Raw genomic sequence first — 229,012 nt, forward strand, 5'->3', positions numbered from 1 at the left:
CGCCAGGTGGCTGAGGTGCTGGGCGGCCGGCGAGGTCGGGCCGATGTGGGTGATGCCGGTGGCGACGTGGATAATGGTGCTGCCTTCGTGGCGCGCGGCGTGGGTGGTGGTGCCCTGCAGGATCGGCTGGCCGTTCGGCGGCAGCTCCTCTTGGGTGCCCATGCCGTTGTGCAGCAGCAAAATGGCGCACTGGGGGTTCAGCTTCGGCAGCAGCGCGCTGACCGCGCTGGACACCTGCCAGGCTTTCAGCGTCACCAGCAGCAGCTCGCTTTGCGCAAGGTGCTCCGGATCGTTAGTGGACAAGTTGCGATTAAACGAGACGCCTTCCGGCTCTATCACGTTCACCGCGCAAAAAGGCTGCGGCACTCTTAGCCATCCCTGTACATCGTGGCCCTGCTGATACAGCCGGGAGAGCCACAGTTGTCCGAGCGCGCCGCAACCAAGAATGGTTATTTTCATTCAGTCTCCTTGGAAACACGGGAATACCGCTCAATTACCGTGAATTAACTATAGGCTTTATGGCAGCCCGAAGCGCTATCCCTGCGTGCGTTCAGCAGATTTTGTCTGAGGCGGCAAAGCGGTTATCATGCTCGGCATCAAAATCGCCTAAGCTATTAGGCACTCATTCAGGAGGAAGAAGTATGCCATCTTTCGACATCGTTTCCGAAATTGATATGCAGGAAGTGCGTAACGCCGTTGAGAACGCCACCCGCGATCTCGGCACCCGCTGGGATTTTCGCAACGTGCCGGCCAGCTTTGAGCTAAACGAGAAAGATCAAAGCATCAAGGTTGCCACCGAGTCTGATTTCCAGGTGCAGCAGCTGCTCGATATTCTGCGCGAAAAGCTGAGCAAGCGCAGCATCGACGGCGCCGCGCTGGAGATCCCGGAAGAGTTTACCCACAGCGGTAAAACCTACAGCGTGGAAGCCAAGCTGAAGCAGGGGATTGAAACCTCTGTGGCGAAGAAAATCGTCAAGCTGATCAAAGACAGCAAGCTGAAGGTGCAGGCGCAGATCCAGGGCGAAGAAGTGCGGGTGACCGGTAAGTCACGCGACGATTTGCAGAGCGTGATGGCGCTGGTGCGCGGCGGCGATCTGGGGCAGCCGTTCCAGTTCAAGAACTTCCGCGATTAATCTCTACGGGGCCGGCATTGCCGGCCCTGATTCTTTACAGCGAATTGACCAGCGCTTCCAGCTGACCGCGATTGGTCTGCTTGGTATCCACCTTGACGTAGGCGCTGCGCTCTTCCGGCACTACGATCGCCTCGGCCACGCCGGGCTGCGCCTTCAGGCGGCTTTCTAGCGCCGAATCTTTCACCGCCAGTTCCGACAGCGTAATGCGCAGGCTGCTGACATACGGCGGTTCTTTCATGGTGCTGCTGACCAGGAACCAGAGCGCGGCCAGCACGGCGCCGGCGATAAACACCAAGCCCGCCCCCTGCAAACCGTACAGCCAGCCGCCGAGGCTGCCGCCGATCGCCACGCCGATAAACTGGCTGGTGGAGTAGACCCCCATCGCGGTGCCCTTGTAGCCGGCCGGTGACTCTTTGCTGATCAGCGAAGGCAGAATGGCTTCCATCACGTTGAAGGCCATGAAGAACAGCTGCACGCCGGCGATGATGCCCCACAGGTGCGCGCCGGAGAGCCACAGCAGCACTTCGGCGCAGAACAGCACTGCCACGCAGCCCATAAAGACCTGCTTCATGCGGCGATATTTTTCGGCATAGATGATGAAAGGCACCACGGCGGCGAACGATACCAGCATGGTGACCAGGTAGACGATCCAGTGCTCGCTGGCCGCCAGCCCGGCTTTTTCCATCGCCAGCGGCAGCGCCACGAAGCTCGACATCAGCAGGATATGCAGGCACATGATGCCGAAGTTGAGCTTAAGCAGGCGCGAGTTGCTCAGCACTTTGCGGAAGCTGCCGCGCACGATGCTGGACTCGCGGTTCAGCAGGTGAGTGTCGGCGGAAGGCACTACCGCCAGGGTGATGACAATGCCGGCCAGCGCCAGTACGGCGATCATCCAGAACAGCGCATGCAGGCCGAAGGCGTGGGTGATGATAGGGCCCAATACCATGGCGATGGCAAAGGTGATGCCGAAGCTGACACCGATAAACGCCATCGCCTTGGTGCGGTTCTGCTCGCGGGTCAGATCGGAGAGCAGCGCCATGACCGCGGCGGCGATCGCGCCGGAGCCTTGCAGCGCGCGGCCGAGGATCACGCCCCAGATCGAATCGGTCGCGGCGGCGATCACGCTGCCGAGGGCAAAGATCAGCAGGCCGCCGACGATCAGCGGCTTGCGGCCGATGCGATCGGACACCAGGCCGAACGGGATTTGAAACACCGCCTGCGCCAGGCCGTAGATGCCGATGGCGATGCCGATCAGCGCTTCGCTGGCGCCGTTGAGCGCCATGCCGTAGGTGGTCAGCACCGGCAGTACCATAAACATGCCGAGCATGCGCAGGGAGAATACGGTGCCCAATCCCCAGGTGGCGCGGCGCTCCTGTGGGGTCATTGAATTATCGTTCACATCAAACCTCGGTAAAAACCATGCCATCAGACGTTGAAACAGCGCCTGATGGCATGACTTCTGTAAAGCTGCGTCATTTTAGTGTGCAGGGCAGGGGGGGTAAATCGAATGTTGTTTAACAGATATTACAGTTCGGCCGCTTTTCGGCGTGACAAATAAAATGGGCCGCAAAAGCGGCCCATTCACAGATGATTTGGCTTACCAAACGTAGGTCACCAGCGCTTCAGGCGCCGCCGTGGCGCTGAAGTCGATCGACATCATCACGCTCAGCGAGGTGATGGCGACGATAGAGAACACGAACAGTTTACGCGCCCAGACGCTGTCGTTTTCGGTCTTGTAACCGCGCAGCGCCATGCCGAGCCACCATACGCTCACCGCCGCAGCGACGATCAGGTATTTGTAGCCGGCATAACCTACCAGGGTCAGCATCAGCGTGGCGATCATAAATGCCAGGATGTAAACCGTGATGTGGTTCTTGGCGACGGAAATGCCTTTCACCACCGGCAAGACCGGAATGTTGGCCGCCTGGTAATCTTTAAAGCGGAAGATAGCGATCGCATAAGAATGCGGCATCTGCCACAGGCTAAAGATAGCCAGCAGGATCAACGCGCCGGCGTCGAACTCGTTGGTCACCGCGCAGTAGCCGATAACCGGCGGCGCGGCGCCCGACAGGCTGCCGATCAGCGTGCCATAGACCGAGTGGCGTTTCATGTACAGGCTGTAAACGCCGACATAAACCACGAAGCCCATCACCGCCAGCCACATGGCCAGCGGGTTGGCCGCGATATACAGCAACGCAAAGCCCGCAATACCCAAAGCGGTCGCATAAACCAGGGTGACACTCGGCGCGATCAGGCCTTTTACCAGCACCCGATTCTTCGTTCTCTCCATTTTCTTGTCGATGTCGCGGTCGATGTAGTTGTTAAACACACAGCCCGACGCGACCACCAACGAGACACCCACCAGGGTGGCGAGAAACAGGGGATAGTCGATGCTCCCTTTGGAAGCGAGCAGGAATCCCCCAACGACAGAAATTAAATTGCCGAAAATAATTCCTGGTTTAGTGACTTGCAGGTATTGCTTAATCATCACGTGCAGCTCAGCTCTTAATCGACCATCATATTGATGTTGAGGTTGTACATAATCCAGAGTGAACCTACAACAACGATACCGATGATCATAGCGGTGAACAGCAATGCCACCAGGTTCCAGCGCTCTTCCGATGAGGTGTTCATGTGCAGGAAGTAAACCAGGTGAACAATCACCTGGATAACCGCCATGCCGACAACAACCGCCAGGATGGTGGAATGAGAGGCGGTGCCGTTCATTACCATCGCAAATGGAATTACCGTCAGGATGATCGACAGGATAAAGCCGACCAGGTACGACTTCACGCTGCCGTGGCTTGCGCCGCCGTGAGAGGTTTCATGGGATGAATGGCTCATTACATAACCCCCAGCAGGTAGACAACGGTAAATACGCAGATCCAGACCACGTCCAGGAAGTGCCAGAACAGGCTCAGGCACATCAGGCGGGTTTTGTTGGTCGCGGTCAGGCCGAACTTGCTCACCTGAATCATCATCACGATGATCCAAATCAGGCCGGAAGTTACGTGCAGACCGTGGGTGCCGACCAGCGCGAAGAAGCTGGACAGGAACGCGCTGCGATCCGGACCGAAGCCTTCGGCGATCAGATGATGGAATTCATAGATTTCCATCGCCACGAAGCCCAGACCAAACAGGAAGGTCAGGAACAGCCAGGTGTTTACACCGCCAACTTTACCCTTGTTCATGGCGATCATCGCCATGCCGTAGGTGATGGAGCTGAACAACAGCAGGAAAGTTTCGACCAGGACAAACTTCAGGTCGAAGATGTCTTTGCCTGAGGGACCGCCCGCGGTCCCGTTCACCAGGACTGCATAAGTCGCGAACAAGCTCGCAAACAAAATACAGTCGCTCATCAGGTAGATCCAGAATCCGAAGACTTTGGTCTCACCCGCATCGTGGTGCCCATGCTCTGCATGGGCTGCGTTATGATTGGTCAGAGTTTCAGTTGACATGTTTCACGCCTGCTTTACGGATTTGTTCGTAGTGTTGGTTCTCAATGCGCTCGATTTCATCAACCTGCACATAGTAGTCAACATCGTGATCGAAGCTCTTGCCGATCCAGACAACGATCATACCGATGAAGCCGGCCAGAGCCATCCACCAGATTTCCCAAATCATTGCGAAACCGAAGACCAGGCTGAAGAAGGCGATGATAACGCCGGCGCCGGTGTTCTTAGGCATATGAATCGGTTCGTATTTAGCCGGTTTCTTATACGCTTCGCCTTTTTCTTTCATGTCCCAGAATTCATCACGGTCATGAATCTGCGGCACTACGGCAAAGTTATAGAACGGCGGTGGAGACGAAGTTGACCACTCCAGAGTACGAGCACCCCATGGGTCACCGGTCAGATCGCGGTTCTGTTCGCGGTCACGGATACTGACGAAGATCTGGATCAGCTGGCACAGGATGCCGCAGGCGATCAGCGCCGCACCGCCGGCTGCAACCAGCAGCAGAGGGTGGAACTCAGGGTTGATGTTCTGGCTGATACGACGGGTCATGCCCATAAAGCCCAATGCGTACAGCGGCATGAAGGCGGTGAAGAAGCCGATGATCCAGAACCAGAACGCGCGGATGCCCCATTTTTCGTTCAGCGTGAAGCCGAAGGATTTCGGGAACCAGTAGGTCAGGCCCGCGAAGCAACCGAACACCACGCCGCCAATGATGACGTTGTGGAAGTGGGCGATCAGGAACAGGCTGTTGTGCAGCACGAAGTTCGCGCCCGGCACCGCCAGCAGAACGCCGGTCATACCACCCACGGAGAAGGTGATGATGAAGCCAACGGTCCACAGCATCGCGGAGTTGAGCTTGATACGGCCCTGATACATGGTGAACAGCCAGTTGAAGATTTTCACCCCGGTCGGGATGGAAATGATCATGGTGGCGATACCGAAGAAGGCGTTAACGTTCGCGCCGGACCCCATGGTGAAGAAGTGGTGCAGCCATACGATGAACGACAGAACGGTGATCGCGATGGTTGCCCATACCAGTGAGGTATAGCCGAACAGGCGTTTTCTGGAGAAAGTCGCGGTGACTTCGGAGAACACGCCGAACACCGGCAGAACCAGGATATACACCTCTGGGTGACCCCAGGCCCAAATCAGGTTGATGTACATCATCATGTTGCCGCCCATATCATTGGTGAAGAAATGGGTGCCCAGATAGCGATCCAGGGTCAGCAGCGCGATGGTGACGGTCAGAATTGGGAAAGAAACGATGATCAGGACGTTAGTACACAGGGCCGCCCAGGTGAACACCGGCATCTTCATCATAGGCATGCCAGGGGCACGCATCTTCAGAATGGTGGCGAAGAAGTTCACGCCGGTCAGCAGGGTACCCAGACCGGAAATCTGCAGACTCCAGATCCAGTAATCGACCCCGACGCCAGGACTGTACTCTTTACCGGACAGCGGCGGATACGCCAGCCAACCGGTCTGAGCGAACTCACCGACCCCCAGGGAGATGTTGATCAGCACAACGCCCACCACGAAGAACCAGAAGCTCAGGGAGTTCAGGAACGGGAAGGCGACGTCGCGCGCACCGATTTGCAGCGGCACCACGACGTTCATCAGGCCGACCACGAAAGGCATCGCCATGAAGAAGATCATGATAACGCCGTGCGCGGTGAAGATCTGGTCGTAGTGGTGCGGCGGCAGGAACCCGGCTTCGCCGGCGGACGCCAACGCCTGCTGGCTACGCATCATGATGGCGTCGGCGAAGCCGCGCAGCAGCATGACCATCGCCACGATGATGTACATGATACCAATTTTTTTATGGTCGACCGAAGTCAGCCATTCGCTCCACAGCCACTTCCATTTGCCGAAATATGTCAGCAGCGCCAGCACTGCCAGGCCCCCGACAATAATTGCGGCTACGGTGACCATGATGATCGGTTCGTGGTACGGAACCGCATCAAGTGTTAATTTTCCCAACATCAGTTATTCCTCGGCTCCGGCGTGAGCAGCATGTTCACCCATGTCCATACCTTGGCTCATGTCCATGCCTTCGTGCGCGCCAGCGCCCTTGTGCATATCCATGTCGCCCATGAATTTGGCAATTGTTTCTTTGAACAAATTCGGTTTGACAGCGGCAAAGTACTCAACCGGGTTGTTTTCACTCGGCTCTGCCAGTTTGTTAAAGTCGTCGGTGGTGTTCAGGTTTTTAGACGATGCCTTCACCTTGGCCACCCACTGATCGAAGTCGCCTTCGGTCGGGGTAACGATCGCGGTGAATTTCATACCGGAGAAGCCTGCGCCGCTGTAGCTGCTGGAGATGCCCTTGTAGGCACCGGCTTCGTTGCCGATCAGGTGCAGTTTGGTCTGCATGCCGGCCATCGCATAAATCTGTCCACCCAACTGCGGGATAAAGAACGAGTTCATTACCGAGTTAGAGGTGATCTTGAATTCGACTGGAACATCTTTCGGGAAAGCCAGCTCATTAACAGTCGCAATGCCTTGTTCCGGGTAGATGAACAGCCATTTCCAGTCGAGCGACACCACTTCGATCGTCATCGGCTTCTTGTCGGTGACAATCGGCTTGAACGGGTCGAGTTCGTGGGTAGTCTTCCAGGTAATGGTGCCAAGGATGGCGATGATAATGATAGGAATGGTCCAGACGACCGCTTCGATCTTGTTGGAGTGGGCCCAGTTCGGACTGTACTTGGCGTCTTTGTTGGAAGCGCGATACTTCCAGGCAAAGGCGAACGCCATGAAGATAACTGGCACCACCACGATCAACATCAACGCGATTGCAGTGATAATCAGTGTCCGTTGCTCAACACCAATTGCTCCTTTGGGATTCATCAAAACCATATCGCAACCACTGAGCAATACAGTGGCTGCGATTAATGACAGCATCCCAATACTTTTATTGTATTTCTTAAGTCTCATCTAACGACCTCAATAACAAAGGCTCAATTGTCGTTTCATGTGTGCGGGCATTTTACGGGAAGGTTGCAGTACTGTAAACATGCTTAAGGGAGTGTCAGCGGCTTGTTGACACTTTCTGTTAAGGGGGTCACAGATGTAACCCTGCGTGACAATTTACCAATGACAACAACGCGTTGGCACGCTGAATCGTGACGAGCAGCCCGTATGTTAAGGAAAACTAAAGGTATGATGAATTTGCCGAAGAAATGCGCGGCGGGGAAATACGCAGAAAAGGTTTATTTAATGTAAAATAATTGTGTCTTAAAGGTGAATTTAATTTTATTTCCGAGTGCGGCAGTCGGATAAAAAAATAATTTCCGCGTCGATTATCTTTTTTTACCAAAATAAATATACCCGCGGATCGCTTTTTTTTCGGCCGGCGAAATCGCCGGCCGGTCAGATTATGCCAAACGGGTGCGGCGCAGGGCCAGGTAATCCAGCGCGCTGCCCATCGCGACGCCGAGCAGGCTCAGCGCGGCGCCGACCTGCAGCAGCCGATCGGCCAACAGCGGTGCCTGCGTCCAGTCCAGCGCATTGGCGATCAGCAACAGCAACCACAGGCCCAACAGCGAACAGCCCAGCGTCAGCAGGCGCAGCGCCCAGCGGTAAGATCCGGAAAACTCGGTGCGCGGCATAAAGTCGCCATGTTGCTGGGTGTGCTCCAGCGTCTGGCGGCAGATGCCGAGCAACAACAAGCCGGGCAGGGCGGCGGCGATAGAGAACAGGTAGAACAACGGCCAGCCGTGGGCTTCGACGAACCAGCCGGCGATCGGGCCGACATAGACGCGCCCCACGGCGGACAGCGCCGACAGCAGCGCGAACTGGGTGGCGGAGAACGAACGGTTGCACAGCGTCATCAGCAGCGCCACGAAGGCCGCGGTGCCCATGCCGCCGCACAGGTTTTCGAGGAAGATGGCGCTGCCCATGGTGAGCAGGCTCTTGTCGGTCACCGCCAGGATCCAATACCCGAGGTTGGAGACCGCCTGCAGGACGCCGAACAGCATCAGCGCGCGGAACAGGGTGAGACGTTGCATCAGCACGCCGCCGAACAGGGCGCCGACGATGGTGGCGAACAGGCCGAGCGTTTTGTTGACCAGCCCGACTTCACCGGCGTCGAACCCCACGCCGCGGATCAGGAACGTGGTGCTCAGGCTGCCGGCGAAGGCGTCGCCCATTTTGTACATCACGATCAGCAGCAGGATCAGCCAGGCGTTGTTGCGGCCGAAGAAATCACGCAGCGGCGCGACGACCGCCTGTTCCATGGTGCGCGGTGCCGGGATGCTTTCATCGGGCTCCGGCGCCATCAGCGTGGCGGCCACGCCGATCAGCATCAATCCGGCCATCAGCCAGTAGGTGGCCTGCCAGCCGAAATAGCGATCCGCCAGCCACAGCGCCAGGCCGCCGGAAACCAGCATCGCCAGCCGGTAGCCCAGCACCGAGATCGCCGCACCCGCCCCGCGCTCTTCGGCTTTCAGCAGGTCGGTTTTATAAGCGTCGAACACGATATCTTGCGAGGCGGAGCAGAACGCCACCAGCACCGCCAACGCCGCCAGCCACCACAGGTGCTGCGCGGGCTGCATGAAGCCCATCGCCACGATCGCCGCCACCAGCAGCAGCTGGCTGATCAGCAGCCAACCGCGCCGCCGCCCGAGAAACGGCGGGGTATAGCGGTCCATGAACGGCGACCAGAGGAATTTGAATACGTAGGCCTGGCCCACCAGCGAGAAAATGCCGATGGTTTTCAGATCGATGTTTTCGACGGTCATCCAGGCTTGCAGCGTGCCGGAGGTCAATGCCAGCGGCAGACCCGACGCGAAGCCCAGCAGCAGCAGAATGGCGGAGTTACGCTGGGTGAAGATGTTCAGATAGTGTTTCGACATGAGTTCCCTGTCTGCGCCGCCCGATCCGCCGGGCGGCGCAAGGCGCGTCGATTAGCGCGCGTTTTGCTTGATAAAGTCGTTGACGCTGGTGTCCTGCGCCATGTCGGCGATCACGTCGCCCAGCACGGAGTTGACGGCGTCGGTGATCTTCTCGTTGGTGGCCGTGAAGGCGCCCTGCACGTTATACGTCGAGCGGTAATTTTTCACCTGCTTGTTGCCGTTCTTCGCCTGGGCGATGATCGAGATGTCGGCTTTGGTGGTGATGTTGTAGCGCAGGTTACCTTCGGAAACGTCCGCGTACAGGTTATTGACGACGATCTGCAGCGCCACCGGGCCGTCGGCGCCGATCATGTAGCCGCGAGCGCCCATCTGTTTCTCCAGCACTTCCTGCAGCAGGAAACGCAGATCGCGCGATGGCGTCAGCGTGACCAGTTGGCCGTCGCGATTCACCTTGGCCAGCGCCTGATCGGTGCGCTGATCCGCGCCGTTGATGCTGATGGTGATGCCCTGCAGGGTAGGATCCTGCTGCGGCAGAACGATTTTCGGCGTGACGTTCAGGGTGTTGCTGCTGGTCGCGCAACCGGCCAGCAGCAGGGCGGCCAGCAAAGGAAGACAAAGTTTCTTTAACATGTTTTCTGTCTCATTCTCGATGGATTTAGCAATAATCAGAGCGGGATAGCCGACAACAAATTGCCGACATCATAGCATCGCCGCCGTGCGGTGGAAGCGCGGAAGGCGCCTGAGTGACAAATTTTTACCTGCCGTTGATAAAAACACGCTTTTTTGGCCCGCTCAATCGGATAATCCCCCAAGCGGCGGGGATGACGCTCATCATCTGACCGCAGAAAAGAGAAATTTGTCCCGGTGATGGTCTAAACGGGGGAAAACCGGCTAATATTGAACTAGATGGGCACGGTCCTCTGCCGGTGTTGTAAGGAGATCCTATGATTCGCGAGCAAATAGAAGCAAAGTTAAGGGCGGCGTTTGAGCCCGCGTATCTGGAAGTCGTTGATGAAAGCTATCGTCATAACGTTCCGGCGGGTTCAGAAAGTCATTTCAAAGTGGTATTGGTCAGCGATCGCTTCGTCGGCGAACGGTTTTTGACGCGTCACCGCTCTATCTACGGCGTACTGTCGGAAGAACTGGCCGATGGCGTACACGCGCTGGCGCTGCACACCTATACGCTCAAAGAGTGGGAAGGATTGCAGGATACCGTGCCGGCCTCGCCGCCGTGCCGCGGCGCCGGGACGCTGGCCTGAGGGGGAAATTTTCAGGTATCAGTGGAACTTTGCCCTCGAATTAGGGTATTACTACTGACGAATTTTGAAACGGCCTGCGGGCCGTTTCTGTTTTTGACGACGACACGGCCGACGCGCAATATGGCCAACGTTCGGTCTGTTTTGGCGGCCTTTTGGCGATTGAATCGGCAAAAGTGTGAGTTTTAGCGCGCCTGCGCCGCCTAGCTTTCCTCGACTCGCCATGCATGCGCCGCTATAATGTCGCGTCTTATTTTTCCGGAATGGTTTCGGGACGCTTCTGTCATCAGGGAACTCGGTTCTTATTTGTAGCCGTCCTGGTTCTTGGAACGGAGTTGACCGAGCACTGTGATTTTTTTGAGGTAACAAGATGCAAGTTTCAGTAGAAACCACTCAAGGCCTTGGGCGCCGTCTCTCTATTACTGTACCGGCTGATACTATCAAGCAGGCGGTGAAGAAAGAGCTGATCAACGCAGCGAAAAGCGTGCGTATCGACGGCTTCCGCAAAGGCAAAGTGCCGATGAACATCGTGGAACAGCGTTACGGCGCCTCTGTTCGTCAGGACGTGCTGGGCGAAGCGATGCAGCGCAGCTTCGTTGACGCGATCATCAAAGAAAAGATTAATCCGGCCGGCGCACCAAACTACGTGCCGGGCGAGTACAAAGAAGGTGAAGACTTCACTTTCGCCGTTGAATTCGAAGTGTATCCAGAAGTTGAGCTGAAAGGCCTGGAAAACATCGAAGTTGAAAAACCAGTGGTTGAAGTGAACGACGAAGACGTCGACGCGATGCTGGACACTCTGCGCAAGCAGCAGGCGACCTGGAAAGAAACCGATCGCGCAGCGGAAGCTGAAGATCGCGTGACCGTTGACTTCACCGGTTCTATCGACGGTGAAGAGTTCGAAGGCGGCAAAGCGTCCGACTTCGTACTGGCAATGGGCCAGGGCCGCATGATCCCAGGCTTCGAAGAAGGCCTGGTCGGTCACAAAGCGGGCGAAGAGTTCTCCATCGACGTGAACTTCCCAGAAGATTACCACGCGGAAAACCTGAAGGGCAAAGCGGCCAAATTCGCTATCGTGCTGAAGAAAGTTGAAGAGCGCGAGCTGCCGGAACTGACCGAAGAGTTCATCAAGCGTTTCGGCGTGGCGGACGGTTCCGTTGCCGGCCTGCGCACCGAAGTTCGCAAGAACATGGAGCGCGAGCTGAAAGGCGCCGTGCGTAACCGCATCAAGTCTCAGGCGATCGACGGTCTGGTGAGCGCGAACGAAATCGACGTGCCTGCTGCCCTGATCGACGGCGAAATCGACGTACTGCGTCGTCAGGCTGCACAGCGTTTCGGCGGCAACGAGAAGCAAGCGCTGGAACTGCCACGCGAGCTGTTCGAAGAGCAAGCGAAACGCCGCGTAGTGGTTGGCCTGCTGCTGGGCGAAGTGATCAGCACCAACGATCTGAAAGCTGACGAAGACCGCGTGAAGACGCTGATCGAAGAAATGGCTTCTGCCTACGAAGATCCGAGCGAAGTCATCGAGTTCTACAGCAAAAACAAAGAGCTGATGAACAACATGCGCAACGTGGCTCTGGAAGAGCAAGCGGTTGAAGCCCTGCTGGCAAAAGCGAAAGTGACTGAAAAAGCCACTACCTTCAGCGAGCTGATGAACCAGACTCAACAGGCGTAATGCCGGCGTGCCGGGCGCGATGAACGGCGCCCCCGGTTTCGCCTGGCGAACCGGCGCACGATGAAAAAGCCCGCAACCTCAGGTTGCGGGCTTTTCTTTTTGCCACGTTGCTGATTAATCTCAGGTTAAGCGGGGCAATATGCACTATATTTACCCTGTTGCCTGGGGAACTGGCTGGCATGATAACGGTCAGAATAACGGCATCGTTTTCGGCGCGCGGAGAAAATCGGCCTCTGGGCTTGAAATCGCGCCGGGATCCCCCAATCTGTTAAGAATAATTCTGGGGCTGTTTGCCAAAGTGCGCGGGATGAAATAACCGTCGGGTACGTGTGGCGCGGGTCGAATGCTTGAGCATAGTCATCATGGCCGTTCTCAAGTAGAATCGGCGTATTAGGGTGACACCCTGGCCGCCAAGGCAATTTCTATTAGGAGACGGTAATGTCATACAGTGGCGAACGAGATCAATTTGCACCGAACATGGCGCTGGTGCCGATGGTGGTAGAGCAGACTTCACGCGGGGAGCGTTCTTACGACATTTATTCCCGCCTGCTGAAAGAGCGCATCATTTTCCTGACCGGCCAGGTGGAAGATCACATGGCCAACCTGATCGTTGCGCAAATGCTGTTCCTCGAAGCGGAAAGCCCGGAAAAAGACATTTACCTCTACATCAACTCGCCGGGTGGGGTAATTACCGCGGGCATGTCGATTTACGACACCATGAAGTTCATCAAGCCGGACGTCAGCACCATCTGTATGGGCCAGGCGTGCTCGATGGGCTCCTTCCTGCTGACCGCGGGTGCCAAAGGCAAACGTTTCTGCCTGCCTAACTCGCGCGTGATGATTCACCAGCCGCTGGGCGGCTACCAGGGCCAGGCGACGGACATCGAAATCCATGCGCGTGAAATCCTTAAGGTGAAAGCGCGCATGAACGAACTGATGGCCGAGCATACCGGCCAGCCGCTGGAGCAGATCGAGCGCGACACCGAGCGCGATCGCTTTATGACCGCGGAAGAAGCCGTGGAATACGGCCTGGTTGACGGCATTCTGACACACCGCAGCTAGAACCACGCGGCGCCGATGGACTATAGTAATCAGAGTGGGCAGGGGCTCGCTCTGTTGTGGCCCCTCGGCGTTCCCGATATGAGTTTGGGCGCACTGCCGCCGTGATTTTCCTGCGGGACAAGACTAAAGAAGAGGTTTGACTGATGACAGATAAGCGCAAAGACGGTTCAGGAAAGCTGCTGTACTGCTCTTTTTGCGGCAAAAGCCAGCATGAAGTGCGTAAGCTGATTGCCGGGCCGTCAGTGTATATCTGCGATGAATGTGTCGATCTGTGTAACGACATTATTCGCGAAGAGATTAAAGAAGTTGCCCCGCATCGTGAGCGCAGTGCGCTGCCGACGCCGCACGAGATCCGCCACCACCTGGATGACTACGTCATCGGCCAGGAGCAGGCGAAGAAAGTGCTGGCGGTTGCGGTGTACAACCACTACAAACGCCTGCGCAACGGCGATACCAGCAACGGTATCGAGTTGGGCAAGAGCAACATCTTGCTGATCGGCCCGACCGGCAGCGGTAAAACCCTGCTGGCGGAAACGCTGGCGCGCTTCCTGGACGTGCCGTTCACCATGGCCGACGCCACCACGCTGACCGAAGCCGGTTACGTGGGCGAGGACGTGGAAAATATTATCCAGAAGCTGTTGCAAAAATGTGACTATGACGTGCAGAAAGCGCAGCGCGGCATCGTTTATATCGATGAAATCGATAAGATTTCCCGCAAGTCCGATAACCCGTCGATCACGCGTGACGTCTCGGGTGAAGGCGTGCAGCAGGCGCTGCTGAAGCTGATTGAAGGCACCATCGCCGCGGTTCCGCCGCAGGGTGGGCGCAAGCATCCGCAACAGGAGTTCCTGCAGGTTGATACCTCCAAGATCCTGTTTATCTGCGGCGGCGCTTTCGCCGGCCTGGATAAGGTGATCGGTCAGCGCGTCAACACCGGCTCCGGCATCGGCTTCGGCGCGACCGTCAAGGGCGAGTCCGAGAAGGCGACCGAGGGCGAACTGCTGCTGCAGGCCGAACCGGAAGATTTGATCAAGTTCGGTCTGATCCCAGAGTTCATCGGCCGTCTGCCGGTGGTGGCGACCCTGAGCGAGCTGAGCGAAGATGCGCTGATTCAGATCCTGAAAGAGCCGAAGAACGCCCTGACCAAGCAGTATCAGGCGCTGTTCAATCTGGAAGGCGTGGAGCTGGAGTTCCGCGACGAAGCGCTGAACGCCATCGCCAAGAAAGCCATGGCGCGCAAAACCGGCGCCCGCGGCCTGCGTTCCATCGTGGAAGGCGCGCTGCTCGACACCATGTACGATCTGCCGTCGATGGACAGCGTAGACAAAGTGGTGATCGACGAGTCGGTCATCGCCGGCCAATCCAAGCCGCTGCTGATTTACGGCAAGCCGGAAGCCCAGGCATCTGGCGAATAATTAGCCAGTTAAACCAGAGCGTTATCAGCAAAATGGGGGATTTCATCCCCCATTTCTTTTTCCTGCATTCTTGCCGTTGAATGTAAGAGATTCATCCCCATATACTCATTAACCAGATTTTATGAAACGTTAGATGCTTGCGTCTCATGAGATTCCCCCTCAACCTGGCGGAAATTAAACTAAGAGAGAGCTCTATGAACCCTGAGCGTTCCGAACGCATTGAAATCCCCGTCCTGCCATTGCGCGACGTGGTGGTTTATCCGCACATGGTGATCCCGTTATTTGTTGGCCGGGAAAAATCGATTCGGTGCCTCGAAGCCGCAATGGATCACGATAAGAAGATCATGCTGGTGGCACAGAAAGAGGCCTCAACGGATGAACCTGGCATTAACGACTTGTTCTCGGTTGGCACCGTAGCGTCGATCCTGCAGATGTTGAAGCTGCCGGACGGCACGGTAAAAGTGCTGGTCGAGGGGCTGCAGCGCGCACGCATCACTACGCTGTCCGACAGCGGTGAGCATTTTGCCGCGCAGGCGGAATACCTTGAGTCGCCAGCGATCGACGAGCGCGAGCAGGAAGTGCTGGTGCGCACCGCGATCAATCAGTTTGAAGGCTATATCAAGCTGAACAAAAAAATCCCGCCGGAGGTGCTGACTTCACTGAACAGCATCGACGACGCCGCGCGCCTGGCGGACACCATCGCTGCCCACATGCCGCTGAAACTCAGCGACAAGCAGTCGGTGCTCGAGATGTCCGACATCACCGAGCGTCTGGAATACCTGATGGCGATGATGGAGTCGGAGATCGACCTGCTGCAGGTCGAGAAACGCATCCGCAACCGCGTCAAGAAGCAGATGGAGAAGAGCCAGCGCGAGTACTATCTGAATGAGCAGATGAAGGCGATTCAGAAAGAGTTGGGCGAGATGGACGACGCGCCGGACGAGCACGAAGCGCTGAAGCGCAAGATCGATGCGGCGAAGATGCCGAAAGAGGCGCGCGAGAAAACCGAAGCGGAACTGCAGAAGCTGAAGATGATGTCGCCGATGTCAGCGGAAGCGACCGTGGTGCGCGGCTACATCGACTGGATGCTGCAGGTGCCGTGGAATGCGCGTAGCAAGGTGAAAAAAGACCTGGTCAAGGCGCAGGAAGTGCTCGATACCGATCACTACGGCCTGGAGCGCGTCAAGGATCGCATCCTCGAGTACCTCGCGGTACAGAGCCGCGTCAGCAAAATCAAGGGGCCGATCCTGTGTCTGGTGGGGCCGCCGGGCGTGGGTAAAACCTCGCTGGGGCAGTCGATCGCCAAAGCGACCGGCCGCCAGTACGTGCGCATGGCGCTGGGCGGCGTGCGTGACGAAGCGGAAATCCGCGGTCACCGCCGTACCTACATCGGTTCGATGCCGGGCAAACTGATCCAGAAGATGGCCAAGGTTGGGGTGAAGAACCCGCTGTTCCTGCTGGATGAGATCGACAAGATGTCTTCCGACATGCGCGGCGATCCGGCCTCCGCTCTGCTGGAGGTGCTGGATCCGGAACAGAACGTGGCGTTCAACGACCACTACCTGGAAGTGGATTACGATCTGTCCGACGTGATGTTCGTCGCCACCTCGAACTCGATGAACATTCCTGCGCCGCTGCTGGACCGTATGGAAGTGATCCGCCTGTCGGGTTACACCGAGGACGAGAAGCTCAACATTGCCAAGCAGCACCTGCTGCCGAAGCAGCTTGAGCGCAACGCGCTGAAAAAAGGCGAGCTGACGGTCGACGACAGCGCCATCATCGGTATCATTCGCTTCTACACCCGCGAAGCCGGGGTGCGTAGCCTGGAGCGTGAAATCTCCAAGCTGTGCCGTAAAGCGGTGAAAACGCTGCTGATGGACAAGAAGCGCAAGCATATCGAGATCAACGGCGACAACCTGAAGGATTACCTGGGCGTGCAGCGCGTCGATTACGGCCGTGCGGATACCGAAAACCGCGTGGGCGAAGTCACCGGGCTGGCGTGGACGGAAGTGGGCGGCGATCTGCTGACCATCGAAACCGCCTGCGTGCCGGGCAAAGGCAAGCTGACCTACACCGGTTCTCTGGGTGAAGTGATGCAGGAATCGATTCAGGCGGCGCTGACCGTGGTGCGCGCGCGCGCGGAGAAATTGGGCATCAACGCCGATTTCTACGAGAAACGCGACATCCACGTGCACGTGCCGGAAGGGGCGACGCCGAAAGACGGCCCGAGCGCCGGTATCGCGATGTGCACCGCGCTGGTCTCCTGTCTGACCGGCAACCCGGTACGCGCCGATGTGGCGATGACCGGCGAGATCACGCTGCGCGGCCAGGTATTGCCGATCGGCGGCCTGAAAGAGAAGCTGTTGGCGGCGCATCGCGGCGGCATCAAAACCGTGCTGATCCCTTACGAGAACAAGCGCGATCTGGAAGAGATCCCGGACAATGTTATCGCCGATCTGGAGATTCATCCGGTGCAGCGAATCGATGAAGTTTTGAACATTGCGTTGCAAAACCCGGCCTTCGGCGCACTGCCGGTAGCGGCAAAATAGTGACGAATCGCAAAAACCATTGATAAAACTTATACTGGCAAGCCATTTCGGACTTGCCAGTATTTTTTTGTACCGCTAAGTTAGATCTCTGTCGGCCCGCGTTTTGCCACCCAGTCGGTGGCTTGCTAAGGTTCGATGGGATTGATATAACAGCTGCGCTGTCGCAACCGTAGGGATTTTTCGGTGCGACGATAGAATTCTAGAGGGGATGATAGAGTGAATAAGTCACAACTGATCGACAAGATTGCCGCAGGTGCTGATATTTCCAAAGCGGCAGCGGGACGTGCTTTAGACGCAGTAATCGCTTCCGTTACCGACTCTCTGAAAGCAGGGGATGACGTGGCTCTGGTAGGTTTTGGTTCCTTCACCGTGCGTGAACGTTCGGCTCGTACCGGCCGCAACCCGCAGACCGGTAAAGAGATCAAAATCGCGGCAGCCAAAGTACCGGCCTTCCGTGCAGGGAAAGCGCTGAAAGACGCTGTAAACTGATTTAGCGTCTAACCGTTTAGCGTAACAGGGTTTTGTAATAAACAATCACCTGACGCAGCGGTGCTGGTAAGGTAAGATACAAGGCGCATCGGACTGATGCGCTTTTTTTATTTTTGTCGCAGGGAACGCGCCTGCACAAGGGTTGTTAATCCACATCACAGCGGAGTGTTGTCACACTATGATGGACAATTTACGCGCGGCTGCTAATCACGTCGTGCTCAAAATCATCCTGGCCCTGATCATCCTGTCATTCGTTCTGACCGGGGTGGGTAACTACCTGATCGGCGGCTCCGGCGATTATGCTGCGAAAGTAAATGGTCAGACGATCGAACGCGCTCAGCTGGAACAGGCTTTCCAAAGCGAGCGTAGCCGCATGCAGCAGCAGCTGGGTGACCAGTTCTCCGCGCTGGCCGGCAACGAAGGCTACATGCAGCAGATGCGCCGTCAGGTGTTGTCCCAGTTGATCGACAACATGCTGCTCGACCAGTACGCCAAGAAGCTGGGCCTGGCGGTCAGCGACGATCAGATCAAGGACGCCATCCGCAAGGCGCCTTACTTCCAGACCAACGGCCAGTTCGATAACGCCAAATACCTCGACCTGATCGGCCGCATGGGCTACACCGCCGACAACTTCGCGCAGTCGATGCGCCAGCAGCTGGTCAATCAGCAGCTGATTCAGGCCTTCGGCGAGTCCGGCTTCGTGCTGCCGTCCGAATCGCAAGCCATGGCGGCGCTGGTGCTGCAGGAGCGCGACGTGCGCCTGGCGACCATCGATCTGAAGGCGCTGCAGGCGAAACAGAGCGCCGGCGACGACGAACTGAAGGCGTATTACGATCAGAACAAAAACAGCTTCATCGCACCTGAGCAGGTGAAGGTGAGCTATATCCCGCTGGACGCCGCGTCCATGCAGGACAAGGTGAAAGTGAGCGAAGAGGACATCAGCGCTTACTACGACCAACACAAGAGCAGCTACGGCCAGCCGGAGCGTAAAAACTACAGCGTGATTCAGCTGAAAACCGAGGCGGAAGCCAACGCCGTGCTGGACGAGCTGAAGAAGGGCGCCGATTTCGCCACCCTGGCGAAAGAGAAATCCACCGATATCATCTCACGCCGCACCGGCGGCGAGCTGGGCTGGCTGGAGCCGGAAACCACCGCCGACGAGCTGAAGCAGGCTAACCTGACCGAGAAAGGGCAGCTGTCCGGCGTGGTGAAATCTTCCGTCGGCTTCCTGATCGTGCGTTTGAATGATATCGAACCTGAGAAAGTGAAGCCGCTGAGCGAAGTGCATGACGCCATCGCCAAGCAGGTGCAGCAGGAGAAAGCGGTAGACGCGTATTACGCGCTGCAGCAGAAGGTGAGCGAAGCGGCGACCAGCGACAACGAATCTCTGGCCTCGGCTGAAGAAGCGGCCGGCGTGAAAGCGACGCAAAGCGACTGGTTCACTCGTGACAACATTCCTGCCGCGCTGAACTTCAAGCCGGTCGTGCAGGCGATCTTCGACGGCTCGCTGATCGGCGAGAACGGCGCGCCGGGCAGCAACTCCGACGTGATCACCGTAGATGGCGACCGCGCCTTCGTGGTGCGCGTGAGCGGCCATAAGCCGGAAGGTATCGAACCATTCGACCAGGTGAAAGACCGCGTGGCCGAGCTGGTGAAGCGCAACAAAGCGGTGCAGGAAGCGAAACTGCAGGGCGAGAAGCTGCTGGTTGAGCTGAAGCAGGGCAAGGGCGACGAGGCGATGAAAGCCGCCGGCCTGAGCTTTGGCGCCGTGCAGAAGATGGCGCGCGCGCCGGAAGACAGCCAGCTGGTGGAGAGCGTGTTCGCGCTGCCGCACCCGCAGGACGGCAAACCGGTGTACGGCATGTCGCAGGATCGCCAGGACAACGTGGTGCTGATCGCGCTCGATGCGGTGAAGCCAGGTACGCTGCCGGAAGACGAAATGAAAACCTTCGTCGGCAAGATGGAAGAGGGCGCGACCGGCGTTTCCTTCGATTCGCTGCTGGCGAGCCTGCGTAAAGAAGCCAAGATCAAAATGGGCGCCGCTGAGCAACAGCCTCAGTAATCGCCGCATTTTTCTGCAACGCAGTGCAACAAACAAAGGCCGCTTTCGCGGCCTTTTCCACATCTGATATCCGCCGATTGCTGAATATTCGCCGCCGCGGCAAGGTAGCCGTGCTGTCACACACAAGGAGGATACAGCATGCAACATACAGAGAAAAAAGCCTTATCAGGTTACCGTCATCACGTCAAAGCTGCGCTCACCGCGCTGCTTTTGTGCCTGGCGGGGCCGGCCGCCGCGGTGGATAAAGCCGAGGCGCCGGCACCCATGCTCTCAGCACCGGCGAGCAATGGCGGGCAATCGGTGATGACCAAGACAGCCGAGGAGGCGGCGGTCAGCATCAATCAGGCCACCGCCGAACAGCTGGCCGCCGCCTTGAGCGGCGTCGGTTTGAAGAAGGCGGAAGGCATCGTGCGCTACCGCGAGCAGAACGGGCCGTTCACCCAGGTTGAGCAGTTGCAGGAGGTGCCGGGCATCGGGCCGGCGCTGTTTGAGAAGAATCGCACCCGGCTGAAAATGTGATCCCGGTCGCGGCTGCGTGGCAAAATGCCGCTGAGGCCGTCACTCCTCTGCTACATTTTACAGGTCTTACCAGTTTGGCGCGTTGACCAAACGGGCGAGGGAGCCGCTGCGGCTCCCTCTTTCTGTAATCACCAGGCAGGAGCGATCGTTCCCTATGCAAACCTTTATCAAAGTTCGCGGTTATCACCTTGATGTTTACCAGCACGTTAACAACGCCCGCTATCTGGAGTTTCTGGAAGAGGCGCGCTGGGAATGGCTGGAGAACGAGGCCGGGTTCCGCTGGATGACGGAAAACAACATCGCTTTCATCGTGGTGAACATCAATATCAATTACCGCAGCCCGGCGGTATTGGGGGATAAGCTGCGTATCGACAGCCAGATGGTGCAGCTCAATGGCAAGAGCGGGGTGCTGAGCCAAAAGGTGACGCAGGATCCGGCGGGGACGCCGGTGGCTGACGCGCTGCTGACTTTCGTGTGCGTCGATCTGAAAACGCAGCGTGCGCTGCCGATCGAAGGAGAATTGCGCGAGCGCCTGGAGGCGCTCACGCCGAAGGATAATCTGCAGTAAGCTCACGGGCGGCAGAGGCTGCCGCCGTCACTGCCTCAGGCCAGAGCGGCCTTCTGTTTCAACGCCGCCATCACTTCCGCCTGGTTGGCCCGGTACTGCATCAGGCCATTGGCGCGCAGGTTGCAGGCGGCACATTCGCCGCAGCCGTCACCCTTGATGCCGTTGTAGCAGGTCAGCGTATCCTGGCGCACGCGATCCAGCTGGTGGTAATAATCCGCCAGCGCCCAGGTCTCGGCCTTGTTTAGCCACATCAGCGGCGTTTCGAAGCGGATATCGCGGGCGATGCCCAGCGTCACCGCCTTGTTCAACGCTTTAACAAACTCGTCGCGGCAATCCGGATAGCCGGAGAAATCGGTTTCACACACGCCGGTGATCACCGCTTCCGCTTCCACCTGGTAGGCGTAGATCGCCGCCAGCGTCAGGAACAGGATGTTGCGGCCCGGCACGAAGGTGCTCGGCAGCGCATTTTTCTGATTGGGATCGTAGGCGGGAACCGGAATATTGTCGCGCGTCAGGCTGCTGACGGCCAGCTCATTGAGCAGCGTTACGTCCAGCACTTTGTGTGCCTTGGCGCCGAGGGCGACCGACAGCTCTTGAGCCACTTCAATCTCGGCGCGATGGCGCTGGCCGTAATCGAACGTGACGCAGTGAACTTCATCATACTGTTGCAATGCCTGGATCAAGCAGGTCGTGGAGTCTTGTCCACCGCTGAAAACGACAACCGCGCGCTTCATAAAATCACCTTTTTGGGCTTTGGCCTCTCCCGATACACATTCGGGCGGCAGGATAAAATTGCGTTGCGGCGACAATAGTAGCAGAAAGGGCCGCCAGGCGCAGGGCGGTTCGGCTCAGGCCGGTGCGCTGTCCACCGGCGGCGGCAGCCACGCCTGGCAAAAATCGAACCAGCCGTGGGCGGTTAGCGTGACGCCATGCATGCGCGGCGGCGCGCTGATCTGATACTGGTAGTGAAACAGCGGCGTGATGATGGCGGCGGCCATCAGCCGTTGATAATAAGCCTGCAGCTGTGCGAAGCGCGGTTGCTGCGCCTGCAGCTGCTGGATCTGCCGCAGCGTGTCCTGCTGCTGCTGCCAGCGGCTTTCCGTCAGGATGCCGCGCCACAGCGTATCCTGCCGCAGCCAGCTCTCCAGCGTCGCCTCCGGCGCTTCACCGATCAGGTTGTCTGCCAGCAGCAGGTCGGCCTGGGCGATCTGCGCCTCGCTTTGCCAGCGTTTACCGGCGTAGTAACGCACCTCCAGCTCGCAGCCGTGCTGCGCCAGCAGCCGCTGCAGCGCGACCGTCACCGTTTCCAGCTCGACCGGCGGCCGATACAGCAGCGTCAGCCGGGCGGGCAGGGTGACATCTTCCTCAATCCGTTGGCTGGGAATACGCCAGCCGGGCAGCATTTCATGGCTGGGGGTGATCACGCTGTTGGGAATAGGTAGACGGCTCAGCAGGCCGGACTGCTGGATCAGCATCAGCAGCTTTTGCCCCTGGGCTTCGCTCAGCACGCCGTGGCGCAGGTTCAGCGCCAGATAACACCAGCCCAGGCTCATGCTGCGCTGCACCGGCCTGGCCTGCGCCAAATCGTCTTGCTGACCGATGGTGATGCGCACCGGATGCTGGCAACTGGTGTCGGCGCCGGCGGTGGGCAGGTCGGGGGTGATCCAGTACTCGATGGTGTCCAGATACGGGTGCTGCAGATGGTAACCGGCGTGCTGTTCCAGCCGCACTAGCTGCGGTTCATTCAGCGCCAGCTTGAACGGGCCGGCGCCGATGCCCGGCAGCTCCGGGTGGGTCATCAGGCAAGGCAGCTCCGCCAGCCGGTGAGCCAGCCAATAGTCCGCCAGGTGCAGATCGAACTGGATGCACAGCGGATGCGGCAGGCTGATGTGCGCGACGTTGGCCAGGCTGGGTTGGCTGCGCGGGTGGCGCTGCAGTTTTTCCAGCGTTTGCAGCAGCTGTTGGCCGGTCAGCGGTTCACCGTTATGCCAGCGCAGCTGACTGCGCAGAAAGAAGCGCCAGCGCAGGCCGTGCTCGCCAATTTGCCAGTGGTGCGCCAGATCGGGCTGCGGTTCCGGGTTACCGGTCATCAGGCGCGTCAGCCCGGCGTGCAGGGTCGATACCAGATGTTGCTCGGCGCGGCCGGTCAGCGTGAGTGGGTCGAGCGCTTCCAGCGTGCGGTAATAGGGAATGCGCAGCGTCGGGCTGCCGGCCTGCCATTGCCCGCCGAGGTGCGGGCTGAGCAGATCCTGCAGGTGCTGCGGATCGAGCTGCGCCATCTCCAGCGCCCCCTGATGGTTGCCCTGTTGCAGCAGCTGTTGCAGCAGCTGCGCGCGCAGTTCATCCGGGGTTTTCAGGCAATGCAGGCGGGCGCGTTTGCCGCGGCCGGGCTGCGAATGCCAGCTCAGCCAGCCCTGATCCTGCAGCTGTTGCACCAGCGTGCGGGCGTGCCGTTCGCTGCAGTAGAACATCGCCGCCAGCTCGCCGATGGTCACGGCGACCGGCGCGCTGCCGAGCTGTTGGTACAGGCGTTGATATTGGCTGAGACGGTGAACCAGGCGCATGGGCAGAAATCCGGAACAGTTTTCTCAAATTGTTCACTATTACTTCCGCAAATACCATCCCATACTGCACGGATTGTAATCGCGTTCACATTCAAGAGGTCTTTATGTATCGCCTGGCAGCTTTCGATATGGACGGCACGCTGTTGATGCCGGATCACCGGGTTGGCCCGGAAACGCTGGCGGTGCTGAACCAGCTGGTGGAGCGGGAAATGGTGGTGACGTTCGCCACCGGGCGGCACTACCTCGACGCGCAGCCGATCATGGCGCAGCTGGGGCTGCAGGGTTACCTGATCACCGGCAACGGCACGCGAGTGTATGACAACCGCGGCCAACAGCTGCACGCCACCGATTTGCCGGCGGCGGTCGCCGAAGAGGTGCTGCATCATCATTGGCGCACCCGCGCCAGCATGCATGTGTTCCGCGATGAAGGTTGGCTGACCGAGTTTCCCGTGCCGGAAGAGATGCTGCGGGCGCACCACCTGAGCGGCTTTCGTTTTCAGCTGGCTGACGTGCGCCGCCTGCCGGCGTTCGGCAACAGCAAGGTGTGCTTTGTCGCGCCGCACGAGGAGCTGCTGGCGTTGCAGGTGCAGCTGCGGGCACAGCTGGGCGACGAGGCAGACCTGTGCTTTTCCGCTTACGACTGTCTGGAAGTGCTGCCGCTCGGTTGCAACAAAGGCACGGCGCTGGACCGGCTGAGCCGCCATCTGGGGCTGACGATGGCCGACTGCATGGCGTTCGGCGACGCGATGAACGACAAAGAGATGCTGGGGGCGGTGGGGCACGGCGTGGTGATGGGCAACGCCCTGCCGCAGCTGAAATCCCTGCTGCCGCAGCTACCGGTTATCGGCCATTGCCAGCAACAGGCGGTGGCCCACTATTTACAACATTGGCTGCGTTCACCTTGCCTCACCTATTCCCCCGAAGAATGAGGTTCTCCTTACAGCCGGCCGGGTATGACTACCCGGCTTTTTTTTATCCGGAGCCTGGCGTTACAAATCCGCCAGCTGCGCCAGATACGGCTGCAGATCGCCGATGTTGTTGCTGACCCATTCCGGGTTGTAATAGGTATCCAGATAACGCTCGCCGCTGTCGCACAGCAGGGTGACGATCGACCCTTGCTCGCCGTTTTCCCGCATCTGTTTCGCCAGCTGCAGCGCACCCCAGACGTTGGTGCCGGTGGAGGCGCCAACCTTGCGGCCTAACACGCCTTCCAGCCAGTGAATGGTGGCGACGCTGGCGGCATCCGGCACCCGCAGCATGTTGTCGACCACCGACGGGATGAACGACGGCTCGGCGCGCGGGCGGCCGATGCCTTCGATACGGCTGCCGCAGCTGCCGATCAGGGTGCGATCGCCGTGGTGGAAGCAGTCATAGAACACCGAATTTTCCGGATCGACCACCGTCAATTGGGTGTCGTGCCCCTGATAGCGGATGTAGCGCCCCAGCGTAGCGGAGGTGCCGCCGGTGCCGGCGCTCATCACGATGTGTTTCGGCACCGGGAAAGGTTCGCGTGCCATCTGGCGGAAGATGCTGTCGGCGATGTTGTTGTTGCCGCGCCAGTCGGTGGCGCGTTCGGCATAGGTGAACTGATCCATATAGTGGCCGTTCAGCTCTTTCGCCAGCTGTTCGGAGGCGGCGTAGATCTGGGCGGCGTGATCGACGAAGTGACAGCGGCCGCCGTAAAAGGCGATCTGCTCCACCTTGCGGCGCGCGGTGCAGGATGGCATCACCGCGATGAACGGCAGGCCGATCAGACGAGCGAAGTAGGCTTCGGACACCGCGGTGCTGCCGGAAGAGGCCTCGATGATGGTGGTGTTCTCGGTGATCCAGCCGTTGCACAGGCCATAAAGGAACAGCGAGCGCGCCAGGCGGTGTTTCAGGCTGCCGGTCGGGTGGGTGCTCTCGTCCTTCAAATACAGGCAGATGCCTGGAAACGCCGGCAGGTTCAGGCGAATCAGGTGCGTATCGGCGGAGCGCTGAAAATCCGCTTCTATTTCACCGATAGCATATTTTACCCAAGAGTTTGTCATGATTTGGCCTCAAAATAGGGGGCTGGTTTATGGCGTAGCATAGCCTGTCGGCAGGAAAAAAGGATTGCCATTTTTCCTGTTTAATCGCCTAATGAGAGAAAATTTTTCTCCTGGTGGCCGCTATGTTAGATAAAACAGACCGTAAGCTGCTGTGCATGCTGCAGCAAGATTGCACCCAGTCGCTGCAGGCGCTGGCCGATGCGGTCAATTTGACCTCGACGCCGTGCTGGAAACGGCTGAAGCGCCTGGAAGACGAGGGCTATATCCGCGGCCGGGTGGCGCTGCTGGATAACGAAAAGCTCGGCCTGGGGCTGACGGCGTTCGTGTTGATCAAGACCCAGCAGCACAGCAGCGAGTGGTATCAGGCGTTTGTGCAACTGACCAGCCAGATGCCCGAGGTGCTGGCGTTCTACCGCATGGCGGGGGAGTACGACTATCTGATGCAGGTCGAAGTGGCGGACATGAAAAGCTATGACGGCTTTTATAAGCGTCTGGTGAACGGCGTACCGGGCCTCATCGATGTCACCTCAAGCTTTGCCATGGAAAAAATCAAATACACCACCGCGCTGCCGGTGCCTGAGTGAAAAGTTCACCGGACGGGCGGCTCAACGGTGGTATCCTGCTCTGCTGAAGCAGAAAAAGAGACAAATCCCATAAAACCCTGGAATCAAACTGCGTGAGATTATTTGCTCAAATCGGCTGGTACTTCCGCCGGGAGTGGCGCCGCTACCTCGGGGCGGTGGTGCTGCTGATCGTCATCGCCATCCTGCAACTGCTGCCGCCTAAGCTGGTCGGCATCATCGTGGACGGTGTCACCGAAAAACAAATGTCTACCGGCGTGCTGATGGCTTGGCTCGGGCTGATGATCGGCACCGCGATCGTCGTTTACCTGCTGCGCTATGTGTGGCGGGTGTTGCTGTTCGGCGCCTCCTACCAACTGGCGGTCGAGCTGCGCGAAAACTTTTACCGCCAACTCAGCCGGCAAAACCCGGCGTTCTACCTGCGCCACCGCACCGGCGATCTGATGGCGCGCGCCACCAACGACGTGGACCGCGTGGTGTTCGCCGCCGGCGAAGGCGTGCTGACGCTGGTGGACTCGCTGGTGATGGGGCTGGTGGTGCTGGTGGTGATGAGCACCCAAATCAGCTGGCAGCTGACGGTGCTGGCGTTGATCCCGATGCCGCTGATGGCGATCGCCATCAAATATTACGGCGACCAGCTGCACCAGCGCTTTAAATCGGCGCAGGCGGCGTTTTCCAGCCTGAACGATCAGGCGCAGGAAAGCATGACCAGCATCCGCATGATCAAGGCCTTTGGGCTGGAAGATCACCAATCCAACCGCTTCGCCGAGGTGGCGGCGCAGACCGGCGCCAAGAACATGCACGTGGCGCGGGTGGATGCGCGCTTCGATCCGACCATTTATATCGCCATCGGCGCCTCTAACCTGCTGGCCATCGGCGGCGGCAGCTGGATGGTGGTGAACGGGTCGCTGACGCTCGGGCAGCTGACCAGCTTTGTGATGTATCTCGGCTTGATGATCTGGCCGATGCTGGCGCTGGCCTGGATGTTCAACATCGTCGAACGCGGCAGCGCGGCCTACAGCCGCATCCGCAGCCTGCTCGACGAGGCGCCGGCGGTGCAGGACGGCCCGCAGGCGTTGCCGGCCGGCCGCGGCGTGCTGGACGTGGATATCCGCGCGTTCCACTACCCGGAAAACCCGCATCCGGCGCTGCATGACGTGGCGCTGACGCTGAAGCCGGGGCAGATGCTGGGGCTGTGCGGGCCGACCGGTGCCGGCAAGTCGACGCTGTTGTCGCTGATCCAGCGCCAGTTCGACGTCGACCAAGGGCAGATCCGCTATCACGGCCTGCCGTTGCCGCAGGTCAAACTCGACGACTGGCGTTCGCGGCTGTCGGTGGTGAGCCAGACGCCGTTCCTGTTCTCCGATACCGTGGCGAACAACATTGCGCTGGGCCATCCGGGGGCGACGCAGGCGCAGATCGAACAGGCGGCGCGGTTGGCCAGCGTCCATGAGGACATTCTGCGGCTGCCACAGGGCTATGACACCGAAGTGGGCGAACGCGGCGTGATGCTGTCGGGCGGGCAGAAACAGCGTATCTCCATTGCGCGTGCGCTGCTGCTGGATGCGGAGATCCTGATCCTCGACGACGCGCTGTCGGCGGTGGACGGCCGTACCGAACACCAGATCCTGCACAACCTGCGCAGCTGGGGGCAAGATCGCACGGTGATCATCAGCGCGCACCGGCTGTCGGCCTTGACCGAAGCCAGCGAGATCCTGGTGATGCAGCACGGCGGCGTTGCGCAGCGCGGCGATCCGGTGGCGCTGGCGGCGCAGCCGGGCTGGTATCGCGATATGTACCGTTATCAGCAGCTGGAAGCGGCGCTGGATGAAGCGCCGGAAAACGGCGAGGAGGCGTTGGCCGATGAATAAAGTGCAAAAGCTGTGGCCGACGCTGAAGCGGCTGCTGGCCTATGGCTCGCCGTACCGCAAACCGCTGGGGCTGGCGGTGCTGATGCTGTGGATCGCGGCGGCGGCGGAAGTCGCCGGGCCGATCCTGGTGAGCTATTTTATCGATAATTACGTCGCCAAAGGGCAACTGCCGCTGACGATCGTCGGTGGGCTGGCGGCGGCTTACATTCTGCTGGAGCTGCTGGCGGCGGCGCTGCACTACTTCCAGGCGCTGCTGTTCAACCAGGCGGCGGTGGGGGTGGTCCAGCGGCTGCGCACCGACGTGATGGACGCCGCGCTGCGCCAGCCGCTCAGCGCCTTCGACACGCAGCCGGTCGGGCAATTGATCTCGCGCGTCACCAACGACACCGAGGTGATCAAGGATCTGTACGTGATGGTGGTCTCCACGGTGCTGAAAAGCGCCGCGCTGATCGGTGCCATGCTGGTGGCGATGTTCAGCCTCGACTGGCGCATGGCGCTGGTGGCGGTCTGCATCTTCCCGGCGGTGTTTGTGGTGATGGGCATCTATCAATACTACAGCACGCCGATCGTGCGCCGGGTGCGCAGCTATCTGGCGGACATCAACGACGGTTTCAACGAAGTGATCAACGGCATGGGCGTGATTCAGCAGTTCCGCCAGCAGGTGCGCTTCGGTGAACGCATGAGCGCCGCCAGTCAGTCGCACTATCTGGCGCGCATGCAGACCCTGCGGCTCGACGGTTTCCTGCTGCGACCGCTGCTCAGCCTGTTTTCGGCGCTGGTGCTGTGCGGGCTGCTGATGCTGTTCGGCTTCAGCGGCGAGGGGGTGATTGGCGTCGGCGTGCTCTATGCCTTCATCAACTACCTGGGGCGCCTGAACGAACCGCTGATCGAGCTCACGTCGCAGCAGTCGATCCTGCAGCAGGCGGTGGTGGCCGGTGAACGCATTTTCGAGCTGATGGATCGCAGCCAGCAGAGTTACGGCGCCGACGATCGTCCGCTGGCCGGTGGCCGCATCGACATCACCGATCTGAGCTTCGCTTACCGCGCGGACAAAAAGGTGCTGCAGCACATTTCGCTGGCGGTGCCTTCGCGCGGTTTCGTGGCGCTGGTTGGGCATACCGGCAGCGGTAAGAGCACCTTGGCCAACCTGCTGATGGGCTATTACCCGGTCAGCGAGGGGGAAGTGCGTCTCGATGGCCGCCCGATCTCCAGCCTGTCGCACCGCACGCTGCGCCAGGGCGTGGCGATGGTGCAGCAGGATCCGGTGGTGATCGCCGATTCGGTGCTGGCCAACGTTACGTTGGGGCGCAACATCGAGGAAGACGCCGTGTGGCAGGCGCTGGAAACGGTGCAGCTGGCGAGTCTGGTGCGCGGCTTCCCGCAGGGTATTCACACCCGGCTGGGAGAGCAGGGCAATAACCTGTCCGTCGGGCAGAAACAGCTGCTGGCGATGGCGCGGGTCTTGGTGCAGGCGCCGCAGATCCTGATCCTCGACGAGGCGACCGCCAATATCGACTCGGGCACCGAACAGGCGATCCAGCGCGCGCTGCGAGCGATCCGCGAGCACACCACGCTGGTGGTGATCGCCCACCGGCTGTCGACCATCGTCGATGCCGATTCCATCCTGGTGCTGCATCGCGGCCAGGCGGTAGAGCAGGGCAACCATCAGCAGCTGCTGGCGCAGCAGGGGCGCTACTACCAGATGTACCAGCTGCAGCTGGCGGGCGAGCAGCTGGCGGAAGCGGTGCGCGAAGAGAGCCAACCCGCCTGAGCATGGGCCGCGATCGCGGCCCTTCTTTTTTCCCACGCACCACAAGCAGGCAACCCGCCTGCGCCATGCCCCCTTTCTGCACTTTTTCGACGCGATGCGCACCAAATCAGTGCGCGATATTTAATCAATTCAGGGTATCGGTATGGCGCCGCGGCCTGATGGTGCCCGCGTTCCCGCTAATCCGCTGAATCGTCATGCAAAATCAAATCTGGCACAGGCCTTGCTACATATGACGCGTACCAGGGGTGAGTTTGGGTTTAATTCGTGGAGGGGCAATATGAAGCTGGTGACCGTGGTAATCAAACCGTTCAAGCTGGAGGACGTGCGCGAGGCTCTGTCCTCCGTGGGCATTCAGGGGTTGACCGTAACCGAAGTGAAGGGCTTTGGCCGCCAGAAGGGGCACGCCGAGCTGTATCGCGGCGCCGAATATAACGTCAACTTCCTGCCCAAGGTCAAAATCGACATCGCCATCGCTGACGATCAGTTGGATGAAGTGGTTGATGTGATTAGCAAAGCCGCCTACACCGGCAAAATCGGCGACGGCAAAATTTTCGTTGCCGAGTTGCAACGCGTGATCCGCATTCGCACCGGCGAAACCGACGAATCGGCACTGTAACCGCGAACTCAGCTAAGTGATGGGGATGGATTGATAATGAAAAGACTGTTATCCATGTTGGGCCTGAGTTCGGTAACCCTGGTTCCTTCTTTGGCCCTGGCCGCCCCGGCGGTCGCTGATAAGGCCGACAACGCCTTTATGATGATCTGCACTGCGTTGGTGCTGTTCATGACGCTGCCGGGCATCGCGCTGTTTTACGGCGGCCTGCTGCGCGGCAAAAACGTGCTGTCGATGCTGACGCAGGTCACCGTCACCTTCGCGCTGGTCTGCGTGCTGTGGGTGCTGTATGGCTACAGCCTGGCGTTCAGCGAGGGCAATGCGGTATTTGGCGGGTTCGAAACGGCGATGCTGAAAGGCATCGGCATCGATAGCGTCACCGGCAGCATCAGCCAGATGATCCACGTCGCCTTCCAGGCGTCCTTCGCCTGTATCACCGTGGCGCTGGTGGTGGGCGGCTTCGCCGAACGCATTCGCTTCTCGGCGGTGCTGATCTTCGCGATTGTGTGGTTCACGCTGTCTTATCTGCCGATCGCGCACATGGTGTGGGGCGGCGGCTACCTGGCCACCGATGGCGCATTGGACTTCGCCGGCGGCACCGTAGTGCACATCAACGCCGCCAGCGCCGGGCTGATCGGTGCCTACCTGATCGGCAAGCGCGCCGGCTTCGGTAAAGAGGCCTTCAAACCGCACAACCTGCCGATGGTGTTTACCGGAGCGTCCATCCTGTATATCGGCTGGTTCGGCTTTAACGCCGGCTCCGCCAGCGCGGCCAACGGCATTGCGGCCCTGGCATTCCTCAACACCGTGGTCGCCACTGCGGGCGCCATTCTCTCCTGGACCTTCGCCGAATGGGTGCTGCGCGGCAAGCCTTCGCTGCTGGGCGCCTGCTCCGGCATGATCGCCGGACTGGTTGCGGTGACGCCGGCGGCGGGCACCGTGGGCGTGGGCGGGGCGTTGATCATCGGCCTGGTGGGCGGCGTCGCCGGCCTGTGGGGCGTAGTGACGCTGAAGAAATGGCTGAAGGTGGACGACACCTGCGACGTGTTCGGCGTGCACGGGGTGTGCGGCATTGTCGGCTGCCTGCTGACCGGCGTGTTCACCGCCTCTTCACTGGGCGGCACCGGCTACGCCGAAGGGGTGACGATGGGCCATCAGGTCTGGATCCAGCTGGTGAGCGTGCTGATCACGCTGGTGTGGTCGAGCGTCGTCGCCTTTATCGCTTTCAAGATTGCGGGCGCGATGGTGGGCCTGAGAGTACCGGAAGAGCAGGAACGCGAGGGGCTGGACGTCAACAGCCACGGCGAGAGCGCCTACAACCAATAAGACTCGAAGCAGGGCAGTGCGCTAAAGACTAAAATAATGATGAAGCCGACAGGGGCGATGGAAACATCGCCCCTTTCTTTATGCTGCGGATCAGGCGTCGCGCTGGCGAATCACCCCTTCCTGCACGGTGGTGGCGACCAGGACGCCGTCGCGGGTGTAGATTTGGCCGCGAACAAAGCCCCGTGCGCCGGAGGCGGAGGAGCTCTCCACCGCGTACAGCAGCCAGTCATCCATGCGGAACGGGCGATGGAACCACATGGAGTGGTCAATGGTGGCCACCTGCATGCCCGGCTCGAGGAAGCCGACGCCGTGCGGCTGCAGCGCGGTCGGCAGGAAGTTAAAGTCCGACGCGTAGCCCAGCAGGTATTGGTGGATGCGTTGATCGTCCGGCATGCTGCCGTTGGCGCGGAACCAGACGTAGCGATGCGGTTCTTCCACGCTGCCTTTCAGCGGGTTGTGGAATTTCACCGGGCGCATTTCGATCGGCTTTTGGCCGATAAATTTTTCGCGCACTTTTTCCGGCAGCATATGCGCCAGCTTCTGGGCGATCTCTGATTCGGACAGCAGCCCTTCCGGCGGCGGCACGTCCGGCATCAGGTTCTGGTGCTCGAAACCCGCCTCCGGGCTCTGGAAGGAGGCGGTCATATAGAAGATAGGTTTACCGTGCTGGATGGCGCTGACGCGGCGCGCGCTGAAGCTGTTGCCGTCGCGCAGGGTTTCCACATCGTAAACGATAGGCTTGCTGCTGTCGCCCGGGCGCAGGAAGTAGCTGTGGAAAGAATGCACGCTGCGTTCATCCGGCACCGTCTGCTTGGCGGCGTACAGCGCCTGGCCGACCACCTGCCCGCCGAACACCTGGCGCAGCCCCAAATCTTCACTCTGGCCGCGGAACAGCCCTTCTTCGATTTTCTCCAGATCCAGCAGATCGAGGAGGTTTTGCAATGCCTGGCTCATAAAGTTGTTACCTTTCTAATAATCATTTTGCGCAGTGTGCGGAATATCACGGCGCGGCGTCAACATCTTGCGTTATAGGGCCGATGAGAATGCTCTTAATAGTGGGCGCTTTGGACAGGCTAAGTGATTAATAGGTGGAGCAAAGTGGATTTGTCAGTGTTTTGTGCTAAGTTTAATAGGTGCGGTGGTGAAAGCCACCAACATGTTGATAATAAAAAAGGAGACCGATCCATGAAACTCTGGCAAATCGTAGGCGGTGCCGCGGCACTGACGATCACGCTGGCAGGATGCGCGCAAAAGAGTGCTGATGTGCCTACACAGGCGGCCGGTAACCCGGCGGCTGCGCAAACGCAGATTCAGGGCCCGGCGGTGACAGGTTCGGTTAATATACGTCAGCGCATTGCGCTGCCGCCGGACGCGGTACTGACGGTCACCCTCTCTGACGCCTCGCTGGCGGATGCGCCGTCTAAAGTGATTGCACAGCGCGCGGTACGCACTGAAGGGCAACAGGCACCGTTCAGCTTTACGCTGCCGTATAACCCGTCCGACATCCAACCGAATGCGCGTATCATTCTGAGCGCGGCGGTGACGGTCAACGGGCGACTGATGTTTATTACCGACACCATCCAGGAAGTGGTCAACCGCAACGGCACCCGTGCCGATCTGCTGCTGGTTCCGGTTCAGGGTGTGCCGATTCAGGCTGCGCCAACCGCCATGCAGTAATCTTACTGCGGTACAGCAAGATGAAATCAACAGCCTTTGCGCTTCGGCCAAAGGCTGTTTTGTTTTACCAGCGCCAGCCGTAGCGATCGAAATCGACCGTGCTGTGCGGGCCGAAAATAATCCCCTCCGCCAGCAATGCCTGCCGCTGCCGTTGAAAATCCTCCCCCTGCTGCGATATCTGCCCGTGGCGGTTGATCACCCGGTGCCAGGGCAGCGTGCTGCCTTCCGGCAAACGCCGCAGCACGCCGCCGACCTGACGTGCGGCGCGCGGTGAACCGGCCAGCCGGGCAACTTCGCCGTAGGTGGTGACTTTGCCGTAAGGAATGGCGGCCACGATGTGGAATACCCGCTGGCTGAAAGAGGCGTCTTCTGGTTGCATGTTGCTGTTCCTGCGCGAGTCAAAACCCAGGCGGAGAGTGTGCCACAGCGCAGGTGGGTAAGAAAACAGCGGTTGGTCCCGGTTGGCTTGCTATTTGATAGGGCATCGCCGATAATGCCCACCGCTTCGGAGTACAGAAGCCGTCAATGGGGGCCCTGTTGGTTCTCCCGCAACACTAACTTGTGAACTCGGTCAGGTCCGGAAGGAAGCAGCCGCAGCAGGTGACGTGTGTGCCGGGATGTAGCTGGCAGGGTCCCCACCCATTTGCGGCCCGCAAAAACGTTTTTCCCCGTTATTCTTCCTGTCGACAGCTGCACAAGCGTCATTTCGCACGCCGCGAGCGAGCGTCTTTTCCTCTGCGCCGTTTTTGCCCTTCTCCCCCTATAGGGTTGCCAACAGATCCGATGACGGTGAAAAAAATAGCGTTTATATCGTTATTTGTGGGGCAAATAATGGCGCAGGCATAGGGAAAATTCTTAAAGTTGCACGCCTGTTGGGATGGCGTTAGTATTGTTTATTCTCTGTGCGAAAAAACTATCCGCGCTTCGCGGCGGTCGTCGAACTCGCTGAATAAGTTTAAATAATAACCCGTGTGCGCTGTCAGGCTGAACATGATTTATATCATTGATAAAGATATTACATTTAACACTGAAAACGGTTCATTGAAGAGTATAAAGAAGGGACGGGAAGTTTTCTTATCCAGCGTTAATTCTAGAGTATTCAAATGTTTGCTTGAGCATGGCCACGAGGCGGTGAGCCGGGATACGCTGTTGCAGCAGGTGTGGACCGATCACGGCCTGAGCGCCTCTTCGGCGACGTTGAATCAATATATCAGCCTGACGCGGCGGGCATTGACGTCTGTCGGTTTCAATGAACGCCTGATCGTTACCCTCTCTAAAAAGGGGTATAGACTCAATAGAATAATACCGATCGACCGACTGCGGATTGATTTACCCGATCCCCCGCCGCTTGCCGATGCCCCGGTTCCCTTGGCTGCGCCGACCGCAACGTCAAAAAACACCCACCACTATTTTTTTATTCTGCTGCGCAGCTTATCGATCGTCGTGCCATTATCTTTTCTGGCGCTGTGCTTTATCTATTACAAACATCATCGCGACAGTGAAAAGAAGCAGGTATTGTCTTACGTGGGGACGGTAAACGGCTGCCCGATCTACTATGCCGGCCATTTTTTGGAGAATCATCAGGACGACTATTTGCAGTTCTTGGTCAGGAAGGATCTTTATGGCCAGCGTTGCCGCCCCGGTGAGATTGTCATTACCAAGGTTAACCGTTCTCATAATGCCAATGAAGACAGCGGACGCCAGTTTATCGCCAAATGCACGAAGGACAGTGCGGCCGTTTTGCATAATTGTGAGAGCGAGTACATCCGGGCATGGAAAAAAAGTTAAATATTTTGTCAGCCACGCTGGTCGGCCTGTGCGTGTTGACTGGCAGCGTGGTGTATTCCCTGGTTCGCAGCCATCATGAGTTCGGTGATTTTTCCTGCGAAGCGAACGCCACGTTCAATTATTTCAATTCGCTGGACGCGCAGGCGGCACACGATGACATCCAGCTGTCGCTAAAAATAAACTACATCTTTTTGTCGGGCGATAAGGGCGTGATGATCTTGTCGGGCCTGGCCAACGACGGTGAAGAGAAGTATTTCGTCAACCGACGGGTTAATTTCAGCTATGTCTCGCAAGGCAGTTTCTATCGTTTCCACTATGGTGAGGTGAATTATTCACCGCGCGATACCTTGCCGGAAGAGGTGTATACTTACTTTTTCAGCAATGAATCGACGTTTTATCATATTCGCAGCGTAGACAAGAATACGTTGATGTTCAGCAATGCCTACTCGCCGATGTTTTTATGTAATATCGAATCCTGATTTTTATCTCGTTTTTTATGTGAGCTTAAGGTGTATTTCTGTTACCCTTTACATCCTCGCCTCCTGCCTTTTTAGCACGCAACTAATAACATGGGTTATTATGCGTGAATGTCTATTTTCTTTATCATTAATCAAATTTAATGGTGGTTTAGCTATTTTATAAAACCTGCTATCGTCATGTTTTTAAATGATTTAATGAATCTAAGGTAGTATGATGTGACCATATTAATTTTATATTGTTTATTTTAAAGAAATAAGTTGCATGAATGTTTTTCGCATGATTAATTGAGGCCGCTCTTGAAACGGCGAACCATTAATTTTCATTGAAAATGCATCTCGCCGCATGCGTGCAAAGGTGATGGCACAGAGGGCCTTTGAACTTCATTAAACTGATAGGCGAGAGATGGACATACATAACATTGCCCTGAACGAGACTCTGTTGGAAAATGAGTTGGTAATATTAAACAACAATGAAAAAACGCTGTTGTTTAAAAAAGAGAATGTGCTCATTGAAATGACCGAATTACAGCGGCGCTTCATGCTGTGCCTGTTGAGCGGTATTTATAAGAAGAACGACATTATTCGCGCTGTCTGGTTTTGCAACCATGAGACCATCAGCGACAATAACTATTATCAGATGATATTCCAATGCCGCTCTTTGCTCTCCCGCCACGGTATTCCTGGCGAGGTGATCAAGACCATTCCCCGATTTGGCGTGATGTTGAGCTTTCAAGCCTGCGAGCGTGCGGCCGCTAATTTGCAGGGGGAATGCCCGTCATCATCGGCTAATAAGCGCCGGCGAACGTGGCTGGACGCCGTGAATTATAAAGTGGCTCTGGTCATCACGCTGCTGTTTTCCGTCGCGATGGTGGTCGGTATTTCCGCTTAGCGTTGGCGCCGTTGAATAACCGGGGGTGCCGTGAGCAAACGGTTGATAGATTTTTTTATGCTTCTTTTTTTTCTGACGAATCTGGCGTTCATGCTTCAGCTGGGATGGCGAATGATGGCCGGGGATGGCGCGCCCGTTGAGCCGAGCCGTGAAAACGCGCCCGGGCCGGGGCGCCATATTGTCTTTCCTCAGGAAGAGGACATCGGAAAAATTAATGACGCGCACTGGTTTGGCCGCTATCAAGCGGCGAAAGACGGCGAAAAGGCGCACGGGTATAAAGTCGGCGAATGGGCGATCGGTGCCGAGCTGCTGGCTAACGCACCGGAAGCCGCTGCGCTTGGCAAGATAGCGGGTTTGCTGTTCAGCGATAACGCCAAAAAAAGCCTGGTCATCGTCGAGCATGGCGGCAAGCAAACCGGTTATGGCGTTGGCGACCGTCTGGCCGGCAGCAATGCCGTCATCGTGCGGATAGTGAAAAATAAAATACTGCTCGATGAAAACGGCTATTACGCCACGCTGACGTTTAAAGAGTAGCCGGCGCGCCGTTTCGGCGCGGGGTGTTTTATAGCATAAGGCGACATTGTGATTACGCATTTTATTTATCGTTCCGGCCCAGGCTGGAGCGCCGGCTTATGGCGCGCGTTAGCGGCGGTGGCCGTCATGATTGTGCTGGCTGGCGCGGCGCGCGCGGAGCAATTCTCCGCCAATTTCAAAGGCACGGACATTCAGGAATTTATCAATACGGTCAGTAAAAACCTGGGAAAAACCATCATTATCGATCCGGCGGTGAAAGGTAAGGTCACGGTGCGCAGCTATGAACAGCTCGACGAGAAGCAGTATTACCAGTTCTTTCTCAACGTGCTGGATGTCTATGGCTATACGGTCATCGGCATGCCCAATAACGTCTTGAAGGTGATCGCCGCCAAAGAGGGAAAAAGAGCCGCGCTGGCACAAAACGGCGGCGAGGCGATCGCCGAAGGGGATGAAGTGGTGATGCGCGTGGTACCGCTGCGCAATATCGCGGCCAAAGACGTTTCGCCGATATTGCGCCAGCTCAACGACAGCATCGGCGTGGGCAGCGTGGCGCATTACGAGCAGGGAAACGCGCTGTTGATCACCGGCCGGGCCAGCGTGGTCAATGGCCTGCTCGAGCTCGTCAGGGAGATGGATCAGGACGATGGCAATCGGGTCGAAACTCTCGCGCTGAAGCATGCGGCGGCGCCGGAGATCGCGCGCATGGTGAACGAACTGTTTCGCGAAGAGGGCAAACGGCGCACGGCCGGCGCGAGCTCGCTGCGGCTGGTGGCGGATGAGCGGACCAACAGCGTGATGATCGCCGGGGATGATCGGAGCCGCGAACACGCCAAAGAACTGATTGACCAGCTGGATAACAAGAGCGTCACCCAGGGCAATACCCAGGTTATCCCTCTCAAATACGCCAAGGCGCAGAGCCTGGTCGAGGTGCTGACCGGCGTGAGTGCGGGCCTGCAAAACGAGAAGGAGAGCGCCGCCGCCAACGTGGCGCTGCTGAAAAATGTGGTGATCAAGGCCGATGAGCAGACCAATGCGCTGATCATCACCGCCGCGCCGGATGTGATGCGCGATCTGGAGGCGGTGGTCGCCAAGCTCGACGTGCGCCGCGCGCAGGTGCTGGTCGAAGCGGTGATCGTCGAAGTGCAGGATGGGCAGGGGCTGAACATCGGCGTGCAGTGGGCCAACAAATACGGTGGTGGCACGCAGTTCGCCGGCCAGATTCCCGGGGTGTCGGCGGGGTTCGAAAACGGCATGAGCGACGTGTTCGGCAAGGCCAACGGCCTGATGACCGGTTTCTACAGCGGTAACTGGGGCGTATTGCTGACCGCCATCGCCAGCAACAACCAAAATAATATCCTGGCCACGCCGAGCATCGTCACGCTGGATAACGCCGAGGCGGAATTCAGCGTCGGGCAGGATGTGCCGATCCTGACCGGTTCGCAAACCACCAATAGCGATAACGTCTTCAATACCGTGTCGCGCAAGACGGTGGGGATCAAACTCAAGGTCAAACCGCAGATCAACCAGGGCCAGTCCGTGCTGATGCAGATCGAACAGGAGGTCTCCAGCGTTGCCGAAAGCGCCGGCGCTACGCCGGATTCGCTGGGGGCGACCTTCAATATCCGCACGGTTAACAACACGGTGCTGGTGGACAGCGGCGAAACCGTAGTGGTGGGCGGCCTGTTGGACAAGTCCAACTCGGAGCTGGAGAGCAGCGTGCCGATCCTGGGCAAGATCCCGCTGGTGGGGGCGCTGTTTCGCTCGACCGCCACCAAAGCGAGCAAGCGTAATTTGATGCTGTTTATCCGCCCGACCATCATTCGCAGCACCGAGGGATATGCCCGGCAGAGCCAACGCAAGTTAGGCAAGTTCGACGCCGAACAGCAGGACGATCGTGAGCTGAATGACGCACTGCGCGGCGAGATCGCCGGCGATAAGAAGGCGCTCGACAATCGGGCGTTTCTCGCCACCGTTGCAAGTATCGACGCGTTTTATTCGCGGGGAGCACGCCCGTGAAGCCCCGTTCTGCGGGGCCGCTGCTGCCTTTTTCCTGGGCGCGCCAGCATGGCGTGCTGGCCGTTGACGGGCAGCACGGTATCCAGATTTATTGTCACCCTGACACAAGCCACGCCGCATTGATGGAGGCCTACCGCTGCCTGCCCGGCGAGCCGGCGCTGGCCCGGCTGGAGGCGGAGGCTTTTGATCAACGGCTGGTGGCGCACTACCAGCAGGAAAGCGGCCAGGCGCAGAAAATGATCGACGACCTGGGCGGCGAACTGGATTTTTACGCGCTGGCCGAGGAGCTGCCGCAGCAGCAAGACCTATTGGACGAACAGGACGATGCGCCGATTATCCGCCTGATCAACGCCTTGCTGAGCGAGGCGATCAAAGAGCGCGCCTCCGATATCCACATCGAAACCTACGAGAGCGAGCTGGTGATCCGCTTTCGCATCGACGGCGCGCTGCGGCGGATTTTGGCGCCGCAGCGCAAGCTGGCGGCGCTGCTGGTGTCGCGCATCAAGGTGATGTCGAAGCTGGATATCGCCGAGAAGCGCGTGCCGCAGGATGGGCGCATGGCGCTGAAGGTCGGCGGGCGAGCGATTGACGTGCGGGTGTCGGTGATGCCGGCCAGCCACGGCGAGCGCGTGGTCATGCGCCTGTTGGACAAACAGGGCGTGCGGCTCGAACTGCCCAGCCTGGGCATGGCACCGGCGCACCAGCAGGCGTTGCTGCGCCTGATCCGCCAGCCGCACGGCATCATTTTGGTCACCGGGCCGACCGGCTCCGGCAAGAGCACCACGCTCTATACCTTGCTGAGCCAGATCAACGATGAACAGCGCAACATCATGACGATCGAAGATCCCGTCGAATATGAGTTGGCCGGCATTGCGCAGACGCAGGTGAATCCCAAGGTGGACATGACCTTCGCGCGCGGGCTGCGCGCGCTGCTGCGTCAGGATCCCGACGTGGTGCTGATCGGCGAGATCCGCGACGGCGAAACGGCGCAGATCGCGGTGCAGGCCTCATTGACCGGGCATTTGGTGCTGTCGACCCTGCATACCAACACGGCGATCGGCGCCGTGACCCGGCTGCGGGACATGGGGGTCGAACCGTTTCTGCTTTCGAGTTCGCTCAGCGGCGTGTTGGCGCAGCGCCTGGTGCGCCGGCTGTGCCCGCAGTGCCGCGAGCCTTATGCGTTGTCTGACGCGCAGCGGCGCCTGCTGGGGCTGCCCCCGACGCCGGCGGTGACCTGCTGGCGCCCGTTGGGGTGCGAGGCCTGCGGCGGGCAGGGATATCACGGCCGAATCGGCTTGCACGAACTGTTGGTGCTGGATGAACCGATGCGCATGGCGATCCATCGCGGTGACGGCGAGCTGGACATCGCGAAACTGGCCGCCGAACGCTATCTGCCGCTGCGCCAGGATGGGATCGCCAAGATGCGCGCCGGGGAGACCAGCCTGGAGGAAGTGCTGCGAGTGACGCGCGAAGGGGACGGCGATGAAGTTTGATTATCGCGCCTGCGATCGTGAGGGGCGCGCCCAGCGCGGCGTGTTGGAGGCGGATTCTCTGCGCCACGCCCGCGATCGCCTGCGTGAAAAGGGGTGGCAGGTGCTGGCGGTGCAAGCGCGCAGGCGGCCCGCTTTCGCCGGCATGTTTGCGGGCCGCTGGATGAGCGGCGTGAGCAGCGGCGATGTGGCGCTGTTGACCCGGCAGCTGGCGACGCTGCTGTCCGCTGCGCTGCCGCTGGAGGAAGCGCTGATGGCGGTGGCGCGGCAAACGGAGAAAAAAGGTCTGCAGGCGGCGTTGGCTCAGGTGCGGCAGCGCATTCTGGAGGGCTTTCCGCTGGCGCAGGCGCTGGGTCAGCATCCGCAGATTTTTGACCGCCTCTATTGCGCCATGGTGGCCGCCGGTGAGATTTCCGGCCATCTGGCGCCGGTGCTGGAACGGCTGGCCGACTACGTCGAACAGCGCCAGCAAATGAAGAACAAAATCGTGCAGGCGCTGGTGTACCCGATGGTGCTGACGACGGTGGCAATCGGCGTGGTGGCGATCCTGTTGACGGCGGTGGTGCCGAAGGTGATCGAACAGTTTGTGCATATGAAGCAGACCTTGCCGCTGTCGACCCGGATGCTGCTCGGCGCCAGCGACGGGCTGCGTCGATGGGGGGCGTTGGCGCTGATATCGGTGCTGACGGGCCTTGGCGCGTTCCGCTATCGCCTGCGGGATCCGGCGCGGCGCGTGCGCTGGCATGCGTTCATCCTGCGGTTGCCGGTGGTCGGCAAGCTGTCGCTGGCGGTGAACACGGCGCGCTACGCCAAAACGCTGAGCATTTTGAACGCCAGCGCGGTGCCGTTGCTGGAGGCGATGCGCATCAGCGCCGGCGTGTTGGGCAACGATGCCGCCCGCGAACGGCTGCTGGCGGCGATGGAGCGGGTGCGGGAGGGCGAAGGATTGTCGCCGTCGCTTGAGGGTACCGCGCTGTTCTCGCCGATGATGCGGCACATGATCATGTCCGGCGAGCGCAGCGGTGAGCTGGACATGATGCTCGAACGGGCGGCGACGATGCAGCAGGAGGCCTTCGGCCGGCAAGTCACGCTGGCGCTGGGGCTGTTTGAGCCTTTATTGGTGATCGCGATGGCCGGTTCGGTGCTGTTTATCATTTTGGCCATCCTGCAGCCGATATTGCAGCTCAATAATATGGTCGGCTAATCATGCCGTTAATGGAGAGTAAAGTGAGTCATATCAGCAAGATGCGCAGGTCACGGCAGCGAGGGTTTACGCTGCTGGAAATCATGGTGGTGATCGTCATTCTGGGGCTGTTGGCCAGCCTGACCATTCCAAGCCTGATGGGAAACAAGGAGAAGGCCGATCGGCAAAAGGCCGCCAGCGATATCGTCGCGTTGGAGAACGCGTTGGATATGTACAAGCTGGACAACGGGCGTTATCCCAGCGCGGAACAGGGGCTGGCGGCGCTGGTGACCCGACCGGCGCTGGCGCCGATCCCGAGAAATTATCCCGAAGACGGTTATATCCGCCGGTTGCCGCAAGATCCCTGGGGGCAGGAGTATCGTCTGCGTAATCCGGGGCGTCACGGCAAGCTGGACGTGTTTTCTCTGGGGCCGGACGGCATCGCCGACACCGATGACGATATCGGCAACTGGGTGGCCGACGCCGACGCGCCATGAGGCGCATACGCGGCTTTACGCTGCTGGAGATCATGCTGGTATTGCTGCTGCTGGGGGTGACCAGCGGCCTGGTGATGCTGAGTTTTCCGGCGGATGAGAAAGCGTTGGCACGGCAGGGGGAGCGGCTGAACCATTGGTTGAATGCCCTCGCCGAGCGGGCCGAGCGCGAAGGGGTGAGTTATGGCGTGGCGTTCGGCAGCGGCGGTTGGCGCAGCGTTGCCGCTGCGGGGCAGGCGAGCCGGGAGGCATACGCCCTGCCGGACGGCATCGCGCTGTGGCTGAGCGTTGAAGGGCAAACCGTCGCGCTCGATGACGCGGCGGCGCGGCCGCCGCAGGTGTGGCTGCATCCGGGGGGCGAAACCACGGCGTTCAGCGTAGCGCTGTCGCAGGGGCGGTGCCTGTGGCGATTGCAGGCGCCCGGTTACTTCGTATTTGAAACGACGGACATTCGTTGCGATGACGCGGAAAATGAGACGCCAGCAGGGCATGACACTGCTGGAAGTGATGGTGGCCTTGATGATCTTCGCCATCGGTTGCCTGGCGCTGATCAACAGCACCGGCGGCCAGGTGCGTAGCCTGAGCGAGATCGAAGCCAAGACCGTTGCGCTGTGGGTAGCGGACAACCAGCTGACGCTGCTGCAGCTCGATCCGCAGCCGCCGACGCTGGCCTGGCATTCGGGCACCACGGTGATGGCCGGTGAGACCTGGCACTGGCGTTATCGTGGGCAGGAGACCAGCGACGCCGGAATGCGGGCGATAGCGATCGAAGTCAGGCGCGATCCGCAGGATCGCAACGTGCTGGCGGAGTTACAGGCTTACCGGGGGTTGCCATGAAGCGCGCTTTGCAACGCGGTTTTACGCTGGTGGAAATGCTGCTGGCCATCGCCCTGTTCGCCATGCTGTCGCTCACCGCCCTGGCGGTCTTCAGGGGCGTGCTGAAAAACGACGAAATTACCCAGCGCAAATCGACGCAGCTGACCCAGCTGCAACGGGCGCTGGCGATCGTCGAGCGCGATTTTGCTCATGCGCAGGCGCGTGCGCCGATCGGTGATAAACGCAGGCCGGCGGAGCCGGAATTCGCGGTGCTGCAGACGGCGGAGGGGGAAGACGTGGATTTTCAGCTGTTGCTGATCCGAAGCGGCTGGTCGAATCCGCAGGCCCGGCTGCCGCGTGCCACGCAGGAGCGGGTGGCCTATCGCCACCGGCAGGGGCGGCTGGAGCGCCTCAGCTACCCGAATTTGAGCAGCCCGCAGGCGACGGCGCGCAGCGTGCTGTTGCTGCCGGAGGTGACGCGGTTCCGCCTGCGTTTTTACCGGCAAGGCGAATGGTTGACGGCCTGGCGCGCCGGCGGGCTGCTGCCGCAGGCGGTGGAGATCACCGTCGAGACCCCCGCGTTGGGGGAAATACGGCGCATCATCGCGCTGCCCTCGGCGAGGCCATGATGAAAAAACAACGCGGTATGGCGCTGTTGATGGTGCTGCTGATGATGTCGCTGATGGCGATCGTGGCGGTCAATATCAATGACCACTGGCAGCGTTCGCTGGCGCGCACCCAGTCTCAGCAGGATCGGCTGAGGGCGAAATGGCTGCTGTTGGGCGGGGAGATCTACGCCCAACAGCGGTGGCGGCAGGCAGGAGAGCAGCGCAAGGCCTGGGAAGCCTCTGGGGCGGCGTTCAGTATGCGTACCGAAGAGGGGGAAGTGGCGATACGCCTGCGCCGGGTCGATGCCTGTTTCAACGTAAACGCCCTGATCCGCGCCGCCGGCCCAACGGAGGTCGGAGATAGCGAGGGGGTTCCCCCCAATAAAGAGAGGCGGATATTCATGCTGTTACTGAACAACCTGGGCATCGCCGACGCGCAGGCAGGCGCGATTGCCGATGCGATCGTCGCCCGGGCTTATGGCGAAGGGTACCTGATGGGGGATATCAGCGAACTGCGGGAGCTGGCCGGTATCGATCGTGAGCTATACCTGCGCCTCGCGCCGCAGCTTTGTGCGGCGCCGGATGCTGAATTGCAGATCAACCCGGACGCCGTGGATGAGGCCCGGTTGCCGCTGCTGCGGGCGATGCTGATGAACGCCCTGGGCGGAGAACGGCTGCGGACGTTGCTGGCGGCCCGCCCGCCGCAGGGGTGGCAGACGCTGACGTTTTTGTCGCAGGAAAAAGCGCTGCAAGCCTTGGATGACGACGCTCTCGACGAGCGATTGAAGTTCGACGACAGCCGCTGGATTGCGCAGCTGCAGCTGACGCTGAATGACGGGCGCTATCGGCTCGTCAGCGCGTGGCAACCGGGCCAGTCAGGCATCACGGTCAGCAGACGCCAGTTCGACAGAGGGGAGGGGTAAAGGGTGGCGAACACAATCCTGCTTATCGCGCTGAGCGAGGACTCGATGGCCGATGTGCGCTGGGGCCACGTCGGCGAGACGCGCTGCCGCTTTGGCGCCCGCCTCGATCTGACCGACGGCGGCGGCGAGTTGGCAGCCATGGCGCAGGGCAGCCGAGTCGTGGTACTGGTGCCTGCCCGTCATGTGGTGCTGAGACAAACGACATTCCAGGGCAAGGCCCGGCAGGCGACGCCACTGGCGCTGGCCTACGCCCACGAGGCCGGGCTGTTGACCGATACCGAGCAGATGCACTGGGCGGTGCTGGGCAAGGCGCAGCGTGATTTCACCCTCGCCGGCGTCGCGCTGGCGCAGATGCAGGGCTGGGTCGAGCGCCTGAGCGCCTGCGGCATTCGCGCCGATAAAATGCTGCCCGACGTGCTGGCATTGCCGCTGCCGGGCCAATGCAGCGCGCTGCGCTGGCGCGATCGCTGGCTGATCCGAACGGGGAATGGGCAGAGCTTGTCGCTGCCCGATGCCTGGCGGGATTGCACTCCGCTGCCGACGCCGGATTGGTGTTTGCACTGCGGCGGGGAGATTCCGGCGGGCTGGGAAGCGGCGCGCATTGACGAGGATCCGCTCTGGCAACTGGCGCAAGAGGCCTGGAGCAGCCCCGCCACGCTGCTGCAGGGGCGTTTCAAACCGAGCGTACGCTGGCCGCGTCGCCTGCCCGATAAGACCGTCTGCGCGCTGCTGTTGCTCAGTGGTTCGCTGCTGGTGGGCGGTTTGCATCACCAACAGATGGCCCGGCAGAACGAGAGCCGGATAGCGGTACTGTCTCAGCGCCTGCTGCCTGGCCAGACCGCGCCGGCGTTTGCGGAACAGGCGGCGAAAGCGCAGGTGCGGCGTATGCAAGACGCCCTGAATGCGCCGCAGCTGTTCAGGCTGCTGCCCTACGCGGCCGGGGCACTCGCTTTATGGGCGCCCCCGCAGCTGCAGGCGCTGGCTTTCGACGCTGCCGACGATCGTCTGGTGGTGACGGTGAACAGAAACGACGTGCCGCTGCCGGCACCGGTTAACGATGGCGAGGTCAGTATGACGTTCAGAGAAGGCGGCGCACCCAACCAGGCGGTCCTGACGGTGAGAGGTGAGCGATGAATATCGGGTGGCACGATAAGGCGTTGCGGCGGGCGGTGTTGTTAAGCCTGTTGTTGTTGGTAGCCTGCGGCTACTGCCTGTATCAGTTTTCACAGGCGCAGAAAAGCGCACAACGGCTGGCGGCGCTGCAGGGGCAGGCACGTGTCATCCAGCAACTGCAGGCTCGCTCGCCGCCGGGCGCCGCTGCGCGCGAGCAACTGCCGGAGCGGCTGCGGCAGAGCGCGCAAGCGTACCGCATTCCCCTCGCCGACCTGACGGAAAGTGACGCGGAGATGCGGGTGAGGCTGCCGCCTGTGCCGTTCGAAAGCCTGCTGTCGTGGTTGGCTGCCCTGCAGCGCGAGCACGGTATCCGCGTGCTCGCGCTCACCGTGGAGCGCGCGGGGCAGGCGCCGGGCGTCGTGCAGGTCAGCCGGCTGCAGGTGACGACGCAGCCGCCGATGTAACCCACGCTAACGAATCATCAGGAATCAGAAAAATCATGCTATTCGCCCTAAACGCGGCGGCGGATGAACACTGGCTGTTATTTAGCGCCGTGTTGAGTCTGTGCGTCGGCAGTTTTATTAACGTGGTCGTTTATCGGCTGCCTATCATGCTTGAGCGTGAAATAGAAACGACGCAGGCCGAGCGATTTGATCTCGTTTGGCCGCGTTCATTTTGCCCGTCATGCATAAAACAATTATCGGCGTTCGATAATATTCCGCTATTAAGTTGGCTGCTGTTGCGTGGCCGCTGTCGTTATTGCCGCAGCCCTATTCCCGTGCGTTATCCACTGGTGGAGTTATTTCTGATGCTGATGGGAATCATGCTGGCCTGGCGTCTCGGCATCGGGGTTGATTGGTTTTTCATGCTTGCGTTTGTTGCGTTGTTGCTGGCGCTGGCGGCGATTGACAGCGAGCGCCAACTCCTGCCGGATTGCCTGACGCTGTCGCTGTTGTGGGGCGGGTTGCTGTGGCATTGCCTGGCGCACCCGGCCTTTTTGCCGGCGGCGGTGGTCGGCGCGATGGCGGGCTATCTGACGCTGTGGCTGCTGTATTGGGCATTTCGTCTGGCGACCGGCCGCGAGGGGCTGGGATACGGCGATTTTAAACTGTTGGCGGCGCTTGGCGCCTGGGGCGGGTATGCCGCTTTGCCGTCGATCTTGCTGTTTGCCTCCGCCGGCAGCCTGCTGTGGCTGTTGCTGCGCGTATGGCGCGGCGGTGATGGAACTCAGCCCCTGCCTTTCGGGCCGGGGCTGGCGACGGCGGGCGCAGGCGCGGTGGCCTGCCAATGGTTTGCGCTGCCGCTGGGGGGCTAACGGAGCTGGGCTAGAAAGGGCGCCAGTGACCGATTGAATTCGCTGCACTTCTCCTGCAGCGGCGTGGCGTCGGCCGCCAGCTGTGCGGCGACGCGTTGACCTGCAGCAAGCAACTGGGCGCGATTGAGCGCCGGCGACCACCCTTTTTTCTCTGCTTCCTGCAGCGCCGCCGCCGTGAGCTTATCGTCGGCCGGGATGTCGGCGCGATTGCAACGCTCTCTCAAAAACAAGCCGGCGCCGACCAGCGACGACAGCTGGTCGCGTTGGGCGGCGGCGTCAGGGGCCGATTTGGCGGCGTGCTGGCAGCCGGAGAGCAGCAGGGAGGCCAAGACCGCTGCGGCGATATTTTTCAATGTCACGTTATTCTCTCTGTGGAATAGGAACGGTGCGCTTATTTCTTTCGCCGCAAGGCGGCGCTTCGCGATTTCCGGATTATTTTAAACGTTTGTCATGCCATTTAATATCTTGGCCGTATTAGGTTTTATTATTTTAATGCATTCTAAGTGCCTGGCGTTCAGGGCTTCTACTTATTATTCCTCTCGCGGTATCGCCGCATCTCTTTGAGTTTCTTCTCACTCAGTTGGAATCCAATAAATTTAACTGGAGTCGTAATGAAATTATCCAAAATCGCCCTGATGATGGCAACGCTTGCTGCCTCGTCGGCCGCCTGGTCGCATGGGTATATCGAAGTTCCCGAAAGCCGCGCCTACAAGTGCAAGCTGGGCAGCAACACCGACTGCGGCCGGGCGCAGTGGGAACCGCAGAGCGTTGAGCAGATTTCCGGCTTCCCTGGCGGCGCTACGCCGCTCGACGGCCAGCTGGCCAGCGGCGGGGTTAATGGCTTCGAACCGCTGGATCGCCAGGGCGTCAACGTCTGGGCGTTGAACACCATGAAGCCGGGGCCGCAGACGTTCACCTGGTACCACACCGCCAAGCACAAAACCAATAACTGGCGTTACTACATCACCAAACAAGACTGGGACGTGAACAAGCCGCTGTCGCGCGAGGCTTTCGAAAAAGAGCCGTTCTGCGAGGTTGATGGCCATGCTCAGGCGCCAAAAGATCGCGAAGTGCACCAGTGCGTGGTGCCGGAGAGAACCGGCTATCAGGTGATTTACGGCGTGTGGGAAATCAATGACACGGTGAACAGTTTCTATCAGGTGGTTGACGTCAACTTCGAGGACGACGGCGTCGTATCCGAATGGCGCAAGCAGCTGCAGGGATCCCTCACCGGTAAAAACCTGCAGGTTGGCGATAAAGTGATCGCTCGCTTCTTCGACGCGAGCGGCGAAGTGCTGGCGATGAAAACCGAGCTGGCGATCGACAGCGAGGCGCTGACCGACAAAAACCGCTGGAGCCACGCACTGGCAACCAAGATCAACGTCGAGCAGAAAACGGTGCGCGCCGGAGTGAAAGACGGCAAAGGCAACGTCAACCCGGTATTCGGCAATAACGCGGTCTTCGCCAAGCAGGGTAGCCCGATGAAGAGCGTAGTGATCTCCTATGAGGAAGAAACGCCGGCCATTACCGAGGAGATCCGCATCGGCAATCTGTCCAGCACCAAGATCAAGGACGGTAAAGCCCAGCTGACCTTCAATGCCGAGGTCAAAGGCAAGCTGACGGTTGAAGCGCGCGTTTACGATCACGGCCAGACGGAGAAAGGCTATGTGAAAGAGACGCTGGAAGACGCCAGCCAGCCGCTGACCATCGCGCTGACCAACGTCAGCGAAGGCCACCACATGCTGAAAGTGATCGCCAGCAACGACAACGGGCAGAGCATTCAGCCTGATATCGAAAACTTCAACCTGGAAGCAGACTCCACCGGCGGTGGCGGCAACGGCGACTACAACTTCGTCTTCCCGAACGAGCTGAGTAAATACACCGCCGGCACCACGGTGCTGCAGCCGAAGAACGGTAAGGTGTATCAGTGCAAACCTTTCCCTTACAGCGGTTACTGCATGCAGTGGAACAGCGGCGCGACTCATTATGAGCCGGGCGTGGGATCCAACTGGCAGGATGCCTGGATCCTGAAAAAGTAAGCGTAAATCGGATAGCCAAGCGGCCAGCGATGGCCGCTTTTCAAGGAGTTTTATGTCACACGAACCTGCCCGTTACGATCTTTTCAGTCGGTTACTGCATTGGGGCATTGCCGCGGTCATGATCTACGTAATGATCGTTGGTTATTCGCTGCATTTTATGACGGATGCGCGCATCTTCGCTTTTTTCTCCGTGACCAATATGTCGTTGGCCTTGGTGCTGACACCGCTGATGGCGGCGCGTTTTATCTGGCGCTTTTTCCGGCCGAAGGTGCCCTATGGCGATATGTTGCAAGGGCACCAGAAGGGATTGGTGCATTTGCTGCACGAAATATTCTACCTGCTGATTTTCGTGGTGCTGCTCAGCGGATTCCTCATGCTAGAGCACGGCTTTGCCGTTTTCGGCGCGATTGACTTCCCACGCCCGATTGCAAATCTCGACGTTAACCGCTTCTTTTTCGCCGTGCACCGTTATGCGTGTATCGCGCTGTCGGCCATGATCGTGCTGCACGTCGCGGCGGTGATTAAACACCACTGTTTTGCCCGGCAGGCGATTTTGCGCCGCATGCTCTGATTTTACGGGGCGATCACGCCGCCCGGAGGCAGTGCGGCGGCGTGGCCGCGAGGAGCATAGGGGAGTTGGCGGCATGGCCGTTACGCTGGTGGCCGTAAAGCAGGGGCGAGAGTCATCACGCGTTAATCGCGTTATACCCCGAACAGGAACAGAGAAGTGTGTCTATTTATTATTAACGATAAAGATGAACGTAATTAACATTTCATTGTCAATAGGAAAAATACGTATTCAACGTGGACATTGAAGCCGATAAAAGCATCGGCTCAACGCGTTGGGGTCTGATTACCTGACATATTTCCAAACGGAGGTGGGGATTTTGTCATACAGTTTGTTCATGGTGAGCTCCGCCAGACGGTGATCGGCCGCTGAGTAAAACAGCTCCAGTTCATCATCGGAAAGCTCGTACTTATTTTTCTCAATAACACGTTCGAGAGTATCAATCGTGGTGCATTTACGTAAACGCATCAGATAGTCGGTTTTAGTCATGGTGGCCTTTTAGTTTAATAACCGTAAAATAGCTCGGGAATAATTATCCCCTAAGTTTTCATTGTCGTACAGATGTCCTCTCCTGAGAACATTCTGAATAATCTCGCCTTGGTCTTTTGCCAGCGGCGCAGGTCGGAATCATTGATACCGTAGCTGCTGAACAGCGTATAAGTATCGTCGAGATATTCTTCGACTAACTCCGACAGGTCTGATTCGTCCATGTATTTAATTTTATAACTCATCACAAACGAAGCGATATGTTCGATCAACTCATTAAGCTGCAGGTTGACGGAGGATGTCGGATCGTTGACCCACCCGTGGTGGCTGTCTCCCAGGGTCGCGATGCCTTCATCATACAAATTTTCGCACAAGAATTTGAGCTGAGCAATGTCGTGTCGCTTAGGCGAATACTCATCCATATCATCCCCTCCGTAAGTCTTAATTGCGGTGTGATAACACTATGTGAGTAAGCTGATTTACATCATGAACGGAGGCAGCTTAACGGTGGTTAAATAAACTTCCCGTAAAATGAATATAAATCATTTTTTCGCGTTTGGCCTGCAGTTATTACGTAAACTTACAATTCATCCGCAGTTGATGGACGTGAGTTATCAATGATGTCGAAGATTAAACCCCGCGCCGTCACTCGAAACCGGACGCTGTCGTTGATGATATCCTCGCTGTTGATATCCAGACAGGCATTAAAAATGCCCCACTTATAGCGATAACTCATTGAATAACCGCCGTCACCTTGTGGCACTATATCAAGTATTTCTAATGAATCCTCGGCATAGCGTGCGCTTTCAGAATAAAAACTGAGTCCGCTGGTCAGCGCCGGCACTAACTCCGCTATATTGTCATTAATCACTTTCTTTAATTTTTTAACAGAAAGTGCGTTCACTTCCAGGCTACAGGCAAGGGTAACAAGCATTAATCTCGGCCAACAGCAATGTTATCTGCTTATCTTACTCCTTTTCCGGCCTCGTCGGTAAATTTTTCGATTTACCGCAGTTCTTTACCCTATGCCAACATTTCTGTCGAACGGGAATATCCCTGAGGTTGATAAGGGGGAACGTGGCGGGGGAGAGCGCGCTGCGCGGGGCTGTTACGTTCCGTTGCATTAATTGGCACGGCAGAGCTTGAGACGTCGTAGTGAGTGTGATGTTATATTATAACCATTAATTCATCGCGTTGATCACGACATTGACTCCCTCTTCACAACATGACGCCGCGTCGTCACTGAATTCGCTGTTTACCACCTCCGCTGCCGTGCGCTGTGCGGGGGCCGTTGCGCTGCTGGCCCTGCTGTGGCTCGGCATTTTCTGGGCGGTGTCGCTGCCATGATTACCTTGCGTCAGCTGGCGATTGGCTATGGGGCCACGCCGCTTTTCCCGCCGCTGAGCGGGCAGTTTACCGCCGGATCGCTCACTGCGGTGGTGGGCGTCAACGGGGCAGGTAAGTCGACGCTGCTGAAAACCTTCGCCGGATTGTTGCCGCCGTTGGGAGGCAGCCTGAGTTTTAGCGGCGGAAAGCCACCGCGCAGAGCGTATTTACCGCAGCAGGCGGAACTGGATCGGCAGTTCCCCATCGCGGTGAGCGATCTGGTGGCGATGGGCTGTTGGCCGCAAAGCGGCATGTTCGGCGGCATGAACAAGCGTGCGGCGAGCCAGGTCAATGAGGCGCTGGCGAACGTTGGCATGAGTGCGCTGGCGCACAGCCCGGTGGGCGAGCTGTCCGGCGGCCAGCTGCAGCGAGTGCTGTTTGCACGCCTGCTGGTCCAACAGGCGCCGCTGATCCTGCTGGATGAGCCTTTTACCGGCATCGACAGCGCCACCACGCAAATTTTGCTGCAGGTGATTGCGCAGCTGCACCGGAAGGGGAGAACGGTGATCGCCGTGCTGCACGATATGTCGATGGTTGCCGAGCATTTTCCGCAGGCGCTGTTGCTGACGCCGCAGGCTTGCCACTGGGGCGCGGCCGAGCGAGTGCTGGAGCAGGTGCCGAGGTATCACGCCACTGAACGGCAGCCGGATCTGCGGGCGGTGTCGCCATGATGCTGTGGCATGCGCTTATCGATCCTTTCCTCTCTTTCGGTTTTATGCGCCGCGCGCTCATGGCGTGCCTGGCGTTGTCGCTCAGCGCCGCCCCGCTGGGCGTGTTTCTGCTGCTGCGCCGCATGAGCCTGGTAGGGGATGCCTTGTCACACGCGGTGTTGCCGGGCGCGGCGATCGGCTATCTGATCTCCGGCATGTCGCTGGTGGCGATGGGCGTGGGCGGCTTTATTGCCGGGCTGGCGGTAGCGATGCTGTCCGGCCTGGTGAGCCGCCGCACGCCGCTGAAAGAGGATGCCAGCTTCGCCGGGTTCTATCTGGGGTCGTTGGCGCTGGGAGTCACGCTGGTCTCGCTGCGCGGTTCCAGCGTGGATCTGCTGCACGTGCTGTTCGGTTCGATTCTGGCGGTGGATGCACAGGCCATGGTGATGGTCGGTGCGATCGCCTCGGTTTCGCTGCTGGCGCTGGCGGCGCTGTATCGTGCGTTGGTGATTGAATCCTTCGACGTGACTTTTCTGCGCGTCAACGCGCCGCGCCGCTTGGCGCTGATCCACGGCCTGTTTCTGGCGCTGGTGGTGGTCAATCTGGTGGCGGGATTCCAGATCCTTGGCACCTTAATGTCGGTGGGGCTGATGATGTTGCCCGCCGCCAGCGCGCGCTTCTGGGCGCGCAATCTGCCGCAGACGCTGGCGACGGCGATGGGCATCGGCGCGCTTTCCAGCGTGATTGGGCTGGTGTGGTCCTATTACGCTTCGCTGCCTGCCGGCCCGGCGATCGTGCTCAGCGCCAGCGTCATCTTTTTCGTCTCGATCCTGTTTGGAACGCGCGGAGGCATTTGCGCCTTCGTGCGCCGTTGAGAAGTGCCATTTGCAAGGAGAAAGTATGAAACGTTTACCTATATCGCTGGCGGTCGCTGCTCTGCTGGCCAGCCCATGGGCGATGGCGAAGACCGTTGACGCCGTCGCCAGCTTTTCCATTCTGGGCGATATCGTCAAACAGGTGGGCGGCGATCACGTCAAGGTCAGCACGCTGGTGGGGGCGGATGGCGATCCGCACAGCTTCGAGCCCTCGCCGCAGGACGGCAAGAAGCTGGCTCAGGCTGATGTGGTGTTCGTCAGCGGCCTGGGGCTGGAAGGGTGGATCGATCGCCTGGTCAGCGCCTCGGGTTATAAAGGGCAGGTGATCACCGCTTCACAGGGGATCAGCACTCGTCAGATGGAAGAGGACGGGAAACCGATTACCGATCCTCACGCCTGGAACAGCATGAAAAACGGCGTACAGTACGCTACCAACGTGATGAATGCCCTGATTGCCGCCGATCCCGAGGATGCCAACTATTTTCGTCAGCGCGGAGCCGACTATATTCAGCAGCTGCAAAAGCTGGATCTGTGGGCCAAAACCCAGTTCGCGGCAGTACCGCCACAGAAACGTAAGGTGCTGACCAGCCATGATGCTTTTGGCTACTTTGGGCAAGAGTATGGCGTCACCTTCCTTGCCCCGGTCGGATTTTCCACCGAGGCAGAAGCCAGCGCCAGCGACGTGGCGGGCCTGATCAAACAGATCAAGCAGGAAAAGGTTAACGCTTACTTTATCGAAAATCAGACCGATCCGCGGCTGGTGAAACAGATTGCCGCCGCCACCGGTGCCAAGGCGGGCGGCGAGCTGTACCCTGAAGCGCTCTCCCGCGCGGGCGGCCCGGCGGCCACCTATGAGCAGGCGTTCAAGCACAATGTCGACGCGCTGCTGAGCAGCATGAAGTAATCTCCGCCCCCGCCTGCCGGCGGGGGACGGCTTGTAGGCACTTTCTCGCCATAAAAAAAGCCCCGTTGAGCAGCAACGGGGCTTTGCGACAGATGACACTTTGGAGTTAACGCTTTTTCTTACGTCCCTGTACCGCTTTGAATCGCGGATTGCTTTTACAGATCACATAGATGCGGCCACGACGACGCACGACTTTGCAATCCGGGTGGCGATTTTTCGCCGAACGCAATGAACTCAATACCTGCATGGGGGTTCCTTGTTACTTATTGCCGATAAAGCGGCCAAAGCGCTGCTGGAAGCGCGCCGTGCTGCCTTCTTTGGAATAGTCTTTCTGCTTGCCGGTGTAATACGGGTGCGAAGCGGAAGAGACGTCGAGGGTGACATACGGCCAGCTTTCGCCGTCCAGTTCGATGGTGCGATCGGTTTTGATGGTCGATCCCACTTTGAAGTAGGCATTGGCGCTGACGTCGTGGAAGACCACGGTGCGGTAATCGGGGTGGATGCCGGGTTTCATAATGGCTCTCTCGTGTAATGTTATACTATAACAATAATTATGCGCCGACCTGGCATCACGATCAAGCGCAAATTGCACACAAGAGTGAATTAATGAGAACGGTTTGCATTAAGCAACTGAAGCAAAAGAAAAAGGCCGCATGCGCGGCCTTTTCGATTATCGGGTGGAGCTCACATCACTGAGCGATCAGTGGTGCTCTACCGGATGGCTGTGTTCCAGGTCCTCGTTCTTCTTGCTGAAGCGGCGGCGAACCACCACGAAGAACACCGGTACGAAGAAGATCGCCAAGACGGTGGCGGTGATCATCCCGCCCATTACGCCGGTACCTACCGCGTTCTGTGCGCCGGAGCCTGCACCGCTGCTGATAACCAGCGGCAGAACCCCGAGGATGAAGGCCAGAGACGTCATCAGGATTGGACGCAGACGCATACGCACCGCTTCCAACGTCGCTTCGATCAGGCCTTTGCCTTCTTTCTCCATCAGGTCTTTGGCGAATTCCACGATCAGGATGGCGTTCTTCGCCGACAGGCCTATGGTGGTCAGCAGCCCCACCTGGAAGTACACGTCGTTGTTCATGCCGCGCATCGTCGCGGCCAGCAACGCACCGATAACCCCCAGCGGCAATACCAGCATGACCGAGAACGGCACGGACCAGCTTTCATACAGCGCCGCCAGACACAGGAACACCACCAGAATCGAGATGGCGTACAGCGCCGGCGCCTGGTTGCCCGACAGACGTTCCTGATAGGACATGCCGGTCCAGTCGTAACCGATGCCGCTTGGCAGTTTGGACGCCAGCTGTTCCATCAGGTTCATCGCTTCACCGGTACTCTTGCCCGGTGCGGCCTGGCCCAGAATTTCCATCGACGGCAAGCCGTTATAGCGTTCCAGACGCGGTGAGCCGTATTCCCATTTCGCCGAAGAGAAGGCGGAGAATGGCACCATCTGGCCGCTCGTACCGCGCACGTACCATTTGTTGATGTCTTCCGGCAGCATACGGAACGGCGCCTCGGCCTGTACGTACACTTTCTTCACACGACCGCGGTCGATGAAGTCGTTGACGTACGAACCACCCAGGGCGGTGCTCAGCGTGCTGTTGATGGTGGTGATGCTGACGCCCAGCGCCTTGGCTTTCTCCTGATCGACGATCAGTTTGAACTGCGGCGTATCTTCCAGGCCGTTCGGGCGCACGCCCACCAGCACGTCCGGATGTTGAGCAACCATGCCCAACAGCTGGTTACGCGCTTCGGTCAGTTTCTCGTGCCCCAGGCCGCCCTGGTCAATCAGCTCGAAGTCGAAGCCGGTTGCGGTACCGAGTTCGATAATCGCCGGCAGGTTGAACGGGAACACCAGGCCTTCTTTAATCTGCGAGAACGCGCCCATGGCACGGCCCGCGATCGCTTCGACCTTGTTCCCGGCCCCTGGACGCTCGCCCCAGTCTTTCAGGCTGACGAATGCCAGGCCGTTGTTCTGGCCGTTACCGTTGAAGCCGAAGCCCGCGACGGTAAACACCGAAACCACGTTGTCCTTTTCCTTGTTCAGGAAGTAGTCGGAGACTTCTTCCAGCACTTTGTTGGTGCGGGACTCGGTGGCGCCGGCAGGCAGCTGCACCATGGTCAACAGGATGCCCTGATCTTCGTCCGGCAGGAACGAGGAAGGCAGGCGCAGGAACAGCAGGCCCATGCCAACCACGATCAGCAGGTAGATGATCAGATAGCGGCCGGTGCTGCGCAGGATGTTGCCCACGCTGTCGGTATAGTGATGCGTGCTCTTCTCGAACATGCGGTTAAACCAGCCGAAGAAGCCTGTTTTAACTCCGTGATCGCCTTTCGGGATCGGTTTGAGCATGGTGGCGCACAGCGCCGGCGTCAGGATCAAGGCCACCAGCACCGACAGCGCCATCGCGGACACGATGGTGATCGAGAACTGGCGATAGATGGCGCCGGTTGAACCGCCGAAGAACGCCATCGGCACGAATACTGCCGACAGCACCATGGCGATACCCACCAGCGCGCCCTGGATCTGGCCCATCGATTTACGGGTCGCTTCTTTCGGCGGCAGCCCCTCTTCGGACATGACGCGCTCGACGTTTTCCACCACCACGATGGCGTCATCCACCAGCAGGCCGATCGCCAACACCATGCCGAACATCGTCAGGGTGTTTATCGAGAAGCCGAACGCCGCAAGGATCGCAAAGGTCCCCAGCAGTACCACCGGCACCGCGATGGTTGGGATCAGCGTCGCGCGGAAGTTCTGCAGGAACAGATACATCACCAGGAATACCAGGATGATGGCTTCGATCAGCGTTTTCACCACTTCGTTGATGGAGATTTTAACGAACGGGGTGGTGTCGTACGGATAAACCACTTTCATCCCTTGCGGGAAGAATGGCGCCATCTTGGCCAACTCGTCTTTCACACCTTTGGCGGTGTTCAGGGCGTTGGCACCGGTAGCCAGTTTGATACCCAGACCGGCGGCAGGCTTGCCGTTATAGCGAGCGGTAACCGCGTAGCTTTCCGCGCCGCGCTCGATGTGAGCGACGTCGCGCAGGCGCACCTGGGAACCGTCGGTATTCACCTTCAGCAGGATCTTGCCGAACTCTTCCGGTGAAGTCAGACGGGTCTGCGCGATGATCGAGGCGTTCAACTGCTGCCCCGGCACCGGCGGCAGGCCGCCCAGCTGGCCAGCGGCGATCTGGTTGTTCTGCTCGGTGATGGCGGAGGTTACGTCCGTGGTCGTCAGTTGGTAGTTGTTCAGCTTGTTCGGATCCAGCCAGATACGCATCGCGTACTGGGCACCGAACAGCTGCACTTCACCTACGCCGGACGAACGGCTGATCGGGTCCTTGATGTTGGACGCCACATAGTCCGCAATATCGTCCTGAGTCATGTTCGGATCGTCGGAAACGAAGCCGGCCACCATCAGGAAGCTGCTGCTGGATTTTTCTACTTTCAGGCCCTGTTGCTGAACTTCTTGCGGCAGCAACGGGGTGGCCAACGACAGTTTGTTCTGGACCTGAACCTGCGCGATGTCAGGATCGGTGCCGGAATCAAACGTCAGGGTAATGGTGACGCTACCAGAGGAATCACTGGTGGAGGACATGTACATCAGGTTATCGATACCGTTCATGTTCTGTTCGATAATCTGCGTGACGGTATCCTGCACCGTTTTGGCATCTGCGCCCGGGTAGTTGGCGGAAATGCTCACCGCCGGCGGTGCAATAGTGGGATACTGCGCGATAGGCAGTTTCATTATTGCAAGCACCCCCGCCAACATGACGATGATGGCGATTACCCAGGCGAAAATTGGGCGATCTATAAAGAACTTAGCCATGTATTACAGGCTCCTTTTTATGACTTCTGCGCTTCAGACTGCGGCTGTTTTTGCGCCTGAGTGTCAACTTCCTGCACTTTTACCTGCGCGCCCGGATGCACTTTCATCAGGCCGGAGACGATCACGCGATCGCCGGCTTTCAGGCCATCGGTAACCAGCCATTTGTCGCCAATCGCCTGGTCTGCCTTCAGCGTACGCAGCTCAACTTTGTCGTCTGCCCCGACCACCAACGCCGTCGCGTCGCCGCGCGGGTTGCGGGTAACGCCTTGCTGAGGCACCAGCAGCGCATCGCTGCGCACGCCTTCGTCCAGACGGGCGCGCACGAACATGCCCGGCAACAGCGTATCGTTCGGGTTAGGGAACAGGGCGCGAATGGTGATGGAGCCGGTGGTCTCATCGACGGTGACGTCAGAGAATTCCAGCGTGCCTTCCTGCGCGTATTCAGCGCCGTTTTCCAGCATCAGTTTCACCTTGGCCTTGCCGTTTTCCTGCTTCAGCGCGCCGCTGGCCAGTTCTTGCTTCAGGCGCAGGAAGTCGGTGCTCGACTGGGTGACGTCGACATACATCGGATCCAACTGTTGCACGGTAGACAGGGCGGTCGCCTGGCCGTTGCTGACCAGCGCGCCTTCGGTCACGGCGGATTTGCCGATGCGGCCGGAGATCGGGGAGGTCACCTTGGTGTACGCCAGGTTGATGCGCGCGGTTTCCACGGCGGCCTTGGCGGCCACCACGGCGGCATCCGCCTGCTGCAGCGTGGAGACGGCGTTGTCGTAGTCCTGCTTACTGATGTAGCTGGTACCCAGCAATGGCTTGTAGCGGTTTACCGTCACGCGCGCGATGGAAGCGCTGGCCTGTGCTTTGGCCAAATCGCCTTTTGCGCTGTCGTAGCTGGCCTGATAGGTGGCGGGATCGATTTGGTACAGGGACGTCCCGGCCTTGATATCGCTGCCTTCAACGAAATTGCGCTTCAGGATGATGCCGCTGACCTGAGGGCGAACTTCGGCGATACGATACGCAGCGGTACGGCCAGGAAGATCGGTAGTGATGTTGAGAGGCTCGGCCTTCAAGGTCACCACGCCCACTTCAGGAGCCTGCTGGTGGGCGCCTTGCTGTTGGGTTTCTTTATCGTTACATCCTGTTAGCACTAAGCTGCCTGAAAGCATCAGAACGGCCGCCAGAGGCGTTAACCCTCTGTTTTTGTTCATAGAAAAACCTCAAGTGTCCGATTTCAAAATGATCAATGGATCACAAGCTTTAAAACCCATTGCTGCGTTAATTATATGTGCGTGCTATGGTACATACATTCGCGAATGTATGTAAATCACACTCCCCCTAAATAACAATGCCATGGCACGAAAAACCAAACAGCAGGCGCAAGAAACCCGACAGCAAATCCTTGATGCTGCGGTGAGAGAGTTCTCTGAACGTGGCGTTGCTGCAACGTCACTGACAGATATTGCCACCGCTGCCGGGGTTACGCGTGGAGCCATCTACTGGCACTTCAAGAATAAGGTAGACCTGTTTAATGAAGTTTGGGAATCTACCGAGCCGAAAATTGACCAGCTCGAAACAGAGTATCAGGCAAAGTTTCCCGATAATCCACTGCGGGTTATCCGAGAAATTCTGATTTACATTCTGACGTCTACGGTTGAAGACGGCCGTAGACGGGCGTTGATGGAAATTATATTCCACAAATGCGAGTTTGTCGGTGAAATGATGCCGCTGCTGGATTCGCGCAAGGTGCTGTACCTCGCCGGCTACGAACGCATTGAAGCGGTGCTGTATAACTGCATTCACCACGAGCAATTGCCCGCCGATTTACATACCCGCCGTGCGGCGATCATCCTGCGCGGTTATATCACCGGCCTGATGGAAAACTGGCTGTTTATGCCGGAAAGTTTCGATCTGCGGGCCGAAGCCGAAGCGCTGGTGGATGCGTTTCTGGAGATGCTGCAGTTTTGCCCCACCTTGCGCCTCAAACCCGATGCGGCGACGCCTGACGCCGACCGCCTTCCTTTATAAGGAGAGATTTCATGTCATCCATCGTTCTCATCGCCAATGGCGCCGCCTATGGCCATGAATCCTTGTTCAATGCGCTGCGGTTGGCCATTGCCATGAAAGAGCAGCAGAGCAGCCTCGATCTGCGGCTGTTTCTGATGTCCGACGCGGTGGTGGCCGGGCTGGCCGGGCAGCAGCCGCACGAAGGGTATCACCTGCAGCAGATGCTGGAGATCCTCACCGCGCAGCAGGTGCCGGTCAAGCTGTGCAAGACCTGTGCCGACGCGCGCGGCGTCAGCCGCTTGCCGCTGGCGGACGGCGTGGCGATCGGCACGCTGGTCGAGCTGGCGCAGTGGACGCTGGCGGCGGAGAAAGTGCTGACTTTCTGATTTCGCGACAACGGGACATCACCGGCAACGCTTTTGTTGTTCGTTGCCCGCCGGCGATCGTGATAATCTTCAGGCTTCTTTACCGATCCGAAGCCAAATCATGCATCGCTGGTTGACTCTGCCTTCTCTGGCGCCGCTCACGTTTGTCGGCGCATGCCGGCGGCGCATCGCCGCCGCGACACTTCTTTTCCTGATTTTTGCGTGCTGCTTGCCGGCACAGGCGGCGCTGAACGGCGATCTGCCGCAGCGCAGCGAAGTGCAAAGCCAGCTGGAAACGCTGAACAAGCAAAAAGCCCTGACGCCGGTCGAAAAGCTCTCCCAACAGGATTTAACCCGTACGCTGGAGCTGCTGGACGCCATCGAGCGCAACCGGCAGGACGCCGCACAGCTTAAACAGCAGGTGCAGCAGGCGCCGGCGAAGCTCAATCAGGTCACCGCCGAACTGGATGCGCTGAAGCGGCCGACGGACAACGCGGCCGCGCGCGCCGCGCTGCTGCCGCTGTCGCTGCGCCAGCTGGAAAGCCGGCTGTATCAAACGCTCGACGAGCTGCAAAGCGCACAGGAGAGCCTCTCCACCTACAACAGCCAACTGGTGTCGCTGCAAACCCAGCCTGAACGGGTGCAGAGCACCATGTACGCCGCTTCGCAGCGCCTGCAGGAGATCCGCAGCCAGCTCAGCGGCCAGACGCCGGGGCAAGATTCGCTGCGCAACAGCCAGCAGGTGATGCTGAACACCGAACAGGCGCTGCTCAACGCGCAGCTGGAGCTGCAGCGCAAGAGCCTGGAAGCCAATACCACGCTACAAGATCTGCTGCAAAAACAGCGCGATTACACCACGGCGCATATCGACGCGCTGGATAGGTCGGTGCAGCTGCTGCAGGAGCTCGTCAACAGCAAGCGCCTGACGCTGTCTGAAAAAACCGCCAAAGAGGCGCAGAACCCGGAAGACGCCACCGATATCCAGCACGATCAGTTGGTCAGCAAGCAGCTGGACGTCAACCGCCAGCTGAGCCAGCAGCTGATCGCCGCCACCGAAGAGAGCAACACCCTGTTCCAGCAGAATATTCGGGTCAAAAACTGGCTCGATCGCGGTCTGCAGGCGGAACGTAACCTGAAAGAGCAGATTCAGGTTCTGAAGGGCAGCCTGGTGCTGTCGCGCATTCTGTATCAGCAGCAGCAGAGCCTGCCGCAGGGCACGCTGCTGGCGGATATAGACACGCGCATCGCCGATCTGCGGCTGGAGCAGTTCGATATCAATCAGCAACGCGACGATCTGTTCAAGGGGGAGGATTACATCAATCAGCTGGTGGCCGAAAGCAAGGAAAAGGCCGGCCCGGAAGTGATCGATGCGCTGAACGAAATTGTCGACATGCGCCGCGAGCTGTTGGATCAGCTGAACAAGCAGCTCAGCAACCAGCTGTCGTTATCGATCAACCTGCAGATCAACCAGCAGCAGCTGACCAGCGTCTACGGTTCGTTGCAGGATACGCTGACCCAGCAGATTTTCTGGGTCAACAGCAACAAGCCGGTCGATCTGGCGTGGCTGAAGGCGATGCCGGAGGCGGTGCGCGATCAGCTCGCCGGGCTCGATATCAAATTCGATGGCGGCAAGTTATTGCAGGGCGGTTTGAATGCGCTGGTGTTCCTGATCCCGATGCTGCTGGCGATCGGGCTATTGCGCTGGCGCTACCGGCTGATCGACGGCCATCTGCAAAAGCTGGCCAACGACGTGGGGCAGCTTAAACGCGATGGCCAGCTGCATACGCCGAAGGCCATCGCGCTGACCTTGCTGAAGGTGTTGCCCGGCGCCGCGCTGCTGCTCGGCGTCGGTTTCTGGATGTATCGCGCGGACTTCGGCATCAGCGACTTTATTTGGGCGCTGTCGCAGCAGCTGGCGCTGTCATGGCTGGTATTCGGTTTCAGCTACCGCATGCTGAAACCGGGCGGCATCGCCGAGCGGCATTTTAACTTCGGCGCCAACCTGTGCGCGCATTACCGCCGCCAGACGCTGCGGCTGGGGCTGGCGCTGCAGCCGCTGATCTTCTGGTCGGTCTTGGGCGAAAAAGCGCCGCTGCGCCTGGTGGAAGACGTCATCGGCCAGATCGTCGTGATGTTGACGCTGGCGCTGCTCACGGTGCTGGTGTTCCCGCTGTGCCGCGACAGCTGGCGTGAAAAGGGCTCGCACGCCGTGCGGCTGGTGGTGGTCACCGCGCTCGCCGCCACGCCGCTGATCCTGCTGGGGCTAATGTTCGCCGGCTACTTCTATACCACGCTGCGGCTGGCCAGCCGTTGGATAGACAGCCTGTATCTGTTCTTCCTGTGGAATATCGTGTACCTGACCGCGCTGCGCGGCCTGAGCGTGGCGGCGCGGCGTCTGGCCTACCGGCGCGCGTTGGCGCGGCGGCAAAACGTGGCGAAGGAGGGGGCCGAAGGCGGTGAAGCCGTGGTGGAAGAGCCGCCGCTGGCGCTCGATCAGATCAACCAGCAGTCGCTGCGTCTGACCACCCTGGTGCTGTTTGCTATCTTCGCCAGCGCCTTCTACGCCATTTGGTCGGATCTGGTGACGGTCATCGCTTACCTGGACAGCATCACGCTGTGGCATTACACCAGCACCGTGGCGGGCAGCAGCGTGTCGCAGGCGGTGACGCTGGGCAACATGATGGTGGCGATCGCCGCGGTGATCGTCGCCTACGTGCTCACCCGCAACCTGCCCGGTTTGCTGGAGGTGGTGGTGCTGTCGCGGCTGCAGCTGCGGCAGGGGGCATCCTATGCCATCACCACCGTGCTCACTTACCTGATCACCGCCGTGGGCGCCGTGGTTGCGCTGGGATCGCTGGGCGTCTCCTGGGACAAACTGCAATGGCTGGCCGCCGGTCTGACGGTCGGGCTGGGCTTCGGCCTGCAGGAAATCTTCGCCAACTTCGTCTCCGGCCTGATCATTCTGTTCGAACGCCCGATCCGCATCGGCGATACCATCACCATCGGCACCTTCTCCGGTTCGGTCAGCAAGATCCGCATTCGCGCCACCACCATTACCGACTTCGATCGCAAAGAGGTGATCATTCCGAACAAGGCGTTCGTCACCGAGCGGTTGATCAACTGGTCACTGTCCGACACCATCACCCGCGTGCTGATCAAGGTGGGCGTGGCTTACGGTTCCGATCTCGACAAGGTGAAAAAGGTGCTGCTGCAGGCGGCGCACGACAACCCGCGGGTGATGACCGATCCCGAACCGCAGGTGTTCTTCCTCAACTTCGGCGCCAGCACGCTGGATCACGAACTGCGGCTCTATGTGCGCGAACTGCGCGATCGCAGCTACACGGTGGATGAACTGAATCGCTCAATCGACCGCTTGTGCCGGGAAAACGACATCGACATCGCTTTCAACCAGCTGGAGGTGTATCTGCATAACCAGCAGGGCAACGAAGTGCAGGAAGTGAAAAGAACGCTGTCACCGGACGACGGCGGCCAGACGGCGGCGGATAAGCAATGAGAGGCGAAAGGGACAGCGGCGCTGTCCCCGGTTACTGTCCGGCGGGCAGATAGGGCGAGGTGACGCCGGCGCGCTGCAGCTTTTCCTGATAATCCCGTTTGACGATATCCAGCGCCGCCAGCGCGGTAGCCGGATCGATCTCGTTGCATTCCAGCAGGTAAATCAAGTCTACCGCCAGCTGCAGTTCGGGTGAGGCGTTTTCCAGAGACATAGCACCTGCGCTTATTAATTAATGGGATGAAAAACTCGTGTCTCGGCTGAGTATAGTGAACCCGGCGCGCAACCGGGAATAATCATTAAAATATTGTGATAAATCTTCAAAAACCGTTTTCTTTGCGCTCGATATTGCGTTCGATGCGCGCCAGCGCCTGGCGGCAGCGCATCAGTCTCCCCTCCAGCGCCGCCAGCTCGTGCTGCAGCTTTTGCTGCGCCGCCAGCGTGGTCTGGCGCCCCAGCAGGCTTTCCCGATCCTGAATCATGCCGATCAGCCGACGTTCGTAGTCCTGATGCTCGGCCAGCTTGTGGTACAGATCGGCCTCGGGGGCTTCTTTCGGCTGGTTCTTGCGCCGCAGCGCCTGGGTTGCCAGCTCGCGCTGCAGGGCAGCGATCTGAGCCACCAGTTTTTCGGCCAGAAAGGCCACCTGGCTGGTGCGGCTGTCGTTGGCGGCGCTTTGCAGCTGGGCGAAATTCTTCTCCACCTCGGCCAGGTAGTCGCGCAGCCGCGTGCCGCGATTGGCGAACAGGGCGGCGTCGAAGCGCGCCTGCGGGATTGGAACATCGCCGCGCGGGGTCACTTCGGCCGCCAGCGCCGCGATCTGCTGTGCCAACACCTGTAATAGACGCTGAGTGCTCACATAAGCTCCCTCTTGATTTCAACAGCGTAAGCTTGCCCGCGATCCTGCCATGAAACAAGCGCCGCACGCATATTCCGCCGGCGCGGCGCCGATGCTACAGTAGGCGGCAACCGATTGAGGAGCGAAGAGCCGCATGACGCGTGGGTTATTGATCATTTTAGGCTGGCTGGCGGTGGTGCTGGCGACGTTGGGCGTGGTGCTGCCGCTGCTGCCGACCACGCCGTTCCTGCTGTTGGCCGCCTGGTGCTTCGCCCGCTCTTCGCCGCGCTTTCATCACTGGCTGCTGCACCGCTCCTGGTTCGGTCCCTACCTGCGCCACTGGCAGCAGCATCGCGCGCTGCCGCCGGGGGCGAAGTGGAAGGCGGTGCTGGTGATCGTGCTCACCTTCGCCTGTTCGCTGTGGCTGGTGAAAATCTGGTGGGTGCGCGGGCTGTTGCTGCTGATGCTGGTTATTCTGCTGACCTTTATGCTGCGCCTGCCGGTTATTGACCTGTCGCAACAAAAACAGCGCTGATTGTGCCTTAAACTCCCCAATAGCTTTCAAGCCGCAGCCAGGCGACAAACGCAGGCATCCCCGGGAGCTGACTTAGGTAAGTGACCGGGGGGAATGCGCGCAGTCAACAACGCTGCGGGTTGAAAGATGCAGGGGAGAGTTGCATTTGTCCGCCAGTTTGCATAGATTTGGGCGTTTTCGTGCGCGGATCGCCTGCCATTTCTTCTCCGGTGTGTTTCACCCGGGGGCGGTGGGTGAGCGGCGCGCCGGTTTTCAGGCAGTTTTATCAGGCAACAATTATGACCGCTACTGCGCAGCAGCTTCAGTTTATTAAAGACAGTATCAAAACCATCCCGGATTATCCGAAGCCGGGCATCCTGTTCCGCGACGTGACCAGCCTGCTGGAAAACCCGTTGGCCTACGCCGCCAGCATTGAGCTGCTGGTTGAGCGCTATCGCGAAGCGGGCGTGACCAAGGTGGTGGGTACCGAAGCGCGTGGTTTCCTGTTCGGCGCGCCCGTCGCGCTGGCATTGGGCGTCGGTTTCGTGCCGGTACGTAAACCGGGCAAACTGCCGCGCGCCACGCTCAGCGAAAGCTATGAGCTGGAGTACGGCACCGACAAGCTGGAGATCCACACCGACGCCATCACCGCGGGTGACAAAGTGCTGGTGGTGGACGATCTGCTGGCGACCGGCGGCACCATCGAAGCGACCACCAAACTGATCCGCCGCCTGGGCGGTGAAGTGAAAGACGCCGCGTTCATCATCAACCTGCCGGATCTGGGCGGGGAAGCGCGTCTGAACAAGCTGGGCATCGACTGCTACTGCCTGGTGGACTTCGCCGGCCATTGAGGCGGCATCGCCCCTTGGGCACAACGGCCTCGCGGATCGCCGCGGGGCTGTGTTAGCATGACCCTCCAGATTCCTCGACTTCTCCGGTATTAATGAGCTATCAGGTTCTCGCCCGTAAGTGGCGCCCTCAAACGTTCGCAGACGTGGTCGGCCAGGAACATGTCCTGACCGCGCTGGCCAACGGCCTCTCGCTGGGGCGGATCCATCACGCCTATCTGTTCTCGGGCACCCGCGGCGTGGGGAAAACCACCATCGCGCGCCTGCTGGCCAAAGGCCTGAACTGTGAAACCGGCATCACCGCCACGCCGTGCGGCCAATGCGACAACTGCCGCGAGATCGAGCAGGGGCGCTTCGTCGATCTGATCGAGATCGACGCCGCTTCCCGAACCAAGGTGGAAGATACCCGCGATCTGCTGGACAACGTCCAGTACGCGCCGGCGCGCGGCCGCTTCAAGGTCTACCTGATCGACGAAGTGCACATGCTCTCGCGCCACAGCTTCAACGCGTTGCTGAAGACGCTGGAAGAGCCGCCGCCGCACGTCAAATTCCTGTTGGCCACCACCGATCCGCAAAAGCTGCCGGTGACCATTCTCTCGCGCTGCCTGCAGTTCCACCTCAAGGCGCTGGACGTCGATCAGATCCGCCAGCAGCTGGAAACGGTGCTGACGGCGGAGCAGATCACCAGCGACGCCCGTGCGCTGCAGCTGCTGGCGCGCGCCGCCGACGGCAGCATGCGCGATGCGCTGAGCCTGACCGATCAGGCCATCGCCATGGGGCAGGGGCAGGTGACCGCCGCCACCGTCAGCCAGATGCTCGGCACGCTCGATGACGAGCAGCCGCTGGCGATCCTCGAAGCGCTGGTCAGCGCCGACGGCGAAAAGGTGATGGCGCAGGTCGCGCAGGCCGCTTCGCGCGGCGTGGACTGGGAAAACCTGCTGGTGGAGACGCTGGCGCTGCTGCACCGCATTGCGATGGTGCAGCTGCTGCCTTCGATGCTCGACAACCACTACGCGGCCGTGGAACAACGGCTGCGCGAGCTGGCGCGCACTTTGCCGCCGGCCGATGTGCAACTTTACTACCAGACGCTGCTGGTGGGCCGCAAAGAGCTGGCCTATGCGCCGGATCGCCGCATGGGGGTTGAGATGACCCTGCTGCGCGCGCTGGCGTTTCACCCGAAAGCGGTGATCCCGGAGCCGGTGGCGTTGGTGCAGACCGCGCCGGCGCCGATGGCGCAGCCGCAGGCCGCCGCAGCGCAACAGCCACCGCAGTTTCAGGACGCGCCGCCGCCGCTAGGGCAGCCGGCCGCGCCACCGCGACAATCATCGACCCCATTACCGGATGCCACCGCCCAGCTGTTGAAAGCGCGGTCCCAGCTGCAGCGGCAGCAGGGAGCATCCACACCAAAAAAGAATGAGCCGGCGGCGCCAGGAATAGCGCGGCCGGCAAATTCGGCGCTGGGGCGTTTGGCTTCCGTGACCGAGCGTAGCCAGCAGCGTCTGGCAGAGAAGAAGGTGCCGGAAAAACCGGCCAAGCCGGAAGCCTATCGCTGGCGCGCGCAGACCGAGCCGGAAGCGGCGCCGGAACCGCTGGCGACGCCGAAAGCGCTGCGCACGGCGTTGGAGCACGAGAAAACGCCGGAGCTGGCCGCCAAGCTGGTGGTGGAGTCGCTGGAGCGCGACGCCTGGGCGGCGGAAATCGACAGGCTGAAGATCCCGAAACTGGTGCAGCAGCTGGCGTTGAACGCCTTCAAGCAGCAGCCGGAAGCGGGCAAGATTTGCCTCCATCTGCGGTCTTCGCAGCGTCATCTGAATTCGCCTTCGGCGCAGAAGACGTTGGCCGAAGCGCTCGGTGAGCTGTACGGCAGCCCGATCGAGCTGACCGTGATAGAGGACGATAATCCGGCGGAGCGCACCCCGCTGGAGTGGCGACAAGCCATCTATGAAGAAAAGCTGGCGCAGGCGCGCCAGTCCATCGTTGCGGATACCCATATTCAGACGCTGTGCCGGTTCTTCGACGCGGATCTGGATGAAGAGAGTATCCGCCCCCTTTAAACGCCGCGCGAGGTGCGCGGCCCTAGCGACGAGAGACGACTATGTTTGGTAAAGGCGGTCTGGGCAACCTGATGAAGCAAGCCCAGCAAATGCAAGAAAAAATGCAGCAGATGCAGGAAGAAGTCGCCAAATTGGAAGTGACCGGCGAATCTGGCGCGGGCCTGGTGAAAGTCACCATCAACGGCGCGCACAACTGCCGCCGCGTGGAGATCGATCCTAGCCTGATGGAAGACGACAAAGACATGCTGGAAGATCTGATCGCCGCCGCGTTTAACGACGCCGCGCGCCGCATCGAAGAAACCCAGAAAGAGAAAATGGCTTCCGTCTCCAGCGGCATGCAGTTGCCGCCTGGCTTCAAGATGCCGTTCTGATGCAAACCAGCCCGCTCCTTGAATCCCTGATGGAGGCGCTGCGCTGCCTGCCGGGCGTCGGCCCGAAATCGGCGCAGCGCATGGCGTTTCAGCTGCTGCAGCGCGATCGCAGCGGCGGCATGCGCCTGGCGCAGGCGTTGACGCGCGCGATGTCGGAGATCGGCCACTGCGCCGATTGCCGCACCTTCACCGAGCAGGACGTTTGCACCATCTGCGCCAATCCGCGCCGTCAGCAAAACGGCCAGATTTGCGTGGTGGAAAGCCCGGCGGATATCCACGCCATCGAGCAGACCGGCCAGTTCGCCGGGCGCTACTTTGTGCTGATGGGCCATCTGTCGCCGCTGGACGGCATCGGGCCGGGCGATATCGGTCTGGATCGCCTGGAGCAACGGCTGGAAAAGGAAAGCATCACCGAAGTGATCCTCGCCACCAACCCGACGGTGGAAGGGGAAGCGACCGCCAACTACATCGCCGAAATGTGCGGCCAGTATGGCGTGCTCGCCAGCCGTATCGCCCACGGCGTGCCGGTGGGCGGCGAGCTGGAAATGGTCGACGGCACCACGCTGTCGCATTCGCTGGCCGGGCGTCACGCCATCAAGTTCTGATGTTTTCCCGGACGGGGCCATTCGGCCCCGTCTTTTTTTTTGCCAAAAATCTCCCGCCGTCCGCTTGAAAAACAAGACCCTGACCCTCATCTGATCCTCATTGTTCGATTTTGGTAGCCATTGTCTTTTGAGGTAATCAATGAGTATGAAAGGTCAAGAAACCCGCGGGTTCCAGTCTGAAGTAAAACAGCTGCTTCATTTGATGATCCATTCGCTGTACTCCAACAAAGAAATTTTCCTGCGCGAGCTGATTTCCAACGCCTCTGATGCCGCCGACAAGCTGCGCTTCCGCGCCCTGTCCGCGCCAGAGCTGTACGCCGGCGACGGCGAGCTGCGCGTACGCTTGTCCTTCGATAAAGAGCAGCGCACCCTGACCATCGCCGACAACGGCATCGGCATGCGCCGCGAAGAAGTGATCGAAAACCTCGGCACCATCGCCAAGTCCGGCACCAAAGCGTTCCTGGAATCCATTGGTTCCGACCAGGCGAAAGACAGCCAGCTGATCGGTCAGTTCGGCGTCGGTTTCTACTCGGCGTTCATCGTGGCGGACAAAGTGACCGTGCGCACCCGCGCCGCCGGCGCCGCCGATGACGAAGGCGTGTTCTGGGAGTCCGCCGGCGAAGGCGACTACACCATCGCCGATATCACCAAAGAGACCCGCGGCACCGAAATCACCCTGCATCTGCGCGAAGGCGAAGATGAGTACCTCGACGCCTGGCGCCTGCGCTCGGTGATCGGCAAATATTCCGATCACATCGCCTTGCCGGTAGAGATCGAAAGCAAAAACGAAGAAGACGATACCGTCACCTGGGAGAAGATCAACAAGGCGCAGGCCCTGTGGACCCGCAGCAAGGCGGACGTGACCGACGAAGAGTACAAAGAGTTCTACAAGCACATCGCCCACGATTTCACCGATCCGCTGAGCTGGAGCCACAACCGAGTGGAAGGCAAGCAGGAGTACACCAGCCTGCTGTATATCCCGGCGCAGGCGCCGTGGGACATGTGGAACCGCGATCACAAGCACGGCCTGAAGCTGTACGTGCAGCGCGTGTTCATCATGGACGACGCCGAGCAGTTCATGCCGAACTACCTGCGCTTCGTGCGCGGCCTGATCGACTCCAACGATCTGCCGCTGAACGTGTCGCGCGAGATCTTGCAAGACAGCCGCGTGACGCAAAACCTGCGCGGCGCGCTGACCAAGCGCGTGCTGCAGATGCTGGATAAGCTGGCCAAAGACGACGCCGAAGGCTACCAGAAATTCTGGCAGCAGTTCGGTCTGGTGCTGAAAGAGGGCCCGGCGGAAGACAACGGCAACCAGGAAGCGATCGCCAAGCTGCTGCGCTTTGCCTCCACCCAAGGCGACAGCTCGGCGCAGACCGTGTCGCTGGAAGAGTACGTCGGCCGCATGGCGGAAGGGCAGGAGAAGATTTACTACATCACCGCCGACAGCTACGCCGCCGCCAAGAGCAGCCCGCACCTGGAGCTGTTCCGCAAGAAAGGCATCGAGGTGCTGTTGCTGTCCGATCGCATCGACGAGTGGATGATGAGTTACCTGACCGAGTTCGACGGCAAGCCGTTCCAGTCGGTCAGCAAAGCGGATGAAACGCTGGATAAACTGGCGGATGAAACCGAAGAGCAGAAGGCCGCCGAGAAGCAGCTGGAACCCTTCATCGAGCGCGTGAAAACCCTGCTGGGCGAGCGCGTGAAGGATGTGCGCCTGACGCACCGTCTGACCGATACGCCGGCGATCGTGGTAACCGACGCCGACGAAATGAGCACCCAGATGGCCAAGCTGTTCGCCGCCGCCGGCCAGCAGGCGCCGGAGGTGAAGTACATTTTCGAACTTAACCCGGAGCATGCGTTGGTCAAACGAGCATCCGATGTGGGCGATAACGAACATTTCGCCGAATGGATCGACCTGTTATTGGATCAGGCGCTGCTGGCTGAACGCGGCACGCTGGAGGATCCGAACCTGTTCATCCGTCGCATGAATAAGTTACTGTCCGCCTAAAGCTGAAGATATGCGCCCTTAACGGCACCGTTAGGGGCGCATTGCCGATTTTTCCCCGCTTTTTCTCGCCTTTTGCTTGCCCGCTTTTTTGCACATTCCGCAATCGATTTCCTTCGCGCGCCTTGAGCCTGCCCCCCCTGAAATGGTATCGTTGAGCGTTTTCGCAATTTTATAAAAACTACATAGCAAGGGGATTTACGCAATGCGTATCATTCTGCTGGGCGCTCCGGGCGCTGGTAAAGGTACTCAGGCTCAATTCATCATGGAGAAATACGGCATTCCGCAAATCTCCACCGGAGATATGTTGCGCGCAGCCGTGAAGGCCGGCAGTGAACTGGGCAAGCAGGCGAAAGAGATCATGGACGCCGGCAAGCTGGTGACCGATGAGCTGGTGATCGCGCTGGTCAAAGAGCGCATCGCTCAGGAAGATTGCCGCAAGGGCTTCCTGCTGGACGGTTTCCCACGCACCATTCCGCAGGCTGACGCGATGAAAGAAGCCGGCATCAACGTGGACTTCGTGCTGGAGTTCGACGTGCCGGACGAGCTGATCGTTGACCGCATCGTTGGCCGCCGCGTGCACGCGCCGTCCGGCCGCGTATACCACGTGAAGTTCAATCCGCCGCAGGTGGAAGGCAAAGACGACGTGACCGGCGAAGAGCTGACCACGCGCAAGGACGATCAGGAAGAGACCGTGCGCAAGCGCCTGGTGGAATACCATCAGATGACCGCGCCGCTGATCTCTTACTACAGCAAAGAAGCGGCAGCGGGTAACACCCAATACCGCAAAATCGACGGCACCCGCAAGGTCGCCGAAGTGAGCGCAGAGCTGGCGACCATCCTCGGTTGATCGCAAGCGGATTGTGCATGACGCCGGGCCTGTGGCCCGGCGTTTTTTTTTGCCGTTTTCCCGCTAAATTGTGATCGCGGCGGCTTGTTGCGGCCGTGCCCATTAATCGCCCGCGCCAAATGGCGTATAACAAGCCTGCGTTTTCACCCTCAGCAGGGAGCCGGGCATGCTCAGACAAACCAATCTTCTGGCGGAAGCCACCGCGCGCCAGATCGTCCAGCGGGCGATGGGCATCATCAGCCATTCCGTCAACGTGATGGACAGCAACGGTGTGATCATCGCCTCCGGCAACCCGCAGCGCCTGTTCCAGCGCCATGAAGGCGCGGTGCTGGCGCTGGCCGAGAATCGGGTGGTGGAAATCGACCGCGCCACCGCCGAGCATCTGAAGGGTGTGCGGCCCGGCATCAACCTGCCGTTCAGCTTTCGCAACCAGCGGGTGGGGGTGATCGGCATCTCCGGCGAACCGGCCGAGGTGCGCGCCTACGCCGAGCTGGTGAAGATGGCGGCGGAGTTGATGGTGGAGCAGGCGGCGCTGCTGGATCAGCACCAGTGGGAAAAACGCTACCGGGAGGAGCTGGCGAACCAGCTGCTGCAGCCGCAGCCGAACACCGCGTCGCTGCAAGCGATGGCGGCGTATCTGGGATTGGATCTGCGCCAGGCGCGCATCGTGTGGATCGTCGAGCTGCAAGAGGCGCAGCCGCACCTGCTGCGCGAGCTGCTGGCGGAGCTGGAGGCCACCCAGCGCGATGCGTTGATCGCCATTACCGGCTTCAATGAAATGACCCTGCTGCGCCCGGCCTGCATGGCGCAGGGTGAATGGAGCCTGAAGCTGGAACGCCAGCAGGCGCAGCGTTTGCAAAACCAACTCAAACACCGCTTTCGGGTGCGCTTGATCGTCGGCGGTTTTTATGACGATCCGCAGAGCGCCTACCGTTCCAGCCTGACGGCGCGCGCCACCCAGGCGATGGCGCAGCGCCTGAAACTGCGTCACGCCACGCTGTTCTACCACGACTACCCGCTGCCGTCGCTGTTGTGCGATCTGGGGGAGGACTGGCGCGCGCAGGAGCTGGGGCGCCCCTGGCGGACGCTGGGCGAACAGGACGAAAAAGGCGTGCTGCGCGGCACGCTGCGCCACTATTTTTCGCAGAATTGTGATCAGACGCAGACCGCCGCGCAGCTGCATATCCACGTCAATACCCTGCGCTATCGCCTGCAGCGCATCGAAGCGATAACCGGCATGAAAATCAATCAATTAACCGACGCTCTGCGGTTGTATATCGGCATGCTGATGCACGACTGAGTTGTGCCAACCCACAAATTCCACGCTGTTCACCCGGCGATTTTTTGTTGTTTCCCCTCAGGCCAACGCCGGGCGCGCGGGATATGTTGGCCTGCACATCAACCACGGAGAAAACAACAATGACAACCGTATCCACGCTGGGGGCGCTGGTGGCGTTAGCCGTCGCCATCGTCCTGATTCTACGCAAGGTGCCACCGGCTTACGGCATGATCGCCGGCGCGCTGGCGGGCGGGCTGTGTGGCGGCGCCGACCTGGTGCAGACCGTAACGCTGATGATCGGCGGGGCGCAGGGCATCACCAACGCCGTGATGCGCATTCTGGCGGCGGGGGTGCTGGCCGGAGTGCTGATCGAATCCGGCGCGGCGCACACCATCGCCGAAACCATCGTGCGCAAGGTGGGTGAAACCCGCGCGCTGCTGGCGCTGGCGGTGGCTACACTGATCCTGACGGCGGTGGGGGTATTTATCGACGTGGCGGTGATCACCGTCGCACCGATCGCGCTGTCGATCGCCCAGAAGGCCGGCATTTCGCGCGCGGCGATCCTGCTGGCGATGATCGGCGGTGGCAAGGCCGGCAACGTGATGTCGCCCAACCCGAACACCATTGCGGCGGCGGACAACTTCCACGTGCCGCTCACTTCGGTGATGATGGCCGGCATCGTGCCGGGGCTGTGTGGCCTGGTGGTGGCCTATCTGCTGGCGCGTCGCCTGAGCGATAAAGGCAGCAAAGTGATGGCCGAAGAGCTGACTCAGCATGCCGAAGGGGCGCGGCCGGGCTTCGCTGCGGCGATCAGCGCGCCGCTGGTCGCGATCCTGCTGCTGTCGCTGCGGCCGATCGCCGGTATCGCCGTCGATCCGCTGATCGCGCTGCCGGCCGGCGGGTTGGCGGGCGCGCTGCTGATGGGGCGTATCCGCCAGTGCAATCATTTTATGGTCTCCGGCCTGTCGCGCATGGCGCCGGTGGCGATCATGCTGCTCGGCACCGGCACGCTGGCGGGCATTATCGCCAACTCGGCGCTGAAGGATGTCTTGATTAACGGCTTAACGCACACCGGGCTGCCGGCCTGGCTGCTGGCGCCGCTGTCCGGCGCGCTGATGTCGATGGCGACCGCATCGACCACCGCCGGCACCGCCGTGGCTTCCGGGGTGTTCAGCTCTACGCTGCTCGAACTGGGTGTGAGCGGGCTGGCCGGTGCGGCGATGATCCATGCGGGCGCCACGGTGCTGGATCACCTGCCGCACGGCAGCTTCTTCCACGCTACCGGCGGCAGCGTCAATATGGCGGTGCACGAGCGGCTGAAGCTGTTGCCGTATGAAACGCTGGTGGGATTCACCATCGCGGCAATCTCGGCGCTGATGTTTGGCGTATTTAACCTGGCGGGATAAGGAACAGTGATGAAAACGCTGAAAAAAGTGGTTATTGCCCCGGATTCTTTCAAAGAGAGCCTGAGCGCGCTCGGCGTTGCCGACGCCATCGAGCGGGGATTCCGCCAAATTTATCCGCAGGCGCACTACGTGAAGCTGCCGATGGCAGACGGCGGCGAAGGCACGGTGGAGTCGATGGTGGCGGCCACCGGCGGCGAAATCGTCCAGGTGACGGTCACTGGGCCGCTGGGGGAGCCGGTGCAGGGGTTCTATGGCCTGCTGGGCGACGGCGAAACCGCAGTGATTGAAATGGCCGCCGCCTCCGGGCTGCATCTGGCGCCGCCCGGCCGGCGCGATCCGCGCATCACCACCAGTTACGGCACCGGCGAACTGATGCTGGCGGCGCTGGAGCGCGGCGTGAAGGCGATCATTCTCGGCATCGGCGGTAGCGCCACCAACGACGGCGGCGCCGGGATGATGCAGGCACTGGGCGTGAAGTTGCTGGATAAGGATCGCCGGCCGCTGCCGGTGGGCGGGGCGGCCCTGGCGCAGCTGGCGCACCTCGATCTCGCCGGGCTGGATGCGCGTTGGCAACGGGTGAGCGTAACCGCCGCCTGCGACGTCGATAACCCGCTGTGCGGCGAAAAGGGCGCCTCGGCGGTGTTTGGGCCGCAGAAGGGGGCGACGCCGGAGATGGTGGCGCAGCTCGATGCGGCACTGCATCACTATGGCGAACTGCTGGAACGAGAAACCGGCCGCGCCGTGCTCACCCAGCCGGGCGCGGGAGCGGCGGGCGGCATGGGGGCGGCGCTGCTCGGCATGCTCAGCGCGCGCTTGCGGCCGGGCATCGAGATCGTCACCGAAACCCTGCGTCTGGATGAGGCGGTGCGCGATGCCGATTTGGTGATCACCGGCGAAGGGCGGCTGGACAGCCAGTCGATCCACGGCAAAACGCCGATCGGCGTGGCGCGGGTGGCCAAGCGCCACGGGGTGCCGGTGATCGCCATCGCCGGCAGCCTGACGCCGGATTACCAGGTGGTGCATCAACACGGCATCGACGCGGCGTTTTCGGTGCTCGACCGCATCGTGACGCTGGAAGAAGCGCTGGCGGACGCCGATCGCAATCTGCAGGTGACGGCGCGCAACGTGGCGGCGGTGTGGCAACTGGCGCAAAGGGAAGGCCCACAGGCATAGCCTGTTGCTGTTATCGGTTTCGATGCAGGACTTTTCCGTTACAATAGCCGGCATTAATGGCTGCTGACATCCCGACCCAGAACGGAATGCCGGCCGGAAAGGAAATGAGGGGAACTGAGATGAAGCAAGAGAAACACGGCGTATTGCTGGTGAACCTGGGCACACCAGATGCGCCGACCTCGTCGGCGGTCAAACGCTATCTGAAGGAATTCCTCAGTGACGATCGCGTGGTCGATACGGCGCCGCTGATCTGGTGGCCGATCCTCAACGGCGCGATCTTGCCGATCCGTTCGCCGCGCGTGGCGAAGCTGTATCAGTCGGTGTGGATGGAAGAGGGCTCGCCGCTGTTGGTGTACAGCCGCCGCCAACAGCGGGCGCTGGCGGCGCGCATGCCGAATACGCCGGTGGAGCTGGGCATGAGCTACGGCTCGCCGAGCCTGGCGGAAGCCATCGACAAGCTGCTGGCGCAGGGCGTGACCAACCTGGTTGTGCTGCCGCTCTATCCGCAATATTCCTGTTCCACCAGCGCGGCGGTATGGGATGGCGTGGCGCGGGTGCTGAAAGGCTATCGCCGTTTGCCTTCTGTGGCCTTCATCCGCGATTACGCCGAACATCCGGCCTACATCGCCGCGCTGCAGCAAAGCGTGGAGCGCTCGTTCGCCGAGCACGGCCAGCCGGATCGGCTGGTGCTGTCGTTCCACGGCATTCCCAAACGCTATGCGCGCCTGGGCGACGACTACCCGCAGCGCTGCGAGGACACCCTGCGTGCGCTGAGCGCCACGCTGCCGCTGGCGCCGGAGCGCGTGATGATGACGTACCAATCGCGCTTCGGCCGCGAGCCGTGGCTGACGCCGTACACCGATGAGACCCTGAAGGGGTTGCCGGCGCAGGGCGTGAAGCACATTCAGCTGATTTGCCCCGGTTTCTCGGCGGACTGCCTGGAAACGCTGGAAGAGATCAAAGAACAGAACCGCGAGATCTTCCTCAAGGCCGGCGGCGAGAAGTTTGAATATATCTCGGCGTTGAACGACGAGCCGGCGCATATCGATATGATGCAGCAGCTGGTGGCGCAGCGCCTGTAATCATCCATAATCTGTCTATTAGATGCATCGTGATCGGGCGGGGATGTGTTAACATTCTCCGCTTGTTAAACCGTCACCACCGCCAATCACATGAAATTTCCTGGTAAACGCAAGTCCAAACACTATTTCCCGGTGAGCGCCCGCGATCCGCTTCTGCAGCAGGCCCAGCCCGAAAGTGAAATCAGCACCTCGTATATCGTCGGCATCGATCAGACGCTGGTGGATATCGAGGCGAAAGTGGACGACGCTTTTGTCCAGCGCTACGGCCTGAGCCTGGGCCACTCTCTGGTGATCGAAGACGACGTCGCCGAGGCGCTGTATCAGGAACTGAATGACAACAACCTGGTTACCCATCAGTTCGCCGGCGGCACCATCGGCAATACCATGCACAACTATTCAGTGCTGGCGGACGATCGCTCGGTGCTGCTCGGCGTGATGTGCAGCAACGTGAAAATCGGCAGCTATGCCTACCGTTACCTGTGCAATACCTCCAGCCGTACCGATCTTAACTATCTGCAGGGCGTTGATGGCGCCATCGGCCGCTGTTTCACGCTGATTGGCGAAAGCGGCGAGCGCACCTTCGCCATCAACCCGGGCCAGATGAACCAGCTGCGCCCGGAAAGCATTCCTGAAGAGGTGATCGCCGGCGCGTCGGCGCTGGTGCTGAGCTCTTATCTGGTGCGCTGCAAGGAAGGGGAGCCGATGAAGGCCGCCACCCTGCAGGCGATCGAATACGCCAAAAAACACGACGTGCCGGTGGTATTGACGCTGGGCACCAAGTACGTGATCGCCGACAACCCGCAGTGGTGGCGCGACTTCCTGAAGGAAAACGTGACGATTCTGGCGATGAACGAAGACGAAGCGCTGGAGCTGACCGGGCTGAGCGATCCGTTGACCGCCTCGGACATGGCGCTGGAGTGGGTGGATCTGGTGCTGTGCACCGCCGGGCCGAACGGCCTGTATATGGCGGGCTACACCGAAGAGGCCAACAAGCGCCAGACCCAGCACCCGCTGCTGCCGGGGCATATCGCCGAGTTCAACCGCTACGAATTCAGCCGCGCCATGCGCCGTGAACACTGTGAAAATCCGCTGCGCGTTTATTCGCACATCGCGCCGTATATGGGCGGGCCGGAGAGGATCATGAACACCAACGGCGCCGGCGACGGCGCGCTGTCGGCGTTGCTGCACGATATTGCCGCCAACGGCTATCACCGCCATAACGTGCCGAATTCCAGCAAGCACGTGCGCAGCTACCTGACTTATTCCTCCCTGGCGCAGGTGTGCAAATACGCCAACCGCGTCAGCTACCAGGTGTTGAACCAGCATTCGCCGCGCCTCACCCGTGGCCTGCCGGAGCGGGAAGACAGCCTGGAAGAGTCCTACTGGGAGCGTTAACCCGCTGAAAAAGAAAAGGTCCGGCAATGCCGGACCTTTTTTGTGCGCCGTGGCGCTTCAGATCGGACAGCCGCCCATTTTTTCTTCTTCGCTCAGGGTGTCCAGCTGCAGGATGTTCAGCATGCTGTTGGCGATCTCCCGCTCGCCCATCACTACCTGATTAGCGCCGCGATCGGTGATGTAGGCCACTTCGTCGTCGTAGTGGGCGCGGGCGATGATCTCGATGTTCGGCCGCTTGGCGCGCGCCGAGGCGACGATCTCGCCGGCCTCATAGCCGTTGGGGATGGTCAGCAGCAGCCAGCGCGCGCAGTCGAGCCGCGCCAGATCCATCACTTCCGGATTGGCGGCGTTGCCCAGCACCGTCTTGATGCCCTGTTCGCGCAGCGCTTCCACCCGTGGGCGGGAGTTCTCGATCACCACCAGCGGAATGCCCGCCTCGGCCAGTTTGCCGCCCAGCAGGCTGCCGACACGGCCATAGCCGACCACCAGCGCGTGGTTGCACATGTCCACCGGGATCTGCTTCTCTTCTTCCACCGCCTCTTCGAGAATTTGCTCTTCGATGGTTTCGGTTTTGGCCAGATAGCGCTCCAGCAGGGTGAACAGCAGCGGGTTGAGCATGATGGACAGAATGGCGCCGGCCAGCACCAGATTGCGCCCGTGTTCCGACATCATGCCGAGCGCGATGCCGAGGCCCGCCAGAATAAAGGCGAACTCGCCGATCTGCGCCAGGCTGGCGGAAATGGTCAGCGCGGTGCGCTTGGAATGACCGAACATTTTCACCAGCAGGAACGCGGCGGCAGATTTGCCGAACACGATGATTGCCAGCGTCGCCAGCACCGCCAGCGGTTCGTTAATCACGATCATCGGATCGAACAGCATGCCGACCGAGACGAAGAACAGCACCGCGAACGCGTCGCGCAGCGGCAGGGTGTCGTGCGCCGCACGGTGGCTCAGTTCGGACTCGTTCAGCACCATGCCGGCGAAGAAGGCGCCCAGCGCGAAGGAGACGTCGAACAGCTTCACCGCGCCGTAGGCGATGCCGAGCGCCAGCGCCAATACCGCCAGGGTGAACAGCTCGCGCGAGCCGGTGCTGGCGGTTTTCGACAGGATCCACGGCACCAGGCGGCGGCCGACCACGATCATCAACGCGATGAAGGCGATGACCTTACCGATGGTCAGCGCCAGCTCCATCAGCAGCTGGCTGCTGCTGGCGTTGTCGTTGCCCAGCATATTGCCGAAGGCGGGCAGCAAGACCAGCGTCAGCACCATCGCCAAATCTTCGACGATCAGCCAGCCGATGGCGATTTGCCCGCGCTGGCTGTCGATCAGCTGCCGTTCCTCCAGGGCACGCAGCAGCACCACGGTGCTGGCGGTGGAGAGGCAGAGGCCGAACACCAGACCGGAGATCAGATCCCAGCCGAGCAGCTTGGACAGCCCCATACCGAGCAGGGTAGCGACGGCTATCTGCGCCACGGCGCCGGGAATGGCGATAGATTTTACTGCGAGGAGGTCTTTCAAAGAGAAGTGCAGGCCAACACCGAACATCAACAGGATAACGCCGATTTCCGCCAGTTCCGGCGCCAGTGAGGTATCGGCGACGAAACCGGGGGTGAACGGGCCGGCGAGCACCCCTGCGGCCAGATACCCCACCAGAGGGGAGATGCGCAGGCGGTTTGCCAGCATGCCGAGGAGGAAGGCGAGTACTAACCCTCCGACGATGGTGGTGATGAGCGGTGTTGAATTATGCATCCATACTCCTTCTGGCTATGCATCGCGGCACGGGAGAAACGCAACAAAGTTACGAAAAGATACATTTAGTTTATTGCATTTGTTCGTGGCTTGCTTGGCTAATTTGGCCTTTTTTGTAAAAAAGCAGAGGATTTCACTTAAGGCGCGGCAATGAGGAGATTTTGTGTCAGATAAGCCAAATAACATTGGTTTATCCGTGGGATAACCCGGATGAATAAATAATTTCATCCGGGTATTCAGCGGGGTTATTGCGCTTTATGCTCCATATTGGGCAGTAGCGCCGTGATAATGCCGATCAGCGGCAGGAAAGCACAGATTTGGTAGACCAGCTCGATACTGGTCAAATCGGCGACATAACCAAGAACTGCCGCACCTAACCCACCCATACCGAAAGCAAAACCGAAGAATAAGCCGGAAACCATGCCGACTTTACCGGGGATCAGCTCCTGCGCATAGACCAGGATGGCGGAGAACGCCGAGGCGAGAATAACCCCGATGATCACCGTCAAAATGCCGGTCCAATACAGGGATGCATAGGGTAAAACAAGGGTAAACGGTGCCGCACCGAGAATGGAGCCCCAAATAACATATTTGCGCCCTATCTTGTCACCGAGAGGCCCGCCGATAATGGTGCCGGCCGCCACTGCGAACAGGAAGGCGAACAGGTGAATCTGTGCATTCTGCACCGAAACGCCGAACTTATGTATCAGATAAAAGGTGTAATAGCTGCTGATGCTGGCAAGATAGAAGTATTTGGAGAAAATCAGCACCAGCAGGATGCCCAGCGAGTAGGCAACGGTACGTTTTGGCAGCGGTTTCAGCAGCGACGGGCTTTTGGGCTGCCCTTTAGTTGCCCGGTGCTGATGTTGATACCACTTGCTGACCTGCAGCAACACCACGATCGCCAGCAGCGCCGCCAGCGAGAACCAGGCGACGTTGCCCTTGCCGTAAGGCGCGATGATCAGCGCCGCCAGCAGCGGGCCGAGCGAGCTGCCGAAGTTGCCGCCGACCTGGAACAGCGACTGCGCCAGGCCGTGCCGACCGCCGGAGGCCATGCGCGCCACGCGCGAGGATTCCGGGTGGAAGACCGATGAGCCGGTGCCCACCAGCGCCGCCGCCAGCAGCACCAGCGGGAAGGTGTTCGCCACCGACAGCAGCAGCAGGCCGGACAGGGTAAAGCCCATGCCGATCGGCAGCGAGTAAGGCTGCGGGTGTTTATCGGTGTAATAGCCAATCAGCGGCTGCAGCAGCGAGGCCGTCAGCTGATAGGTCAGGGTAATCATGCCGATCTGCACGAAGCTGAGGTGAAAATCGGCTTGCAGGATCGGGTAAATCGCCAGGATCAGCGACTGGATCATATCGTTGAGCAGGTGAGACACGCTGATGGCGCCAAGGATGGAGAAGGCGGTTCCCTTCACCGCGCTGCCCTTGGCGGGCGGCATCGCGCTTTGGCTACTGTCGGTCATATTATTATTAGCCTGATAAGTTGTTGAGCACAGAGATGACATCTTAGGCAGGGCGCTCAATTTTTACCATATCTGAAATAATCAGACTCACATCGCAAAAATTTGAAATCAGCTGTCATTAATTCGCGCTACAATTTCGCCCTCATCATAAAAGCCATTTAATACACGGAGATCCGCCATGCGCTTTTCGCTGAAAACCACCGCATGCGCGTTGGCCGTTTCCCTGACGTTGCTGTCGGGGGCCGCCAGTGCCTGGGAAAAGGATAAGACCTACGCCATCACCATTCTGCACACCAACGATCATCACGGTCACTTCTGGCAGAACGATCACGGCGAATACGGCCTGGGTGCGCAGAAAACGCTGGTGGACGGCATTCGTCAGGAAGTGGCGGCGCAGGGCGGCAGCCTGCTGCTGCTGTCGGGCGGCGATATCAACACCGGCGTGCCGGAATCGGACCTGCAGGACGCCGAGCCGGACTTCCGCGGCATGAACCTGGTGGGTTACGACGCGATGGCGATCGGCAACCACGAATTCGACAACCCGCTGAGCGTACTGCGCCAGCAGGAAAAATGGGCGACCTTCCCGCTGCTGTCCGCCAACATCTATCAGAAAAGTACCGGCCAGCGGCTGTTCAAGCCTTACGCCTTGTTCGACAAGCAGGGCATCAAGATCGCGGTGATCGGCCTGACGACCGACGACACCGCGAAAATGGGCAACCCAGAGTACTTTACCGACATTGAATTCCGCGTGCCGGCGCCGGAGGCGAAGCGGGTGGTGGAGCAATTGCGCAAGGATGAGAAGCCGGACGTGATCATCGCCGCTACCCACATGGGGCACTATGACAACGGCGAACACGGCTCCAACGCGCCGGGCGACGTGGAGATGGCGCGCAGCCTGCCGGCCGGGTATCTCGACATGATCGTCGGCGGCCACTCGCAGGATCCGGTGTGCATGGCCGGCGACAACCGTAAGCAGGTGGATTATGTGCCGGGCACGCCGTGCTCGCCGGATCGCCAGAACGGCACCTGGATCGTGCAGGCGCATGAGTGGGGCAAATACGTGGGCCGCGCCGACTTCGAATTCCGCAACGGTGAGCTGAAGCTGGTGCATTATCAGCTGATCCCGGTGAACCTGAAGAAGAAGGTGGAGAAGGCGGACGGCACCAGCGAGCGCGTGTATTACACCCAGCAGATCGCGGAAGATCCGACCATGATGAAGCTGCTGACGCCGTTCCAGGAGAAGGGCAAGGAGCAGCTGAGCGTGAAGATCGGCAGCGTTAACGGCAAGCTGGAGGGCGATCGCAGCAAGGTGCGCTTCGTGCAAACCAACCTGGCGCGGGTGATGTTGGCCGCGCAGAGGGAGCGCGCCGATGCCGACTTCGCGGTGATGAGCGGCGGTGGGGTGCGTGATTCCATTGAAAGCGGCGATATCACCTACAAAAACGTGCTCAAGGTACAGCCGTTCGGCAACACCTTGGTGCATGTCGATATGAAAGGCCGCGAGGTTGAGCAGTACCTGGCGGTAGTGGCCAACATGAAGCCGGATTCCGGCGCCTACGCCCAGTTCGCCAACGTCAGCCTGGTGGCGGACGGCAAGGGCGTCAGCGAGGTGAAGATCAACGGCCAGCCGCTGCAGGCGGATAAAACCTACCGCATGGCGACGCTGAACTTCAACGCGCTGGGCGGCGACGGCTATCCGAAGCTGGACGGGCTGCCGAGCTACGTCAACACCGGCTTTATCGATGCCGAGGTGCTCAAGCAGTACATCGAGAAACACTCGCCGCTGGATGCGGCGGCTTATGAACCGAAGGGCGAAATCGTTTATCGCTAATCGCCACCGCAGCGGCCTGCTCCCCATGGGCGGGCCGCCTGTTTTCCCGCCGAAATCCTCCTTCAAACGCACGCAAAAGTCGCCGCCGCCGCCTTCCAATGATAGCCTGAGCAACAATTTGGTTTTGATAACGCAAGCAGGGAGATGACATGTTGAAAACCGCAGGCTGGCTGCTGCCCGCCATCCTGGCGCTGGCGGGGTGTTCGTCATCCGGCCAACGCCATGAGCAAACGCTCAGCCAGGCGCTGGCGGCCATCGGCCAAGACAAGGCGCTGGTTGGCGCGTCGAGCGGCGTGATGGTGCGTGATGCCGACAGCGGCACCGTGCTGTATCAGGCGCACGCGCAGCAGCGCCTGGCGCCGGCTTCCAACATGAAGATGTTCACTTCTCTGGCGGCGTTCGGCGTGCTGGGGGCGGATTACCGGTTTGAAACCCGGCTGCTGACCACCGGCGAGCAGCGCGGCGACACCTTGCAGGGGGATCTCTATCTGCAGGGCAGCGGCGATCCGACGTTGCACCCTGACGATCTCGACACCTTCGCCGCCACGCTGGCGCAGCGCGGCATTCGCCATATTCATGGGCGGCTGATCCTGGACGCCAGCGCGTTCGATCAAACGCCCTTCGGCGCCGGCTGGAGCTGGGACGACGAACCCTTCGCTTTCGGCGCGCCGATCTCGGCGCTGAACTACGCCTTTACCCCCGGTGGCGATATCAACGTGGTGCGGGTGGACGTGCAGCCGGGTGCCCGCGCCGGTGCGCCAGGGCGGGTGGGTTTCTATCCCGCCAATGACGCGGTGACGCTGGTCAACCGCACCACCACCGGCGGCGACACCACACTGACGTTCGATCGCCAGCCGGGCAGCAACCGAATCGTGGTCAGCGGCACCATCGCCGCGCAGGCGGAGACCCGCTCGCGATTGATCACCGTCGATCAACCGGCCCGCGTGATCGGCGCCTTATTGCAACATGCGCTGCGCGCGCACGGCATCACGCTGCGCGGTAACGCGGAAGAGGGCGTGACCCCTGCCGATGCCCGGTTGCTGGCCGAAAAAACCTCGCTGCCGCTCTCTCGCCTGGCCGTCACCTTCCTGAAGGTGTCCAACAACGGTTACGGCGAGGTACTGACCAAGGCGATGGGCCGCAAGACGCAGGGCAAGGGGGATTGGGCCGCCGGCCTGCAGGCGATCGGCCAGTTTGTGCAAAGCCAGGGCATCGCGGCCGGCGCGTACCGTCAGGTAGACGGTTCCGGGCTGTCACGCATGAACCAGATCACGGCGCAGCAGCTGACGACGCTGCTGCTGGCAGCCAGGAAACAGCCGTGGTTTGCCGCCTGGTATAACGCCTTGCCCATCGCGGGCCAGCCGGGGTTGCTGGTGGGCGGTACGCTGCAGAGCCGCATGGTGAAGACGGCGGCGGCGGGCCGCGCCCACGCCAAGAGCGGTTCCATGACCGGGGTCTCGTCGCTCAGCGGCTATGTCGACTCGGCGACCGGACGGCCGCTGGCGTTCGCCATCATCAGCAACAACTATCTGGTGCCCGGCGCGGAGGTGAAGGCGCTGGAGGACCGCCTGGTCGAGACGCTGGCGGCCTGTGACGCCACGGTAGTGTGCCGCTGAGCGCGCGGCGTCAGTCGCGCTTGGCGATGTCGGCGAAGCTGCCGGCCAGCAGGCGGCACAGATCGGCGGCGGCCAGCTCGATGTCCAGCCCGCGTTTGCCGCCGGAAACGTAGATGGTGGCGAACGCTTGCGCCGGGCTGTCGATCACCGTCGGCAGCCGTTTTTTCTGCCCCAGCGGGCTGATGCCGCCCACCAGATACCCGGTGACGCGCTGCGCCAGCTGCGGATCGGCCATCTCGGCCTTTTTGGCGCCGAGGGCGCGGGCGACCTTTTTCAGATCCAGCTGGGTGGCGACCGGCGTGACCGCCACCGCCAGGTGTTTGGCGTCGCCGTTCAGCGCCACCAGCAAGGTTTTGTAAACCCGATCGGCATCCAGCCCCAGCTTTCTCACCGCTTCGTCGCCGAAATTAGTTTCGTCGCTGTCGTGGTGATACGGATGAAGGGTAAAGGTGACCTTTTGTTTTTCGAGCAGAACGACTGCGGGCGTCATGATGTGTTGTCCAGAATGTCCCCTGCGGGGGAAGGGTGATAACCAGCTTTAAAAATACAAAAATCCGACCTGCCCGGCAACCTGAGCGGCTGTTACATAAAGCGGGTTGCCAAGATATTCACCGGGTTGCTACCCTGTTTACTGTAACCGTTAACACGGTTGCTATGCGTATAACTAGAATACAAGAAATTCCTCTTTGACTGGCCAATAGCAATATTGGCCTCTTTTTTAGCCCTGCGGCTGCAGCATCGCCGGCAGGTTATCCTCGCCGTACAGGTGCAATGCGCCAACCGCCACCACATAGTCCCCGGCCGGCAGCGCCTCCAGCTGACGCCGCCAGTCGCGATTGCGCTGATGCATCAGCACGTCGTACAGCCCGGCGCTGAAGGTGGCGGGCAGGGTGTCCAGCGTGCCGCGCGGTTTGGCGTCCAGCCACCAGCTCACCATGGTTTGCAGCAGCCGCGCGTTGGTGTGCCAGTGCTCCAGCGTATCGCGCAGCAGCGCAATGCCGCCTTCCGGCAGCTGTTCCAGCATCGCCAGCTGCTGCTGCGCCCCTTCCAGCTCGATCACCGGTTTGTCCTGCGCCCGGGCGGCCTGCAGCAGCTGATAGTCCACGCCGTACTCTGCCCGCAGCCCCAGACGCTGAGCCTGGCGCGCCTGCATCATCAGCGCGACCTGCCAGCCGGGCAGGGTGGCGAAGGCGTCTGGATCGGCGCCCAGCTCATGGCACAGCGCCAGCAGCCGTTGATATTCTTCGGCGGACAGGCGCTGTTCCAGCGCCGGCTGCAGCTCGGCGTGGTCGAAAGGCGAGGCGGAATCGGTGATATCGGCTTCGACGATCAGCGCGTCGGCCTGTTGCAGCCGGGCGGCCAGCCGGGGCGGCAACGGCGACATATCGACGGTGCCCATATGGATGCTGCCCACCAGATGCAGCCGACGATCGCCCGGCAGAGTGATGTCCAACGCCGGATAAGCGTAACGTTTGGGCGAGATCAGGCCGAGAAAGGCGGCGAGGCGGCGTAACAGTTGACCCATACGGCGTGGCTCCTGAATAACGGGTGCGCGTTTCAGCATGAAAGGCGAGGGAAAATCGTCATTCATGCTAAACGCTATCCGCCGCGCAGGAAAGCCCGGAAAACAGCGGGGCGCCATGACGGCGCCCCGGCGATCACTTCCTGGGTTTAAAACGCAGCAGCCGGTTGGCGTTGCTGACTACGGTAATCGACGACAGCGCCATCGCCGCGCCCGCCACTACCGGGCTGAGCAGCGTGCCGGTCAGCGGATAGAGCACGCCGGCGGCGATCGGGATACCCAGCGTATTGTAGATAAAGGCGCCGAACAGGTTCTGCCTCATGTTGCGCAGCGTGGCCTTCGACAGCGCTACCGCATCCGCCACGCCGTGCAGGCTGTGGCGCATCAGGGTGATGGCGGCGGTCTCGATGGCGATGTCGCTGCCGCCGCCCATCGCGATGCCCACGTCGGCCTGCGCCAGCGCCGGGGCGTCGTTGATGCCGTCGCCGACCATCGCCACGCGCTGGCCTTGCGCCTGCAACTGCTTGATCGCCGCCGCTTTGCCGTCCGGCAGCACCCCGGCAATCACCCGATCGATGCCGGCCTCTTTGGCGATGGCGTTGGCGGTCACCGGGTTGTCGCCGGTCAGCATCACCAGCTGATAGCCCTGCTGGTGCAGGCGCTGCAGCGCCGCGACGCTGTCTTCGCGCAGCGGATCGCGAATGGCGAACAGCGCGGCCGGTTTACCGTTAACGGCCAGCAGCACCGGCGTCACGCCGCGTTCGGCCTGGGCGCGCATCGGCGCTTCCAGTTCGGCGGTCGCAACCTGATGCTGCTCCAGCATCGCGGCGTTGCCCAGCAGCACCGGCATGCCGTCGATCTCCCCGCTGACGCCGGCGCCGCGCAGGGTGCGGAACTGCGCGACCTGCGGCAGCGTTTGCCCGGCGGCGCGTTCCATGATGGCGCGCGCCAGCGGGTGGTTGGAGCCTTGCTCCAGCGCGGCGGCCCAGCCGATCGCCTGCTGCTCGCTGACCTGATTGAAGGTCAGGATCTCTACCACCTGCGGTTTCCCTTCGGTCAGGGTGCCGGTTTTGTCGAACACCAGGGTGTCCAGCTGGCTGGCCTGCTGCAGGGCGTCGGCGTCGCGTACCAGCACGCCGAACTCCGCCGCGCGGCCGACGCCGGAGATGATCGACATCGGCGTCGCCAATCCCAATGCGCACGGGCAGGCGATGATCAGCACCGTGGTGGCGATCACCAGCGTGTAGACCAGCTGCGGCTGCGGGCCGAAGAAGTACCACATCGCCGCGCTGAACAGGGCGATCGCCACCACCGCCGGCACGAACACCGCCGAGATGCGGTCGGCCAGTTGGCCGATCGCCGGTTTACTGCTCTGCGCCTGGCGCACCAGTTTGATGATGCGCGCCAGCGTGGTTTGGCTGCCGATGGCGGCGGCGCGGAACAGCACGCTGCCGTCGTCGACCACCGTCCCGGCATGCACCGTATCGCCGGGGCCTTTCTGCTGCGGCACCGCTTCGCCGGTCAGCATCGCTTCATCGAGCCAGACTTCGCCCTGCACGATTTCACCGTCGACCGGCACGCGATCGCCGGTGGTCAGCCGCAGCGTCATACCGAGCTGCACCTCCGCCAGCGGAATATCGCGCTCGCCGTCGTCGGTTACCAACCGCGCGGTAGGCGGCGTCAGATCCAGCAACCGCTCCAGCGCCTGCGAAGAACGCTGACGGGCGCGCTGCTCCAGCGCATGGCCGAGGTTGATCAAACCGATGATCATCGCGCTGGCCTCGTAATAGAGGTGGCGCGCCTCCATCGGGAAGAAATCGGGCCAAATGTTGACGGCGATCGAGTAAAGCCAGGCAGCACCGGTGCCGAGCGCCACCAGGGTGTCCATGGTGGCGCTGCCGTTCATCAGCGCGCGCCAGGCGTTTCGGTAGAAGTGCCCACCGGCGAACACCATCACTGCCAGGGTGATGACGCCGACCAGCAGCCAGGGACGCTGGGTCTCCGGCGTCAGCGTCATGCTGCCGCCGAACAGCCCCCAGGCCATCAGTGGGATACCCAACGCCAGACCCAGCGCCGCCTGCCAGCTAAAGCGCTTCATGTTGGCGCGTGCGGTCTGCTGCTGGCGCTCGCGGCGTTCGGTTTCATCCTGAATCATTTCGGCACCGTAGCCGGCTTTTTCCACCGCCGCCACCAGCGCCTGCGCATCGGCGGCGCCGGTCACCAGCGCGCTGCGTTCCGCCAGGTTGACGCGCGCATGCTCTACGCCGGGAACGCTTTGCAGCGCCTGCTGCACTTTATTGACGCAGCTGGCGCAGGTCATGCCGCTGAGCAGCAGCTGTACGCTATCGTCCGCGCCGTCGGTTGCCGGAAGGGGAGATTGCGCCGCTGGCTGAACGTCCGGCAACGAAGGTGTTGCGTCAGTCAACGGCTCAGTTTTTGGGGCGACGGCGTCCGCTACGCTGGCGTGATAGCCGGCATCTTCCACCGCGGCGATCAGCGCCTGCGGATCGGCATCGCCGTATACTTTCGCGCCGTCGATAGCGACGTCGGCGGCGAACACGCCCGGCACCGCTTCCAGCGCCTTGCGGGTGGTGCCGACGCAGTGCATGCAGCTCAGGCCGCTCAGCTGCAGTTCGGTATCGGCGTGCGGCGCGACTTCGGCCTGATAGCCGGCGGCGATCACGCTGTCGATCAGCGCGCTGTCCGGCGCGTCGCCGGTCACTTTGGCGTAATGCACGTTAACGTCCGCCTGTTCGACATCGCTGCGGCTTTCCAGGGCTTTTTTCACCCGCTGCACGCAGTTCATGCAGGACAGCCCCTGCAATGCCAGCATAGTGGTGTGTGACATGATTGAACTCCTTGCTTAAAGGGCGGTGTTTAAAGGTTGACCGCCTGACCTGTTTTCACTAAGAATGGAGCTTAAACCTTCCAGCAAGGGTAAGGTCAAGGAGGGAAAATGAATATTAGCGACGTCGCGAAAAAAACCGGGCTAACCAGCAAGACGATTCGTTTTTACGAAGAGAAAGCGCTGATTACCGCCCCGATCCGCAGCGATAACGGTTATCGCCACTATTCCGCCAGGCACGTTGAAGAGCTGACGCTGCTGCGCCAGGCGCGGCAGGTGGGCTTCAACCTGGACGAGTGCCGCGAGCTGGTGGCGCTGTTCAACGATCCGGCCCGCCACAGCGCGGACGTGAAGGCGCGCACGCTGCAGAAGGTGGCGGAGATCGAAAGGCACATCAGCGAACTGGGCGACATGCGCCAGCGCCTGCTGGCGCTGGCCGACCAATGCCCGGGCGACGAGGGGGCGGAGTGCCCCATCATCAACAACCTGGCGGGGTGTTGTCATCAGGTAACTGCAGCCAAATAATCCGGACGCCGGGTTGTCCATCTGCGTGTGGCACAACCCGCTGTTTTGGCGCTATGAAGGACCGAGTTTTAGAGTCTTGGTGTCGATTGCGACGCGCAGACTTCAAAGAGGAGGTTCTATGAATATCGGTTCTGATCGTGCTACCGCGTTTGCTGTTATCTCGAGTTTTGAGGCTTTAAGAGCCTATGTGCCCGCGCAAGCGGGAGTCAGGGTTACGCTTAATGCGTGGAAGGACGGTGGGATATACGGTGGCGGTGATTTCATCTCTGTTGCTGGTGTAAAAGCCGATGATGGCGGCCACGTTGCGCAAACGACCGGATTTTATTGGGAAAGGATTGCCGGCACGGTTAATCTTTATGATTACGGGATAGAAGCTACGGATAGAACGACATCAAATTATATTGATGTCACCGTCAGCTTGCAGGCGGCTATAAACAAAGCGATTGAAAAGAAATGCACTCTGGTGAGCGAGTTTCCCAAAGCGGGCTCGTATGCACAAGTGGGCTTATTTATTTCGTCTTCTATCAATATTAGTGGGCTGACTTGTTTATCTGGAGCCCTGCATTTATTCATTAAATCTTCATCATTTACTCCAAAGACTGATATCGGGTTAAAATTGCCTTGGGTCGTGCTCAATCAGAATGGTCAGTATGACGGAAAAGGTTTAGTGTATGGAACGACTCAGGGTAATCAGGATCTGGATACCATCACGATTTACAATATGGATGGTTACACGGGTAAAGAGATTAATGGTCAACTGCACACGCTTTCAGGTTCCAGAGTTCAATTTCTCTCTTCAATGCACATGAATGGCGCAGGCGTCTATTTTGCTTCTACGTTTGATAACGTATTTAATGACGTCAGGGCACTGTTCTGTGGCAATGAGACGATGTTCGGTATCGACTTTACCAGTTACCCCGCTGCAACCGGATCGACGTTTGATGAGTCTAATGCTAATACGATCCACTCTTTAATGGCTCATGACTGTAGAGAGAAAGCTTGGCGAGTATCAGGCTCAAAAAATTGGCTGGCCAAAGTTCATGAAGAAGGCACGTTAGTCACCAAGGCAACTGTTGAAACTCCCAACTCTGCCGAAAAAAGAAACGGATATGGCTATATGAATAGCTACTTTTCTTCCGTCGGTGGCGGTGCCGGCGTGATTAATATCTATGCCTCTAAAAATAGCACGGTTGAGCATGTTCATACTTTCGGTGCAACGGCAACTGCTGTCGGGAATGTTTCGTCAACCGCGAATGTGTCAATTATACCTGGTGATCCCGCTCCGAATGGGGGGGCTATAGGGACAGTCTTTGCCAAAGACATTGTGGTTATGGCTAATGCCCGCGTCAATTTAGATTCTGTCAGAACGGTAGGGGGAGTAGATATTCGTGACGATAACTCATCAGTATCCAGAGGCAATATTGCGGGTAACCTACAGCTCTCTTCTGCCGCCAAGATTTTGAATAGTTACATCGGTGGCGATGTAATTTCTACGTCGATGCCAAGACTCACCAATTGCGACCTGCAAAAGAGCTTTACCGGCGGCGGAAGCCTGCAAAATACGAGAGTCGTTGGTGATGTCACAACGGTCGATGCATTACGCTTGGTTTTGATTGATGTCTCTTTAGCGACGCTGATGGTCACCGGGAAGGGGGTTTTGTTGGATGTGCAAGGGGGCAACTTTAACCGGATTACCTTTGTTGACGGCGTTACGGGGCGATGGATAATTTTCCCGTCACCCAGGGTGAATGTGACGGTAGATAATTGGTTACCTCCCACCTCTGCCGCTGGTTACGGATTATTCACTATCAACCCGCTGTCGAACAAGATTTACACGACGCGTAGCGGAGTGTGGGTCGATTATAAAACGTAAAACACGGCTCTGCTGAAAGGATGAGTGAGCCGGGGTGAGTCAACCCGGCTTACTCGTTAGCGCAATGATGAAGGCAGGGCGCGGATCACCAGCGTGACGCCTTCCACCGCCACCACTTCCACTTCGGTGCCGGCGGGCAGATCTTCTGCCGCCTGCGCGCGCCAGCTGCTGTCGCCGATATTGATGCGCCCCATACCGTTGTGCATCGGCTCCGTCAGCGTAGCGCGGGTGCCGATCAGCTGGCGGTTGCGCTGGTTGAGCACCGGCGAATCGCCGGATGCGGCCGCCGGGCGCCGGCGCAGCCAGTACCACCACAGGTAGGCGACGACGACGGTCAGGACGGCGAAGATCATGCCCTGCCACGCCCAGGAGAGCGGCGGCAGCAGCCAGATCAGAGCGCCGACCAACAGCGCCGCCACGCCGCTCCACAGCAGGTAGCCGCCGGCGCCGAGCATTTCCGCCGCCAGCAACACGCCCCCGAGGGAGAGCCAAAACCACAGCGGATTCGCCGCGATCAGTTCGAGCATGATTATTTGCCTTTGCTTTCTTTCAGCAGTTCGGTAATGCCGCCGATCGAGCCGAGCAGGCTGCTGGCGTCCAGCGGCATCATCACCACTTTGCTGTTGTTGGAGGAACCGATCTTCTGCAGCGCGTCGGTGTATTTCTGCGCCACGAAGTAGTTCACCGCCTGAATGTTACCGCTGGCGATGGCGTCGGACACCAGCTGGGTGGCGCGCGCCTCGGCCTCGGCGGCGCGTTCACGCGCTTCCGCCTGCAGGAACGCCGACTGGCGTTCGCCCTCGGCCTTCAGGATCTGCGATTGTTTCTCCCCCTCGGCGCGCAGAATGGCCGCCTGGCGCACCCCTTCCGCCTCGAGGATGTCGGCGCGCTTGGTACGTTCGGCCTTCATCTGGGCGTTCATCGAGGCGATCAGTTCCGCCGGTGGCCGCACGTCGCGGATCTCGATACGGGTGATTTTCACCCCCCACGGATTGGTCGCTTCATCGACGATGTGCAGCAGGCGGCTGTTGATGCTGTCGCGTTGCGACAGCATTTCGTCCAGCTCCATCGAGCCGAGCACGGTACGGAAGTTGGTCATGGTCAGGTTGACGATCGCCTGTTCGAGGTTGCTGACCTCGTAGGCGGCGCGCGCCGGATCGACCACCTGGATAAAGCACACCGCGTCGATGGCGACGTTGGCGTTATCGCGGGAAATCACCTCCTGCGAGGGAATGTCCAGCACCTGCTCCATCATGTTGATTTTGCGGCCAATGCGGTCCATGAACGGCACCACCAGGTTCAGGCCCGGCATCAGCGTTTTGGTGTAGCGGCCGAAGCGTTCTACCGTCCATTGGAACCCCTGCGGCACAATTTTGACGCCGGCGAACACCACAATCAGTGCGACGACGATCACGATGGGAATAAAAGTAAGCATGCAAACCTCCTGTCAGACATATGTAAACAGATATTACGTCAGCGCCGGAAAAATGCCTACCGTTACCGCGACTTAATCCAGGGCGCTGACCAAACCCGCGATCAGCGGATCCCGCGTCTGGAACAGGCCGATCAGGGTACGCACCGCCTCACCGCCGCGAGCATCGGACCAGGCCAGCGACAGGGGAGAGGGCTGGCGCGGATATTTGAGCTGCTTAGCCACCAGCTCGCCGCTATCAAGGTAAGTTTGGCACAGCTGGCGCGGAAGGAAACCGATCCCGAGACCGCGCAGATGGCACTCCAGCTTGGTGCGCAGGTCCGGCACTTTGATCTCCTGCTGGCCCGACAGCAGCCAGGCGGTGCGCTTGGCCAAATGGCGCGCGGTATCTTCGACGTTGATCGCCGCGTAAGGGCGCAGCTGCGTTTCGTTCAGCGGATCGGCGGCGTCGGCCAGCGGGTGCGTCGGCGCGATGGCGAACACCCAATCGATCTTGCCCAGGGGCAGCACCTTGATGCTGTTTTCCAGCGATTCATTGCCCGCCGCCCCGATCGCCAGATGGCAATCCTCATTCAGCAGCGCGTCCCACACGCCCATGTACACCTGGCGGGAAATGTGAAATTGGGTGAACGGGTATTTGGCGTGCAGGTGGGCCAACAGCCCGGCCACGGCGGCGGCGTCATACAGCAGGTTGTTGACAACGATATTCACCTGGTGCTCTACGCCGTCGTTGATTTGCCGCAGTTCGCCCGGCATGGCGTCCAGCCAGGTGTGCCACTGGCGGCAGCGCTCCAGCAAATACTCTCCGGCCGGCGTCAGGTTGACGGTGCGGGTGGTGCGGATAAACAGCTGCGTGCCGATGCTCTCTTCCAGCGTTTTGATGCGGTAGCTGATGGTGGCGGTGGTTTTGTGCAGCAGCTCCGCCGCGCGGGAGAAACTTTGGCACTCGGCAACTTTGATAAACGAACGAATGGTTTCGTGATCCAGCATGAGGGGTCCTTGGCTGACACCGCCTTTTCGGTTATCGGTGAGAAGAATCTACTGATGTTGCGGCGCGATAGGCAGCGGCAAAGCCCAACCCCACGATCCCGGTCACAGAATCACCCGATAGCGATGAACGCGCGCCGCCCCATTTTGCCCGATGATGAATTGAGCGGTTTTTTAATTCATTGATTTAAAGCAATTAATATGGCTCTTCGATCGTAAAGTGTGCGGGTGATCTTGTTGTGGAAAAATTTTCCAAAAAAATGCTGTCAAATTCACCACGCGCTGTCTAGAGTGAAGGCGTTGGGTGAAATATCGCCGTTCAATCGCCGTCTGGGTCATGCGCTTGGGAGAATCACATGGATTTAGTCATCGAAGAATTAACGCCGGCGGCCTTTGCGCCTTACGGCGATGTATTGCAGATAGAGGGCTCGCGTTTCTTTCATATCAATGACGGAAAAACCGAGCGTTATCACGATCTCGCCAAGATAGAGGTGTCCGACGGCAACCGGGTGCTGGCCAGCATCAACCGGGCGGAACCCTGCGATCTGCCGATGACCTTTTCCCTGTTGGAAAAGCATCCGCTCTCGTCGCAGGCCTTTGTGCCGATGAACGGCGAACGCTTCGTGGTGATCGTCGCCGAACCGGGCGAAACCATCCCCATCGGCACGCTGCGCGCCTTTATCACCAACGGCAAGCAGGGAATTAACTATCACCGCAATGTCTGGCACCATCCGCTGTTTGCCTATGCGAAGGTCACCGACTTTTTCACCATCGATCGCGCAGGTGCCGACAACTGCGTGGTCAGCCGCTTGCCGGAGCCGTATCGCATAGTTTTGGCATAGCGCTGGCCGCACGCCGCGCAGGGCGTTTATCATAGCGTCACCCATGCCGTTACTGACAAAGGAAGCTTGAATGACCGAATTACGCAGGAAAGGACGACCCGCCACCGAAGCCGGCGCCACCAAAGGGGCGCAGGCGTTGGATCGCGGGCTGGAGATCCTCCAGTACCTGGCCAACGCCGGGGGGAGTTCGTCGGTTTCCGTGCTGTCCGAAAAGCTGGAGCTGCCGCTGTCCACCACCTTCAGATTGTTGAAAGTGCTGGAGAAATCGGAATTCGTCTTTCAGGATCCACAGCTGGGCTGGTGGCATATCGGCATTCAGTCGTTCACCGTCGGTTCCGCTTACATGAACGATCGCGACGTGGTATCGGTGGCCGGGCCGTTCATGCGCCGGCTGATGTTGCTGTCCGGCGAGACCGCCAACCTGGCGATCCGCAACAATTTCGACGCGGTGCTGATTCGCCAATGCGAGTGCCAGGCGATGGTGCGCATGTGCGCGCCGCTGGGCAGCCGCTTGCCGCTGCACGCCTCGGGCGCCGGCAAAGCGCTGCTGTACCCGCTGGCGGAAGAGGAGATGCTGGATCTGATCGTGCGTTCGGGGCTGCAATCCTACACGCCCAAGACGCTGACCAGCGTGAACCTGCTGCGCAAGGATCTGCATCAGTCGCTGGCGCAGGGCTACACCATCGACGATGAAGAGCACGCGCTTGGCCTGAACTGCCTGGCTTCGGCGATTTTCGATCGCAACAACAACGTGATCGCCGCCATTTCCATCTCCGGGCCGAGTTCGCGGGTCGGCAAGGAGCGGTTCAAGGAGCTGGGCGAACTGGTGGGTGAAGTGGCCAGAGACATCAGCGCCGCGCTGGGCGAATCGCGCAGCAAGGCGTAAACGTCGCGCGCCGGGCTGAACCGGCGCGGAGCAAGACTCCCCGTTTGATGAGCAAACGGGTTTTTTTGACCGCAATTTTAAGTTGGAAAAATTTTCCAATAAATTAAGGAGAGCATCACATGGCAATTATGCGAGCGGTAGACGCGGCAATGCACGTGCTGGAAAAAGAAGGGATCACCACCGCGTTCGGCGTGCCCGGCGCGGCGATCAACCCGTTCTACGATGCGATGCGGCGGCACGGCGGCATCAAACACTACCTGGCGCGGCACGTGGAAGGGGCCTCGCACATGGCGGAAGGTTACACCCGCGCCGCCGCCGGCAACATCGGCGTGTGCATCGGCACCTCCGGCCCGGCGGGCACCGACATGATCACCGGCCTTTACTCCGCCTCCGCCGATTCGATCCCGATCCTGTGCATCACCGGCCAGGCGCCGCGTGCGCGTTTGCACAAAGAAGATTTTCAGGCGGTAGACATCGAATCGATCGCCAAGCCGGTGACCAAGATGGCGGTCACCGTGCAGGAACCGGCGCTGGTGCCACGCGTGCTGCAGCAGGCGTTCCACCTGATGCGCTCCGGCCGGCCGGGCCCGGTGCTGATCGACCTGCCTTTCGACGTGCAGATGGCGGAGATCGAGTTCGATCCGGACACCTACTCTTCACTGCCCGCCTATAAGCCGGCGGCCACCCAGGCGCAGATCGACAAAGCGCTGGATCTGCTGTGCGCGGCGAAAAAACCGCTGATCATCGCCGGCGGCGGCATTCACAACGCCGACGCGGCGGATTTGCTGCAGCAGCTGGCGGAGATCTGCAACGTGCCGGTGATCCCGACCTTGATGGGCTGGGGCGCCATTCCGGACGATCACCCGCTGATGGCGGGCATGGCGGGCCTGCAAACCTCGCACCGCTACGGCAACGCCAACCTGCTGGATTCGGATCTGGTGTTCGGCATCGGCAACCGCTGGGCCAACCGCCACACCGGCTCGGTGGACAAGTACACCGCCGGGCGCAAGGTGGTGCACATCGATATTGAGCCGACGCAGATTGGCCGGGTGATCTGCCCGGATCTGGGCATCGTCTCCGACGCGCGCATCGCGCTGCAAATGCTGGTGGATACGGCAAAGCGCCGCTTCGAGCGCGGCGAGTTGCCGAATCGCGACGCTTGGTGCGCCGCCTGTCTGCAGCGCAAGCAAACGCTGCTGCGCAAAACCCACTTCGACAACGTGCCGGTCAAGCCGCAGCGGGTGTATGAAGAGATGAACCGCGCCTTTGGCCGCGATGCCTGCTACGTCACCACCATCGGTCTGTCGCAGATCGCCGCCGCGCAAATGCTGCACGTTTTCGAACCGCGTCACTGGATCAACGCCGGCCAGGCCGGCCCGCTGGGCTGGACGCTGCCTGCGGCGCTGGGCGTATGCGCCGCCGATCCGCAGCGCAAGGTGGTCGCGCTGTCGGGCGACTATGATTTCCAATTTATGATTGAAGAGCTGGCGGTCGGCGCACAGTTCAAACTGCCCTATATCCACGTGCTGGTGAACAACGCCTATCTGGGGCTGATCCGCCAGGCGCAGCGTGGGTTCGACATGGATTACTGCGTGCAGCTGTCGTTTGAAAACATTAACAATGCGGAGATTGGCGAGTACGGCGTCGATCACGTCAAGGTGGCGGAAGGGCTGGGCTGCAAGGCGCTGCGGGTGTTCAAACCGGAAGAGATTGCGCCGGCGTTTCGTCAGGCCCAGGAGCTGATGCAGCAGCACCGGGTGCCGGTGGTGGTGGAAATCATCCTGGAGCGCGTCACCAATATTTCCATGGGCACCGAGCTGGATAACGTCAACGAGTTCGAACCGGTGGCGGCAACGCCGGAAGACGCGCCGACCTCGGTCAACTTCTTTGATTACCGTTGAGGAACCTTACCATGCCGAAATTTTCAGCCAACCTGTCCATGCTGTTCACCGAAGTCGATTTCATGCAGCGCTTCCGCCGGGCGAAGGAGCAGGGCTTCAGCGCGGTGGAATACATGTTCCCCTATGACTACCCGATCGCCGCGCTGCGCAGCGAACTGGAGGCGCATCGCCTGATCCAGGTGCTGTTCAACCTGCCGGCCGGCGACTGGGCGGCGGGCGAACGGGGCATCGCCTGCTTGCCGGGGCGCGAAGCGGAGTTCCGCGACGGCGTCGGGCGCGCGATCGAGTATGCGCAGGCGCTGGGCTGCGATCGCATCAACTGCCTGATCGGCAATCCGGATCCCGCCGTCGGCCGCCACGCCACCGACGAACGGGTGAAGGAGAACCTGAGCTACGCCGCCGACGCTCTGGCGCGGCAGAATATCCGTCTGCTGATCGAACCGATCAACCGTTACGACATGCCGCAGTTCTACCTGCAAACCTCCCGGCAGGCGATCGAACTGATCGAGGCGATCGGCAGCCCCAACCTGTATCTGCAGTACGACCTTTACCACATGCAGCGCATGGAGGGAGAGCTGACGCAGACCCTTGAGCGCCTGCTGGCGAAGATCGACCACATTCAGGTCGCCGACAATCCGGGGCGGCACGAGCCGGGCACCGGTGAAATCAACTGCGAGTTTATCTTCGCGCAGCTGGATCGCATGGGTTATCGCGGCTGGATCGGCTGTGAATACAAACCGCTCACCACCACGGAAAGCGGCCTGTCATGGATTAAAAAATACCTGTCTTGAGGAGATGAAAATGAAAGTGGGATTTATCGGTCTGGGCATCATGGGCGCGCCGATGGCGGAAAAACTGCTGGCGGGTGGGCACACGCTTTACGCCCACACCCGGCATGAGGTGCCGGCGGCACTGTTGCAGCAAGGGGCCATCGCCTGCCGCGATCCGCAGCAGGTGGCGGATGAGGCGGACGTGATCTTTATCATGGTGCCGGATACGCCGCAGGTGGAAGAGGTGCTGTTCGGTGAACGCGGCTGCGCCGCCGGCAAGCTGAACGGCAAAGTGGTGGTGGACATGAGCTCCATTTCACCGCTGGAGACCAAGCGATTCGCGCAGCGTATCAACCAGCTGGGCGCCCAGTATCTGGACGCGCCGGTTTCCGGCGGCGAAGTGGGTGCCAAACAGGGCACGCTGACCATCATGGTGGGCGGCGAGGAAGCGACCTTCGAACGGGTGCAGCCACTGCTGGCGCTGATGGGCAAGAACATCACGCTGATCGGCGGCAACGGCGACGGGCAAACCTGCAAGGTCGCCAACCAGATCATCGTGGCGTTGACCATCGAAGCGGTCTCCGAGGCGCTGGTCTTCGCCTCGCGCGCCGGCGCCGATCCGGCCCGGGTGCGCGAAGCCCTGATGGGCGGTTTCGCCTCGTCGCGCATTCTGGAGGTGCACGGTGAGCGGATGATCAAGCGGGCGTTCGCGCCGGGGTTCCGCATCTCGCTGCACCAGAAGGATCTCAACCTGGCGCTGCAGGGCGCGAAGGCGCTGGCGCTCAGCCTGCCGAATACCGCCACCTGCCAGGAGCTGTTCAACGTCTGCGCCGCCAATGGCGACGGCGAGCTGGATCACTCCGCGCTGGTGCGTGCGCTGGAAATCATGGGCAACCACCGGGTGGCCGGCTAAGAGCACCCCCGGCATTTGATTTGCCGGCTTATCGTTAGAATCAGAGATGTTCGACATTAATAACGCCCTCTTTATGATAAATAAAGAGGGTCCCCGCCAATCCAATAAAAAATGATTCAGCACAATAAAAAGTAAAAAGCAGGATGCCAACCGAGGAGACACTGAATATGGCAACCGATAATGCTGTTATTGATAAAGATATTCTTACCGCCCCTGACAAAAACCGTTTATATCGAAAAATCGCCTGGCGCATTATGCCCATTTTATTAGTGAGCTATATCGTCGGTTATCTCGATCGGGTTGGGATCTCGTTTTCGAAATTTCAAATGATGCCCGATATTCTGAACGGCAATGTCTCGATGGCCGAAGCCGTTTACGGGCTGGGCGCCGGGGTGTTTTTCATCGGCTATATCATCGCCGGGGTACCCAGTAACATTCTGCTGAGCCGCTACGGCGCCAGAAAGATCATCGCGCTGCTGATGGTGGTGTGGGGGGCGATTTCGATGCTGAGCATCTTTATCACCAATCCCTGGCAATTCTACCTGGCGCGTTTCCTGCTGGGGCTGGCGGAGGCCGGCTTCTACCCCGGCGTGATCCTCTATCTGACGCTGTGGTTCCCGTCCAGCCAGCGCGCCAAGATGACCGCGCTGTTCGTGTGTGGCATCCCGGTCAGCAACATCATCGGCGGCCCGCTGTGCGGGTGGATCATCGAGCACATGAACGGCCTGATGAACCTCTCCGGCTGGCAGTGGCTGTTCTTTATCAGCGGCCCGCGCGCGCTGCTGATCGCCGTCGTCATCTTCTGTTTCCTGGATAATACCTATCAGAGCGCCAAGTGGCTCAGCCCGCAGGAGAAGGCGCTGATCAAAGAGGATATGGCGCAGAGCGCGCCGCGCCAGGGCGGTGCCGGCGGGCAGGAATGGACGATGAAAAGCATGCTGAGATCGTCCGCGTTCACCAAAATGTGGCTGATTTGCTTCTGCACCGTGATGGGCCAGGGCGGGCTGGCGTTTTGGGTTCCGACCATCATTCGCGACACCGGCGTGACCTCGGTGATGGATATCGGGTTGCTGACCATGCTGCCGTACATGCTGGCGGTGGTGGCGATGCTGGTGGCCGCGCGCAGTTCGGACAAGCATCGCGAGCGGCGCTGGCACATCATCGTGCCGTTCTGCATCGCCGCGGTGTCGCTGATCTTTATCGGCCTGTTCCCGGACAACAAGCACGTGGTGATGGCGGCGCTGTGCGTGGCGGTGGCGTCGAGCCTGGTGCCGTCGCCGCTGTTCTGGAGCCTGCCGAACGCCATTTTTACCGGCACCTGCGCCGCGGCGGGCATTGCGCTCATCAATTCCATCGCCAATATCGGCGGTTTTATTTCGCCTTATATCATCGGTTATTTCAAACAGCTGACCCACAGCAATTTGGCGGCGATGTGCGTCTTATCGACAATGATGATACTGGGGGCGATATTAACCTACAGCGTGCCGGCGAAATGGGTCAATAAATAACACTTCCCATTATCTTCATTAAATAGTCGGCAACAGTTTTATTTTATTTCGCCATGCATTTCTCATCTGATTATTTCAGCGGGGGAAGGCATGGCCATTTTTTATTTCGTCTCGAATAAAGGAGGCATCATGAAAATTGTTATTGCACCGGATTCATTTAAAGAAAGCGTCAGCGCGGAGCGGGCGGCGCGGGCGATCGCGCGCGGCTTTCACGAGGTTTATCCCGATGCCGAGTGCGTGTGCCTGCCGATCGCCGACGGCGGCGAAGGCACGGTGGACGCGCTGGTGGCCGCCACCGGCGGGCGCAAAGTGAGCGTGACCGCCACGGGGCCGCTGGGGGAAGGGGTGGCGGCGTTTTACGGCGTCAGCGGCGACGGCAAGACGGCGGTGATCGAAATGGCGGCAGCCAGCGGGCTGATGCTGACGCCGGCGGAGCGCCGTAACCCGCTGCTGGCAACCAGCTACGGCACCGGCGAACTGATCCTGCATGCGCTGGATCAGGGCATTCGCCACCTGATCCTCGGCATCGGCGGTAGCGCCACGGTGGATGGCGGCGTCGGCATGGTGCAGGCGCTGGGCGGGCGCTTCTACCGCCCGGACGGCAAGGCGCTGCCGTGGGGCGGCGGCGAGCTGGCGACGCTGAGCGGAATCGATCTCAGTACGCTGGATGCGCGCCTGCGGCAGTGCCGAATAGAGGTCGCCTGCGACGTAGACAATCCGCTGGTGGGGCCGCGCGGCGCAGCGGCGGTGTTCGGGCCGCAGAAGGGCGCGACGGCAGCGATGGTGGCGCAGTTGGAACAGGGCCTGACGCAGTATGCCGAGGTGATCCGCCAGAGTACCGGCCGCGACGTGCGACAGGTCGCCGGCGGCGGGGCGGCGGGCGGCATGGGGATCGCCTGCCAGGTGTTTCTCGGCGCAACGCTGAAGCCGGGCATCGAGATCGTGATGGCGGCGCTGGGCCTGGAGCAGGCGCTAGCGGAAGCCGATCTGCTGGTCACCGGCGAAGGGCGCATCGACAGCCAAACACTGGGCGGCAAGGCGCTGTCCGGCGTCGCTCGTCTGGCGCGGGCGCATGGCCTGCCGGTCATCGCGCTGGCCGGCGTGGTGGAGGACGGGGCGGAGGCGCTGCACGCGCAGGGGATCGACGCGATGTTCAGCATTCTGCCGCGCCTGAGCACGCTGGCGGTCGCGCTGTCGCAAGGGGAACTCAACCTGCAGCGCAGCGCCGCCAACGTCGCCCGCGCGATGCGTATCGGCCGGCGATTGGGATAAATAAAAAAGAAGGCCACGCTGCGCGAGCAGGTGGCCTTGGTTTTGGCGGCGAAGCGCTTACGGCTCGACGTCGCGGTTGCAGTCCTTGGAGTAGATGTAGCTGAAGGTTTCCTGGCCCACCGCATAGCCAGCCTGTTGCACATAGGCGCCCATGAAGATGTAGTCGCCTTGCTTCACCGGCATCCATTCATTGTCCAGGTTGTACACGCCGGCACCGCTGAGAATGTAGGCGCCATGCTCCTGCACGTGGGTCTCGATGTAGCCGTGGCTGGCGCCGGGAGCGAAGGAGAGGATGTGCATATTCATGTCGAAGCCCAGATCTTTCGGCAGCAGATCCTGCAGGATCACCTCGCTCATGCCCTCGTAGTGGATCTTCTCCAGGTTGGCGACGTTGTTGCTGACCACGTGCGCCTCGTAACCCTTGATGCGCTGATAGCGGCGCTTGTAGAGGAACAGGCGGCTGGATTGGCCGCCGTTGGCGTTTTCCAACCGCAGGGTGACGCCCGCCGGGCAGTAAAGGTAGCCGCCGGCGGTCAGCGGGTAGTCGGTGGCGTCGGCGGAAGCGGTGATGGCGCCGTCGATGACGTACACGAAGGTTTCGAGCTCTTCGCCGCCAAAGCCTTTGGTGTTGCGGCCGCAGTCGTGCAGCGTCACCAGATAATCGACGAAGGTGGCACCCAGTTTCGGCGTCGACAAGATGGTGACGTCGCAGTTTTCAAAACCGGGAATGACGTTGCGCACCAGGCCGTTCGGCGGGATCAGCGCATAGTTGCCGCGTTTGATGATGGCACGCGTTGACAGAATGTCGGTTGGATAACCGGTTTGATTGTTGAAGTAACCCACGTTGATTCTCCTGATCGTTGAAAGGGCGCCGCGGCGGCGCCCGGTAAAAAAGCGCCGTCAGGCCTCGGTGGCCGTTCGGGCTGCCGTAGTGCGTTTCATCAAGACGTTGACGGTGAAGAAAATGGCGGTGCCCACCAGCAGGATGGCGGCGGAGATGTAAAAGCCCATCACCTTGGAGCCGGTGCTGTCGGAGATCACGCCGGTGAGGAAGGGGGCGATCACCGACGAGGACATGCCGAAGAAGTTGAACACGCCGAAGCTGGTGCCATAGCCTTTCTTCGGCGCGTTGTCGGCGACGAAGGAGATCATGATTGGATCGACCGCCAGCTTACCCAGCAACCCGTACAGGATCAGGCTGATCAGCAGCATGGTGGAGTCCGGCGAAATGACGGTGCAAACCAGCATCACCGCCGCGCACAGCTCGAGAAAAATGATCAGCTGCACCTTCTTGTTGCGGAAACGGTCGGACATGCGGCTGAAGAACAGCGCGCCCGGCACCGACGCGAACGCCACCAGGGCGGAGGAGAAGCCGATGGCCACCCCTTCAAAGCCGCGCTCTTGCTGCAGGAACGAGGGCAGCCAGGTGACTATCATGTAGTAGCCGTAGCAGGTGGCGAAGTACATCGCGTAGGCGGAGATCATGCGCAGGCTGAACAGGCCGCTGGGCTGGCCGTCCTCTTCGGGTTCGGCAGCCGTCGGCGCAGCGGTCTGGCTGACGGCCGCCGCGGCTTGAGGCTGCGAGCCTTTGATGACCACGGCGAACACCAGCGTCATCACCACCAGCAGGCCGGTGATGATGAACAGCATGATCTGCCAGTTCATGTTGAAGCTTTTCACCAGCAGGCTGGAGGCGATCAGGCCGATGGCCATGCCGAGCGCCGAGCCGCTGTTGATCACCGCGGTCGCCAGGCCACGGCGTTCCAGCGGGATATTCTCCGACGACAGGGAGTAGGCCGAGCCGTAATAAGAGCCGCAGCCCATGCCCGCCAGCAGGCTGCCGGCATAGACCATGGTCAGGCTGGTGGCGTTGCCGATCAGCAGCGTGGCGATGATGAACAGGCAGAAGCCCGGGATCAGCACCACCTTCTTGCCGAATTTGTCCACCAGGATGCCCGCCGGGATCTGCATCCCGGTGTAGGCGAAGAAGTAGAAGCTGGCGATCAGCCCCATTTCCGCATTGGAGTGCGCGCCGATGGTTTGTTGGATCTCGGGGAAGATCGGCGTCAGGACGGTGCGATAGATCCAGATCACCGCCCAGCCCAGACAGAGCACGACGACGATCTTTTTCCAGTAGCGCGGGTCGATGTCGTTGCTCATGCCTCGGCCCCCTGTTCGGTGTAGGCCAGCTGATACAGCGTCTGCGCCAGGATTTTCACCCCTTCGTTCAGATCGGCGACGGCGGTTTTTTCCGCCGGGTTATGGCTGATACCGGCGATGCTCGGCACGAACATCATCACCGTCGGCACGCGCGGGGCGAAGATTTGCGAGTCGTGCCCGGCGCCGCTATGCATCATGCGGTAATTCAGCCGCTGCGTTTCGCACAGGCGGCTGACGCAGGCCACCAGCTGTTCGTTCATCGGGATCGGCGCTTCGTCCATCCACAGATCGATCTCGGCCTCGATGCCCATCTCGGCGCAGATGCGCTGGATATCCTGCTCGATCTCCTGCGTGAAGCGCAGTAGCGCGGCCTGATCGGTGTGGCGGCAGTCGAGGGTGAAGTGGGTGAAGCCCGGCACCACGTTGACGGTGTTCGGCTTCGGCTCCACCTTGCCGAAGGTCAGCACCAGCGGATCGCCCTCGGCGCGCGCCTTGGCGATCGATTCGCAGCAGATGCGGCTGAAGGCGTGCACGGTATCCCGGCGGTAGCTCATCGGGGTGGTGCCGGCGTGGTTGGCTTCGCCCTGCAGCCGCACGTCATAACGCCGTTGGCCGACGATGCTGGTCACCACGCCGATGGTTTTGCCTTCGGTTTCCAGCACCTTGCCCTGCTCGATGTGGATCTCGACGAAGGCCGCGATGTCGCTGCGCAGCGGCTGATGCGGCGGAGGGAAATCGAAACCGGCGTCGTGCATGGCGTTGACGAAGCCGACGCCCTTGGCGTCCGTAATGTGCTGCACGTCTTCCCGCCGGGCCAGGCCGACGATGTTCTTGCTGCCCCAGAACACATAAGGGAAGCGGCTGCCTTCTTCTTCCGCCAGCGCGATGACTTCCAGGCTGCGCAGCGGCGGGCCGTAGGTGTCTTTGAGGTGTTTGATCGCCATGAAGGCGGCTTCGATACCGAACTGGCCGTCGAGGTTGCCGCCGTTGACCACCGTGTCGATGTGCGAACCGGAGAGAATCACCTGGTCGGGGTATTTGCTGCCCTCCAGTCGGCCGAACAGGTTGCCGACCGCATCAAAATGGGTGCTCAGCCCGGCGGCCTCGAAGGTATTTTTCAACGCGTGCTGCGCTTCGATCCATTCCGGGGTATAAAGCAGACGCGTCATGCCGCCGCTGGGGTCGGCGCCGATTTTCGATAACCAGCCGGAAATATCACGGATTTCTTGTTGGAAGTCTTTCATGTTTACCTGCCCGCATGTTGTGTCTCAGCGGCGATGCGGCCAGGGCTGATGCTATTCGCCGCCGGCCGGCCTATTGCGCTGAGCGCGCTGATGAAGGTTTTCTTTTTTCTCCCCGGCTCTGACATATCAACCGCGAGCCGCGGCGTAAAAAGCCCACGATAATAAGAGTGCGTTAACTGGCGAAGGGATCTTTATGGTCGTAAGAACGCTGGTAGATAGCATTTGAAATTAAGTATTGATAAATATCGTCGACGATTTCGATGCCGTTTTTCTCGCTTTCCATTTCACGCGCATGGCTGTTCTGCCCTGGGTAAAGCACTTTGCTGACGCCCGGCGCCGGCTTAACGGCATTCAATTCTTTCATGACCTGGCTGATATTTTTACGGAATGCGGATTCGTTGGTGAAATAACCCGGGTTCAGCACGATATGCAATTGGCCCAATTCCCGGCCGGCGCTGAGATCGTGATACATCGAGCTGACGTGTTTGCCGAACGGCAGGCCGAGCAAAATGCCCGACAGCACGTCGACCATCATCATCAGGCCGTAGCCTTTCGGCCCGGCGATCGGCAGCAGCCCGCTGACGGCGAACGGATCGGTGGTGTGCTTGCCCTCGGCGTCCACCGCCCAGGTATCCGGGATGGCGGCGTTGCGCGAGCGGGCGTCCAGCACTTTGCCCCAGGCCTGTACGGTGGTGGCCATATCGAAGGTGATCAGCTCGTCGCCTTCGCCCGGCGCGGAGAAGGCGATGGGGTTGGTGCCGTAGTAGACTTCGGCGCCGCCGTACGGCACCACCATCGGATCGGACTGGCACAGCGAAATGCCGATCATGCCGGCGCGCGCCGCCTGCTGCACGAAGTACGACAACGCCCCGCTGTGGCCGATGCGGCGCACGCCCACCACCGCCACGCCGTTCTCTTTCGCCATCTCGATGGCGCGATCCATGCTCAGCTTGGCCGCCACGTGCCCGGCGCCGTTGTCGCCGTCGAAAATGGCGCTGCAGGGGCCGGTTTTTTCAAAGGTGAAATGCGGGTGATTGTTGGTGCCGCCTTTGCTGATGCGTTCGGAATAGTATTCGACCCTGACCGCGCCGTGAGAATGAATGCCGCGCGCATCGGCATGAACCAGCACGTCGGCGACGATGCCGGCGTGTTCCTGGCTCAGGCCGGCGGCGTGAATTTTTTGCTGGATAAGCTGATGTAATTGTTGTTTAGAGACCTTCATATACAGTCCTTTTATCACTACGGTTTATTTAATTCGCCTCTGCGTTGTAATGTATAAATACCGGGGGGGAATAATGTGATCCAGATGCGTTTTATCCGATTGGATTAAAAATTCGTTGAATTAAATCGCCATTGTTAGAAGTTTTTTTATAAATGCTTATTCCCGTCTGGATTAACTAATATTCAGGCGATTAAGTTATTTTTTCTAACAATAGATAAAGTGTGACCGTACTCACCTCTTGGCGTGGTTTTAATTTGTAGCTTGATCATTAACCTTTTCGCTGGATTCAATGCATCGCCGCGCCGCCGGTGCGGGAAATATTGCCGATATTATTAAATGCTGTCTTAAGGATATCACCATGATCCATGCTTTTATTAAAAAGGGGAGCTTTCAGGATTCCGTCAGCCTGATGTTGATCTCCCGCAAACTCAGTGAATCTCCCAAGGTCGAGGAAATATCCGTCATGATGGGGACACCGGCCAATAAATCCTTATTGGAGGTGACCGGTTTCTGGCACCCGCAGTTTAGCGAAGCGACGCCGAACGATATTTGCGTGGCGATCAAAGCGGAGTCCGCCGACGAGACGATTGCCGAGGAGATCGGCGCGGCGCTGGAGACGGCGCTCAAGGCGATTGCGCAGGGGGGCCAGGGCGGCAAAAAACTGCTGCGGGCGCGCAGCTGGCGCACCGCCAGGCAGAAGCTGCCTGCCGCCAATCTGGCGCTGATCTCGATCGCCGGCGAATACGCGGCGGAGCTGGCGGATAGCGCGCTGGAAGACGGCTGCAACGTGATGATGTTCTCCGACAACGTCAGCCCGGCGCAGGAAGTGGCACTGAAAACCAAGGCGCGCGAACGCGGGCTGATCGTGATGGGGCCGGACTGCGGCACCGCCTGCATCGCCGGTGCGCCGCTGGCGTTCGCCAACGTGGCGCCCGCCGGATCTATCGGCGTAGTGGGCGCCTCCGGCACCGGCATTCAGGAGCTTATTTCGCAAATTACCCTGGCAGGCCAGGGCATCTCGCACGCCATTGGCCTCGGCGGACGGGATTTGACGGCGGAGATCGGCGGCATCAGCGCCATCAGCGCGCTGCGCATGCTGGCGGCGGATCCGCAGAGTCTTGTGCTGGCGTTCGTGTCCAAACCGCCGGCACCCGAGGTGCGCCAACGGGTGATCGACGAGATGAAAGCGCTCGGCAAGCCGGTGGTGGCGCTGTTCCTCGGCGCGCAGTCCGCCGTGCGCCAGGAGGGCAACATCACGTTCGCCGCCACGCTGGATGAAGCGGCGCGGCTGGCGGCGATGCTGGGCTGCGTGCAGCAACAGGCGGCGCAGCAGCCAGCGGTCCCCGGCGGCAAAATCGCCGGGCTGTACGCCGGCGGCACGCTGGCGGCCGAATGCGCGATGCTGCTGGCGGAAAAACTGTCCCTGCCGGTGGATAGCGAACACCCGCGCGGCGCCATGCTGGTGGCCGACGGCCATCGCATTATCGACATGGGCGATGACTTTTATACCCAGGGGCGCCCGCACCCGATGATTGACCCGACCGCCCGCAATCAAGAAATCGCCCGCCTGGCGCAGCAGCCGCAGACTGGCGTGTTGCTGCTGGACGTGGTGATCGGCTTCGGCGCTCAGGACGATCCGGCGGCGTCGCTGGCGGCTGAGGTGGCCAACGTGCGCGCGGCGCGCGGCGCGGCCCACCCGCTGGCGGCAATCGCCACCGTCACCGGCACCGAACAGGATCCGCAGCAGCGCTCGCGGCAAATCGCCACCCTGCAGGAAGCCGGCATCGCGGTGATGCCGTCGCTGCCGGCGGCGGTCGCGCTGGCGCATCAGCTGATTACCCCCGTCTTACCCGCACCCGAACGCGAACGGCCGGCCTTGCTGGACGGCGTCGCGGTGATCAACGCCGGGCTGCGCAGCTTCGCCGATGACCTGCAAACCAGCGACATTCCGGTGGTGCATTACCAGTGGGCGCCGGTAGCCGGTGGCGATCAACGATTAGCCAACATCTTGAAAAAATTAAAGTAAGGAACCGCTATGTACGCAACGATTGAGCAAGCAAACGCCGCCGTTATCGCCCGTATCCGCGAGGCGCGCCCGCACTGGCAGGATGTGGATCTGGCGCACCGCTTGATCCCGCAGCTGGCCGAAGGGCGCAAGCTGCTGCATGCCGGCCCGCCGGTCACCTGGCAAGAGATGAGCGGCCCGGTGCGCGGCGCCTGCATCGGTGCCTGCCTGTTCGAAGGCTGGGCGCAGGATGAGCAGCAGGCGCTGGCGCTGCTGGCGCAGGGGGAAATCGAGTTTATCCCGTGCCACAGCGTGAGCGCGGTGGGGCCGATGGGCGGCATCACCTCGGCCCACATGCCGATGGTGGTGGTCAGGAACACCGTTCACGGCAATTACGCCTACTGCAACATGAACGAAGGCATCGGCAAAGTGATGCGCTTCGGCGCCTACGGCGAGGACGTGCAGCAGCGCCTGCGCTGGATGCGCGACTCGCTGGCCCCGGTGCTGAAAGCGGTGCTGGCGACGCTGGAGGAAGGGATCGATCTGACCGCGCTGATGGCGCAGGCGATCAGCATGGGGGACGAATTCCACCAGCGCAATATCGCGGCCTCGGCGCTGCTGATGCGCAGGCTGGCGCCGGAGATCAGCCTGCTGCCGCGCGATAAGGCGGAGCTGGCGCAGGTGATGCAGTTCCTCAGCATCACCGATCAGTTCTTCCTCAATCTGGCGATGGCCTACTGCAAGGCGGCGATGGACGCCGGGGCGGAGATTGAGCAGGGCACCATCGTCACGGTAATGACCCGCAACGGCAAGAATTTCGGCATCAAGATCAGCGGGATGGGCGATCGTTGGTTCACCGCGCCGGTGAACACGCCGGAAGGGCTGTTCTTCTCCGGCTTCAGCCAGGCAGACGCCAACCCGGACATCGGCGACAGCGCGATCACCGAAACCTTCGGCATTGGCGGCGCGGCGATGGTGGCGGCACCGGGCGTGACGCGCTTCGTCGGGGCTTCCGGCGGCATGAGCGCCGCCACCGACATCTCCGAGGAAATGGCGGAAATCTACCTCGAGCGCAACATGATGCTGCAGATCCCGACCTGGGACTTCCAGGGCGCCTGCCTGGGGCTGGATGCCCGGCGGGTGGTGGAAACCGGCATCACGCCGCTGATCAACACCGGCATCGCCCACCGCGAAGCCGGGGTCGGGCAAATTGGCGCCGGTACGGTGCGTGCACCGCTCGGCTGCTTCGAGAAAGCGATCGAAGCGCTGGCCGATAAGCTCGGCATTACGGCGTAAGCGAACGGAGGCGCATATGGACATTATCGCGTTGGCCGGCAGCCGCCATGCGACGCAGGATTACGGCGCGCTGCGCTGCGTCGGCAGCTTCAACAACGCGATCAATTTCCTGACGGAAAACGCACGGCTGCTGACGCTGCACCGCGCCGGCAGCGGCCTGAGCCCGATGGGGTGGCAGCTCGGCGCGCGGGATTTCGATCGCGTGCGGCGTGCGGCGCCGTCCGTACGACGCTGCGCTTTCTCCGCCGCAGGCATCACGTTGGATGCGCTCCTGGTGCGGCCCGCCGCGGCGGCGCGGGATCTGGCGCTGGCGCCGCGTGCGGCCATTGCCGATCGGCCGCTGACGGCGGTATTGCAGCGCTGCACGGCGCAGTGCGGGTTGCACGGCGAGCTGGGCCGATTGGTGAGGCAGCCGTTAACGCCGGAGCCGGCCGCGCTGGTGCGGGATTTTTCCCGTTGGCTGCGGGGCGACACGGTCGACTGGCACCAGGCGCTGGGCAAGGGGCCGGGGCTGACGCCGAGCAACGACGACACCTTGCTCGGCCTGCTGCTGAGCGCCCACCTCGACAGCCGCATCCCGGTTAGCGGGCTGGCGCCGTTTTTCGCCCAGACGCCACCGCTGGACGCGCTGACCACGCTGGTGAGCGCGCACTACCTGCGTTACGCCGAGCAGGGCCTGTTCGCCACGCCGCTGCATGCGTTGGCGCAGGGGCTGCGGGCGCCTGAAGGCGTATCGGCGGCGGTGGCGGCGGTGCTGAGCATGGGGCACTTCTCGGGAGCGGACACGCTGCTGGGCGTGTGGCTGGGGGGGACGACGATTAACGCACTGTGCGGCGCGCGGTGTGAACACGAGGGCCGGATCGCGGATCCGGCCGGGACGGTATGATTTCAACTACGGGTGCAAACCATGAAAACCTTGGTCATTGCGTTGGGCGGCAACGCCCTGTTGCAGCGCGGAGCCGTGCTCTCTGCGGAAAATCAGTATAAGAGCATCGCCCTTATCGCCGACGCCATCGGCAAGCTGGCGCAGAAATACCGCATTGCCATCGTACACGGCAACGGGCCGCAGGTGGGGCTGCTGGCGTTGCAGAACCTGGCGTACCGCGATGTGCCGCCCTATCCGCTGGATATTCTGGTGGCCGAAAGCCAGGGCATGATCGGCTATATGCTGGCGCAGCAGCTGAGCGCCAGCCATCCGCAGCAGCCGGTGTCCACGCTGCTGACGCGGGTGCTGGTGGATGCGCAGGATGCGGATTATCAGGCACCGAGCAAGTTCATCGGGCCGGTGTATGCGCCGGAACAGCGGCAGGCGCTGGAGGCCAAATACGGCTGGACGCTGAAGGCGGACGGCAACTACATCCGCCGGGTGGTGCCTTCGCCGGCGCCGCAAAAGATCCTCGACATCGAGGCGATCACGCTGCTGCTGTCGCAGCGGCACATCGTGATCTGCAACGGCGGCGGCGGTATCCCGATGATCGCCGGCGAGCATGGGCTGACGGGCAGCGAAGCGGTGATCGACAAAGATCTGGCGGCGGCGCTGTTGGCGGAGCAGGTGGGGGCCGATCATCTGGTGATCCTCACCGATGCCGACGCGGTGTACCAGGAGTGGGGCACGCCGCGCCAGCGCGCTATCCGGCGCGCCACCACGCAGGAACTGGCGCCGATGGCGGTGGCGGACGGCGCCATGGGGCCGAAGATCATGGCGGTCAGCCGCTTCGTCGATCGCACCGGGCGGACGGCCCATATCGGTGGCCTGCAGGATATCGACGCGGTGCTGGCGGGCCAGGCCGGCACCTCTATTTTGCCTTAGCCGCCGTCGGTTTATCCGCGCCCGCGCTGGCGCGGATAAGTATGCCTAAATGGCATGATTTCAATAATTTTTATTCATTTCATGATGTTGCTCGCCTTGGCTAGAGTAAAAACACCCCCGTATTTACCGTCAAAAATTTGTCATTTTTATTTGCGACTATGCTTTTTGAAATGACATTTCGGCCAAGGATTGTTATGGATTCGCTCAGTGTTGATGAACTCGCCCAGAAGAAGGATCGCTGGTATCGCATTGTGGAGGAGATGTTGGCGGAAGCCGGCGTCGCCATCAACGGCCCGCGCGCCTGGGATATCCGGGTGCACAACCCGGCGCTGTTCAAACGCATTTTGCAGGAAGGCTCGCTCGGTTTTGGCGAAGGCTATATGGACGGCTGGTGGGAGTGCGAACGGCTGGACATGCTGTTCACCCGCATTCTGCAGGCCGGCGTCGATGAGCGGCTGCCGAAAAGCCTGAGCGACATCGCGCGCGTCGCCTATGCCCGGTTGTTCAACCGCCAATCGCGCAAGCGCGCCTGGCAGGTGGGCAAAGAGCACTACGACATCGGCAACGACCTGTTCCGGGCGATGCTCGATCCTTACATGCAATACTCCTGCGGCTACTGGAAAGAGGCGCAGACGCTCGAGCAGGCGCAGCAGGCCAAGCTGCGGATGATCTGCGAAAAACTGCAGCTGAAACCGGGCATGACGCTGCTGGATATCGGCTGCGGCTGGGGCGGGTTGGCGCAGTTTGCGGCGCAAAACTACGGCGTCTCGGTGCACGGCGTGACCATTTCCGCCGAGCAGCAGAAGCTGGCGCAGGCACGCTGCGCGGGGCTGGACGTCGAGATCTTGCTGCAGGACTACCGCGATCTGGATCGCCAGTTCGATCGCATCGTATCGGTCGGCATGTTCGAGCACGTCGGGCCGAAAAACTATGAGACCTATTTCAGCGTCGCGGCGCGCAACCTGAAGCCGGATGGCCTGTTCCTGCTGCACACCATCGGTTCCAATCAGACCGATCTCAACGTCGACGCCTGGATAGACAAATACATCTTCCCCAACGGCTGCCTGCCTTCGGTGCGGCATATCGCCGAGGCCAGCGAAGGGCGTTTTGTGATGGAGGATTGGCACAACTTTGGCGCCGATTACGATCGCACGCTGATGGCCTGGCTGGAGAACTTCAAACGGGCGTGGCCAGAGTTGGCCGGCGGCTATTCCGAGCGCTTCGAACGCATGTTCACTTATTACCTGAACGCCTGCGCCGGCGCGTTCCGTTCGCGCAATATTCAGCTGTGGCAGGTGTTGTTCAGCCCGGCGGGCGTGGAAGGTGGGGTGCGGGTCTATCGCTGATATCCCCGTCATATTTCAAGCTGCATCTGTGTTGGCTGCGTTTGCGCGCCCCGCTCGCTTACTTGAGTAAGCGAGCGGGGACTTACAAACTTGCCGCCTTGATGCAACTCGAACTATTTAGGGGATACCCTTCAATATTTACTTTGGGACAACAGATATACCCAATGGATTTCCAGTTGCGTCCAGGCGGCAAACGTGACAAACCCCAGGAGCTTAGATAACTAAGTGACTGGGGTTCGAACATGCAGCCGATAACGATGCGGCTGGAAAGAAGAAGGGTATATCAGTACAGCAGGGAGTATAGCTGGCGGCGATACTTAGCGGCCAGCGCGTCGCCGGTGCCGAGCGCGGCCAGAATGTCCATCAGAGTCTTGCGCGCGTTGCCGTTGGCGGCGGCCAGATCTTTCTTCAGATGCCCCATCAGCAGCTCCAGCGCTTCTTCGTTACGCCCGACCTGATGCAGCTGCAGCGCCAGCTGCACTGCCAGCTCGACGTTGTCCGGCTGCTGCTGCACCTGCTGTTGCAGCTGTTGGATTTCCGGGGTGTCCGCCGCCTGCTTCAACAGTTCAATCTGCGCCACCAGGCCCTGATAGCGGGTATCGCGATCCTGCAGCGGGATGGTTGCCAGCACCGCTTCGGCGTCTTCGCTGCGGCTGAGCGCGATCTGGGTTTCGGCCAGGGTCAGGCCGATGTCGCTGCGCTGTTGGCTACTCTGCCAGGCGTCTTTCAGCAGCGGCAGCGCTTCGGCGGCGTTGCCGGCGGCCAGCAGTTCCTGCGCCTGCGCCAGTTTCAGGTCTTCTTCCTTCGGCAGGAAACGCTGCAGCAAGTCGCGGATCGCTTCTTCGGGCTGCGGGCCCTGGAAGCCGTCGACCGGCTGGCCGTCTTTGAACAGGTAGACCGTCGGAATGGAGCGCAGCCCGAATTGGGAGGCGATCATCTGTTCGGCGTCGCAGTCCACCTTGGCCAGAATAAACTGACCGGCGTATTCCGCCGCCAGCTTGTCCAGCACCGGCGTGAGCTGCAGGCAGTGTTGGCTGCGCTCGGACCAGAAGTAGAACAGCACCGGAATGGACATCGATTGTTCCAGCGTCTGGTGCAGGTTAGTTTCGTTAATATCAACAACAGCTTGAGCTAGCATCTTTTTTCTCTCTGATCGTGCGGATCCATGGGGTGTAGATGGGGGCGCGCCGCCATTCTTCAACCCCGGCGGGCGAATTAAGCGTTGCTGCGCAGCAGCCAATCCAGACAGCGGCCCGGCAGAATGCGGCGCAGCACGCTCATGGCGTGCGCCAGCAGGGTCACCGGGTAGCGCAGTTTGGCGCGCGGGCTTTCCAGCGCGTGGCGCAGCTTGGGCAGAATGGCCTCCGGCGGCAGCGTCAGGCGCTTGGCGATGCCGGGGTTGTGCACCGGCTTGTCGCTCTGTGCCTGGTTGACGTTCTGGCTAAAGTGGGTAGAAATCGGCCCCGGTTCGATCAGGCTGACCTGAATGCCGCTGCCGTGCAGCTCCATGCGCAGCGCGTCCGACCAGGCCTCCAACGCGAACTTGCTGGCGGCGTAGGCGCCGCGCCCGGCGCTGGAGACCAGCCCCATCACCGAGCTGGTCTGGATAATGCGCCCTTCGCCGTGCGGCAGCATTGCCGGCAACAGCAGCTGGGTCAGCTGGTGGGTGCCGAACAGGTTGGTGGCGAACTGCCGCTCCAGCTGGCTGCGCGAAATGCGGCTGAGCGGGCCGTAAACGCCGAAGCCGCCGTTGTTGAACAGGCCGTACAGGCGGCCACCGGTCAGCGCGATCACCTCGGCGGCGGCGCGCTCGACGCTGGCGCTGTCGTCCAGATCCAGCTCGATGCCTTCCAGCCCGAGCTGGCGCATGTTTTCCACGTCCTGCGGTTTGCGGCAGGCGGCCAGCACCCGATAGCCGCGGTTGCGCAGATCCTGCGCCGCAATCAGCCCAATCCCGCTGGAGCAGCCGGTTATCAATACTGCTTTTTGCATAACTTTACCTAGTGTACGACCCTAATTTAGTTAGACTCATGTTTTACTAGCGGTTCCAGGCGCTCCGCCATCCAGGTGGCGATAAACGGCTGGGCGTCCCCATTGGGGTGCAATCCGTCATCCTGCATCCATTCCGGCTTCACCACCACCTGTTCCATATAGAACGGCAGCAGCGGAATGTTGAACTGCTTGGCCAGCGCCGGGTAAACGGCGCTGAACGCTTCGGTATAGCGGCGGCCGTAGTTCGGCGGGATGCGGATCTGCATCAGCAGCGGCTGTGCGCCGGCCTGCTGCACCTGTGTGATGATCTGGCCGAGATCGCGCTGTACGTCCTGCGCCGGGAAACCGCGCAGGCCGTCGTTGGCGCCCAGCTCGATCAGCACCCAGCGCGGCTGATGCTGTTTCAGCAGCGCGGGCAGACGCGCCAGCCCCTGTGCGGCGGTGTCGCCGCTGATGCTGGCGTTGACCAGCTGTGGCGCGCCCGGTTTTTTCTGCCACTGTTCGGCCAACAGCGTCGGCCAGGCCCGCTCGATCGGCAGGCGGTAGCCGGCGCTTAAACTGTCGCCCAAAATCAACAAGGTATCGGCGGCGACAGCGCGTAAACTGAATAATCCCAACAGCAAAAGGAAGGGAAGATGCCAGCGGAAAACGTTCTTGAAGTTCATCATCTTAGTAAACACGTTGGTCAGGGTGAGCATCAGCTCACCATCCTTACCGGAGTCGAGCTGCTTGTCAAACCCGCGCAGACGATCGCCCTGATCGGCGAATCCGGATCGGGGAAATCGACCCTGCTGGGCATTTTGGCCGGGCTGGATGACGGCAGCGAGGGCGAGGTGCGCCTGCTCGGCGAGTCGTTGACCGCGTTGGACGAAGAGGGCCGCGCCGCGCTGCGCGCCAGGAACGTCGGCTTCGTGTTTCAGTCGTTCATGCTGGTGCCGACGCTGAACGCGCTGGAAAACGTGCAGCTGCCGGCGCTGCTGCGCGGCGAGAGCGACAGGCAAAGCCGCGAGCAGGCGGTGCAGCTGCTGGAACAGCTGGGATTGGGCAAACGGCTCGATCACCTGCCGGCGCAGCTGTCCGGCGGCGAGCAGCAGCGCGTGGCGCTGGCGCGCGCCTTCAGCGGCCGGCCGCGGGTGCTGTTCGCCGATGAACCGACCGGCAACCTCGATCGTCAGACCGGCGATCGCATCGCCGACCTGCTGTTTTCCCTCAATCGCGATTTTGACACCACCCTGATCCTGGTGACCCATGACGAAACCCTGGCGGCGCGCTGCCAGCGGCGGCTGCGGCTGCGCGAAGGCAAGCTGTGGGAGGAAGCATGATCTGGCGCTGGTTCTGGCGCGAATGGCGCTCGCCGTCGCTGCTGATCGTTTGGCTGGCGCTGACGCTCTCCGTGGCCTGCGTGCTGGCGCTGGGCAGCATCAGCGATCGTATGGACAAAGGGCTCAGCCAACAGAGCCGCGACTTTATCGCCGGCGATCGGGTGCTGCGCAGCGCGCATCCGGTGCCGGAAGGCTGGCTGCTGGACGCGCAGCAGCAGGGGCTGAAACTGAGCCGTCAGCTGTCGTTCACCACCATGACCTATGCCGGCGATCGGCCGCAGCTGGCGGACGTGAAAGCCACCGATCTGGCCTATCCGCTGTACGGCAAGCTGGAAACGCGCCCGGCCAACATCAAGCCCGAACCGGGCAGCGTGCTGGTGGCACCGCGTCTGCTGGCGCTGCTGAACGTGAAAGTCGGGGATTCGCTCGAGGTGGGCGACACCACGCTGCGCATCGCCGGTGAAATCATTCAGGAGCCGGACGCCGGCTTCAACCCGTTCCAGACCGCGCCGCGCATCATGATCAACCTGGCGGACGTCGATAAGACCGGCGCGGTGCAGCCGGGCAGCCGCCTGACCTACCGCTATATGTTCGCCGGCGCCGAGCCGGATATTCAACGTTACGAAGAACGGCTGACGCCGCAGTTGACGCCGGATCAGCGCTGGTTCGGGCTGCAGGAGTCCGGCAGCGCGCTCGGCAAGTCGCTGCAGCGATCCCAACAGTTCCTGCTGTTGTCGGCCCTGCTGACGCTGCTGTTGTCGATCGCCGCCGTGGCGGTGGCGATGAGCCACTATTGCCGCAGCCGCTACGATCTGATCGCGGTGCTGAAAACCCTCGGCGCCGGGCGCGGCGCGCTGCGTAAGCTGATCGTCGGCCAGTGGCTGGCGGTGATGGCGCTGGCGGCGGTGTGCGGCGGGGCGATCGGGCTGGCGTTCGAAGCGCTGTTGATTCGCCTGCTGAAACCGGTGTTACCGGCCGCATTGCCTGCCGCCGGCGCCTGGCCGTGGCTGTGGGCGCTCGGCGCGCTGGTGCTGATTTCACTGCTGGTCGGGCTGCGGCCGTACCGTCAGCTGCTGGCTACCCAACCGCTGCGGGTGCTGCGCCGCGACGTGGTGGCCAACGTCTGGCCGCTGCGCTACTTCCTGCCGGTGACGGCGGCGGTCGTGGTGGCGCTGCTGGTGACGCTGATGGGGGCCAGCACGCTGCTGTGGGCGATCCTGGCCGGTATGGCGGTGCTGGCGCTGCTGCTGGGCGGCATCGGCTGGGGCAGCCTGTTGTTGCTGCGCCGCATCACGCTCAAGAGCCTGGCGCTGCGGCTGGCGGTTAACCGCCTGCTGCATCAGCCGTGGGTGACCATCAGCCAGCTGGCGGCATTTTCGCTGTCGTTCATGCTGCTGGCGCTGCTGTTGGTGCTGCGCGGCGATCTGCTCGAACGCTGGCAGCAACAGCTGCCGCCGGACAGCCCGAACTATTTCCTGCTCAACATGACCGAGGCGCAGGTGCCGCAGGTGAAAACCTTCCTGCAGCAGCACCAGATCAAGCCGGAAACCTATTATCCGATCGTCCGGGTGCGCCTGACCGAGATAAACCAGCAGCTGGCGACCGAGCGGGTGCATGAAGACGATCCGGGCGGCGAGGCGGTGAACCGCGAGCTGAACCTGACCTGGCTGGCCGATCTGCCGGATCATAATCCGCTGGTGGTGGGCAGCTGGCCGCCGAAAAGCGGCGAAGTCTCGATGGATGAAGGCATTGCCGGGCGGCTGAAGATCACGCTGGGCGACACGCTGACCTTCAGCGGCGATACCCAGGCGTTCAGCGCCAAGGTCACCAGTCTGCGCCAGGTGGATTGGGAAAGCCTGAAGCCGAACTTTTACTTTATCTTCCCGCCGGGCGCGCTGGACGGCCAGCCGCAGACCTGGCTTACCAGCTTCCGCTACGACGGCGACGGCCAGATGCTGACCCAGCTCAACCGCCAATTTCCGACGCTCAGCCTGCTGGACATCGGCGCGATCCTGAAACAGGTCGGCGGCGTGCTGCAGCAGGTCAGCCGCGCGCTGGAGGTGATGGTGGTGCTGGTGGTGTTGTGCGGTGGCCTGCTGCTGCTGGCGCAGGTGCAGGTCGGCATGCGTCAGCGCCGCCAGGAGCTGGTGGTGTACCGCACGCTGGGGGCCGGCAAACGGCTGCTGCGCCGCACGCTGTGGTGCGAGTTCGCCCTGCTGGGGCTGGTGGCGGGCATCGCGGCGGCGGTGGGCGCCGAGGCGGCGCTGTGGCTGCTGCAGAGCCGGGTATTCGACTTCCCGTGGACGCCGACGCCGGTGCTGTGGTGGGCGTTGCCGATGGCCAGCGCGCTGCTGCTGTCGCTGTGCGGCGGCTGGCTGGGCGTGCGCCTGCTGCGCGGCCGGGCGCTGTTCCGCAGTTATGAGGGGTGATGTTGACTTAGCGGGATGAAAAAAGGGGTTAGCCTAAGGCTAGCCCCTTTTACTTTCGGCGGCGGTGCTTTAGGCCAGCTTCTGCTGTGCCCAGGCCAGCCCGCTTTGGTATTCGCCCGGCAGCAGCGGCGCCAGCGCCTGCAGCGCCTGGCGCAGATCGGCGGCGCTCGGGTCGTTCAGATTGAGGTGGCCGACCTTGCGGCCCGGGCGCACCTCTTTCTCATACCAGTGCAGATGCACCAGCGGCAGCGACAGCCACTGTTCGTTGACGGCGGTGCCGATCAGGTTGACCATCACCGACGGCGTGCTCACCACCGGCTGCGGCAACGGCAGGCCAAGGATGGCGCGCAGATGCAACTCGAACTGGCTGATGGACGCGCCGTTTTGCGTCCAGTGGCCGCTGTTGTGCACGCGCGGTGCCAGTTCGTTGATCAGCAGCCGATCGCCGACGATAAAGCACTCCATCGCCATCACGCCGACGTAGTTCAGCTCGTTCAGGATCGCCGCCAGCATCTGCTCGGCCTGTTGCTGCAGCGCCGGGTTGGGCTGCGGCAGCGCCACGCTAGTGCGCAGGATGCCGTCTTCATGCAGGTTGTGGGTCAGCGGGTAGAATACCGAACGGCCGTCGTGGCCGCGCGCGCCCACCAGCGACACTTCGCCGGAGAAATTGATGCCTTGCTCGACGATGCACTCGCCATAGGCGTCGGCCGGCAGTTCGGCTTCCTGGCCCGGGCGCAAGCGCCATTGGCCGCGGCCGTCATAGCCGCCGACCCGGCGTTTGACGATCGCCAGCTCGCCCAGCGAAGCGAATACCTGCGGCCATTCGGCGGCGCTCGCCAGCAGCTGCCACGGCGCGGTCGCCAGGCCGAGCTGGTCGAGCAGCTGTTTTTGCGTCAGGCGATCGGCCAGGCGCGGGAAGATGTCGCGGTTGACGAAGGCGCTGTGGGTCGCCAGCTCGCGCGTTAGCGCGGTTTCCGGCCAGCGTTCGATCTCGGCGGTAATGACGCTGTTCTGATACGGCACCGCCTCGGGCTCGGCATCGATGCCGACGGGGTAAACGGCGATGCCCAGCGGTTCGCCGGCCTGGCGCAGCATGCGCCCCAGCTGGCCGTTGCCCAGTACGCAAACCGGCTTCATGCGTCCTCCCGCGGATCGGGGTGGTTCAATACCTCTTCGGTCTGCGCCCGACGCCAGTCCGCCAAACGCTGCGCCAGCGCGGAGTCGTGCAGCGCCAGGATCTGCATCGCCAGCAGCCCGGCGTTGGCGGCGCCAGCTTTGCCGATCGCCAGCGTGCCCACCGGAATGCCGCGCGGCATCTGTACGATGGAGTACAGGCTGTCTACGCCGCTCAGCGCGGCGCTTTGCACCGGCACACCCAGCACCGGCACCAGGGTTTTCGCCGCCAGCATGCCCGGCAGGTGCGCCGCACCGCCGGCGCCGGCGATGATCACGTCAAAGCCGTTGGCGGTAGCCTGCTCGGCGAAGCTGAACAGCTTGTCCGGCGTACGGTGGGCGGAAACGACTTCGACATGGAAGGGGACTTCGAGCTGGGTCAGGACTTCGGCGGCGAACTGCATGGTGGCCCAGTCACTTTTCGATCCCATTACAATTGCGATTTTCGCCCCGGTAGTGGCGGCTGAAGCGGCGTTGGCTCCCATGGGTGTAAGGCTCCTGTGATTTGTCTGGCGTCGGCTGAGGGCCGAATGAGGGCGTAGAGCATACCATGAGCGCACGGCGAGGAAAACGGTTGCGTCGCCGGTTTTCACCGCCGAAAGCGCGAATTTTCACTCGCGCGCCAGTCCGGGGCTCAGAATGGGAATTGGATCAGCTCGACGGCGTCGGCGCTGACTTTGACCATCGATCCTTCGACGTGCCAGGCGCCCAGCACCGCGCGATGGGCTTCGCCGTTGCTCAACGCCAGCCGGTGCACCGCCGGGCGATGGGTATGGCCGTGGATCATCCAGTGCACGTCGTGGCGCAGCATCGTCTGTTCGACTGCCTGCGGGTTGACGTCCATGATGGCTTCCGACTTGTACTGGTTGGATTGCTGGCTGCGGGCGCGCATGTTGGCGGCGATCTTCAGTCGCCAGCGCAGCGGCAGCGCCAGGAACAATTTTTGAATCAGCGGGTTGTGCACTTTACGGCGGAATTGCTGATAGGCCTGATCGTCGGTGCACAGGGTGTCGCCGTGCAGGATCAGGATCCTGCGGCCGTACAGCTCCAGCACTTTCTCTTCCGGCAGCAGCTGCATGCCGCTGGCGCGGGCGAAGCGCTTGCCGAGCAGAAAATCGCGGTTGCCGTGGATGAAGTAGCAGGGCACGCCGGCCTGTTGCAGCGCTTTCAGCGCCGCGGCGATCTCCGCGTGCAGCGGATCGGGATCGTCGTCGCCGATCCAGGCTTCAAACAGGTCGCCGAGGATGTACAGCGCGTCGGCGTGAACTGCTTCGCGCCGTAAAAAACGCAGAAAACCGGCAGTGATTGCCGGTTCCTGTGCGCACAAGTGCAGATCTGCGATGAACAGCGTACTCATGCAGCCGCGATTACTCGCTGACGGTCACGCTGTTGATCACGACGTCTTCTACCGGTACGTCCTGGTGCATGCCGCTGCGGCCGGTTTTCACGCCTTTGATTTTGTTGACCACGTCCATGCCTTCAACCACTTCAGCGAACACGCAGTAGCCCCAGCCCTGCACGTTTTCGCCGCGGAAGTTCAGGAAGTCGTTGTCAGCCACGTTGATGAAGAACTGTGCGGTGGCGGAGTGCGGATCGTTGGTGCGCGCCATTGCCAGGGTGCCGATGGTGTTTTTCAGACCGTTGTTGGCTTCGTTCTTGATGGTCGCGTTGGTCGCTTTCTGGTTCATGCCCGGCTCGAAACCGCCGCCCTGGATCATGAAGCCGTTGATCACACGGTGGAAGATGGTGTTGTCGTAGAAACCGGCGCGGCAGTAGTTCAGGAAGTTTTCAACGGTAACCGGCGCTTTGTCAGCAAAGGTCTTGATAACGATATCGCCGTGATTGGTGTGGAAAGTAACCATAGTTTTAATCCTAACAAGGTGAAGTGAGACGTCACGTAAAGCGAGTGAACATTCAGACCGCCCTTATAACATATCCGCCCCAGCGAGTCAGCAGCGGCTCAACCGCGTACTGTCTGTGGTAATCGCATTTATGTTATATTATAACAATTGCGCTGGCCGCCGAATTTCGCGCATTTTATTCGCGTGAAATCAGCAAAGCATGGCCTTAACCTTGCAATAGATCAGGCTTCAGGTTTCAATACGCTACCGGGCGGAAAACCTGAAGCCCGGTTATCTTTTTTGTTATCACGCACACCACGGAATCTCCCGATGCTAAAGATTTTTAATACCCTGAGTCGTCAAAAAGAGGAATTCAAACCCATTCATGCCGGGAAAGTGGGCATGTACGTGTGCGGGGTAACCATCTATGACCTGTGTCACATCGGCCACGGTCGTACCTTTGTCGCTTTCGACGTGGTGGCGCGTTACCTGCGCTACCTCGGCTATTCGCTGAACTACGTGCGCAACGTCACCGACGTGGACGACAAAATCATCCGCCGCGCGGCGGAAAATCATGAAACCTGCGACCAGCTGACCGAACGCATGCTGGCGGAAATGCACGCCGACTTCGACGCGCTGCTGATCGACCGCCCGGATCAAGAGCCGCGCGCGACCCAGCACATCGCCGAGATCATCGAGATCACCCAACGCCTTATCGATCGCGATCACGCCTATGTGGCCAGCAACGGTGACGTGATGTTCTCCATCGACAGCGATCCGCAATACGGGCTGCTGTCGCGTCAGGATCTGGATCAGCTGCAGGCCGGCGCGCGCGTAGAGATCGACGACGTGAAGCGCAACCCGATGGACTTCGTGCTGTGGAAGATGTCCAAACCGGGCGAGCCAAGCTGGCAGTCGCCGTGGGGGCCGGGCCGTCCGGGCTGGCACATCGAATGCTCCGCCATGAACTGCAAGCAGCTGGGCACCCACTTCGATATCCACGGCGGCGGTTCCGATCTGATGTTCCCGCATCACGAGAACGAGATCGCACAGTCGAGCTGCGCCCACGACGGCCCGTACGTCAATTACTGGATGCACTCCGGCATGGTGATGATCGACAAAGAGAAAATGTCCAAATCGCTGGATAACTTCTTCACCATTCGCGACGTGCTCGGTCATTACGATGCGGAGACGGTGCGTTACTTCCTGATGTCCGGCCACTATCGCAGCCAGCTGAACTACAGCGAAGAGAACCTCAAACAGGCGCGCACCGCGCTGGAGCGCCTCTATACCGCGCTGCGCGGCACCGATGCCGACGCCGCGCCGGCCGGCGGCGAAGCGTTCGAAGCCCGCTTCCGCGAAGCGATGGACGACGACTTCAACACCCCGGAAGCCTACTCGGCGCTGTTCGATCTGGCGCGCGAGGTTAACCGCCTCAAGGGTGAAGACATGGCGGCGGCCAACGGTATGGCGGCGGAACTGCGTAAGCTGGCGAACGTGCTCGGCCTGCTGCAGCAGGAGCCGGAGCAGTTCCTGCAAGGGGGCGCTCAGGTTGACGACGGCGAAGTGGCGGAGATCGAAGCGCTGATCAAACAGCGTAACGAAGCGCGCGCCGCCAAGGACTGGGCGCTGGCGGATGCTGCCCGCGATCGGTTGAACGAGATGAACATCGTGCTGGAAGACGGCCCGCAGGGCACCACCTGGCGCCGCAAGTAATCCGGCCGCAGGGAAAAACAAAAAAGGCGCTGAATTCAGCGCCTTTTTCTATGGCTGCGGGTTAGGGTTTAACCGTGACCTTGCCGCCGTTGAATTCCACCACCTGATCGGCGACGATCTTGCAGCGCTTGCGGGTTTCGACCTTGCCGTCGACTTTCACCTGCCCTTCGGCGATGACTTCTTTGGCGGCGCCGCCGCTTTCACACCAGCCCTGGAACTTTAGCAGATCGCACAGTTCGACGTGGGGATGATTGTCCAGATTGAAAATTTCCATACTGCCTTACTTATTTAGGTTGAACGTCGTGATATTCCTCGCAGGCCTGCAAGGTATTTTGGATCAGTGTAGCAACGGTCATCGGGCCGACGCCACCCGGCACTGGGGTGATGTAGGCGGCGCGCTCGCTGGCGGCGTCGAAATCGACATCGCCCACCACTTTACCGCTTTCCAGACGGTTGATGCCGACGTCCACCACGATGGCGCCCGGTTTGATCCAGTCGCCCGGAATGAAGCCCGGCTTACCGACCGCCACCACCAGCAGATCGGCGTTCTCGACGTGATGACGCAGATTCTTGGTGAAGCGGTGGGTGACGGTGGTGGTGCAGCCGGCCAGCAGCAGCTCCATGCTCATCGGACGGCCGACGATGTTGGAAGCGCCGACCACCACGGCGTTCAGGCCGTAGGTATCGATGTTATAACGCTCCAGCAGGGTGACGATGCCGCGCGGCGTGCACGGGCGCAGTTTAGGCGCGCGTTGGCACAGGCGGCCGACGTTGTACGGGTGGAAGCCGTCGACGTCTTTGTCCGGGTGGATGCGTTCCAGCACCTTGACGTTATCGATGCCGGCCGGCAGCGGCAGCTGCACCAGAATGCCGTCGATTTCCTCATCGGCGTTCAGCTGGTCGATCAACGCCAGCAGCTCGGCTTCACTGGTGGCAGCGGGCAGGTCGTAGGAGCGGGAAAGAAAGCCGACTTCATCGCAGGCGCGGCGCTTGCTGGCGACGTAAATTTGCGAAGCCGGGTTCTCGCCGACCAGCACAACCGCCAGCCCTGGGGCGCGTTTGCCGGCCGCCAGACGTTGTTTCACTTGCTCAGCCACTTCGTTTCTAACCTGCTGCGCAATCGTTTTACCATCAATAATCTTTGCTGACATCAGTGTGGAAATCCATCAATTAAGAAAAGCGGGGATGCCGCTATTCTGGCAGAAGCTGAGCGCGCTGTCAGGCGCAGAATCACCCTCGTGGCCGTTGCCGACGCCGATTTACGCTTTTTTTATGCCGGCCTCAGGATCCTCTACGTCATTTTTACCTGTATTTGGATACGCTGGGGCTGTTCACAGGGCGAAAGAGGGCAGGATCATGAGAGCGATAACCCGGCTTTACCCGTTGCATCATCAGCCTGACGAGCAACCGACGGAGCCTAAACATGTGGGGGAAACGGTGTTCGATTCTTCACTGCATCCGGCGGACAGCGCGCAACTCACCGCGTTGCACCAGCTCGGCAAGCATGAGGCGGCGCCGTCGTGGCGGGCACGCCTGAATGCGCTGTGGCGGAAGTTATGTGCATGAAGGGCTGCTTCTGGGCAGGCTGCACGCTGTTACTGGTTTGGGCATCGGGGAGCCAGGCTTCTTTAAACAGCGCACGCCCCGACGCCACACTGGGGGAAAGGGTGGCGGTGACCTGCAACGCGCGGGTGGTTGAGCACGCCGATTGGGGCGACATCGCCGCAGTCGTGCAGTCCGCTCGCCTTTGCCGGTGGAGGGAGGATGGGCGGCGGTGGTCTGAACGCGCGCCGATTTACGTAGGTGTCGGCCTGGTTCAGCATGGCGGCGCTCGGTTGACGGGAACCCTCGCCGCGCGGGCGCTGGCGGAAAAAACGCCATAAAGCACGGCCGCCGCCGTAACGTCATGAAAAGGCATTGACTCGCTAACCTCTGACCGTATAATCCCAACCCGCAGCCGCAGGTTGCCGCATCTCAATGCGCCCTTAGCTCAGTTGGATAGAGCAACGGCCTTCTAAGCCGTAGGTCATAGGTTCGAATCCTATAGGGCGTGCCATTTTGCAGTCAAGGGACGTCAATGGACGTCTTTTTTTATGCCTAAAATTCAGCTTGTTAGCGGATTTCTGACGCTTCCCGCTCTACCTTACTCTTACATCAAGCACTCTCTGTGGCTCGACTGAGAGAGAGCAGCAGGGAATGGGGCAAACGAGATGGTTACGTGATGTTATATGTTGGTATAAAAAAGATGTAATTTCATTGTATTTTTATCTTTTATTTTATACTTGCGTTAATTTGAGATATTATAAAAATTACGTTTTTTATCCAGATATTCACCATAACAAATACCTAATATAAATTGCTTTTTTATATAGTGCTAATGCATTTTTATCCATATCACGCCTATTTCACAGTGATATTCATGAATGACTGGTTATAGTGTTATGAAGTTTTTATGAATTAAGCGTTTTTTTTGGTTTTTTCTCGAGTTAATTATTCTCGCTGTGTGTGGAAAAGTGACGTGTATTCTTAGGTTGGTTTTATTTTACCGCGGTGCCGACAATTGCATTGGCAGTCTTAAATTTACAATGCATTAATATTTTGTTAGATGTATGGGCTTTGCTTTGAAACTCATTGTGACGCATAGTGGATAATTGATGATAGTCTGTGAATAATAAATTTCGACCGGTTTCTGATTTTAGTTTCTCATTTTTATTATTCTTAGCGTATAAAAATACGGGGGGGAGGGATATAGTGCTTACAGGCAACGCCATCGTCGGCAGCTTGGTGAGGGGGACGTTTTGCAGCGTGTTTCAGACTTCGACAAGGGAATGGCGCTGCGTAAGCTTCGTGAAGAGGGCGGACAAATCTGAAAAATAGCGTGCCAGACGAAATTTCATCGTATCACTGACGATTGCATCATGCACGTATCGGGGGATATGAAGGCCGCTCTCCTTTTTCAAATCGATATCTGAATAAGCGCATTCGTATCTGGTCATAGCTGCGTATGGATTTTTCCTGATTTTGTGTATAGTCTGTCTACTGAACATATTCGTAAAGTGAGAGTTAACTATCATGAATGACCATTTTAATCCCGGCTATTACGAAGAAAAACAATTGAAGGAGTTCGGCATTAAGTCTGTCGGAAAAAATGTTTTGGTCGCAAAAAACTGTACAATAGTGGGGCTGGAGAATATTACCATCGGAGATAATGTCAGAATTGATGGGTTCAGCACAATTATTGCGGCAGGCGATGGCTTTCTTGATATCGGCAGTTATGTTCATATCGGTGGGTATTCTGCTATTTTCGCTGGTGCAGGCGTTACCATGCACGATTTCTCTGGTCTATCTCAGTCCGTAAAAATTTATACAAAAAGCGATGACTATAGCGGAAAATTTATGACCAATCCTACGGTGCCCGAACATCTTACCGGTGTGGTGTCTGGTCCTGTTATGATTGAGCGTCATGCGATAGTCGGTTCTCAGTCAATCATCATGCCTGGCGTTAACCTGGCTGAAGGCACGGCTGTTGGCGCTAACTCGCTTATAATGAAGAATACAGAAGAGTGGTCGATCTATTTTGGATCGCCGGCCAAGAAGATAAAGAACAGAAAAAGAAACCCTTTGGAATTGGAAAAAGAGTTGAAGTAGGTTTCCCTCTCGGATTTTCGCTCGTTTTAAAAGATAGCAGTGGCAGGGGCGTGCTATTCACGGCTCTGTCACTGTGGACGGAATCCCCCTCGCGGAGGTTGCATCGATCGTCGAAAGTCGCTGCGCCGAATGAGTGCGAGGCGCTTGACCCGCCGGCAATTGAACTTTCGTTTATTTTGCCGCGCTACAATAGGCGAAAATTTCCCCATGGAGCCTATCGTGCGCAAATCCAGATTCCTGCTCGTGACCTTGCTGTGCCTGTGCGCGGCCGCCGTGCTGTACGTGATGGCTTACCGGGCGCTGGGGCATTACCTCAGCGACGGCGAGAAGGCCTATCCGGATATCAGCGTTGAAATCCGCTGAGAGTCGTGCGGCGCCGCGGTGACTGTGCCGACTTTTTCGTACTGATTTACCCGCCATTTACCCGCCGTCGGCAATGATGACGCTGCGTCTCCACACTGTGTGGTTCTCTTGGGCGGAATGCGGTTATGTCACTGCAACAGGTTTCGAATGTCTCTTTGAGCAACAACGGCTTAAAGGGCATCAGTTACAAACATTACGCGTTGGCGATCGTGGCGTTTTCGGCGATCGTGCGGTTTATTTCCTTAACGGATCGGTACTTTTGGTGTGATGAAGCCTCCAGCGTGCTGACCAGCCGCTATGATGTGGGCGCTTTGCTGTACCACGCTTCCTTCGACGTTCACCCGCCGCTTTATTATCTGTTGCTGCATGCCTGGATGGTACTGTTTGGCGACGGCATCATGGCCGCCCGTTCGCTGAGCCTGGTGTTCGGCGTGGCGACGGTAGCGCTGGCGATGCGCTTTACCCGTTGGTTGGCCAGCGAGCGGGCGGCGCTGATAGCGGGATGGCTGATGGCAATCATGCCGATGGCGGTGCGTTACAGCCAGGAGGCGCGCATGTACGCGCTGATGGGGATGCTGGCGATCGCCGCCGCCATGGTGCTGGCTAAGTGGCTGAAAACGCCGGATAACTGCCGCTATCTGGCGCTGTATGCATTGTTGATGACGCTGAGCTTTTATACCCATTACTTCACCATTTTCACGCTGATCGCCCACTGGCTGGTGGTGTTGGCGCTGTCATGCCGCCGAGAAGGCGTACGTTACATCAAGCAGCCGGCGTGGTGGCTGGCCAATGTGGCGATTGGGGTGGCCTACATTCCCTGGCTGCTGGTGCTGTTCAATCTGCTGGCGCATATCGCCGAACTGCGGGTCGGCGGCGACGTCGGTTGGATCCCTCAGGTTTCCTGGGGCGATCTGCCGGCAATGTATTGGCGTTTTCTCACCGGCCATGACGGCAGCAACTATCCCACGGCGATTCTCTGGCTGCTGCCGGCGATGTTTATCGCGTTGTGCGCGCTGCTGCTGAAACGGCGCGCGATGCCAAGGACATTCTCGCTGCTGCTGCTTGGTGGCATTCTGATCCCGGTGACGCTGGTATTCGCCATTTCCTGGCGCACGCCGCTGTTTGTCGATCGCTACCTCTATTCCGCCGCGCTCGGCATTCCGCTGGTGTTGGGCGTGCTGATCGCCGGAACGAAAAGCCGGGTGCGCGGGATCTCTTTGCTGTTGTTCTTCAGCCTGCTGTTCGGCTGCGGCGTGCGTAACGACTACCCGGTCGAGAAAGATGAGTTCAAGGTGATGGTGCACTATATCAACAGCCACTATCAGCCTAACGATGCGGTAGTGGTCAGCAACATGTTCAACTACCTGAGCTATGTGTATTACAACAAGAAGGGCTATCGCGCCCTGCTGTATACCCCGGCCAGGCCCAACGGCATTTCGGGCAAGCCCAATGCCTATGGCTTCGGCACCTTTTTCCACGATCGGGCGGCGCAGACCTATGTCGATAAGCTCAGCGTTTTATCGAAAGGCCATCGCCGGGTCTGGCTGGTCAGCGGCGGGGATTTCAATCAGGACTTCGGCCGTTCGCCGCCGGGGTGGGTCAATACCGGCACCTTCAAGAGCGGCGGTTTCGAATCGCGCCTGTTCGTGGTGCGTTGAGAAAAACGTCATATTTCCCATTCGGCGTTACATCTGGCCGAGCAAACTTACGCGGGGATGACAGTTCTATACATTGGGATTGGTACTGTAGCTCTACCCGATGATGTTGTGTGTTATCCATTCCCTGTAGTGTATTACCCCATCCCTGTTAAGTTTATCCCGCCTTGTGCGGGATTTTTTTTATCTGCGCCGGGCGAGATGCACGCCGCCGGTCATGATGTTGCGGGTGGCTGGCAGGGCGAGAAAATCGTGCGGGAATCCCAGCTCGATGGCGCTGAGATCGTCCAATCGTCGCCAATGATCTTCCGCCAGCGCCACCTTCAAGGCGCCGAGGTTATCTTCCAATTGCGCCAGGGTTCGGGCGCCGACGATCGGCGCGGTGACCATCGGGTGACGCAGTGTCCAGGCCAGAGCGATTTGTGATGGGGAATATCCAGTCTCATCAGCTATCTGGTTGACGGCGTCGGCGATATCAAGATTGTGTGCGTTCAATGTCCCCTTGGCGCGCACGGCTTCACGCCGAGAGCCCGCTTCATCGGGCGACGATTGCAGATCCTGCCGCCGGTATTTGCCGCTTAATACGCCGCCGGCCAGCGGCGACCAAGGGATCACGCCCATCCCCAATTCTTGCGCCATCGGCATCAGCTCGCGTTCGACGGTGCGCTCCAGCAGACTGTACTCGATTTGCAGAGCGATCAGCGGCGACCAGCCACGCAGGTCCGCCAGCATTTGCATTCTCGACGCCTGCCAGGCGGGAAGGTCCGATACTGCCACATACAGCACTTTTCCGGCACGTACCAAATCGTCCATGGCGCGCATGATCTCTTCCACCGACGTGGTGAAATCCCAGGCGTGCAGATAGAGCAGGTCGATGTAATCGGTATTGAGCCGTTGCAGGCTTCCCTCCACCGATCGCAGCATGCTTTTGCGGTGATTGCCGCCGGAATTGGGATCGTCCGGCTGCATCGGCAGGGTGTATTTGGTGGCGATCACCAACCGATCGCGGCGCCCGGCGGCGAATTCCCCCACGAAACGTTCGGCGCTGCCCTCGGTATAGCGGTTGGCGGTATCGATAAAGTTGCCGCCGCGTTCGACATAAACGTCAAACAGACGGCGGGCTTCGGCCAGTTCGGCGCCCCAGCCCCAGTCGGCACCGAAGGTCATGGTGCCCAGCGCCAGCGGTGAAACGCGCAGGCCGGAACGGCCCAATAAACGATAGTGATCCAGCGATAGTGACGTGTTCATAGGCATTCTCCCGTGTAGGTAGCGTCTACGGTAGCGCCCGCAGGTTGTTTAAGGAATGCGCTATAATCTTCATGAATTATTAAGGAGGGAGAGCATAATGAGGGGCAGTGATTTCGCCGAGTTGCGCGCCTTTGCCGCGATTGTTGAGCACGGCGGTTTCGCTCGCGCCGCTGCACATTTGGGCATGTCCGCTTCGGCGCTCAGCCAAACGCTGCGCAACCTGGAGGCGCGTTTGGGTGTGCGTTTACTGAATCGCACCACTCGCAGTGTGGCGCTGACTGAAGCCGGAAGACAGATGTTGGCGCGCCTGACGCCCGCGATGGCCGAGATTGACGCGGCGGTGGCGCAGGCGGTCGAGCAACGCCAGAACCCCTCGGGTCTTTTGCGGCTTAATGTAACCCGCGTGGCGGCGTTACATTTTCTGGCGCCTTTGATCGCGCCGTTTCATCATCAATATCCTGATATTACGCTCGATCTCAATGTTGAGGAGCGGTTGGTGGATATCGTTGCCGGCGGTTTTGACGCCGGCGTGCGGCTGCACGAGAAACTGGCGAAAGATATGGTGGCGGTCAAGCTGGGCGGGGAGGTGCGGATGCGCGTCGTTGCTTCACCGGCGTATTTGGCGCGTCACGGCCGGCCGTCAACACCAGGCGATCTGCATCGACATCGCTGTTTGAATTACCGCTGGCCGACCAACGGCAGTTTGTATCGCTGGGAGTTTGAGTGCGACGGTGAAAAGCAGGAGATCGCCGTGGAAGGGCCGGTGATAGTCGATGAGCCGGAAGTCTTGGTGCGGGCTGCGATGGATGGGGCAGGCATTGCCTACCTGTTTGAGCAACAGGTTGCCGCCGGTTTGGCCGATGGCCGGTTGTTGCCGCTGCTCGATGCCTGGACGCCGCCGTTCCCCGGTTTCTATCTGTACTATCCGGCAAACCGCCAAATGCCGCGCCCGCTGCGTGCTTTTATCGACTTCGCCCGTCAACAGGCAGAGCAGGGCGCATAACGCGATTTTTTTGAATAACACCGTCAGTTTTATTCGGTATTCAGCCGCTGCGCGCTTGATTAGATTGAACGCGAGAGGGGCGCCGTCGGCGCCTTTGTGCAATGAGTGGAGAATTTCTATGGCGAAGACAGTAGTGGTGTTTCATTCCGGCTACGGCCATACCGAGCGTTTGGCGAAAGTGGTGGCGGAAGGCGCCGGGGCGGCACTGATCGCCATCGACCAGAACGGTGATATCAGCGACGAAGCCTGGCAGACGCTGGATGAGGCGGACGCCATCATCTTTGGTTCGCCGACCTATATGGGCGGCCCATCCTGGCAGTTCAAGAAATTCGCCGACGCCAGCTCCAAGGCCTGGTTCGGCCGCAAGTGGCAGGACAAAGTGTTCGGCGGCTTTACCAACAGCGCCAGCCTGAACGGCGACAAGCAGGTCACGTTGATCGCGCTGCAGACGCTGGCTTCGCAACATGGCGGCCTGTGGGTCAGCCTGGGGCTGCTGCCGGCCAACACCAAATCGGCGCAGCGCACCGACGTCAATAACCTGGGCGGTTCGGTGGGGCTGCTGGTGCAGACCCCGGCGGATGCCGGCGTGGATGAGATGCTGTCGGGCGATCTGGCGACCGCCAAGCTCTATGGCCAGCGCGTAGCGGGTTTTGCCGCCAAACTGGCGTAAGGTCTTCCGTGCGGAGAGGGCAGTGACGCGACTGAACGGACGCCGCGTTCATTTTCTCTGCACAATTGGCGTGTAAGCTGCGAAATGTTATTAGCCTGCTTGGGCTAACACTGCATTTCGTACAAATATTCCCGGTTCCTAGGCCGGGTTTTTTGTTGCTAAGGTCCGCTTAAGCTTTCACCGCTATACTGCGCGGCAGCACAGGCATGCAACGTATGGCTGTGTCGTAACTGTCGATTTGCTGTTGTTCAAGCAAGCCCGCGCTATGCGGGCTTTTTTTGGGTTGTTATTGCACGGGCGGCCCAGTTGCAGGAAAATAATCGCGTAGTTATTCAAACATCATTCAACGACCAATAACCACAAACTTATTAATGTAATTAACGCCGTCGGCGGCCTATTACGCTATGCGCTATGCTGACAGCAGAGTCGGCATTATTTGCTGACGCTATGCGGGTGAGCCCGCCGCGGTCGCATCAGGCTAAGAAAAGTCTGTTAATTAAATGTTAACGTTTTTTATTATTGATTTGTCTGGCTTTTTTGGTTGAAATCCGAGTTGACTATCCCTCACTGGCCGGGCGAGAGAGTATGCACATTATTATTCTGGTTATTAGCGAAATATGGGCTAGGCGATGAACGTCAGAATAAACGCCAGACATGGCCTGCCTCTGACGGTTCAGCTGATCAATCTTTTCATGCTGGCCTTTTTACTTTCTCTGGTGGGTATTCTTAGCCGGCCAATTGGTTCGCTTTCTTTATTTTGGCCGGTGAATGCGATTCTGCTCGGCCTGCTGCTGCGCAAACCCGTTTACGCCACGCCGCTCGGCTGGCTTACCACCTATCTGGGCATGGTTGCCGCCGATCTCAGCACCGGCGAAGGCTGGTCCCTGGCGCTGTGGCTGAACGCCTGCAACATGTCGCTGATCGCCGTCGGTTACGGCATCATGCTGATGCTGCCCCAGTCGCAACGGCGCATGGGCAAACCCCAGGCGATACTCTATATGTTCAGCGCCAGTCTGGCCGGTGCGGCGGTGGCGTCGACGCTGTCGGTGCTGCGCAACGACAGCCTGTACAACAACACGGTGGTGGTCGCGTGGCTGGCCTGGTTCAGCGAGCAGTTCTCGACGACCTTGCTGCTGTTGCCGGTGCTGATGGCGGCACCGCGGCTGAAGCAGCTGTTGCGCATACAGGTGCGTTGGCGTTTGAAAGGCTGTCTGCCGCTGCTGGCGCTGCTGCTGTCGCTGATATTCAGCGTCTATATCGGCGGGCCGGGCGCTATCGCCTTCCCGATCCCGGCGCTGCTGTGGTGCGCGGTGCGTTATCAGCTGTTCCCCGTGACGTTGCTGACGTTGTTGACCGGCATGACCGAGATCAGCAGCATTTCCGCCAACCTGGTGCTGTACGAAACGCCGAACAACCACAACGCCTTCCTCGACACGCTGATGTCCGCCCGCTTGGGCATCGCCATGCTGGTGATGGGGCCGCTGATCCTCGCCAGCTCTATCGCCGCCAACCGCAAGCTGATGCGGCGTTTGGAGCACAGCGCCAACCACGATTTTCTGACCGGGGTGCTGGCGCGCAGCGCGATGACGCGCAAAGCGGGCGAGCTGCTGGAGCACAAGCACCGCTCCAAAGAGGCGGTGTCGCTTCTGCTGATCGACATCGACCATTTCAAGCAGATCAACGATACGCACGGCCACAGCGCCGGCGATCAGGTTTTGGCGTCGTTCGCGCACATCGTGCGGCGCGAGCTGCGCCACGATCAGCTGTTCGGCCGCTTGGGCGGGGAAGAGTTCGCCATCATGTTGCCGCGCGCGCTGGCGGCACAGGGCGTGGCGCTGGGGGAACATCTGCGCCGGCTGGTGGAGCAGGCGGAACTGCAGGCGGAAGGCAAACAAACGTTGAAAATTACCATCAGCGTCGGCGTAGCCAGCCTGGCGATGAACGAGGTGAAATCGCTGGAGCAGCTGATGAATATGGCGGATATCGCGCTGTATCGCGCCAAATCGCAGGGGCGTAATCGGGTGGAGTCGTTCAACGTGGTGAACGGCAACAGCGTCGAGCATATCCTGTTCCGCTAGGGCTCGACGCTGGGCAACCGGCGCTTACAGGCTTTTCAGCGCCTTGATGGTCTCATCCATATCGATCTCGTGCTCGGAGAAGGTATGGGTGGTGTTCTGGAAAGTGGTAATGGTCAGCATGCGCAGCGTTTGCATGGTCTGCGCCTGGTCTTCGGACTGCGGGCGAATGCGGTTCATCAGCAGGCCGACCGACAGCACGGTGTTCTCTTTATCCACGTCGGCTTTGACCGGCACTTCCTTGGTGAAAGTATTGAAAGACTTGATGCTGGCGATCTTGATTCTTTCGTTGGCGATGATGATGTATTTGCTGGGCGCCAACACTTTGACCGCATAAGCCGACGGGCCTTTGGTGTTGTTGGTCGGTTCGAAGGTCACCGCCGCATTTTTCTTAATCAGCTCCGGGTTCTGCACTTTAATCACGTGAAAATAACGATTTTCTCCGTTCTCGTCGGTAATAAAGCCGAAGCCTTTGTCTTCAAAAAAAGTCGTTATCTTGCCGTTCATCGCTATTCTCACAAAAGGGTTCTATACAGCGCTTATGATAGCGCGGAATGCCTTGCAGCGACAGATTGCGCGGGCGGCATTTAGTCATGCGATAACGGCATTTAGCGGCTTTCTCCCCACATGCTATGTTCATGCTGACTTCATTCAATGCGAAAAAGGAATAGCGATGGGCATCAAACGTCTCAATCACGCCGTGCTGTATGTCAGCGACGTGCGGCAGAGCGCCGACTTTTATCATCAGGTGTTGGGGTTCAAGCTCAAGCCGTCCGACAGCCCCGATCGGGCGGTGTTTACCCAGGCCGCCGATTCGGACAACGATCACGATTTGGCGCTGTTCAGCAAGAACCTGGGTCAGCAGCGCGCGGGGGTCTTTCGCGCCAACAGCGAGCCGCCGGCGGAGCATGAGCCACCGGCCGGGCTGTACCATCTGGCCTGGGAAGTGGACAGCCTGGAGGAGCTGGAGCGCATTCGTCACCAGCTGGCCGAGCGCGGCATTCTCGGGTTGGAAGAGGATCATGGCGTGCACAAAAGCATTTATGGCCACGATCCGGACGGGCTGCTGTTCGAGGTGACCTGGTTTATTCCGCCGGCGTTGCTGACCGAAGAGGACAAAAACCAGCAGGGGATCCGCCCGCTGGATTTCGCCGCCGAGAAACGGCGTTTCGCCGGCCGGTAAGCGGCTCGGGTACGGGGCGCCGTGGCGCCCCGACGATCACAGCACTTTGTTGAGGAAATTGACGGTGCGCGGGTGCTGCGGCTGAGCCAGCACTTGCCTGGCGTCGCCCTGTTCGACGATCTGCCCGTCGACCATAAACACCACCCGATCCGCCGCTTCGCGCGCAAAGCCGATTTCATGCGTGACCACCACCAGCGTGACGCCCAGATCCGCCAACCCCTTAATTACGTCCAGCACTTCGCCGACCAGCTCGGGATCGAGCGCGGAGGTCGGTTCATCGAACAGGATCACCTTCGGGTTCAGCGCCAGCGCGCGCGCGATGGCGATGCGTTGCTGTTGGCCGCCGGAGAGGTGGCGCGGGTAGGCGTCCGCCTTGTGGCGCAGCCCGACGGTATCCAGCAGCTCATAGGCTACCGCCTTCGCCCGCTCGCGGGAGTGAATTTTGTGCACCACCGGCGCTTCGATGATGTTTTCCAGCACCGTCAGGTGCGGGAACAGGTTGAAATTTTGGAACACATAGCCGACGTTGATGCGTTGCCGGAGGATGGCCTTTTCCTTCAGCTCATACAGCCGGTTGCCCTTGCGGCGGTAGCCGACGTAGTCGCCGTCGATGCGGATAAAGCCTTCGTCCACGCGCTCCAGGTGGTTGATCGCCCGCAGCAGCGTCGACTTTCCGGAGCCGGAAGGGCCGAGGATCACGGTGACGGTGCCCGGCTGCAGCGTCAGGCTGACGTCGTCCAGCGCCTTGTGTTTGCCGAAGAACTTGCTGACGTTGCTGATTTCGATTAGGCCGCGCGCCGGCACTGGGGTGAGATTGCGTACCGGCTGCTCGGGCAAGGCGTAATAATCAATGGCTTCAGACATACGGGTCTCCTAACGTTTTAGCCAGCCGGCCAGTTTCTGCCAGGGCGTCGGCGGCAGTTCGCGCACCGCGCCTCGGGCGAAATAGCGCTCGATGTAGTATTGGATCACCGACAGCGCGGTGGTGATGAACAGATACCAGACGGTGGCGACCATCAGCAGCGGTATCACCTGCTGGGTGCGGTTATAGATAACTTGAATGGTATAAAACAGCTCCGGCAGCGCCAGCACGTAAACGATCGAGGTGCCTTTCGCCAGGCTGATGATCTCGTTGAAGCCGGTCGGAATGATGGAGCGCAGCGCCTGCGGCAGAATGATGCGGAAGGTGCGGCGATAGCCCGGCAGGCCCAGCGCCGCCGCCGCTTCGTGCTGGCCGTAATCCACGCCCAAAATGCCGCCGCGGATGATCTCGGCGGTGTAGGCGGACTGCACCAGCGTCAGGCCCAGCACCGCCACGGCGAATTGGCCGAGAATGTCGATGGTCGGATAGCTGGCGAACACCACCGAGGTGAAGGGAATGCCCAGCGAGATGGCGTCGTACAGGTAGGAAAAGTTGTACAGGATGATCAGCACCAGAATCAGCGGCAGCGAGCGAAACAGCCAGATATAACCCCAGGCCAGCGACGCCAACAGGTAAGAGCGCGACAGTCGCGCCAGCGCCAGCAAGGTGCCGAACAGGATGCTGAACAGCGTGCCGAGCAGCGTCAGCAGCAGGGTTTGCCCCAGCCCCGCCAGCACCGCCGGCGCGAAGAACCACTCGGCGAACACGCCCCATTCCCAGCGCGCGTTGCCCGCCACCGATTGCACGATGGCGGCCAGAATAAACAGCGAAAACAGCGCGCCGATCAGCCGCAGCGGATAGCGGGCGGGCACCACTTTCAAGACGTCTTGTTTGGACATGTCATGTCTCCTGATACAGATAAAGGGGCCTTAGGCGATTTTCCTTTCCGACGCGCAACAACATGCGTCCTCTGCAATCAGGCTTTTGCGGAACGGCAGGCGGCCATCGTAGGGTGGGCGGCTGTAAACCTCGCTGTCGACGGTGGGATCGAACTGCGGCTGATACCCGTTGCTCAGATACAGGCCCACCGCTTCGGGCTGGCGAAAACCGGTGGTCAGATAGAGCCGGCGATATCCCTGCGCCAGCGCCAGCGTTTCGAGCTGCTGCAACACCCGCTGCGCCAGGCCCTGGCGCCGCAGATCGCCCCGCGTCCAGATGCGCTTCAGCTCGGCGGTTTGTGCGTCATAGCGTTTGAAGGCGCCCATGGCGATCGGTGCACCGGCGCGCAGCAGCACGATGAAGGCCCCCTGCGGCGGCGCGTACAGATCCAGCGGTTCCGGTTCCTGGTCACCAAAATAGTCGCCGTAACGCTGGCGATATTCGCCGAACAGCCCCTCGATTACCGGGGCGATCAGCGGGTCGGTCGGCAGCGTCTGAATGAAGGTGTCTTGCGTCATCGCGCGCTCCTAGTCGCCCAGGCCGGGCGGGTTGATTTCCGACTGCGCAAGGCGTTCGACGCTCTCGCCCCAGCGGTTGAGCACCCGATCGTACTGCCCGCCGCGGATCGCGCCGTTCAGCGCTTCGTTCACTGCCTGCACCAGGCCGTTGCCTTTACGGGTGGTGACGGCGATGTGCGCCGCCTTGGGCCAACCGCCTTCCACCGTGCCCGCCAGCCGGGTGCGGCCGTTCAGCGCCGCTTTATAGGCGCCCAGCACGTTCGGCCCGAAGTAGGCGTCGGCCCGGCCGGATTGGATCGCCAGCGTGGCGGCCGCATCGTCGGTCACGTAGATCGGCTGGAAGGGTTTAAGCCCCTGCTGCCGATTCTGCTTGTCCCATGCCAGCAAGATGGCTTCCTGATTGGTGCCGGAGCCGACGATAATTTTTAATCCGGCGATATCGGCAGGCTGTTTGATCGTCGCGATCTTGCCGCCGGTTTTGACATAAAAGCCGAGCGAGTCGATGCGGTAGGTGGCGAAGTCGAAGCGGGTTTTGCGCTCTTTGGTCACGGTGACGTTAGTGATGGCCGCGTCATACTTGCCGGAAACCACCCCCAGCGGCCAGTCTTCCCACGAGGTTTGCACCACGTTAAGCGTTAGGCCCAGGCTGTCGGCCACCAGCTGTGCGATATCCACTTCGCTGCCGATCAGTCGCCGGTTGTCGGCGGCGAACAGCGCCAGCGGCGGCGTGTTGAGTGCGGCGATCGCGACGGTGAATTGGCCCGGCTTCACGAAGTGGAAATCGGCCGGCAGTTTGGCGATCGCCTGCGGGTTTTTCGGCGCGTGGATCGGGGTTTCATTGGCCTGCAAATCGATGCCGGTGCCCGCCAGTGCGGCGCCGGTCAGGCTCAGCAAGGCCGCCACGAGGGCGGCGGTAACGGTTTTCTGCATAGCGGGTATCCCTGAAAGCGATCTTATTATTGGGTGAATCTGTTCAACGGGCGCTTCAGGCCCAGGTGCTCGCGCAGCGTGTCGCCGTGGTACGCCTGGCGGAACAGGCCACGTTGTTGCAGGACGGGCACCACCCGATCGACGAAGTGGCCGAAGGCGTTGGGCGTACCGCCGCTGATGATGAAACCGTCGGCGGCTTCGCTGTCGAACCAGCGCTGCAGGCCATCCGCCACCGCTTCCGGCGTGCCGCTGAACACCGGGCGCGGCGAGGCGGCTTCCAGCGCCACCTGGCGCAGCGTGAGGTTGCGCTCGCGGGCGCTGCGCTTGATGGCGTCGGTGGTGCTGCGGAAGCTGTTTTGTCCCAGATCGCCGATGTCCGGGAAGGGCGCGTCCAGCGGATGGCGGGCGAAGTCGTAATGCTCGAAGTAGCGGCCGAGGTAGTTGAGGGCGTTCTCGATGCTGACCAGGCGGGCGGTTTCCTGGTACTGGCGCTCGACGTCCGCGTCGTCGTCGCCGACGATCACGCTGACGCCTTGGAAGATGCGAAGATCGTCTGGTTCGCGCCCCTGTTCCACCAGCTGCCGCTTCACGTCCTGATAGAAATCCTGCGCCTGCTCCAGCGTGTCGTGATGGGTGAAGATCGCATCGGCGTGTTGGGCCGCCAGCCGTTTGCCGTCTTCGGAGGCGCCGGCCTGGAACAGGATAGGGCGCCCCTGCGGCGTGCGGCCGATGTTCAGCGGCCCCTGTACCGAGAAGAACTCCCCCTGGTGATTGAGAGTGTGCAGTTTGCCGGTGCGGAAGAATTCGCCGCTGGCCTTATTACGCACGAAGGCGTCGTCTTCCCAGGAGTCCCACAGCCCTTTGGCGACGTCGAGAAATTCGCCGGCGATGCGGTAACGCAGGCTGTGTTCCGGGTGTTCTGTGCGCGAGAAATTTTTGGCCGAGCCTTCCAGCGGCGACGTCACCACGTTCCAGCCGGCGCGGCCGTTGCTCAGGTGATCGAGGCTGGCGAACTGGCGGGCGACGGTGAACGGATCGCTGTAGGAGGTGGAGAGGGTGCCCACCAGGCCGATTTTATCGGTGGCGGCGGACAGCGCGGCCAGCAGGGTGAGCGGTTCGAAACGATTAAGAAAATGCGGAATGGATTTTTCGTTGATATATAACCCATCGGCGACGAAGACGAAATCGAATTTCCCCTGTTCGGCTTTTTTCGCCGAGGCGATATTAAATTCGAGGTTAATGCTGGCGTCGGCGGTGGCGTCCGGGTGGCGCCAGGCGGACATATTTCCCGATGCGCCATGCAGAATGGCGCCCAAGCGTAATTGCCGTTGATTATTCGCGTTATCGCTCATCGTGATTATCCTGTCATGCGCCGCAGAGGCGCGCGGTGTCTGATGGGTTCACTATTGATGAGCGGCGGCGGGATGTAAAACAACAAAACAGCATATTCAAATGTTGAAAACTGCAAATATCACGGCGGGTAAAAATAATAGGGCCCGACGCGGCATGTGCGGCGTCGGGGAAATAATATGTTCCGTTATTCAGGCGTTGCTGAGGGCTTTTTCTGGCGCGGTGGTTAATTGTTGCAGCGTGCGTTCCGCCAGCAGCGTGAAATATTGCGCCGCCGGGAAAAGAGCCCGTTCATCGGGATTGAAACGCGGATGATGCAGGCCGAACTCGCTGGCGGAGCCGATGCTGACGAATACGCCCGGCACGTGATGCAGATACAGCGCGAAATCTTCGCCCCCCATCTGCAACTCCGCCTCTTCGACCCGGTAGCCGGCCTCGGCGGCGACGGTTTTGCTGAACGCCGCCCAATGCGGGTCATTGATCACCGCCGGCGGCCCCGGTTGCCAGCGCAGTTCGGCCTGCGCACCCAGCGCGGCGGCTATGCCGTCGATCACCTGGCGAATCTTGTCCGGCACCTGGCGGCGCACCGCGTCGCTGTGGGTGCGCACCGTGCCTTCCAGCTCCACGGTTTGCGGCAGCACGTTCCAGGTATTGCCGCCTTCGATGCGCGTTACGCTTACCACCAGCGATTCCAGCGAGCTGAAGCTGCGGCTGGGCAGCGTCTGCAGCGCGCCAACGATCTGGCTGGCGGTGACGATGGTGTCGACGCCCTGTTCCGGTTTGGCGGCGTGCGCGCCCTTGCCCGTGATGAGGATCTGGAAGCGATCGACGTTGGCGTAGAACGGCCCGGCGCGGGTGGCGAAGGTGCCGGTGGGCAGCTCCGGCGCATTATGCAGGCCAAACACCGCGGCGACGTTATCCAGCGCGCCAGCGTCGATCAGGTGCCGGGCACCGTTGAAGGTCTCTTCTGCCGGCTGGAAGAAGAGGCGTACCGTGCCGGGCAGGTCGGCCTCACGCGTTTTCAACAGGTGTGCGGCGCCGAGCATCACCGAGGTATGAAAGTCGTGGCCGCAGGCGTGCATCACGCCGCGGTTTTGCGAGCTGAAGGGCACGTCGGCGATTTCGTCGATCGGGAGGGCGTCAATGTCGCCGCGCAGCGCGATGATCGGCCCCTTGCCGCTGCCGATCTCCGCCACGACGCCGGTTTTCAGCGCCAGCGGCAGCAGGCGAATGCCCGCTTCTTGCAGCCAGCGCGTCAGCCGGGCGGTGGTGGCGAATTCGTGATTGGAAAGCTCCGGGTTTTGGTGCAGCTCACGCCGATAGGCGATGATTTTGTCTGCCAACTGGCTGGTCATAGGCTTGGCTCACAGTGGGAAATAAACCCTAACCCTAGTGCAGCGGCCGCCGAAGCAAAAAGACCATCTGGTTATATTTCATAGCGATTGCGTCTGCACGGGAGCGTCAACGCTGGGGGAAGCGGGCGAGTTTGGGCGTTCGCTCGTTGTTCGCCGGCGGGTGGAGAGGATTGACCTGGCACGGTAACTTATCGCAACCGGTGCAATCAATTTACACCGGACAACACGGATTTTTTCACTCTTTATCGGATTTCTGTGATCGCGGTGGTGGACAAAATCCTGCCTGCTTGCTGTACTGTAATAGACACAGGTTTTGTGTCTTTCATTCACGTTAAAGGTAAGTTTGATGTCTAAGATTAAAGGTAGCGTTAAGTGGTTTAATGAATCCAAAGGCTTCGGTTTCATTACTCCGGAAGATGGTAGCAAGGACGTTTTCGTTCACTTCTCTGCCATCGTTAGCAACGGTTTCAAAACGCTTGCTGAAGGCCAGCGTGTAGAATTTGAAATCACGAACGGTGCCAAAGGCCCATCTGCCGCTAACGTTACTGCTATCTAAGCTGCGTAGCTGAATTTCTTAAAACCCGCTCATTGAGCGGGTTTTTTATTGGGCGCGTTATGCCTCGCTGCGGCGGCCTAACAGGCTGAACAGCAGGATGGCGACGGCGTAGCAGCCGACGATGGTCAGCGCCATCGACAGGCTGGACGTGCCGCCCAGCCCGGTGAGCGGCACGGCGCAGGCACCGAGCGCGAACATGCACACGCCGATTAAGGCCGACGCGCTGCCCGCTTTGTCACCCTGGCTTTGCATGGCCAACGAAGAGGCGGTTGGGCCGACGATGCCGATCACCGCCACCGAAAAGAACAGCGGCACTAGCAACAACACCAGCGGCGCATGCAGCGCGGCGGCCAACAGCAGCAACAGCGACGCGACGGCCGCCAACGTTAACCCGCTCCTCAACACCCGGCGCTCCCCCCAACGCGAACTGAGGCGGCTGGCCAGCTGCGCCGCAATGATCAGCCCGACACCGTTAATGGCGAAACACAGGCTGAACATCTGCGGGCTGAGGCCGTAGATCTGCTGCAAGACGAAAGGCGAGGCGCCGATATAGGCGAACATGCCGGCCATCACGAAGCCCTGCGTCAGGCACAGGCCCATGAAATAGCGTTGGGTCAACAGACTGCCCAGCGACATCAGCATCGCCAGAATGCCGCCCTGGCTGCGGCGCTCGGCCGGCAGGGACTCGCGCAGCTTCAGCGCCGACAGGCTGAACAGCAGCACGGCGATGGCCGCCAGCACGCCGAAGATGCCGCGCCAGTTCATCACCTGCAGCATGACGCCGCCCAGCACCGGCGCGACGATCGGCGCCAGGCCGTTGACCAGCATCAGCAGGGCGAAGAAGCGGGTCAGCTCATGACCGGCATACAGATCGCGGGCAATGGCGCGGGAAATCACCGCACCACCGGCGCCGGCGATGCCCTGCAGCAGGCGGGCGATCAGCAACTGGTCGATGGTGGGCGCCAGCGCGCACCACAGCGAAGCGCCCAGCAGCAGGATCAGCGACAGCAACAGCGGGCGCATGCGGCCCAGTTTGTCGCTGTAAGGACCGAAAATCAGCTGGCCGACGCCCAGGCCGAGCAGCCCGGCGGTCAGGCTGAGCTGCGCGGCGGCGGTAGAGGTATTCAGTTCGCCCGCCATTTCCGGCAGGGCGGGCAGATAGAGATCGGTGCACAGCGGCCCTAGCGCGGCCAACAGGCCAAGCACGACGGCGTACACCAGACGTTGTCTGGCTAAGTGTTTGGTCATGGGAGATTAGAGTTTCCTGAACAGGTGAGAAATGGCCTGCTGATACAGATCGCGCAGCAGGGACGCATCGGCTTTTTGCGTGGTAAGGATGCGGTAACCGGTGCCTTCGCTCATGACGGCGATAAACTCCACCCGCGCGGCGATCTCTTCCGCGCTGAAATGGGGATACAGCCGCTGCAGGTTGTGGCACACGTGGCGAAACAGCCGCGCTTCCGCATCGCTGAGCATTTTGGCCACCACCGGGTTGCGCGTGGCCTCGGCGGTCACTTCAAGCATCAGCATGTGATCGGTTTCGCTCTCGCCCGGCTGCTGAAACAGCGTGCGCGCCGCCAGCGTGCCGGCGATCAGGTTGATGTGATCGCCAAGGTTTTCCAGCCGCTGCATCTTGCTGGCGATGATGCGGTTGACGATTTCCTCGATAATCGCGTCTTTGTTGGCGAAATAGCGATAGATTTGCCCGACGCTGAGCTGCGAGCCCTGGGCGATTTCCGCCATGCTGGCGGCGTGGAAGCCGTGGCGGCGGAAGCTGGTTTTCGCCGCTTCGACGATCTGATCGCGGCGGGCCTGCACCTTGGCCTGTTTACTGTCGTTGGGGGGGAGCATTTGCCCGATCCTTTGCTACGCGTGAGCCGGGTTCACATTTTTGGGTGTGAACGTTCATTCTCAATTGTAGTGCAATCGGCCGGAAAGGCGCAAGATGAACGCGTGCTGTGGGGAAAAGGCGCTTAAGCGAACAGGTAGGATTTGATAAAGGCGGCGACGATCAGCACGCACAGCGCAACGGCAATCGCTTCGGTGGCGGTTTTCGGCAGGCTAAACATAGCGGTTTCTCATCCAGTCAGGAGTACTGGATGAGATTATGCGCATGCAAGATTAAGGAAACATTAAGGGCTTAGCGCCCGTTGACCCACATCACCAGCATGAAAGCCAGCAGCGTCATCGCCAGCGAGCCGGCCAGGTTGAGCAGCATGTTGGCCAGCGCCCAGCCGAAGCGGCCATCCTGCATCAGGTACACCACCTCCAGCGAAAAGGTGGAGAAGGTGGTCAGGCCGCCGCAGAACCCGGTGGTGATCAGTAATTTCCAGGTGGGGTCCAGATGCGTCATGCGGGTGAAAATCGCCATCGCCAGGCCGATGATAAAACCGCCGATCAGATTGACCATCAGCGTACCGAGCGGAATGTGGGCGTTCAGCGGATTCATTTTCATGCTTACCGCCCAGCGCAAAACGCTGCCGACGCCGCCGCCGATAAATACGGCCAGTAAAGAGCTCAACATGGGGCAACTACCTTTCAATCAGAGAAATTCACGGGACTCGGAAAGAGACAGGCGTAACGCTACGCGCCTCTCTCCGAGAGGTTACGTAGACATCATCAGCCTGTGAAGGCGGTTAGGGAGGAATGTCATCTCCAGCGTGCCGCACGGCCTTTTTTGCCGTACCCGGTGGATGTTACACCTAACGCTGCCTATTTTGTAGTATCGACAATCTGCGAGGTCACCCCATGGAAATCAGAACGGCGCGCCTGAGCGATCGCCAGGCTATCGCCGAATTAATGACGGCGTTGGATTATCCCGGCACCGAGGCGTTTCTGCCGCAGCGAATGCGCCAGCTGCTGGCGCATCCGGACGAGGCGCTGCTGGTGGCCCTGGAGGGCGAGCGGGTGCTGGGCGTGCTGTCGCTGCATTTTCTGCCGCAGCTGGCGTTGGCCGGCGACATTGGCCGCATCAGCTATTTTTGCGTCGACGACCGAGCGCGCGGCGCAGGCGTAGGGCGGCGGCTGTTGGCGGAGGGCGAGGCGCTGGCGCGCCGTCGCGGCTGCGATCGGCTTGAAGTCCATTGCCACAGCCGCCGCGAGCGGGCGCATGCGTTTTACCGGCGTGAAGGCTTTGTCGAAGCGCCGAAGTATTTTGCCAAGTTATTAAACCAGTAAGTTAGTCGCCCGTCGACGCCGCCGTTTCCAGGCGGTTGCGGCCATTTTGCTTCGCCCGGTAAAGCGCGCCGTCGGCCGCTTTCAGCCAGTCCAGATAACCGCCCAGCGCGGGGTGGTAGTTGGCGATGCCGGCGCTGATCTGCAGCCGCAGCTGTGGCGCCTCTTTGAAGATAACGGCATCCAACCGCTGCTGGATGCGCCGCAGGACGGTTTCCGCCTGTTCGGCGCTGGTGTTCGGCAGCACCGCGCCAAACTCGTCGCCGCCGTAGCGCCCGACGATATCCACGTTGCGCAAGCCAATCAGCAGCTCTTCCGCCAGCGCCGCCAGGGCCTCATCCCCCAGCGCATGGCCGAAAGTATCGTTGATGGTTTTGAAACGATCGATATCCATCAGGATCAGCGTGGCGTTGTCCTGGTAGCGGCGGCAACTGTCGAACTGACGATGCAGCAGATGCTCCCAATGGCGGCGGTTGTACAAGCCGGTCAGCCCATCGCGGGTGCTGATGCGTTGCAGCTCCTGTTTTTTTTCCGCCAGCCGTTTGGCGGTGCGGTAGGTCACCAGGCCGAGCAGCGTCGGGTAAAGGTAGATCATCGGCAGGCACAGATAGATTTGCAGCGGCGTGCTGTGCGGGTGGAACGGGAAACCGAGCAGCGCGCCGGTCAGCGCCGCCGCGGCCAATTGAATCGCCAACCCTTTGACAAACAGTGCCTTACCGGCCGAAGCGATGTTGTTCATGCTCATCATCGACAGGATGACGATCGCCGGCAGCGCGTTGAACGCCATCATCGCCGCCCAGAAACCGCCGAAGGCGGAGTCGATCAGCAGGTTGCGGATCTCGGCTTTGAACGGATCTTTGGCGCGGCAGGCCAGGCGGTAGGCGAGATGCGGCCAGAGAAAACCGTGAAAGGCCAGCAATAGCCAGACCGCCGTGGGCGGAGCCAAGGGATAGAGTGCGGCGCAAACGCAGATAAAGCCGAGCCCCAGACCGGCGACGCGGGGCAGATAGGTGCGTTTGGCGAAGCTGAGGCCGGATTTTCGGGCATCGAAAATGGGTGGGGCAATATACATCCGGCATCTCCCTGATAAGTATCACGGCAGCGTATCATGCGGGTGATAAACTAAGAATAGTCTGGGATTCACGTCGTGAGGCGGCGTGGCATTCCTGCGACGGATCTCACTCTGTTACATGTTGCGGTTGTGCGAGCGGGGGGAAAGTCGCTAAATATTCGCAGGCAAGGTCAGTTTTTCTCGCTGTTCACGCAGCGCTCTATGATAAGAAGGTGAGTATGGAAGGTATCAGTATTACCAAACTTCTGGTGATTGCGGTATTGGTGATTTTACTGTTCGGCACCAGCAAACTGCGCACGCTCGGTGCCGATCTTGGCGCGGCGCTGAAAGGCTTTAAAAAAGCCGTGGGTGACGACAGCACGCCGCCGGCCGCTGGCAGCAACACCGCCGAGAGCCAGTCCGCTCAGCAGAGCGTCGAGAAGAAAGACGTTTAATCCCGTCTGAGGGCGAGCAATAAAAAACGGATGCCTGGCGGACATCCGTTTTTTGGCGTTTCCGCCGTCTTTAGCGTAACAAACTATTACGCGTTATTTCACTTCCATCCCTTTGGCCTGCAGATCGGCGTGATAAGACGAACGCACGAACGGGCCGCAGGCGGCGTGGGTGAAGCCCATCGCCATCGCTTCTTCTTTCATCTCGTCGAACTCGGCCGGGCTGACGTAGCGCTGCACCGGCAGGTGGTGGCGGCTCGGCTGCAGGTACTGGCCCAGCGTCAGCATGGTCACGCCGTGGCGGCGCAGATCGCGCATCACTTCGACGATTTCCGCGTTGGTTTCGCCCAGGCCGACCATCAGGCCGGATTTGGTCGGGATATCCGGGTGCGCTTCTTTAAAGCGCTCCAGCAGCTTCAGCGACCACTCGTAGTTGGCGCCCGGGCGCACCTGGCGATAAACGCGCGGCACGTTTTCCAGGTTGTGGTTGAACACGTCCGGCGGCGTGGCGGTGAGGATCTCCAGCGCGCGGTCCATACGGCCGCGGAAGTCCGGCACCAGCGTTTCAATCTTGATGTTCGGGCTCTTGGCGCGGATGGCCGAAATGCAGTCGGCAAAGTGTTGAGCTCCGCCGTCGCGCAGATCGTCGCGGTCAACCGAGGTGATCACCACGTAACGCAGCGCCATGTCGGCGATGGTTTGCGCCAGCTTTTCCGGCTCGTTGGCGTCCGGCGCGATCGGGCGGCCGTGGGCCACGTCGCAGAACGGGCAGCGACGGGTGCAGATGGCGCCGAGGATCATAAAGGTAGCGGTACCGTGGTTGAAACACTCGGACAGGTTAGGGCACGAGGCTTCCTCACAGACGGAGTGCAGGCCGTTTTTACGCATGGCGGCTTTGATGCCTTGAATGCGCGTTGAGTCGGCAGGCAGTTTGATCTTCATCCACTCGGGTTTACGCAACAGCTCCTGCCGTTCGGTGACCACCGTTTTTACCGGGATCAGCGCCATTTTGTCAGCATCGCGGTATTTGACGCCGCGTTCCATCTGAATTGGTTTACTCATAATCGTGCAGGTTCCAGTTACGAAGCTCGACCGTCTGGTAGCCGAGTAAATGAACAAATTCCTGTACCAGGATTGGGTGTATGTCTTCAATGCCAACGCCGGGCGCCAGCGCGCTGACCTGCGTCATTTGCATGCCGGCGTAACCGCAAGGGTTGATGCGTTGGAAGGGGCTGAGATCCATCGCCACATTCAGGGCCAGGCCGTGGAATGAGCTGCCTTTGCGGATCCGCAAACCCAACGAACAGATTTTCTGCTCCCCCACGTACACGCCAGGCGCATCGGGACGGGCGCGCGATTCGAGGCGGAAGTGGGCGAGGGTGTTGATAACCGTATCTTCTATCGCCGTAACCAATTGGCGTACGCCGACCTTGCTGCGTTTCAGATCGACCATCACGTACATCACCTGCTGGCCCGGCCCGTGGTAGGTCACCTGGCCGCCGCGATCGCTCTGGACCACCGGGATATCGCCGGGCATCAGCACGTGCTCGGCTTTGCCGGCCTGGCCCTGGGTGAAGACCGGGTGATGCTGCACCAGCCACAGCTCGTCCGGCGTAGTCTCGGTACGACTGTCGGTGAAGTTATGCATGGCTTGGGATACAGGCGCGTAGGGCTGCAACCCCAGCTGACGCAAAATGATCTTGTCTGGTTGCAAAAGAGTCATCGTCAGGTTACAGAAGTGGTAAAGCCATTATACCGGGCGCTCCGGCCTGCGACCAGCCTTTCGCTGACCAAAAATGCGCAACCCGGGAAGACGCTGCGCCATCCCGGGTTGATAAGCAGGGGTTTATGCTGGAATTACAGCACCATGCGAACAATTTCAATGTTGCCCAACTCTTCGTACAGGGTTTCGACCTGCTCAATGTGAGTGGCGTTAATGGTGATGGAAACGGAGTGGTAGTTGCCTTTGCTGCTTGGCTTAACCTGCGGGTTGTAATCGCCCGGTGCATGGCGCTGCACCACTTCAACTACCTGGTCAACCAGCTCAGGCTGCGCCAGGCCCATCACCTTGTAGGTAAACGAGCAAGGGAATTCGAGCAGTTCGTTCAGTTTAGTTTTTTGCATGTGCGTGCGCTCCAGAGTGCTAGCTAATCTATAAATTATAACTCCCGCCGGGGCGGGAGTTAATGTTATTCAGTATATGGGGGCAATTTCGCCCGATTCAACCGTTAACCGAACCAGTGGTGGAACATCAGTTTGATGTAGTCCACGATGCGGCTGAAGAAACCGCCTTCTTTCACTTCGTTCATCACCACCAGCGGACGCTGGTCGATGGTTTTGCCGTCCAGCTGGAAGTTGATGCTGCCGACCACCTGGTTTTTCGCCAGCGGCGCGTGAATTTCAGGGGTGTTCAGCACGTAACTGGCCTTCAGATCTTTCATGCGGCCGCGCGGGATGGTCAGGTAGACGTCTTTGTCCACGCCCAGCTCAACGCGGTCGGCATCGCCGAACCAGACCGGCTCGGAGGCGAACTCTTTACCGACCTTCAGCGGCGCTACGGTTTCGAAGAAGCGGAAGCCCCAGGTCAGCAGTTTCTTGCTCTCGGCTTCGCGGCCTTTGTAAGTGCGGCCGCCCATCACGGCGGAGATCAGACGCATCTGGCCTTCGGTCGCCGAAGCCACCAGGTTGTAACCCGCCGCATCGGTGTGGCCGGTTTTGATGCCGTCGACGTTCAGGCTGTTATCCCACAGCAGACCGTTGCGGTTCATCTGGCGGATGTTGTTGAAGGTGAACTCTTTTTCTTTGTAAATCGCGTACTCTTCCGGCACGTCGCGGATCAGCGCCTGGCCGATCAGCGCCATGTCGCGCGCCGAGCTGTACTGGCCCTGGGCATCCAGGCCGTGTACCGTCTGGAAGTGGGTGTTCTGCAGGCCCAGCTTGCTGACGTAGGTGTTCATCAGGTTAACGAACGCGTCCTGGCTGCCGGCGACGTAGTCGGCCATCGCCACGCAGGCGTCGTTACCGGATTGCAGGTTGATGCCGCGGGTCAGTTTGGAGACCGGCACGCGATCGCCCGGCTTCAGGAACATCAGCGAGGAGCCTTTGAACACCGGGTTGCCGGTCGCCCAAGCGTCCTGACCGACGGTCACCAGATCGTCCTGGCCGATTTTGCCCGCTTTCAGCGCCTGGCCGATGACGTAGCTGGTCATCATTTTGGTCAGACTGGCTGGATCGCGACGCGCGTCGGCGTTCATCTCGGCCAGCACCTTGCCGGAGTTGTAATCAATCAGGATGTACGCTTCCGCATCGATCTGCGGGACACCTGGGATCATGGTTTTGATGTTAACGTCATCGGCATGTGCAACGGAGGCTGCGCTCATTGCGATAACGGTGCCGAGTGCGATGCTTTTGATTAAGCGAAAAGAAGTTACTTGTTTCATGATCGGGACTACAACATCCGTGAAAGTAAAGTTAAAAAACGAGCCACACTATAGCAGATGCGATCCCGGCAGGCATTACCCATTCATCTGACTAATTGCGGTTAGAGAACTTTTAGCTGCAAGAAAATGTTTCAGCTAAATAACCGCTTATCAGCCGCGAATGCCCGCCGGGCTTAACGCTTAGGGTGCAGCAGTAACGAAAGACTGTTGTTGCGCTTCGCTGGCCAGGCGTTGCTGCAGCTGGGCCGCCTGCTGACGGCTGCTGAACGGGCCGAGCTGGACGCGATAAACGTTGCCGTTAGCCGCCACTTTGCCCGGCACGCCAAACTGCTGGCTCAGGCTTTGCTGCCAGCTCTGGGCGCGCTCGGCGCTGCTCAGCGCACCGACCTGCACCACATAGCCGCCGGAGGAAGACGCGGCAGCCATGCCGGCAGCCGCGGCGCCGGCCGCGACCGGTGCGGCCACGGCTTCAGGTTCTGATCCTTCCAGCACGCCGGCCGGTACAGCGCTTGGCGCGCCGAGGAAACCGCTGCGGCCGCCGGTTGCGTTGCCGCCGGCGGCTGGCGCGTTGTTGTCGTCGGTGCGCAGGGTGCTGTTATCGATCGGGCGCACCGCCGCGCCGCTGGCGACCGGCACGTCCTGTTGGATCGGGGTGCCCATGCCGCTGGAGCCGAGATCCGGGCGTGCCGGCAGGGCGTAGCTCTGTTTCGCCACGATGGTGCCGATGGTGCCCGGGCCGCTTAGCGTGCCGTCCGGCGCCACGTTGATGAAATCGACTTTGACCTTGGTGTTGTTGGACAGGTTGAGGCGATCGGCGGCGGCTTTCGACAGATCGATGATGCGGCCCTTGGTGTAAGGCCCGCGATCGTTGACGCGCACCACCAACTGACGGCCGTTGGCCAGGTTGGTGACACGTACATAGCTAGGGATCGGCAAGGTCGGGTGCGCCGCGGTCAGGCCGTTCGGATCGAACTGCTCGCCCAGGGCGGTGGTATTGCCGTTGGCTTCTTCGCCATACCAGGCCGCCAGGCCGGTCTGCGAGAAGTTCTGCGGATCTTTTACGATGCGGTAAGTATCGCCATTAACCTTATAATCCTGCATGTTATTAGGGTTATAGGGTTCATATTGAGGCTCGACGCCACCGATTTCCACCACCGGGCCGTTGTACGGCTGCTGTGGCGCCTGCTGTTCCGTGGTCGGGGCGGTACAGGCGGAGAGCAACACCGCCGCGACGCCGATCCAAAGCCATTCCTTACGCATTACTCACCTCTTATAAACTTTTAGACAGCATTTTCCGATGCGTGTGGATCGACATGATGATGCCGAAACCGGCCATCAACACTATCAGCGCCGAACCCCCGTAACTGACCAGAGGCAAAGGTACGCCAACTACCGGCAAAATGCCACTGACCATACCGATGTTAACAAAGACATAAACGAACAAAATCAGCATCAAGCCGCCGACCATCACGCGGCCGAAGGTGGTTTGCGCCTTGGCGGCGATCATCAGCCCGCGAATGATCACCAGCAGGTAAAGCGCCAGCAGCACCAACACCCCGATCAGCCCCAGCTCTTCGGCCAACACGGCGAAGATAAAGTCGGTATGGCGTTCCGGCAGGAACTCCAGCTGCGACTGGGTGCCGTGCAGCCAGCCCTTGCCGGACAGGCCGCCGGAGCCGATGGCAATCTTCGACTGAATGATGTGGTAGCCGGCGCCGAGCGGGTCGCTTTCCGGATCGAGCAGCATCATCACGCGGTCGCGTTGATAACCGTGCATCAGGAAGAACCACAGCACCGGGATAAAGGCCGCCAGCGCGACGGCGGCGACGGCGATCAGTTTCCAGCTCATGCCCGAAAGGAACAGCACGAACAGGCCGGAGGCGGCGATGAGGATCGAGGTGCCCAGATCCGGCTGCGCGGCCACCAGCAGCGTCGGCAGGAAGATCAGCACCAGGGCGATGGCGGTGTTTTTCAGCGAAGGCGGGCAGACGTCGCGGTTCATAAAGCGCGCTACCATCAGCGGCACGGCGATCTTGGCGATTTCCGACGGCTGGAAGCGCACCACGCCGAGATCCAGCCAGCGCTGCGCGCCTTTACTGATCTGCCCGAAGGCGTCCACCAGGATCAGCAAAATCACGCAGAAGATATACAGATAGGGCGCCCAGCTTTCGTATACGCGCGGCGGGATTTGCGCCATGACGGCCATCACGATCAGCCCCATGACGATCTGCCCGATCTTGCGCTCCATCATGCCGATGTCCTGGCCGCTGGCGCTCCACATCACGAAGGCGCTGTAGACCAGCAGGGCCAGGATCAGCAGCAGGAACGTCGGGTCGATGTGGATTTTGGTCCAGATCGAGCCTTTTTGTTGGCTTTCAGTCATGTTCTACCTTAGTCACCTTCTACGCCAGGCGGCAGTGGGGCCTCGCTTGGCAATTGCGTATTGTTGTCGCCCAGCAGAATATGGTCGAGGATCTGGCGGGTGATGGTGCCCACCGCCGGACCGGCGCCGCCGTTTTCCAGAATGATGGCGACCGACACCGTCGGATTGTTGAACGGCGCGAAGGCGGTCATCAGCTTGTGATCGCGCAGGTGCTCCGCCAGTTTATGGGCGTTGTAAGTTTCGTAGCCGAATACCTGTGCGGTACCCGATTTCGCCGCGGCTTTGTAAGGGGCGTCCGCAAAGTATTTGCGCGCCGTCCCGTTCGGACGGTTGGCCACCCCGTACATGCCGTCTTTGGCGATTTCCCAGAAGCCGGAGTGAATATCGCCGATCTGCGTGTCTTCTTCCTGTTTGAACGGCACCAGCGCGCCGTTGACGCGGGTGCTCTGCAGCAGGTGCGGCGTTTTGACGGTGCCGTCGTTGATCAGGGTGTTCAGCGCCTTGGCCATCTGGATCGGCGTGGCGGTCCAGTAACCCTGGCCGATGCCCACCGGAATGGTGTCGCCCTGATACCACGGCTTTTTATAGCGCTTCAGCTTCCATTCGCGCGTCGGCATCAGGCCGGAGCGCTCTTCGGACAGATCGATGCCGGTGTACTGGCCGTAACCGAATTTGGTCAGCCAGGTCGACAGCCGGTCGATCCCCATGTCATAGGCGACCTGATAGAAATAGGTATCTGCGGACTCTTCCAGCGCCTTGGTGACGTTCAGCCGGCCGTGGCCCCATTTTTTCCAGTCGCGGAAGCGTTTTTCCGAGCCGGGCAGCTGCCACCAGCCGGGATCGAACACCACGGTGTTCTTGGTGATCACCCCGGCGCTGAGCGCCGACACCGCGATGTAAGGCTTCACCGTCGACGCGGGCGGGTAAACCCCCTGCGTGGCGCGGTTGATCAGTGGGCGATTCGGATCGTTCAGCAGCCCCTGATAGTCCTTGCTGGAAATGCCGTCCACGAACAGGTTCGGATCGTAACTCGGGTTGGACACCATCGCCAGAATGGCGCCGGTGCGCGGATCGCTCACCACCACCGCGGCGCGGCTGCCTACCAGCAGCTGCTCGATATAGCGCTGCAGGTTGAGATCGAGCGTCAGGTAGACGTCCTGACCGGCGGAAGGCGGCTGCTCGTGCAATTGGCGGATCACCCGGCCGCGGTTGTTGACCTCGACCTCTTCGTAGCCGGTTTTGCCGTGCAGCGTGTCTTCGTAATAGCGTTCGATGCCCAGCTTGCCAATGTCGTGGGTCGCGGCGTAGTTGGCCAGCTTGCCGTCTTTGTCCAGGCGTTCGACGTCGCGGTCGTTGATTTTCGACACGTAGCCGGTGACGTGGGTGAGGGCGGAGCCGTAAGGGTAGTAGCGGCGCTGGTAGCCTTTCACTTCCACACCGGGGAAGCGGAACTGATTGACCGCAAAGCGGGCGACCTGCACTTCGGTCAGCGCGGTTTTCACCGGAATGGAGACGAAACGGCGCGAACGCTTGCGCTCTTTTTCGAAATTGGTGATGTCGTCGTCGGTCAGGTCTACCACCGTGCGCAACGCCTGCAGCGTGGCTTTGAGATCGTCAACCTTCTCCGGCATCAGCTCCAGCTGATAAATGGTGCGGTTGAGCGCCAGCGGGGTGCCGTTGCGATCGTAGATAATGCCGCGGCTGGGCGCGATAGGCACCAGCTTGATGCGGTTTTCGTTGGAGCGGGTGCGGTAATCCTCGACGCGGACCACTTGCAGATTATACAGGTTGGCGATCAGGATGCCGGACAGCACCAGGATGACCAAGAACGCCACCAGGGCGCGGCGTACAAACAGGGCGGATTCAGCCGTATAGTCGCGAAAAGGGTTACGTTCTATTTTCATCCCGCTGCTTTATTTCACTCTGTCACGGTCACCACCGGCTATTCCCGGTGGTAAGGATGATTTGTAGTAATACTCCAGGCGCGGTAGAGGCTTTCGGCCACCAGGACGCGCACCAAAGGATGCGGCAATGTCAACGGAGAAAGTGACCAGCTCTGCTCGGCAGCGGCTTTGCAGGCGGGCGCCAACCCTTCCGGGCCGCCGATCAGCAAGCTGACGTTACGGCCATCCTGCTTCCAGCGCTCAAGCTGCTGCGCCAGCTGCGGCGTTTCCCACGGCGTGCCTGGGATATCCAGCGTAACGATGCGGTTGCCTTTGCCCACCGCCGCCAGCATCTGTTCGCCTTCTTTGTCCAGAATGCGCTTGATGTCGGCGTTTTTGCCGCGTTTGCCCGCCGGGATCTCGGTCAGCTCAAACGGCATATCTTTGGGAAAGCGGTGCAGGTAATCCATAAAGCCGGTTTGCACCCAGTCTGGCATTTTGGTGCCGACCGCCACCAATTGCAGTTTCACCGCTTAGCTCCAGAGTTTTTCCAGCTCGTACAGGCGACGGCTCTCTTCCTGCATCACGTGCACGATCACTTCGCCCAGATCGACCACGATCCAGTCGGAGGCTTCCTGGCCTTTCATGCCGTACAGCTCCATGCCTGCGGCACGGGATTCCTGCACCACGTGGCTGGCGATCGACATCACGTGGCGAGTCGAGGTGCCGGTGCAGATGATCATGCAATCGGTGATGCTGGATTTGCCCTGGACGTCCAGAGCGATAATGTCTTGGCCTTTCAGGTCATCGATTTTATCGATGACGAAATCTTGGAGCGCTTTACCTTGCAAAGGTTCCCCCTCGGGTGTGTTCTGTTCAGTCGGCTGCGGCGGGCAAAATGCGCGCGCCGCGGCGTAACCGGATAATGGTTTCGGCAGGCTGCCGCTGAAAGCCAGCTAACTGGTGACTGCCCGGCCAGCTAAGGTTTCCGGGGTTTTCAGCGGATACCTGAAAAATAGCGGCGCAGTATATCACGCACCTTTCGCTAGCGATATAAACCCTGCAACTCGATGTAGCGCTGCACCGGGCGTGGCAGCAGGTCGTCGCAGTTGAGGCCCTGATGGCGGCGCTGGCGAATCTCGGTGGCGGAAATTTCCAGCTCCGGCGTATCGGCCAAATAGATATGGCCGTGTGGGCGACGGCTGAGCAGCGCCGGGTCGGCGGTGCGATGGCGTTCCAGCCACTGCTGCAGCTCCGGCGTGTCCATGCGATCGTTATAGCCCGGGCGCGCCAGCACCAGCAGATGGCAGACGTCCAACAGCGCCTGCCAGCGGTGCCACTTATGCAGCGTCAGCAGCGAGTCCTGGCCAATAATAAACGCCAGCGGCTGGGCGGCGCCACGCTCTTTACGAATCGTTTCCAACGTCTCGATGGTGTAGGAGGGAGTTGTGCGGTGCAGTTCGCGATCGTCGACCGCAAACAGCGGGTTGCCGGCGATCGCCAGCTCCACCATCTTCAGGCGCTGCTGCGCATTGGCCTCCGGCTGCGGGCGGTGCGGCGGCACGTGGTTAGGCAGCAGCGTGACGCGATTCAGGCCCACTTCGGCGGCCAACGCTTCCACCGGCCGCAGGTGGCCGTAGTGGATCGGGTCAAAGGTGCCGCCGAACAGCGCGTGCAAAACGGTGGGGTGTTCCGGATTAGTGGGCATCGCTAAAACTCGTGGCCAGGGGTTTGCCGCACAGCAGCATCGACAGGGTTTCCAGTTCCGGCCAGACCGACTGGCCATAGTCCTGCTTGAGGGTCAGCTCGATTTGCGTCAGCAGCTGTACCGCCTGCTGTAGCTGGGGGCCGGACAGGCGTTGCAACGCCTGGGTCACCAGCGGGCGGCGATTCTGCCAGACCTTGTGCTGATCGAACAGCGTGCGCAGCGGCGCGGAAGCCATGCGGCGCTGCAGCGTCAGCAGCAGCAGCAGTTCGCGCTGCAGAGTGCGCAGCAGGATCACCGGCTCCACGTCCTCTTGCTGCAGCTGCTGCAAGATATGCCAGGCGCGCTTGCTTTTGCCGGCCAGCAGGGCATCCAGCCAGTGGAACGGCGTGAAGTGGGCGGCGTCGTTCACCGCCTGTTCGACGCGCGGCAGCGTGAGCTTGCCGTCCGGGTGCAGCAGCGACAGCCGCTCCAGCGCCTGCGACAGCGCCAGCAGGTTGCCTTCGTAGCAGTAGCACAGCAGCTGATTGGCGGCGTCGTCCAGCTCCAGCTTCATCGCCTTGGCGCGCGTGGCGACCCAGCGCGGCAGCTGCGCCTGTTCCGGCGTCTGGCAACTGACGAGGGCACCGTGCGGGCTGAGCGCCTTGAACCAGGCGCTGTTTTCCTGCGCTTTGGTGAGGCGCGGGCCGCGCAGGATCAGCAGAATATCCTCGTGCAGCAGCGTGGCGAGCTTGGTCAGCTGTTCGCCGATCGGCGCCGTCGGGCCGTTTTCCGGGAAGATCAGCAGCAGCGTCTGGCGGCTGGCGAACAGGCTCATCGCCTGGCAGATGCCGAAGATGGCGTCCCAGTCGGTATGGGCGTCAAGGGAAATGCTGTAGTGCTCACTGAACTGCTGCTGTTGCGCGGCCTGCCGGAGCAAATCCTGGCTTTCCTGCAGCAACAGCGGTTCATTGCCGCTCAATAAATAACAAGCGCGCAGCCCCTCTCGGAGCTGCGCGGCAAGTTGTTCCGGATAAATGCGGATCATTGTGCGGTTTGGCTTGCCGCTCGTTCGCCGGCGGCAGCGGCTTTCTGCCGGTTCTCTTCTTCCGCCGCATGCACGGTCAGCAGTTTGCGCACCAGCTGTTGCGCCGCCTGCTCACGCATTTCCTGGCGAATGATATCCTGTTCGGAGTCCTTGGCCAGCGCGGTCAGCGGGTTATCGAAGAAGGAACGGAACACTTTCACCGACAGCGGATACAGGTCATGGCCCGGGATCAGCACTTGCGCCTGCACGGTCAGCACCAGCTGGTACTCGGCGGTTTTACCGTCCTGGAAGATAGAAGCGGTATCCTGGCTTTCCGTTGCGCCGACGATGCGCAGGGAAGGCACGTCTTTACGTTTCGGATCGCTGACGATAGTCACTTCGTTAAGACGCAGCTGCTCACGCACCGCGCGCGTCAACGGGCCGTAAGGATCCGAACTGTCCAGGATCAGCGTTTTCATTTCATTCGGCACCTGCGTGGTGCCACGCAGGTGAAAACCGCAGCCGGCGGTGACCAGCACCGCCAACCCCAGCAACAGCGTCAGAATACGTTGTCGCACAACTCCTCCTTGTGTTAACCCACAACCAGGTTAAGCAGTTTGCCCGGAACGTAGATCACTTTGCGAATCGTGACGCCGTCCAGATATTTAGCCACCAGATGCTCTTCGGCAGCGCGCGCGCGCACCTGCTCTTCGGTCGCATCGGCAGATACGGTGATTTTAGCGCGAACCTTGCCGTTCACCTGCACCACCACCAGCTTGGAGTCTTCGACCATCGCCTGTTCGTCGGCAACCGGCCATGGCGCGGTGTCCACGTCGCCTTCGCCGCCCAGCGCCTGCCACAGGGTGAAGCACACGTGCGGGGTGAACGGGTACAGCATGCGAACCACGGCCAGCAGCGCTTCCTGCAGCAGCGCGCGATCCTGCTCGCTCTCCTGCGGCGCGCGGGCCAGTTTGTTCATCAGCTCCATCACGGCGGCGATCGCGGTGTTGAAGGTCTGACGGCGGCCGATATCGTCGGTTACCTTGGCGATGGTTTTGTGCAGATCGCGGCGCAGCGCTTTCTGATCTTCGTTCAGCGCCGCTACGTCGAGCGGCTGTACCGCGCCTTTTTCCACGTGATCGTAGGCCAGTTTCCACACGCGTTTCAGGAAGCGGTTAGCCCCTTCCACGCCGGATTCCTGCCACTCCAGCGTCATTTCTGCCGGTGAAGCGAACATCATGAACAGACGCACGGTGTCCGCGCCGTATTTTTCCACCATTTCCTGTGGGTCGATGCCGTTGTTCTTCGACTTCGACATTTTGCTCATGCCAGCATAGACCAGTTCACGGCCTTGCGGATCGGTGGCCTTGATGATGCGGCCCTTGTCGTCACGTTCGACGGTGGCGTCAACCGGAGATACCCAGACGCGCTCGCCGCTGTTGCCGGTGTAGTAGAAGGCGTCGGCCAGCACCATGCCCTGACACAGCAGACGCTTGGCCGGCTCGTCGGAATCCACCAGGCCTGCATCGCGCATCAGCTTGTGGAAGAAGCGGAAGTACATCAGGTGCATGATGGCGTGTTCGATACCGCCGATATATTGATCGACCGGCAGCCAGTAGTTGGCGGCGGCCGGATCCAGCATACCCTGATCATACTGCGGGCAGGTGTAGCGCGCGTAGTACCAGGAAGACTCCATAAAGGTGTCGAAGGTGTCGGTTTCACGCAGCGCAGGTTGGCCGTCGACGGTGGTCTTCGCCCACTCAGGATCGGCCTTGATCGGGCTGGTGATGCCGTCCATAACCACGTCTTCCGGCAGGATCACCGGCAGCTGATCTTCCGGCGTCGGCATCACGGTGCCGTCTTCCAGCGTCACCATCGGGATTGGCGCGCCCCAGTAACGCTGACGGGAGACGCCCCAATCGCGCAGGCGGTAGTTGACCTTGCGCTGGCCTACGCCCTTGGCGACCAGTTTGTCGGCGATGGCGTTGAAGCCCGCTTCGTTGTCCAGGCCGTCGAATTCGCCGGAGTTGAACAGCGCGCCTTTGTCGGTCATCGCTTCGGCGCTCACGTCAGGTCGGCTGCCGTCGAGGTTCAGGATCACCGGTTTGATCGGCAAATCGTATTTGGTGGCGAATTCCCAGTCGCGCTGGTCGTGCGCCGGTACCGCCATCACGGCGCCGGTGCCGTATTCCATCAGCACGAAGTTGGCGACCCACACCGGCAGCTTCTCGCCGCTCAACGGGTGGACAACGAACAGGCCGGTCGGCATGCCTTTCTTCTCCATCGTCGCCATTTCGGCTTCGGCAACTTTGGTGTTGCGGCATTCGTCGATGAAGTCGGTCAGCGCCGGGTTATTGCGCGCGCCCTGTTGCGCCAGCGGGTGGCCCGCGGCGACCGCCACGTAGGTAGCGCCCATGAAGGTGTCGGGACGGGTAGTGTAAACCGTCAGCTTCTCTTCGCTGTCCGCCACGTCGAAGGTGATTTCCACGCCTTCGGAGCGGCCAATCCAGTTGCGCTGCATGGTTTTCACCTGCTCTGGCCAGCTTTCAAGCGTGTCCAGATCGTTCAGCAGCTGATCGGCGTAGGCGGTGATTTTGATGAACCACTGCGGGATCTCTTTACGCTCGACCTTGGTGTCGCAGCGCCAGCAGCAGCCGTCGATAACCTGTTCGTTGGCCAGCACGGTCAGATCGTGCGGGCACCAGTTCACCGCCGAGGTCTTCTTGTAGACCAGGCCTTTTTCATACAGCTTGGTGAAGAACCACTGTTCCCAGCGGTAGTATTCCGGCTGGCAGGTGGCGATTTCGCGATCCCAGTCGTAGCCGAAGCCCAGCAGTTTCAGCTGGTTCTTCATGTATTCGATGTTGTCGTAGGTCCACGGGGCTGGTGCGGTGTTGTTTTTCACCGCCGCGCCTTCCGCCGGCAGGCCGAACGCATCCCAGCCGATCGGCTGCAGTACGTTTTTGCCCAGCATGCGCTGATAGCGCGAGATCACGTCGCCGATAGTGTAGTTACGAACGTGGCCCATGTGCAGTCGGCCGGACGGGTAAGGCAGCATGGATAGGCAGTAGTACTTTTCCTTGCTGTCGTCTTCGGTAACTTTGAAAGTCTGCTTCTCTTGCCAGTGAAGCTGTACGTTCGATTCTATGTCTTCTGGACGGTATTGCTCTTGCATGGCGGCCGGTGGTCCTGTAGGTGTAAACCGTTGCCCCGGTCAGAGGCAACGCAATGAACATTTAGTATTCGTAGATCCGCATAGCATAGCTGATAAGACCTCCCGGCAACAACTCCAAGCGCCTGACTCGGCGCATTTAAAAAAAACGCCGCCATGACGCGGCTCACAACCTGCGGATCCCGCGTCTTGCCAAGTGACATCAGTCATTTACGGCTAAAATAAGAACAAGTAGCTTAGGGGTATCCCTACAGCCAAGTCCGGCGCAGCGTTTATCGAGGAGAGTCTATGAACAAGGTTGCTCAGTATTACCGCGAATTGGTGGCATCGCTGACCGAACGCCTGAAAAACGGTGAACGCGATATCGACGAACTGGTGGCCAGCGCGGAGCGGCGGTTGAACGAGGCCGAAGATCTGACCCGCGACGAAGTGCGGCAGGTGACGCAGGCGGTGCGACGCGATCTGGAAGAGTTCGCCCGCAGCTATCAGGAAAGCCGGGATGAGTTTACCGACAGCGTGTTTATGCGGGTGATCAAAGAGAGCCTGTGGCAGGAACTGGCGGATATCACCGACAAAACCCAGCTGGAGTGGCGCGAAGTGTTCAAGGATGTCAGCCACCACGGCGTTTACCACAGCGGTGAAGTGGTGGGGCTGGGCAATCTGGTGTGCGAGCAGTGCCATTACCACCTGGCGTTCTACACGCCGGAGGTGTTGCCGCTCTGCCCGAAATGCGGTCACGACCAGTTCCAGCGCCGGCCGTTTGAACCTTGATGACGTTCCCCGCTGCGGCGGGGAACGCTAAGGCCGGCATTTAACGGAACAGTTTCTTCAGCAGGTTGCTCAGGAAACCGCCGCTGACGGCTGCCGGGGCGGCTTGCGCCTGCGACGGTGCGCTGGCCGCTATGGCAACGCCAGCCGGGATTTTCTGCGCGACCGCGATGCGGCTGTCCTGGGCGGCTTTCTCTGCCGCTTCCGGGCCGTAGGCGAAGCCTTCCGCCAGCACGAACTCAACGTCGGTGATGCCGATAAAGCCCAGGAACAGCTTCACGTACGGCGTGATCAGATCCGTCGGCGTGTCGGCGTGGATGCCGCCGCGGCTGGAGATGACGATCGCTTTCTTGCCCGTCACCAGCCCTTCGGCGCCGGCGGAGGTATAGCGGAACGTCTGGCCGGCGCGGGCGATCAGATCGAAGTAGATCTTCAGCTGTGTCGGGATGTTGAAGTTGTACATTGGGGCGCTGATGATCAGCGTGTCGTGCGACTTCAGTTCGGCAATCAGCTCATCGGACAGCGCCAGGGTGCTTTGCTGGTGCGGCGTCAGCGGCTTGTCGCCGGCGGTAAAACCGGCCATCACTTCGCCATCCAGCTCCGGCAGGGTCGGGTTGGCCAAATCGCGCACGGTGAATGTGTCTTCAGGGTGAGTTTCACGCCATTGTTCAACAAAAAAATCGACTAATTTTCCAGACTGGGAATATTCACCCAGAATGCTTGATTTCAGGACCAGTACGCGGCTCATTGGCTTATCTCCAGGCGAAGTCTAATCGGTAACGATGTCAGTCGGTGTAAACGCATGGTAGAGGCAAGCCAGGAACAGTGATAGCGCAAAAATTCGCTGAGTTAAATCAAAAAACTTGAATGAGGGGCGCGAGCGCGCCCCGATGGGATCAATAACGCGCTACGCGCTCGGCCAGCAGCTCGATAAAGCCTTCGCGGTTGATGCCGGTCAGCACTTCCACGTTGGCCGCGTTGCCGGTTTGCTGGAAATAGTCCACCACCGTCATGCCGACGGTGTATTCCCCTTTGGTTTCCACCCCCACCCAGCGCTCTACGCCGGTAAACAGCTGCGGCGCCAGCAGCCAGGCGATGGTGCAGGGATCGTGCATCGCCGCGCCGGGCAGGCCGCGCGGATGGCTGAGGTACAGCGGCAGGTAAAAATCGAGCATCTCCGCGACCCCTTGCGCGACCGGATTGTCTATCTGGCGAATGCGCTCGATATCCTGCGGCAACACCAGCGCCTGATGGGTGACGTTCAGCCCGGCCATGGTCAGCGGCACGCCGGATTTCAGCACCATTTCGGCGGCTTCGGGGTCGACGAAGATGTTGAACTCCGCGACCGGCGTGGTATTGCCGGCGTTCATGCCGCCGCCCATAAATACGATGCGCTCGATGCGGCTTTTCAGCTCGGCATGTTGGGCCAACAGCAGAGCGATGTTGGTCATTGGGCCAGTCACCACTAGGGTTATCGGCTGCGGGCTGGCGCGCAGCAGGTCGGCGATCAGCTCGACGGCGCCGCGGGGATCGGGCTTGATTGTCGGCGTCGGCAGGTGGGTGTTGCCCATGCCGGTTTTGCCGTGGACATAGTCGGCGATCACCAGTTCGCGCATTAGCGGGCCGCCGGCACCGGCGGCGACCGGTATGTCCTCGCGCTGCATCAGGGTCAACAGACCCAGCGCGTTATGCAGGGTTTTCTCCGGCGTCTGGTTGCCGGCGGAGGTGGTGATGGCTTTGACGTCCAGCTCCGGCGAACGCAGCGCCATAGCCAGCGCGATGGCGTCGTCGAGGCCGGGATCGCAATCGATGATAATAGGGCGGGGCATGTTCTTTCTCCTCTGTTTGTTATCCAGCGAGCATCGGATCAAAACCGGGGAGAAACAAGCGCTTTTAGTGCCGGGCGTTTGCGCGACGGGATAAGGCGTTCAGACACCGCAGAGTTCATGAGCGCTGCGTTTCCATTCTTCCACCTCGGTTGGGTGCAAGAAGGAGTAATAGACGGTAGTGCCGTCGGGCAAGATATTTTGCAGTGCCTGCATGCAGTTGGCCTCGCAGGGGCGCAGCTCGATATACACGTTGGTGATCGGCACCTGCTCCTTATCGGCGTCAAAGCGTTCGATGCGCCTTATCGCCGCAACCAGCGCGGCCATTTCGGCATGTAGCTTGACCCAGTTATGGGTGTAGATATCCGGCGGCATCTCCATTTTCATCTGGCTATTGCCAAAGGCATAGCGAGTGCTGCCGCGCAGCTGGTATTCGATGGTGGCGCAACAGGACTCAGGCCCGAAACCCGGTTTTTCAATCAGTTTCTTCTTGTCTTCCAACGTGCGTCGAACAATCGGATAACCGGATTTGATGCTGTACTCCGCTTGTACCAGTTGAATCATGCCAGCCTCTCTGGTGGGTGAGTTAATCATCAAAGGTAGGACAGCCTGCAGGATCGCGCGTTATTTACGGTCATCGCGACGGGGAGTTTAAGATAAATCCTAACTTTGTTGAGACGGCAATGAGAGGCATTCAGGCGCATGGGTGCCGAAAAACAAGCGCCCCTTGGGGCGCTTGGGTTTAGGGCACTGCGCGATCAGTGCAGGATCTTGGCCAGGAAGTCCTTGGCGCGCTCGGACTCGGGGTTGTTGAAGAAATCGTCTTTGTTGCGGTCTTCGACGATTTTGCCTTCGTCCATAAATATCACCCGATTCGCCACCTTACGGGCAAAGCCCATTTCGTGGGTCACCACCATCATGGTCATGCCTTCGTTCGCCAGTTCGACCATGACGTCCAGCACTTCGTTGATCATTTCCGGATCGAGCGCCGAGGTCGGTTCATCGAACAGCATGGCGATAGGATCCATGCACAGCGCGCGGGCGATGGCGACGCGCTGCTGCTGGCCGCCGGACAGCTGACCGGGGAACTTGTTGGCATGGGCGGAGAGGCCGACGCGCTCCAGCAGCTTCAGGCCCTTCTCGCGCGAGGCGGTCTTGTCGCGCTTGAGCACTTTCACCTGCGCCAGCGTCAGGTTGTCGATGATAGACAGGTGCGGGAACAGCTCGAAGTGTTGGAACACCATGCCGACCTTGGCACGCAGCTGCGCCAGGTTGGTTTTCTTGTCGTTGACCGGCGTGCCGTTCACCAGGATGTCGCCCTGCTGGATCGGCTCGAGGCCGTTGACGGTTTTGATCAGGGTGGACTTGCCGGAACCTGAAGGACCGCAGACGACGACCACTTCGCCTTTTTTCACTTCGGTGGTGCAATCGGTCAACACCTGAAAGTGACCGTACCACTTAGAAACATTTTTCAGGGATATCATCAAACAGTCCTTTTCTTCAAATAGCTTACCAGCGCCGAGGCGGCGAGGCTGATAACAAAATAGACAAAGCCGGCGAACAGGATCATTTCAACCTGGGTGCCGTCGCGTTCGCCGATGGTCGACGCGGTGCGGAAGAAGTCGGCCAGGCTCAGTACGTAAACCAGCGAGGTATCCTGGAACAGTACGATGCCCTGGGTCAGCAGCAGCGGCACCATGGCGCGAAACGCCTGCGGCAGGATCACCAGCCGCATGGATTGCCAATGGGTCATGCCCAGCGCCAGCGCGGCGGAGGATTGGCCGCGCGAGATGCTGATAATGCCGGCGCGGATGATTTCCGAGTAATAGGCCGCTTCAAACAGGGAAAAGGCTACCATAGCCGAGATCAGGCGAATATCGGTTTTCGGCGATAACCCTAGAACCTGTTGTAATAAGCTTGGAACCACCAGATAGAACCACAGCAGCACCATCACCAGCGGCACCGAGCGGAACAGGTTGACGTACAGGGTGGCGAACCAGCTGATCGGTTTGAACGGCGACAAACGCATCACCGCCAGCACGGTACCCCACAGAATGCCGACCACGATGGCGGTCACGGTGATCTTCAGCGTGATCACCATGCCCTGCAGCAAATAAGGGAAGCTTGGGACGATCGACGCCCAGTCAAATTCGTACATTATTTACTCCCCAGGTTGCCAGGCAACTGCACTTTCTTTTCGACCAGACGCATAAACAGCATGATAACGGCGTTGATGCCGATATAAGCCAGCGTGATGGCGGTAAAGGATTCATAGGCGTGTGCGGAGTAATCCAACAGCTTGCCGGCCTGCGCGGCCATGTCCACCAGCCCGATGGTGGAGGCGATGGCGGAGTTTTTGACCAGGTTGAGCATTTCCGAGGTCATCGGCGGCACGATCACCCGGTAGGCGTTCGGCAGCAGCACGTAGCGGTAGGTTTGCGGCAGCGTCAGGCCCATCGCCAGCCCGGCGGCTTTCTGGCCGCGCGGCAGGGACTGAATGGCGGCGCGCACCTGCTCGCATACGCGGGCGGCGGTAAACAGCCCCAGGCAGAGCATGGAGGAGACGAAGAACTGCACGTTGGGATCCAGCTCGCTTTTAAACCAGGTGCCGATATTGGCCGGCAACAGCTCGGGGATCACCAGATACCAGGTAAAGAATTGCACGATCAGCGGCACGTTGCGGAACAGTTCGACGTAACAGGTGCCGAGGGCGGAAAGAAAGCGGTTGGGCACGGTACGCAAGATACCGAACAGCGAACCGACGAAGAAAGCGATAATCCATGCACAGACGGAGAGGGCCACCGTGACCTGAAAGCCGGACCAAATCCAGCCGAGGTAAGTGGTGTTCCCAAACGGGGCCTGCTGCAGGAAGATACCCCAGTTCCAATCTATTGACATAACAAACTCCGGTAAACGGGCGCAGGGCGCCGAAGATTGATGACTTGATGAGCGCCGATCGCCGTGCGGCCAGTCTGGCTGGCTTGTTGTGTGCGGAGATCGGTGATGCGCGTTGGGGAAAATGAGGGAGGGGAACGGCCCCCCTCATACCTGTCTGTCCCAGTCATCAACTGGGCCGGTTTGGCCTGCGGCCGCCCCGGCTCTTGTTCTATTTAGTTCAACGCTTTGTCGTTAGGCTCTTTGAACAGCTGCTTCATGTCGTCCGAGAGTTCGAAGTTCATGTTGAGGTTTTTCGGTGGAATAGGCTGCTTGAACCATTTGTCAAACCACTTGGCCGCTTCACCGGAGGTTTGCGCCTGGGCGATGGTGTCATCGACCAGCTTTTTGAACTCAGGATCGTCTTTGCGCAGCATGCAGCCGTAGGCTTCTTTCGACTGCGGCGTGCCGATGATTTCCCACTGATCCGGCTTCTTGGCCTTGGCGCGCTCGCCCGCCAGCAGGGCATCGTCCATCATGAAGGCCACCGCGCGGCCGCTTTCCAGGGTGCGGAAGGAGTCACCGTGGTCTTTGGCGCTGATGATGCGCATGTTCATTTTGTCGCTGTCGTTCAGCTTGTTCAGCAGCACTTCGGAGGTGGTGCCGGAGGTGACCACCACCGGTTTACCGGCCAGGTCTTTAAAGTCTTTGATGTCGGAGCCTTTTTTCACCAGCAGACGGGTGCCGACCACGAAAATGGTGTCGGAGAAGGCGGCCTGTTTTTGGCGCTCGAGGTTATTGGTGGTGGAGCCGCACTCGAAGTCATAGGTGCCGTTTTGCAGCAGCGGGATGCGGTTCTGCGAGGTAATCGGCAGCATTTTCACCTGCAGATTCGGTGCATTAAGTTTTTTCTTAACAGCTTCAACGATTTGGTTGGAGTAGTCCTGAGAGTAGCCCACAACTTTTTGTTGGTTGTCGTAGTAGGAAAAGGGCACTGACGATTCGCGGTGGCCGACAACGATCACGCCGTTGTCTTTGATTTTCTTCAGCGTACCGGACAGGTCTTCCGCATGCGCCACGCTACCTGCCATACCGAGCAGCAGTAACGATAACGCCAATTTACGCATTTGCATGGTCCAACTCCTTTGCTGTTGTGGTGGCTCTGACTAAAGAGCGTCAGGTTAAATCGACTATTTATTGCTCAAGTTATAAAGATAGTCTTAGAACGGATAGCCGTTAAAAAATAACCGATTGTGAATACCTTGAAACTAAAATGTTTCATTTTTTGAGACGCCGCGCGCACCAAATCAATGCAACGAAACCCTGACGCCCCCGCGTGGTGCGCTCAATGCACCCAAAATGTGCACAGGTGCGACAAAACGTCAGCAAAAGTAAATCGGCGCGCGATGTCACCATAGTTAAAGCAAGGAGTGTGCCAGCCGCGTTGATTTAACGGCGTTTTCTGACCAAGGAGGAGACAGTGACGAGAACGCGGGGCGCGGCGGGCGCGCCCCGGCGAGAAGGACTATTTGCGGCGCAGGCCCAACATCAGCGCCCAGCCGCCCAGCAGCAGGGTTATCACCCACAGCGGCGTGGCGCCGAAGCGTGCGTAAGGCGTGACGCCGGTGGTCGGCGTGACCTTCACTTCGAGCACCTGACGGGTAAACTGCGGGATCTCGGCGATCACCTCGCCGTTCGCATCCACCGCGGCGGTAACGCCGTTGTTGGTGCTGCGCAGCAGCGGCCGGCCGAGCTCCAGCGCCCGCATGCGCGCCATCTGGAAGTGCTGCCACGGGCCGATAGAGTGGCCGAACCAGGCATCGTTGGAGATGGTCAGCAGGAAATTGGTGTCCGGGCGGAAGTTATCGCGTACCTGCTGGCCCAGGACGATTTCGTAGCAGATGGCCGCCGTCAGGTTGTACCCGCGTACGCTGAGCTGCGGCTGCACGTAGTCGCCGCGGCTGAAGGAGGACATCGGCAGATCGAAGAACGGCGCCAGCGGCCGCAGCAGGGTTTCCAGCGGCACGAACTCGCCGAACGGCACCAGGTGGTGCTTGTTGTAGCGATCCTTGGCCGGGTAGCTGTACGGCGTCGGTTCGCCGAGCACGATGGCGCTGTTGTAGATCTGCTGGCCCTGTGGCGTGGCGCGCACGTCGACGATGCCGGTGATCAGGCTGCTGTTCTTCGCCCGCATCAGGTCGTCCATCATGGTCAGGAAGCCGTTCTGGTTGGCTTCATAATCCGGGATGGCAGACTCCGGCCAGATGACGATCGGCGCCTTGCCCACGTACGGACGGGTTTCGTCCAGATAGGTTTGCAGCGTGCTGACCAGCGCTTTCGGATCCCATTTCATCGACTGGGCGATGTTGCCTTGCACCATGGCGACGTTCACCGCTTTCTCCGGCTGCGGAGTAAACCACTGCAGCTGGCGCAGCGGCCACGGCAACAGCAGCAGCGCGGCGGCGATGATCGCAGCCGACAGGCGGCGCTGATTGACGGCGTACACCAGCAGGCCGGCGATGGCCATCAGCACAAAGGTGATGGCGTCGACGCCCAGCAGCGGCGCGATGCCCTTCAGCGGGCCGTTGATCTGGCTATAGCCGAACTGCAGCCACGGGAAGCCGGTCAGCACCCAGCCGCGCAGGAATTCGGTCACCTGCCACAGCGCCGGCGCGGCGATGGCCAGCCGCCACCAGCGGGTGGCCGGCCACAGGCGCGTCAGCAGCCCGGCGAACAGCCCGGTATACAGCGACAGGTAAGCGGCGAGCAGCACCACCAGGAAGACGTTGACGGCGAAAGGCATGCCGCCGAAATCGGCGATGCTGACATACACCCAGTTGATGCCGCTGCCGAACAGCCCGAAGCCCCAGACAAAGCCGAGCAGGGCAGACTGTTTGGTGGTGCGATTGAGGGTAACGGCCAGCAGGCCGAACAGGGAGACGATGGCCGCGGGCCAGAAGTCGTAGGGCGAGAACGCCAGCGTCCCGCCGGCACCTGACAACAGCGCCAGCAGGGCGCGAACCCGCTGGCGTTCAAGTAATGAGGCTTTAGCCATGTTGGATTTAATCTTCCAGTTTCGGTGGTGGAGAATCGTCCGGAATTTTTACATGAACCTGGATAATACGTCGACTGTCGGCCATGGCAACTTTAAATAGGTAACCTTCGATTTCAATGGTTTCCCCGCGCGCCGGCAGGTGACCGAAGGCCTGCATCACCAGACCGCCGATGGTATCGACCTCGTCGTCGCTGAAATGGGTGCCGAAGGCGTCGTTGAAGTCTTCGATCGGGGCCAGCGCGCGCACGGTGTACATGTGGCGGCTGAGCTGGCGGATATCCAGATCGTCTTCGTCGTCGTATTCGTCTTCGATCTCGCCGACGATCAGTTCCAGAATGTCTTCGATGGTGACCAGGCCGGATACGCCGCCAAATTCGTCAATGACAATCGCCATGTGATAGCGCTGGGAGCGGAACTCTTTCAGCATCCGGTCGACGCGCTTGCTTTCCGGCACCACCACCGCGGTGCGCAGCACCTTGTCGATGCTGAACGGCTCGGAGTCCGCGCGCATGAACGGCAGAAGATCCTTGGCCATCAGGATGCCTTCGATGTGATCTTTGTCTTCACTGATCACCGGGAAGCGCGAGTGGGCGGAGTCGATAATCACGTCCAGGCACTCTTCCAGCGTCTGGTTGCGCTTGAGCGTCACCATCTGGGAGCGGGGGATCATGATGTCGCGCACGCGCTGTTCGGCGATATCCATCACGCCTTCCAGCATGTCGCGGGTATCGGGATCGATCAGGTCGTTTTGTTCGGAATCACGGATCAGCTCGACCAGATCGCCACGGTTTTTGGGTTCGCCGTGGAACAGCTGGTTAAGGATAAGAGTAAAGAACCCCTTCTTGGGACTGGGGCTGTCATTGCTTTGTGAATGGTCGTCGCTCATGGCGTTTTCGTTACTGTCACTCATGTCAGAGTTAAGGGGCGTCAGCGACAGCCCCGCATGGGGGCTGTAGGGTAAACGGCTGACGTCAGACGGGGTCTTTTTCCGCCAGGTACGGATCAGGATAACCCAGTCCGTGCATGATTTCGGTTTCCAAAGACTCCATTTCTTCGGCTTCATCGTCTTCGATGTGGTCATACCCTAGCAGATGAAGACTGCCATGGACAACCATATGCGCCCAGTGGGCCTCCAGCGCCTTGCCTTGCTCAATCGCTTCCTGTTCAACCACCTGGCGGCAGATGATCAGATCGCCAAGCAGCGGCAGCTCGATGCCCGGCGGGGCCTCGAACGGGAAAGAGAGCACGTTGGTCGGCTTGTCTTTGCCGCGGTAGGTCAGGTTCAGCTCGTGGCTTTCCGCTTCGTCCACCAGACGCACGGTCACCTCGGCCTCTTCCTGAAATTGCGGCAGCACGCCTTCCAGCCAGCGCTGGAAGGTGGCCTCATCCGGCAGGCCGTCGCCGCTTTCACAGGCAATCTGCAGATCCAAAATCACCTGACTCATGGTGTCTCCTGCTCGGAGGCGGCGAGCGCCTCGCACTTACGTTGTTCGGCAATCGCGTCTTTGCGTTTCTGTTCGGCCGCTTCCCAGGCCTCATAGGCGATGACTACGCGGGCCACCACCGGATGGCGCACCACGTCTTCGCTGTGGAAGAAGTTGAAGCTCAGTTCTTCCACGTCCGACAGCACTTCCACCGCGTGGCGCAGGCCGGATTTCTGGTTGCGCGGCAGGTCGATCTGGGTGACGTCGCCGGTGATGACCGCCTTCGAGTTGAAGCCGATGCGCGTCAGGAACATCTTCATCTGTTCGATGGTGGTGTTCTGGCTCTCATCCAGAATGATAAAGGCGTCGTTCAGCGTACGGCCGCGCATATAGGCCAGCGGCGCGACTTCGATCACGTTGCGCTCGATGAGCTTCTCCACGCGCTCGAAGCCCAGCATCTCGAACAGGGCGTCGTACAGCGGGCGCAGGTAAGGATCGACCTTCTGGCTCAGATCGCCGGGCAGGAAGCCCAGTTTTTCGCCGGCTTCGACCGCAGGGCGCGTCAGCAAAATGCGGCGAATTTCCTGGCGCTCCAGCGCATCCACCGCGGCGGCGACCGCCAGGTAGGTTTTGCCGGTGCCCGCCGGGCCGATGCCGAAGGTGATGTCGTGATCGAGAATGTTGGCGATGTACTGCGCCTGGTTAGGCGTACGCGGTTTCACCATGCCGCGCTTGGTTTTAATGGTGACCGCCTTGCCGTAATCCGGCACGCTGTCGGCCACCTGTTCCAACACCCGGCTCTCTTTGATAGCCAGGTGGATTTGCTCTGGGTCGATATCCGGGATCACGCCGCGAATCGGCGCGGTATCCACGTACAGATGGCGCAGGATATCGGCGGCGGCAACCACGCACAGGTTTTTGCCGACCAGCTTGAAACGGTTGTCGCGGCGATTGATTTCAATGCCCAATCGGCGCTCGAGTTGCTTGATGTTGTCATCAAACGGGCCGCACAGGCTGAGCAAACGCTGGTTGTCTGCGGGCTCTAACAAAATTTCTTGTGTTGCGACGTTCAAACTATTCCTCTAGGTCACATCGGGCCTGGTTGATGTCACATAGCGCGTTCGGGACGCGCGCGTTCAGGACGAGCCTGAATACTCTCTTTCTTGAATTATTCATGGTGCGCCGCAACGGCGCAAGTTTACCGCTGATCTATCTGTGCGCCATCGGCGGAATTCAAGGGAAGATAAGGAAAAAACGCGGCGGGGCGCAAAGCCCGCCGCGTCATCACAGAACAAGGCCGCCGTGAATCAGTTCTTTTTCACGAACTCGGATTTCAGCTTCATCGGGCCGAAGCCGTCGATTTTGCAGTCGATGTTGTGATCGCCTTCGACCAGGCGAATGTTTTTCACCTTGGTGCCGATCTTCAGCATCGAGGAGCTGCCTTTGACCTTCAGGTCTTTGATCACGGTGACCGCATCGCCGTCCGCCAGCAGATTGCCGTTGGCGTCTTTGACGATCAGCGCGTCCTGATCTTCCGCCGGGGCGCTGTCGCTCCACTCGTGGGCGCACTCAGGGCAGATGAACAGGGCATTGTCCTGGTAGGTGTATTCGGAGTTGCACTTCGGGCAGTGTGGGAGTTGCATGTTATGTCGCCTCTTCAACAATAAAAAAATAAAAAAGAAAATCACCGGGCGCGGGCGCCCGGCGGAGAAACGGTAAGGAGTAGCGCGAATGGGCGGCGATAAGGCGGCCGCCGCGGCGTCAGGGCTGGTAAATGCCGACGCCCAGCGCGTTTTCTTTGCGGGTACGGGCGATCACCGACTGCGGGGATTCATGTACGCGCAGATCCATCTGCTGTTCGGTGCGCACCACTGCGCCACGCAGGGTGTTGGTCAGCACCTCGGTAATTTCCACGTCGACGAACTGGCCGATCATGTCGGGCGTGCCCTCGAAGTTTACCACACGGTTGCACTCCGTGCGCCCGGCCAACTCCATCACGCTTTTGCGCGAGGTGCCCTCCACCAGAATGCGCTGGACGGTGCCGAGCATGCGGCGGCTGAACTGCAGCGCCTGCTGGTTGATGCGATCCTGCAGAATATACAGCCGCTGTTTTTTCTCTTCTTCGCTGACGTCGTCGACCATGTCCGCCGCCGGGGTGCCCGGGCGCGACGAATAGATGAAGCTAAAGCTGACGTCGAAATTGACGTCGGCGATCAGGTTCATGGTCTGTTCGAAGTCGGCCTGGCTTTCGCCCGGGAAACCGACGATGAAATCGGAGCTGAGCTGAATGGCCGGCCGCGCCTTGCGCAGCTTGCGGATAATCGCCTTGTACTCCAGCGCGGTGTGCGCGCGTTTCATCATGGTCAGGATGCGATCCGAACCGCTCTGCACCGGCAGATGCAGGAAGCTGACCAGCTCCGGCGTGTCTTCGTACACCGCGATGATGTCGTCGGTGAACTCGATAGGGTGGCTGGTGGTGAAGCGAATGCGATCGATGCCGTCGATGGCCGCCACCAGGCGCAGCAGTTCGGCGAACGAACAGATCTCGCCGTCATGCGTGGCGCCGCGGTAAGCGTTGACGTTTTGGCCGAGCAGGTTGACCTCGCGCACGCCCTGCGCCGCCAGTTGGGCGATTTCGAACAGCACGTCGTCGCTCGGGCGGCTCACTTCTTCACCGCGGGTGTAAGGCACCACGCAGAAGGTGCAGTATTTGTTGCAGCCTTCCATGATCGACACGAATGCGGTCGGGCCTTCGGCGCGCGGTTCCGGCAGACGGTCGAATTTTTCGATCTCCGGGAAGCTGATGTCGACCACCGGGCTGCGGGTGCCCTGAACGTGATTGATCATTTCCGGCAGGCGGTGCAGGGTCTGCGGGCCGAAGACCACGTCGACGCAGGGCGCGCGGCTGCGGATCAGTTCGCCTTCTTGCGAGGCCACGCAACCGCCGACGCCGATGATGACAGACGGATTCTTTTCTTTCAGCAAGCGCCAGCGCCCCAGCATGGCGAAAACTTTCTCCTGCGCTTTTTCACGGATCGAGCAGGTGTTCAGCAGCAGCACGTCCGCCTCTTCGGCGTTTTCGGTCCACTCGAAGCCGTGCGTGCTGTTCAACAGGTCGGCCATTTTCGATGAATCATACTCATTCATCTGGCAGCCCCAGGTTTTGATATGTAGTTTTTTCGTCATTGACTTGCCATTACTCAGTGCGGAGCGAAAGTTGCGTTACGCGACATGCAGGGCGCGTATTGTAATCATTTGCCGCCGTTGTGACCAGCGCGGGGGAAAATGGCACGCGACCTGAAGCCGGAGCGAAAATCCGGTACACTGCGCAAAACGCCATGCCGGGTGGGATGGCGAGCATTCACACAGAAAACATAGCCAATATGAAGACATCTCAAAATCGGTATGACGCGGTGGTGGTGGGCGGCGGCATGGTCGGCGCGGCGGCGGCCCTGGGGCTGGCACAGGCGGGCTGGTCGGTGGCGTTGCTGGAACATCAGGCGCCGCAGGCGTTCGAGGCGCAAAGCCCGCCGGATCTGCGCATTTCCGCTATCGGCTGCACCTCGGTGGGGCTGCTGAAACAGCTCGGCGCCTGGCAGGCCGTGACGGCGATGCGCACAGCGCCGTATCGCCGGCTGGAGACCTGGGAATGGGCGTCGTCGCGCGTGGCGTTCGACGCGGTGTCCCTGGGGCTGCCCGAGCTGGGCTTTATGGTGGAAAACCGCATTCTGCAGCTGGCGCTGTGGCAGCAGTTCGCGCAGTGCGCCAACCTGACGCTGCTGTGCCCCGCCAGGCTGCAATCGCTGCAGCGGGCGGACAATACCTGGCAGCTGACGCTGGACGGCGGCGAGACGCTGCAGGCGCGCCTGGTTGTCGGCGCCGACGGCGCCAACTCGCAGGTGCGCAAGCTGGCGGCGATCGGCACCAACGGCTGGCAGTATCGTCAGGCGTGCATGTTGATCACCGTCGATACCGGCGCGCCGCAGCAGGATGTGACCTGGCAGCGTTTCTTCCCGTCTGGGCCGCGCGCCTTCCTGCCGCTGTACGACAGCTGGGCGTCGCTGGTGTGGTATGACAGCCCGCAGCGCATTCGCCAGCTGCAGGCGATGCCGCCGGCGCAGCTGGAGCGTGAGATCGCCGCCGCTTTCCCGGCGCGACTGGGCCCGGTCAAGGTGCACGCCGCCGGTTCGTTCCCGCTGACGCGGCGTCATGCGCAGCGCTACGTGCTGCCGGGGCTGGCACTGCTGGGGGATGCGGCGCATACCATCAATCCGCTGGCGGGGCAGGGCGTCAATCTGGGGTATCGCGACGTGGATGCCTTGCTGAACGTATTGAGCGATGCGCGGGAGCAGGGAGAGGACTGGAGCAGCGAGGCGGTACTGCTGCGTTATCAGCGCCGCCGCCGTACCGACAATCTGCTGATGCAGAGCGGGATGGATCTGTTCTATACGGCTTTCAGCAATAACCTGGCGCCGCTGAACGTCGCGCGCAATCTGGCGCTGATGGCCGCGCAGCGGGCGGGCAAGCTGAAAGAGCATGCGTTGAAGTACGCGTTGGGATTGTAACCGACAGGGCTCAGTTGCGGCTGGGCCCGTTAGGATTGACTGAACGCCAGACAGCAAAAAGCCCGCCGAAGCGGGCTTTTCTAAATATGGCTGGGGTGCCAGGATTCGAACCTGGGTATGCTGGTATCAGAAACCAGAGCCTTACCGCTTGGCGACACCCCAATTATGGTGGCTACGACGGGATTTGAACCTGTGACCCCATCATTATGAGTGATGTGCTCTAACCAGCTGAGCTACGTAGCCGATGTTACTTTTTACTTCTTTGATTTGCAAACAGTTTGTTATGGCTGGGGTACCTGGATTCGAACCAGGGAATGCCGGTATCAAAAACCGGTGCCTTACCGCTTGGCGATACCCCACCTGCAAACAAATCTTATGTTGAAACCCCATTCTCGAAAGAATATGGCTGGGGTACCTGGATTCGAACCAGGGAATGCCGGTATCAAAAACCGGTGCCTTACCGCTTGGCGATACCCCATCAACATACTGCGCCGACGATGAAGAGAAATGGTGCGGGAGGCGAGACTTGAACTCGCACACCTTGCGGCGCCAGAACCTAAATCTGGTGCGTCTACCAATTTCGCCACTCCCGCAATGCAAAAAAGAGATGGTGGCTACGACGGGATTCGAACCTGTGACCCCATCATTATGAGTGATGTGCTCTAACCAGCTGAGCTACGTAGCCCTCTTTTTTTGCTTTGCCTTCATCGGCGTTGCGGGGCGCATTATGCGTATATGACCGATTTGCGTCAACAAGTTTTTTCCCGAAAAAGTGCCGGGAAGCGCCGTTTGTCTGGGTTGTGAACATTATGGCGATAAAATCGGCAATTCAGGCAGTTGGCGGGGGGGAAAGGCAACAAAAAGGCGGGCCAAAAGGCCCGCCTTGGGGAAAACGCCGCGCGATTATTTATAGGCGGCCTGGTGCACGCCGACTGCGCGGCCGGAAGGATCGTCCATCTTCTTGAACGATTCGTCCCATTCGATGGCCTTGGCGGACGAGCAGGCGACGGACGGGCCGCCCGGCACGCATTCGGCGGCGCTCGGCAGCGGGAACAGCTCTTCGAAGATCTCGCGGTACAGGTAGCCTTCTTTCGAGGTCGGCGTGTTGTACGGGAAGCGGAAACGCGCGGTTTCGAGCTGTTGATCGCTGATTTGCTGCGCAGCGACCTCTTTTAGCGTGTCGATCCAGCTGTAGCCGACGCCGTCGGAGAACTGCTCTTTTTGGCGCCAGGCCACGCTGGCCGGCAAATAGGACTCGAAACATTCGCGGACGATGTGTTTTTCCATTTTGCCGTTGCCGCACATTTTATCTTTCGGGTTGATGCGCATCGCCACGTCGAGGAATTTCTTGTCCAGGAACGGCACGCGGGCCTCAACGCCCCAGGCGGACATCGCCTTGTTGGCGCGCGCGCAGTCGAACATATGCAGCGCCAGCAGCTTGCGCACGGTCTCTTCGTGGAATTCGCGGGCGTCCGGCGCCTTATGGAAGTAAAGGTAGCCGCCGAACACTTCGTCCGCGCCTTCGCCGGAGAGCACCATCTTGATGCCCATCGCCTTGATTTTGCGCGACATCAGGTACATTGGCGTCGAGGCGCGAATGGTGGTGACGTCATAGGTTTCGATGTGGTAAATCACGTCGCGGATGGCGTCCAGGCCTTCCTGGACGGTGAAGTGGATCTCATGGTGCACGGTGCCCAGATGGTTGGCGACCTCCTGCGCGGCGCGCAGATCCGGCGAGCCTTCCAGGCCGACGGCGAAGGAGTGCAGCTGCGGCCACCAGGCTTCGCTGCGTTCCTGATCTTCCACGCGGCGCGCGGCGTACTTCTTGGTGATCGCCGAGATGACCGAAGAATCCAGCCCGCCCGACAGCAGCACGCCGTAAGGCACGTCGGACATCAGGTGGCTTTTCACCGACTCTTCCAGCGCGGTGCGCAAGGCGGCGGCGTCGGTCACGTTGTCTTTGACGCTGTCGTAATCGAACCAGTCGCGGCGATAGTATTCGCGGATCTCACCGTCCTGGCTCCACAGGTAGCTGCCGGCCGGGAATTCCTTGATGGTGCGGCACACCGGCACCAGCGCTTTCATTTCGGAGGCGACGTACAGGTTGCCGTGCTCGTCGTGGCCCATGTACAGCGGGATGATGCCCAGGTGATCGCGGCCGATCAGGTAAGCGTCTTTTTCGGTGTCATACAGGGCGAAGGCGAACATGCCTTGCAGATCGTCGAGGAAATCCGGGCCTTTCTCCTGGTACAGCGCCAGGATCACTTCACAGTCGGACCCGGTCTGGAACGCGTAGCGGTCGCTCAGCTGTTGGCGCAGCGCCTGGTGGTTGTAAATTTCGCCGTTGACCGCCAGAACGTGGGTGTGCGCGGCGTTGTACAGCGGTTGAGCGCCGTTGTTGACGTCGACGATCGACAGGCGTTCGTGGGCCAAAATGGCTTTGTCGCTGGCGTAAACGCCGGACCAATCCGGGCCGCGGTGGCGCATCAGGCGCGACAGCTCCAGCGCTTTCTTACGCAGTTCAACGGGATCGGACTTCAGATCGAGCACACCGAAAATAGAACACATACAACTCTCCTAACGGGCTTTCATGACTGTGATGTTGTTTTTTACTGTTATGGGCAGCATTGCCGATTCATCAGCGATAACGCGGTTTTGCTGCGCTGTGGTTATGAAAATGCGCCTAAAGCTGCAGGTGATGCAAGCGTTTTAGCCATACGCTGAGAAATAGTTGTTTGCGTGGCTGCGATTTTTAACGGATTTTCAGTTATTGGCGGGAAAATTTAACGATTATGCAATTTTTAGCGTGATGACGGGATTGCCGGCCGGTTTGGCCGGCAATCGATTAGCGATTAGGCGATGAGCTGCCACAGGGTGAAGGCGGCGTCCGGCGTCCAGCCGGCGTTGGAGGTGTGCGCCTGGATACAGGTGTATTTCTTGCCTTTATAACTCACCACGTCGCCGGCTTTGTAGCTGTGGTTGTTCTGCCACTCGGGCGCCCCCGGATCGGGCGGCGTGCCGTCGTTGGCGGTTTTAACCGCCAGCGCGCTGCTCGGCAGCGAGGTATTGCCCTGGCTGTCGGTGGCGGTAACGAAGTAGCTGTACTGGGTGGCCGGGGTCAGGCCGCTGTCGGCCAGCGACAGGGCGGCGGTCTGGCCGATCGGGTTGCCGTTGCGGTAGACGGTGTAGCTGGCGATCGGTAAGGCGCCGGTGGCGGCGGCCCAGCTCAGCTTCAGCGAGGTGGCGCCCAGCTCGGCGACCGTCAGCGCCGTCGGCGCATTAGGCTTTCCCGGCGGTGGGGTAACGCCGCCCTGAATCAGCGGCGCATAGCGGGTTTTGAACTCCCAATTGTAGGCTACGCCAGCTTTGCTCTTGCCGTTGTCCCAGTTGATTGACCAGGTCATCAGGCCCTTGATCGACAGGTTCTTGGCGTCGAGACGGGAGAAGGCGTTATACACCGCCTGTTTGTTGACCACGTAGCCGGTGGCGGCGGCGTCGTTGTTGCTCGGCAGGCCGATGACGAATTTCGCCGCCGGGATCTTTGCATAGCCGCGGGTGCCGGTGACCAGGCTTTCCGTCAGGTAGTAGAGGAAGTCTTCCTTCTTGGTGTCGTCGTTTTGGGTCAGCCAGGTTTTAATTTCTTCAACCCAAAGGCCATCGCCACCCTGGTTGTAATATTGTGGTGCGATAAAGTCGTAGTAGCCTTCGAGGGCGTTGATATAATCCAGGTAGGTGCCATTCTCACGTAAATATGGGAATTCTGGCGCCATGCTGATAATAAAGTTTTTCCCCTGCGCAGCGTAATAGTCTTTTACTTTTTTCAATGCCGCAGGCAAGACGGTTTTATTATTGGCGGCGCCGATTGCCGCCTGTTCCAAATCGATATCCAGGCCGTCGAAGCCATAAACTTCCACCAGACGAATAATCTCGTCTTTCAGCTTATCTTCGTCGCCGGTTTTCAGCTCGATATGCGCGTCTGCGCCGCCGAGGGAGATCAGCACCGCGCGGCCCTGGCTGTTCAGCACGCCCACCTGGCGGCGGAACTCGGCGTCGGACAGGTTGTACGGTTTGAAGGTTGGGATGCCCTGGCCTTTCATAAAGGCGACGGCCACCACGTTGTATTCGGCGGGAATATCGGTCAGGTTCATATTGGCGAACTGGCCTTGCCGATAGCCGTCACTGGCGCCGGCGGCCCAGTTGTGCCAAAAACCCATCAGGATTTTTTTATTGGCGATAGTCGGCATAATGGCTGCGTCATCGGCGGCGGCATTAATCATGTTATTTGTGCTCATGGTAGCCTCATTAATTAGGGGTAAAGGTTTTCCGCTCGCCGGCAATATCAGCTATTGGCGGGGCGTAAGGTTATAATGAGGATTTTTAGCGCAGGCAGGCTGAAACCTTTTGCGGCCATGAACGAATTAAATTCAAACTGCGGTCAGGAAGAGAGAAATAATGGCGGCCGGGTAGCCGCCATAAATGCATCAGAAGATGGTGATATCGGCAACGGAAGGGTAGACGTAGCTCGGGCGGAACGGCATGGTTTCAATGTCGCTCAGCGTGGAGACGCCGGACAGCACCAGCACGGTTTCCAGACCGGCCTGGAAGCCCGCCAGAATGTCGGTGCGCAGGTTGTCGCCGACGATCACCGTCTCTTCCGAGTGCGCCTGCATTTTGTTCAATGCGGCGCGAATGATCCACGGGCTGGGCTTGCCGACGTAAAACGGCTTGCGGCCGGTGATCTTCTCGATGGGGGCGCACAGCGCGCCGCAGGCCGGCGAGAAGCCGTGGCCGTGGCTATCCGGGTTGGTGGCGATAAAGCGTGCGCCGTTACTGACGAAGTAGGCGGCCTTGTGCATCATGTCCCAGTTGTAAGAGCGGGTTTCACCGACGATCACGAAATCCGGGTTGATGTCGGTGATGGTGAAACCGGCTTTGTACAGCTCATGGATCAGGGCGCCTTCGCCGACCACGTAGGCTTTTTTGCCTTCCTGGCGGCGCAGGAAATCGGCGGTGGCCATCGCCGAGGTATAGAACGCGCTCTCCGGCACTTCCAGCCCGGCGGCGGCGAAGCGGTTCGCCAGATCCTGCGCGGTCTGTGACGGGTAGTTGGTCAGCACCACCAGCGGCATGCCTTGTTCCTGGATGCGCGCCAGGAACAGATCGGCGCCGGGCACCGGCGTATTGTCATGCAGCAGCACGCCGTCGATATCGCATATAACGTTTTTGATTTTCATTTGTCGCTGTTTCTCATGATTACGGCAGGCAAGGGGTGACGATAACACACCTGCCAGAAGCGGCGGATCAGCTTTCCAGCAATCGCTGCAAGAGCACGCCGTTGAGCATCGCGCGTTTGGCCAGGGCGAAAGCGCCGATCGCCGAGCGATGATTGAGTTCGGAGGTCACCACCGGCAGATTTTTGCGGAAGTCCTTCAGCACCTGGGTATTGATGCAGCTCTGGATCGCCGGCAGCAGCACCTTGTCCGCTTCGGTGATCTCACCGGCGATCACCACCTTCTGCGGATTGAACAGGTTGATGGCGATGGCCACCGCCTTGCCCAGATAGCGGCCGACGTGTTCGATCACTTCGCTGGCCAGCAGATCGCCGCGGTTGGCGGCCTTGCAGATGGCGTTGATGCCGCAGTCTTCCAGCGTCAGTTTGCTCGGGTAGCCCTGGCTCAGCAGCTGGCGCACGCGCTGTTCGATCGCCGCGTTGGCGGCTACGGTTTCCAGGCAGCCGAAGTTGCCGCAGTGGCAGCGTTCACCCAGCGGATCGATTTGGATATGGCCGATTTCGCCGACGTTGCCGTTATTGCCGAGAAAAATCTGCCCGTTGACGATGATGCCGGCGCCGGTGCCGCGGTGCAGGCGCACCAGAATCGAGTCTTCGCAGTCGCGGGTTGCGCCGAAGTAGTGCTCCGCCAGCGCCAGGCTGCGGATGTCGTGGCCGACGAAGCTGGTGACGTTGAAGCGCTGCTGCAGGTTGTCGACCAGCGCCCAGTTGCTGACGCTGATGTGCGGCATGTAGCGCACCACGCCCAGCGCCGGATCCACCAGGCCGGGCAGGATCACTGCGATGGCGATCAGTTCGCGCAGGCGGCGCTGGTTTGCTTCGATGAATTGGGCGATGGCGGCGAACAGCGCATTTTCCAGCGTTTCCTGGGTGCGTTCCGGCAGCGGATAGTGTTCTTCGCTGAGCGATTTACCGCTCATGTCATACAGGGTGATGGTGGCGTCGTGGCGGCCGAGACGCACCGCGACGGTATGGAAATGACGGGTTTCCGACACGATGGAGATCGCGCGGCGACCGCCGGTGGAGGCTTGCTGATCGACTTCTTTGATCAGCCCGCGCTCCAGCAGCTGGCGAGTAATTTTGGTGACGCTGGCGGGGGCAAGCTGGCTGAGTTCGGCAATTTGAATGCGCGAGATCGGGCCCTGCTGGTCGATCAGGCGGTAAACTGCCGCGCCGTTAAGCTGTTTGACTAAGTCAACGTTCCCTATTTGTGCTTGTCCGCCAGTGCTCATCAATAATGTTACTCGCTGTTCATTGAATTAAACCTCGTTACCGTTAACGAGCGTTTTGGTGATCTTGAAATCACGGGTGAAGGCGGTCAGGTTAGCCACCTTGCCGGCTTCGATGGTGCCCAGACGCTGCTCGACGCCGATGGCGCGCGCCGGATACAGCGTCGCCATACGCAGCGCTTCGTCCAGCGCGATGCCGATATGCTCGACGCTGTTTTGCACCGCTTCGATCATGGTCAGTGCGGAACCGCTCAGGGTACCGTTCTCATCCACGCACAGCCCATCCCGATAGTATATTGTTTTACCGGCGAAAATAAATTGGTCAATATCTGCACCTGCCGGTGCGGTCGCGTCGGTGACCAATACCAATTTATCACCTTTCAGGCGTTTGGCGTTACGGATACTCGCCCAGGCCACGTGATGGCCGTCGGCGATGATGCCGGTATAGACCTCCGGCGTATCGAAGATCGCCCCCATCAGCCCCGGTTCGCGGCCGGTGATATACGGCATGGCGTTGTACAGGTGGGTGGCGAAGCTGATGCCGGCGGCGAAGCCGGTGCGCGCCTGATCGTAGGTGGCGTTCGAGTGGCCGGCGGAGACCACGATGCCGGCCTCGGTCAGCTGCTTGATAACGTGCGGCTCAACCATTTCCGGCGCCAGCGTCACCTTGGTGATCACGTCGGCGTTGGCGCACAGGTAATCGATCATGTCCTGAGTTGGCTTGCGAATGAACGCCGGGTTATGGGTGCCTTTTTTCACCGGGCTGAGGTACGGCCCTTCCAGGTGCAGGCCCAGCGCCTGGTTTTGGTGCTTTTTCAGATAAGCGCGCATCACGTCGACGCTGTGCTTCATGAATTCGTCGCTGCTGGTGATCAGCGTCGGCAGATAGCTGGTGCAGCCGGATTTCTCGTTGGCGCGCTGCATGATCTCCAGCGTTTCTTCCGAAATCGCTTCCAGCGAATCGTTGAACTGGACGCCGCCGCAGCCGTTCAACTGCACGTCGATAAGCCCGGGGGCCAGGATGGCGCCACCCAGGTCGCGCGTTTCGATGCCGGCGGGCAATTCAGCCGCCGGGCAGACTCTCTCGATCAGCCCATCAGCGATAATGACTGCATGGTCATCAAGTACGTCGTGGCCGGTATAGATTCGGCCGTGGGTTAAAGCGAACATCGTAGCCCCCTGCAAAGATTAAAGACTTTTCACGCTTTCCGCTTCTAACTCGCGGAAATATTTGACGGTTTTGACTTTCAGCTCCATGGTGGCCGGCTCGTCGCACACCACGACCGCTTTGGCGTGCAACTGCAGGCAGCTGATGGTCCACATGTGGTTGATGTTGCCTTCCACCGCGGCTTCCAGCGCCTGCGCCTTGGCGTGGCCGGTCACCAGGATCATCACTTCTTCCGCGTCCAGCAGCGTGCCCACGCCGACGGTCAGCGCATATTTCGGCACCAGGCTGACGTCGCCGCCGAAGAAGCGCGAGTTGGCGATGCGGGTGTCTTCGGTCAGCGTTTTGATGCGGGTGCGCGAAGCCAGAGACGAAGCCGGCTCGTTGAACGCGATATGGCCGTCGATGCCCACGCCGCCCATGAACAGGTTAATTTTGCCGTAAGACTTGATCTTCTCTTCGTACTGGCGGCACTCGGCGTCGACATCCGCGGCGTTGCCGTTCAGCAGGTTGATATTTTCACGAGGGATATCAACGTGGTCAAAGAAGTTGCGGTACATGAAGGTGTGGTAGCTTTCCGGGTGTTCCTGCGGCAGGCCAACGTACTCGTCCATGTTGAAAGTCACAACATGCTTAAAGCTTACTTCACCTGCTTTGTGCATCGCAATCAGATGTGTGTAGGCTTCCAGCGGCGTGCCGCCGGTAGGCAGGCCGAGGACAAACGGGCGCTCTGCGGTTGGCTTGAATGCGTTGATGCGTTGAACGATATGACGCGCGGCCCATTTGCCGACTTGTGCGGTATCTTTCAGTGGGATAAGTCTCATCTAACACCTCTTGGGATAAGTAAACTAAAGCTATACTGTACGGGCCTGCGGGAGTCCTAAGCGTAACCCAGCTTTATGATTCTCGCGTGAATCGTCCGTCCGGTTGATTTTTTGAATGATAAAATAAGTTTTGTGTGATGGCCAGCAATCTGGGAGGGAAAGACTACTTTTTGGTGATATTTATCACAAAAAGGGAGGTTTTAATTTGCGATACAAAATAAATTTTTTACACTCGGCATGAGTGATACGTGCCAAGCATTGTTTCTAAAAAGGTAGTGAGAGATCCAAATAAACTACTAATAGGGTCCGTCCGCGGACAACATAGGGGGAAAAGGTGAACATTCTTAGTTATTTGCAAAAGGTGGGACGGGCGCTGATGGTGCCGGTCGCCACGCTGCCTGCCGCCGCCATCTTGATGGGCGTCGGGTACTGGATTGACCCTGTTGGTTGGGGCGGCGACAACGCGCTTGCCGCATTATTTATCAAATCCGGTTCAGCCATTATCGATCATATGGCCGTGCTGTTCGCCATCGGTGTGGCCTACGGCATGTCCAAAGACAAGGACGGCTCTGCCGCACTGACCGGCTTCGTCGGTTTCCTGGTGCTGACCACCCTCTGTTCACCGGCCGCCGTGTCGATGATTCAGAAGATCCCCCTCGACCAGGTGCCTGCCGCGTTCGGCAAAATTGAAAACCAGTTCGTCGGTATTCTGGTGGGTATCATCTCCGCCGAAGTGTACAACCGCTTCAGCGGCGTCGAGCTGCCTAAGGCGCTGTCGTTCTTCAGCGGCCGCCGTCTGGTGCCGATCCTCATTTCCTTCCTGATGATCCTGGTCGCTTACATCCTGATGTATGTCTGGCCAGTGGTGTTCGGCGCTCTGGTGAGCTTCGGCGAACACATCCAGAAATTGGGCTCCGTCGGCGCGGGCATCTATGCCTTCTTCAACCGTCTGCTGATCCCGGTCGGCCTGCACCACGCGCTGAACTCGGTGTTCTGGTTCGACGTGGCCGGCATCAACGATATCCCTAACTTCCTTGGCGGCCAGCAGTCGATCGAAGCCGGTAAAGCGGTCGTCGGCATCACCGGCCGTTATCAGGCGGGCTTCTTCCCGATCATGATGTTTGGTCTGCCGGGCGCAGCGCTGGCTATCTATCACTGCGCGCGCCCTGAGAATAAGGCGAAAGTGCTGGGGATCATGATGGCGGGGGCATTCGCTGCCTTCTTTACCGGCATCACCGAACCGCTGGAATTCTCCTTCATGTTTGTGGCGCCGGTGCTGTATGTGCTTCACGCGATCTTGACCGGGATTTCCGTCTTCATCGCCGCCAGCATGCACTGGATTGCCGGTTTCGGCTTCAGCGCCGGTTTGGTGGATATGGTGCTGTCGTCGCGCAACCCGTTGGCGACCCACTGGTACATGCTGATCCCGCAGGGGCTGGTGTTCTTCGTTATCTACTATGTGGTGTTCCGCTTCACCATCAATAAGTTCAACCTGATGACCCCGGGTCGCGAGCTGGCGGTTGCCGGTGACGAAACCGACGGTTATGACGTCAACGTCAACAGCAACGCCGGTAAAGACGAGAACGAAACTACCACGCTGGCCCGTCGCTACGTCGGCGCGATCGGCGGTTCCGACAACCTGACCGGCATCGATGCCTGCATCACTCGCCTGCGTTTGAACGTGAAAGACTCCGCGCTGGTGAACGACGCATTGGCGAAACGCCTCGGCGCATCCGGCGTTATCCGTCTGAACAAGCAGAGCGTGCAAGTGATCGTCGGCACCCGTGCTGAACTTATCGCCAGCGCAATGCGCAACGTGATTGCAGCCGGCCCGGTAGCGGCAGCGGCGGCCCCGGCGGCGGCTCCTGCTGCGGAAGCCAAACCGCAGGCGGTACCGAACGCACCGAAAGTCGCGTTTGAAACGCTGGTGGCGCCGGTGACCGGTGAAGTCGTGGCGCTCGATCAGGTGCCGGACGAAGCTTTCGCCAGCAAGGCGGTGGGTGACGGCCTGGCGATTCGCCCGACCGACAACATCGTCGTGGCGCCGGCGGACGGCACCGTGGTGAAAATCTTCAATACCAACCACGCGTTCTGCCTGGAAACCGACAAGGGCGCCGAGATCGTGGTGCACATGGGGATCGACACCGTCGCGCTGGAAGGCCAGGGCTTCAAACGCCTGGTGGAAGAGGGCGCGGAAGTGAAAGCCGGTCAACCGATTCTGGAACTGGATCTGGATTATCTGAACGCCAACGCGCGTTCGATGATAAGCCCGGTGGTGGTCAGCAACTCTGACGACTACGCCGGCCTGGCGGCGCTGGCCAGCGGCTCTGTCGTCGCCGGTCAGACCAAGCTGTACGAGATCCAAAAGTAAGGCCGTTTTTACCTGAGTAGTACCGGGGGCCGGCCAGGCATCATGGCGGAGTTTGCCCCGACTTGGCGGGAAGAGAGCGATCTCTTCCCGCTTTTTTTATTCCGTTTCGCCCCACGGCGGTGCGCTGCGCGCCGAGGGTGCAACGCGCCGCATTTTTCGTGAAACAAACGGTTGTTTCCAGACGTGGCTTGTTGGATCATAGGCGGTTATGTGTAGCGCTTTGCATTGAGGAACAGTGAAATGAGTGAGGCTGAAGCCCGCCCAACCAATTTTATCCGTCAGATCGTCGATGAAGATCTGGCGTCGGGGAAACACACGTCGGTACATACCCGCTTCCCGCCGGAGCCTAACGGCTATCTGCATATCGGCCACGCCAAGTCCATCTGCCTGAACTTCGGCATCGCCAAGGACTATCAGGGCCAGTGCAACCTGCGTTTCGATGACACCAACCCGGTGAAAGAAGACATCGAGTTCGTGGAGTCAATCAAGCACGACGTGGAGTGGCTGGGCTTTGAGTGGAGCGGCAACGTTCGTTACTCCTCAGACTATTTCGATCAGTTGCACCAGTATGCGGTTGAGCTGATCACCAAGGGCCTGGCCTACGTCGATGAGCTGTCGCCGGAGCAGATCCGTGAATATCGCGGCACCCTGACCGCGCCGGGCAAAGACAGCCCGTACCGCGGCCGCAGCGTGGAAGAGAACCTGGCGTTGTTCGAGAAGATGCGCAACGGCGAGTTCGCCGAAGGCGCCGCCTGCCTGCGCGCCAAGATCGATATGGCTTCGCCGTTTATCGTGATGCGCGATCCGGTGCTGTACCGCATCAAGTTCGCCGAACACCACCAGACCGGCAATAAATGGTGCATCTATCCGATGTACGATTTCACCCACTGCATTTCCGATGCGCTGGAAGGGATCACCCATTCGCTGTGCACCCTGGAATTCCAGGATAACCGCCGTCTGTATGACTGGGTGCTGGATAACATCACCATTCCTTGCCACCCGCGTCAGTACGAGTTTTCGCGTCTCAACCTCGAATACGCCATCATGTCGAAGCGAAAGCTGCACCAGCTGGTGGCCGAGAAGATCGTCGAAGGCTGGGACGATCCGCGTATGCCGACCGTCTCCGGTCTGCGCCGTCGCGGTTATACCGCCGCCTCGATTCGTGAGTTCTGCCTGCGCATCGGCGTGACCAAGCAAGACAACAACGTCGAGATGGTGGCGCTGGAATCCTGCATCCGCGACGATCTGAACGAGAACGCGCCGCGCGCCATGGCGGTGCTGGATCCGGTGAAAATCGTCATCGAGAACATGGGCGATGCGGTGGAAATGGTCACCATGCCTAACCACCCGAACAAACCGGAAATGGGCAGCCGAGATGTGCCGTTCAGCCGCGAGATCTATATCGATCGCGCCGACTTCCGCGAAGAAGCCAACAAGCAGTACAAGCGTCTGGTGCTGGGCAAGGAAGTGCGTCTGCGCAATGCGTACGTGATCAAGGCCGAGCGCGTCGAGAAGGACGAAGCGGGCGAGATCACCACCCTCTTCTGCAGCTACGATGCGGAAACGCTGAGCAAAGATCCTGCCGACGGCCGCAAGGTGAAGGGCGTGATCCACTGGGTGTCAGCGGCGCACGCGCTGCCGGCGGAAATTCGCCTGTACGATCGCCTGTTCAGCGTGCCTAATCCGGGCGCGGCGGAGGACTTCCTCTCCACCATCAACCCGGAATCGCTGGTCATCAAGCACGGCTTCGTCGAGCCGAGCCTGGCGGCTGCACAGCCGGAGAAAGCCTATCAGTTCGAGCGAGAAGGTTACTTCTGCGCCGACAACCGTCACTCGTCGGCCGAGCATCTGGTGTTTAACCGCACCGTCGGCCTGCGTGACACCTGGGCGAAAATCGAAGGCTAATCTTATTCGCCTCGAAAATTAATGAATCAGCGCGGCTTTAAGCCGCGCTTTTTTATGCCTGCGCTCAGCTCGCGATCTATTCCTCTCTCATTTTATCCGGGGTGCGTTTAATTAATGGCGACGCATTAACCCATTAGTTCTCTTATATTGGTCCTATTAGTCTTCATTTTTTCTTATATATTCGTGATGCGAATTAATTTCATTTGGAGAGCGCTCTCAATTTTTATCGTCTGACTGACGAATTTAGCCAGGCTGAAACCATTAATCGTCTCTGGTTGACCTTGTATCTCAATTTATTCTGATTTAATTGAATTTTTTATTCGACACCCTCTATGATCACCAGCGTAACAAATTCTCACTGATATGTGCTCCTTGTCATACTTTGACAAATCTCCCTCATTTTTCATTTGATAATTCGCGTCGCGAAAAATAGTCTGTCTGTAGCAATTAGTGCTGTGGGAATAACATCTCGTCGGCAATATTTTTTACCCGTTCGGGTTTTTTATTGGCAGTCGTGCAGGGCAGTGGTGAACACAGGCGGCTGCAACTTTTAAGTTAAGTCAAAGAGGAATTTCAATATGGGTACGCACGGTGCTCAGCGTAAAACGCTGGCGCTCGCAGTCGCGGGCGCGCTGTTGGGAACAGGGTTTGCCATGGCGCCTGAGGCGAAAGCCGCAGGGTTTATCGATGATTCCACGCTGACCGGCGGCATTTATTACTGGCAACGTGAGCGCGACCGTAAAGATCTTAATCCGGACAGCAAGGATTACAACCAATACACCACCAACCTGTCGCACTCCACCGCCAACCTGAGCCTGGATTTCGCTTCGGGCTACGCCTGGGACATGTTCGGTCTGGACGTCGGTGCCTTTACCGCCATCGAGCTGGCGGAATCCAGCGCCAGCGGCCACCCGAACGAGATCGCGTTCTCCTCGAAAAACCGTACCTACGACGAAGACTATTCCGGTGACAAAGGCGGCGTCAGCCTGTACAAAGCCGCCGCCAAATTCAAATACGGCCCGGTCTGGGCGCGCGCCGGCTATATTCAGCCGAGCGGCCAAACCCTGCTGGCGCCGCACTGGAGCTTTATGCCGGGCACCTATCAGGGGGCCGAAGCCGGCGCCAAGTTCGACTACGGCGACGCCGGTGCGTTGAGCTTCTCCTACATGTGGACCGATAAATACAAGGCGCCGTGGCATATCGAGATGGACGACTTCCGCCAGAACGATAAGAAAACGCGCGTCTCCTACCTGCACTCGCTGGGCGCCAAGTACGATTTCAAAAACGATCTGGTGCTGGAAGCCGCCTTCGGCCAGGCGCAGGGTTATGTGAATCAATACTTCACCAAGGCGTCTTACAAATTCGATGTGCTCGGCAACCCGCTGACCACCAGTTACCAGTTCTACGGTGCGGAAGACCGCATCAGCGACAAGAACGATCCGAACAGCATCTACGACGGCCTGGCCTGGCTGCAGGCGCTGACCTTCGGTTACACCACCGGGCAGTTCAACTGGCGTCTGGAAGGCACCATGGTCAAGGCGGAAGGCAACCAGGGCTTCTTCCTGCAGCGCATGACCCCGACCTACGCCTCGTCCAACGGTCGTCTGGACGTGTGGTGGGATAACCGCTCCGACTTTAACGCCAACGGTGAGAAAGCGGTGTACGCCGGCGTGATGTATGACCTCAGCAACTGGAACCTGCCGGGCATGGCGGTCGGCGGCTCCTACGTTTACGCCTGGGACGCCAAGCCGAGCACCAACCCGATCTACGATCAGAGCCAGCGCCTGAAGGAAAGCGCCTGGAGCCTGGACGCGATGTACACCATCCAGGAAGGGCGCGCCAAGGGCACCCTGATCAAGCTGCACTACACCCAGTATGACAACCACACCAACATCCCGAGCTGGGGCGGCGGTTACGGCAACATCTTCCAGGACGAGAAAGACGTCAAGTTCATGGTCATCGCGCCATTCACCATCTTCTGATGCGTTCCCCGGCCTCGCCGCCGGGGGCAGTTAAGGGAATTCAACGATGAAAAAAATCATGCTGATGTTGGCGGCCGCCGCGGCCTTGAGCGCCTGTGCGCAACCCGCCGCACCGCCGGAAGACGCCAAATTGAAGCAGGCTTACAGCGCCTGCATCAACACCGCCGAAGGTTCGCCGGAGCGTCTGCAACCCTGTAAGGCGGTGCTGAACGTGCTGAAACAAGAGAAGCAGCACCAGCAGTTCGCCGCGCAGGAAACGGTGCGGGTGATGGATTATCAGAACTGCATTATGGCGGTGCACAGCGGTAACGGTCAGGCTTACGACGCCAAGTGCGGCAAGCTGTGGCAAGAAATTCGCGATAACAATAATTAAGAAGGACAAGAACATGAACGCATTCAAACTGAGCGCATTAGCCGCGTTGACGGCAACGATGGGATTTCTGGGCGACATGGGAAACGCCATGGCCGATCAACAGCTGGTGGATCAGCTGAGCCAGCTGAAGCTGAACGTAAAAATGCTGGATAACCGCGCCGGCGAAAACGGCGTGGATTGCGCGGCGCTGGGCGCCGACTGGGCCTCATGCAACCGGGTGTTGTTCACCCTCAGCAACGACGGCCAGGCGATCGACGGTAAAGACTGGGTCATCTATTTCCACAGCCCGCGCCAGACCCTGCGGGTAGACAACGACCAGTTCAAGATTGCTCACCTCACCGGCGATCTGTACAAGCTGGAGCCGACCGCCAAATTCAGCGGCTTCCCGGCCGGTAAGGCGGTGGAAATCCCGGTGGTCGCCGAATATTGGCAGCTGTTCAGAAACGACTTCCTGCCGCGCTGGTATGCCACGTCCGGCGACGCCAAGCCGAAAATGCTGGCGAATACCGACACCGAAAACCTGGACCAGTTTGTGGCGCCGTTCACCGGCGACCAGTGGAAGCGCACCAAGGACGACAAAAACATTCTGATGACGCCGGCTTCGCGCTTTGTCAGCAATGCCGATCTGCAGACGCTGCCTGCCGGCGCGCTGCGCGGCCAGATCGTGCCGACGCCGATGCAGGTGAAGGTTCACGCGCAGGACGTCGATTTGCGCAAAGGGGTATCGCCGGATCTAAGCACGCTGGTCAAGCCGGCGGCGGACGTCGTCAACCAGCGCTTCGCGCTGCTGGGCGTGCCGGTTCAGGCCAACGGCTATCCGATCAAGACCGACATCCAGCCGGGCAAGTTTAAAGGCGCGATGGCGGTGCCGGGCGCCTATGAGCTGAAAATCGGCAAGAAAGAGGCGCGGGTGATCGGCTTCGATCAGGCCGGGGTGTTCTACGGGCTGCAGTCGATCCTGTCGTTAGTGCCGAGCGACGGCAGCGGCAAGATCGCCACGCTGGACGCCAGCGATGCGCCACGCTTCCAGTATCGCGGCATTTTCCTCGACGTAGCGCGCAACTTCCATAAGAAGGACGCGGTGCTGCGCCTGCTGGATCAGATGGCGGCCTACAAGCTCAACAAATTCCACTTCCACCTGAGCGATGACGAAGGCTGGCGCATCGAGATCCCCGGTTTGCCTGAGCTGACGGAGGTCGGCGGCCAGCGCTGCCACGATCTGAGCGAAACCTCCTGCCTGCTGCCGCAGTACGGCCAGGGGCCGGAAGTCTACGGCGGCTTCTTCAGCCGTCAGGACTATATCGACATCATCAAATACGCCCAGGCGCGCCAGATTGAGGTGATCCCGGAGATCGACATGCCGGCACACGCCCGCGCCGCGGTGGTCTCGATGGAAGCGCGCTATAAAAAGCTGCATGCCGCCGGGAAAGAGCAGGAGGCCAACGAATTCCGCCTGGTGGATCCGACCGATACCTCCAACACCACCTCCGTGCAGTTCTTTAACCGCCAGAGCTACCTGAACCCGTGCCTGGATTCTTCCCAGCGCTTTGTCGACAAGGTGATCGGCGAGATCGCCCAGATGCATAAAGAGGCCGGCCAGCCGATTAAGACCTGGCACTTCGGCGGCGACGAAGCGAAAAACATTCGCCTGGGCGCCGGCTACACCGACAAGGCGAAACCGGAGCCGGGCAAAGGCATCATCGATCAGAGCAACGAAGACAAACCGTGGGCCAAGTCGCAGGTGTGCCAGACGATGATCAAAGAAGGCAAGGTGGCCGACATGGAGCACCTGCCGAGCTACTTCGGCCAAGAGGTCAGCAAGCTGGTGAAGGCGCACGGCATCGACAGAATGCAGGCCTGGCAGGATGGCCTGAAAGACGCCGAGAACGCGAAGGCGTTCGCCACCTCGCGCGTGGGCGTCAACTTCTGGGATACCCTGTACTGGGGCGGTTTCGATAGCGTCAACGACTGGGCCAACAAAGGGTATGAAGTGGTGGTTTCCAACCCGGACTACGTCTACATGGACTTCCCTTACGAGGTGAACCCGGACGAGCGCGGTTACTACTGGGGCACCCGCTTCAGCGACGAGCGCAAGGTGTTCAGCTTCGCGCCGGATAACATGCCGCAGAACGCGGAAACTTCAGTCGACCGCGACGGCAACCACTTCAACGCCAAGAGCGATAAGCCGTGGCCGGGCGCCTACGGGCTGTCCGCTCAGCTGTGGAGCGAAACCCAGCGCACCGATCCGCAGATGGAATACATGATTTTCCCACGCGCGCTGTCGGTGGCTGAACGCGCCTGGCACCGCGCCGGTTGGGAGCAGGACTACCGCGCCGGCCGCGAATACAAAGGCGGGGAAACCCACTTTGTCGATACCAAGACGCTGGAGAAAGACTGGCTGCGCTTCGCCAATATCCTGGGGCAGCGTGAACTGGCCAAGCTGGACAAAGGTGGCGTCGCTTACCGTCTGCCGGTGCCGGGCGCACGCGTAGCGGGCGGCAAGCTGGAGGCGAATATCGCGCTGCCGGGATTGGGCATCGAGTACTCCACCGACGGCGGCAAGCAGTGGCAGCGCTATGACGCCAAGGCCAAGCCTGCGGTGTCCGGTGAGGTGCAGGTGCGTTCGGTTAGCCCGGACGGCAAGCGCTACAGCCGCGCCGAGAAGGTCTAAGCCCGGTGCAACGGCCTGCTGCCCTGGCGGCGGCCGTATAACGAAGGGGGAATGCGTTCGCCCGCGCGTGTCGGCGTAGGGCGGACGTTGTAGTGAGAGTAGTACGTGGAGTAGCAGTGCCGCTGCAATTGTGATATTTCATGACATGATTTTCCCCCGGCTTGTCCGGGGATTTTTTTGCCCTTTGCACGGCAGGCATAAAAAAACCGCCTCGGTGTGAGGCGGTTTTTCATAGCCGGTCAGGCTTATTTCTTGTCGTGCAGCGTTTCGTCTTCGCGACAGTCACCGGTTTCACAGTGGCCGTACAGGTACAGGCTGTGGTTGGTGAGCTTGATGCCGTGCTGCTTGGCGATGTCACGCTGCCGCACTTCGATGGATTCGTCGCTGAATTCGATCACTTTGCCGCAGTCCAGGCAAATCAGGTGATCGTGGTGATGCTGTTGGGTCAGCTCGAACACGGACTTGCCGCCTTCGAAATTGTGACGTGTCACAATGCCCGCATCGTCAAACTGGTTCAGTACGCGATAAACCGTTGCCAGCCCGATCTCTTCGCCCATATCAATCAGTTTTTTGTACAAATCTTCCGCACTGACGTGATGGCATTCCGGATTTTGCAGTACTTCCAGGATTTTGAGTCGCGGAAGCGTGACTTTTAAGCCGGCCTTCTTCAATGCGATGTTGTTGTCGGTCATGCGAATTCAGTCCTGTTACTATGCTAATCAAGTTGAGGCGTACTCGCCTGTGGCATCGGTCGGCACAAAGAGTTAATGCGTCTCATTATAGAACCGGTTGTACTAAATGGAAACCGCCGGTTGTTAACAAAGATATAATTGCACTATTGCATGTTTTGCATGCAACGCCTTGATGGATGGGATAAACCGATATCTCAGTCTACCGTGACGGGGTGGGAAGTTACAAATCTGTAGCTTCTATCGCAGCAATCCCTGCTGCCGATGACGGCCCTGTGGGCACACTATGCACTTTACAGGGCCTTTGTTCAACCTTTCGCCAGTACCGGGGCTTAGCCGACGATATCGGCCAGGCTCAGCTCTTCGACGATTTGTTTGACCCAGGCGTCCACGCGCTCGTTGGTCAGCTCAGGCTGACGGTCTTCGTCGATCGCCAGACCGATGAAGTGATCGTCGTCCGCCAGGCCTTTGGAGGCCTCGAAGTGGTAGCCTTTGGTCGGCCAGTGGCCCACGATGGCCGCGCCGCGCGGTTCGATGATGTCGCGGATGGTGCCCATCGCGTCACAGAAGTATTCCGCGTAGTCTTCCTGGTCGCCGCAGCCGAACAGCGCCACCAGTTTGCCGTTGAAGTCGACTTCTTCCAGCGTCGGGAAGAAATCATCCCAGTCACACTGCGCTTCACCGTAGTACCAGGTCGGGATACCCAGCAGCAGGATATCGAACCCTTCCAGGTCTTCTTTGCTGCTTTTAGCGATGTCATGCACTTCAGAGACGTCGTCGCCAAACTGTTTCTGGAGAATTTTCTGGATCATTTTGGCAATGTTTTCGGTATTGCCAGTGTCGCTGCCAAAGAAAATGCCTACAGTAGCCATATCGCGTATAACCTTTAAATTCAAGTAATTGCATTACTCGACGCCGACACTGCCGCCGCTGACGCCGATTAAAATGATGCCATGGCAAGAGCCTTTCGCCTCCAGGGCGGGCGCCGACAGGCGCAGTCTCTTACCGGTAAATGCGTATCATGCCAGAAAGTGGCGCCGGGGTTTTATCGCATTTATGCGATGCCGGAGAATGAAGAAAAGCGTGGTCGATCCGGCGTTGTCCTTAACGCCGCGCCGCGCGTGCGGCCGAAGAGATCAATGTTCCGGCTGTTCTTCCGCCAGTTGTGCCAACAGCATCTGCTCGATGAGTTCGCTGCGGCTGATGTTGCGCTGTTCCGCCAGTTTGTTCAGGGCGTCCACCGCATCCGCGTTGATTTTCAGCTCTACGCGCCGCAATCCACGCACTTTATCGCGCCGTAACTGATTGCGCTTATTGATTCTAAGCTGTTCATCGCGGGAAAGCGGGTTGGTTTTCGGGCGCCCCGGACGGCGTTCATCTGCGAACAGATCCAGCGTCGTGCGATCCGTTTGTTCTTTTGCCATAGGTAGCGGTACTGCAAGGGAGTTTGCATCAAAAAGCGCTCGCACGCTTCCGGAGGCATCGGTTAACACACTTCGGGCCAATAAACCCTAACCCAAATTCACCCCCGAACCGGCGTTCGCGAACGCGCTGGCGCGGTGGCAAAATTATAGCGCGCCATATTACCCCAGCAGATGGAGCGACGACAATGCCTAACTGCGGGCTAAACGCGCTAAGCCGTTATCTTTAGCGCGTTTTTTCGCCAGGTGAGTGCGTTTTTCAGGCTTCGTCGAGGAAACGGTGAATGGCGCGCAGCACCGCTTCCGGTTTTTCGGCGTGCACCCAATGGCCGGTGCCGGCGACGACGTGCGCGCGGGCCTGCGGGAACTGGCGGGCGATGTCCGCACGGTAGCTGTCCTGCACGTACGGCGACAGGCCGCCGCGAATGAACAGGGTCGGATGCGGCCAGGCCGGGACTTCCTGCCAGCCGGTGATGTCTTCGTAGCGGTCGATCAGCACCGGCAGGTTGAAGCGCCATTCGCCGTTGTGGAAGGACTTCAGCAGGAACTGGATCACGCCTTCTTCCTGCAGGTAGTCGCGCATCAGCTGGGCGGCCGCCTGGCGCTGGGTGATGCCGGCGGCGCTGACGGCCTTCAGCGCGGCGAAGATCTCGTCGTGGCGGCGGGTCTGGTAATTCACCGGCGCGACGTCGATGACGATCAGCCTGGCGACGCGCTCGGGCGCGATGGCGGTGAGCGCCATCGCCGCTTTGCCGCCCATCGAATGGCCGATGACGATCGCTTTTTCCAGCTGCAGTTCGTCGAGCAGCGCCAGCAGATCCTGCGCCATGGCGGGGTAGTTCATGTCGTCGGCGCGCGGGGAGAGGCCGTGGTTGCGCAGATCGACCTTGATCACCGTGTGCTGTTTATGCAGATCGCGCGCCAGCACGCCCAGGTTGTCCAGATTGCCGAACAGCCCGTGGATCAGCAGCACCGGCAGCGCGTCTGACTCGGCGGCCAGCAGTTGATAATGTAATTTCATGGCGAAGTTCATACTGAGAGAGATTCAGATTAGGGTATCATGATTGAATCGCACGATGAATCATGCGGAATTTTCGCGGCGCGGGCTTGGCAGTGCCGGCTATAGGTATTAGTCTGCATTTTCCGTCCGGAGGCACATTGTTGTGTTCGCCCCAGCGCTTTTAACCTTATAATCCCATGGCTTGAATGCAGGATCTGGCTTCAGGTTCTAAGTAGAAAAAACAGTATTGGATAAAGATGAAAACTATTGAAGTCGACGAAGAGCTTTACCGTTATATTGCCAGCCACACGCAACACATCGGTGAAAGCGCGTCCGATATTTTACGCCGCATGTTGAAATTCACCGCCGGGCAACCGGTGCGCGCGTTGCCTGCCACCAGTGCGCCGCAGTCCGTCGAGCTGGAAAAAACGGCGCCGGCGCAGCGTCCGCGCGATCGCGTGCGCGCCATGCGCGAGCTGCTGTTGTCGGATGAATATGCCGAGCAGAACAAAGCGGTCAACCGTTTCATGCTGGTGCTGTCCACGCTGTATACCCTCGATGCCGCCGGTTTCGCCGCCGCCACCGAGGCGTTGACCGGCCGTACCCGCACCTATTTCGCCGGCGATCAGCAGACCCTGCTGGCCAACGGCACGCATACCAAGCCGAAGCATGTACCGGGCACCCCTTACTGGGTGATCACCAATACCAATACCGGCCGCAAACGCAGCATGATCGAACACATCATGCAGGCCATGCAGTTCCCGGCGGAACTGATCGAGAAAGTTTGCGGTACCGTCTAATTTAGCGAACAGCCCGTCATGATGGCCGTGCGCGACGTATTTGCCCGGTCACCGACAGGGATGAGGGAGATATGTCGATGGCGAATAATCCACGTGCCGGGCAGCCCGCCCGCCAAAGCGATCTGATCAACGTAGCCCAGCTGACGTCGCAGTACTATGTGCTGCAACCGGAAGCCGGCAATCCCGCACATGCGGTGAAGTTTGGCACCTCCGGCCACCGCGGCAGCGCGCAGCGCCACAGCTTCAACGAAGCGCACATCCTCGCCATCGCTCAGGCGATCGCCGAAGTTCGTCATCAGCAGGGCACCACCGGCCCGTGCTACGTGGGCAAAGACACCCATGCGCTGTCCGAGCCGGCCTTCATTTCCGTGCTGGAAGTGCTGACCGCCAACGGCGTCGATGTGATCGTGCAGGAAAACAACGGCTTCACGCCAACGCCGGCGGTATCGCACGCCATTCTGTGCCACAACCGCCGCGGCGGCGCGCAGGCCGACGGCATCGTTATTACGCCGTCCCATAACCCACCGGAAGACGGCGGCATCAAGTACAACCCGCCGAACGGCGGCCCGGCCGACACCAACCTGACGTCGGTGATCGAAAAGCGCGCCAACGAACTGCTGGCGCAACAGTTGAAAGGCGTTCAGCGCCAGTCGCTGGACAAGGCCTGGAACAGCGGCCACCTGCACGCCAAAGACCTGGTGCAGCCTTATGTCGAAGGCCTGGTTGAGGTGGTCGACATGCCGGCCATCCAACGCGCCGGCCTGAAACTGGGCGTGGATCCGCTTGGCGGTTCCGGCATCGCCTATTGGCAGCGCGTGGCGGAGCACTACAAGCTGGATCTGACGCTGGTGAACGATTCCATCGATCAGACCTTCCGCTTTATGCACCTGGACCACGACGGCATCATCCGCATGGACTGTTCGTCCGAGTCGGCGATGGCCGGCCTGCTGGCACTGCGCGACAAATTCGATCTGGCGTTCGCCAACGATCCGGATTACGACCGCCATGGCATCGTCACGCCGAAGGGCCTGATGAACCCGAACCACTATCTGGCGGTAGCCATCAACTACCTGTTCCAGCATCGCCCACAGTGGGGCGCCGATGTCGCAGTCGGTAAAACGCTGGTGTCCAGCGCGATGATCGACCGCGTGGTGGCCGACCTGGGCCGCAAGCTGGTGGAAGTGCCGGTCGGCTTCAAGTGGTTCGTGGACGGCCTGTTCGACGGCAGCCTGGGCTTCGGCGGCGAAGAGAGCGCCGGGGCCTCGTTCCTGCGCTTCAACGGCAAACCGTGGTCGACGGACAAAGACGGTATCATCATGTGCCTGCTGGCGGCTGAAATCACCGCGGTAACCGGTGAAAACCCGCAGCATCACTATGACGATCTGGCCAAACGCTTCGGTGCGCCAAGCTACAACCGCATCCAGGCGCCAGCGACTGCGGCGCAAAAAGCGGCGCTGTCCAAGCTGTCGCCGGAGATGGTCAAGGCCAATACCCTGGCGGGCGACCCGATCACCGCCCGTCTGACTGCGGCACCGGGCAACGGCGCGTCGATTGGCGGCCTGAAAGTGATGACCGACAACGGCTGGTTCGCGGCCCGTCCTTCCGGTACCGAAGACGCATACAAGATCTACTGCGAGAGCTTCCTCGGGGCGGAACACCGCGAGAAAATCGAGCACGAAGCGGTCGAGATCGTCAGCGAAGTGCTGGCCTCCGCCAAGTAATCGCTTTTCTTGATTGATAAAAAGCGCTGTTTTTACAGCGCTTTTTTTATGCCTGCAATTTAGATATATCTTTTTACCGGCGCACGCTTGCGCATTTAGATATATCGATCTAGATTAGCGTCATCGACGCTGTTTAGATATATCTAAACAACCTCGTATTGATGTTCACTGTTAAAGCGAGGTATCACCCTATGTTTCATCGATTAGGTTTACACCGGCATCACCACCATCATGAATGCGAAGAGGGCCGCCGTCATCGCGGTGGACGCCATCACTTCGGCGGCGAAGGCGAAGAGCACGGCCGGGGTGGGCGCGGCGGCCGGGGCGGGCGTCACCGTCTGTTCGAGCACGGCGATCTGCGTCTGGTACTGCTGGCGCTGGTGGCGCGCAAGCCCAGCCACGGCTATGAGCTGATCAAGGCGATTGAGGAGGCGTCATCCGGCCTGTACGTGCCGAGCCCGGGGGTGATTTACCCCACGCTGACGCTGCTGGAAGAGCAGGATTTCCTTGAGCCGCTCACCACCGGCAACGGCCGCAAAAGCTACCGCATCACCGCCGCGGGCGAGGGCGAGCTGCAAAAGCATCAACAGGTGGTTGACGTCATTCTGGCGCGTCTGGCGGGCGCCGGCCGCGAGCATCATCGGCACGGCAATCTGGCGGAAGGCATCTACGACGCCATGAACCGCCTGCGCAGCCTGCTGCGCGGCAACGTGATGCGCGCCGATCTCACGCCGCAGCAGGTGGAGCGCATCAACGCCGCGTTGCTGACCGCCGTGGCGGCGATCGAAAGCGAAATGCATATTCAACCCACGCAGCAGGAGAAGAACTGATGCCCGGCCACCGTTTTACTATTACCGTTGAAGCCCTGAGCGATCGCCAGGGCAATCCCGTCGAGAAAGCGCCGCTGAGTTTTGAAGTGACCAACCACGACGATATTCTCGATATCGTCGAACGCATCCGGGCGCGTGACGATCTGAACTTCGGCCCCGAGCAGAGCGCGGCCTTCGCCGTAGGCTTGAAGCTGTTCTCCGAAGTGATGATCGAAAACCGCAAACACCCGGTGTTCGCTCCGCTGCGCGATGCGTTTAAAGAATTTATGGTCGGATTGAAGAAGGGGCCGGCGGCGTAAAGGCGCGGCAAACCGCGCCCGCCGGGGTTAAGGCATGAAGCGATAGCCGACGCCGGTTTCGGTCAGCAGGTGTTTGGGCCGGGCCGGATCGGCTTCGAGCTTCTGCCGCAGGTGGCCCATGTAGATGCGCAGATAGTGGCTGTGCTCCACGTAGTTCGGCCCCCAGACGTGGCTCAACAGTTGGCGTTGGGTGATCACTTTGCCGGCGTTGGCCAGCAGCTCCGCCAACAGGCGAAACTCGATCGGCGTCAGATGCAGATCTTCGTCGTTGCGCAGTACCCGGCGATTCACCAGATCGACGGTGATTTCCGAAAAGCTTATCAGCGGGCTTTCCTGTTGGCTGGCGGAGTGGCGACGCAGTGCGACCCGTACCCGCGCCAGCAGCTCGCCGATGCCGAACGGTTTGCTGAGGTAGTCGTCGGCGCCGGCGTCCAGCGCGGCGATTTTGTCCTCTTCGGCGTTGCGCGCCGACAGCACGATCACCGGAATGGCGCTCCACTGCCGCAGATCGCGGATGTAGCTCAGCCCGTCGCCGTCCGGCAAGCCCAAATCAAGAATGATCAGATCCGGTTTGCGCGTGCCGGCTTCAATCAACCCACGCTGCAGCGTTTCACTTTCAAATACCCGCAGGCCTTCGCTCTCCAGTGCGGTGCGCACGAAGCGGCGGATCTCTTTTTCATCTTCAACAATCAGAATGTTGGTTGGCGTTATGCTCACGTTTCCCCTGCGTTGATTACAGATCGAAGGCGTCGCCGTCGATCTCGGGCGGTTTTTCCAGCGGCAGCACGAAGCGGAAGCTGGCGCCGCCGTTGGCGCCGTTTTCCGCCCAGATGCGGCCATCATGCACTTCAATAATGGCACGGCAAATCGCTAACCCCAAGCCGACGCCGGGGATTGCCGACTCTTTATTGCCGCGTGAAAACTTGTCGAAAATCAGCTGCAGCTGATCGGCGGGGATGCCGGGGCCGTTATCCCAGACCTCGACTTCCAGCCACTCGGGCAGCGTGCGGGCGCGAATGCCGATGGTGGCCTCGGCGCCGGCGTATTTATTGGCGTTTTCCAACAGGTTGGTGAACACCCGCTCCAGCAGGCTGCCGTCGCAGTTGACCAGGATCTGTTCCGGCGGCAGTTCGACCACGATAGGATGCTGGCTGAGCAGCGGCTCCAGCATGTGCAGCGAGGCGCCGACGATCTCTTCCAGCGACTGCCACTCTTTGCGCAGGCTGAAACCGCCGGACTGGATGCGCGCCATATCCAGCAGGTTGTTCACCAGCCGGGTGGTGCTCAGCACCTGCTGGCGGATCTGGCTGGCCTGGGTGGCGTGATTGGAGCCTTCGGCCGCCAGGTCCAGAGTGAGAATTTCCGCCTGGCCGAACAGCACGGTCAGCGGCGTGCGCAGATCGTGCGACAGCGCCGCCAGCAACGAGTTGCGCAGCTGTTCGCGCTCGGCGTCCAGCTTGGCTTCTTCGGCGCTGCGCGCCAGGTGCAGCCGCTCCAGCGCACTGGCGATCAGCACCGCGAAGGTCTGCAGCAGCCGCTGCTGTTCCGGCACCATCAGCTGGCGCAGGTTGTTGGGTTCGATCGCCAGCAGGCCGAAGGTCTGCTTGGGGGTATTGAGCGGCAGCAGCTGGTAAGGCACGCCGGGCAGGGTGTCGGTGCCGGCGCCGGCCGGCAGGCCTTTGTCGAAGCTCCAGCGCGCGATGGCCTCGTCTACCGACAGCAGCCCGCCTTCCTCGCCGACCATCTGTTGCAGGCGGCCGTCTTCCTGCGGCAGCAGCAGCACGGTTTTCGCCTGGAAACTGCTGGAGAGGAAGTGGCGGCTGGTGTTGGCGATGTCGGCCACGGTCAGCGCGCGGCTCAGCCCGCGCGACATTTCGTACAGGTGGCGCGCCCGCTGCTCGCGGTAGCGCGCCACCCGGGCCTGATAACGCACCCCGGCGGTCAGGTTGCCGATGATGATGCCGACGGCGAGCATCACGCCGAAGGTCAGCAGATACTGCATGTCGCTGACGGCGAACGACCATTCGGGCTGGACGAAGAACAGATCGAAACTGGCGACGTTGATCACCGCCGCCAGCACCGACGGCCAGCGGCCGAAGAACAGCGCGACGATCGCCACGCCGAGCAGATAAACCATCACCAGGTTGGCCTGATCGAAGCCCGGCAGCAGCCACTGCGAGAGCAGGGTAATCAGCGCGCACAGCGCCACCGCGACCACGCAACCGCGCAGCTGCATGCGCCATTTATCATTGAAGCTGCGGCCGTCGTGCTCCTTGCCCGGCGGCGGTTGTGCGGTGTCGCTCTCCAGCGCCACGATCACCAGATCGAGATCCGGGCCCAGCCGGCCGAGGCGATCGGCGAAGCTGCCGCGCAGCTTCCAGCGCTGCTCGCTGCGGCGGCCGATGATGATTTTGCCGAGGTTATGCTCGCGGGCATAGCGCAGCACCGCGCGCTCTTCGGACGGATCGGCCAGCGTGGCGGTTTCTGCCCCCAGTTCCTGCGCCAGCCGCAGCGCGCGCAGAATGGCGCGGCGCTGGTTTTCCGGCAGCCGGTGCAGCTTGGGGGTTTCCACATAGACCGCATGCCAGTGGCAGCCGAGCCGCGCCGCCAGCCGGGCGGCGATGCGCACCAGCTTTTCGTTGCCGCTGTTGTGGCCGACGCACAGCAGAATGCTGTCGCGGGTGTGCCACACTTTCTCGCGCCCCTGGGTGTCGCGAAACTCGCGCATCTGGTCATCGACCCGATCGGCGGTGCGGCGCAGCGCCAGCTCGCGCAGGGCGATCAGGTTGCCTTTGCGGAAGAAGTGCTCGATGGCGCGCTCGGCCTGGCCGGGAATATACACTTTGCCTTCGTGCAGCCGCCGGCGCAGATCGTCCGGTGGCAGATCGACCAGCACCACTTCGCTGGCCTCGTCAAACACGTGGTCGGGCACCGTTTCACGCACCCGCACGCCGGTCACGCCGCCCACTACGTCGTTCAGGCTTTCCAGATGCTGTACGTTGACGGTTGTCAGCACGTCGATGCCGGCATCCAGCAGCTCTTCCACATCCTGCCAGCGTTTGGGGTGGCGCGAACCGTGAGCGTTGCTGTGCGCCAGTTCATCCATCAGCACCAGCGCCGGGTGGCGCGCCAGCGCGGCGTCGAGATCGAATTCATGCACCAGCCGGCCGCGATGCTGGATGCGTTTTTGCGGCAGCAGCGTCAGGCCGTCGAGCAGGGCGGCGGTCTCGCTGCGGCCGTGGGTTTCCACCACGCCGACCAGCACGTCCAGCCCCTGAGCGCGCAAACGCTGGGCTTCCTGCAGCATGGCGTAGGTTTTGCCGACGCCGGCGCAGGCGCCGAAGAATACTTTCAATCGGCCGCGCGGTTTTTCATTGGCCATCGCCAGCAGGCTATCGGGATCGGGGCGCTGCTGCTCTTCTTCGACCATGACAATTCCTTGTGTTACCAAGCAAAAAGGGGTTCGGCATGCCGAACCCTATCACTATGCTGAATACGGCGTGTTACTTCAACGCATCCAACGCCAGGTTCAGCTTCAGTACGTTCACCACCGATTCCCCCATGAAGTTGGGCGTGGCCCGATCGGTGTTATCTTCGATCAGTTTGGCGATCTGTTCCGGCGGCAGATGCCGCGCCGCCGCGACTCGTGCCAGCTGATACTGTGCGGCGGCGATCGAGATCTGCGGATCCAACCCGCTGCCGGAGGCGGTCAGCAGATCGACCGGGATCGGGCCGCTCATCGCAGGGTTGGCCTGGCGCAGCTGCGCTGCGCGCTCGGCGATAGCCTTATCCAGTGCCGGGTTGGTGGCCGCCAGGTTGCTGCCGGCAGAGGCCAGTGGATTATAGGCCGAATCGCCGGTGGCCGATGGGCGGCCCCAGAAATAGTCGGCGCGCGTGAAGTTCTGGCCGATCAGCGCGGAGCCGACCGCCTTGTCGCCCCGGTACAGCAGCGAACCGTTGGCCGCACCCGGAAACAGCAGCTGCGCCAGCCCGGTGGTCAGCAGCGGATAGGCGATGCCGGTGATCAGCGTCAGCAGGATCAGCATCACCAGCGCAGGTCGTAAATAAGTCATGTTCATTTCCCTCAATGGTTAACCGGCGACGTGCAGCGCGACCAGGATCAGGTCGATCAGTTTGATGCCGACGAACGGCACCAGCAGGCCGCCGACCCCGTACAGCCACAGGTTGCGGCGCAGCAGGGCCGCGGCGCTCATCGGTTTGTAGCTCACCCCTTTCAGCGCCAGCGGGATCAGGAACACGATCACCAGGGCGTTGAAGATCACCGCCGACATGATGGCGGAGGCCGGGGAATGCAGATGCATCACGTTCAGTGCGTTCAACTGTGGATAGGTGGCCGCGAATGCCGCCGGAATGATGGCGAAGTATTTGGCCACGTCGTTGGCGATGCTGAAGGTGGTCAGCGAGCCGCGCGTCATCAGCATCTGTTTGCCGATGTGCACCACTTCGATCAGCTTGGTCGGGTTGGAATCCAGATCGACCATGTTGCCCGCCTCTTTGGCGGCCTGGGTGCCGGAGTTCATCGCCACCGCCACATCGGCCTGCGCCAGCGCCGGGGCGTCGTTGGTGCCGTCGCCGGTCATCGCCACCAGGCGGCCTTCCGCCTGGTACTGGCGGATCAGCGCCAGCTTGGCTTCCGGCGTGGCTTCCGACAGGAAGTCGTCCACCCCGGCTTCGGCGGCGATCGCCGCCGCGGTCAGCGGGTTATCGCCGGTGATCATCACCGTTTTGATGCCCATCTTGCGCAGCTCATTGAAGCGTTCCTTGATGCCGCCCTTGACGATATCCTTCAGCGCCACCACGCCCAGCACTCGGGCGCCTTCCGCCACCACCAGCGGTGTACCGCCGGTGCGCGCCACGCTTTCCACCAGATCGTCCACCGCCCGCGGGAAGTGCCCCTGATTGGATTCGACGTGACGGCGAATGGCATCCACTGCGCCTTTGCGGATCATGCGCTCCTGCACGTTGACGCCGCTCATGCGGGTCTGGGCGGAGAAGGGCACGAAGGTGGCGTTCAGCGCCTGCAGATCGCGTTCGCGCAGGTTGAATCGCTGTTTGGCCAACACCACGATGCTGCGGCCTTCCGGCGTTTCGTCCGCCAGCGAGGCCAGCTGCGCGGCATCCGCCAGCTCTTGCTCTTTCACGCCCGGTGCCGGCAGGAACTCCGAAGCCTGGCGGTTGCCCAGCGTGATGGTGCCGGTTTTATCCAGCAGCAGCACGTCCACATCGCCGGCGGCTTCCACCGCGCGGCCGCTGGTGGCGATCACGTTGGCGCCGAGCATGCGGCTCATCCCGGCCACGCCGATGGCGGACAGCAGGCCACCGATGGTGGTGGGGATCAGACAGACCAGCAGCGCGACCAGCACGGTGATGGTGACCACGCTGCCGCTGCCGGCCGCTTCCACGCTGTATTGCGAGAACGGGAACAGGGTGGCGGTGGCCAGGACGAACACGATGGTCAGCGCCACCAGCAGGATAGTCAGTGCGATCTCGTTCGGCGTTTTGCGGCGTTTGGCGCCTTCCACCATGGCGATCATGCGATCGAGGAAGGTTTCCCCCGGGTTGACGCTGCACTGCACCACCAGCCAGTCGGACAGCACGCGGGTGCCGCCGGTGACCGAGGAGAAGTCGCCGCCGGACTCGCGGATCACCGGCGCGGACTCACCGGTGATGGCGCTTTCATCTACCGAGGCGCCGCCTTCCAGCACTTCGCCGTCGCACGGGATGGTGTCGCCGGCTTCCACCAGCACGATATCGCCCTTGCGCAGGCTGTCGGCGGCCACTTTCTCCGTGGCGCCGTCGCGGCGCGGGCCGGCCACTTTCTCCGTGGCGCCGTCGCGGCGCGGGCCGGCCAGTTTTTTCGCCCAGCTGGTTTTCTTGGTGCCCTTCAGGCTTTCCGCCTGGGCCTTGCTACGCCCTTCGGCCAGCGCTTCCGCGAAGTTGGCGAACAGCACGGTGAACCACAGCCACAGGGAGACGCTGCCGGTAAAGGCGGCGGCGCCGTCGGTTTGGCCGGTGAGGATCGCCAGCCAGATGGCGGTGGTCAGAACGCTGCCGATATACACCACGAACATCACCGGGTTGCGCCATTGAACGCGAGGGTCCAGTTTTTTCACCGCATCGATCAGCGCGGTGCGCACCAGGGCCGGTTCAAACAGCGCGCGTTGTTTGCGAGTCATCTCTTATTCTCTCTCTGTGACGTCGGTTAGTTTGCCAACCAAAGCTGCAAATGCTCGGCCACCGGGCCCAGCGCCAGCGCCGGCACGAAGGTCAGCGCGCCCACCAGCAACACGGTGCCGATCAGCAGGCCGATAAACAGTGGCCCATAGGTCGGCAGGGTGCCGTTGCCCGCCGGTTGGCGTTGTTTGGCGCTCAGCGAACCGGCGATCGCCAGCACCGGCAGGATCGCCCCGAAGCGGCCGACAAACATGGCGAAGGCCAACAGCAGGTTGTAGAACGGCGTATTGACGCTCAACCCGGCGAAGGCGCTGCCGTTGTTGTTGGCGGCGGAGGACAGGGCGTACAGCACTTCGCTGAAGCCGTGGGCACCCGGGTTGAGGATGCCGGCGCGGCCCGCATCGGTGCCGATGGCCAGCGCGCTGCCCAGCAACACCAGCGTCGGCGTGACCAGGATCGCCAGCGCGGTCATCTTCATGTCGTAAACGTCGACTTTCTTGCCCAGATATTCCGGGGTGCGGCCGATCATCAGACCGGCGATAAACACCGTCAGCAGCACGAACAGCAGCATGCCGTACAGGCCGGAGCCGACGCCGCCGAACACCACCTCACCGATCTGCATCAGCCACATCGGCACCATGCCACCCAGCGCGGTGAAGGAGTCGTGCATGGCGTTAACCGCCCCGCAGGACGCGGCGGTGGTCACCACCGAGAACAGGCTGGTGGCAAGAATGCCGAAGCGCGACTCTTTGCCTTCCATATTGATGTTGCTGTCGGCGCCCAGCGCGCTCAGGTGCGGGTTGCCTGCCAGTTCGGCGTACATCACCACCACCACCGCCACCACGAAGATCAGCGCCATCGCCCAGATCAGCGCATGGCCCTGGCGGTTTTCACCGGCCAACTGGCCGAAGGAGAAGCACAGCGCGCAGGGGATCAGGAAGATGGCCAGCATCTGGACGAAGTTGGTCAGCACGGTTGGGTTCTCGAACGGGTGCGCCGAGTTGGCGCCGAAGAAGCCGCCGCCGTTGGTGCCGAGCATCTTGATCGCTTCCTGCGAGGCCACCGGCCCCATCGGCAGCGTCTGCTGCGCGCCTTCGAGCGTGGTGACGTGCAGGTAAGGCAGGAGGTTTTGCAGCGTGCCCTGGCTGACGAAGAACAGGGCGATCAGCAGCGCGATCGGCAGCAGCACATACAGCGTGATGCGGAACAGATCGGCCCAGGCGTTGCCGACGGTCTTGCCGGCGCGGCGGGTAAAGGCACGGATCAGCGCAAAGGCCACGGCGATGCCGGTGGAGGCGGAGACGAAGTTCTGCACTGCCAGCCCGGCCATCTGGCTGAAATAGCTGAGGGCGCTTTCGCCGCTGTAGGCCTGCCAGTTGGTGTTGGTGACGAAGCTGACGGCGGTGTTAAGCGCCAGATCCCAGGAGAGGCCCGGGAAGCCTTGCGGGTTGAGCGGCAGCGAGCCCTGCGTCATCAGCAGGGCGAACAACAGCGCCAGGCCGAGCAGGTTGAACGCCAGGATCGCCAGCGCGTACTGCCACCAGTTCATCTCGGTGGCGCGGATGCCGCAGGCGCGCCAGACGCCGGCTTCTACCCCGCGCAGCGCAGGCAGCGGCTCACCTTCGATCAGGCGCGCCATAAAGCCGCCCAGCGGCCGGGCCAGCAGCAGAAGCACCAGCAGGAAGCTGGCGATCAGTAAAAAGGCTGAAGCCGCCATCAGAAATCCTCCGCGTTAAACAGGGCGTAGACCAAATAGGCCAACAGCAGCAGAACCAACAGCGCACCACCAATAACGCTGAAACTCACGGGACACCTCCAGAGGTGTTGTTTTTGATAGAGGCAGTGTAGGGAGAGGGGTAGAAAGAAGATGAAAAAATCGCGCGGGCGGGTGTAAAAAAAGTATAAAAATGGCTGAAATTTCAGCGGAAATTCAGCGCTTCAACTATCAGGCCGGTGGAGAGATTGCCCCTGATGGGGCAGGGCGAACGGGCGTAAGCGGGAAATAACCACCCGGATAATAACCACAATGTAACCCATGGTAAGTTAAAAATTAACTTGGCTGTAACAAAATTACGGATCGCTGCGGCGATTAGCGATTTTTTGTGCGATTTAGTGGTCGGATGAGTAGTAAACTTTCATCAAGTGCGCTAAAATTTTGCTCAGTTACCAAATTACCGATTGTTCATTTGATACGCCGACGCCGTTTTCCCTGACAAATCAACGGCAGGCGTTTTTAAGGAGGTTCGCATGTCTACTACCTATCACGCTTATTCATTGCATCGGATTCTCCTGCGCCGCAGCGCAGTGGTTATCGCGGGCATTTTGGCCCTGCCGGTGATGCTGTTCCGCAGCGATCGCGGGCGTTTTTACAGCTACCTGCACCGCGTCTGGTCAAAAACCAGCGATAAGCCGGTCTGGCTGCAGCAGGCGGAACTGGCGTCCTGCGATTTCTACTGAGCCACTGTCGATTCACGAAAAACCCTCGCCCTGCGGCGGGGGTTTTTTTATGCCTATAGCCGCCTCTATCAAGCGCAAGGTCGTATTCGGCAAGCCATTCTTCTACACTTTCCTCATCGGCCAACAACACGGGAGAGCGGTATGAGTGACAAGATCCCTATCGGCATCAGCGCCTGTTTACTGGGCGAGACGGTGCGTTTCGACGGCGGCCACAAGCGGCTGGCCTTTGCGGTGGAACAGTTGGCGCCCTATGTGCGCTTTGAGCCCGTTTGCCCGGAAATGGCGATCGGCCTGCCCACGCCGCGCCCGGCGCTGCGCCTGGTGAAGCAGGCGCAGCCGTGGCCGGCGATGCGCTACAGCAACGACGCCGGCGTGGATCTGACCGAGGAGATGCGCAGCTTCTCCGTGCAGCGCGTGGCGGCCTTGCAGCATCTGTGCGGCTATATCGTCTGCGCCAAGTCACCGAGCTGCGGCCTGGAGCGGGTGCGGGTCTACAGCGAAAACGGCAAGGATTCGCGTAAAAACGGCGTCGGTCTGTTTACCGCCGAACTGCTGCGCCAGATGCCGTGGCTGCCGGTCGAAGAGGATGGACGATTGCAGGACGCGGCACTGCGGGAAAACTTCATTGAACGGGTGTATGCGCTGTACGAGCTGAACATGCTGTGGCGTCAGGGGCTGACCCGCGGCGGGCTGATCGCGTTTCACAGCCGCTATAAGCTGTCGCTGCTGGCGCATTCGCAGCCGGCGTATCGCGAGCTGGGGCGCTTCGTCGCCGATATTCACCGCTGGGACTCGCTGGAGGCCTTCGCCGTGGAATACCGTAGCCGCCTGATGGCGCTGTTGGCGCACAAGGCAACGCGCCGCAACCACACCAATGTGTTGATGCACGTGCAGGGCTATTTTCGCCGTCAGCTCAGTACGGCGCAGCGCCAGGAGCTGGCGCACCTGATCGACCGCTACCGGCAGGGCATGCAGCCGCTGTTGGCGCCGATTGCGCTGCTCAAACATTACATGGCGGAATACCCCGATCGCTATCTGGCGGAACAACGCTATTTCGAACCTTATCCGGAGGCGCTGCGTTTGCGTTACGGCCATTGATTGACAAGGAGTTTTATGACCACGCATCTGGTCTGGTTGCGTAACGATCTGCGTATCACCGACAACAACGCGCTGCACGCCGCCTGCAGCGATCCCGAAGCCCGGGTGCTGGCGGTGTTTATCGCCACGCCGCAGCAGTGGCGGCAACATGAGATGGCGCCGCGGCAGGCGGCGCTGATCCACGCCAGCCTGCAGGCGGTGCAGCAGGCGCTGGCGCACAAGGGCATTGCGCTGCATTGCCATGCCTGTGCGGACTTTGCCGCGTCGATTGACTGGTTGGCGGACTATTGCGAGCGGGAGCAGGTGGATGCGCTGTTTTACAATCGCCAGTACGAACTGAACGAACGGCGGCGCGATGCGCGGCTGGAACAGCGGTTGAGTGGCCGGGTGAGGTGCCACGGTTTCGATGACAGCCTGCTGTTGCCGCCGGGCAGCGTGCTCACCGGCGGCGGAGAGATGTACAAGGTCTATACGCCGTTTCGCAACGCCTTTCTTCAGCGCCTGACCGAGTCCGACGTGAGTTGCCTGCCGGCGCCGAAGATCCGCGCCGGCGGTGCATTACCCATGCCTGAGGTGCCGGCGGCGTTTGATTATCCCACGGCAGACATCGGGGATGGCTATCCCGTTGGTGAGGAGGCCGCGTTGCAGCGGCTGCGCGCCTTTTGCCGCGAGCAGGTGCAGGATTACCTCCGGCAGCGCGATCTGCCGGCCCTCGCCGGCACCAGTAGCCTGTCGCCCTATCTGGCGATCGGCGTGCTGTCGCCGCGCCAGTGCTTCAACCGCCTGCGCGCCGAATGCCCGCAGCTGCTGGAAGATCGCGAAAGCGGCGCCTTCGCCTGGCTCAACGAGCTGATTTGGCGCGAGTTCTATCGCCATCTGCTGGTGGCCTATCCCGAACTGTGCCGCCATCGGCCGTTTATCGCCTGGACGGACAAGGTGCGCTGGTGCGATGACGCGGCGAAGCTGCAGGCCTGGCAGCGGGGCGAGACCGGCTACCCGATCGTCGATGCCGCCATGCGCCAGCTGAACGCCACCGGCTGGATGCACAACCGGCTGCGCATGATCAGCGCCAGTTTTCTGGTGAAGGATCTGCTGATCGACTGGCGCGCCGGGGAGCGCTATTTCATGTCGCAACTGCTGGATGGGGATCTGGCGGCCAACAACGGTGGCTGGCAGTGGGCGGCCTCCACCGGCACCGACGCCGCGCCGTATTTCCGCATCTTCAATCCGACGACTCAGGGTGAACGTTTTGATCCACAAGGCACTTTTATCCGTAAATGGTTGCCGGAACTGGCGGATGTGCCCGACAATGACATCCATCATCCCCATCGCTGGGCGGAAAAGCAGCGATGCACGCTGAACTACCCGCTGCCGATCGTCGACCATAAGCAAGCCCGGCTGGAGACGCTGGCGGCGTTCGAGGCGGCAAAACGGGGAGAGTCTTGAGGCAACTGCAAGGAGCGACGCAATGATGAAAAAGGTGCTGGCCCTGTGCCTGAGCGGCTATTCGGCGCTGGCGATCGCCGGCTTTGACGTGGTGGCGCTCGGCGTCGACGGCGGCGTCAGCGACGGCAATCTGACCTCCTACCTGATCCGCAGCGACAATCAGCCGCGGTATGTGGCGCTGGACGCCGGTTCGCTGCTGCCGGGCATCGCCAAAGGGCTGGAGAAGGGCAGCTTCCCGCAGGTGACGCCCGAGCTGGCCGCGCCTTACACGCCACAGGGCTATGTGTTCCGGCAGTTGATCGGCAGCTACTTTATCAGCCACGGCCACCTGGACCACGTGGCGGGGCTGATCGTCGGCTCACCCGAGGACAATAAAAAAACCGTTTACGCCCAGGCGGACACCGTACTGACCCTGCGTAATCACTACTTCAACTGGAAGGCGTGGCCGAACTTTACCGACGCCGGCAACGGCTCGCGGCTGGGCACCTACCGGCTGCAAACGGTGCGGCCGCAGCAGCGGTTTACCCTCGGCCTGACCGGATTGACCGGCGTGATGTACCCGCTCAGCCACGATCGCTATCCGTCGTCGATGCTGCTGATTTCCAACGGCAACGAGTTCTTCGCCTACTTCGGCGATACCGGGCCGGATAAGGTCGAGCAGTCGCGCGATCTCGATACCGTCTGGCGCGCGCTGGGGCCGCTTGTCGAGCAGAAGAAGCTCAAGGGCATGATTATCGAAACCTCTTACCCTAACGGGGTGGAGGATAAACATCTGTACGGCCATTTGACGCCGGCCTGGCTGCTGAAGGAGCTGAAGAACCTGACACAGTACAGCGGCGGCGATGGCTCGCTGAACGGTTTGCCGGTGGTGATCAGCCACATCAAGCCCAGCCTGAAGCAGGGCGAAGACACGCGCGCCGCCATTGCGCAACAGCTGGCGCAGGGCAACGATCTGGGCGTGAAATTTATCCTGATGGCGCAGGGCGACCGGCAGACATTTTGACTATGAAGAGAGAAGAGAATGCGTAACCTCGATCTGGAACAACTGATCAACACGGAACTGAACGCCGCGGCGTTTCAGGACTACGCCCCCAACGGATTGCAGGTAGAAGGCCGCCCGCACGTGCAGCGCATCGTGACCGGCGTCACCGCCTGTCAGGCGCTGCTGGACGCTGCGGTGGCGCATCAGGCCGACGCGATTATCGTGCACCACGGCTATTTCTGGAAAAACGAGGCGCCGGCGGTGCGCGGCATGAAGCGCAACCGCCTGAAAACGCTGCTGACCCACGACATCAACCTGTACGGCTACCACCTGCCGCTGGACGCGCATCCGGTGCTGGGCAACAATGCGCAGCTGGCGCAGGCGCTGGGCATTCGGGTGATTGGCGACGTTGAGCCGCTGGTGCCGCACGGCGAATTTGAACAGCCGCTGACCGGCGAAGCGCTGCAGCAGCGTATCGAAAGCCGGCTGGGGCGTGCGGTGCTGCACTGCGGCGATAACGCGCCTGAGCACATTCGCCGGGTGGCCTGGTGCACCGGTGGCGGCCAGGGCTTTATCGACAGCGCGGCGCGCTTCGGCGTCGATGCGTTCATCAGCGGTGAAGTGTCTGAGCAGACCATTCACAGCGCGCGCGAAATGGGCGTGCATTTCTTCGCCGCCGGCCACCACGCCACCGAGCGCGGCGGCGTGAAGGCGTTGGGCGACTGGCTGGCGCAGCACCACGGCTTTGATGTGACCTTTATCGATATCCCGAATCCCGTCTGATTTTTTTCTTCCCCGGATCCAGCCCGGCCTGTGCGCCGGCTGAATCCTTTTACCGCGCTATTTCCTTATTTTCCTTATGGTTGCGTTCTATTGACAGCCGGGGCCGCGTCACGCATAACTGGTGTGTTTTTCATCGCGATAATAATAAGGAGAATAAGGGTGCAACAAGCACGTTATTACCTGTTGGGTGAGAGAGCGGTAGTGCTTGAACTGTCGCCGCCGGTGACCTTACCGAGCCAGCAGCGCATCTGGGCGCTGGCGGAAAAGCTGAATCACCACCCCGACGTGCGGGAAGTGGTGCCGGGAATGAATAACCTGACGCTGTTGCTGCATACGCCGCAGGCCGACGCCGAAGCGATGCTCGCATTGCTGCAGCAAGGTTGGGAAAGCAAAGAGAGCCTGACGCCGGAATCGCGCCAGGTGGATATTCCGGTGGTCTACGGCGGGGAGCAAGGCCCCGATCTGGATGAAGTGGCGCGCCATACAGGCATGACGCCGCGGCAGGTGGTGGAATGCCACGCGGCGGCGGCCTACGTGGTCTATTTCCTCGGCTTTCAGCCGGGTTTCTCCTATTTGGGCGGCATGCCGGAACAACTGGCGACGCCGCGCCGCGCTGAGCCGCGTCTGGCGGTGGCGGCCGGCTCCGTCGGCATCGGCGGCGGCCAGACCGGCATCTATCCGCTGGTGACACCCGGCGGCTGGCAGCTGATTGGCCGCACGCCGCTGGCGCTGTTCAATCCGCATGAAATGCCGCCGACGCTGCTGCGCCCGGGCGATAACGTGCGCTTCGTGCCGCAGAAGGAGGGCGTATGCTGATTATTCTGCGTGCCGGCATCTATACCACGGTGCAGGATTTGGGCCGCGAGGGATTCCGCCGCCTGGGCATCAGCACCGGCGGGGCGCTGGATCAACCGGCGTTGAAGATCGCCAACCTGCTGGTGGGCAATGCGCCTGAGGCCGCCGGGCTGGAGATCACCCTCGGCCAGTTCAGCGCCGAGTTTACCCGCCCTGGCTGGATCGCCCTGACCGGCGCCGGCTGCGACGCGCAGCTGGACGGCAAGCCGCTGTGGACCGGCTGGCGCTACCCGGTGAAAAAGGGGCAGCGGCTGGCGCTGGGCACGCCGAAACGCGGCATGCGCAGCTACCTGGCGATCTCGGGCGGCATCGCCGTGCCGGAAATGCTGGGCTCGTGCAGCACCGACATGAAAGCCGCCTTTGGCGGCCACGAAGGCCGTAACCTGAAGGACGGCGATCGGCTGCCGCTGGGCAAATCCACCGCGCTGCCGCAACACCGCAGCGGCGTGAAGCAGCTGCTGTTCACCAACCGCATCCGCGCGCTGCCGGGGCCGGAGTACGCCGAATTCAGCGAAGAGGCGCAGGACACGTTCTGGCGCACCGCCTGGCAGCTCAGCCCGCAGAGCAACCGCATGGGCTACCGCCTGCATGGCGGCACGCCGCTGGAGCGCACCACCGACCGCGAGATGCTGTCGCACGGCCTGCTGCCCGGCGTGGTGCAGGTGCCGCACAACGGCCAGCCGATCGTGCTGATGGCCGATGCGCAAACCACCGGCGGTTACCCGCGTATCGCCTGCGTGATCGAGGCCGATCTCTACCACTTGGCGCAGATCCGTCTCGGCGAACCGATCCACTTCGTTCTCTGCTCACTGACGGAGGCGCAGCGCGCCAAAGCCGAGCAGGATCTCTTCCTTCGACAGATTGCCTGGGGGTTACATGATCGTTGATTTGAACGCCGATCTCGGCGAAGGCTGCGCCAACGACCAGGCGCTGTTGCAATTGGTGAGTTCGGCCAACATCGCCTGCGGCTTTCACGCCGGCGATGCGCAGACCATGCGTCAGTCGGTGCGCTGGGCATTGCAGTACGGCGTGGCGATCGGCGCTCACCCGAGTTTTCCCGATCGGGAGAACTTCGGCCGCACCCGCATGCAGCTGCCGCCGGAAACGGTCTACGCGCAGGTGGTGTATCAGCTCGGGGCGCTGGCGGCCATCGCCCGTGCCGAGGGCGGGGTGATGGTGCACGTTAAGCCGCACGGCATGCTGTACAACCAGGCGGCGGTTGAGCCGGCGCTGGCGGAAGCGATCGCCCGGGCGGTGCAGGCGGTCGATCCGGCGCTGCGGCTGGTGGGGCTGGCCGGCAGCGAGCTGATCCGCGCCGGGGAACAACTCGGTCTGACCACCCGGCAGGAGGTATTCGCCGATCGCGGCTATCAGGCCGACGGCACGCTGGTGCCGCGCGGTTTGCCGGGGGCGTTGATCGACGATGACGAACAGGCGCTGGCGCAAACCCTGGAGATGGTGCGCCATCACCGGGTGCGCAGCGTGGATGGCGTCTGGACCGCCGTTCAGGCGGAAACCGTCTGCCTGCATGGGGACGGCGAGCATGCGCTGGCGTATGCGCGCAAGCTGCGGGACAGTTTTGTTCAGCAGGGCATCCGCGTCAGCGCGGAGCAGTAAAGCAATAAAGCAAGACACAACATCACAAGCAAAAAACTATTAGAAAATATCGAGGGAAGACTATGGAACAGGCCGTGAATCTCTGGCCACTGATCGGCATCGCCGCCATCGTGGTCGGGTTTGTATTGCGTTTCAACCCGGTGCTGGTGGTGATCGCCGCCGGTATCATCACCGGTTTGGCGGCGCTGATGCCGCTGGACGCCATTCTGGAAAAGCTCGGCGAGGGCTTTCTCAACACCCGTAACCTGCCGCTGATCCTGCTGCTGCCGCTGGCGGTGATCGGCCTGCTGGAGCGCCACGGGCTGAAAGAGCGGGCGCAGGCGTGGATCGCCAAGATCAAAAGCGCCACCGCCGGCCGTTTGCTGATCGTATACCTGTTCGTGCGCGAGATTACCGCAGCGATGGGGCTGACCAGCCTGGGCGGGCATCCGCAGATGGTGCGGCCGCTGCTGGCGCCGATGGCGGAAGGGGCAACGGAAAACCGCTACGGCGAGCTGCCGGAGCGCACGCGCCACCGTCTGCGCGCCATGTCGGCCGCGACCGACAACGTCGGGCTGTTCTTCGGTGAGGATATCTTCGTCGCCTTCGGCGCGATCATCTTCATGCACAACTTTATGCTGGAGTCCGGCGGCATTCAGACCGAGCCGCTGCATATCGCGCTGTGGGGGATTCCGACCGCGATTTTCGCTTTCCTGATCCACGCGTTCCGGCTGTATCGGATGGATAAGCAGCTGAGCGCCGAGCTGGCGCAGCTGAATCAGGCGGCGCTGCAGGCGAAGGGGGAGGCACGATGAACTTCCAGCAACAATATCTCTACTGGCTGGCCGGCGCGGTGCTGCTGATTGTGGCGGTGATGTCCTTCCGCGATCGCGCCAACCCGCGCCGCATCACCACCGGGCTGTTTTGGGGGCTGTACGGCCTGGTGTTCCTGGTCGGCGACTGGACTTACCGCCTGCTGGGCGACGTACTGGGCGAAGGTAGCAACGAAAAACGCATGCTGCACATCATCGTTGGCGGGGTGGTGGTGGTGATGGCCCTGATTGCCGGCTTCGGCGGTGTGCGCCTCGGCAGCTACCACCAGCGGACGCCGCAGGAACGCGAGGCCAGCGCCAAGCGCCTGGGCAACAAGCTGTTTATCCCCGCCCTGGCGATCCCGGTGGTGACGGTGATCGGCGTGCTGCTGTTCAACAACGTGCCGGCGTTGCAAAGCGCGGTGTTCGGCAGCGGTAACCACGCGACGCTGATCACCCTGTTCTCGATGACCGTCGGCTGCCTGATTGGCCTGGCGATCGCGGTGAAAATGACCCATGAGAAGGCCCTGCAGCCGATACAGGAAGCGCGGCGCCTGCTGGATTCGATCGGCTGGGCGTTCATTTTGCCGCAGATCCTCGCCACGCTGGGGCTGCTGTTTACCGTCGCCGGCGTCGGCACCGCGATCTCGCATTTGACCCAGGAGTATCTGGCGGTCGATAACCGCTTTATCGCCGTGGCAGTCTACGCTATCGGTATGGCGGTGCTGACCATGGTGATGGGCAACGCCTTCGCCGCTTTCCCGATCGTTACCGCCGGCATCGGCATTCCGATCCTGGTGTTGCAGCACGGCGGCAACCCGGCGGTGATGGCGGCGATCGGCATGTTCTCCGGCTATTGCGGCACCCTGATGACGCCGATGGCGGCGAACTTCAACATCGTGCCGGCGGCGCTGCTGGAGCTGCCGGACAAGAATGCGGTGATCAAGGCGCAGGTGCCGACCGGCGTGCTGCTGCTGTTGGTTAACGTGTTCCTGCTGTATTTCCTGATGTTCCTGTAGGAGTAAGGATGCAAAAAGTATTGATTACCGGCTTTGAGCCGTTTGGCGGCGAGCGCCTCAACCCCTCCTGGGAAGTGGTGAAGCAACTCAATGATATGGAGCTGGTCGGTGCGCGCATCGTGGCGCGCCAGCTGCCGTGCGTGTTCGGCGCGGCGCTGGACGCGCTCAATGCGGCGATCGACGAGGTGCAGCCGGTGATGGTGCTGGCTATCGGCCAGGCCGGCGGCCGCACCGACATCACGATTGAACGGGTGGCGATCAACGTCGACGACGCGCGTATCCCTGACAATCAGGGGCAGCAACCGGTGGATGAGCCGATCGTCGCCGGCGGTCCGGCGGCCTATTTCAGCACCTTGCCGATTAAAGCGATGGTCAGTTCGATGCGCGAGGCTGGCATTCCGGCCTCCGTTTCGCAGACCGCCGGCACCTACGTGTGCAACCATGTCATGTATGGCCTGCTGCACCGTTTGAGCGGCCAGCGCGAGGTCAAGGGCGGGTTTATCCATATCCCGTACCTGCCGGAACAGGCGGCGGCGCACCCCGGTGCGCCGAGCATGGCGGCCTCGACGGTGCTGTTTGCATTGGAGCTGGCCGTTTCCATCGCTTTGCAGGTGGAGCACGATCTGAAAGTGGTGGGCGGCGCGACGCATTAATCATGTCATCCCCGGTGCATCGGGCTGCGCCGGGTCTACGCAAGGAGTGGTCTATGCCGGAAGGACCGGAGATTCGCCGGGCGGCGGACAAACTGGCGGCGGCGGTGATCGATCAGCCGCTGACCGCCGTCGATTTCGCTTTTCCCCAGCTGAAACACTATCGCCAGCGTCTGCTCGGCGAGCGCATCGTCGCCATCGAGCCGCGTGGCAAGGCGCTGCTGACCCATTTCTCCAATGGGCTGACGATGTACAGCCACAACCAGCTGTATGGCGTGTGGAAAGTGGCGGCGGCAGGGGAGACGCCGGAGACCAAGCGCGATCTGCGGGTGCGGCTGGAAACCGCCCACAGCGCGATATTGCTTTACAGCGCTTCCGACATTACCGTCGGGCCGCGCGAGGAAATAGAGCAACACCCGTTTTTGCAACGCATCGGCCCCGACGTGTTGGACATGTCGCTGACGGTAGACGATGTGGCGGAGCGGTTGCTGACGCCGCGTTTTCGCCGCAGGCAGCTGGGGGGCATGCTGCTCGACCAGGCGTTTCTTGCCGGATTGGGCAATTATCTGCGCGCCGAAATCCTGTGGCAGGCCGAACTGGCGCCGCCGCACAAACCGCAGGATCTGACGCCAGAGGCGCTGCGCCGCCTGGCGGAGGCATTGCTGGCGGTGCCGCGCCTTTCCTACCAGACGCGCGGGCAGGCGGATGACAACCGGCATCACGGCGCGCTGTTTCGCTTCAAGGTGTTTCATCGCAGCGGCGAGCCCTGCGAACGCTGCGGTGGGATGATCGTGCGTACCAAACTGTCGTCGCGGCCGTTTTATTGGTGCCCGGGCTGCCAGAAATAACCAAAAAAAACGCCGCCCGAAGGGGCGGCGCTGTGCGGTTTCAGCCAGGAAAGCGGCTTACTTGTTTTTCAGCTGGGACTTGAAATCGCGTTCGGCATAGCCGGTGTACAGCTGACGCGGACGGGCAATTTTGATGCCTTCGTCGTGCATTTCGTTCCAGTGGGCGATCCAGCCGATGGTGCGCGCGATGGCGAAGATCACGGTGAACATGGAAGAAGGAATACCCATCGCCTTCAGGATGATGCCGGAGTAGAAGTCGACGTTCGGGTACAGTTTCTTCTCGATGAAGTACGGGTCGTTCAGCGCGATGTGTTCCAGCTCCATCGCGACCTGCAGCAGGTTGTCGTCCTTCTTGTTCAGCTCTTTCAGCACTTCGTGACAGGTTTCACGCATCACGGTAGCGCGCGGATCGTAGTTCTTGTACACGCGGTGGCCGAAGCCCATCAGGCGGAAGGAGTCGTTCTTGTCCTTGGCGCGCTTGATGAATTCCGGAATGTGCTCGACAGTCTTGATCTCTTCCAGCATTTTCAGCGCCGCTTCGTTGGCGCCGCCGTGCGCCGGTCCCCACAGGGAGGCGATACCGGCCGCGATGCAGGCGAACGGGTTGGCGCCGGAAGAGCCGGCGGTGCGCACGGTAGAGGTAGAGGCGTTCTGCTCATGGTCGGCGTGCAGGATCAGAATGCGGTCCATGGCGCGTTCCAGCACCGGGTTCACCACGTACTCTTCGCACGGGGTGGCGAACATCATGTGCAGGAAGTTGCCCGCATAGGACAGATCGTTGCGCGGGTAAACGAACGGCTGGCCCAGGGAATATTTGTAGCACATCGCGGCCACGGTCGGCATTTTAGACAGCAGGCGGAACGCGGTGATTTCACGGTGACGCTCGTTGTTGACGTCCAGCGCATCGTGGTAGAACGCCGCCAGCGCGCCGGTCACGCCGCACAGCACCGCCATCGGGTGCGAGTCGCGACGGAAACCACGGAACAGATGGGTGATCTGGTCGTGGATCATGGTGTGGCGGGTGACGGTGGTCTTGAAGGTCTCGAACTCTTCCGGCGTTGGGGTCTCGCCGTACAGCAGGATGTAGCACACTTCCAGGTAGGAAGATTCTTTCGCCAGCTGCTCGATAGGGAAGCCGCGGTGCAGCAGCACGCCTTTGTCGCCGTCGATGAAGGTAATCTTGGATTCGCAAGAAGCGGTGGAGGTAAAGCCGGGATCAAATGTGAAATAACCTTTGGAACCCAGAGCGCGGACATCGAGGACATCAGGGCCCAGTGTCGGTGTCAATACGCCCAGTTCGATCGGAGCTTCGCTGTCGTTAATGGTTAGCGTCGCTTTCTTATCAGTCATTTACTGTCTCCTTAGCGCCTTATTTTAAAAACCACTAACAACTGAAATACCTTAAATCTCTGCAGGTTGCCCGCAAAAAAATGGTGCGGACGCTAACTCTGTGAGCGACTGCGCAACTGTGCGCGGGTAGGGTACAGAGTGCTGACCAGGCGAACGAGACGGGTGACCAGTTGTTAACGATTCATAGTAATTCGTTATAGTCTGTTAATCTTACCTATGAGCTGTTCGAAGAGATGTGAACCTATCCCAATAATCTGTTTTTATTTGCTTTATTTGCTTTTTGACGCCGGCAAAATCGAGCGGGAAACAACGGCTATTGGGATAGGTTCGTCAAATACACTGTTGCATAACTCGAACCCGGGGGGAAGTGTATCTGCTGACCCATAGCGCATCATAGGACCGTTTGTGCCCCTATATGTAATGGAAATGTTGATCTCTTGTCAAATCAGATAATTAATTTTGCACTAATTGTGAAATCCGTGATCTGAATCACTGTTCGGGGGAAATGTTATCAAAGCGGTTGTATGAGAATTGTAATCAGAATGTGATCCTCCTATACTGCCGCCAGGTCTCCGGATTACCCTGAAGTAGGAGCACCCAGCGTTATAAATGCGCGCCGTTTGAGCACAGAGGATGTTGATGTTTGAGCGCGTGACGTGTAAGGGTTTTAGGCTCTTAACGCTGTCTGATCCCCGCCCAGGCCCGGAGGAAGGAAAATAATAAGAGCTGTGTGGGCAAATACGTGAAAAAACAACGACCTGTCAACTTGGATCTGCAAACGATCCGGTTCCCCGTAACTGCGATAGCGTCTATCTTACACCGAGTCTCTGGCGTAATTACCTTCGTTGCCGTGGGTATCCTCCTCTGGCTGCTGGGCCTGTCACTCTCTTCCCAAGAGGGGTTCCTGCAGGCGGCCGCCATCATGAATAGCTTCATCGTCAAATTCATATTCTGGGGCATCCTCACGGCGCTGGCCTATCACATTTGCGGTGGCATCCGTCACTTGTTAATGGATTTTGGCTACATCGAAGAGAGTTTGGCCGCCGGTACCCGTTCCGCCCAGGTGGCGATCGGTCTGACCGTCGTGCTGTCAGTTCTGGCTGGAGTCCTCGTATGGTAAACAACGTTTCTGCATTAGGGCGCAACGGCGTGCACGATTGGCTGCTGCTGCGCGCTTCCGCTATCATCATCACCCTGTACGTCCTGTATATCCTGGGCTTCTTCGTCACGGCTCCGGAACTGACTTATGACATCTGGCGAGGTTTCTTCGCCACTTCCATTACGAAAGTGTTCACTCTGCTGACCTTGCTGTCGATTCTGGTGCACGCCTGGATCGGGCTGTGGCAGGTGCTGACGGACTACGTCAAGCCGCTGGCGGTTCGCCTGGTGTTGCAGCTGGCTGTCGTGGTCGCGTTGCTGGTCTATTTACTGTACGGAACAATCGTAGTGTGGGGTGCTTAAATGAAACTGCCAGTCAGAGAGTTTGATGCCGTCGTAATCGGCGCCGGCGGTGCGGGCATGCGTGCCGCGCTGCAAATTTCCCAAGCGGGCTCGACCTGTGCCCTGCTGTCCAAAGTTTTCCCGACCCGTTCCCATACCGTGTCCGCACAGGGCGGCATCACCGTCGCGCTGGGCAACAGCCACGAGGACAACTGGGAATGGCATATGTACGACACGGTGAAAGGTTCCGACTATATCGGTGACCAGGACGCCATCGAATATATGTGTAAAACCGGCCCGGAAGCGATTCTGGAACTGGAACACATGGGCCTGCCGTTCTCTCGTCTGGACGACGGCCGCATCTACCAGCGCCCGTTCGGCGGCCAGTCGCTGAACTTCGGCGGCGAGCAGGCGGCGCGTACCGCAGCCGCAGCCGACCGTACCGGCCACGCGCTGCTGCACACCCTGTACCAACAGAACCTGAAAAACCACACCACCATCTTCTCCGAGTGGTATGCGCTTGATCTGGTGAAAAACCAGGACGGCGCGGTGGTCGGCACCACGGCTATCTGCATCGAAACCGGTGAAGTGGTTTACTTCAAAGCCAAGGCCACCGTGCTGGCGACCGGCGGCGCAGGCCGTATTTATCAGTCCACCACCAACGCCCACATCAACACCGGCGACGGTGTCGGCATGGCGCTGCGCGCCGGCGTGCCGGTGCAGGACATGGAAATGTGGCAGTTCCACCCGACCGGCATCGCCGGCGCGGGCGTGCTGGTGACCGAAGGCTGCCGCGGCGAAGGCGGTTACCTGCTGAACAAACACGGCGAGCGCTTCATGGAGCGTTATGCGCCGAACGCCAAAGATCTGGCGGGCCGCGACGTGGTTGCCCGTTCGATCATGATCGAAATCCGCGAAGGCCGCGGCTGCGACGGTCCTTGGGGCCCGCACGCCAAGCTGAAGCTGGATCACCTGGGTAAAGAGGTGCTGGAATCCCGTCTGCCGGGCATTCTGGAACTGTCCCGCACCTTCGCGCACGTCGATCCGGTGAAAGAGCCGATCCCGGTTATCCCAACCTGTCACTATATGATGGGCGGCATTCCGACCAAAGTGACCGGCCAGGCGTTGACCGTGAACGAGAAAGGCGAAGACGTGGTGATCCCGGGGCTGTTCGCCGTGGGCGAAATCGCCTGCGTATCGGTGCACGGCGCCAACCGCTTGGGCGGCAACTCGCTGCTCGACCTGGTGGTGTTCGGCCGTTCCGCCGGCATGCACCTGCAGGAATCGCTGGAAGAGCAGGGTGTGAGCCGTGACGCCAGCGACTCCGACGTGGAAGCCTCGCTGGATCGTCTGAACCGTTGGAACAACACCCGTTCCGGCGAAGACCCGGTCGAAATTCGCAAAGCGCTGCAGTCTTGCATGCAGCACAACTTCTCGGTATTCCGCGAAGGCGATGCGATGGCCAAGGGCCTGGAAGAACTGAAAGTGATCCGTGAACGTCTGAAGAACGCACGCCTGGACGATACCTCCAGCGAGTTCAACACCCAGCGCATCGAGTGCCTGGAGTTGGATAACCTGATGGAGACCGCGTATTCCACCGCCGTGTCGGCCAACTTCCGTACCGAGAGCCGTGGCGCACACAGCCGCTTCGACTACCCGGAACGCGATGACGCCAACTGGCTGTGCCATTCGCTGTATCTGCCGCAATCGGAAAGCATGACGCGTCGTGAAGTGAACATGCAACCGAAGCTGCGCCCGGCATTCCCGCCGAAAGTGCGTTCTTACTAATTGCGGAGATCGACAGATGAAACTCGAATTTTCCATTTATCGCTACAACCCGGATGTCGATGACGCGCCGCACATGCAGGACTACACCCTGGAAGCGGAAGAAGGTCGCGACATGATGCTGCTGGATGCGTTGATCCAGCTGAAAGAAAAAGATCCGACCCTGTCGTTCCGTCGCTCATGCCGCGAAGGCGTGTGCGGTTCCGATGGCCTGAACATGAACGGTAAAAACGGCCTGGCGTGCATCACCCCGATTTCGTCGCTGCGCAAAGGCAACGGCAAGATCGTGATCCGTCCGCTGCCGGGCCTGCCGGTGGTGCGCGATCTGGTGGTGGATATGGGCCAGTTCTACACCCAGTATGAAAAGATCAAGCCATACCTGCTGAACGACGGCAAGAACCCGCCGGCGCGCGAGCACCTGCAGTCGCCGGAGCAGCGCGCCAAGCTGGACGGTCTGTACGAGTGCATTCTGTGCGCCTGCTGCTCGACCTCTTGCCCATCGTTCTGGTGGAACCCGGACAAGTTCATCGGGCCTGCCGGTCTGTTGGCGGCGTATCGCTTCCTGATCGACAGCCGTGACACGGAAACGCAAGAACGTTTAGATGATCTGGACGACGCTTTTAGTGTTTTCCGCTGCCATAGCATTATGAATTGTGTCAGTGTATGTCCTAAAGGCTTGAACCCGACGCGTGCGATCGGGCATATCAAGTCCATGCTGCTGCAACGCGGCGCATAAACGGAATGAGATGCTGCGCCGGGCTCTTTTCCGGCGCACATCCCATAGGGGAGGGAACCTCTAAAAACTGACCCGCGGCTGCGGCGCTATGCAGCCTGGTTCTTCCGCCGGTTTTTAGAGGTTCCTTGTAAGGGACCGCAAGGTCCATAACAGAACGTATCGGGCCGTCATGGCCGCAAGTACGTCGAGTGAACCGTTTTACGGCAAACCGTATTCATCACGGTAATTATGTTAACCACGGCGAAAACTAAAGCTTCAAAGCTTAAGGGATCATGATGCAGAACGGCGCAATGAAGGCCTGGCTGGATTCCTCCTATCTGGCGGGCGCGAACCAGTCTTACATAGAGCAGCTCTATGAAGACTTCTTAACCGATCCGGGTTCCGTTGAAGATAGCTGGCGTTCCATTTTTCAACAGCTACCAACCGCGGGTGTCAAACCCGATCAGCTTCACTCTCAAACGCGCGATTACTTCCGCCGCCTGGCGAAAGACTCCGCGCGCTATAACACCACCATCACCGATCCGGAAACCGACGCCAAACAGGTCAAGGTACTGCAGCTGATCAACGCCTTCCGCTTCCGCGGGCATCAGCATGCCAACCTCGATCCGCTCGGCCTGTGGCAGCGCGAGCAAGTTCCTGACCTTGATCCCGCTTACCACAACCTGACCGAAGCCGATTTCCAGGAAACCTTCAACGTGGGCTCTTTCGCCATCGGCAAAGAAACCATGAAGCTGGGCGATCTGTACGCCGCGCTGAAGCAGACCTATTGCGGGTCGATCGGTGCTGAGTACATGCACATCACCAACACCGAAGAGAAACGCTGGATCCAACAGCGCATCGAGTCGGTGGTGGGGCGCGCCAGCTTTACCGCCGACGAAAAACGCCGTTTCCTGAACGAGCTGACCGCGGCGGAAGGCCTGGAACGTTACCTGGGCGCCAAATTCCCGGGCGCTAAACGCTTCTCGCTGGAAGGCGGCGACGCGCTGGTGCCGATGCTGAAAGAGATGGTGCGCCACGCCGGTAAGAACGGCACGCGCGAAGTGGTGTTGGGCATGGCCCACCGCGGCCGTCTGAACGTGCTGATCAACGTGCTGGGCAAAAAGCCGGCCGACCTGTTCGACGAATTCGCCGGCAAGCATAAAGAACACCTCGGCACCGGTGACGTGAAATATCACCAGGGCTTCTCCTCCGACGTGGAAACCGAAGGCGGCATGGTTCACCTGGCGCTGGCGTTCAACCCGTCGCACCTGGAGATCGTCAGCCCGGTGGTCATGGGCTCGGTTCGCGCCCGTCGCGATCGTCTGGATGAAGCGCGCAGCAACATGGTGCTGCCGATCACCATTCACGGCGACGCCGCCATCACCGGCCAGGGCGTGGTTCAGGAAACCCTGAACATGTCTCAGGCTCGCGGCTACGAAGTGGGCGGCACCGTGCGTATCGTCATCAACAACCAGGTTGGTTTCACCACCTCCAACCCGCTGGATGCGCGCTCTACCGAATACTGCACCGACATCGCCAAAATGGTTCAGTCGCCGATCTTCCACGTTAACGCGGACGATCCGGAGGCCGTGGCCTTTGTCACCCGCCTGGCGTTGGATTTCCGTAACACCTTTAAGCGTGACGTGATGATCGATCTGGTCTGCTACCGTCGCCATGGGCACAACGAGGCCGACGAGCCGAGCGCCACCCAGCCGGTGATGTATCAGAAGATCAAGAAACACCCTACGCCGCGCAAAATCTACGCTGACGTTCTGACCGAGCAGAAAGTGGCCAGCCTGGAAGATGCCACGGAAATGGTCAACCTGTACCGCGACGCGCTCGACCGCGGCGATTGCGTGGTTGAAGAGTGGCGTCCGATGAACCTGCACTCCTTCACCTGGTCTCCGTACCTGAACCACGAGTGGGACGAAGAGTACCCGAGCAAGGTTGAGATGAAGCGCCTGCAGGAGCTGGGCCGCCGCATCAGCACCGTGCCGGAAGCGATCGAAATGCAGTCGCGCGTGGCGAAAATCTACGCGGACCGCGCCGAGATGGCGGCGGGCAACAAGCCGTTCGACTGGGGCGCCGCCGAAACGCTGGCCTACGCGACCATGGCGGATGAAGGCATTCCAATCCGCATCTCCGGCGAAGACGCCGGCCGCGGTACCTTCTTCCACCGCCACGCGGTGGTGCACAACCAGAAAAACGGTTCCGTCTACGTTCCGCTGGCGAACATCCACAGCGGCCAGGGCGAATTCAAGGTCTGGGACTCCGTGCTGTCCGAAGAAGCGGTGCTGGCGTTCGAATACGGCTACGCGACGGCGGAACCGCGCACGCTGACCATCTGGGAAGCGCAGTTCGGCGACTTCGCTAACGGCGCGCAGGTCGTTATCGACCAGTTCATCAGCTCCGGCGAGCAAAAATGGGGCCGTATGTGCGGCCTGGTGATGCTGCTGCCGCACGGCTATGAAGGCCAGGGCCCAGAGCACTCTTCCGCGCGTCTGGAACGCTATCTGCAGCTGTGCGCAGAGCAGAACATGCAGGTGTGCGTCCCGTCCACGCCGGCGCAGGTTTACCATATGCTGCGTCGTCAGGCGCTGCGCGGTATGCGCCGTCCGCTGGTGGTGATGTCGCCGAAGTCGCTGCTGCGTCACCCGCTGGCGATTTCTTCGCTGGACGAACTGGCCAACGGCACCTTCCTGCCGGCGATCGGCGAGATCGACGACTTGGATCCGAAAGCGGTCAAGCGCGTCGTGCTGTGCTCCGGTAAGGTCTACTACGACCTGCTGGAACAGCGTCGCAAGAACGAGCAAAAAGACGTGGCCATCGTGCGTATCGAGCAGCTGTATCCGTTCCCGCATCAGGCCGTGCAGGCCGTGCTGGAACAATACTCGCACGTGCATGATTTCGTCTGGTGTCAGGAAGAGCCGCTGAACCAGGGCGCCTGGTACTGCAGCCAACACAACTTCCGTGAAGTGGTACCGTTCGGGGCTTCTTTACGTTACGCAGGACGTCCGGCCTCCGCTTCTCCGGCGGTGGGCTATATGTCCGTACACCAGAAGCAGCAGCAGGCTCTGGTGAACGACGCGCTGAATATTGACTAATGTTCGCTCGCTTGCCGGCCGAGGGGCCGGCAAGCAGATGATAAAAAACTTAAGGGAAAGCTAAATGAGTAGCGTAGATATTCTGGTTCCTGACCTTCCTGAATCGGTTGCCGATGCGACCGTAGCCACCTGGCACAAAAAACCGGGCGACAGCGTGCAGCGTGATGAAGTCCTGGTTGAAATCGAAACCGACAAAGTCGTGTTGGAAGTGCCGGCCAGTGAAGCGGGCATTCTCGATGCTATCGTGGAAGAAGAGGGCGCGACCGTGCTGTCTCGCCAGCTGCTCGGCCGCATCCGTCCGGGCGACAGCTCCGGCAAGCCGACCGCCGAGAAGAGCCAAGAGAAAGAAGCCACGCCTGCCCAGCGCGCTACCGCGAGCCTGGAAGAAGAAAGCAATGACGCGCTCAGCCCGGCGATTCGTCGCCTGATCGCCGAACACGATCTCGATGCCGGCGCCATCAAGGGCACCGGCGTGGGTGGCCGCATCACGCGTGAAGACGTGGAAGCGCACCTGGCCAAAGGCGGCGCCGCTGCCAAACCGGCCGCCGCCGCTGAAGCCGCACCGCAGCCTGCTCTGGCCGGCCGCAGCGAAAAACGCGTGCCGATGACCCGCCTGCGCAAACGCGTCGCCGAGCGTCTGCTGGAAGCGAAGAACAGCACCGCGATGCTGACCACCTTCAACGAAATCAACATGCAGCCGATCATGGACCTGCGCAAGCAGTACGGCGAAGCCTTCGAGAAGCGCCACGGCGTGCGTCTGGGCTTCATGTCCTTCTACATCAAGGCGGTGGTTGAAGCGCTGAAGCGTTTCCCGGAAGTGAACGCGTCGATCGACGGTTCCGACGTGGTTTACCACAACTACTTCGACATCAGCATCGCGGTTTCGACCCCGCGCGGCCTGGTGACGCCGGTATTGCGCGATGTAGACGCCATGAGCATGGCTGACATCGAGAAGAAAATCAAAGAGCTGGCCGTTAAGGGCCGCGACGGCAAACTGACCGTGGAAGAGCTGACCGGCGGTAACTTCACCATTACCAACGGCGGCGTATTCGGCTCCCTGATGTCCACCCCGATCATTAACCCGCCGCAGAGCGCCATCCTGGGCATGCACGCCATCAAAGATCGCCCAATGGCGGTCAATGGTCAGGTGGTGATCCAGCCGATGATGTATCTGGCGCTGTCTTATGACCACCGCCTGATCGACGGTAAAGAATCCGTCGGTTATTTGGTGACGGTCAAAGAGATGCTGGAAGATCCGGCTCGTCTGCTGCTGGACGTCTAGTAACCCTTGCCGGGCGCGGCATGCCGCGCCCGCACTCTGTGCTATGTGGCCGGAAAACCATGCGGTTTACCGCGTAATAATGGTCCGGCTAAAAACCTTCAGAACTGAATGGATAGAACATCATGAATTTACACGAATATCAGGCAAAACAGCTGTTTGCTCGGTATGGCATGCCGGCACCAACCGGTTACGCCTGTACCACTCCGCGTGAAGCAGAAGAAGCCGCATCCAAAATCGGCTCCGGCCCGTGGGTGGTGAAATGTCAGGTTCATGCTGGCGGCCGCGGTAAAGCGGGCGGCGTTAAAGTCGTCAACAGCAAAGAAGATATCCGTGCCTTCGCGGAAGCCTGGTTGGGCAAGCGTCTGGTGACTTACCAGACTGACGCGCTGGGCCAGCCGGTTCACCAGATCCTGGTAGAAGCGGCGACCGACATCGATAAAGAGCTGTACCTGGGCGCGGTAGTGGATCGTTCTACCCGTCGCGTGGTGTTCATGGCGTCTACCGAAGGCGGCGTGGAAATCGAGAAGGTGGCGGAAGAAACCCCTGAACTGATCCACAAAATGACCATCGATCCGCTGGCGGGTCCACAGCCTTATCAGGGCCGTGAGCTGGCCTTCAAACTGGGCCTGACCGGTAAGCAAGTCAGCCAGTTCGCCAAGATCTTCATGGGCCTGGCGACGCTGTTCCTGGAGCGCGACCTGGCGATGGTTGAGATCAACCCGCTGGTGATCACCAAGCAGGGCGATCTGGTATGCCTGGACGGCAAACTGGGCGCCGACGGCAACGCCCTGTTCCGCCAGCCGGAACTGCGTGAAATGCGTGACCCTTCCCAGGAAGACGATCGCGAATCCCGTGCGGCTCAGTGGGAGCTGAACTACGTTGCCCTCGACGGCAACATCGGCTGCATGGTTAACGGCGCCGGTCTGGCGATGGGCACCATGGACATCGTTAAACTGCACGGCGGCGAACCGGCCAACTTCCTGGACGTAGGCGGCGGCGCGACCAAAGAGCGCGTGACCGAAGCGTTCAAAATCATCCTGTCCGACGACAAGGTGAAAGCGGTTCTGGTTAACATCTTCGGTGGTATCGTACGTTGCGATCTGATCGCCGACGGCATCATCGGCGCAGTGGCCGAAGTGGGCGTTAACGTCCCGGTCGTAGTGCGCCTGGAAGGGAACAACGCCGAACTGGGCGCCAAGAAACTGGCGGACAGCGGCCTGAATA

General features: G+C 60.2%; 213 protein-coding genes, 7 tRNA genes, 1 other RNA gene, 1 riboswitch and 1 other annotated feature (2 of these 223 running past the window's edge). Of the genes, 115 read left to right on the top strand and 106 right to left on the bottom strand.

The genetic code is table 11. The features are described from left to right. Positions 1-459 carry the 5' portion of a 2-dehydropantoate 2-reductase gene (gene panE / locus QOL81_RS07580; RefSeq protein ID WP_283439763.1) on the bottom strand. Its footprint begins 453 nt before the window's first position, so only the first 459 of its 912 coding nucleotides appear in the window; its start codon is at positions 457-459; the stop codon falls past the left edge of the window. Positions 460-641: 182 nt separating this feature from the next. Here panE and QOL81_RS07585 point away from each other — a divergent pair, with 182 nt between their 5' ends. Continuing rightward, entirely contained in the window at positions 642-1,133 is a 492-nt protein-coding gene (locus tag QOL81_RS07585) for a YajQ family cyclic di-GMP-binding protein (protein WP_025301759.1), read from the top strand. A 34-nt stretch (positions 1,134-1,167) separates the two neighbouring features. On the opposite strand, the gene QOL81_RS07590 is transcribed toward QOL81_RS07585, so the two are convergent. The 8 genes from QOL81_RS07590 to QOL81_RS07625 all read right to left on the bottom strand — a co-directional run bounded on the left by QOL81_RS07590 (position 1,168) and on the right by QOL81_RS07625 (position 10,075). Then, positions 1,168-2,532: an MFS transporter gene (locus tag QOL81_RS07590; RefSeq protein WP_060423360.1), complete on the bottom strand. Its 1,365-nt coding sequence runs from the start codon at positions 2,530-2,532 to the stop codon at positions 1,168-1,170. A 198-nt stretch (positions 2,533-2,730) separates the two neighbouring features. Beyond that, the gene (gene cyoE, locus QOL81_RS07595) at positions 2,731-3,621 is read right to left on the bottom strand and encodes a heme o synthase (RefSeq protein WP_049199881.1); all 891 of its coding nucleotides are present in this window, start codon (positions 3,619-3,621) and stop codon (positions 2,731-2,733) included. Positions 3,622-3,638: 17 nt separating this feature from the next. Beyond that, the gene (locus QOL81_RS07600) at positions 3,639-3,977 is read right to left on the bottom strand and encodes a cytochrome o ubiquinol oxidase subunit IV (RefSeq protein WP_019454195.1); all 339 of its coding nucleotides are present in this window, start codon (positions 3,975-3,977) and stop codon (positions 3,639-3,641) included. Further along, a complete protein-coding gene (locus QOL81_RS07605; protein WP_019454194.1) occupies positions 3,977-4,591 on the bottom strand; it encodes a cytochrome o ubiquinol oxidase subunit III in 615 nt (204 codons plus the stop codon). Before QOL81_RS07605 ends, QOL81_RS07600 begins: the two co-directional genes overlap by 1 nt. Continuing rightward, entirely contained in the window at positions 4,581-6,572 is a 1,992-nt protein-coding gene (gene cyoB, locus QOL81_RS07610; RefSeq protein ID WP_197757381.1) for a cytochrome o ubiquinol oxidase subunit I, read from the bottom strand. The genes QOL81_RS07605 and cyoB overlap by 11 nt, the downstream gene beginning before the upstream one ends. A 3-nt stretch (positions 6,573-6,575) precedes the next feature. Then, positions 6,576-7,526, bottom strand: a complete 951-nt coding sequence (cyoA, locus tag QOL81_RS07615) for a cytochrome o ubiquinol oxidase subunit II (protein WP_025301763.1) — start codon at positions 7,524-7,526, stop codon at positions 6,576-6,578. 440 nt (positions 7,527-7,966) lie between these two features. After that, positions 7,967-9,445, bottom strand: a complete 1,479-nt coding sequence (gene ampG, locus QOL81_RS07620) for a muropeptide MFS transporter AmpG (RefSeq protein WP_060423369.1) — start codon at positions 9,443-9,445, stop codon at positions 7,967-7,969. Between the two features lie 51 nt (positions 9,446-9,496). Next, positions 9,497-10,075: a lipoprotein gene (locus tag QOL81_RS07625; RefSeq protein WP_025160064.1), complete on the bottom strand. Its 579-nt coding sequence runs from the start codon at positions 10,073-10,075 to the stop codon at positions 9,497-9,499. Positions 10,076-10,389: 314 nt separating this feature from the next. On the opposite strand from QOL81_RS07625, the gene bolA reads away from it, so the two are divergent. The 9 genes from bolA to QOL81_RS07670 all read left to right on the top strand — a co-directional run bounded on the left by bolA (position 10,390) and on the right by QOL81_RS07670 (position 21,040). Then, a complete protein-coding gene (gene bolA, locus QOL81_RS07630) occupies positions 10,390-10,704 on the top strand; it encodes a transcriptional regulator BolA (RefSeq protein ID WP_004940361.1) in 315 nt (104 codons plus the stop codon). A gap of 367 nt (positions 10,705-11,071) precedes the next feature. Then, positions 11,072-12,376: a trigger factor gene (gene tig / locus QOL81_RS07635; RefSeq protein ID WP_004940358.1), complete on the top strand. Its 1,305-nt coding sequence runs from the start codon at positions 11,072-11,074 to the stop codon at positions 12,374-12,376. A gap of 438 nt (positions 12,377-12,814) precedes the next feature. Then, the gene (gene clpP, locus QOL81_RS07640; protein WP_004940356.1) at positions 12,815-13,438 is read left to right on the top strand and encodes an ATP-dependent Clp endopeptidase proteolytic subunit ClpP; all 624 of its coding nucleotides are present in this window, start codon (positions 12,815-12,817) and stop codon (positions 13,436-13,438) included. Between the two features lie 143 nt (positions 13,439-13,581). Further along, complete coding sequence (gene clpX / locus QOL81_RS07645; protein WP_004940354.1) at positions 13,582-14,853, top strand: ATP-dependent protease ATP-binding subunit ClpX; 1,272 nt, start codon at positions 13,582-13,584, stop codon at positions 14,851-14,853. A 194-nt stretch (positions 14,854-15,047) separates the two neighbouring features. After that, on the top strand, positions 15,048-17,402 hold the full coding sequence (lon, locus tag QOL81_RS07650; protein ID WP_019454189.1) for an endopeptidase La: 2,355 nt from the start codon (positions 15,048-15,050) through the stop codon (positions 17,400-17,402). 216 nt (positions 17,403-17,618) lie between these two features. Continuing rightward, complete coding sequence (gene hupB / locus QOL81_RS07655) at positions 17,619-17,891, top strand: nucleoid-associated protein HU-beta (RefSeq protein WP_004940351.1); 273 nt, start codon at positions 17,619-17,621, stop codon at positions 17,889-17,891. A 178-nt stretch (positions 17,892-18,069) separates the two neighbouring features. Then, a complete protein-coding gene (gene ppiD, locus QOL81_RS07660; RefSeq protein WP_070914167.1) occupies positions 18,070-19,953 on the top strand; it encodes a peptidylprolyl isomerase in 1,884 nt (627 codons plus the stop codon). Between the two features lie 138 nt (positions 19,954-20,091). Continuing rightward, complete coding sequence (locus QOL81_RS07665) at positions 20,092-20,472, top strand: ComEA family DNA-binding protein (RefSeq protein WP_049199890.1); 381 nt, start codon at positions 20,092-20,094, stop codon at positions 20,470-20,472. A 154-nt stretch (positions 20,473-20,626) separates the two neighbouring features. Beyond that, positions 20,627-21,040: an acyl-CoA thioesterase gene (locus tag QOL81_RS07670; RefSeq protein ID WP_060423376.1), complete on the top strand. Its 414-nt coding sequence runs from the start codon at positions 20,627-20,629 to the stop codon at positions 21,038-21,040. A 35-nt stretch (positions 21,041-21,075) separates the two neighbouring features. Here QOL81_RS07670 and queC read toward each other — a convergent pair whose 3' ends face one another. Both queC and QOL81_RS07680 read right to left on the bottom strand, forming a co-directional pair. Continuing rightward, on the bottom strand, positions 21,076-21,774 hold the full coding sequence (gene queC / locus QOL81_RS07675; protein WP_025301770.1) for a 7-cyano-7-deazaguanine synthase QueC: 699 nt from the start codon (positions 21,772-21,774) through the stop codon (positions 21,076-21,078). Positions 21,775-21,888: 114 nt separating this feature from the next. Beyond that, positions 21,889-23,604, bottom strand: coding sequence for an SgrR family transcriptional regulator (locus QOL81_RS07680; protein WP_100396218.1), 1,716 nt, complete (start codon positions 23,602-23,604; stop codon positions 21,889-21,891). A gap of 104 nt (positions 23,605-23,708) precedes the next feature. Here QOL81_RS07680 and cof point away from each other — a divergent pair, with 104 nt between their 5' ends. Beyond that, the gene (cof, locus tag QOL81_RS07685; protein WP_033647299.1) at positions 23,709-24,533 is read left to right on the top strand and encodes an HMP-PP phosphatase; all 825 of its coding nucleotides are present in this window, start codon (positions 23,709-23,711) and stop codon (positions 24,531-24,533) included. A 60-nt stretch (positions 24,534-24,593) separates the two neighbouring features. Here cof and QOL81_RS07690 read toward each other — a convergent pair whose 3' ends face one another. Then, positions 24,594-25,634 carry a PLP-dependent cysteine synthase family protein gene (locus QOL81_RS07690; RefSeq protein ID WP_015376851.1) on the bottom strand — a complete coding sequence of 347 codons (1,041 nt, stop codon included), beginning with the start codon at positions 25,632-25,634 and terminating at the stop codon, positions 24,594-24,596. Positions 25,635-25,756: 122 nt separating this feature from the next. On the opposite strand from QOL81_RS07690, the gene QOL81_RS07695 reads away from it, so the two are divergent. The 5 genes from QOL81_RS07695 to amtB all read left to right on the top strand — a co-directional run bounded on the left by QOL81_RS07695 (position 25,757) and on the right by amtB (position 31,796). Next, positions 25,757-26,218: an Lrp/AsnC family transcriptional regulator gene (locus QOL81_RS07695; RefSeq protein ID WP_004940330.1), complete on the top strand. Its 462-nt coding sequence runs from the start codon at positions 25,757-25,759 to the stop codon at positions 26,216-26,218. 92 nt (positions 26,219-26,310) lie between these two features. Next, a complete protein-coding gene (gene smdA, locus QOL81_RS07700) occupies positions 26,311-28,086 on the top strand; it encodes a multidrug efflux ABC transporter permease/ATP-binding subunit SmdA (protein ID WP_060440573.1) in 1,776 nt (591 codons plus the stop codon). Beyond that, complete coding sequence (smdB, locus tag QOL81_RS07705; RefSeq protein WP_055312256.1) at positions 28,079-29,857, top strand: multidrug efflux ABC transporter permease/ATP-binding subunit SmdB; 1,779 nt, start codon at positions 28,079-28,081, stop codon at positions 29,855-29,857. The genes smdA and smdB overlap by 8 nt, the downstream gene beginning before the upstream one ends. A 277-nt stretch (positions 29,858-30,134) precedes the next feature. Next, complete coding sequence (glnK, locus tag QOL81_RS07710) at positions 30,135-30,473, top strand: P-II family nitrogen regulator (protein ID WP_004940327.1); 339 nt, start codon at positions 30,135-30,137, stop codon at positions 30,471-30,473. Positions 30,474-30,509: 36 nt separating this feature from the next. Beyond that, positions 30,510-31,796 (top strand): ammonium transporter AmtB, encoded by a 1,287-nt coding sequence (gene amtB, locus QOL81_RS07715; protein ID WP_084826745.1) that lies wholly within the window; start codon positions 30,510-30,512, stop codon positions 31,794-31,796. 90 nt (positions 31,797-31,886) lie between these two features. On the opposite strand, the gene tesB is transcribed toward amtB, so the two are convergent. After that, on the bottom strand, positions 31,887-32,750 hold the full coding sequence (gene tesB, locus QOL81_RS07720) for an acyl-CoA thioesterase II (protein WP_004940320.1): 864 nt from the start codon (positions 32,748-32,750) through the stop codon (positions 31,887-31,889). 231 nt (positions 32,751-32,981) lie between these two features. Here tesB and QOL81_RS07725 point away from each other — a divergent pair, with 231 nt between their 5' ends. Next, on the top strand, positions 32,982-33,473 hold the full coding sequence (locus tag QOL81_RS07725) for a YbaY family lipoprotein (RefSeq protein ID WP_016928846.1): 492 nt from the start codon (positions 32,982-32,984) through the stop codon (positions 33,471-33,473). Between the two features lie 64 nt (positions 33,474-33,537). Here QOL81_RS07725 and QOL81_RS07730 read toward each other — a convergent pair whose 3' ends face one another. Next, positions 33,538-33,852 carry an MGMT family protein gene (locus tag QOL81_RS07730; RefSeq protein ID WP_033642088.1) on the bottom strand — a complete coding sequence of 105 codons (315 nt, stop codon included), beginning with the start codon at positions 33,850-33,852 and terminating at the stop codon, positions 33,538-33,540. Positions 33,853-34,008: 156 nt separating this feature from the next. On the opposite strand from QOL81_RS07730, the gene ffs reads away from it, so the two are divergent. The 16 genes from ffs (at position 34,009) to QOL81_RS07810 (ending at position 47,121) form a co-directional block, all read left to right on the top strand. Next, an RNA gene (gene ffs / locus QOL81_RS07735) (signal recognition particle sRNA small type) lies at positions 34,009-34,105 on the top strand. Positions 34,106-34,463: 358 nt separating this feature from the next. Further along, positions 34,464-35,261: a winged helix-turn-helix domain-containing protein gene (locus QOL81_RS07740; RefSeq protein ID WP_060423389.1), complete on the top strand. Its 798-nt coding sequence runs from the start codon at positions 34,464-34,466 to the stop codon at positions 35,259-35,261. Then, entirely contained in the window at positions 35,246-35,740 is a 495-nt protein-coding gene (locus QOL81_RS07745; RefSeq protein WP_047728690.1) for a FidL-like protein, read from the top strand. The genes QOL81_RS07740 and QOL81_RS07745 overlap by 16 nt, the downstream gene beginning before the upstream one ends. Before the next feature lie 403 nt (positions 35,741-36,143). Beyond that, complete coding sequence (locus tag QOL81_RS07750; protein ID WP_060440572.1) at positions 36,144-36,629, top strand: winged helix-turn-helix domain-containing protein; 486 nt, start codon at positions 36,144-36,146, stop codon at positions 36,627-36,629. Between the two features lie 30 nt (positions 36,630-36,659). Further along, complete coding sequence (locus tag QOL81_RS07755; protein ID WP_072265459.1) at positions 36,660-37,163, top strand: type II secretion system protein N; 504 nt, start codon at positions 36,660-36,662, stop codon at positions 37,161-37,163. Between the two features lie 126 nt (positions 37,164-37,289). Further along, entirely contained in the window at positions 37,290-39,179 is a 1,890-nt protein-coding gene (gene gspD / locus QOL81_RS07760; RefSeq protein ID WP_197827258.1) for a type II secretion system secretin GspD, read from the top strand. Continuing rightward, positions 39,176-40,672, top strand: a complete 1,497-nt coding sequence (gene gspE / locus QOL81_RS07765; RefSeq protein WP_060440571.1) for a type II secretion system ATPase GspE — start codon at positions 39,176-39,178, stop codon at positions 40,670-40,672. Before gspD ends, gspE begins: the two co-directional genes overlap by 4 nt. Continuing rightward, a complete protein-coding gene (gene gspF / locus QOL81_RS07770) occupies positions 40,662-41,873 on the top strand; it encodes a type II secretion system inner membrane protein GspF (protein WP_060423402.1) in 1,212 nt (403 codons plus the stop codon). Before gspE ends, gspF begins: the two co-directional genes overlap by 11 nt. A 41-nt stretch (positions 41,874-41,914) precedes the next feature. Next, entirely contained in the window at positions 41,915-42,349 is a 435-nt protein-coding gene (gene gspG, locus QOL81_RS07775) for a type II secretion system major pseudopilin GspG (protein WP_047730782.1), read from the top strand. Further along, on the top strand, positions 42,346-42,924 hold the full coding sequence (locus tag QOL81_RS07780; RefSeq protein ID WP_123193169.1) for a prepilin-type N-terminal cleavage/methylation domain-containing protein: 579 nt from the start codon (positions 42,346-42,348) through the stop codon (positions 42,922-42,924). The genes gspG and QOL81_RS07780 overlap by 4 nt, the downstream gene beginning before the upstream one ends. Continuing rightward, a complete protein-coding gene (gene gspI, locus QOL81_RS07785) occupies positions 42,836-43,183 on the top strand; it encodes a type II secretion system minor pseudopilin GspI (protein WP_047728681.1) in 348 nt (115 codons plus the stop codon). Before QOL81_RS07780 ends, gspI begins: the two co-directional genes overlap by 89 nt. After that, a complete protein-coding gene (gspJ, locus tag QOL81_RS07790) occupies positions 43,180-43,791 on the top strand; it encodes a type II secretion system minor pseudopilin GspJ (RefSeq protein ID WP_169318103.1) in 612 nt (203 codons plus the stop codon). The genes gspI and gspJ overlap by 4 nt, the downstream gene beginning before the upstream one ends. Next, positions 43,788-44,693 (top strand): type II secretion system minor pseudopilin GspK, encoded by a 906-nt coding sequence (gspK, locus tag QOL81_RS07795; protein WP_283439764.1) that lies wholly within the window; start codon positions 43,788-43,790, stop codon positions 44,691-44,693. Before gspJ ends, gspK begins: the two co-directional genes overlap by 4 nt. Positions 44,694-44,696: 3 nt before the next feature. Next, on the top strand, positions 44,697-45,827 hold the full coding sequence (gspL, locus tag QOL81_RS07800) for a type II secretion system protein GspL (protein WP_084826741.1): 1,131 nt from the start codon (positions 44,697-44,699) through the stop codon (positions 45,825-45,827). Continuing rightward, positions 45,824-46,270, top strand: a complete 447-nt coding sequence (locus QOL81_RS07805) for a type II secretion system protein M (RefSeq protein WP_197827259.1) — start codon at positions 45,824-45,826, stop codon at positions 46,268-46,270. Before gspL ends, QOL81_RS07805 begins: the two co-directional genes overlap by 4 nt. Positions 46,271-46,305: 35 nt before the next feature. Continuing rightward, positions 46,306-47,121 (top strand): prepilin peptidase, encoded by an 816-nt coding sequence (locus QOL81_RS07810; RefSeq protein ID WP_060423416.1) that lies wholly within the window; start codon positions 46,306-46,308, stop codon positions 47,119-47,121. Here QOL81_RS07810 and gspS read toward each other — a convergent pair. Then, positions 47,118-47,480 carry a type II secretion system pilot lipoprotein GspS gene (gene gspS, locus QOL81_RS07815; protein ID WP_060423419.1) on the bottom strand — a complete coding sequence of 121 codons (363 nt, stop codon included), beginning with the start codon at positions 47,478-47,480 and terminating at the stop codon, positions 47,118-47,120. The two genes, QOL81_RS07810 and gspS, sit on opposite strands and share 4 nt — an antisense overlap. A gap of 252 nt (positions 47,481-47,732) precedes the next feature. On the opposite strand from gspS, the gene gbpA reads away from it, so the two are divergent. Both gbpA and QOL81_RS07825 read left to right on the top strand, forming a co-directional pair. After that, a complete protein-coding gene (gbpA, locus tag QOL81_RS07820) occupies positions 47,733-49,160 on the top strand; it encodes an N-acetylglucosamine-binding protein GbpA (protein WP_060423422.1) in 1,428 nt (475 codons plus the stop codon). Between the two features lie 52 nt (positions 49,161-49,212). Then, complete coding sequence (locus QOL81_RS07825; protein ID WP_047728667.1) at positions 49,213-49,731, top strand: cytochrome b; 519 nt, start codon at positions 49,213-49,215, stop codon at positions 49,729-49,731. Positions 49,732-50,013: 282 nt separating this feature from the next. Here the strand turns inward: QOL81_RS07825 and hha are convergent, their stop codons facing one another. The 3 genes from hha to QOL81_RS07840 form a co-directional block, all read right to left on the bottom strand. Further along, positions 50,014-50,217: a hemolysin expression-modulating protein Hha gene (gene hha / locus QOL81_RS07830; protein WP_004940313.1), complete on the bottom strand. Its 204-nt coding sequence runs from the start codon at positions 50,215-50,217 to the stop codon at positions 50,014-50,016. A 50-nt stretch (positions 50,218-50,267) separates the two neighbouring features. Beyond that, on the bottom strand, positions 50,268-50,636 hold the full coding sequence (gene tomB, locus QOL81_RS07835; RefSeq protein WP_004940312.1) for an Hha toxicity modulator TomB: 369 nt from the start codon (positions 50,634-50,636) through the stop codon (positions 50,268-50,270). Positions 50,637-50,794: 158 nt separating this feature from the next. After that, positions 50,795-51,148, bottom strand: coding sequence for a hypothetical protein (locus QOL81_RS07840; protein ID WP_060423427.1), 354 nt, complete (start codon positions 51,146-51,148; stop codon positions 50,795-50,797). 272 nt (positions 51,149-51,420) lie between these two features. On the opposite strand from QOL81_RS07840, the gene QOL81_RS07845 reads away from it, so the two are divergent. From QOL81_RS07845 to QOL81_RS07860, 4 genes are read left to right on the top strand one after another with little or no spacing between them, the layout of a single operon-like run. Next, entirely contained in the window at positions 51,421-51,561 is a 141-nt protein-coding gene (locus QOL81_RS07845) for a hypothetical protein (protein WP_154292170.1), read from the top strand. Beyond that, positions 51,558-52,271 (top strand): metal ABC transporter ATP-binding protein, encoded by a 714-nt coding sequence (locus tag QOL81_RS07850; protein ID WP_197827260.1) that lies wholly within the window; start codon positions 51,558-51,560, stop codon positions 52,269-52,271. Before QOL81_RS07845 ends, QOL81_RS07850 begins: the two co-directional genes overlap by 4 nt. Beyond that, complete coding sequence (locus QOL81_RS07855) at positions 52,268-53,125, top strand: metal ABC transporter permease (RefSeq protein ID WP_060440564.1); 858 nt, start codon at positions 52,268-52,270, stop codon at positions 53,123-53,125. Before QOL81_RS07850 ends, QOL81_RS07855 begins: the two co-directional genes overlap by 4 nt. A 25-nt stretch (positions 53,126-53,150) precedes the next feature. Continuing rightward, a complete protein-coding gene (locus QOL81_RS07860) occupies positions 53,151-54,029 on the top strand; it encodes a metal ABC transporter solute-binding protein, Zn/Mn family (protein WP_070914147.1) in 879 nt (292 codons plus the stop codon). Between the two features lie 106 nt (positions 54,030-54,135). Here QOL81_RS07860 and ykgO read toward each other — a convergent pair whose 3' ends face one another. The 4 genes from ykgO to sdeX form a co-directional block, all read right to left on the bottom strand. Then, the gene (ykgO, locus tag QOL81_RS07865) at positions 54,136-54,276 is read right to left on the bottom strand and encodes a type B 50S ribosomal protein L36 (protein ID WP_004940304.1); all 141 of its coding nucleotides are present in this window, start codon (positions 54,274-54,276) and stop codon (positions 54,136-54,138) included. Positions 54,277-54,288: 12 nt separating this feature from the next. Beyond that, positions 54,289-54,543 (bottom strand): type B 50S ribosomal protein L31, encoded by a 255-nt coding sequence (locus QOL81_RS07870; RefSeq protein WP_004940303.1) that lies wholly within the window; start codon positions 54,541-54,543, stop codon positions 54,289-54,291. A 186-nt stretch (positions 54,544-54,729) separates the two neighbouring features. After that, on the bottom strand, positions 54,730-57,876 hold the full coding sequence (sdeY, locus tag QOL81_RS07875; RefSeq protein ID WP_060423439.1) for a multidrug efflux RND transporter permease subunit SdeY: 3,147 nt from the start codon (positions 57,874-57,876) through the stop codon (positions 54,730-54,732). Between the two features lie 17 nt (positions 57,877-57,893). After that, the gene (gene sdeX, locus QOL81_RS07880; RefSeq protein WP_049199912.1) at positions 57,894-59,081 is read right to left on the bottom strand and encodes a multidrug efflux RND transporter periplasmic adaptor subunit SdeX; all 1,188 of its coding nucleotides are present in this window, start codon (positions 59,079-59,081) and stop codon (positions 57,894-57,896) included. Positions 59,082-59,223: 142 nt separating this feature from the next. Here sdeX and acrR point away from each other — a divergent pair, with 142 nt between their 5' ends. The 3 genes from acrR (at position 59,224) to mscK (ending at position 63,756) form a co-directional block, all read left to right on the top strand. Beyond that, on the top strand, positions 59,224-59,898 hold the full coding sequence (gene acrR, locus QOL81_RS07885; protein ID WP_049235198.1) for a multidrug efflux transporter transcriptional repressor AcrR: 675 nt from the start codon (positions 59,224-59,226) through the stop codon (positions 59,896-59,898). A gap of 11 nt (positions 59,899-59,909) precedes the next feature. Then, positions 59,910-60,263: a DsrE/DsrF/TusD sulfur relay family protein gene (locus tag QOL81_RS07890; protein ID WP_033647269.1), complete on the top strand. Its 354-nt coding sequence runs from the start codon at positions 59,910-59,912 to the stop codon at positions 60,261-60,263. Positions 60,264-60,363: 100 nt separating this feature from the next. Beyond that, the gene (gene mscK / locus QOL81_RS07895) at positions 60,364-63,756 is read left to right on the top strand and encodes a mechanosensitive channel MscK (protein WP_283439765.1); all 3,393 of its coding nucleotides are present in this window, start codon (positions 60,364-60,366) and stop codon (positions 63,754-63,756) included. 31 nt (positions 63,757-63,787) lie between these two features. Here mscK and rsmS read toward each other — a convergent pair whose 3' ends face one another. Further along, complete coding sequence (gene rsmS / locus QOL81_RS07900; RefSeq protein WP_016928837.1) at positions 63,788-63,967, bottom strand: pleiotropic regulatory protein RsmS; 180 nt, start codon at positions 63,965-63,967, stop codon at positions 63,788-63,790. Between the two features lie 106 nt (positions 63,968-64,073). Continuing rightward, the gene (gene priC, locus QOL81_RS07905; protein WP_038875000.1) at positions 64,074-64,610 is read right to left on the bottom strand and encodes a primosomal replication protein PriC; all 537 of its coding nucleotides are present in this window, start codon (positions 64,608-64,610) and stop codon (positions 64,074-64,076) included. A gap of 133 nt (positions 64,611-64,743) precedes the next feature. Between priC and QOL81_RS07910 the strand changes: the two genes are divergently transcribed. From QOL81_RS07910 to QOL81_RS07965, 12 genes are all read left to right on the top strand, one after another. After that, positions 64,744-65,124 carry a DUF454 family protein gene (locus QOL81_RS07910; protein WP_159317715.1) on the top strand — a complete coding sequence of 127 codons (381 nt, stop codon included), beginning with the start codon at positions 64,744-64,746 and terminating at the stop codon, positions 65,122-65,124. 278 nt (positions 65,125-65,402) lie between these two features. Continuing rightward, positions 65,403-65,954 (top strand): adenine phosphoribosyltransferase, encoded by a 552-nt coding sequence (apt, locus tag QOL81_RS07915; protein ID WP_019454166.1) that lies wholly within the window; start codon positions 65,403-65,405, stop codon positions 65,952-65,954. A 92-nt stretch (positions 65,955-66,046) separates the two neighbouring features. Then, a complete protein-coding gene (gene dnaX / locus QOL81_RS07920) occupies positions 66,047-68,005 on the top strand; it encodes a DNA polymerase III subunit gamma/tau (RefSeq protein ID WP_060423453.1) in 1,959 nt (652 codons plus the stop codon). Further along, positions 67,338-67,402, top strand: a sequence feature (DnaX frameshifting element). (Overlaps the previous gene by 65 nt.) Positions 68,006-68,046: 41 nt before the next feature. After that, complete coding sequence (locus tag QOL81_RS07925; RefSeq protein WP_025301790.1) at positions 68,047-68,376, top strand: YbaB/EbfC family nucleoid-associated protein; 330 nt, start codon at positions 68,047-68,049, stop codon at positions 68,374-68,376. After that, complete coding sequence (gene recR / locus QOL81_RS07930; protein ID WP_004940263.1) at positions 68,376-68,981, top strand: recombination mediator RecR; 606 nt, start codon at positions 68,376-68,378, stop codon at positions 68,979-68,981. The genes QOL81_RS07925 and recR overlap by 1 nt, the downstream gene beginning before the upstream one ends. Positions 68,982-69,126: 145 nt before the next feature. After that, entirely contained in the window at positions 69,127-70,992 is a 1,866-nt protein-coding gene (gene htpG, locus QOL81_RS07935; protein WP_197827264.1) for a molecular chaperone HtpG, read from the top strand. A 202-nt stretch (positions 70,993-71,194) separates the two neighbouring features. Next, on the top strand, positions 71,195-71,839 hold the full coding sequence (gene adk / locus QOL81_RS07940) for an adenylate kinase (protein ID WP_004940261.1): 645 nt from the start codon (positions 71,195-71,197) through the stop codon (positions 71,837-71,839). Positions 71,840-72,005: 166 nt separating this feature from the next. Beyond that, positions 72,006-73,139, top strand: coding sequence for a sugar diacid recognition domain-containing protein (locus QOL81_RS07945; protein WP_060423460.1), 1,134 nt, complete (start codon positions 72,006-72,008; stop codon positions 73,137-73,139). Positions 73,140-73,258: 119 nt separating this feature from the next. Then, complete coding sequence (locus QOL81_RS07950; protein WP_038875012.1) at positions 73,259-74,524, top strand: GntP family permease; 1,266 nt, start codon at positions 73,259-73,261, stop codon at positions 74,522-74,524. A gap of 9 nt (positions 74,525-74,533) precedes the next feature. Continuing rightward, on the top strand, positions 74,534-75,697 hold the full coding sequence (locus tag QOL81_RS07955) for a glycerate kinase (protein ID WP_049199928.1): 1,164 nt from the start codon (positions 74,534-74,536) through the stop codon (positions 75,695-75,697). A gap of 119 nt (positions 75,698-75,816) precedes the next feature. Continuing rightward, positions 75,817-76,779: a ferrochelatase gene (gene hemH / locus QOL81_RS07960; protein WP_004940253.1), complete on the top strand. Its 963-nt coding sequence runs from the start codon at positions 75,817-75,819 to the stop codon at positions 76,777-76,779. A gap of 90 nt (positions 76,780-76,869) precedes the next feature. Continuing rightward, on the top strand, positions 76,870-78,174 hold the full coding sequence (locus QOL81_RS07965) for an inosine/guanosine kinase (RefSeq protein WP_049199930.1): 1,305 nt from the start codon (positions 76,870-76,872) through the stop codon (positions 78,172-78,174). A gap of 57 nt (positions 78,175-78,231) precedes the next feature. On the opposite strand, the gene ybaL is transcribed toward QOL81_RS07965, so the two are convergent. Continuing rightward, a complete protein-coding gene (gene ybaL, locus QOL81_RS07970) occupies positions 78,232-79,923 on the bottom strand; it encodes a YbaL family putative K(+) efflux transporter (RefSeq protein ID WP_004940247.1) in 1,692 nt (563 codons plus the stop codon). A 245-nt stretch (positions 79,924-80,168) separates the two neighbouring features. Beyond that, positions 80,169-81,389: an MFS transporter gene (locus QOL81_RS07975; protein WP_049199934.1), complete on the bottom strand. Its 1,221-nt coding sequence runs from the start codon at positions 81,387-81,389 to the stop codon at positions 80,169-80,171. A gap of 178 nt (positions 81,390-81,567) precedes the next feature. Here QOL81_RS07975 and ushA point away from each other — a divergent pair, with 178 nt between their 5' ends. Then, entirely contained in the window at positions 81,568-83,220 is a 1,653-nt protein-coding gene (gene ushA, locus QOL81_RS07980) for a bifunctional UDP-sugar hydrolase/5'-nucleotidase UshA (protein ID WP_070914135.1), read from the top strand. Positions 83,221-83,369: 149 nt separating this feature from the next. Then, positions 83,370-84,836 (top strand): D-alanyl-D-alanine carboxypeptidase/D-alanyl-D-alanine endopeptidase, encoded by a 1,467-nt coding sequence (gene dacB, locus QOL81_RS07985; protein WP_283439766.1) that lies wholly within the window; start codon positions 83,370-83,372, stop codon positions 84,834-84,836. Positions 84,837-84,846: 10 nt separating this feature from the next. On the opposite strand, the gene ybaK is transcribed toward dacB, so the two are convergent. The 3 genes from ybaK to copA form a co-directional block, all read right to left on the bottom strand. Next, on the bottom strand, positions 84,847-85,326 hold the full coding sequence (ybaK, locus tag QOL81_RS07990) for a Cys-tRNA(Pro)/Cys-tRNA(Cys) deacylase YbaK (protein WP_049272291.1): 480 nt from the start codon (positions 85,324-85,326) through the stop codon (positions 84,847-84,849). A gap of 228 nt (positions 85,327-85,554) precedes the next feature. Next, on the bottom strand, positions 85,555-86,361 hold the full coding sequence (locus QOL81_RS07995) for a TraB/GumN family protein (RefSeq protein ID WP_060440554.1): 807 nt from the start codon (positions 86,359-86,361) through the stop codon (positions 85,555-85,557). A 133-nt stretch (positions 86,362-86,494) separates the two neighbouring features. Further along, positions 86,495-89,206 carry a copper-exporting P-type ATPase CopA gene (copA, locus tag QOL81_RS08000; RefSeq protein WP_283439767.1) on the bottom strand — a complete coding sequence of 904 codons (2,712 nt, stop codon included), beginning with the start codon at positions 89,204-89,206 and terminating at the stop codon, positions 86,495-86,497. 108 nt (positions 89,207-89,314) lie between these two features. Here copA and cueR point away from each other — a divergent pair, with 108 nt between their 5' ends. Then, positions 89,315-89,728 carry a Cu(I)-responsive transcriptional regulator gene (cueR, locus tag QOL81_RS08005; RefSeq protein WP_060423476.1) on the top strand — a complete coding sequence of 138 codons (414 nt, stop codon included), beginning with the start codon at positions 89,315-89,317 and terminating at the stop codon, positions 89,726-89,728. Positions 89,729-89,846: 118 nt separating this feature from the next. Further along, a complete protein-coding gene (locus QOL81_RS08010; RefSeq protein ID WP_060423480.1) occupies positions 89,847-91,601 on the top strand; it encodes a putative phage tail protein in 1,755 nt (584 codons plus the stop codon). A gap of 56 nt (positions 91,602-91,657) precedes the next feature. On the opposite strand, the gene QOL81_RS08015 is transcribed toward QOL81_RS08010, so the two are convergent. From QOL81_RS08015 to allS, 3 genes are all read right to left on the bottom strand, one after another. After that, a complete protein-coding gene (locus tag QOL81_RS08015) occupies positions 91,658-92,128 on the bottom strand; it encodes an NfeD family protein (protein WP_283439768.1) in 471 nt (156 codons plus the stop codon). Positions 92,129-92,130: 2 nt separating this feature from the next. Further along, positions 92,131-93,036 carry an SPFH domain-containing protein gene (locus tag QOL81_RS08020; RefSeq protein WP_004940203.1) on the bottom strand — a complete coding sequence of 302 codons (906 nt, stop codon included), beginning with the start codon at positions 93,034-93,036 and terminating at the stop codon, positions 92,131-92,133. Positions 93,037-93,108: 72 nt separating this feature from the next. After that, positions 93,109-94,023, bottom strand: coding sequence for an HTH-type transcriptional activator AllS (gene allS, locus QOL81_RS08025; protein WP_197757362.1), 915 nt, complete (start codon positions 94,021-94,023; stop codon positions 93,109-93,111). A 353-nt stretch (positions 94,024-94,376) separates the two neighbouring features. Between allS and QOL81_RS08030 the strand changes: the two genes are divergently transcribed. The 7 genes from QOL81_RS08030 to QOL81_RS08060 all read left to right on the top strand — a co-directional run bounded on the left by QOL81_RS08030 (position 94,377) and on the right by QOL81_RS08060 (position 102,112). Next, the gene (locus tag QOL81_RS08030; RefSeq protein ID WP_033647245.1) at positions 94,377-94,862 is read left to right on the top strand and encodes an ureidoglycolate lyase; all 486 of its coding nucleotides are present in this window, start codon (positions 94,377-94,379) and stop codon (positions 94,860-94,862) included. A gap of 70 nt (positions 94,863-94,932) precedes the next feature. Then, complete coding sequence (gene allR / locus QOL81_RS08035) at positions 94,933-95,748, top strand: HTH-type transcriptional repressor AllR (RefSeq protein ID WP_038875050.1); 816 nt, start codon at positions 94,933-94,935, stop codon at positions 95,746-95,748. A gap of 119 nt (positions 95,749-95,867) precedes the next feature. Further along, positions 95,868-97,649, top strand: coding sequence for a glyoxylate carboligase (gene gcl, locus QOL81_RS08040; RefSeq protein ID WP_033637372.1), 1,782 nt, complete (start codon positions 95,868-95,870; stop codon positions 97,647-97,649). 11 nt (positions 97,650-97,660) lie between these two features. Beyond that, complete coding sequence (hyi, locus tag QOL81_RS08045) at positions 97,661-98,440, top strand: hydroxypyruvate isomerase (protein WP_283439769.1); 780 nt, start codon at positions 97,661-97,663, stop codon at positions 98,438-98,440. A 10-nt stretch (positions 98,441-98,450) separates the two neighbouring features. Next, the gene (gene glxR / locus QOL81_RS08050) at positions 98,451-99,332 is read left to right on the top strand and encodes a 2-hydroxy-3-oxopropionate reductase (RefSeq protein ID WP_033647242.1); all 882 of its coding nucleotides are present in this window, start codon (positions 98,451-98,453) and stop codon (positions 99,330-99,332) included. Between the two features lie 254 nt (positions 99,333-99,586). Then, positions 99,587-100,840 carry an MFS transporter gene (locus tag QOL81_RS08055; protein ID WP_204275857.1) on the top strand — a complete coding sequence of 418 codons (1,254 nt, stop codon included), beginning with the start codon at positions 99,587-99,589 and terminating at the stop codon, positions 100,838-100,840. Between the two features lie 129 nt (positions 100,841-100,969). Further along, on the top strand, positions 100,970-102,112 hold the full coding sequence (locus tag QOL81_RS08060) for a glycerate kinase (protein ID WP_033647240.1): 1,143 nt from the start codon (positions 100,970-100,972) through the stop codon (positions 102,110-102,112). Positions 102,113-102,169: 57 nt separating this feature from the next. On the opposite strand, the gene allE is transcribed toward QOL81_RS08060, so the two are convergent. The 4 genes from allE to allD all read right to left on the bottom strand — a co-directional run bounded on the left by allE (position 102,170) and on the right by allD (position 106,738). Continuing rightward, a complete protein-coding gene (gene allE / locus QOL81_RS08065; RefSeq protein ID WP_043146762.1) occupies positions 102,170-102,955 on the bottom strand; it encodes a (S)-ureidoglycine aminohydrolase in 786 nt (261 codons plus the stop codon). 57 nt (positions 102,956-103,012) lie between these two features. Beyond that, a complete protein-coding gene (locus QOL81_RS08070) occupies positions 103,013-104,272 on the bottom strand; it encodes an MFS transporter (protein ID WP_060440548.1) in 1,260 nt (419 codons plus the stop codon). Further along, positions 104,269-105,516: an allantoate deiminase gene (allC, locus tag QOL81_RS08075; RefSeq protein WP_159317721.1), complete on the bottom strand. Its 1,248-nt coding sequence runs from the start codon at positions 105,514-105,516 to the stop codon at positions 104,269-104,271. Before allC ends, QOL81_RS08070 begins: the two co-directional genes overlap by 4 nt. Positions 105,517-105,688: 172 nt before the next feature. Further along, the gene (allD, locus tag QOL81_RS08080; protein WP_060423493.1) at positions 105,689-106,738 is read right to left on the bottom strand and encodes an ureidoglycolate dehydrogenase; all 1,050 of its coding nucleotides are present in this window, start codon (positions 106,736-106,738) and stop codon (positions 105,689-105,691) included. 358 nt (positions 106,739-107,096) lie between these two features. Here allD and QOL81_RS08085 point away from each other — a divergent pair, with 358 nt between their 5' ends. The 5 genes from QOL81_RS08085 (at position 107,097) to cfa (ending at position 113,195) form a co-directional block, all read left to right on the top strand. Further along, positions 107,097-108,764 (top strand): acyl-CoA synthetase FdrA, encoded by a 1,668-nt coding sequence (locus QOL81_RS08085; protein WP_283439770.1) that lies wholly within the window; start codon positions 107,097-107,099, stop codon positions 108,762-108,764. A 9-nt stretch (positions 108,765-108,773) separates the two neighbouring features. Further along, complete coding sequence (locus QOL81_RS08090; protein WP_055312589.1) at positions 108,774-110,039, top strand: YlbE family protein; 1,266 nt, start codon at positions 108,774-108,776, stop codon at positions 110,037-110,039. A gap of 16 nt (positions 110,040-110,055) precedes the next feature. Next, entirely contained in the window at positions 110,056-110,925 is an 870-nt protein-coding gene (locus tag QOL81_RS08095; protein WP_283439771.1) for an oxamate carbamoyltransferase subunit AllH family protein, read from the top strand. 21 nt (positions 110,926-110,946) lie between these two features. Beyond that, positions 110,947-111,849, top strand: coding sequence for a carbamate kinase (locus QOL81_RS08100; protein WP_047025725.1), 903 nt, complete (start codon positions 110,947-110,949; stop codon positions 111,847-111,849). Between the two features lie 194 nt (positions 111,850-112,043). Beyond that, on the top strand, positions 112,044-113,195 hold the full coding sequence (cfa, locus tag QOL81_RS08105) for a cyclopropane fatty acyl phospholipid synthase (protein WP_049199945.1): 1,152 nt from the start codon (positions 112,044-112,046) through the stop codon (positions 113,193-113,195). A 283-nt stretch (positions 113,196-113,478) separates the two neighbouring features. Here cfa and QOL81_RS08110 read toward each other — a convergent pair whose 3' ends face one another. The 3 genes from QOL81_RS08110 to tesA all read right to left on the bottom strand — a co-directional run bounded on the left by QOL81_RS08110 (position 113,479) and on the right by tesA (position 115,852). Beyond that, complete coding sequence (locus QOL81_RS08110) at positions 113,479-114,333, bottom strand: co-chaperone YbbN (RefSeq protein WP_025160052.1); 855 nt, start codon at positions 114,331-114,333, stop codon at positions 113,479-113,481. Positions 114,334-114,410: 77 nt separating this feature from the next. Then, positions 114,411-115,187 carry an SDR family oxidoreductase gene (locus tag QOL81_RS08115; protein ID WP_060423505.1) on the bottom strand — a complete coding sequence of 259 codons (777 nt, stop codon included), beginning with the start codon at positions 115,185-115,187 and terminating at the stop codon, positions 114,411-114,413. A 26-nt stretch (positions 115,188-115,213) separates the two neighbouring features. Then, complete coding sequence (gene tesA / locus QOL81_RS08120) at positions 115,214-115,852, bottom strand: multifunctional acyl-CoA thioesterase I/protease I/lysophospholipase L1 (RefSeq protein ID WP_164268474.1); 639 nt, start codon at positions 115,850-115,852, stop codon at positions 115,214-115,216. Between tesA and ybbA the strand changes: the two genes are divergently transcribed. Beyond that, entirely contained in the window at positions 115,823-116,509 is a 687-nt protein-coding gene (gene ybbA, locus QOL81_RS08125) for a putative ABC transporter ATP-binding protein YbbA (protein WP_004940192.1), read from the top strand. The two genes, tesA and ybbA, sit on opposite strands and share 30 nt — an antisense overlap. After that, positions 116,506-118,938, top strand: coding sequence for a putative ABC transporter permease subunit YbbP (gene ybbP, locus QOL81_RS08130; protein WP_283439772.1), 2,433 nt, complete (start codon positions 116,506-116,508; stop codon positions 118,936-118,938). The genes ybbA and ybbP overlap by 4 nt, the downstream gene beginning before the upstream one ends. A gap of 69 nt (positions 118,939-119,007) precedes the next feature. On the opposite strand, the gene purK is transcribed toward ybbP, so the two are convergent. The 4 genes from purK to ppiB form a co-directional block, all read right to left on the bottom strand. Further along, entirely contained in the window at positions 119,008-120,075 is a 1,068-nt protein-coding gene (gene purK, locus QOL81_RS08135; RefSeq protein WP_043146773.1) for a 5-(carboxyamino)imidazole ribonucleotide synthase, read from the bottom strand. Further along, positions 120,072-120,596 (bottom strand): 5-(carboxyamino)imidazole ribonucleotide mutase, encoded by a 525-nt coding sequence (gene purE, locus QOL81_RS08140; RefSeq protein WP_073529319.1) that lies wholly within the window; start codon positions 120,594-120,596, stop codon positions 120,072-120,074. The genes purK and purE overlap by 4 nt, the downstream gene beginning before the upstream one ends. Before the next feature lie 149 nt (positions 120,597-120,745). Continuing rightward, positions 120,746-121,468: a UDP-2,3-diacylglucosamine diphosphatase gene (locus QOL81_RS08145; protein WP_060423519.1), complete on the bottom strand. Its 723-nt coding sequence runs from the start codon at positions 121,466-121,468 to the stop codon at positions 120,746-120,748. A gap of 10 nt (positions 121,469-121,478) precedes the next feature. Further along, the gene (gene ppiB, locus QOL81_RS08150) at positions 121,479-121,973 is read right to left on the bottom strand and encodes a peptidylprolyl isomerase B (RefSeq protein ID WP_004940183.1); all 495 of its coding nucleotides are present in this window, start codon (positions 121,971-121,973) and stop codon (positions 121,479-121,481) included. 309 nt (positions 121,974-122,282) lie between these two features. Here ppiB and cysS point away from each other — a divergent pair, with 309 nt between their 5' ends. Then, positions 122,283-123,668 carry a cysteine--tRNA ligase gene (gene cysS / locus QOL81_RS08155; RefSeq protein WP_038875101.1) on the top strand — a complete coding sequence of 462 codons (1,386 nt, stop codon included), beginning with the start codon at positions 122,283-122,285 and terminating at the stop codon, positions 123,666-123,668. A 61-nt stretch (positions 123,669-123,729) separates the two neighbouring features. On the opposite strand, the gene ybcJ is transcribed toward cysS, so the two are convergent. Further along, entirely contained in the window at positions 123,730-123,942 is a 213-nt protein-coding gene (gene ybcJ, locus QOL81_RS08160; RefSeq protein ID WP_049278727.1) for a ribosome-associated protein YbcJ, read from the bottom strand. A 10-nt stretch (positions 123,943-123,952) separates the two neighbouring features. Further along, complete coding sequence (gene folD / locus QOL81_RS08165; protein WP_004940177.1) at positions 123,953-124,819, bottom strand: bifunctional methylenetetrahydrofolate dehydrogenase/methenyltetrahydrofolate cyclohydrolase FolD; 867 nt, start codon at positions 124,817-124,819, stop codon at positions 123,953-123,955. Between the two features lie 205 nt (positions 124,820-125,024). Here folD and QOL81_RS08170 point away from each other — a divergent pair, with 205 nt between their 5' ends. From QOL81_RS08170 to QOL81_RS08190, 5 genes are all read left to right on the top strand, one after another. After that, entirely contained in the window at positions 125,025-125,234 is a 210-nt protein-coding gene (locus QOL81_RS08170) for a hypothetical protein (protein WP_060423714.1), read from the top strand. Between the two features lie 413 nt (positions 125,235-125,647). Continuing rightward, positions 125,648-125,724: transfer RNA gene (locus QOL81_RS08175), tRNA-Arg, on the top strand. A gap of 1,016 nt (positions 125,725-126,740) precedes the next feature. After that, a complete protein-coding gene (locus QOL81_RS08180) occupies positions 126,741-127,316 on the top strand; it encodes an acyltransferase (protein WP_060423532.1) in 576 nt (191 codons plus the stop codon). Between the two features lie 219 nt (positions 127,317-127,535). Continuing rightward, entirely contained in the window at positions 127,536-127,679 is a 144-nt protein-coding gene (locus QOL81_RS08185) for a hypothetical protein (protein WP_016928795.1), read from the top strand. Positions 127,680-127,804: 125 nt separating this feature from the next. After that, the gene (locus QOL81_RS08190) at positions 127,805-129,337 is read left to right on the top strand and encodes a glycosyltransferase family 39 protein (RefSeq protein ID WP_283439773.1); all 1,533 of its coding nucleotides are present in this window, start codon (positions 127,805-127,807) and stop codon (positions 129,335-129,337) included. A 180-nt stretch (positions 129,338-129,517) separates the two neighbouring features. On the opposite strand, the gene QOL81_RS08195 is transcribed toward QOL81_RS08190, so the two are convergent. After that, positions 129,518-130,582 carry an aldo/keto reductase gene (locus QOL81_RS08195; RefSeq protein ID WP_060423537.1) on the bottom strand — a complete coding sequence of 355 codons (1,065 nt, stop codon included), beginning with the start codon at positions 130,580-130,582 and terminating at the stop codon, positions 129,518-129,520. A gap of 97 nt (positions 130,583-130,679) precedes the next feature. On the opposite strand from QOL81_RS08195, the gene QOL81_RS08200 reads away from it, so the two are divergent. The 3 genes from QOL81_RS08200 to QOL81_RS08210 all read left to right on the top strand — a co-directional run bounded on the left by QOL81_RS08200 (position 130,680) and on the right by QOL81_RS08210 (position 134,333). Then, on the top strand, positions 130,680-131,585 hold the full coding sequence (locus QOL81_RS08200) for a LysR family transcriptional regulator (protein ID WP_060423540.1): 906 nt from the start codon (positions 130,680-130,682) through the stop codon (positions 131,583-131,585). A 118-nt stretch (positions 131,586-131,703) separates the two neighbouring features. After that, a complete protein-coding gene (locus tag QOL81_RS08205) occupies positions 131,704-132,255 on the top strand; it encodes a flavodoxin family protein (RefSeq protein ID WP_041033835.1) in 552 nt (183 codons plus the stop codon). 629 nt (positions 132,256-132,884) lie between these two features. Beyond that, positions 132,885-134,333 carry a GGDEF domain-containing protein gene (locus QOL81_RS08210; protein ID WP_038877558.1) on the top strand — a complete coding sequence of 483 codons (1,449 nt, stop codon included), beginning with the start codon at positions 132,885-132,887 and terminating at the stop codon, positions 134,331-134,333. Positions 134,334-134,357: 24 nt separating this feature from the next. Here the strand turns inward: QOL81_RS08210 and QOL81_RS08215 are convergent, their stop codons facing one another. Further along, positions 134,358-134,837: a cold-shock protein gene (locus QOL81_RS08215; protein WP_038877408.1), complete on the bottom strand. Its 480-nt coding sequence runs from the start codon at positions 134,835-134,837 to the stop codon at positions 134,358-134,360. Positions 134,838-135,003: 166 nt separating this feature from the next. Here QOL81_RS08215 and QOL81_RS08220 point away from each other — a divergent pair, with 166 nt between their 5' ends. Continuing rightward, entirely contained in the window at positions 135,004-135,513 is a 510-nt protein-coding gene (locus QOL81_RS08220) for a VOC family protein (protein WP_060423542.1), read from the top strand. 36 nt (positions 135,514-135,549) lie between these two features. Here QOL81_RS08220 and QOL81_RS08225 read toward each other — a convergent pair whose 3' ends face one another. From QOL81_RS08225 to QOL81_RS08250, 6 genes are all read right to left on the bottom strand, one after another. Then, positions 135,550-136,377 (bottom strand): amino acid ABC transporter ATP-binding protein, encoded by an 828-nt coding sequence (locus tag QOL81_RS08225; RefSeq protein WP_049235221.1) that lies wholly within the window; start codon positions 136,375-136,377, stop codon positions 135,550-135,552. A 9-nt stretch (positions 136,378-136,386) separates the two neighbouring features. Beyond that, entirely contained in the window at positions 136,387-137,274 is an 888-nt protein-coding gene (locus tag QOL81_RS08230) for an amino acid ABC transporter permease (RefSeq protein ID WP_049199974.1), read from the bottom strand. A gap of 30 nt (positions 137,275-137,304) precedes the next feature. Then, positions 137,305-137,832: a GNAT family N-acetyltransferase gene (locus QOL81_RS08235; protein WP_015376925.1), complete on the bottom strand. Its 528-nt coding sequence runs from the start codon at positions 137,830-137,832 to the stop codon at positions 137,305-137,307. A 9-nt stretch (positions 137,833-137,841) separates the two neighbouring features. After that, positions 137,842-138,762, bottom strand: coding sequence for an ABC transporter substrate-binding protein (locus QOL81_RS08240; RefSeq protein ID WP_049199975.1), 921 nt, complete (start codon positions 138,760-138,762; stop codon positions 137,842-137,844). Positions 138,763-138,788: 26 nt separating this feature from the next. Continuing rightward, positions 138,789-140,114 carry an LLM class flavin-dependent oxidoreductase gene (locus QOL81_RS08245; RefSeq protein ID WP_197757351.1) on the bottom strand — a complete coding sequence of 442 codons (1,326 nt, stop codon included), beginning with the start codon at positions 140,112-140,114 and terminating at the stop codon, positions 138,789-138,791. A 189-nt stretch (positions 140,115-140,303) separates the two neighbouring features. Next, complete coding sequence (locus QOL81_RS08250; protein ID WP_060423547.1) at positions 140,304-141,467, bottom strand: M20 peptidase aminoacylase family protein; 1,164 nt, start codon at positions 141,465-141,467, stop codon at positions 140,304-140,306. 346 nt (positions 141,468-141,813) lie between these two features. On the opposite strand from QOL81_RS08250, the gene cspE reads away from it, so the two are divergent. After that, positions 141,814-142,023, top strand: coding sequence for a transcription antiterminator/RNA stability regulator CspE (cspE, locus tag QOL81_RS08255; RefSeq protein ID WP_004940030.1), 210 nt, complete (start codon positions 141,814-141,816; stop codon positions 142,021-142,023). Between the two features lie 57 nt (positions 142,024-142,080). On the opposite strand, the gene QOL81_RS08260 is transcribed toward cspE, so the two are convergent. From QOL81_RS08260 to crcB, 3 genes are all read right to left on the bottom strand, one after another. After that, a complete protein-coding gene (locus QOL81_RS08260; protein ID WP_060423550.1) occupies positions 142,081-143,271 on the bottom strand; it encodes a multidrug effflux MFS transporter in 1,191 nt (396 codons plus the stop codon). A 6-nt stretch (positions 143,272-143,277) separates the two neighbouring features. Next, positions 143,278-143,874, bottom strand: coding sequence for a TetR/AcrR family transcriptional regulator (locus QOL81_RS08265; RefSeq protein ID WP_060423553.1), 597 nt, complete (start codon positions 143,872-143,874; stop codon positions 143,278-143,280). Between the two features lie 289 nt (positions 143,875-144,163). Further along, entirely contained in the window at positions 144,164-144,547 is a 384-nt protein-coding gene (gene crcB, locus QOL81_RS08270) for a fluoride efflux transporter CrcB (RefSeq protein WP_004940022.1), read from the bottom strand. Positions 144,548-144,626: 79 nt separating this feature from the next. Then, positions 144,627-144,689, bottom strand: a riboswitch (Fluoride riboswitch). Between the two features lie 82 nt (positions 144,690-144,771). On the opposite strand from crcB, the gene QOL81_RS08275 reads away from it, so the two are divergent. Beyond that, entirely contained in the window at positions 144,772-145,200 is a 429-nt protein-coding gene (locus QOL81_RS08275; RefSeq protein WP_169318112.1) for a GNAT family N-acetyltransferase, read from the top strand. A gap of 1 nt (position 145,201) precedes the next feature. Here the strand turns inward: QOL81_RS08275 and QOL81_RS08280 are convergent, their stop codons facing one another. Next, positions 145,202-146,269 carry a diguanylate cyclase gene (locus QOL81_RS08280; protein WP_087763317.1) on the bottom strand — a complete coding sequence of 356 codons (1,068 nt, stop codon included), beginning with the start codon at positions 146,267-146,269 and terminating at the stop codon, positions 145,202-145,204. Between the two features lie 218 nt (positions 146,270-146,487). Between QOL81_RS08280 and tatA the strand changes: the two genes are divergently transcribed. Then, positions 146,488-146,703, top strand: a complete 216-nt coding sequence (tatA, locus tag QOL81_RS08285) for a Sec-independent protein translocase subunit TatA (protein ID WP_038877431.1) — start codon at positions 146,488-146,490, stop codon at positions 146,701-146,703. Positions 146,704-146,796: 93 nt separating this feature from the next. Here tatA and lipA read toward each other — a convergent pair whose 3' ends face one another. The 13 genes from lipA to leuS all read right to left on the bottom strand — a co-directional run bounded on the left by lipA (position 146,797) and on the right by leuS (position 160,292). Next, positions 146,797-147,762 (bottom strand): lipoyl synthase, encoded by a 966-nt coding sequence (lipA, locus tag QOL81_RS08290; protein WP_025301835.1) that lies wholly within the window; start codon positions 147,760-147,762, stop codon positions 146,797-146,799. Continuing rightward, positions 147,755-148,423 (bottom strand): lipoyl(octanoyl) transferase LipB, encoded by a 669-nt coding sequence (gene lipB / locus QOL81_RS08295; protein WP_049273643.1) that lies wholly within the window; start codon positions 148,421-148,423, stop codon positions 147,755-147,757. The genes lipA and lipB overlap by 8 nt, the downstream gene beginning before the upstream one ends. Before the next feature lie 134 nt (positions 148,424-148,557). After that, positions 148,558-148,824, bottom strand: a complete 267-nt coding sequence (gene ybeD / locus QOL81_RS08300; protein WP_004940012.1) for a DUF493 family protein YbeD — start codon at positions 148,822-148,824, stop codon at positions 148,558-148,560. 104 nt (positions 148,825-148,928) lie between these two features. After that, a complete protein-coding gene (dacA, locus tag QOL81_RS08305; protein ID WP_004940010.1) occupies positions 148,929-150,140 on the bottom strand; it encodes a D-alanyl-D-alanine carboxypeptidase DacA in 1,212 nt (403 codons plus the stop codon). Between the two features lie 180 nt (positions 150,141-150,320). Then, the gene (rlpA, locus tag QOL81_RS08310) at positions 150,321-151,400 is read right to left on the bottom strand and encodes an endolytic peptidoglycan transglycosylase RlpA (protein ID WP_060423563.1); all 1,080 of its coding nucleotides are present in this window, start codon (positions 151,398-151,400) and stop codon (positions 150,321-150,323) included. Between the two features lie 10 nt (positions 151,401-151,410). Then, complete coding sequence (gene mrdB / locus QOL81_RS08315) at positions 151,411-152,523, bottom strand: peptidoglycan glycosyltransferase MrdB (RefSeq protein ID WP_004940006.1); 1,113 nt, start codon at positions 152,521-152,523, stop codon at positions 151,411-151,413. A gap of 8 nt (positions 152,524-152,531) precedes the next feature. Continuing rightward, positions 152,532-154,427 carry a peptidoglycan DD-transpeptidase MrdA gene (mrdA, locus tag QOL81_RS08320; protein ID WP_060423566.1) on the bottom strand — a complete coding sequence of 632 codons (1,896 nt, stop codon included), beginning with the start codon at positions 154,425-154,427 and terminating at the stop codon, positions 152,532-152,534. A gap of 38 nt (positions 154,428-154,465) precedes the next feature. Beyond that, positions 154,466-154,936 carry a 23S rRNA (pseudouridine(1915)-N(3))-methyltransferase RlmH gene (gene rlmH, locus QOL81_RS08325; protein ID WP_004940002.1) on the bottom strand — a complete coding sequence of 157 codons (471 nt, stop codon included), beginning with the start codon at positions 154,934-154,936 and terminating at the stop codon, positions 154,466-154,468. 3 nt (positions 154,937-154,939) lie between these two features. Further along, positions 154,940-155,257 carry a ribosome silencing factor gene (rsfS, locus tag QOL81_RS08330; RefSeq protein ID WP_016928774.1) on the bottom strand — a complete coding sequence of 106 codons (318 nt, stop codon included), beginning with the start codon at positions 155,255-155,257 and terminating at the stop codon, positions 154,940-154,942. Between the two features lie 194 nt (positions 155,258-155,451). After that, positions 155,452-156,114, bottom strand: coding sequence for a nicotinate-nucleotide adenylyltransferase (nadD, locus tag QOL81_RS08335; RefSeq protein WP_015376938.1), 663 nt, complete (start codon positions 156,112-156,114; stop codon positions 155,452-155,454). After that, the gene (gene holA, locus QOL81_RS08340) at positions 156,104-157,138 is read right to left on the bottom strand and encodes a DNA polymerase III subunit delta (protein ID WP_055316089.1); all 1,035 of its coding nucleotides are present in this window, start codon (positions 157,136-157,138) and stop codon (positions 156,104-156,106) included. Before holA ends, nadD begins: the two co-directional genes overlap by 11 nt. Continuing rightward, on the bottom strand, positions 157,135-157,695 hold the full coding sequence (gene lptE / locus QOL81_RS08345; protein WP_060423573.1) for an LPS assembly lipoprotein LptE: 561 nt from the start codon (positions 157,693-157,695) through the stop codon (positions 157,135-157,137). The genes holA and lptE overlap by 4 nt, the downstream gene beginning before the upstream one ends. 14 nt (positions 157,696-157,709) lie before the next feature. Continuing rightward, positions 157,710-160,292, bottom strand: coding sequence for a leucine--tRNA ligase (leuS, locus tag QOL81_RS08350; protein ID WP_038877455.1), 2,583 nt, complete (start codon positions 160,290-160,292; stop codon positions 157,710-157,712). Between the two features lie 285 nt (positions 160,293-160,577). On the opposite strand from leuS, the gene QOL81_RS08355 reads away from it, so the two are divergent. After that, on the top strand, positions 160,578-161,060 hold the full coding sequence (locus tag QOL81_RS08355; protein WP_025301844.1) for a zinc ribbon-containing protein: 483 nt from the start codon (positions 160,578-160,580) through the stop codon (positions 161,058-161,060). A 40-nt stretch (positions 161,061-161,100) separates the two neighbouring features. Here the strand turns inward: QOL81_RS08355 and QOL81_RS08360 are convergent, their stop codons facing one another. From QOL81_RS08360 to miaB, 13 genes are all read right to left on the bottom strand, one after another. Beyond that, a complete protein-coding gene (locus QOL81_RS08360) occupies positions 161,101-161,805 on the bottom strand; it encodes an FMN-dependent NADH-azoreductase (protein WP_283439774.1) in 705 nt (234 codons plus the stop codon). Between the two features lie 148 nt (positions 161,806-161,953). Then, positions 161,954-162,886: a pyrimidine-specific ribonucleoside hydrolase RihA gene (gene rihA / locus QOL81_RS08365; RefSeq protein ID WP_060423580.1), complete on the bottom strand. Its 933-nt coding sequence runs from the start codon at positions 162,884-162,886 to the stop codon at positions 161,954-161,956. Positions 162,887-162,985: 99 nt separating this feature from the next. Continuing rightward, positions 162,986-163,447, bottom strand: a complete 462-nt coding sequence (locus QOL81_RS08370; protein WP_060423582.1) for a hypothetical protein — start codon at positions 163,445-163,447, stop codon at positions 162,986-162,988. Between the two features lie 194 nt (positions 163,448-163,641). Beyond that, complete coding sequence (locus QOL81_RS08375; protein WP_019454076.1) at positions 163,642-164,367, bottom strand: amino acid ABC transporter ATP-binding protein; 726 nt, start codon at positions 164,365-164,367, stop codon at positions 163,642-163,644. Continuing rightward, positions 164,367-165,041: a glutamate/aspartate ABC transporter permease GltK gene (gene gltK / locus QOL81_RS08380; RefSeq protein WP_004939982.1), complete on the bottom strand. Its 675-nt coding sequence runs from the start codon at positions 165,039-165,041 to the stop codon at positions 164,367-164,369. The genes QOL81_RS08375 and gltK overlap by 1 nt, the downstream gene beginning before the upstream one ends. Continuing rightward, a complete protein-coding gene (locus QOL81_RS08385; protein ID WP_019454074.1) occupies positions 165,041-165,781 on the bottom strand; it encodes an amino acid ABC transporter permease in 741 nt (246 codons plus the stop codon). The genes gltK and QOL81_RS08385 overlap by 1 nt, the downstream gene beginning before the upstream one ends. 212 nt (positions 165,782-165,993) lie before the next feature. Beyond that, entirely contained in the window at positions 165,994-166,890 is an 897-nt protein-coding gene (locus QOL81_RS08390) for an amino acid ABC transporter substrate-binding protein (RefSeq protein ID WP_038877465.1), read from the bottom strand. A gap of 392 nt (positions 166,891-167,282) precedes the next feature. Then, complete coding sequence (lnt, locus tag QOL81_RS08395; RefSeq protein ID WP_060423584.1) at positions 167,283-168,812, bottom strand: apolipoprotein N-acyltransferase; 1,530 nt, start codon at positions 168,810-168,812, stop codon at positions 167,283-167,285. 7 nt (positions 168,813-168,819) lie between these two features. Beyond that, positions 168,820-169,698, bottom strand: coding sequence for a CNNM family magnesium/cobalt transport protein CorC (gene corC, locus QOL81_RS08400; RefSeq protein WP_025301851.1), 879 nt, complete (start codon positions 169,696-169,698; stop codon positions 168,820-168,822). An 85-nt stretch (positions 169,699-169,783) separates the two neighbouring features. Beyond that, positions 169,784-170,257, bottom strand: coding sequence for an rRNA maturation RNase YbeY (gene ybeY, locus QOL81_RS08405; RefSeq protein WP_033637441.1), 474 nt, complete (start codon positions 170,255-170,257; stop codon positions 169,784-169,786). Beyond that, positions 170,254-171,309, bottom strand: coding sequence for a PhoH family protein (locus tag QOL81_RS08410; protein WP_169318113.1), 1,056 nt, complete (start codon positions 171,307-171,309; stop codon positions 170,254-170,256). Before QOL81_RS08410 ends, ybeY begins: the two co-directional genes overlap by 4 nt. A gap of 234 nt (positions 171,310-171,543) precedes the next feature. Next, complete coding sequence (locus QOL81_RS08415; protein WP_004939967.1) at positions 171,544-171,879, bottom strand: zinc ribbon domain-containing protein YjdM; 336 nt, start codon at positions 171,877-171,879, stop codon at positions 171,544-171,546. Positions 171,880-171,997: 118 nt separating this feature from the next. After that, positions 171,998-173,422 (bottom strand): tRNA (N6-isopentenyl adenosine(37)-C2)-methylthiotransferase MiaB, encoded by a 1,425-nt coding sequence (gene miaB, locus QOL81_RS08420; RefSeq protein ID WP_038877474.1) that lies wholly within the window; start codon positions 173,420-173,422, stop codon positions 171,998-172,000. 197 nt (positions 173,423-173,619) lie between these two features. On the opposite strand from miaB, the gene ubiF reads away from it, so the two are divergent. After that, on the top strand, positions 173,620-174,801 hold the full coding sequence (ubiF, locus tag QOL81_RS08425; protein WP_169318114.1) for a 3-demethoxyubiquinol 3-hydroxylase: 1,182 nt from the start codon (positions 173,620-173,622) through the stop codon (positions 174,799-174,801). A gap of 87 nt (positions 174,802-174,888) precedes the next feature. Here ubiF and QOL81_RS08430 read toward each other — a convergent pair. The 12 genes from QOL81_RS08430 to nagB form a co-directional block, all read right to left on the bottom strand. Next, positions 174,889-174,963: transfer RNA gene (locus tag QOL81_RS08430), tRNA-Gln, on the bottom strand. A 4-nt stretch (positions 174,964-174,967) separates the two neighbouring features. After that, a tRNA-Met gene (locus tag QOL81_RS08435) sits at positions 174,968-175,044 on the bottom strand. A 41-nt stretch (positions 175,045-175,085) separates the two neighbouring features. Further along, positions 175,086-175,160 (bottom strand) — tRNA-Gln (locus QOL81_RS08440). A 44-nt stretch (positions 175,161-175,204) separates the two neighbouring features. Beyond that, positions 175,205-175,279: transfer RNA gene (locus QOL81_RS08445), tRNA-Gln, on the bottom strand. A gap of 30 nt (positions 175,280-175,309) precedes the next feature. Next, a tRNA-Leu gene (locus tag QOL81_RS08450) sits at positions 175,310-175,394 on the bottom strand. A gap of 15 nt (positions 175,395-175,409) precedes the next feature. Beyond that, positions 175,410-175,486 (bottom strand) — tRNA-Met (locus QOL81_RS08455). A 218-nt stretch (positions 175,487-175,704) separates the two neighbouring features. Further along, the gene (gene asnB, locus QOL81_RS08460) at positions 175,705-177,369 is read right to left on the bottom strand and encodes an asparagine synthase B (protein WP_004939961.1); all 1,665 of its coding nucleotides are present in this window, start codon (positions 177,367-177,369) and stop codon (positions 175,705-175,707) included. A 284-nt stretch (positions 177,370-177,653) separates the two neighbouring features. After that, entirely contained in the window at positions 177,654-179,093 is a 1,440-nt protein-coding gene (gene chiC, locus QOL81_RS08465) for a chitinase ChiC (RefSeq protein WP_283439775.1), read from the bottom strand. A 189-nt stretch (positions 179,094-179,282) separates the two neighbouring features. Further along, a complete protein-coding gene (locus QOL81_RS08470) occupies positions 179,283-180,035 on the bottom strand; it encodes an HAD-IIA family hydrolase (RefSeq protein ID WP_004939957.1) in 753 nt (250 codons plus the stop codon). A gap of 67 nt (positions 180,036-180,102) precedes the next feature. Continuing rightward, complete coding sequence (gene nagC, locus QOL81_RS08475; protein WP_004939956.1) at positions 180,103-181,323, bottom strand: DNA-binding transcriptional regulator NagC; 1,221 nt, start codon at positions 181,321-181,323, stop codon at positions 180,103-180,105. Between the two features lie 27 nt (positions 181,324-181,350). Beyond that, on the bottom strand, positions 181,351-182,490 hold the full coding sequence (gene nagA / locus QOL81_RS08480) for an N-acetylglucosamine-6-phosphate deacetylase (RefSeq protein ID WP_038877480.1): 1,140 nt from the start codon (positions 182,488-182,490) through the stop codon (positions 181,351-181,353). Positions 182,491-182,508: 18 nt separating this feature from the next. After that, on the bottom strand, positions 182,509-183,309 hold the full coding sequence (nagB, locus tag QOL81_RS08485; protein ID WP_197827274.1) for a glucosamine-6-phosphate deaminase: 801 nt from the start codon (positions 183,307-183,309) through the stop codon (positions 182,509-182,511). Positions 183,310-183,643: 334 nt separating this feature from the next. On the opposite strand from nagB, the gene nagE reads away from it, so the two are divergent. The 5 genes from nagE to QOL81_RS08510 all read left to right on the top strand — a co-directional run bounded on the left by nagE (position 183,644) and on the right by QOL81_RS08510 (position 192,611). Next, positions 183,644-185,680 (top strand): N-acetylglucosamine-specific PTS transporter subunit IIBC, encoded by a 2,037-nt coding sequence (gene nagE, locus QOL81_RS08490; RefSeq protein ID WP_060423598.1) that lies wholly within the window; start codon positions 183,644-183,646, stop codon positions 185,678-185,680. Between the two features lie 240 nt (positions 185,681-185,920). Further along, positions 185,921-187,585, top strand: a complete 1,665-nt coding sequence (gene glnS / locus QOL81_RS08495; protein WP_147839425.1) for a glutamine--tRNA ligase — start codon at positions 185,921-185,923, stop codon at positions 187,583-187,585. 578 nt (positions 187,586-188,163) lie between these two features. Continuing rightward, a complete protein-coding gene (gene chiP / locus QOL81_RS08500) occupies positions 188,164-189,567 on the top strand; it encodes a chitoporin ChiP (RefSeq protein WP_038877490.1) in 1,404 nt (467 codons plus the stop codon). 46 nt (positions 189,568-189,613) lie between these two features. Further along, a complete protein-coding gene (gene chiQ / locus QOL81_RS08505; RefSeq protein WP_004939944.1) occupies positions 189,614-189,940 on the top strand; it encodes a ChiQ/YbfN family lipoprotein in 327 nt (108 codons plus the stop codon). A gap of 13 nt (positions 189,941-189,953) precedes the next feature. Next, the gene (locus tag QOL81_RS08510) at positions 189,954-192,611 is read left to right on the top strand and encodes a beta-N-acetylhexosaminidase (RefSeq protein ID WP_283439776.1); all 2,658 of its coding nucleotides are present in this window, start codon (positions 189,954-189,956) and stop codon (positions 192,609-192,611) included. A gap of 245 nt (positions 192,612-192,856) precedes the next feature. Here the strand turns inward: QOL81_RS08510 and fur are convergent, their stop codons facing one another. From fur to ybfF, 4 genes are all read right to left on the bottom strand, one after another. Beyond that, on the bottom strand, positions 192,857-193,303 hold the full coding sequence (gene fur / locus QOL81_RS08515; RefSeq protein WP_019454058.1) for a ferric iron uptake transcriptional regulator: 447 nt from the start codon (positions 193,301-193,303) through the stop codon (positions 192,857-192,859). A 329-nt stretch (positions 193,304-193,632) separates the two neighbouring features. Further along, positions 193,633-194,172: a flavodoxin FldA gene (gene fldA, locus QOL81_RS08520; protein ID WP_025301862.1), complete on the bottom strand. Its 540-nt coding sequence runs from the start codon at positions 194,170-194,172 to the stop codon at positions 193,633-193,635. A 264-nt stretch (positions 194,173-194,436) separates the two neighbouring features. Next, the gene (ybfE, locus tag QOL81_RS08525; protein ID WP_004939936.1) at positions 194,437-194,724 is read right to left on the bottom strand and encodes a LexA regulated protein; all 288 of its coding nucleotides are present in this window, start codon (positions 194,722-194,724) and stop codon (positions 194,437-194,439) included. 256 nt (positions 194,725-194,980) lie between these two features. Continuing rightward, positions 194,981-195,754, bottom strand: coding sequence for an esterase (gene ybfF, locus QOL81_RS08530; protein WP_283439777.1), 774 nt, complete (start codon positions 195,752-195,754; stop codon positions 194,981-194,983). A 224-nt stretch (positions 195,755-195,978) separates the two neighbouring features. Between ybfF and seqA the strand changes: the two genes are divergently transcribed. From seqA to QOL81_RS08550, 4 genes are all read left to right on the top strand, one after another. Further along, the gene (seqA, locus tag QOL81_RS08535) at positions 195,979-196,521 is read left to right on the top strand and encodes a replication initiation negative regulator SeqA (RefSeq protein WP_283439778.1); all 543 of its coding nucleotides are present in this window, start codon (positions 195,979-195,981) and stop codon (positions 196,519-196,521) included. A gap of 77 nt (positions 196,522-196,598) precedes the next feature. Next, positions 196,599-198,242 carry a phosphoglucomutase (alpha-D-glucose-1,6-bisphosphate-dependent) gene (gene pgm / locus QOL81_RS08540; RefSeq protein ID WP_055311938.1) on the top strand — a complete coding sequence of 548 codons (1,644 nt, stop codon included), beginning with the start codon at positions 196,599-196,601 and terminating at the stop codon, positions 198,240-198,242. A 191-nt stretch (positions 198,243-198,433) separates the two neighbouring features. After that, the gene (locus tag QOL81_RS08545) at positions 198,434-199,072 is read left to right on the top strand and encodes a PadR family transcriptional regulator (RefSeq protein ID WP_060423604.1); all 639 of its coding nucleotides are present in this window, start codon (positions 198,434-198,436) and stop codon (positions 199,070-199,072) included. Further along, positions 199,072-199,371 carry a DUF3861 domain-containing protein gene (locus tag QOL81_RS08550; protein WP_038877504.1) on the top strand — a complete coding sequence of 100 codons (300 nt, stop codon included), beginning with the start codon at positions 199,072-199,074 and terminating at the stop codon, positions 199,369-199,371. The genes QOL81_RS08545 and QOL81_RS08550 overlap by 1 nt, the downstream gene beginning before the upstream one ends. Positions 199,372-199,398: 27 nt before the next feature. On the opposite strand, the gene kdpE is transcribed toward QOL81_RS08550, so the two are convergent. From kdpE to QOL81_RS08580, 6 genes are all read right to left on the bottom strand, one after another. Beyond that, complete coding sequence (gene kdpE / locus QOL81_RS08555) at positions 199,399-200,088, bottom strand: two-component system response regulator KdpE (protein ID WP_038877506.1); 690 nt, start codon at positions 200,086-200,088, stop codon at positions 199,399-199,401. 16 nt (positions 200,089-200,104) lie between these two features. Further along, entirely contained in the window at positions 200,105-202,801 is a 2,697-nt protein-coding gene (gene kdpD, locus QOL81_RS08560; protein ID WP_087763325.1) for a two-component system sensor histidine kinase KdpD, read from the bottom strand. A 73-nt stretch (positions 202,802-202,874) separates the two neighbouring features. Beyond that, complete coding sequence (gene kdpC / locus QOL81_RS08565; protein WP_055311935.1) at positions 202,875-203,444, bottom strand: potassium-transporting ATPase subunit KdpC; 570 nt, start codon at positions 203,442-203,444, stop codon at positions 202,875-202,877. Between the two features lie 18 nt (positions 203,445-203,462). Beyond that, positions 203,463-205,568, bottom strand: coding sequence for a potassium-transporting ATPase subunit KdpB (gene kdpB, locus QOL81_RS08570; RefSeq protein WP_283439779.1), 2,106 nt, complete (start codon positions 205,566-205,568; stop codon positions 203,463-203,465). A 26-nt stretch (positions 205,569-205,594) separates the two neighbouring features. Next, the gene (gene kdpA / locus QOL81_RS08575) at positions 205,595-207,283 is read right to left on the bottom strand and encodes a potassium-transporting ATPase subunit KdpA (protein WP_283439780.1); all 1,689 of its coding nucleotides are present in this window, start codon (positions 207,281-207,283) and stop codon (positions 205,595-205,597) included. Next, the gene (locus QOL81_RS08580; protein ID WP_016928742.1) at positions 207,283-207,372 is read right to left on the bottom strand and encodes a K(+)-transporting ATPase subunit F; all 90 of its coding nucleotides are present in this window, start codon (positions 207,370-207,372) and stop codon (positions 207,283-207,285) included. Before QOL81_RS08580 ends, kdpA begins: the two co-directional genes overlap by 1 nt. Positions 207,373-207,813: 441 nt before the next feature. Here QOL81_RS08580 and QOL81_RS08585 point away from each other — a divergent pair, with 441 nt between their 5' ends. The 12 genes from QOL81_RS08585 (at position 207,814) to nei (ending at position 218,112) form a co-directional block, all read left to right on the top strand. Beyond that, a complete protein-coding gene (locus tag QOL81_RS08585) occupies positions 207,814-208,023 on the top strand; it encodes a YbfA family protein (protein ID WP_004939916.1) in 210 nt (69 codons plus the stop codon). Positions 208,024-208,164: 141 nt separating this feature from the next. Further along, a complete protein-coding gene (locus tag QOL81_RS08590) occupies positions 208,165-209,121 on the top strand; it encodes a YbgA family protein (protein WP_159317748.1) in 957 nt (318 codons plus the stop codon). A gap of 15 nt (positions 209,122-209,136) precedes the next feature. Continuing rightward, entirely contained in the window at positions 209,137-210,567 is a 1,431-nt protein-coding gene (gene phrB, locus QOL81_RS08595; protein ID WP_159317749.1) for a deoxyribodipyrimidine photo-lyase, read from the top strand. A gap of 22 nt (positions 210,568-210,589) precedes the next feature. After that, the gene (locus tag QOL81_RS08600; RefSeq protein WP_038877517.1) at positions 210,590-211,570 is read left to right on the top strand and encodes an MBL fold metallo-hydrolase; all 981 of its coding nucleotides are present in this window, start codon (positions 210,590-210,592) and stop codon (positions 211,568-211,570) included. An 18-nt stretch (positions 211,571-211,588) separates the two neighbouring features. After that, positions 211,589-212,332, top strand: a complete 744-nt coding sequence (locus QOL81_RS08605) for a type 2 GTP cyclohydrolase I (RefSeq protein ID WP_283439781.1) — start codon at positions 211,589-211,591, stop codon at positions 212,330-212,332. Positions 212,333-212,491: 159 nt separating this feature from the next. After that, positions 212,492-213,148, top strand: coding sequence for a 5-oxoprolinase subunit PxpB (gene pxpB, locus QOL81_RS08610; RefSeq protein WP_004939909.1), 657 nt, complete (start codon positions 212,492-212,494; stop codon positions 213,146-213,148). Beyond that, positions 213,142-214,074: a 5-oxoprolinase subunit PxpC gene (gene pxpC / locus QOL81_RS08615; RefSeq protein ID WP_107227286.1), complete on the top strand. Its 933-nt coding sequence runs from the start codon at positions 213,142-213,144 to the stop codon at positions 214,072-214,074. The genes pxpB and pxpC overlap by 7 nt, the downstream gene beginning before the upstream one ends. After that, a complete protein-coding gene (pxpA, locus tag QOL81_RS08620) occupies positions 214,064-214,804 on the top strand; it encodes a 5-oxoprolinase subunit PxpA (protein ID WP_060423628.1) in 741 nt (246 codons plus the stop codon). Before pxpC ends, pxpA begins: the two co-directional genes overlap by 11 nt. A gap of 62 nt (positions 214,805-214,866) precedes the next feature. Beyond that, complete coding sequence (locus QOL81_RS08625; protein WP_060423630.1) at positions 214,867-215,598, top strand: DUF969 domain-containing protein; 732 nt, start codon at positions 214,867-214,869, stop codon at positions 215,596-215,598. Then, positions 215,595-216,614 carry a DUF979 domain-containing protein gene (locus QOL81_RS08630; RefSeq protein ID WP_016928733.1) on the top strand — a complete coding sequence of 340 codons (1,020 nt, stop codon included), beginning with the start codon at positions 215,595-215,597 and terminating at the stop codon, positions 216,612-216,614. The genes QOL81_RS08625 and QOL81_RS08630 overlap by 4 nt, the downstream gene beginning before the upstream one ends. 8 nt (positions 216,615-216,622) lie before the next feature. Continuing rightward, positions 216,623-217,267: a pyroglutamyl-peptidase I gene (pcp, locus tag QOL81_RS08635; protein WP_060423632.1), complete on the top strand. Its 645-nt coding sequence runs from the start codon at positions 216,623-216,625 to the stop codon at positions 217,265-217,267. A gap of 53 nt (positions 217,268-217,320) precedes the next feature. After that, a complete protein-coding gene (nei, locus tag QOL81_RS08640; RefSeq protein WP_102984127.1) occupies positions 217,321-218,112 on the top strand; it encodes an endonuclease VIII in 792 nt (263 codons plus the stop codon). Between the two features lie 57 nt (positions 218,113-218,169). On the opposite strand, the gene QOL81_RS08645 is transcribed toward nei, so the two are convergent. Then, a complete protein-coding gene (locus QOL81_RS08645) occupies positions 218,170-219,462 on the bottom strand; it encodes a citrate synthase (RefSeq protein WP_016928730.1) in 1,293 nt (430 codons plus the stop codon). A gap of 730 nt (positions 219,463-220,192) precedes the next feature. On the opposite strand from QOL81_RS08645, the gene sdhC reads away from it, so the two are divergent. From sdhC to sucC, 7 genes are all read left to right on the top strand, one after another. Next, positions 220,193-220,582, top strand: coding sequence for a succinate dehydrogenase cytochrome b556 subunit (gene sdhC / locus QOL81_RS08650; RefSeq protein WP_004939893.1), 390 nt, complete (start codon positions 220,193-220,195; stop codon positions 220,580-220,582). Further along, positions 220,576-220,923: a succinate dehydrogenase membrane anchor subunit gene (sdhD, locus tag QOL81_RS08655; protein WP_004939891.1), complete on the top strand. Its 348-nt coding sequence runs from the start codon at positions 220,576-220,578 to the stop codon at positions 220,921-220,923. The genes sdhC and sdhD overlap by 7 nt, the downstream gene beginning before the upstream one ends. Then, positions 220,924-222,690 carry a succinate dehydrogenase flavoprotein subunit gene (gene sdhA / locus QOL81_RS08660; RefSeq protein WP_015376974.1) on the top strand — a complete coding sequence of 589 codons (1,767 nt, stop codon included), beginning with the start codon at positions 220,924-220,926 and terminating at the stop codon, positions 222,688-222,690. A gap of 16 nt (positions 222,691-222,706) precedes the next feature. Continuing rightward, positions 222,707-223,423, top strand: coding sequence for a succinate dehydrogenase iron-sulfur subunit (locus QOL81_RS08665; RefSeq protein ID WP_004939885.1), 717 nt, complete (start codon positions 222,707-222,709; stop codon positions 223,421-223,423). A 275-nt stretch (positions 223,424-223,698) separates the two neighbouring features. Then, on the top strand, positions 223,699-226,506 hold the full coding sequence (gene sucA / locus QOL81_RS08670) for a 2-oxoglutarate dehydrogenase E1 component (RefSeq protein WP_004939884.1): 2,808 nt from the start codon (positions 223,699-223,701) through the stop codon (positions 226,504-226,506). Between the two features lie 64 nt (positions 226,507-226,570). Further along, the gene (gene odhB / locus QOL81_RS08675) at positions 226,571-227,788 is read left to right on the top strand and encodes a 2-oxoglutarate dehydrogenase complex dihydrolipoyllysine-residue succinyltransferase (RefSeq protein WP_033637469.1); all 1,218 of its coding nucleotides are present in this window, start codon (positions 226,571-226,573) and stop codon (positions 227,786-227,788) included. Positions 227,789-227,910: 122 nt separating this feature from the next. Then, positions 227,911-229,012: the 5' portion of an ADP-forming succinate--CoA ligase subunit beta gene (gene sucC / locus QOL81_RS08680; protein WP_283439782.1), read on the top strand. It continues 65 nt past the right edge of the window; 1,102 of the gene's 1,167 nt are visible here — the first part of the coding sequence; its start codon is at positions 227,911-227,913; the stop codon falls past the right edge of the window.

Source organism: Serratia sp. CC22-02 (assembly GCF_900182895.1).
GTDB classification, from domain to species: Bacteria; Pseudomonadota; Gammaproteobacteria; order Enterobacterales; family Enterobacteriaceae; genus Serratia; species Serratia nevei.

Coding starts and splice junctions, on each gene's coding strand:
- QOL81_RS07625 (WP_025160064.1), bottom strand. CDS start 10,075: ATGTTAAAGAAACTTTGTCTTCCTTTGCTGGCCGCCCTGCTGCTGGCC.
- QOL81_RS08415 (WP_004939967.1), bottom strand. CDS start 171,879: ATGCAACTCCCACACTGCCCGAAGTGCAACTCCGAATACACCTACCAG.
- amtB (WP_084826745.1), top strand. CDS start 30,510: ATGAAAAGACTGTTATCCATGTTGGGCCTGAGTTCGGTAACCCTGGTT.
- dacB (WP_283439766.1), top strand. CDS start 83,370: ATGTTGAAAACCGCAGGCTGGCTGCTGCCCGCCATCCTGGCGCTGGCG.
- QOL81_RS07585 (WP_025301759.1), top strand. CDS start 642: ATGCCATCTTTCGACATCGTTTCCGAAATTGATATGCAGGAAGTGCGT.
- nadD (WP_015376938.1), bottom strand. CDS start 156,114: ATGCCCACTAATCCGGAACACCCCACCGTTTTGCACGCGCTGTTCGGC.
- pxpA (WP_060423628.1), top strand. CDS start 214,064: ATGATCGTTGATTTGAACGCCGATCTCGGCGAAGGCTGCGCCAACGAC.
- glxR (WP_033647242.1), top strand. CDS start 98,451: ATGAAAGTGGGATTTATCGGTCTGGGCATCATGGGCGCGCCGATGGCG.
- QOL81_RS08110 (WP_025160052.1), bottom strand. CDS start 114,333: ATGCTAGCTCAAGCTGTTGTTGATATTAACGAAACTAACCTGCACCAG.
- sdeX (WP_049199912.1), bottom strand. CDS start 59,081: ATGAACAAAAACAGAGGGTTAACGCCTCTGGCGGCCGTTCTGATGCTT.
- clpX (WP_004940354.1), top strand. CDS start 13,582: ATGACAGATAAGCGCAAAGACGGTTCAGGAAAGCTGCTGTACTGCTCT.
- QOL81_RS08190 (WP_283439773.1), top strand. CDS start 127,805: ATGTCACTGCAACAGGTTTCGAATGTCTCTTTGAGCAACAACGGCTTA.
- pgm (WP_055311938.1), top strand. CDS start 196,599: ATGGCGAATAATCCACGTGCCGGGCAGCCCGCCCGCCAAAGCGATCTG.
- purE (WP_073529319.1), bottom strand. CDS start 120,596: ATGGGAGCCAACGCCGCTTCAGCCGCCACTACCGGGGCGAAAATCGCA.
- QOL81_RS07690 (WP_015376851.1), bottom strand. CDS start 25,634: ATGACAAACTCTTGGGTAAAATATGCTATCGGTGAAATAGAAGCGGAT.
- hha (WP_004940313.1), bottom strand. CDS start 50,217: ATGACTAAAACCGACTATCTGATGCGTTTACGTAAATGCACCACGATT.
- ushA (WP_070914135.1), top strand. CDS start 81,568: ATGCGCTTTTCGCTGAAAACCACCGCATGCGCGTTGGCCGTTTCCCTG.
- QOL81_RS07810 (WP_060423416.1), top strand. CDS start 46,306: ATGCTATTCGCCCTAAACGCGGCGGCGGATGAACACTGGCTGTTATTT.
- sdhA (WP_015376974.1), top strand. CDS start 220,924: ATGAAACTGCCAGTCAGAGAGTTTGATGCCGTCGTAATCGGCGCCGGC.
- ampG (WP_060423369.1), bottom strand. CDS start 9,445: ATGTCGAAACACTATCTGAACATCTTCACCCAGCGTAACTCCGCCATT.
- ybcJ (WP_049278727.1), bottom strand. CDS start 123,942: ATGGAAATTTTCAATCTGGACAATCATCCCCACGTCGAACTGTGCGAT.
- gbpA (WP_060423422.1), top strand. CDS start 47,733: ATGAAATTATCCAAAATCGCCCTGATGATGGCAACGCTTGCTGCCTCG.
- rsmS (WP_016928837.1), bottom strand. CDS start 63,967: ATGTCTCTGGAAAACGCCTCACCCGAACTGCAGCTGGCGGTAGACTTG.
- QOL81_RS08010 (WP_060423480.1), top strand. CDS start 89,847: ATGAATATCGGTTCTGATCGTGCTACCGCGTTTGCTGTTATCTCGAGT.
- corC (WP_025301851.1), bottom strand. CDS start 169,698: ATGAGCGACGACCATTCACAAAGCAATGACAGCCCCAGTCCCAAGAAG.
- dnaX (WP_060423453.1), top strand. CDS start 66,047: ATGAGCTATCAGGTTCTCGCCCGTAAGTGGCGCCCTCAAACGTTCGCA.
- smdB (WP_055312256.1), top strand. CDS start 28,079: ATGAATAAAGTGCAAAAGCTGTGGCCGACGCTGAAGCGGCTGCTGGCC.
- apt (WP_019454166.1), top strand. CDS start 65,403: ATGACCGCTACTGCGCAGCAGCTTCAGTTTATTAAAGACAGTATCAAA.
- QOL81_RS07890 (WP_033647269.1), top strand. CDS start 59,910: ATGTCATCCATCGTTCTCATCGCCAATGGCGCCGCCTATGGCCATGAA.
- QOL81_RS07955 (WP_049199928.1), top strand. CDS start 74,534: ATGAAAACGCTGAAAAAAGTGGTTATTGCCCCGGATTCTTTCAAAGAG.
- nagC (WP_004939956.1), bottom strand. CDS start 181,323: ATGAGCACTGGCGGACAAGCACAAATAGGGAACGTTGACTTAGTCAAA.
- QOL81_RS07695 (WP_004940330.1), top strand. CDS start 25,757: ATGTTAGATAAAACAGACCGTAAGCTGCTGTGCATGCTGCAGCAAGAT.
- QOL81_RS08235 (WP_015376925.1), bottom strand. CDS start 137,832: ATGACGCAAGACACCTTCATTCAGACGCTGCCGACCGACCCGCTGATC.
- kdpC (WP_055311935.1), bottom strand. CDS start 203,444: ATGACTTATTTACGACCTGCGCTGGTGATGCTGATCCTGCTGACGCTG.
- QOL81_RS08220 (WP_060423542.1), top strand. CDS start 135,004: ATGGGCATCAAACGTCTCAATCACGCCGTGCTGTATGTCAGCGACGTG.
- queC (WP_025301770.1), bottom strand. CDS start 21,774: ATGAAGCGCGCGGTTGTCGTTTTCAGCGGTGGACAAGACTCCACGACC.
- lipA (WP_025301835.1), bottom strand. CDS start 147,762: ATGAGTAAACCAATTCAGATGGAACGCGGCGTCAAATACCGCGATGCT.
- QOL81_RS08100 (WP_047025725.1), top strand. CDS start 110,947: ATGAAAACCTTGGTCATTGCGTTGGGCGGCAACGCCCTGTTGCAGCGC.
- hyi (WP_283439769.1), top strand. CDS start 97,661: ATGCCGAAATTTTCAGCCAACCTGTCCATGCTGTTCACCGAAGTCGAT.
- QOL81_RS07950 (WP_038875012.1), top strand. CDS start 73,259: ATGACAACCGTATCCACGCTGGGGGCGCTGGTGGCGTTAGCCGTCGCC.
- tomB (WP_004940312.1), bottom strand. CDS start 50,636: ATGGATGAGTATTCGCCTAAGCGACACGACATTGCTCAGCTCAAATTC.
- cysS (WP_038875101.1), top strand. CDS start 122,283: ATGCTAAAGATTTTTAATACCCTGAGTCGTCAAAAAGAGGAATTCAAA.
- QOL81_RS08385 (WP_019454074.1), bottom strand. CDS start 165,781: ATGTCAATAGATTGGAACTGGGGTATCTTCCTGCAGCAGGCCCCGTTT.
- acrR (WP_049235198.1), top strand. CDS start 59,224: ATGGCACGAAAAACCAAACAGCAGGCGCAAGAAACCCGACAGCAAATC.
- sdeY (WP_060423439.1), bottom strand. CDS start 57,876: ATGGCTAAGTTCTTTATAGATCGCCCAATTTTCGCCTGGGTAATCGCC.
- QOL81_RS08605 (WP_283439781.1), top strand. CDS start 211,589: ATGCGTAACCTCGATCTGGAACAACTGATCAACACGGAACTGAACGCC.
- fldA (WP_025301862.1), bottom strand. CDS start 194,172: ATGGCTACTGTAGGCATTTTCTTTGGCAGCGACACTGGCAATACCGAA.
- QOL81_RS08370 (WP_060423582.1), bottom strand. CDS start 163,447: ATGATTCAACTGGTACAAGCGGAGTACAGCATCAAATCCGGTTATCCG.
- nagB (WP_197827274.1), bottom strand. CDS start 183,309: ATGAGACTTATCCCACTGAAAGATACCGCACAAGTCGGCAAATGGGCC.
- QOL81_RS08070 (WP_060440548.1), bottom strand. CDS start 104,272: ATGAGCAACGACATCGACCCGCGCTACTGGAAAAAGATCGTCGTCGTG.
- QOL81_RS08390 (WP_038877465.1), bottom strand. CDS start 166,890: ATGCAAATGCGTAAATTGGCGTTATCGTTACTGCTGCTCGGTATGGCA.
- QOL81_RS07825 (WP_047728667.1), top strand. CDS start 49,213: ATGTCACACGAACCTGCCCGTTACGATCTTTTCAGTCGGTTACTGCAT.
- QOL81_RS08170 (WP_060423714.1), top strand. CDS start 125,025: ATGAGAGCGATAACCCGGCTTTACCCGTTGCATCATCAGCCTGACGAG.
- QOL81_RS07805 (WP_197827259.1), top strand. CDS start 45,824: ATGAATATCGGGTGGCACGATAAGGCGTTGCGGCGGGCGGTGTTGTTA.
- QOL81_RS07780 (WP_123193169.1), top strand. CDS start 42,346: ATGAGGCGCATACGCGGCTTTACGCTGCTGGAGATCATGCTGGTATTG.
- sucA (WP_004939884.1), top strand. CDS start 223,699: ATGCAGAACGGCGCAATGAAGGCCTGGCTGGATTCCTCCTATCTGGCG.
- QOL81_RS08195 (WP_060423537.1), bottom strand. CDS start 130,582: ATGAACACGTCACTATCGCTGGATCACTATCGTTTATTGGGCCGTTCC.
- fur (WP_019454058.1), bottom strand. CDS start 193,303: ATGACCGACAACAACATCGCATTGAAGAAGGCCGGCTTAAAAGTCACG.
- QOL81_RS08145 (WP_060423519.1), bottom strand. CDS start 121,468: ATGAGTACGCTGTTCATCGCAGATCTGCACTTGTGCGCACAGGAACCG.
- QOL81_RS08180 (WP_060423532.1), top strand. CDS start 126,741: ATGAATGACCATTTTAATCCCGGCTATTACGAAGAAAAACAATTGAAG.
- QOL81_RS08055 (WP_204275857.1), top strand. CDS start 99,587: ATGCCCATTTTATTAGTGAGCTATATCGTCGGTTATCTCGATCGGGTT.
- QOL81_RS07995 (WP_060440554.1), bottom strand. CDS start 86,361: ATGGGTCAACTGTTACGCCGCCTCGCCGCCTTTCTCGGCCTGATCTCG.
- QOL81_RS08275 (WP_169318112.1), top strand. CDS start 144,772: ATGGAAATCAGAACGGCGCGCCTGAGCGATCGCCAGGCTATCGCCGAA.
- QOL81_RS07665 (WP_049199890.1), top strand. CDS start 20,092: ATGCAACATACAGAGAAAAAAGCCTTATCAGGTTACCGTCATCACGTC.
- rihA (WP_060423580.1), bottom strand. CDS start 162,886: ATGCCCCGCCCTATTATCATCGATTGCGATCCCGGCCTCGACGACGCC.
- chiP (WP_038877490.1), top strand. CDS start 188,164: ATGGGTACGCACGGTGCTCAGCGTAAAACGCTGGCGCTCGCAGTCGCG.
- ppiD (WP_070914167.1), top strand. CDS start 18,070: ATGATGGACAATTTACGCGCGGCTGCTAATCACGTCGTGCTCAAAATC.
- ykgO (WP_004940304.1), bottom strand. CDS start 54,276: ATGCAGGTATTGAGTTCATTGCGTTCGGCGAAAAATCGCCACCCGGAT.
- QOL81_RS07840 (WP_060423427.1), bottom strand. CDS start 51,148: ATGCTTGTTACCCTTGCCTGTAGCCTGGAAGTGAACGCACTTTCTGTT.
- rlpA (WP_060423563.1), bottom strand. CDS start 151,400: ATGCGTAAGGAATGGCTTTGGATCGGCGTCGCGGCGGTGTTGCTCTCC.
- crcB (WP_004940022.1), bottom strand. CDS start 144,547: ATGTTGAGCTCTTTACTGGCCGTATTTATCGGCGGCGGCGTCGGCAGC.
- lipB (WP_049273643.1), bottom strand. CDS start 148,423: ATGACTCTTTTGCAACCAGACAAGATCATTTTGCGTCAGCTGGGGTTG.
- QOL81_RS07850 (WP_197827260.1), top strand. CDS start 51,558: ATGATTACCTTGCGTCAGCTGGCGATTGGCTATGGGGCCACGCCGCTT.
- cspE (WP_004940030.1), top strand. CDS start 141,814: ATGTCTAAGATTAAAGGTAGCGTTAAGTGGTTTAATGAATCCAAAGGC.
- gspJ (WP_169318103.1), top strand. CDS start 43,180: ATGAAGCGCGCTTTGCAACGCGGTTTTACGCTGGTGGAAATGCTGCTG.
- QOL81_RS08230 (WP_049199974.1), bottom strand. CDS start 137,274: ATGTCCAAACAAGACGTCTTGAAAGTGGTGCCCGCCCGCTATCCGCTG.
- allD (WP_060423493.1), bottom strand. CDS start 106,738: ATGAAGGTCTCTAAACAACAATTACATCAGCTTATCCAGCAAAAAATT.
- ppiB (WP_004940183.1), bottom strand. CDS start 121,973: ATGGTTACTTTCCACACCAATCACGGCGATATCGTTATCAAGACCTTT.
- QOL81_RS08375 (WP_019454076.1), bottom strand. CDS start 164,367: ATGATATCCCTGAAAAATGTTTCTAAGTGGTACGGTCACTTTCAGGTG.
- cyoE (WP_049199881.1), bottom strand. CDS start 3,621: ATGATTAAGCAATACCTGCAAGTCACTAAACCAGGAATTATTTTCGGC.
- kdpB (WP_283439779.1), bottom strand. CDS start 205,568: ATGACTCGCAAACAACGCGCGCTGTTTGAACCGGCCCTGGTGCGCACC.
- gspD (WP_197827258.1), top strand. CDS start 37,290: ATGATTGTGCTGGCTGGCGCGGCGCGCGCGGAGCAATTCTCCGCCAAT.
- sdhD (WP_004939891.1), top strand. CDS start 220,576: ATGGTAAACAACGTTTCTGCATTAGGGCGCAACGGCGTGCACGATTGG.
- seqA (WP_283439778.1), top strand. CDS start 195,979: ATGAAAACTATTGAAGTCGACGAAGAGCTTTACCGTTATATTGCCAGC.
- QOL81_RS08200 (WP_060423540.1), top strand. CDS start 130,680: ATGAGGGGCAGTGATTTCGCCGAGTTGCGCGCCTTTGCCGCGATTGTT.
- QOL81_RS08625 (WP_060423630.1), top strand. CDS start 214,867: ATGGAACAGGCCGTGAATCTCTGGCCACTGATCGGCATCGCCGCCATC.
- QOL81_RS08015 (WP_283439768.1), bottom strand. CDS start 92,128: ATGCTCGAACTGATCGCGGCGAATCCGCTGTGGTTTTGGCTCTCCCTC.
- recR (WP_004940263.1), top strand. CDS start 68,376: ATGCAAACCAGCCCGCTCCTTGAATCCCTGATGGAGGCGCTGCGCTGC.
- QOL81_RS08225 (WP_049235221.1), bottom strand. CDS start 136,377: ATGTCTGAAGCCATTGATTATTACGCCTTGCCCGAGCAGCCGGTACGC.
- QOL81_RS08470 (WP_004939957.1), bottom strand. CDS start 180,035: ATGAAAATCAAAAACGTTATATGCGATATCGACGGCGTGCTGCTGCAT.
- gltK (WP_004939982.1), bottom strand. CDS start 165,041: ATGTACGAATTTGACTGGGCGTCGATCGTCCCAAGCTTCCCTTATTTG.
- cyoB (WP_197757381.1), bottom strand. CDS start 6,572: ATGTTGGGAAAATTAACACTTGATGCGGTTCCGTACCACGAACCGATC.
- ybbA (WP_004940192.1), top strand. CDS start 115,823: ATGCCAGCGGAAAACGTTCTTGAAGTTCATCATCTTAGTAAACACGTT.
- QOL81_RS08085 (WP_283439770.1), top strand. CDS start 107,097: ATGATCCATGCTTTTATTAAAAAGGGGAGCTTTCAGGATTCCGTCAGC.
- bolA (WP_004940361.1), top strand. CDS start 10,390: ATGATTCGCGAGCAAATAGAAGCAAAGTTAAGGGCGGCGTTTGAGCCC.
- QOL81_RS08215 (WP_038877408.1), bottom strand. CDS start 134,837: ATGAACGGCAAGATAACGACTTTTTTTGAAGACAAAGGCTTCGGCTTT.
- nei (WP_102984127.1), top strand. CDS start 217,321: ATGCCGGAAGGACCGGAGATTCGCCGGGCGGCGGACAAACTGGCGGCG.
- QOL81_RS08665 (WP_004939885.1), top strand. CDS start 222,707: ATGAAACTCGAATTTTCCATTTATCGCTACAACCCGGATGTCGATGAC.
- glnS (WP_147839425.1), top strand. CDS start 185,921: ATGAGTGAGGCTGAAGCCCGCCCAACCAATTTTATCCGTCAGATCGTC.
- QOL81_RS08115 (WP_060423505.1), bottom strand. CDS start 115,187: ATGCAAAAAGCAGTATTGATAACCGGCTGCTCCAGCGGGATTGGGCTG.
- QOL81_RS08265 (WP_060423553.1), bottom strand. CDS start 143,874: ATGCTCCCCCCCAACGACAGTAAACAGGCCAAGGTGCAGGCCCGCCGC.
- QOL81_RS08030 (WP_033647245.1), top strand. CDS start 94,377: ATGGATTTAGTCATCGAAGAATTAACGCCGGCGGCCTTTGCGCCTTAC.
- QOL81_RS07870 (WP_004940303.1), bottom strand. CDS start 54,543: ATGAAACCCGGCATCCACCCCGATTACCGCACCGTGGTCTTCCACGAC.
- QOL81_RS07605 (WP_019454194.1), bottom strand. CDS start 4,591: ATGTCAACTGAAACTCTGACCAATCATAACGCAGCCCATGCAGAGCAT.
- QOL81_RS08600 (WP_038877517.1), top strand. CDS start 210,590: ATGATGAAAAAGGTGCTGGCCCTGTGCCTGAGCGGCTATTCGGCGCTG.
- miaB (WP_038877474.1), bottom strand. CDS start 173,422: ATGACGAAAAAACTACATATCAAAACCTGGGGCTGCCAGATGAATGAG.
- QOL81_RS08245 (WP_197757351.1), bottom strand. CDS start 140,114: ATGAGCGATAACGCGAATAATCAACGGCAATTACGCTTGGGCGCCATT.
- gspK (WP_283439764.1), top strand. CDS start 43,788: ATGATGAAAAAACAACGCGGTATGGCGCTGTTGATGGTGCTGCTGATG.
- tesB (WP_004940320.1), bottom strand. CDS start 32,750: ATGAGCCAGGCATTGCAAAACCTCCTCGATCTGCTGGATCTGGAGAAA.
- allR (WP_038875050.1), top strand. CDS start 94,933: ATGACCGAATTACGCAGGAAAGGACGACCCGCCACCGAAGCCGGCGCC.
- tesA (WP_164268474.1), bottom strand. CDS start 115,852: ATGAACTTCAAGAACGTTTTCCGCTGGCATCTTCCCTTCCTTTTGCTG.
- cueR (WP_060423476.1), top strand. CDS start 89,315: ATGAATATTAGCGACGTCGCGAAAAAAACCGGGCTAACCAGCAAGACG.
- QOL81_RS08095 (WP_283439771.1), top strand. CDS start 110,056: ATGGACATTATCGCGTTGGCCGGCAGCCGCCATGCGACGCAGGATTAC.
- ybeY (WP_033637441.1), bottom strand. CDS start 170,257: ATGAGTCAGGTGATTTTGGATCTGCAGATTGCCTGTGAAAGCGGCGAC.
- QOL81_RS08545 (WP_060423604.1), top strand. CDS start 198,434: ATGTTTCATCGATTAGGTTTACACCGGCATCACCACCATCATGAATGC.
- QOL81_RS07745 (WP_047728690.1), top strand. CDS start 35,246: ATGGAAAAAAAGTTAAATATTTTGTCAGCCACGCTGGTCGGCCTGTGC.
- hemH (WP_004940253.1), top strand. CDS start 75,817: ATGAAGCAAGAGAAACACGGCGTATTGCTGGTGAACCTGGGCACACCA.
- tatA (WP_038877431.1), top strand. CDS start 146,488: ATGGAAGGTATCAGTATTACCAAACTTCTGGTGATTGCGGTATTGGTG.
- ubiF (WP_169318114.1), top strand. CDS start 173,620: ATGAAGACATCTCAAAATCGGTATGACGCGGTGGTGGTGGGCGGCGGC.
- gspF (WP_060423402.1), top strand. CDS start 40,662: ATGAAGTTTGATTATCGCGCCTGCGATCGTGAGGGGCGCGCCCAGCGC.
- ybbP (WP_283439772.1), top strand. CDS start 116,506: ATGATCTGGCGCTGGTTCTGGCGCGAATGGCGCTCGCCGTCGCTGCTG.
- htpG (WP_197827264.1), top strand. CDS start 69,127: ATGAAAGGTCAAGAAACCCGCGGGTTCCAGTCTGAAGTAAAACAGCTG.
- QOL81_RS08205 (WP_041033835.1), top strand. CDS start 131,704: ATGGCGAAGACAGTAGTGGTGTTTCATTCCGGCTACGGCCATACCGAG.
- cof (WP_033647299.1), top strand. CDS start 23,709: ATGTATCGCCTGGCAGCTTTCGATATGGACGGCACGCTGTTGATGCCG.
- QOL81_RS07910 (WP_159317715.1), top strand. CDS start 64,744: ATGACGCGTGGGTTATTGATCATTTTAGGCTGGCTGGCGGTGGTGCTG.
- QOL81_RS08630 (WP_016928733.1), top strand. CDS start 215,595: ATGAACTTCCAGCAACAATATCTCTACTGGCTGGCCGGCGCGGTGCTG.
- gspI (WP_047728681.1), top strand. CDS start 42,836: ATGACACTGCTGGAAGTGATGGTGGCCTTGATGATCTTCGCCATCGGT.
- lnt (WP_060423584.1), bottom strand. CDS start 168,812: ATGGCTAAAGCCTCATTACTTGAACGCCAGCGGGTTCGCGCCCTGCTG.
- ybaK (WP_049272291.1), bottom strand. CDS start 85,326: ATGACGCCCGCAGTCGTTCTGCTCGAAAAACAAAAGGTCACCTTTACC.
- dacA (WP_004940010.1), bottom strand. CDS start 150,140: ATGAAACAAGTAACTTCTTTTCGCTTAATCAAAAGCATCGCACTCGGC.
- QOL81_RS08240 (WP_049199975.1), bottom strand. CDS start 138,762: ATGCAGAAAACCGTTACCGCCGCCCTCGTGGCGGCCTTGCTGAGCCTG.
- adk (WP_004940261.1), top strand. CDS start 71,195: ATGCGTATCATTCTGCTGGGCGCTCCGGGCGCTGGTAAAGGTACTCAG.
- glnK (WP_004940327.1), top strand. CDS start 30,135: ATGAAGCTGGTGACCGTGGTAATCAAACCGTTCAAGCTGGAGGACGTG.
- QOL81_RS07750 (WP_060440572.1), top strand. CDS start 36,144: ATGGACATACATAACATTGCCCTGAACGAGACTCTGTTGGAAAATGAG.
- QOL81_RS08090 (WP_055312589.1), top strand. CDS start 108,774: ATGTACGCAACGATTGAGCAAGCAAACGCCGCCGTTATCGCCCGTATC.
- QOL81_RS08020 (WP_004940203.1), bottom strand. CDS start 93,036: ATGCTTACTTTTATTCCCATCGTGATCGTCGTCGCACTGATTGTGGTG.
- holA (WP_055316089.1), bottom strand. CDS start 157,138: ATGATCCGCATTTATCCGGAACAACTTGCCGCGCAGCTCCGAGAGGGG.
- ybfF (WP_283439777.1), bottom strand. CDS start 195,754: ATGAACTTCGCCATGAAATTACATTATCAACTGCTGGCCGCCGAGTCA.
- QOL81_RS08645 (WP_016928730.1), bottom strand. CDS start 219,462: ATGACTGATAAGAAAGCGACGCTAACCATTAACGACAGCGAAGCTCCG.
- purK (WP_043146773.1), bottom strand. CDS start 120,075: ATGAAGCCGGTTTGCGTACTGGGCAACGGCCAGCTGGGGCGCATGCTG.
- QOL81_RS08280 (WP_087763317.1), bottom strand. CDS start 146,269: ATGTATATTGCCCCACCCATTTTCGATGCCCGAAAATCCGGCCTCAGC.
- QOL81_RS07600 (WP_019454195.1), bottom strand. CDS start 3,977: ATGAGCCATTCATCCCATGAAACCTCTCACGGCGGCGCAAGCCACGGC.
- mrdA (WP_060423566.1), bottom strand. CDS start 154,427: ATGAAAATAGAACGTAACCCTTTTCGCGACTATACGGCTGAATCCGCC.
- QOL81_RS08210 (WP_038877558.1), top strand. CDS start 132,885: ATGAACGTCAGAATAAACGCCAGACATGGCCTGCCTCTGACGGTTCAG.
- QOL81_RS07975 (WP_049199934.1), bottom strand. CDS start 81,389: ATGACCGACAGTAGCCAAAGCGCGATGCCGCCCGCCAAGGGCAGCGCG.
- QOL81_RS08060 (WP_033647240.1), top strand. CDS start 100,970: ATGAAAATTGTTATTGCACCGGATTCATTTAAAGAAAGCGTCAGCGCG.
- ybfE (WP_004939936.1), bottom strand. CDS start 194,724: ATGGCAAAAGAACAAACGGATCGCACGACGCTGGATCTGTTCGCAGAT.
- QOL81_RS07670 (WP_060423376.1), top strand. CDS start 20,627: ATGCAAACCTTTATCAAAGTTCGCGGTTATCACCTTGATGTTTACCAG.
- QOL81_RS08585 (WP_004939916.1), top strand. CDS start 207,814: ATGTCTACTACCTATCACGCTTATTCATTGCATCGGATTCTCCTGCGC.
- phrB (WP_159317749.1), top strand. CDS start 209,137: ATGACCACGCATCTGGTCTGGTTGCGTAACGATCTGCGTATCACCGAC.
- QOL81_RS08355 (WP_025301844.1), top strand. CDS start 160,578: ATGAACAAGGTTGCTCAGTATTACCGCGAATTGGTGGCATCGCTGACC.
- QOL81_RS07925 (WP_025301790.1), top strand. CDS start 68,047: ATGTTTGGTAAAGGCGGTCTGGGCAACCTGATGAAGCAAGCCCAGCAA.
- QOL81_RS08510 (WP_283439776.1), top strand. CDS start 189,954: ATGAACGCATTCAAACTGAGCGCATTAGCCGCGTTGACGGCAACGATG.
- mrdB (WP_004940006.1), bottom strand. CDS start 152,523: ATGACTGAAAGCCAACAAAAAGGCTCGATCTGGACCAAAATCCACATC.
- QOL81_RS08360 (WP_283439774.1), bottom strand. CDS start 161,805: ATGAGCCGCGTACTGGTCCTGAAATCAAGCATTCTGGGTGAATATTCC.
- cyoA (WP_025301763.1), bottom strand. CDS start 7,526: ATGAGACTTAAGAAATACAATAAAAGTATTGGGATGCTGTCATTAATC.
- chiC (WP_283439775.1), bottom strand. CDS start 179,093: ATGAGCACAAATAACATGATTAATGCCGCCGCCGATGACGCAGCCATT.
- QOL81_RS08250 (WP_060423547.1), bottom strand. CDS start 141,467: ATGACCAGCCAGTTGGCAGACAAAATCATCGCCTATCGGCGTGAGCTG.
- ybeD (WP_004940012.1), bottom strand. CDS start 148,824: ATGCAAAAAACTAAACTGAACGAACTGCTCGAATTCCCTTGCTCGTTT.
- QOL81_RS07740 (WP_060423389.1), top strand. CDS start 34,464: ATGATTTATATCATTGATAAAGATATTACATTTAACACTGAAAACGGT.
- QOL81_RS07945 (WP_060423460.1), top strand. CDS start 72,006: ATGCTCAGACAAACCAATCTTCTGGCGGAAGCCACCGCGCGCCAGATC.
- QOL81_RS07680 (WP_100396218.1), bottom strand. CDS start 23,604: ATGCGCCTGGTTCACCGTCTCAGCCAATATCAACGCCTGTACCAACAG.
- mscK (WP_283439765.1), top strand. CDS start 60,364: ATGCATCGCTGGTTGACTCTGCCTTCTCTGGCGCCGCTCACGTTTGTC.
- asnB (WP_004939961.1), bottom strand. CDS start 177,369: ATGTGTTCTATTTTCGGTGTGCTCGATCTGAAGTCCGATCCCGTTGAA.
- leuS (WP_038877455.1), bottom strand. CDS start 160,292: ATGCAAGAGCAATACCGTCCAGAAGACATAGAATCGAACGTACAGCTT.
- QOL81_RS07965 (WP_049199930.1), top strand. CDS start 76,870: ATGAAATTTCCTGGTAAACGCAAGTCCAAACACTATTTCCCGGTGAGC.
- kdpA (WP_283439780.1), bottom strand. CDS start 207,283: ATGGCGGCTTCAGCCTTTTTACTGATCGCCAGCTTCCTGCTGGTGCTT.
- kdpD (WP_087763325.1), bottom strand. CDS start 202,801: ATGGTCGAAGAAGAGCAGCAGCGCCCCGATCCCGATAGCCTGCTGGCG.
- allS (WP_197757362.1), bottom strand. CDS start 94,023: ATGCTGGATCACGAAACCATTCGTTCGTTTATCAAAGTTGCCGAGTGC.
- QOL81_RS08590 (WP_159317748.1), top strand. CDS start 208,165: ATGAGTGACAAGATCCCTATCGGCATCAGCGCCTGTTTACTGGGCGAG.
- QOL81_RS08550 (WP_038877504.1), top strand. CDS start 199,072: ATGCCCGGCCACCGTTTTACTATTACCGTTGAAGCCCTGAGCGATCGC.
- clpP (WP_004940356.1), top strand. CDS start 12,815: ATGTCATACAGTGGCGAACGAGATCAATTTGCACCGAACATGGCGCTG.
- QOL81_RS08260 (WP_060423550.1), bottom strand. CDS start 143,271: ATGACCAAACACTTAGCCAGACAACGTCTGGTGTACGCCGTCGTGCTT.
- gcl (WP_033637372.1), top strand. CDS start 95,868: ATGGCAATTATGCGAGCGGTAGACGCGGCAATGCACGTGCTGGAAAAA.
- QOL81_RS07860 (WP_070914147.1), top strand. CDS start 53,151: ATGAAACGTTTACCTATATCGCTGGCGGTCGCTGCTCTGCTGGCCAGC.
- QOL81_RS07855 (WP_060440564.1), top strand. CDS start 52,268: ATGATGCTGTGGCATGCGCTTATCGATCCTTTCCTCTCTTTCGGTTTT.
- nagA (WP_038877480.1), bottom strand. CDS start 182,490: ATGTTCGCTTTAACCCACGGCCGAATCTATACCGGCCACGACGTACTT.
- ybaL (WP_004940247.1), bottom strand. CDS start 79,923: ATGCATAATTCAACACCGCTCATCACCACCATCGTCGGAGGGTTAGTA.
- gspG (WP_047730782.1), top strand. CDS start 41,915: ATGCGCAGGTCACGGCAGCGAGGGTTTACGCTGCTGGAAATCATGGTG.
- QOL81_RS07730 (WP_033642088.1), bottom strand. CDS start 33,852: ATGCAACCAGAAGACGCCTCTTTCAGCCAGCGGGTATTCCACATCGTG.
- folD (WP_004940177.1), bottom strand. CDS start 124,819: ATGTCAGCAAAGATTATTGATGGTAAAACGATTGCGCAGCAGGTTAGA.
- tig (WP_004940358.1), top strand. CDS start 11,072: ATGCAAGTTTCAGTAGAAACCACTCAAGGCCTTGGGCGCCGTCTCTCT.
- lon (WP_019454189.1), top strand. CDS start 15,048: ATGAACCCTGAGCGTTCCGAACGCATTGAAATCCCCGTCCTGCCATTG.
- QOL81_RS07725 (WP_016928846.1), top strand. CDS start 32,982: ATGAAACTCTGGCAAATCGTAGGCGGTGCCGCGGCACTGACGATCACG.
- allC (WP_159317721.1), bottom strand. CDS start 105,516: ATGAAAGACTTCCAACAAGAAATCCGTGATATTTCCGGCTGGTTATCG.
- copA (WP_283439767.1), bottom strand. CDS start 89,206: ATGTCACACACCACTATGCTGGCATTGCAGGGGCTGTCCTGCATGAAC.
- cfa (WP_049199945.1), top strand. CDS start 112,044: ATGGATTCGCTCAGTGTTGATGAACTCGCCCAGAAGAAGGATCGCTGG.
- chiQ (WP_004939944.1), top strand. CDS start 189,614: ATGAAAAAAATCATGCTGATGTTGGCGGCCGCCGCGGCCTTGAGCGCC.
- pxpC (WP_107227286.1), top strand. CDS start 213,142: ATGCTGATTATTCTGCGTGCCGGCATCTATACCACGGTGCAGGATTTG.
- odhB (WP_033637469.1), top strand. CDS start 226,571: ATGAGTAGCGTAGATATTCTGGTTCCTGACCTTCCTGAATCGGTTGCC.
- pcp (WP_060423632.1), top strand. CDS start 216,623: ATGCAAAAAGTATTGATTACCGGCTTTGAGCCGTTTGGCGGCGAGCGC.